The organism is Deinococcus grandis, assembly GCF_001485435.1.
GTDB classification, from domain to species: Bacteria; Deinococcota; Deinococci; order Deinococcales; family Deinococcaceae; genus Deinococcus; species Deinococcus grandis.
The window spans coordinates 2,900,001-3,128,298 of sequence record NZ_BCMS01000001.1 but is presented as its reverse complement, the minus strand read 5'-3'; the positions used below and the strand labels follow the sequence as shown (position 1 = coordinate 3,128,298).

Genomic DNA, 228,298 nt, shown 5'->3' with positions numbered 1-228,298 from the left:
GCCGCCGCTGACGCCCGGCCCGAGTTCCAGGATCAGGACGCGCTTGCCGGTGGCGAGGGTGGCCTCGCTGGCGCGCCAGCCGTCGCTGGGGGCCAGGGGGTAGGGGGTGATCAGGGTGGCCTGCCCGGCCCCGGCGCGGTACTCGCTGACGCTGGCGCCCAGTTTCGCGCTGATGGCGGGCTGCACGCGCGCGCCCTGCACGTCGAGGCGCAGCCCGCCGAAGGTGGGGGTCAGGGCGTACGTGACGCCGGCCGGGAGGTCGAACACGACGCGGGTGACGCTGCCCTGGCTGCTCACGCGGGGGTTGCCGAAGGTGGCGGCGCTGTCGGGCGTGACGGCGCCGGGGGTCGTGATGGGCGCGAGGCTGGGCACGTTGATGCCGGGTGCGCCGGGGGTGAAGGGGGTCGCGCCCTGGGCGAGGCTGCCGGTCGCGACCGTGAACAGCAGGCCAGATGAGAGCAGGATGGCTGTTCGCTTCATGTGCCTTTTACTGTACGGGACGGCGGTGAGAACTCCGGGTGGGCCCTCATGGGGGTGTCGTCAGCCAAAAGTGTGATCGTGACGGGATTTTCTGGGCCTGATTCTCATGAGCCGGTGCGGATGAACCCCTCTTCATGAGGTGGCGGCTGTGTTGTGGTCCGGACCAGCACGGCAGGAACAGATTTGATGGTTTATTTTACAAAGTATGGTAGAATCCAGGGCATGACTCAGCTCTTCACCCCCTCCGCCCCGGACCGGCTGCGCGTGGACATCTGGTCGGACGTCGCCTGCCCCTGGTGCTACATCGGCAAACGCCGCTTCGAACAGGCCCTCACGGCCTTCCCGCACCGCGATCAGGTCGAGGTCGTCTGGCACGCCTTCGAACTCGACCCGGGCACGCCCCCCGAACACCCCCTGACCATGCGCGACGCCCTGGCGAAGAAATACGGCCGCACCGCCGAGGACGCCCAGGGCATGATGGACCACGTCACCCGCACGGCCGCCGGGGAGGGCCTGGAATACCACTTCGAGCGCGCCCGCCTGGGCAACACCTTCTCCGCGCACCAGCTCATCCACCACGCCGCGCAGCACGGCAGGCAGGACGCCATGAAGGAACGCCTGCTGCGCGCCTACATGAGTGACGGCGACCTCGTCAGCGACCTCGACACCCTGGTCCGCCTCGCGCAGGAGGTCGGCCTGGACGGCAGCGAGGCCCGCGCGGCCCTGCTCGACGGCCGCCATGCCCACGCCGTGCGCCAGGACGAGGCGCAGGCCCAGGCGCTGGGTATCAGCGGCGTGCCGTTCTTCGTGCTGGGCGGCAAGTACGGCGTCAGCGGCGCGCAGGACCCCCAGACGCTGCTCGGCGCGCTGAATCAGGTCTGGCAGGAAACCCACCCCGCTCCCCTCCAGATGCTCGGCACCGAGACTCTCGCGGACGGCTGCGAGGACGGCCAGTGCGCCGTGCTCGAACGCGCCTGACCGGAACCCGACACGCATGGAGCACGCCCCCGGCTCGACTGGCCGGGGGCGTGCTCCGTGCGGTTCAGGCCGGGTCGGGCGCGAGCTGCCCGCTGGGCGCCGGGCCGTCCTCGGGGTCGGGGCGCGTGCCCACCTCCAGGGGGGGCAGGGTACCGCCGGCCAGCACGGTCTGCAGCTCCTCGCCGCTGAGGCTCTCGCGGGCGACCAGTTCGTCGGTCAGGCGGTGCAGGATATGCGCGTGCTCGGTCAGCAGGCCCAGCGCCCGCTCGAACTCCCCGTTCAGGATGCGGCTGACCTCCGCGTCGATCCGTTCGGCGGTGTGGTCGCTGTACACGCCCTGATGCGGCCCGAACCCCAGGTAACTGCCGCTCTCCTGCGCCAGCGCCAGCTGTCCCACGTCACTCATGCCCCACTCGGTCACCATGCGCCGCGCCAGCCCGGTCGCCTGCTGGAAGTCGTTCGCGGCCCCCGTCGTGACCTGCCCGGTCGCGACCTGCTCGGCGGCGTGCCCGGCCAGCGCCACGCAGATGCGGTCCAGCAGCGCCGCCCGCGTGTAGTGCATGCGGTCCTCCGGGGTGTACAGCGCGCTGCCCAGACTGCGCCCACGCGGCACGACCGTCAGCTTGTGCGCCTTGTCCGCGTGCGGCAGGAGCTGGGCGGCGAGGGCGTGGCCGACCTCGTGGTAGGCGGTGACCTTGCGGTCGGCTTCGCGCACGACCATGCTGCGCCGTTCGGGGCCCATCAGCACCCGGTCACGCGCCTCGTCCACGTCCCGTCCCGTGATCCGGGTCCGCCCCGACCGGGCCGCGAGGAGTGCTGCCTCGTTCAGCAGGTTCTCCAGGTCCGCGCCGACCATCCCGGCGGTGCGCCGAGCGATGACGCCCAGGTCCACGCTGGCGTCCAGCGGTTTCTTGCGGGCGTGGATGCGCAGGATCATCTCGCGGCCCCGCACGTCCGGTGCGTCCACGACCACCTGCCGGTCGAAGCGGCCCGGGCGCAGCAGGGCGGCGTCGAGCACGTCGGGGCGGTTCGTGGCGGCCAGGATGATGACCTCCTGCCCGGAAGAGAAGCCGTCCATCTCGACGAGCAGCTGGTTGAGGGTCTGTTCGCGTTCGTCGTTGCCGCCCTGCATGTTCATGCCGCGTTTGCGGCCGACAGCGTCGATCTCGTCGATGAAGACGATGCAGGGGGCGTTCTTGCGGGCCTGTTCGAAGAGGTCGCGGACGCGGGCGGCGCCGACGCCGACGAACATCTCGACGAAGTCACTGCCGCTGATGCTGAAGTAGGGCACCCTCGCTTCACCGGCGACCGCCTTGGCCAGTAACGTCTTGCCGGAGCCGGGGGGGCCGACCAATAACACACCGTGGGGGATGCGGGCGCCGAGCTGGTGGTAGCGGTCGGGGTGGCGGAGGAAGTCGACGACCTCCTGCAGGTCGGCCTTGGCCTCGTCGCAGCCGGCGACGTCGCCGAAGGTGAGTTTGATCTGCCCCTCGCTGATCACCGCCGCCCGCGACCGCCCGAAGGTGCTCGCCGCGTCTGTCCCGCCGCCCTGACGGCTGCGCAGCAGCAGCACGATCAGGCCCACGATCAGCGCCAGGGTCAGCAGGAGGCTCAGGGCGCCCAGCACGCTCAGGCGGGGCGGCGCGCCGTACGACACGTTCACGCCCCGCGCCTGCAGCGACTCCAGGTTCAGCAGCGGGTCCGCCGCGAGGGTCCGCGTGCGGTACGGCCCGCCGTCCAGCGCGCCCGTCACGACCGCCGTGCCGTTCTGGAACGTGATCGTTGCGGTTCTCACCTGCCTGCCGTCCAGCGCCCGCGCGAACGCCGTGACGTCCAGCTCGCCGCTCTGCGCGCGCGGCCACAGCACCCACGCCAGCAGCAGTGCCAGCACCGCCCCCCCAGCCACCCACAGCCAAGTTCCGCGCTTCATGCCCCAGTCTAAGCCGCGCGCCGCGCCCCACACTGCGACGCAGCCCGGCATCCGCACCCGCCGGGGGCACCCTTCACGCAGCGCTGATCAACGCGCCCCGGGGCAGACGTCCGTCAGGTTCGCGGGGCATACTCTACCGGTGCTGTCCGCCCGCCCCGCCCACCACCACCGCGCCCGCCGCGCCCGTTTCCGAACGGCGCTGCTCACCAGCCTGAGCCTGCTCACGCCGCCCCTGACGGGCGGCGCGTCCCTGCTGCTGCTGACCGCGCCCGCCGCCCACGCCGCCCAGCCCGCCCTGGGCAGCGTGCAGCTGACCTTCAGCGTCGACGACACCGACCTGTACGTGAACGGCGCCCCGCAGCGCTGGCAGAGCCCGCCGCGCAACATCGCCGGGCGCACCATGCTCCCGCTGCGCGAGACGGCCGCGCTGCTCGGGCAGCCCCTCCAGGCCAGCGGCACCCAGGTGCAGCTCGCCCGACTGAGCCTCGACACCCGCAGGAACACCGCGTCCCTGAACGGCGCCGCGCAGCCCGCCGGGACGGTCGCCAGCGTCGGCACCGTCACGTACGTCAGTGCCCGCACCCTCGCCGACGCCCTGAACGCCAACCTGACCGGCGACGACACCGGACGCGGCTTCACCCTGACCGCCCTGCGCGACGGCGGGAACCCCATGAGTCCCCAGGCGCGCTTCAGCACCGACAAGAACGTGTACGCGCCCGGCGAGCGGGTCGTGTACACCGAGTACCCCTTCGACCCGGACGGCGCGGACATCACCGCCCGCCGCTGGACGGGTCGGCAGGACGTGTACTTCCAGCCCGGCACGTACACCGTGACCCTGACCGTCACGAACAGCCGCGGCCTGCAGAGCCAGCCCTTCACCCGCACCATCCGCGTGGAGGGCCAGCCGGTCGACACGCCCCTGACGTACGCCCTGAAGTACGCCCAGCCCGGCGACGCCTTCCCGGACCCGCGCATCCTCACGTACCCCGCCGCGCTGATCAGCCCGCAGGCCAGCCCCAGCTACCCGCTGCTGTTCAGTGACAGCCCCGAGGTGCCCGACCAGAGCGGCATCCTGTACCAGGACAGCGTCACGGGCCGCGCCCGGCTGCTCGGGTACCACCTGAACGGCCTGACCCGTCCGGCGCGGCTGTACGTCGTCGCCCGCAACCTCGAGAGCCGCCCGGTCGAGGTCCGCAGCGAACGCCTCGGCGAGACCGCCCCCACCCGCATCGAGAGCATCCTGGGGCAGGTGACGCTGCTGGAGTACTTCGCGTCCACCGGCGGCACCACCCTGACCCTCTCGCCCGGGCAGTCGGCCGCCGTGTACGCCAGCCCCACCCTGAGCGTCGGCAGCGGCGTGAACCTCATGCAGGACCTCAGCACCAGCGGCCGCGTGGAACTCACGTTCGTGATGCTCGAAGAGGGCCTGCCGCCCACCCCGCAGGTCATCCAGCAGCTGCCGTACCTGCGCCCCGACGGGCGGCACGTGCGCGGCACCTTCCCCGATGCCGTGCGCACCCTGCGCGTCACGCTGGGCGCCCTGCCCACCCGGTTGATCATCGGGGACGGGCGCGTGGACCCCGCCGTGACCGGCACCGACGCCCTGACCGGCCAGCCCGTCCGCCTGAGCGGTAACTACGGCGTGCTGTACGACCTGGAAGTCAACGGCGCCGCCGGGACCGCCGTGGCTCTCAGCCCCCGCGGCGGCCTGTACCGGGGCGCCATGAACATCCAGGACGGCCCGATCACGCAGACCATCAAGCTGCCCCGCACCGGCAACGCCCTGAAACCCGACGAGCCCGTGCTGCTGTGGCGCGCGCAGAGCGACCGCCTGAACATCGACTTCGTGCCCAGCAGCGGCAGCAACCTGCCCATCAGCCTCGTGTTCTACCGCGCGGGCCGCGCCGGAGCGGAAGGCGGCGTCATCAAGACCTACCGCCCCTGAGCGGGCGGGGGAGAGGGGCGCTTGCGGGACACCGCGGCGCCCCTCCCTGGCTGTTAAGCCGGGTGCCCGGCGAGCCAGTCGAGCACGTCCTGCGCGCTGCGGTCCGGCGGGAACACCGGATAGAACACGTGCTCGATCACGCCATCCCGCACGATCAGCGTCACGCGCCGCAGCAGCGTCTCGCTACCCGCCTGGAAGGTCGGCAGCCGCAGCTCCTGGCGGACCGCGCCCGCCGCGTCGGACAGCAGCGCGAACGGCAGGTGCAGCCGCGCCGCCGCCTCCCGCTGGTACGCGGTGTCCTGCACGCTCAGGCCGAACACCCGCGCGCCCGCCGCCCGCAGCTCCGCGTGATGATCCCGGAACGCGCACGACTGCGGCGTGCAGCCCCGCGCGCCGGGAATCAGGTCCCAGCCCTCCGGCATGGCCTGATCCGGACGCGCCGTCTTCGGGTACGCGTACACCACGGTGCGCCCTGGCAGGACCGACAGGTCATGGGCCGCGCCGTCCGTGCCGGGCAGCGCGTGCGCGGGCCAGCGCAGGCCGGGCAGGTGCGCGCACGCGCCGTCGTCGGTGGGCACGGGCAGGTCGGCCGGAAGGATGTGCGGGTCGGTCATGCCCGCGAGCATAGAGGACGCCGCCCCCACTGGTCGGGGGCGGCGTTCAGAGGTGGATGTTTACGCGCCGACGAGCGCTTTTTCCCAGCCGAAGACGGCCTTGTCGTCCACGGCGATGCTCTCGTTGCCGGCCTTGATGGTCGCGGCGAGCGCCTTGGTCTCGGGGAACAGTTTGGCGAAGTAGAACTTCGCGGTCTGCACCTTGCTGAGGTAGAAGCCGTCCCTGTCCTGCCCGGCGTCGATCCTGTCCTGGGCGACCTTGGCCATGCGGGCCCACAGGTAGCCGTACACGACGTGCCCGAAGTAGCGCAGGTAGTCCACGGCGGCGGCGTTGACCTCGTCGGCCCCGCCTTCCTGCATGGCCTTCTGGCCGATGACCATGGTGAGGCTGCCGAGCTGCTGCGCGGCCTTGCCCAGCTGGTTCACGTAGTCGCCGATGTGCTCGTCGCCTTCGTGTTCCTCGGCGAATTCCTGCAGGGTCGCGGCGAGTTTCTGGAGTTTCTTGCCGCCGTCCATCAGGACCTTGCGGCCCAGCAGGTCGAGCGCCTGGATGCCGTTGGTGCCCTCGTAGATCTGGCCGATGCGGGCGTCACGGACGAACTGCTCCATGCCCCATTCCTTGATGAAGCCGTGGCCGCCGTACACCTGCTGGCTCTGCACGGCGATGTTGAAGCCGTTGTCGGTCATGAATGCCTTGGCGATGGGGGTCAGCAGCGCGACCAGGTCGGCGGCTTCCTTGCGGGCCTTCTCGTCGGTGTGATGGTGTTCCACGTCGAGGCTCAGGGCCAGCCACATGGCCAGGGCGCGCCCGGCCTCGGTGTAGGCCTTGCCGGTCAGGAGCATGCGGCGCACGTCGGGGTGCACGATGATCGGGTCGGCCTGCTCGCCGGGGTTCACGCGGGGTTCGTGGCGCATCTGGGTGCGGTCCTTGGCGTAGGTCAGGGCGTTCTGGTACGCGACTTCCCCGAGGCCCAGGCCCTGCAGGCCGGTGCCGAGGCGGGCGGCGTTCATCATGATGAACATGTGGTTCATGCCCTTGTTGATCTCGCCGACCAGCCAGCCCCTGGCGCCGTCGAAGTTCAGCACGGCGGTGGCGTTGCCGTTGATGCCCATCTTGTGCTCGAGGCTGCCGCAGATCACGCCGTTGCGCTCGCCGGGCTTGCCGTCAGCGGTGGGGATGTACTTGGGCACGAGGAACAGGCTGATGCCCTTGGTGCCCTGGGGGCTGCCGTCCAGGCGGGCCAGCACGAGGTGCAGGATGTTGTCGGCCATGTCGTGCTCGCCGGCGCTGATGAAGATCTTCGTGCCGGTGATGGCGTAGGTGCCGTCGCCGTTGCCTACGGCCTTCGTGCGGATGATGCCCAGGTCGGTGCCGGCGTGGGGTTCGGTGAGGCACATGGTGCCGGTCCATTCGCCGGACACCAGCTTGGGCAGGTACAGGTCCTTGAGTTCCTGGCTGCCGACGGCGTGCAGGGCGCTGTACGCGCCGTGCGAGAGGCCGGGATACATGCTCCAGGCGACGTTGGCGCTGTTCATCATCTCGACCAGCACGTTGCTGATCAAGTGGGGCATGCCCTGACCGCCGAACGCGGGGTCGGCGTCCAGCGCGGGCCAGCCGGCGTCGCGGTACTTCTTGTACGCCGCCTTGAAGCCGGTGGGGGTGGTGACCTCGCCGTCGTCGTGGCGCACGCAGCCTTCGCGGTCGCCGACGACGTTCAGGGGCACCAGTTCGGTTTCCACGAAGCGGGCGGCCTCGTCGAGGACCTGTTCCAGGAGGTCCTGGTCGGCGGTCTCGTTCTGGGCGTAGTAGGGCATCTTCCCGAGTTGCTCGGGGGCGCCGAGGAGTTCGTTCATCAGGAACTTGATGTCGCGCAGGGGGGCCTTGTAGGTGGGCATTCGTGTGTCCTCCTTGGTGGGGGTTCGTCCGCTGGTGGACACAACCCGGCACTGTTAGTTGAACCGAGTATAAAACTTTTGGCGTGGAATGTCATGTGGGGCGGATTGCGATTCCCCCGTCCCACACCCGCCACCTGGGGGGCAGCGCCGCCGCACGCGGGCCCGCCGCCACTTTTCGGGTATGGTGTGAAGAATCATGAACTACCCAAGCCTGGTCTGGCACCTCAAGCGAACGGAGCTCTTCGCCGACCTTGAACTTGCCGAACTGGAGCGCGTGGCTGCCAGCACGCCGTACCGCTCCTACCAGCCCGGCGAAGTCATCTACCGCATGGACGACCCCGCCGACGCCCTGTACTTCGTGCGCAGCGGCCTCGTCAAGATCAGCAAACTCTTCCCCAACGGCAAGGAAGCCATTCTGGGCGTCATCGGACAGCACGACACCTTCGGCGAACTGCTGCTGCAACCCGAGGAACGCCGCCCCACCCAGGCCGAGGCCCTGGAACGCACCACCCTGATCGTCCTGCCCCGCGTGGAACTCCAGAAACTCCTGGCGACCAAGCCCGAACTGGCCATGAAACTCATCCGCCTGATGGCCGCCCGCCTGTTCGAGGCGCAGTCCTGGACCGCCACCGTCAGCGCCTACAGCGCCCCCGAACGCGTCGCCAGCCTGCTGTACCGCCTCGCGCGGGAATTCGGCCGCCCGCACAACCAGGGCGTCGAACTGAACCTGAAACTGAACCAGGAAGACATCGCCCGCATGGTCGGCGCCACCCGCGAGACCGTCAGCCACAGCCTGGGCAAGCTGAAGCAGGAAGGCGCCATCGTCCGCGCCCGCACGCCCATCATCGTGCGGATGGACGCCCTGAAGCAGTACATCGAACAGGGCAACTGATACGGACTCCGGTTGAAGGGTTTTGCAAACCTTTCAACCCGAGCGGAGCGAGCAGGAGAGAAACGGGTTCCGGGCGTGGAGTTGGCAACCCGGCGTCCTTCCGGGTTGTGAACGAAACAGACGGAATCCGTATGAGCCGGGTTCGCCCGCCCGCTGCATCTGCGCCGCCTTCCGGGGCGGCGCGCGCTTATGCTGCCGTATGTCCGTGCCCCGCGCCCCCCTGATCCGCGCCGCCACGCCCGCCGACGCCCCCGGCATCGCCGCCGTGCACGTCCAGAGCTGGCGCGACACCTACGCGGGGCTCCTCCCCGCCGACTTCCTGGCCCGCATGACCAGCCCCGAGACGCAGGCGCAGCGCGCCGCGTTCTGGACGGGCAACATCGCGGCCGGGCAGGACGCCGTGTTCGTCGCCGGGGACGCCGGGCAGATCGTGGCCTTCGCCTCCGCCGGGCCGCCGCGCGACCACCCGGGCTTCGACGCGGAACTCTTCACCCTGTATAGCCTGAAAGCCGCGCAGGGCGCAGGCACCGGTCGTGAGCTGCTGCGACAGGCGGCGCAGGCCATGCAGGCGCGCGGCGCGGCCAGCCTCGCCCTGTGGGTGCTGGACACCAACCCCACCCGCCACTGGTACGCCCGCCGGGGCGCCCACGAGTGCGGCGAGAAACAGGACGGCGCCCTGCGCGAGCTCCGCATGGGCTGGTCAGACCTCACGCCCCTCATGGGTGCGCCCACGTGACAGGCTCAGGCGCATGGCGACCGACCTCAAACCCACCGTCAGCCCGGCCCAGAGCCTCGACCTGCTCGACATCCGCCTGGGCCGCGTCCTGAACGCCGAACCCGCCCCCGGCACCCCGAAGCCCGCCTACCGCCTGACGGTCGACTTCGGGAAGTACGGCACGCGCGTCAGCGTGGGGCGCTTCACCGGGCACACCCCGCAGGAACTGATCGGCGCGCAGGTGCTGGGCGTCCTGAACTTCGAGCCCCGCCCCGTCGGGGACAGCGTGTCCGAGGTGCTGATCCTGGGCGTGCAGCTGCCCGGCGCGCCCAGCGGCGACGCCACCCCCCTGGTCCCGCTGCACGCCGCGAAACTGGGCAGCAAGGTGTTCTGAAGGGGTTGTGGGATGTGGGCTGTGGGGTGTGGGAAAAGCGCTGGACGCTCCTTCCCGGCGCAGTGTCGCCCGCTCAGCGGCGCAGTTTGCGGGCGGCCTCGTCCGGGGTGATCTCGCCGCGTTCCAGGCTGGCGAGCACCTCGGCCTGCGGGTCGGCCTGCTCTGGTTCGTAGCCGATGGCGCGCAGCAGCGTGTCGAACCGCGCCCGCACCGTGGGGTAGCTGATGCCCAGGACCCGCTCGACCTCCTTCAGGTTGCCGCGCACGCGGATGTACAGGCGCAGGAATTCCAGGTTCTCCGGGGTCAGCACCGCGAACTCGTTCAGTTCGAACACGCCGCGCACCGTCACGCCACTGGTCGGGAAGCGCAGCTCGGTCACCAGCGGGGACTCGGTCTCGTCGGGAAAGGGGAGGGGCAGGGGCCGCATCCTCCCACTGTACGCCCCACCTGATCAGCGCAGCCGGGTCACGAGGCGCGTCTCCGGGTCCGGCTGGTGTTCCAGGCGCAGGATGGGTGCGTCCGGGTACTCGGCGTACAGGCCCTCGCCCCACTCGATCACGCTGACGCGACTGCCGCGCACCAGTTCCTCGAGGTCCATCTCGAAGAGTTCCTGCACGTCCCGCACGCGGTAGGCGTCCACGTGCAGCACCTGCCCGCCGGGTGCGGGGTACACGTTCATCAGCGCGTACGTGGGACTCGTGACCGGCTCGGTGAAGCCGTGGGCGCCCACCAGTCCCTGCGTGAGGCTGGTCTTCCCGGCGCCCAGTTCGCCCTCCAGGAACAGCACGCCCCCCGCCGGGAGCGCCCCGGCCAGCGCCGCACCGAGCGCGTGCTGCTCGTGCAGGCCGCGCAGGACGCGGGACTCGCCGGGGGCCAGGGGCAGGGGAGAGGTGACGCTCATGCGCTCCAGTATCGCGCCGGGCGCCTACTCGCGCCAGATCGCCCAGTGGCTGTCCAGCGCGTCCATCTGCTCGGGCGTGCGGCCGCCCTGACGGATCAGGCTCAGGATCTGCCCGCGGTGGTGGCTGTCGTGCACGATGGTGTGCATCAGGAAGTGCGCCGGGTCGCTCCGGTACGTGCCCTCGCCCCACGGGTCGGCGAAGGGCTCGCCGGACGCGCGGTGCGCCTCCACGGCAGCAATCGCGGCGGCGTCCCCGGCGGCCAGGGCCTCCGGCAGGCTGGCAGCGGGGGCGTTCGCCCAGCGCCACTGCGGGTCGCCGTCGGCGTCCAGTTCATCGGGGTTCAGCAACTGTCTGGCGTGGTCGCGGCTCATGTTCCACAGCCAGCCCACCCGGAAGGTCGCCATGTGGCGCAGGTGCCGCTCGACAGTCCACCCGCCGTGCCCGTCGCTCAGGGCGAACTCCCCGGGCGTCAGGGCGGCGATCAGGGTGTCGTTCACGCGGGCGTTGCGGCGGAAGGCCTCGAGCAGCAGGGTCAGGTCGGTCATGCGGTCTCCGGAGGGGTCAGGGTAGCTGGCAGCGGATGCGTTTGGCGGGGCGCTGCGGCGCGGGGCGAGCCGGGGGCGGCGTGGGCGTCGGGGGGGCGGCGGGGGTCATGCGTCCTCCGGGGGTGGGTTCACGAAGGTGGCGGCGGACCGTCCGGTCTCCAGCGCGGGCAGATAGAACAGCAGGTCCAGTTGCGGCGGTTTCACGCCCTGGGTGCGCAGCAGCGCGGCGATCTGCGCCGTATGCCGCACCTCGTGCAGCAGGACGTGCCAGACCAGCCCGCTCAGCGTGAACTGCCGGTGACCCTCGGGCCAGTCGTCCAGCGTGACGGTGCGCTCCAGGTCAGCCTCCGTCAGGCTGCCGAGGTACGCGCGGGTGTCCGCCTCGACCGCCTGCCAGTACGCGGCGATAGCGTCCAGGCCGAGGGGCGTGCCGGGTCCAGTCACACCCGCCCCGATGTCCGGGAAGCGGTCCTGCACCATCGGGAGGCCCTGGAAGTCCCCGTGGATCCAGCCGTCCTCGACCTCGGCGGTGTGGACCAGCAGGTCCAGAATCGAGTGGAACCGCTCGCCGCGCAGCAGCGGCGACCGGAGCACGCCCTCCGGCGCGGCGCGCAGCGTGCCCAGCAGGTCGCGCCGCGCCCGGGTCAGGTGGTCGTACAGCGTGGCGGGGTCCATGGTTCAGCGCTCGTAGAAGGCGGGGGGTTCGGTGCCCAGCGCGCGCAGGTAGACGTACCCCTGGGCGCGGTGGTGGATTTCGTTGTCCACGGCGTAGATCGCGGCGACCCAGCCGGGCATCTCGCCCCACGGCAGGGCGTGCATCTGGTTGAAGAAGGCGGGGTCGGTGTGCGGGCCGTGCTGCTCCAGTTCGGCGCTCACCTCATCCCAGGCGGCCAGCAGCCCGGCCTTGTCGGTGGGGCCGCTCGCCCAGTCGGGTTCGGGCCACTCGCCGGTCCGCATGGCGGTGACGGTCATGGCGTCCACGAGGTGGATCTCGGTGGCCTGCGCGCCGAAGGGCCGCATGCCGCCCAGGCTGAAGGTGAACAGCTGATCGTCGGGGAAGGCCTCGATGACGCGGCGGGTCAGGGCGCGGTGCCCCTGCCAGTGAGTGACGAAGTCGGGAATGGACAGGGCGGGGGACACGGCGGGGACGGACGCGGCGGACGCGGTCATGGTGGAACCTCCTGGGGTTGAATCTGCCCCCAGCGTAACGCAGATTCCCGTCAGGATGTGACGTCAATTCCAGTTACCCTGAAGGCATGTACGACCCGAGCATGCGGGTACTGACCGTGCTGGAACTCCTCCAGGCGCACGAGGAGGTCAGCGGCGCCGACCTGGCCCGCCGCCTGGAGGTCAGCCCCCGTACCGTGCAGCGCTACGTCGCCCGCCTGCAGGACCTCGGCATTCCCGTCGAGGGCCGCCGGGGCGTGGGCGGCGCGTACCGCCTGAAGGCGGGCTTCCGCCTGCCACCCCTGATGTTCACGCCGGAGGAGGCGCTGGCCGCCGCGCTGGGCCTGCGCACCCTGCGCCACCTGGGCCTGCACGCCCTGGCCCCCGCCGCGCAGGCCGCCAGCGCGAAGCTGTCGCGCAGCCTCCCGCACGACCTGCGCGCCGACATGCTGGCCCTGGAGGGCAGCGTGCAGTTCGACACCGGCCCCTGGGTGGCGCCCACCGACGCGCACCTGCTGGCCGCGCTGCTGCGCGCCGTGCGGGACGCCTGCACCGTCACCTTCACGTACGCCGCCCCCGACGCCCCCGAGACGCGCCGGGACGCGGACGTGCACCGTGTGGTGCATCTGGAGGGCCGCTGGTACGCCGTCGCCCACTGCCACCTGCGCGCGGCGCGGCGCTCGTTCCGGCTGGACCGCATGAGCGCCCTGACCGTGCAGGCCCGCCACTTCACCCCTGAACCCGACTTCGACGCCGCCGCGTACCTGCGCTCCACGCTGCGCGCCCCGAAACCCACCTACGCCATCAGCGTGTGGCTCGACTGCCCCCCGGAGGACCTGCGCGGCCGGGTATCCACCTGGGGTACCGACCTGCGCCCCGACGCGCACGGCACGCGCCTGACCACCACCCGCGAGGGCCTGAGCGGCTTCGCGGCGTTCCTGCTGGGCCTGGACTGCGATTTCCGCGTGGATAGCCCCCCGGAACTGCGCGCCGAGTTCGCCCGGCTGGCCGAACGCTGCGCCGCGCACACCGGTAACGCGCTGTCCGGGCCCATCGGCCCTGCGTACACTGGGGCATGACCACGCCCACCAACGAGGACCTCGCGCAGGGGAAGGCGTACACGGCGCCCTGCATCACGGTGTATTACGACGCGCGGCGCTGCCTGCACGTCGCCAGCTGCGTGCGCGGGCTGTCGGAGGTCTTCGACCCGAAGGCCCGCCCGTGGATCCAGCCCGCCAACGCCGGGGCCGACGCGGTCGCGGCGGTCGTCCGCACCTGCCCTACCGGGGCGCTGCACTACGTCCTGGATGGACAGGAGGCCGAGATGCCCGACGAGACCACCACCATCACCCCCAGCCCCGACGGTCCCCTGATGATCAAGGGGAACCTCGTGATCGACACGCCCGGCGGCGAGAAGAGGGACGTGCGCGCCGCGCTGTGCCGCTGCGGCCACAGCAGCAACAAACCCTACTGCGACGGCACGCACGCGAAAGTCGGCTGGACCAGCGGCGAGGCGGGCGACCGCTGATGCGCCGCGTGGGACGATGTTCCGTCCTCGGGACGTAAACTGGCCTATGACCGCGATCATTCCCGACCTGATCCGTAAGAAACGCGACGGCCTAGAGCACACCCGCGAGGAACTCGAGACCCTGGTGCTGGGGTACACGCGCGGCGACGTGCCCGATTACCAGATGAGCGCGTGGCTGATGGCCGTGTTCCTGCGCGGCATGGCCGAACAGGAAACCGCCGACCTGACCATGGTCATGGCCGAGAGCGGCGACCTGATGAACCTCGGCGACCTGCCGCGCACCGTGGACAAGCACTCCACGGGCGGCGTGGGCGACAAGACCAGCCTGATCCTGACGCCCATGCTGGCCGCGCTGGGCCAGACCGTCGCCAAGATGAGCGGGCGCGGCCTGGCGCACACCGGCGGCACCATCGACAAACTGGAGAGCATCCCCGGCTGGACGAGCGAGCTGGAGGAAGAGCAGTTCCTGACCCAGGCGCGCGAGATCGGCCTCGCGCTGGTCGGCCAGAGCAAGGACCTCGCCCCGGCGGACGGGAAGCTGTACGCGCTGCGGGACGTGACCGCCACCGTGGACTGCCTGCCGCTGATCGCCAGCAGCATCATGAGCAAGAAGCTCGCGTCCGGCGCGCACACCGTCGTGCTGGACGTCAAGGTCGGCGCCGGAGCGTTCATGCGTACCCTGGACGCCGGGCGCGGCCTGGCCCGCGCGATGGTGGACATCGGCAACCGTGCCGGGCGGCAGGTGCGCGCCGTGCTGACCGACATGGACACCCCGCTGGGCCACATGGCCGGGAACAGCCTGGAGGTTCTGGAGGCTCTGGCGACCCTGCGCGGCGAGGGTCCGGGCGACCTGACCGAACTGTGCGTGGCGCTGGCCGTGGAGGCGCTGGCCGCCCAGGGCGAGGACGAGGTGGCCGCCGGGGCCCGCGCGCGCGCCACCCTGACGGACGGCAGCGCCCTGGCGAAGTTCCGCGCGTTCATCGAGGCGCAGGGCGGCGACGCCACCTACGTGGACGACGTGAGCAAGTTCGACGTGGCCCCCGGCCGCGCCGACGTGACCGCCCCCGAATCCGGCTTCGTGGCGGGCATCGACGCCCTGAGCGTGGGGCGCGCGGTGCTCGTGCTGGGTGGCGGCCGCGAACGCAAGGGCGAGGCCATCGACCACGGCGTCGGCGTGGAACTCCTGCGCAAACCCGGCGAGGCCGTCGGGGCGGGCGAACCCGTCCTGCGCATCTACCACCGTGACGCGCGTGGCCTGGGCGCCGCCATGCGCCTCCTCACCGAGGGCCTGACCATCAGCGCCCAGGCCCCCGCGCCGGAACCGCTGATCCTCGACCGCGTGTTCTGACGGGTCGATAGTTGAAAGTCGATGGTTGATGGAAGGGACACTCCCTCTATCAACCATCGACTTTCGACCATCACCGCCCCTTAGCGCCTGCCGTAGCCGCTCCCGCCGGGGTTCGTTTCGGGGGTGCTGGTGGTGCGGGAGTCCCCGGTGCCGCCGCCCCGGCCGAAGTCGTTGCGACCGGACGCGTAGCCGCCCTGCGCGGGGGTGACGGTCGCGCCGAAGCCCTGCACGGGCGCCTGACCGTACCCGGCGGGCATGCTGGCCGCGCCGCCCGCCGTGGCGATGCTGGGGTCGTTGGCCAGTCGGGCGAATTCCTTGCTGTCCACGGCGCGTTCGACGCCGGTGTCGAAGGAGATCACGCGGCGGCGGTACAGGTTCGCCAGGAAGGCGTCCATGGTGACCATGCCCTCGCGGGCGCCGGTCTGCATGACGCTGGTGATCTGGTACGTCTTGCCCTCGCGGATCAGGGCGCGCACGGCGGGGTTGGCGATCAGCAGTTCGTACGCCAGGATGCGGCCCTGCCCGTCCAGGCGCGGCAGCAGCTGCTGCGTCATGACCGCCACGAGGTTGTTGGCGAGCTGCACGCGGATCTGTTCCTGCTGCTCCTCGGGGAACACGTCCACGATACGGTCGATGGATTCCGGGGCGCTGTTCGTGTGCAGGGTGCCCATCACGAGGTGCCCGGTCTCGGCGGCGGTCACGGCGGCCTTGATGGTCTCGTAGTCGCGCATTTCGCCCACGAGGATCACGTCGGGCGCCTGACGCAGCACGGCGCGCAGCGCGTCGTTGAAGCTCATGGTGTCCGCGCCGACCTCACGCTGGTTGATGATCGACTGCTTGTGCGTGTGCATGAACTCGATGGGATCCTCGATGGTCATGATGTGCAGCCGCTTGGTGGTGTTGATGTGGTCGATCATCGCCGCGAGCGTCGTGGACTTGCCCGATCCGGTCGGGCCGGTCACGAGCACCAGGCCGCGCGGCGAGTTGGCGATCTCGATGACGTTCGCCGGGAGGCCCATCTCCTGCGCGCTCTTGATCTTCGTGGGAATCAGTCGCAGCACGCCGCCCACGTTGCCGCGCTGCATGAACGCGTTCACGCGGAAGCGGGCCTTCTCGCCCAGCGCGAACGAGAAGTCCAGTTCGCGGCGTTCCTCGAAGGTGCGCTGCTGCTTCTCGTTCATCATGGAGTACATCAGTTTGCGGGTGTCGGTCGGGGCGAGTTCCGCGAAGCCCTGCGAGTCGTACACGCCCTGCAACTTGAACTGCGGGGACAGCCCGACGGTGATGATCACGTCGGAGGCGCCCTTGTCGGCGGCGAAACGCAGGATGTCGGTGATGTCGGCGGCAGGCTGGGTCATAGGGGTCACCTCGCGGGTGGAAAGGGGCGAAGGGGGCGCTTCGGGGTTACTTGCTGGTGACGGCCAGGACCTCTTCGAGGGTCGTGACGCCCTTGAGGGCCTTCTCGATGCCGTCCTGACGGAGGGTCTTCATGCCGCTCTGGGTCATGGCGACCTCGGTGATCTCGGTGGCGTTCTTGCCCGAACCGATCGCGACGCGCAGCGGTTCGTCGATGACCATCAGTTCGTGGATGCCCATGCGGCCCTTGTAGCCGGTGCCGCCGCAGCGGTTGCAGCCCGCGCCGCGCATGAGCTGCGCGCCGCGCAGGTCGCGTTCGGTGATCCCCAGTCGGCGCAGGACGTCCGGGTCGGCGTTCGTGGGGGCCTTGCAGTCCGGGCAGACCTTGCGCACCAGGCGCTGCGCGACCACGCCCACGACGGCCGCGCCGATGTTGAAGTGCTCGACGCCCATCTCCTCCAGACGCACGATGGCGCCCGGCGCGTCGTTCGTGTGCAGCGTCGCCAGCACGAGGTGACCGGTCAGGGCGGCCTCCACGGCGATCTTGGCGGTCTCAGTGTCGCGGATCTCGCCCACGAAGATGATGTCCGGGTCCTGGCGCAGGAAGGCGCGCAGCGCGCGGGCGAAGGTCATGCCCGCCGCGTTGTTCACCTGCGACTGGATGATGCCCGGAATCTCGTACTCGACCGGGTCCTCGATGGTGGTGGTGTTCTTCTCCGGCACCGCGATGCGCTTGAGGGTCGAGAACGACGTGAACGATTTCCCCGAGCCGGTCGGGCCGGTCACCAGGAAGATGCCGTTGGGTTTGTGGATGGTGTCCAGGTAGCGCTGGTAGTTGTGCTCGGAAAAGCCCAGCTGCTCGACTTCCGGGATGTTGCTGGCCTTCTGCAGCAGACGCATCACGGCCTTCTCGCCGTACACGGTGGGCAGCGTGGACAGTCGCAGGTCCAGGTCGATGCTGCCCTTCTTGAAGCGCACGCGGCCGTCCTGCGGCACGCGCCGCTCGCTGATGTCGAGGTGCCCCATGATCTTGATGCGCGCCAGGATGCTCTGCGAGCTGCCCTTGGGCAGTTCGTTCTGCTCGCGCAGGATGCCGTCCACGCGGTACCGGACCTTCAGGGCCGTCTCGGTCGGCTCGATGTGGATGTCGCTGGCCTCCTGCAGCGCCGCCTCGCGGATGATGTTGTCCACGACGCGCACCACGGCGTTGTCGTCCAGCCCGGCCGTGAGGTCCTCGGCGTCCTGGCGTTTGCCTGCCGTCTCGCGGTCCTTGCTCTCCTTGGCGAGCTGCTGGTTCAGGTTCGCCATGTCCTGACTGCCGAAGTACCGCTCGATCAGGCGGGTGATGTCCTTTTCCGCCATGACCGCCGGGACGATGTCGCGCCCGGTGATCAGCTTCAGGTCGTCCAGCGCGAACACGTTGCGCGGGTCCTTCATCGCCACGACCAGCGACTCGCCCTGCAAGCGGACCGGGACCACGCCGTAGCGGCGGGCGGTCGTCTCGGGGATCATCAGCGCGACCTTGTTGTCCGGCGGGTTCTGGACGGGATCCAGGAACTCGTACCCGAGCTGCGCGGCCAGCGAGCGCGCCAGCATCTCCGGGCTGAGCTTCCCGGACTGCACCAGCGTGTCCTCCAGGCGCCCGCCCCCGGCGTTCTGTTTCTGCAGGGCGTTGTCGATCTCGTCGGCCGCGGCGAAGCCCAGGTCGACGATCACCTCGCCCAGCGGCTTGACGCGGCCCTCGCGGGCCTGCACCTGCAGCGCCTCGCGCAGCTGCTCGCGCGACAGGGTGCCCTGCTGCACCATCTGCTCGCCCAGCCGCCCGCGCTGCGGGTAGAACCGCTCGATCAGGGTCTCGATGTCGCGCGGTTTGGCCAGTACCAGCTGCACGGGCCGCCCGACGAGCGCCTCGATGTCCTCGCGTTTGCGCGGGTCGCTGGCGACCACGGTCACGCCGTGATCGGTCTCGTCGACCGGCACGGCGGTCAGGCGCAGCGCGTCGGCGCGCAGCATGCTGCCCAGCACGTCCTCGCTGGGCTGGAAGTCGCGCGGGTTGCGCAGGAACACCGCGCCGACCTGCTCGGCCAGCACCTCGTACAGCTGGTCCTCGCTGATGATCCGCTGCGCGATCAGGGTGCTGCCCAGCGGCTCGCCGGTCTGCTGCTGCGCGTCGAGCGCCACCTGCAGCTGCGCGTCGCTGATCAGGCCGCGGCTGATCAGGCGCTGGCCCAGCATCCCGCCCGCCGGTCCGCCCTCGGCCTCGGCGGGCGCCTCGACTGTCAGGTGCAGTTCCGGGTAGAACGACGCGATCGCCCACATGATCTGGTCACGCAGCGCCTGGTACACCTCGATGCTCAGGCCGCTGTCGTCCTCCAGCGCCTCGATGGCCATGCTCGACAGCGGGTCCACGATCGCCACGCGCAGCGTCTGGCCGTCCAGCGCGAACGGGAACGCCTGGTACTGCATGGCCGTCTGCGCGCGCACCGCCTGCAGCGCGGCCGCCTCGGGCGTGACGACGAGCAGGTTCACGAGCGGAATGCCGAGCGCTTCCTCGATGGCGCGCGCGATGCGTTTCTCGCCGACCATGCCGGAGTCGATCAGGATCTCCGCGAGACGCCCGCCGACCTCCGCGTGGCGGACCAGGGCTTTTTGCAGGTCCGTGTCGTTCACGTACCCCTGTTCGAGCAGGATGGCGCCCAGGCGCCGGTCACCGATGGAAAGAGCCATAACGTTTCAGTCTCCTTGCGTGAGGGAAATGGGGAGGACGGTCTGGACAGGCCATCAGTGGTGCCAGTCGTGCCCGTAGCGTTTCAGGACCGCGCGTTCCAGCCTGCGGGCCACGCGCGTATGAGGAAGGGCGTTGGTGACCAGAGGTCGGACCAGAATAGTGTGCATGCCGCTCAGGTTGCCGCCCAGCACGTCCGTGAACAGCTGGTCGCCCACCATGCCCACCTGCGCGGGCGGCAGCTTCAGGGCGCGCAGGGCCTTACGGAACGCCCGGGGGTTGGGCTTCCCGGCCAGCCCGACGCCCTGGAAGTCCAGTTTGTCCAGCCAGAACGCGGCCCGCTGCCCGGTCGCGTTGCTCAGGAGGTACAGGCCCACCCCGGCGAGTTTCAGGTCCCGCACCCACGCCAGGGTCTGCGCCACGCCCGCCGGGTCGTAACTGCCGTACGGCACCAGGGTGTTGTCGAGGTCCAGCAGCAGCCCGTGCAGGCCCCGGTCCGCCAGGAATTCCGGCGTGATGTGCGTGACGTGGTCGATCACGTCCGCCGGGCGCAGCAGGCTGCGGGAGGGGGCGGGGCGGCTCACGCGGCGCTCCCGGCGCGGCCGATCACGGCCCACATGCGCCCCGTCACCCCGGCGTCGCGCCGGAACGAGTAGAAGTCGCCTTCCGTGGAGCAGCGTCCACTGACCCACACCTGCGCGCCGGGCACGCCCGCGTCCAGCAGCGCGGCGCGGTTCGCCCCGGCGAGATCCAGGTGCGGGCCGTCCGCGCCGGGCTGCACGAACGCGCCCAGCCCGGCCCCCGCGAAGGCGTCCGCGACGCCCTGACCCACCGGGTACGCGGCGGCGCAGATGCCCGGCCCGACCGCCGCGCGGATCCGCTCCGGGCGGGCGCCCAGCGCCGTCATGGCCTCCACGGTGCGCGCGCCGATGCGGCCCAGCGTGCCCTTCCACCCGGCGTGCGCGGCGCCCAGCACGCCCGCCTGGGGGTCCTCCAGCAGCAGCGGGTAGCAGTCGGCGGTGCCGATCGCCAGCAGCACGCCCGCCTGCCCGGTGACCAGCGCGTCCCCGGTCCAGTGGCCGCCGCCGGTCACGGTCACCACGTCGGTCCCGTGCACCTGCGTCAGGCGCGCCACCTGCGCGGGCGTGAAGCCCAGCGCCCCGGTCAGCTGCGCGCGGTTCCCCGCGACCGCCGCCGGGTCGTCCTCACGGTCGTCCAGGTTCAGCCCGGCGTAGGGGCCGACCGAAACGCCACCCCGCCGCGTGGTGAACGCGTGCGGCGCGCTCAGGTGCGGCGCGTGAAGCAACATCAGCCCAGTATCGCGTGTCATCTCTCACCGGATTCTGACGCTTTTTGCACACCCCGCACCGTGAAGTGCCGCGCGCGGTCCGATTTTTTGCACCCGCATCAGCGCCGTCGGGCGCGGGGTTGCTAGAGTCCCCCGCATGACGGTGCAGATTGACCTGAGTGACAAGACCGCCCTGGTGATGGGCGTCGCGAACGCCCGCAGCCTCGGCTGGGCCATCGCCGAGCAGCTTCTCTCGGCCGGGTGCCGCGTGGGCTTCTCCTACCAGGGCGAGCGCCTCAAGAGCGAACTCGACAAGCTCCTGACCGGGAAGGAAGGCGTGTGGGCCCAGCAGGCCGACGCGACCAGCGAGGAGGACCTGACCGCGCTGTTCGCCCGCGTGAAGGAGGAGTTCGGGCAGCTGGACTACCTGATCCACTCCATCGCGTTCGCGCCCCGCACCGCCATGGACGGCCGTTTCCTCGACACGACCGAGGCCGACTGGAACACCGCCCTGAACGTCAGCGCGTACACCCTGGTCTCCACCGCCCGCCACGCCGAACCGCTGCTGCGCCCCGGCGCCAGCATCGTCAGCCTCACGTACCACGCCTCGCAGAAGGTCGTGCCCAAGTACAACGTCATGGGCGTCGCCAAGGCCGCGCTGGAGGCCACCACCCGCTACCTCGCCAGCGAGATGGGCGCCGCCGGTGTGCGCGTGAACACCATCAGCGCCGGCCCCATGCGGACCATCGCCGCGCGCAGCATCCCCGGCTTCGGCAGCATGTTCGAGAAGGCCGCCGAGGCTGCCCCGCTGGGCCGCAACGCCACCCCCGAGGAAGTCGGCAAGCTGGCCCTGTTCCTGCTGAGCGACCTGGGCAGCGGCGTGACCGGACAGACCGTGTACGTGGACGCGGGCTCCAGCATCATGGCCATGAAGATCGAACAGCCGAGCTGAGCGCTGCCCCCTGAGGGCCGACCTTCCGGTGTGGAGGTCGGCCCTCAGTCCGTTGTGTCCTGTTCCCGCTGGCGGTACGTTTCGCCCCAGGCGAGCATGGCGCGCACGATGGGTTCTAGCGTCTGCCCCAGCGGGGTCAGCGAGTACTCCACTTTCGGGGGGACCTGCGGGTAGACCTCGCGGTGCACGAGGCCGTCCGCTTCGAGTTCGCGCAGTTGCAGGGTCAGGATGCGCTGCGTGACGCCCGGCATGCGCCGCTGGAGGTCCGAGAAGCGGCGCGGCCCGCCGAGCAGGTGGTACACCGCGACGGCCTTCCACTTCCCGCCGATCACGGACACGGTGGTCGTGACGGCGCAGGTGGGGGGCGGCTCGGTGGGGGCGAGGTGCGGGGCGGGGGCGGTCATGCGGCCAGGATAGGTCTTCACGGTTCCCAGAATGTGCGTACCTACCTTTGCTGTACGTACTTGGCAATGCGTGGGTACCCTGGCACACTGGGGGCACCGCAGGGGGGAGCCGCCCGCCTGCCCCAACCTCCCAGTTCAGACCGGCGGGCGCCCTGGCGTGCCCGCCGCAGGAGCACCCATGCCCACTGCCATCCCCCAGACCATGACCGTGATCGAACTCGCGCAGCCCGGCGGGCCCGAGGTGCTGCGCCCCGCCACCCGCCCCGTCCCCACGCCCGGCCTGGGTGAGGTGCTCGTGCGCGTGCGCGCCGTGAGCATCAACCCGGTGGACACCAAGGTGCGCCGGAACGGTCCGCTGCCCACGCTGCCCGCCGTGCTGGGCTGGGACGTGTCCGGCGAGGTGGTGGCCGTGGGCCCCTTCGTGGTGGAGTTCGCCGTGGGCGACGAGGTGTTCGGCATGCTGGCCTTCCCCGAGCAGCCCGGTGCGTACGCCGAGTACGTCCTGGCCCGCGCCGGGGACATCACCATCAAGCCTGCCGCGCTGAGCCACGCGGACGCCGCCGCCATGACCCTGGCCGCCCTGACCGCCGAGCAGGCGCTGGACCGCATGGACCTGCGCGCCGGGCAGCGGATCCTGATCCACGCCGGGGCCGGGGGGGTCGGGCACTACGCGGTGCAGCTGGCCCGCGCGCGCGGCGCGCACGTGATCGCCACCGCGTCCGCGCCCAACGTGGACTTCGTGCGGTCCCTGGGCGCCGACGAGGTCATCGACTACCGCGCCCGGCCCTTCGAGGAGCAGGTGCAGGGCCTGGACGCCGTGCTGGACACCGTGGGCGGCGACACCGCCACGCGCTCGCTGGAGGTCCTGCGGCCCGGCGGGTGGCTGGTGTGCATCGCCGCGCAGCCCGACGCGGCGCGGGCGCAGGCGCTGGGCGTGCACGCGGCGCGCATCCTCGTGTACCCGTCGCGCGCGGGGCTGAACACCCTGGTGAAGCTGGTGACGGCCGGGGCGCTGCGCTCGCACGTGAGCCGCACCTTCCCGCTCGCGCAGGTCGCCGACGCCCACCGCGCGCAGGAGACCGGGCGCACGGTCGGCAAACTGGTCCTGACCGTCCCCTGAGCCTGCGGGCGTGCCGGACGGGGCAGACCGTCAGCGGTCGTGCCGTCCCGGCGGGCGTGGGGCCGCTATCCTGGGCGGCATGACCCTTTCCGCGCACGCCCTGCTGCTCCTGAACGCGCAGCGTCACGATCTGGACGACCGGCCCGACGAGCGGTCGGTGGCGCGCGACTGGGCGCACCACGTCGCCCAGGCCCGCGCGCAGGGCTGGGTGGTGGCGTTCGTGCAGTGGGACGCCCCGCACGGCGCGAACTGGGACACCTTCTCGAAGGAGTGGACGCTGCACCCGGACTTCCGCGCCGAGCAGGGCGACGTGCTGGTCCGCGCGGAGATGCCCGACGCGTTCGAGGGTAGCGAACTGGCCGCGCAGCTGCACGCCCGCGCCGTGCAGAGCCTGCACCTGCTGGCCCTGAGCGGCACGCCCGCGCTGGACGCCACGCTGGCTTCGGCGCAGGGGCAGGGCTTCCGCGTGGAGTCGCTGGAGGTGCCCGCGTGAACCTCGACTACACGCTGGACGTGCTGGTGCGGCTGCTCGCCACGCCCAGCCCCACGGGGTTCACGGACGCGGCGGTCACGCTGCTGGAGCAGGAATTACAGGCGCTGGGCGTCGCGGCGCAGCGGACCCGCAAGGGCGCCCTGACCTGGGAGGTCGCCGGGACCGGCGAGGGGCACGTGACGTTCAGCGGGCACGTGGACACGCTGGGCGCGATGGTCAAGGGCGTGAAGGACAGCGGGCGGCTGCGGCTGTGGCCGCTGGGCGGGTACGACTGGGCGACCGTGGAGGGCGAGGACGTCCTCGTGCACACCCAGGCGGGCCGTACCCTGACCGGGACGGTCGTGAACGTCCGCCAGAGCACCCACGTGCACGGCGCGGCCCTGCGCGAACTGAAACGCGACGCGGCCGTCATGGAGGTCCGCCTGGACGAGGCGGTGTTCAGCGCCCGGGACGTGCGCGCGCTGGGCGTGCAGGAGGGGGACTTCGTGAGTTTCGACGCGCGCCCCCGCGTGACCGCGAGCGGGTACGTGAAGGCCCGCCACCTCGACAACAAGGCGGCGGTCGCGGTGTTCCTGGCCGTCACGCGTGAACTGCTCGCCGCGCCCGCGCCCGTCACGGCGGCCTTCCACGTCACCACCTACGAGGAGGTCGGGCACGGCGCCGCCACCGGCATTCCCGCCCATACCGACGCGCTGATCGCCGTGGACATGGCGGCCGTCGGGGAGGGGCAGACGAGCAGCGAACACTGCGTGTCGCTGTGCGTGGCGGACGGCGGGGGGCCGTACGACCACGCGCTCGGTAACCGCCTGCGCGCCGCCGCCCGCTCGGCGGGCCTGGACCTGCGGGTGGACATCTACCCCTACTACGCCTCGGACGGCACCGCCGCGTGGCGCGCGGGCGGGGACTACCCGGTCGCGCTGATCGGGCCGGGCGTGGACGCCAGCCACGCCTACGAGCGCACGCACACGGACGCGCTGCGCGCCACGGGCGAACTGATGCTCGCCTACTTGCGCCAGTAAGGCGCGTGCTGGGAGCGGGTCCGGGCGCAGTCGGCCCGGGCCCGCCGATCGTCAGGGCGTCGGCGGGACGTGGTCGAGCGTCTCGGCCCCCAACGCTCCCTCGGGCCGGGGCAGGTCGTTCTCGCGCAGCAGGTACGCGGTGACGTCCAGCACCTCCTGGGCGCTCAGGGTGCCCCGGCGGTCGTCCGGCATGGTGTCGCGGATCAGGTCGTGCAGCGCGCGGGGCGGCAGCGTGCGGTACAGCGCGCGGAAGTCTTCGCCACCCAGTCCGGGGGCGCTGACGCCCTCCAGACGGTCGCCGTGGCAGATTGCGCAGGCCAGGAAGTAGGTGGTCTCGCCACGCTGAAGCTGCGCGGCCTGCGCGGACGTGGGGACGGCAGGCGGCGTGGCGGGGGTGGGGGTCCCGGTCGCCACGGCACTCAGGGAGGCCAGGAGGGGCAGCAGGAGCAGGGCAGGGGCGCGGCGCACGCCGGGCACTCTAGCGGCGTGCGGGCCGGGGGTGGATGAACCGGGTACAGTGGGGGGGAAGGATGTATACAATCCGGGCTCGTCCCTGTAGGCTGGACGGGTGCTCTCTCTTCAGAAGGCGGCCAACATCCTGGGCGCATTCAGCGCCGAACAGCCCGAATGGGGCGTCCGTGCGCTCGCCGCGCACCTGGGAGTTCCCCGGGCCACCGCCCACGCCTACCTCGCCGGACTGACCGAGGCCGGATTCCTGCGCCGCACCCCCGCAGGCAAATACCGCCTCTCCTGGCACATCGCCGAGATGGGCGCCCAGCTCACCTCCTCGCTGCCGTGGTTCCAGGAAGCCCGCTCACTCATCACCCGCCTCGCGCTGGAAGTCCGCGCCGTGGCGTTCCTGTGCATCCTCGAAGGGGACGAGGTCGTCGCCGCCATCCGCGAACGCCACCCCGACGCCGACATCGACCTGCCGCTGGACATCTACCTGCCCGCCACCGCCACCGCCAGCGGCAAGATCCTCTACGCCCACGCCGACATGACCCCCCGCACCTTCGCCGCCTGCACGCCCAGCTCCATCACCAGCCTGGACGAGTGGCGCACCGAGGTCGCCAAGGTCAAACGCCTCGGGTACGCCTACTCCATCGAGGAATGGGTGCCCGGCCAGTGCACCCTGGGCGTGCCCTACCACGCGCTGCACACCGCGCACGGCGACACCGACACCGTCGTGGCCGCCATCGGCGTGCAGATGAGCGCCCAGCGCTACCTGCGCGAGGAACGCCACATCCGCGAACGCGTCGTGCAGATCGTCCGCGAGGCCGAAGCCCTCCCGTAACCCACCCCCGACCCAACGCGCCGCCCGGGAGTCAGTGCCGGGCGGCGCGCTGCGCTGTTCAAGGATGCCAGCCGCTTCACCGACCGACCCGGACCCGGTTCTCACCTGATCGCCCTGCCGCGCAGCTGTGCGGAGTCCGTCTCATACGGATTCCGTTTGTTTCGCTGACAATCCGGAACTTCACCGGATTGCCAGCTCCACGTCCGGAACCCGCTTTGCTCCTTCTCGCATCCGCTCGGGTTGAAAGATTTTGCAAACCTTTCAACCGGAGTCCGGATCACTCCTCGTACAGTTCGCCCGTGCGGGGCACCAGCGTCCAGTCCGTCACCCCCCAGCCCTGCGCGCCGCGCGCGAGGTTCACGATCATCGTGAAGCGCTCGCCGTTCACGTACTCGCTGTCCGTCCTCGCGTCCGTGAAGCCCACCGTGGTCGTCATGACCGCCTGCGCCCGCGTGGGCGTGTCCGTCAACAGCCGCACGGAGCTGAACGTGAAGTTCCCCAGCCGCTCCAGCTCGAACGCCTCCTGGCCCTTCCAGTCCGCCAACCACGGCTGCGCGCGGGTCACGGCCGCCTGCACGCGCCGCCGCACCTCGGCCTGCTGCTCGGGCGTGCGCCTCACGTCCCGGAACTGCGCCGCCACGTGCCCCGCCACGCCACTCAGGTCCCCCAGCAGGCGCGCCGTGACGCCCAGCGCGTCGTCCTTCAGTTCCGTCATCCCGCCCGCCGACAGGCGCACCGGCAGGTAGCGGACGCTGCCGCTGCGCGCGTCCCGCAGCAGCGCGTCATCGCGGCCCGACGCGCGGCGCACCGTCACCTGGGGCCACACCGGCACGACCGGCTCCCCGTACCCGTCACGGGTCACGGGCACCGACAGCAGCACGGGCCCGGCCACCACCTCCGACCCCTGCGCGCGGTACAGGCGCAGCGTCGCCGCGTCCGTGCCGATCACCTGCCCCAGGTACGCCCGCGTGCCCGGCGTGAGGAACGCCCCGCCGATCCCACCCCGCCGCGCCTCCGGGTTCACCCCGGCCCGCGTGGGCCAGTCCCACATCCCGACATCCGACACGTCCTGCTGGATGTCCGGCCCGTAGTTCGCCAGCCACGCCGCGAACGGCGCCTCCAGGCCGCGCGCCCACCCGTCCGCCGCATCCGCCCCGCGCGTCAGCACCCGCGTCGCGTACTCCACCAGCACCCCACCGCTGAACCGCTCGTCCTCCGGCGCCGTCAGCGCGTACGCCTCCATGAACCCCGCAAAGGCCCGCGTGTTCTCCACGAACCGCGCGCCGCCCGGCGTGGGCAGCAGCGAGTACACCACCGGCAGCGGCGCACTCTCCGCGAAACTCATGCCGTACCCGTACGCGAAGCGCCAGTCCGACCCGACCAGTTCCAGCGGCCCGCGCCCGTCGAGCTGCCGCGCCTCCAGCGTGTCGCTGTGCGCGCTGAACGCCGTCAGGAGCTTGCGGGGCGGCGAGGTCAGCGAGTACAGGTGATGCGTGAAGCAGCAGTGCGCGCCGCCCGAGAAGCCCGCCAGCAGCACCTCCGGCACGCCGTCCCCCGTCACGTCCCGGCACCAGTCCACACTGACCATCGTGTCCTCGACGGTCGCGTACGTCACGCCCGCCCGCGACAGGGTCACGCGGTCCGGCGGGTCCTCGAAGCCGTTTTCCACGGTCTTCACGGTGTACGCCCCACAGGTGCTCAGGGTCGTCTTGGTGGCCTGGGCCGCCTGCGCGCGGGCAGGGGCGAGGAGCAGGGCGGGCAGGGACAGGAGCAGCAGGGCGCGATTCATGGACACCTCCGGAGAAAGAGAACGCTACGCCCTCATCTTCACCCGTCTGGACGGGGAAGGCCAGCCCTGCTGTCGTGCGGGGTGCGGGCGGTGTACACTCGCCGCACAGTCACCAGGGGTGCCGACCGTCAAGAGCGTCGGCTGAGAGAACACCGTGTTCAACCCTAGGAACCTGATCTGGTTCATACCAGCGGAGGGAGCGTGACGGGTGCCGAAACAGTTGTCGTGTTTCGCCCCCCTCCGACGCGTGAGGGGGGCGTTTTTCTATTGGCAAGCCACTGACCTGACCCGACCTGACGGGCTGCCCCGCTGACGGCAGCCCCCACATCCGGACGCCCGCAGGGGTGCCCGGCGGCCCCGTCCTGTTCCCATTTCTCTGGAGTGCCCATGACCACCCTGACCCCACCCCCGACCGACCCCATGACCGAAGCCCTGACGATCCTCGACCCGGAGTTGACCGCGCCGTTCCCGAACAGCGAGAAGGTGTACCTGACCGGCACGCTGCATGCGGGCGTGCGGGTGCCTGCGCGGCGCATCCGGCAGTCGCCGACGCTGGAACGCGTGGGGGACCTGACCCGCACCGTGCCGAACCCGGCCCTGCTCGTGCCGGACACGAGCGGGCCGTACACGGACGCCCGCCTGAGCGTGGACCTGCGCGCCGGGCTGGGGCACGCGCGGCCCTGGCTGGCCGGGGACGCCCGGCTGGACCTGGCGCGGGAGCGTCACCACCCGGCGCTGGACGTCAGTGGACCGCTGCCGTTCCCGCGCGTGCCCCGGCCCCGCCGCGCCCGCCCCGGCGCGGGGATCACACAGCTGCAGGCGGCGCGCCGTGGCGAGATCACCCCGGAGATGGAATTCGTCGCCCTGCGCGAGGCGCTGCGGCAGGACCCGGACTTCGACCTGACGCACCAGCACCCCGGTCAGGCCTTCGGGGCCGCCATCCCGCGCGAGATCACGCCGGAATTCGTCCGGTCGGAGGTCGCGCGGGGCCGCGCGGTGATCCCCGCGAACATCAACCACCCGGAACTCGAACCCACCGTGATCGGGCGGAATTTCCGCGTGAAGATCAACGCGAACCTCGGCACCAGCATCGTGACCAGCTCCATCGAGGAGGAGGTCGGAAAGATGATCTGGGCGACCCGCTGGGGGGCGGACACGGTCATGGACCTCTCCACGGGTCGACACATCCACCCCACCCGCGAGTGGATCGTGCGGAACAGCGCCGTCCCGGTGGGCACCGTGCCGATCTATCAGGCGCTGGAGAAGGTGGGTGGCGTCGCCGAGGACCTGACCTGGGACGTGTACCGCGACACGCTGATCGAGCAGGCCGAGCAGGGCGTGGACTACATGACCGTCCACGCGGGCGCGCGGCTGGCGCACCTGCCGCTCACCGCGCGGCGGCGCACCGGGATCGTGTCGCGCGGCGGGAGCATCCTCGCCAAGTGGTGCCTCGCGCACCACAGGGAGAACTTCCTGCATACGCACTTCGCGGACATCTGCGAGATCCTCGCCGCGTACGACATCACCTTCAGTCTCGGGGACGGCCTGCGGCCCGGCAGCGTCGAGGACGCGAACGACGCCGCGCAGTTCGCGGAACTCGACACGCTGGGCGAACTCACGCGCGTCGCGTGGGACCACGGCGTGCAGACCATGATCGAGGGCCCCGGCCACGTCCCCATGCAGCTCATCCGCGAGAACATGACCCGGCAGCTCGACGTGTGCCAGGAGGCGCCGTTCTACACGCTGGGGCCACTCACGACCGACATCGCGCCCGGGTACGACCACATCACGTCCGCGATCGGCGCGGCGCAGATCGCGTGGTACGGCACCGCCATGCTCTGCTACGTCACGCCCAAGGAGCACCTGGGCCTCCCGGACCGGCAGGACGTGCGTGACGGCGTGATCGCGTACCGCATCGCCGCGCACGCCGCGGACCTCGCCAAGGGCCACCCCGGCGCGCAGGCCCGCGACAACGCCCTGAGTAAGGCGCGGTTCGAGTTCCGCTGGGAGGACCAGTTCAACCTGTCCCTGGACCCCCTGAAGGCCCGCGCGCTGCACGACGAGACGCTGCCCGCCGACGCGGCGAAGACCGCGCACTTCTGCTCCATGTGCGGCCCGCACTTCTGCTCCATGAAACTCAGCCACGACCTGCGCGCCCCCGACGTCCTGGCCGGACTGGAGGAGAAAGCCCGCGAATTCCGCGCGCTGGGCGGCGAGGTGTACGTGCCCCGCCAGGAACACGGGCCGGAGGGAGAGGCGTGAAGCTCGGGCGCCTGTACCTGGTGGCCACGCCCCGCGCCGGGCAGCCGGAACCCGAGTTCCTGGCGCGCCTTGACGCTGCGCTGGACGGCGGCGTGGACACGCTGCAACTGCGCTGCAAGGACTGGGAGGCCACCCCCTACATCGCGCTGGGCGAGCGGGTGGCGGCGCTGGCCCGCGCGCGCGGCGTACCCTTCTTCATCAACGACCGCGTGGACGTCGCCGTCGCGTGCGGCGCGGACGGCGTGCACCTGGGGCAGGGAGACCTGCCGCCCGCCTGGGCGCGGAAGCTCGCGCCGGGGCTGCTCCTGGGCCGCAGCACGCACGCCCCCGCGCAGGCGCACGCCGCGCTGGCCGACGCCCCCGCGTACATCGCCGCCGGGCCGGTCCACGCCACGCCCACCAAACCGGGCCGCGCGCCCGCCGGATTGGCCTACGTGCGCGCCGTGGCCGCGCTGAAGCCCCCGCTGCCCTGGTACGCCATCGGTGGGATCGACACCTCGAACGTCCACGAGGTGCTGGCGGCCGGGGCGACCCGCGTGGCGGTCGTCCGCGCCGTGCTGGACGCCCGCGACCCCGCACAGGCGGCGTCTGACCTGCTGGGGGCGCTGCGGGGGGTACCCGCGTGACCCCCACCCTGACCGTGAACGGCGAGGCGCGGCCCCTCACGCCCGGCCTGACCCTACACGCCCTGCTGCGCGACCTGAACATCGACCCGGCGCGCGTCGCGGTGGGCGTGAACGACGACGTGTACCCCGGCGCGCGGGCGCCGCACCGCACCCTGGAGGCTGGAGATGTCATCGAGATCGTCCGCATTATCGGGGGGGGCTGACATGGCCCCTAATGCCTTCACCCTTGGCGGGAAGACCTTCACCTCGCGCCTGATGACGGGCACGGGCAAGTTCACGGATTTCGGCGTGATGCGCGAGGCGCTGGCCGCGAGCGGGTCGCAGATCGTGACCGTCGCCATCCGCCGCGTGGAGCTGAAGGCGCCGGGGCATGACGGCCTGCTGGACGCCCTGGACTGGGACGCCCTGCAACTCCTGCCGAACACCGCCGGGTGCCGCACCGCCGACGAGGCGCTGCGGGTGGCGCGGCTGGCGCGCGTGGCGACCGGCGTGAACTGGATCAAGCTGGAGGTCATCCCCGACGCCCGCTACCTCCTGCCCGACCCGGTGGGCACGCTCCGCGCCGCCGAGGCGCTGGCGGCGGATGGCTTCACGGTGCTGCCGTACGTGCAGGCGGACGCGGTGCTGGCCCGCGCGCTGGAGGACGCCGGGTGCGCCGCCGTGATGCCCCTGGCGAGCCCGATCGGCTCCGGGCGGGGCCTGCGCAGCCCCGAACTGCTGCGGACCGTGCTGGACGGCGCGCGCGTGCCCATCGTCGTGGACGCGGGCCTGGGCGTTCCGAGCGACGCGGCGCAGGCGCTGGAACTCGGCGCGGACGCCGTGCTGGTGAACACCGCGATCGCTGAGGCGCGCGACCCGGTCGGCATGGCCCACGCCTTCGCGCTGGGCGTGCAGGCGGGCCGCGCGGCGTTCCTGGCGGGGCGCATGCCGGAACGCGCGCACGCCAGCCCCAGCAGCCCCACGGGCGGGGTGGTGCGCCTGCCCGACCCGGAAGTGCCCGTGTGACACGGGAAGCCGTGTCTCTGCCCCTCCCCCTTGAGGGGGGAGGTCGGGAGGGGGTGAGCCCGTGACCCGCGCGCGGGAGGTGATCGTGGTGGGCGGCGGCCTGATCGGGTCGCTGGTGGCGTTCACGCTGCGGGGGGCGGGCGCGGACGTCCTCGTGCTGGACGCGGACCGGCCGGGCGCGGCGTGGCGGGCGGCGGCGGGCCTGCTCACCCCGGACGGCGAGCGGCTGCGCGGCACGCCCCTGCACGCGGAGGCACTGGAGGGGCTGCGGCGCTGGCCCGCGCTGGCGGCGGCGCTGGAACGCTCGGGCGTGCCCGTTCACCTGCGGCCCGGCGTGACCCGCGTGCAGCCGGGCGGTGGGGTGGCCTGCACGCCGGGCGAGGGGAGCCTGCACCCGCCGTCGGTGGTGCGTGCCGCCCGGCAGGGGCTGGAGGTGGTGGCCGCGCACGTCCAGGCCCTCGGGCCGTCGGGCGGCGGGGTGCGGGTGCAGACGGACGCGGGCGACTGGTTCGCCGGGCAGGTGATCCTAGCGGCGGGCGCGTGGAGCGGCGCGTTCGGCGTGGAGGTGGGGGCGCAGCAGGGGCAGGCGCTGCTGCTGCGCGGCGCTCCCGGGGTGGGCGCGCGGTATGGTCCGCCCGCGCGGGGGTTCTCCCGCTACGCGCTGTCCCGCCCGGACGGCCTGTACGTCGGCGCGGCGAGTCGCCGCAGCTGGGCCACCACGCCCGACGCCCACGCGGCCCGCTGGTTGCGCGGCGCGGCCCGGACGCTCGTGCCCGATGCAGATGGGGCGGAGGTCGCCGCGCACCTCGTGGGCCTGCGCCCGATCACGCCGGACGGTCTGCCGCTGGTCGGGCCGCACCCGACCCTGCCCGGTGTGCTGGTCGCGGCGGGGCACGGGCGGCACGGGTCGCTGCTCGCCCCGGCCACGGCGGCGCGCGTGCTGGCGTTGATGAAACAGGGCGTGAGCGCATGACGGTGCCGGTCGCCCTGACCATCGCCGGGTCGGATTCCGGCGGTGGGGCGGGCATCCAGGCGGACCTGAAGACCTTCGAGGCGCACGGCGTGTATGGCACGAGCGTCCTGACGCTGATCACCGCGCAGAACACGCGGGGCGTGCAGGCGGCGCACCCGCTGCCGCCGGAGCTGGTGGCCGCGCAGCTTCGGTCCGTGCTGGACGACTTCCCGGTCGCGGCGGTGAAGACGGGCGCCCTGGGGAATGCCGCCCTGATCCGCGTGGTGGCCGACGCCCTGCGGGGCCGCCATCTGCCGCTGGTCGTCGATCCGGTCATGCTCGCCAAGAGCGGGGACGCCCTGCTGGACGCGAGCGCCCTGCACGCCCTGCGGGACGAGTTGCTGCCGCTGGCGACGCTGGTCACCCCGAACGTGCCCGAGTGGGCGGTCCTGCGCGCGGCGGGCGTGCCGGACACCACGCCGCTGCTCCTGAAGGGCGGGCACGCGCCCGGCGAGACCGTCACCGACGAGCTGCGCGCCCACGGGCACCACCTTGCGCTGAGGGCGGCGCGGCAGCACACGCGGCACACGCACGGCACGGGCTGCACGCTGTCGGCGGCGATCACCGCGAACCTCGCGCGCGGTCTGGCCCTGCCGGACGCCGTGCGGGCGGCGCACGCGTACCTGCAGGCCGCGATCCGCGCCGCGCCGGGCCTGGGGGCGGGGCACGGCCCGCTGGGGCACCGGGCGGCCGGGCTGACCCTGCAACCCACCCCACATCCAACCTAACGCTCGTTAGGTACACTGGGGGCAGTCCCATCAGGAGGTTGCCCCCATGACCCAACCCACCCCCGCCCAGACCGGCCCGAACCCATCAGGAATGGGCCCAGGCGAAACGCCCGAGCAGCACGCGCACTTCGAGGCCCGCATCGCGCGCGGCGAGAAGATCGAGGCCGGCGACTGGATGCCCGCCGAGTACCGCCGCCAACTCATCCGCATGATCAGCCAGCACGCCCACAGCGAAGTCGTCGGCATGCTCCCCGAAGGCGAATGGATCACCCGCGCCCCCAGCCTCAAACGCAAGACCATCCTCATGGCCAAGGTGCAGGACGAGGCCGGGCACGGCCAGTACCTCTACCACGCCGCCGAGACGCTCGGCGCCACCCGAGAGGACATGCTCCAGGCCCTCCTGAGCGGCAAAGCCAAATACAGCAGCATCTTCAACTACCCCACCCACACCTGGGCGGACGTCGGCATGATCGGCTGGCTCGTGGACGGCGCCGCCATCAAGAACCAGACCATGCTCGCCGGCTGCAGCTACGGCCCGTACAGCCGCGCCATGGTCCGCATCTGCTCGGAAGAAACCTTCCACCACAAACAGGGCAAGGAAATGATCGTCGCGTACGCACAGGGCACCCCGCAGCAGCGCGCCATGGCGCAGGACGCCCTGAACCGCTGGTGGTGGCCCGCCATGATGATGCTCGGCCCGCACGACGCCGACAGCCCCAACAGCGGCGTCCTCACGAAATGGGGCATCAAACTCAAGAGCAACGACGAGGTCCGGCAGGAATTCATCAACGAACACGTCCCCGAACTGATGGAAGCGGGCCTGACCATCCCCGACCCCGACCTCCACCAGGACGAACAGGGCAACTGGCGGCACGGCCCCATCCACTGGGACGAATTCTGGGCCGTCATCCGCGGCGAACAGGGCCTCAACAAAGAACGCCTCGGCGCCCGCCAGCACGCCCACGACGACGGCGCCTGGGTCCGCGACGCCCTCCAGGCCTACACCGACCGGCAACGCGCCGTCGCGGCCGACTGAACCCCTCAGTCAGCTTCGCTGACAGCTCCCCTCAAAGGGGAGCCTTTAAGTCCCCTGCCTCCCCTCTAAGGGGAGGTGCCCCCGGAGGGGGCGGACTCGCAGAGCGCGAAGCGAGGGGTCCCCCCCAGCCCAGAAAGGAACCCCACCCATGACCCAACCTCAATCCTCTTCTCCCGATACGCAGTGGCCGCGCTGGGAGGTGTTCAAGCAGGACGCTCCGGGCCGCCCGCATCAGGCGGTGGGGAGCGTGCACGCGGGTGATCCGCCGCATGCGCTCCTCACGGCGCGGAACGTGTTCGTGCGCCGCCCGGCGGCCGTGAGCCTGTGGTGCGTGCGCGAGGACGACATTCTGACCGCCACGCCCGAGGAACTGACCACGAATCCCGCGCTGCTGGACTCGCCCGGCGAGCCCGGGACGTACCACGTGGGCGTGAAACGCACGAACAAACGCAGCATGACGTTCGTGGACCTCAGCGGGATCGTGACCGCCGATGGCCCTGGCGACGCGCTGCGGCAGGCGCAGAGCCTGCACCCCGACGTCCTCGCCTGGATGGTGTTCCCGGAAACGGCAGTCGTCCGCACGGACGAGGACCCCGGCACCGTCGCGAGCTGGTTCGCGCCCGCGAAAGACAAGACGTACAAGCAGCAGCAGCACTACGGCGTGATCGGCCGTCACGTCGGCGAACTGAAACGCGCCGGGCTGATGCCGGGCCGCGCCGCCAGCGAGGAAGGCGCATGACCACCACTCCATCCATCAGCGGGACCGAACTGACCGACCCGCAGACGCAGGCGCTCCTCCTGAAACTCACGGTCCTGGCCGACGACGAGATCATCCTCGCCCACCGGAACGGCGAGTGGACCGGCCACGCCCCCATCCTCGAAGAGGACATCGCGCTGGCGAACATCGCGCAGGACGAACTCGGGCACGCCGGACTGTACCTGAGCCTCGCGCAGACCCTCGGCGGCAGCGACCCCGATCAGGTCGCGTTCTGGCGCGGCCCGGACGACTACCGCAACACCCGCCTCGTGGAACTCCCGAAAGGCGACTGGGCGTTCACGATGGTCCGGCAGTTCCTGTACGACACCGCCGAGGCCCTGTGGCTGGAGGCCGCCACTCGCAGCACCTACGCCCCCCTCGCGGAGATCGCCGCGAAGGCCGTGCGAGAGGAGAAATTCCACGTGCAGCACACCGCGCTGTGGGTGGAACGCCTCGCCCTCGGCACGCCCGAGAGCGAACGCCGCACCCAGGCCGCCCTGACGGAACTCTGGCCGCACGCCGCGCAACTCTTCCAACCCGTCAAGGGCGAAGACGAGCTGACCGCAGCGGGCATCCTCCCCGATCTGACCGCCGTGCACGCCCGCTGGACCGACCTCGTCACCCGGCACCTCGTGGACAAAAGCGGCCTCACCCTCCCCGATGCCCCCACCACCCAGCCCGGCCGAGACACGCACACCGAGCACCTCGCCCCGCTGCTGGAAGAAATGCAGAGCGTCGCCCGGCAACACCCCGACGCCGAGGTCTGGTGAACAGGTTGAAGGTTGATGGTCAAAAGTTGATGGAAGACTCCACTCCATCAACTATCAACCATCAACTATCAACCATCTGGGCGGCGCTCGCCCAGATTCCCGACCCGGAGATTCCCGTCGTGAGCATCACGGACATGGGCATGGTGCGGGACGTGACCGTGGGCGACACGGGGCGCGTGACGGTGACGTTCACGCCCACCTTCAGCGGGTGCCCCGCCCTGCACGTCATCCGGGAGAGCATCGAGCAGGCGGTGCGCGACCTGGGTGTGGCGGACGTCGAGGTCAGGAGCACCCTCACGCCCCCCTGGACGACCGACTGGATAGGCGACGACGCACGCGAGCGGCTGCGGCAGTACGGGATCGCGCCGCCCGCCCCCACCGGGGAAGGGCAGTTGATTCAACTGGACGCGGAACCCACCCGCTGCCCCCGCTGCGGCAGCCTGAACGTCCGCATGACCGCCTCGTTCGGCCCGACCCTCTGCAAACGCATGTACGTCTGCGACGCCTGCCGCGAACCGTTTGAAGGGTTCAAGAGCGTATGAATGTGCCAGATGCCCGTACGGCATTAGGACATCTCTGCGACTTCCGTGAGCTACCCGATTATTCGGAATTAATCGGGCGAGTTCAGGCATTCCTTGCCGGTCAACTGCCTCAACACTCTATCTCTGGCGGCTGGGAAGATGGACCTGGGAATGAATACGATTATTGGTGCGAGCCACCCCCTTGATCTTGTTGCATCCATGAAGCTGGAGCATTCGATCAGAACTTGGGTGAGCATACAGGGATTGGATTTCTGCACGTGTTACCTCCAACAACACATCCAAACACTCTCTGGGCAAGCAAGCGAGAAATGAATCAATTTCCAGGACATCAGGTATGCACTGCTGTCTCTCCGGCGTGTTGCGATTTAGGAGATTGGAGTTGTCAGCACCAGTGGTTTTCCTCTGGTGATCATGATGGTGTGTTCGACGTGGGCGGCGATGCCGCCGTCGGTGGTGGCAAGGGTCCAGGCGTCGCGGCGGGTGCGGACGCGGGGGCTTCTGCCGGTGCTGATCATGGGTTCCACGGCGATCACGAGCCCCTCGTGCAGGGGTTTTCTCAGCGCGGGGCGGTAGTAGTTCGGAACGTCGGGTTTCTCGTGGATGGCGCGGCCCACGCCGTGCCCCTGAAGTTCCGGCAGGAGCGTGAAGCCCCGGCGCTGAACCTCGGTCTGGATGGCGCGCCCGATGCCGTTCAGGGGTTGTCCGGCGCGGTTGGCGTTCAGGCCGCGTGCCAGGGCCGCCTCGGCCGCCTCGATGAGGCGGGCGGCGGTGGGGGAGACGGGTGGCACGGCGACTGTGATGGCGGCGTCCGCGACGAACCCGCCGACGTTCGGCGTGACGTCGATGCACACGACGTCCCCCGCCTGAAGCGGGCGGTGGGTGGGCAGGCCGTGCACGATGTCGTCGTTCACGCTGATGAACACGTTCACGGGCGCGCCGTACTCGGCCCGCGGGGCGGAGAACGCCCCGAACTGCGCGAACACCTCCCCGGCCAGCGCGTCCAGTTCGGCGGGTGTGACGCCCGGTTCCACGGCGGCGCGCAGGGTGTCCAGGGTGCGGGCGACGACCTTCCCGGCGAGGGTCATGCCGTCCAGTTCATGCTGCGTGGTGATCGTCATGCGGCAGTGTAAGCGCCCGGTCGGGGGAGTGGGATGATCGCTGAGCTGAAATTGATCTCGCTGGCCGATCACTTGTCGTTCGAGAGTTTCGTGCCGGAGCACCCTGCGGACTTCGGGGTGGAGCTCCGGCTCTACATCGGGCCTGTGGGTGGGGATGCCGCGGATTCCTTCAGCCTGACGGTCTGTTCGCCGGACTGGCTGAGGCGGGAGTGCGCGTCGCAGGGGTTCGTGTGGCGCTGGGATCTGCTGATCGTGGAGGAATTCAATCGGGTGGAGATCGTGCAGGTCTTGCAGCGGATGGTCTCGCGTTGTGTCGGTGAGCTGACTACCCTTCAAAACGGGGCATGAGTGTGCTCAAGGTGCGCCAGGATGCGCCGGACGGATGCAGCAGAAGATCCTGGAGATGATCAAGCCCGAGTCGAAACACAGACACCGTGCGGTGTCCGTGTTTCTTTACTTTGGTAGCTGTTCGACGTGCCACGACCTCGCCCGTCACGCACGCCCAGATGAAGGCGACGCTGACGACCGTCAGGAGCGAAGACACTCGCTCGGGGCGCGTCAGACCCGTATCTTCCAGGTTGAACCCTCTGGTTTTCAACGCGGCGTGCAGATTTTCTGTTTGCCAGCGCAGGGCATACCGGCGCATGTTCGGCAGGGCGTGCCCCCGATACGCCAGGTACAGCATGTCACCGGCTGCGTTTTTCGTGGCCGCCACTCGCAGATTCACACCGTAGATGCGGGTCTGGCGATGCCAGACCCTGACTTCACCCACCTGAAGGTTCTTGAAGACCGCCCAGACCGGCATGCCGTGCGCGCCGATCGTGGCGCGAGCTGGGAGACGAATGCAGGGTGCAATCCCGTGCTGGTCGAGGAATCGAAACCAGTGCTGCCCAATGAATTCACGATCCGCGAGCAGGCACCGGATCTCCCGATCTGGGCAGAGCTTCAGGAAGCGCTCCACGAGCGCTTCCCGGACACAGGAACGACTGGCCCCACCGTGCGGGAGCAGTGTCCACATCAGCGGCAAACTGAACCCGTTCCACACGGCAGAGAGCAGGAGAATATTGACGTCCTGTTGGCCAAGTTTCCAGTTGGTGCGATCGAGAATGAGGTCGACTGGGCCGGGCGGGAGAAAGGACAAGGCGAATCGGGGGAACAGCGCCTCAGGAAACGGGAACTGGACGAACCGGCAGAGCCGCTGATACCGAGTCGTCAACGAGCCCGGGAGGGCGACATGCGTCTTCAGGCTGTACAGGACAACGGTGCGCGCCTGAATGACCGCCAGGATCAGGGCCGTGAAGACGACGAGGCGGCGAGCGTCCACAGGGAAAGCAGACCGCAAGGCGGTCTGCAAGGTATCGTGAGGTGGTCGGCTCCTAAGGGTTTTCATCGCAGAAATACCGTACAGGAGCCGACTTTCTGCTGCCTACTGTGCGTTTTGAAGGGTAGTCAGGTCGGTGAGACCTGGGACATCGTGGTGGCACAACTGGCCCGGCGGATGCAGTGGGAGTTCGACACCTACGCCTGATGCCGCGTGGAACTGGCTTGTCAACTGGAGGAACGTATATGACTCAATCAATGACTTCTGATCTTCTTCGTCCGGCGTCTTACGTGTCTGGTTCGTGGCATGCGAATGCGGATGGGCAGGTGCTCCTGGACGCGGTGTATGGGCGTCCGGTGGCGGTGATTTCGTCGGAGGGCGTGGATTTCGCTGGGGCGCTGGCGTACGGCCGGCGGGCGGGTGGGACGTTGCGGCGCATGACGTTCCACGAGCGGGCGCGGGCGCTGAAGGCGCTGGGGGCGTTCCTGATGGAGCGCAAGGAGGCGTACTACGCGCTGAGTGCGTTGACGGGGGCGACGCGGCGGGATTCGTGGGTGGATATCGAGGGTGGCATAGGGACGCTGTTCAGTTATGCGAGTGCGGCGCGGCGGGAACTGCCGGATGAGCGCTTCTGGCCGGACGGGCGGGTGGAGCGGCTGGGGCGCGAGGGGACGTTCGTGGGCCGTCACCTGCTCGTGCCGCGTGAGGGCGTGGCGGTGCAGATCAATGCGTTCAACTTCCCGGTGTGGGGGATGCTGGAGAAGTTCGCGCCCGCCTTTATTGGTGGGATGCCGAGCCTAGTGAAGCCGGCGCCGCAGACGGCGTACCTGACGGAGCGGGTGGTGCGGGACATCGTGGCGTCGGGCCTGATTCCGGAGGGGGCGCTGCAACTGGTGACGGGGGAGCCGGGGTCGCTGCTCGATCATGTGGAGGAGCAGGACGTGGTGGCGTTCACGGGGTCGGCGGCGACGGCGGCGAAACTGCGGGTGCATCCGGCGATCGTGGGGCGGTCGGTGCCGTTCAATGCGGAGGCGGACAGCCTGAACGCGTCGGTACTGGGCCTGTCGGTGAAGCCGGAGGACCCTGAGTTCGCGCTGTTCGTGCGTGAGGTGGCGCGCGAGATGACCGGGAAGGCCGGGCAGAAGTGCACCGCGATCCGCCGGGCGCTGGTGCCCTCGCATCTGGTGGAGGCGGTGACGGAGGGTCTGCGCCGCGAGCTGGCGAAGGTGACGCTGGGCGACCCGGCGCGCGATGACGTGCGGATGGGCGCGCTGGTCAGTGTGGAGCAGCGCGAGCGGGTGCGTGAGACGCTGGAGAAGTTGCAGCAGGAGGCGCGCGTGGTGATCAGCGGCGAGGCGCAGCTCCTGGGCGGCGACCGCGAGAAGGGCGCGTTCCTCGACCCGACGGTGCTGCTGTGCGAGTCCCCCCTGACGGCGCGCGGGCCGCATGAGCTGGAGGCGTTCGGGCCGGTGGCGACGCTGCTGCCGTACGACTCGCTGGAGGACGCGGTTCACCTCACGAAGCTGGGCCGGGGCTCGCTGGCCGGGAGCATCGTGTCCCATGACCGCGCCGAGGCGACGGAACTCGTGCTGGGCATGGCGAGTTCGCACGGGCGCCTGTTGGTGCTCAACCGTGACAACGCGAAGGAGAACACCGGGCACGGGTCGCCGCTGCCGCAGCTCAACCACGGCGGGCCGGGCCGCGCGGGGGGTGGCTCGGAACTGGGGGGCCTCTCGGCGGTGCGGCATCACATGAACCGCGTGGCGGTGCAGGCCGACCCGACCACCCTCACCGCGATCACGCGGGAGTTCGTGCCCGGCGCCGAAGTCACCGAGGATGTCGTCCACCCGTTCCGCAAGTCCTTCGACGAGATTCAGGTGGGGGACAGCCTCCTCACGCACCGCCGGACCGTCACGGAGGCGGACATCGTGAACTTCGCGGGCCTGACCGGCGACCACTTCTACGCGCACGTCGACGAGATCGGCGCGCGGGAGGGCATCTTCGGGAAGCGGGTGGCGCACGGGTACTTCCTGATCTCGGCGGCGGCCGGGCAGTTCGTGTCGCCAGCAGCAGGGCCGGTCCTGGCGAACTACGGCCTGGAGAACCTGCGCTTCATCGAGCCTGTGGGCATCGGGGACACCATCCGCACCCGCCTGACCTGCAAGCGCAAGATCCGCAAGGACCTGCGCCCCGGCGAGACCCGCCCGACCGGCGTGGTCGAGTGGCGCAGCGAGATCACCAACCAGGACGGCGTGCTCGTCGCCACGTACGACATCCTCACGCTCGTCGAGCGGGCGCGCGACGGGTTCGACCCACCCGCCGAGGAGAGCGGCGTTCAGGCTTAAACCCGGGGCGTGACCGGGGGCGGAGCGAGCAGGACAGGGGACATCGGAATGGCGGTGGAGGGCCTCTGCGGTGCGGTGTCCGCAGGGGCCTGGAACCAGAGTGCTGATGCCCTGTGCAGGGGCGGGGTGCGAGGAGCAGGCCCGCGCGTTCTTCGGGTGTTCCTGGGCCTGACGGAACTCGTGAACCCGGAGGCGTTGCGGCGCAACGGTGGCGTGTGGTTCGGCCTGCTGGACGGGCGGCAGCTGCACGTGGGCGTCGCGCCGGAGTTCGTTCCGCGCTTGCTCCTTCAGGACCGGTCCGCGCACCGGCTGGAGGTCGTGCAGGGCGCGCATCCTGCCCGGATGGTCAAGGTTGGGTGAACCGGTTGGGCGTGTCTGCCCTCGCTGGGGGGTGGTACGGTGAGACACCCGGACAGCCCACCCACTCGATGTGAAGTCTTTTACACTTCAGGCCGGGTGGCGCGGCGTTCGTGGCGACTGGCCGGTCCGGTCCTGAGCACCCCCTGGAGGCTTCATGAACTTCACTGAACTGCTGCATTCCTACTTCGACGAGCCGGCCACCACGGCGCTGGGCCGCGCGGCGGGCCTGGATCCCGCCGCGGCCCGCCGCGCGCTGGAGACCGGCCTGCCCCTGCAACTGGACGCGCTGGCCGCGCAGGCGGGCACGCCCGGCGGGGCGCACATCGCCGAGGCGATCGACAGCCTGCCCCGCTTCGAGAGCGTGCAGGGCGCCCTGAACGAACCGGACGGCGCGCAGAACCTCCAGCAGGCCGGTGAACTCCTGATGCCTGCGCTGCTGGGCGACCGGGGCGGGGACCTGACCCGCCAGGTCGGCGAGCAGGCGGGGGTGGACGCGGGCGGCGCGGGCCGCCTGATGCAGATGAGCCTGCCGCTCCTGCTGAGTCTGCTGGGCCGCTTCGGCGTGACCGCCGGGAACGTCGGTTCGGTGCTGGGCGGCCTGCGCGGCACCCTGGCCGGTGGGCTGGGCACCGTGGCCGGGTTGACGGGTCCCGGGATGTCCGTGCCGGGCCTGGACGTGACGCCCGACGTGGGTGCCGTGACGCCAGCCGCAGTGACCCCAGGGGCAGTGAACCCGGGCGCTGCTGGTCTGGGCGCCGCTGGTCTGGCGGCCCTGAGTGGCCCGGCGCTGCTGGAGTGGCTGCGCGGGCAGTTCGGCGGGAAGACCGCGGACGCGCTGGGTGCCGCCGCCGGGTTCACTGGGGGCGCCAGCGGCCGCGCGGCGCAGGCGGCGCTGCCCGTGCTGCTGGGCGCGTTCGTGCAGCGTGCCGGGACGGACGCCGGCGCGCAGGACCTGCTGGACCGCAGCGCGGCCAGCGCGGACCTGATCGGCGCGGACGGCACCCTGAACACCCGCGTGCTGACCGACCCGGCCGACACGGCCCGCATCGAGGGCCAGGGGCGCGGCCTGCTGGGCAGCCTGTTCCCGAACCTGGATCCGGTCACGGGCCGCCTGGGGTCCGCGCTGGGCGGCAGCGGCGCGAGTGCCGGGCGCCTGCTGGCCCTGATGGCGCCCATGCTGCTGGGCCTGCTGGGCGCCCGCGCCCGCGCCGGTGGCCTGAACGCCGCGGCGTTCAGCGGCCTGCTGGGCGGGCTGGACGGGCACCTCACGGGCCTGCTGCCCGCCGGTCTGGGTAGCCTGGGGGCGCTGCTGGGCGCCGGGGCGCTGACGGGCGCGGCCGCCACGCCCGCCGCGTCTCCGCCGCCGCGCGCGGCCGCTCCGGTCGTCACGACGGCGCCGGTCTCTCCGCCTCCACCGCCCGCCCCTGCGCCGGTCACGACCGGGCGGCGCGGCGGCTTCCCGTGGTGGATCATTCCGCTGCTGCTCCTGCTGGGCCTGGGGGGCTGCTGGCTGGTGAACCAGAACCGCGCGGCGACCCCACCGGCCAGCAGCGCGCAGGCGGCGAGCATCGTGGTGACGAACCCCACGTCCGGCGCGGACCTCCCGGCCGAGCCGTTCACCATGAGCGGCACCGGCCCCGCGAACACCGAACTGACCATCTCGGATGAGGGGCAGGAGGTCGGGAAGGCCACCGTCGGCGCGGACGGCGCGTGGTCGGCTGAACTGCCCGCACCCACGACCGGCGAGCACACGTACAGCGTGGACGGCGGCGGTGGCCGCAGCGAACTGAAGGTGAACGTCACGGACGCCAGCGCGGGCGCCGGGAGCACGGGCACCGATACCGGCAGCACCGACACGGGCAGCACTGACACGGGCAGCACGGACACCAGCGGTACCGACACGGGCGCCGCCGCGGGCACCTTCGCGATCAGTGAACCCGCCGCGGACGCCACGCTGCCCGCCGGGACGTTCACGCTGCGCGGCACCGGCACGGCCGGGCAGGAGGTCGAACTGTTCGAGGACGGCACCAGCCTCGGCAAGATCACGATCGGGGAGGACGGCGCCTGGAGCTTCGACGTGCCCAGCCCCACCGCCGGGGCGCACACGTACACGGTGCGCAGCCCGGACGGCACGGACCTCGGGTCGGTCGCGGCGACCGTCAGCGCGCCCGACGCGGACGCCAGCGCCGCCGACTGCACCAAGGAGTACACCCTGAGCATCACCGACGGGCAGACCGTGAACGAACCCTTCCGCTTCGGCGGGGTCGGCCAGGGCCAGGGGTACAGCGTGACCGTCAAGCGCGGCGAGCGCACCATCGGCACGAAGGACATCCCGCTGGACGCCACCTGCGGCTGGAGCTACCAGAGCAAGCCCGGCGCGGGCCAGATCACCTACGAGGTCCGCCCCCTGGGTGACGCGGCCGCCGCGCCCCTGAGCACCGTGAACCTCACTGTCGGCCAGTAAGGAACTGCCCTCAAGGCCCGCGCCTCCACCCGGAGGCCGCGGGTCTCTCGCTGCGGCCAAGGAAACACCCCCGCGCGGGGCGGGGGCGTCGTCCGTGCAGGCGGGGGTTAGACCGCGAGCACCTGACGGCCGTTGTAGTAGCCGCAGCTGGGGCAGATGTGGTGGCTGAGCTTCTTCGCGTGGCACTGGGGGCACTCGGTCAGGTTGGGCGCGACGAGGGCGTGGTGGCTGCGGCGCATGTCGCGCTTGCTCTTGCTGGTCTTCTTCTTGGGAACGGGGTGTTTGGCCATGTCTGTTCTCCTGGGCCACACGGCGTTTCCCGCCGGGGCGCGATTCTCGCCGGGGGGACCCAGTCGAGACAACAGGGGGGAGTATACCACAGCCTCGCCGATCCGGGACAGTGAGCCGCGCCTCGCTGTTCATGAAGCCGCGTGCCCCGCGCCGGGCCGGGCGCGACCCCGCCCGCCGGGTGCCATCTGGGCTGCGTGAAGCCGCGCCGCCGGAAGGCGTTTTACAGTGGGTGGCGTGCATGAACTCGAGTGGGCGCCCATCACGCTGGAGACCGGCCTGCGCGTCCTGGACCTGATCGGCGTGCTGGCCTTCGCGATGTCCGGCGCGCTGCTGGGCGTCCGCAAACGCTTCGACCTGTTCGGGGTGCTGGTGCTGGGCTGCGTGACCGCCGTGGGCGGCGGCGCGATCCGCGACACGCTGACCGGGCAGACCCCACCGCTGTTCCTGCGGGACGAGACGTACCTGTACGCCGCGCTGCTGGGCTCCGGGCTGGCCTTCGCGTTCGGCACGCGACTGGCCCGCTTCGAGCGGACCCTGAGCATCTTCGACACGGCGGGCCTGGGTCTGTTCGCGGCGTCCGGCGCGCTCGGCGCGCTGAACTTCGGACTGGGCCCGCTGGGGGTGGTGTTCGCCGGGATGCTGTCCGGTGTGGGCGGCGGCGTGATCCGCGACCTGATCGCCAACGAGGTCCCGGAAATCATGTACCGCAGCGAACAGCTGTACGCCACGGCCGCTGCCGCCGGGGCGCTGACCGTGTGGCTGCTGTACCCGCACGTCACGCCGTTCCAGGCGCAGTTCAGCGGCGCGCTGGTCGTGTGGGCGCTGCGCTGGATCTCCCGGCGCGGCTGGGTGCGCCTCCCGGTGCGCCGCCTCCCCGAGGACACCCCGCCGGGCTGAACGGTCAGCGATCCCACCCCCGCGCGGGCGGCGCGGCTGGTACAACGGCAGGCATGATCCATGACGCCCGCGTGCAGGTCCTGCGGCCCGGCACGCCCCGCCGGGAGGGATTCGTGCTGCTGTGGGTGCAGGCCAGCGTCCGCACCCGCGACAACCACGCCCTGGAATACGCCGTGCGCGAGGCCAACCGCCTGAACCTGCCCCTGGTCGCCGTGTTCGGCCTGACCCCCGGCTACCCCGAGGCGAACGCCCGCCACTACGCATACCTGCTGGAAGGCTTGCGCGACCTGCGGATGAACCTCGCTGCGCGGGACGTGCCGCTGCGCGTGACGCTGGGCAGCCCGCCCGAGGTGGCCCTGAACGCGGCAGGGGAGGGCGCGGCGCTCGTCGTGACGGACGTCGGGTACACCCGCCTCCAGCGTGAGTGGCGCGGGTGGCTGGCCGACCGGCTCGACGTGCCGCTGGTGCAGGTGGAATCCGAAGCGGTCATTCCCGTGGGTGTCGTCAGCGGCAAGCAGGAGTACGCCGCGCGCACCATCCGCCCGAAGATCCACCGGCTGTGGCACGACTACCTCGTCCCGCTCGGCGCCCACGACCTGAAACGCCGCGCGCGCGACTGGGACGGCGGCGAGGACGTCACCGATCCCGCCCGCCTCCTGAAGACCCTCCCCATCGACCACAGCGTCCCCCCCGGCGACGAGGAAGGCGGCGAGACCGCCGCGCACGACCTCCTCGAAGACTTCATCACCCGCAAACTCGACGGGTACGACACGCGCCGGAACGACCCCACCATGGACGGCAGCAGCCGCCTCAGCGCGCACCTGCACTACGGGCACCTCTCGCCGCTGACCGCCGCGCTCGCCGCGCGAGAACACCCCGGCCCGGACACCGACGCCTTCCTGGAAGAACTCATCGTGCGGCGCGAACTGAGCTTCAACTACACCACCTACAACCCCCACTACGACCGCTACGCGGGCCTCCCCGCCTGGGCACGCGCCACCCTGGAAGAACATGCCGGGGACCGCCGCGACCACACCTACACCCGCGACCAGCTGGACGCCGCGCAGACGCACGACCCGTACTGGAACGCCGCGCAACGCCAGATGACCCGCACCGGCCGCATGCACAACTACATGCGCATGTACTGGGGCAAGAAAGTCCTCGAATGGACCCCCACCCCCCAGCAGGCCTACGACACGCTGCTGTGTCTGAACAACCGCCACGAACAGGACGGCCGCGACCCGAACTCCTGGGTGGGCGTCGGCTGGGTGTTCGGCCTGCACGACCGCCCCTGGACCCGCCGCCCCATCTTCGGCACCGTGCGCTACATGAACGCCGGCGGCCTGAAACGCAAATTCGACATCGAAAAATACGCCCGGCAGTGGGCGGAATAACCCCCGCTGGGCCTCTCATACGGATTCCGGACGTGGAGTTGGCAGATCGGTGGTGTTCCGATCTGCCAACTCCACGTCCGGAATCCGTTCCTCTCCTACTCGCATCCGCTCGGATTGAACGGCTTTATAAGCCATTCAATCGGAGTCCGTATCAGGTGAGAGGGTCAACCTCCAACGTTCCGCAGAGGTACAGGTGACAGAGAGGACAGTGGGGGCAGGAACTCCAGCCGATTCTCCTGGGCGGCCGGAAGATAGAGCGCACCATCGTTCAACAGCTCTGCCCACCGGACCACGCGCAGCCCATCCAGGCTGCAGCCCCGGCGCTGATCGGGAAGATCACAGGTCACCTGCCGCAGCTGCCCATCAAGGGACCTCATCTGGCCTGTCTGGAGCGCCGCCGCCTCAAAGAGATTGGCTCGCACCAGGGCCTCCAGTTCCCCGGCGGTGGGAACCCGCCCCTTCCAGCGTGTGAGGGACGCCAGCAGGTCATGGTCTCCGGTCACCCCGGGGTAGATCAGGACGACCGGACCTTTGACGTCACGCACCACGCGCTGCGCAGCCTTGCAGAAGACGTCCTCGCGGCCACGTGCGCACAGTTCAATCCACCCGCGTACGGACGAAGGCGAGTGGAGATCCAGCCCCGCCTGCCAGACATAACCACCGATCAACAGCAGCGGCAGGCTGACGATGGTGCCCAGCGCGAGAACAGCAGGTGGCAGGTGCATGGTCTGACCCTACCGCGTGCCTCAGACCGTTCCGTGAGGGTATGAGAGGCCAGCGTGAGGAGCGTGCAACACCCTGACGGGGAGTCCTGAGCATGTACACCCGCTAGAGTCCGCTCATGACCGACGTGGACTCCCTTCCCGCGCAGTACGTGACGAGTGGCGGCGCGCGCGTGTACACGCTCCCGGTGCGCGCCTTCCCGAACTTCCGCGCGAACGCCTACCTGCTCGTGCGTGGCGACCCGCACGCCCCGGCGTATGCGGCCCTGGTGGATACCGGCGGGAGTGGCCCGGACAACCTGGGCGACCTTCAGGCCGGATTGGAGATCGTGCGGGCCGGGTACGGCGAGGCGGTGAGCCTGGACACCCTGAACCGGATCGTGATCACGCACCCTCACCCGGATCACCTGGGTGGCCTGAGCGCCCTGCGGGAGCACACGGACGCGCCCGTGGCGGCATTCCACAGCGCCGTGCCGTTCATCGAGCAGCCGGGCGCGATCCGTGCCGCCTGGCTGACTCTGCCCGATGCGCAGGCGGTCTGGCTGGGCCTGCTGCCCGGCAGCGAACTGGACGACCGCATCCGCCGCCGGGGCTCGAACCTCAGCGTGCCGCGCGCCCTCCCGGTCGCCACGCCCCTGCGCGACGGGGAGGTGCTGGACGACCTGCTACACGTCATCCACACGCCGGGCCACGAGGGGAACCAGATCTGCCTGCGCGTGGACGACGTGCTCCTGAGTGCCGATCACCTGCTGCCGCTGAACTCGCCGCCGCTGATGCCCGCGCGGTTCCTGCCCGGCAGTGGCGTGGCGGCGTTCCTGCACTCACTTGACCGTGTGGAGGCGCTGGACGGCGTGACCCTCGCGCTGGGCGGGCACGACGGCCCCATGCGTGACCCGCGCGCCCGCATCCACGCCCTGCGGGCGCGCACACACGAGAAACTGGACGACCTGCTCGCTGCCTGCACGCACTCCATGACCGTCCACGACCTGCTCCTGGCGCTGCACCCGCGCCTGCGGCCCAGCCAGGCGGTGCTGCTGCTCGACCAGACCGCCGCCCTGACCGAATACCTGACCGCGACGGGCGCGCTGCGCGAGAGCACGCGCGAGGACGGCGCGGCGCTGTTCACCCGCGCGTGAACCTGCGCGCCGTGCGGTACTCTGGAGCGTTATGACCCCGGAGCGTTACGCCAAGATCCTGCGCGTGCTGAGTAAGCGGCAGCCCACCCTGACCGTCCTGATGGACGAGGTGAACAAACCCCACAACCTCTCCGCGATCGTGCGCACCTGCGACGCGGTGGGCGTGCTGCAGGCGCACGCGGTCCCGCCGCGCGGCGGGCGGCTCGTGGATTTCGACGGGCACACCTTCGAGGCGACCAGCGGCAGCGCGCACAAGTGGGTGCCGGTGCAGAAGCACGAAGGGGCCGTGGGGGCCGTGCGGGACCTGCAGGCGCAGGGGTTCCAGGTGCTCGCCACGCACCTCTCGCAGCGCAGCGTGGACTACCGCGAGGTGGACTACACCCGCCCCACCTGCGTCCTGCTGGGCGCCGAGAAGTGGGGCGTGGGCGACGAGGCCGCCGACGCCGCCGACCACAACATCATCATCCCCATGTTCGGCATGGTGCAGAGCCTGAACGTGTCGGTGGCCGCCGCGACCATCCTGTTCGAGGCGCAGCGCCAGCGGCTCGCTGCCGGGATGTACGACGCCCCGCAACTGAGCGACGAGGACCTGCGCCGCTGGGCGTTCGAGTGGGCGTACCCCGACCTCGCCCCCGGCTACCGCGAGCGTGGCGAAAGCTACCCCGCGCTGGACGAGCACGGGCAGATCCTGGCCTGACGCCCACCTGCCGCCCCCCGGACGGGTGTCCCCCGGGGCGTGCCCACCTTGCGTGCAAAACGTTCACGAAGCCTCAGGGTCAGGCCCCGCGCCGCCCGTTAGACTGACCAGACCGCGCCTCTTGAGCCGCCCCCGAGGCGGCTGTGGGGCCAGAGGAACGCCACACATGACCAATACCACCCCACAGGCGGCCCGCGCCGCCACCGGAGCCCGCTGATGTTCGGCCTGGAAATGCCCCCCATCACGCCCGAATTCTGGGCGATCCTGGGCACCCTGATCCTCCTCGAAGGTCTGCTCTCGGCCGACAACGCCCTGGTGCTGGCCGTCATGGTCCGCCACCTCAAGGGTGACCTGCAACGCAAGGCGCTCGCCTACGGCATCGGCGGGGCGGTCGTCCTGCGCATCCTGGGGGTGCTGCTCGCCAGTTACATCCTGGAGTACTGGTGGCTGCGGGCCTTCGGCGCGGCGTACCTCGCGTACCTCGCCATCTCGCACTTCATGAAGAACAAGAGCGCCGAGGACGAGGCCGACGAGAAGAGCAAGGGCCGCGGCTTCTGGGCGACCGTCGTACTGCTGAACCTCACCGACCTCGCGTTCAGCGTCGACTCGATCCTGGCGGGCGTCGCGCTGATTCCCCGCGGCATGCCGCGCGAGCAGGGCCTGACCATCGTCGTGATCGGCGGGATCATCGGCCTGATCCTCATGCGGATCGCGGCGACCGTGTTCCTGAAACTGCTGAACAAGTACCCCGCGTTCGACCACGTCGCCTACGCGCTGGTCGGCTGGATCGCCGTGAAACTCGGCCTGGAGACCCTGGAAGCCGCGCACGAGGTGTTCCCCGCCGTGCCTTACTGGCACATGCCCACCCCGATCTTCTGGGGCGTCATGGCCGCCATCGGCATCATCGGGTCGTTCCTGGCGACCCGCCAGCCCGCCATGAGCGACGAGGCCGCCGAGGCGAAAGCCGACGCCGTCGTCCACGAGATCGACGAGACGGTCGCCGACGCCAGCGACGGTCGCATCGACGGCCGCTGATCCCGACCCTCCTGCGCGGGCCGCTCCCTTCACCGGGATGCGGCCCGCCTCCTGTTGGAGGTTGCACCCGGTTCAAGCCCGTTAGAACATGCTGCGCTGCGCTCTGTCCAGCACGGACAATCCAGCCTCGGCGGCATCCTGGCGACCACCGCACCTGCCCATATGCCCTGACGTGCCGCAGTTCGTGTCCGGCGTACACTGACGGGCATGAGCGACCTTCTGGACACCATCCGCGACCTCGCCAAACCGACCGACAGCAAGATCCTGATGGTCGTCCTCGACGGCGTGGGCGGCCTCCCCCTCGAAACGAACGGCGACACCGAACTCGCCGCCGCCACCACCCCCAACCTCGACGCCCTGGCCGCGCAGAGCCAGCTCGGGCAGATCGAACTCGTCGGCGCGGGCATCACCCCCGGCAGCGGCCCCGGCCACCTCAGCCTCTTTGGGTACGACCCCCTGAAGTACATCGTCGGACGCGGCGCCCTCTCGGCCGTCGGCATCGGCGTGAAACTCGGCGCGGGCGACGTCGCCGTGCGCGGCAACTTCGCCACCCTCGGCGCGGACCGCATCGTGCAGGACCGCCGCGCGGGCCGCCCCAGCGACGAGAAGAACGCCGAGATCGTCACCAAACTCAAGGCCGCCATCCCCGACATCGACGGCACCCCCGTCGAGATCTACACCGAGTCGGAACACCGCTTCGTGGTCGTCTTCCGCGCGAACGGCGGCAGCCCCCTCGGCGCGAACCTCAGCGACGTGGACCCCCAGGCGACCGGCGTGCAACCCATGACCGCCCAGGCCCACGACGACGCCAGCCAGAAAACCGCCGACCTCGTCAACGCCTTCGTGCAGCGCGCCGAAACCGCCCTCAAGGACGAGACGCAGGTCAACGGCGTCCTCTTCCGCGGGTACAGCGACGTCCCCCACTTCCCCAGCTTCGACGCCGCCTACCAGCTCAAGGCCGCCTGCATCGCCAGCTACCCCATGTACAAGGGCCTCGCCAGCCTCGTCGGCATGGACGTCCTCACCGTCGAGGGCGAAGAAGACGCCCTCGACGGCAAGGTCCAGGCCCTGCGCGACAACTGGAGCAAATACGACTTCTTCTACTTCCACGTCAAGAAAACCGACAGCACCGGCGAGGACGGCGACTTCAAGGCCAAAGTCAAGAAGATCGAACTCTTCGACGCCCTCCTCCCACAACTCCTCGCGCTGAACCCCGACGTCATCGCCATCGTCGGCGACCACAGCACCCCCAGCAAGCTCGCCACGCACTCCTGGCACCCCGTCCCGCTGCTCATCCGCAGCAACTACGGCCGCAAGGACCTCGCCCAGCGCTACACCGAAGACGAAGCCCTGAAAGGCAGCCTCGGCCTGCGCAAAGGCACCGACCTCATGCCGCTCCTCATGGCCAACGCCCTAAAACTCAACAAGTACGGCGCGTAACCACCCACCGTCCCCAAACGGCCCCCTCGCCCCCCACGGCGACAGGGCCGTTTCCACAACCCAACCTCAACCCCCCCTTCAGCCCCACATCAGAATCAACCGGCAAGGTGAACCCATTACGTTCCCACGCGGAGCACGGAGGACCACCATGCACAGAGCCATCCTGACCACCGCCCTCGCGGCCACCCTCGCCAGCACCGCCAGCGCCCAGACCCTCAGCGTCAACATCAACGCCAGCCTCCAGTACCCCAGCGTCATCCAGACCACCGCCAACGTCATCAACCTCCTGAACCAGGGCGTCCGCGTCACCTTCCTCACCCCCACCAACCAGCAGGCCGCCACCCTCGGCACCAGCGGCGGCATCGTCGTCAACCCCGCCTACCCCACCACCCGCCTCACCCAGGTCCAGGTCATGACCCAGGTCCCCGGCACCACCACCTACGCCAAAGAGATCTACCCCCTCGCGCAACCCATCAGCACCGCCCAACCCCTCAGCGCCCAGAGCATCATCGTCAAAGCCAAAGACGGCACCCGCCAACCCCTCGTCAACGTCATGGGCCGACAAGCCGCCTGGGCCAAAGCCCCCGGCCTGCAGAAAAAACCCGGCGGTATGCCCCCCGGCCAGTACAAGAAAACCCAGGGCAACAAGTAACGTCAGTACAAGAAAACCCAGGGCAACAAGTAACGTCCGCGCCCCCTTCCAAGCTGGAGGGGGGTTTTTCTGTGGTTGGAAGGGATGCGCCTGCGGCGGGCTGCCCCACCCCCCAGCCCCCTACCCCAGAGGGGCAGGGGGGGCTTACGTTGGCACTGGGCAAGAGGTTCTACTCGTGCAGCGGAGTTGCTGTGGGCGGTGACGCGTCCGGCTTCGACGCCATCCTCCGCCCCCTCGTAGGCCCGCGCGCTTCGCGCACGACGGCCGGTGGCAGTCTGCGGTGGCTGGCAGGGCAACATGAAGCGATCCGCTGATCGACTTTCAAAAGATCGCTTTGGCAGAAGCCCGAAAAGTAGAACCTTGCTGCTCGCACCAAGTTGGCTGGCCCGCCCGGCGTCGTGGCAACCGAGCCCGTCGTGCGCGCAGCGCGCGGGGCGCCCGCCGCGACACCGGAGGTCTGCAACCCCATCCGTGGCCGAACCCGCCAGTCACCCACCGACCAACTCAGCGAAATACCTGCCCAGTGCAACGTTGCTCCCCCTGCCCCTCTGGGGTAGGGGGCTGGGGGGTGGGGAGGCCCGCCGCCAGGCGCAACCCTTCCAACCCAGTTCACGCCAGCCGCTCACTCCCCCGGCTCGTGAACTCCGCCCACGCCCGCGTCAGCCGGTTGACTGCTTCGGGAATGTGGTCGGGGTGCAGGGTGAAGGGGATGCGCAGGTACTGGTCGGGGAGGGGGGTGACGCCCATGCTGGCGCCGGGGTAGAGGCGCAGGCCGTGGCGGTGGGCGTGGTGGGTGTAGGCGCTGGCGGTGGGGGTGGGGAGTTGAATCCAGAGGAATTGTCCGCCGGGTGGGGTGGTGAACGTCCAGTCGGGGAGGTGGGTGCGCAGGAGGTGGGCGAGGTGGTCGCGGGCGGGGGTGATGGCGGCGCGGCGCTCACTGATGAGGGTGGGGAGGTCGGTGAGGAGGTGGAGGGCGAGGTGCTGGGCGGGTTGGCTGCTGCCGAAGTCGGTGAGGGTCTTGGCCTGTTTCAGGGTGGGGGCGAGGGTGGGGGGGAGGCGGAGCCAGCCGATGCGCAGGCCCGCCCAGTAGAGCTTGCTGAGGGAGCCGACGTTGAGGATGGGGGCGTGGGGGGCGAGGGTGCTGAGGCGGGGGGGTGGGGGGGTGTCGGTGAAGGGGAGGTCGAGGAGGGTGTCGTCTTCGAGGGTGGGGAGCCCTGTGTCGTGGAGGTGCGCGGCGAGGTGCTGCCGGGCGGGGTGGGGGAGGGTGGTGCCGGTGGGGTTGTGGTGGGTGGGGGTGAGGAACGCGAGGCGGGGGTGGTGGGTGCGGCTCTGGTGGGCGAAGTGGTGGGGGTCGAGGTGCTGGGCGCCGACGGGGGTGCCGGTGAGGTGGGCGCCGGCGGCGCGCATGACGTCGATGGCGCCGAAGTAGGTGGGGGTTTCGAGGAGGGCGGTGTCGCCGCGTCTGAGGAGGGTGTGGGCGGTGAGGGCGATGGCCTGCTGGGCGCCGCTGGTGATGAGGATCTGGTCGGGGGTGGTGGGGAGTCCGGCGCGTGCGTACTGCTGGGCGATGAGGTCGCGCAGGTCGGGGAGGCCGTGGGGGTGGTAGGGGCTGTCGTACTGGGCGTGCGCGGCGGCCTCGCGCAGGCGGGTGCGTTGCTGGTCGGTGAGGATGGGGACGGCGATGGTGAGGTCGATCTCGCTGGGGTGGGCCGCGCCGACGGGGGTACGGAGCGTCAGGAGGGGTTGGGCGCGGGGGGCGGTGGGGGCGACGTGCGTGCCGCGGCCGACGTGCCGGGTGAGGTAGCCGCTGGCGGTGAGGTCGTCGAGGGCGGTGACGGTGGTGGCGCGGCTGACGCCGAGCAGCGCGGCGAGGGCGCGTTCGGCTGGGAGGCGTTGTCCGGGGGTGAGTTCGCCCCGGTCGATGGCGTGCTGCAGGTGGGTGTGCAGGCGGGTGTGGAGGGGGCCGGGGTGGTCGCGCCAGCCGCGCAGCAGGGCGGCCCAGTGGGGCGCGTCGGTGGGGCTGGGCGGCGTGGGCATGCGCTTCAGCGTACAGGCCAATCTGTCTGGATGAGCAGGCCAATGCGCGGGCCATTGCCTCTGCCGTCAGGGGGCCATTCGGGCGCACACTCGGGGGCATGACCACGCTCCCTGCCGCCAGCACCCCACCCTCGTTCTGGCGGGATTCGCACCCCAGCGCGGTGCTGGCCGGGCTGATCACCATGCTGATCGGCTGGGCGGGCCCGAACGTGCTGATCTACTCGGTGGCGCAGGCCGCGCACCTCAGCGACGGTCAGGCGATGTCGTGGCTGTGGGCGCACGCGCTGCTGGCGGGCCTGACCGGCATCATCCTGAGCCTGCGCACCCGCATGCCCATCCTGGTCACGTGGAGCACGCCGGGCATCGCGCTGCTCGTCACGGCCCTGCCGGGCATCCCCTTCCCGGAGGCGGTCGGGGCGTTCCTCACGTCGGGCCTGCTGGTGCTGGGCCTGGGGCTGTTCCCGCCGCTCACGCGGGCGCTCCAGCGCATCCCCGCCCCCCTGGCGGCCGCGCTGAACGCCGCGATCCTCCTCCCTTTCGGGTTCCGGGCACTCCAGGCGTTCGGCACCGCCCCCGCACTGGTCGGCGTGATGATCGTCGCGTACTTCGCGCTGCGGCTCGTCGCGCCGCGCTGGGCAGTCGCGGGCGTCCTCCTGACCGGCGTGGTCGCCAGCGGCGTCCTGAACCTCTGGCATCCGCAGCCCGTCGCGCTGGCCCTCACCCGCCCGGAGTTCGTGCTCCCGCAATTCAGCCTGCACGCCACCCTCAACCTCGCCCTGCCACTCACCCTCCTCGCCTTCACCGGCCAGTTCGTCCCCGGCTTCGGCGTCCTCAAAACCAGCGGGTACGAACCCGCCCCCGGCCCGATCCTCCGCGCCTGCGGCCTCGCCAGCACCGCCGCCGCGTTCGCCGGATGCCACAACCTCACCCTCGGAGCCCTCCTCGCCAACATCGTCACCGGCCCCGAAGCGCACCCCGACCCCCGCAAACGCTACACCGCCGCCATCTGGGCCGGCGTGTTCAACATGATCGTCGCCCTCTTCGCCGGCACCGTCCTCCACCTCCTCGGCATCCTCCCCACCCAGGCCATCGCCGCACTCGCCGGACTCGCCCTGCTCGCCGCCATGGGCAGCAGCCTCCAGGCCGCCTTCCAGGGCGCCGCAGCAGGCAGCCTCGCCGCGCCCGTCGTCCTCCTCGTCGCCCTGAGCGGCATCACCCCACTCGGCATCGGCGCGCCCTTCTGGGGCATCCTCGCCGGGCTGATCGTCTACTGGGTCGAGGGGCGGCGGGGGTGACGTCGTGGGCGCCTGGTGGCGGGCTGCCCCGTTGGAAGGGGTGCGCCTGGCGGCGGGCGTCCCCACCCCCCCAGCCCCCTCCGCAAGCGGCTCATACGAGTACCCCAGAGGGGCAGGGGGAGTTTTCGCTGCGCTCGGCAGGTATTTCTCCAGGGTGGTCGGTGGGTGACTGGCGGGTTCGGCCACGTATGGGTCTGCATTCCTCCGAGTTCGCTGCGGGCGCCCCGCGCGCTGCGCGCACGACGGGCTCGGTTGCCACGACGTTTATGGGGGCAGCCAACTTGGTGCGGGCCGCAAGGTTCTACTTTTTGGGCTTCTGCCCAAGCGATCTTTTGAAAGTCGATCAGCGGATCGCTTCAAGCTGCCTTGCCAGCGACCGCAGACCACCACCGGCCGTCGTGCGCGTAGCGCGCGGGCCTTGCGGGGGGCGGAGGATGGCGTCGAGGCCGGACACGTCACCGCCCATCACAACCCCGCCGCACCAGTCGAACCCCTTGCCCAGTGCAACGCTGCTCCCCCTGCCCCTCTGGGGGAGGGGGCTGGGGGGTGGGGTAGCCCGCCGCCAGGCGCCCCCCTTCCACCGGAGTCCCTCAGCCCGCCCCAGGCGCTCACATTCCAACGCCAGCTCCCCGCAGAAGCACTCCGTTGAAAGCAGAACCCGGCCGGAGCAGTTGACAGATTCCGAAATGCCTGTCATACTTGCATTTCTGACCTGACGAGGTCGTGCCGTGCCCATCCCGCTGGTTCTCACGAGCGAATGTCCATTTCGGACTCTGCGCGAGTTTTCGCGCCCCGGCACTGGAGAGGCATCACTGCACTTGAGGGAGGCGTCCACCTCTGGGATTTACAAAAAACGGACGCGCGAGCAGGATGTGCTGGTCAACCCAGTGTGTCTGCACCTTCAGAGCGGCCCTTCAGTGGGCTGCTTTTTCTTTGGGTGTGCACCCACGTCAGGATGCCGGGCAGTGCGTCGTGCTGGGTGGTGTCGACGGTCAGGAGGGGGGTGTCGCCGAGGTCAAGTGGCGTCCAGCAGCAGTGGACGGGCAGGGTGGCGTAGTTCATGGGGAGGTCGATCCCGGGCCGGCGTCCCGACGCCACCCGCGCGTCGTGCCGCGCCTGGAGGACGTCCACAGGCGCGTGGCAGAACACCTGCGCGACCCTCGCCCCGTGGGTCTTGGCAAGCGTGAGGATGTGCGTCTCGCTGACCCCGTGGTAGAAGTGCGATTCCAGCACGGTGTCCATGCCTCCAGCGAGGGTGACGCCCGCGACGTGCCACATCACGTCGAAGCTGAGGGGGCCGGAGACGTCCCGTGTCAGGTCCGGCAGGCGGGCCAGCAGCAGGGCCTTGTACTCGTCCTTCGTCACGAACGGCAGGTTCAGCGCGGCGGCCAGGCGCGCGCCCAGCGTGGATTTTCCGGAGGCGGGCATGCCGGACACGATCAGCAGGAGGGGCATGCGGGCCACGCTACCGTCCGCGCCGGGCCGCCGCGTCACACCTTGCGGGGACTCAGCGCCAGCCCAGGCCCGGCGCGACGTGCGTGAGGATGCTCTCGATCAGGTGCGCGTTGTAATCCACGCCCAGCTGGTTCGGGACCGTCAGCAGGAGGGTGTCGGCTTCCGCGATGGCCTCGTCTTGCCGCAGCTGCTCGATCAGGCGGTCCGGTTCGTCGGCGTAACTGCGGCCGAACACCGCGCGGTACTGGTCGATCACGCCGAACTGATCCTGCCCACCCTGCCGCCCGAAGTACATGCGGTCCTGGTCGTTCACCAGCGCGAAGATGCTGCGGCTGACGGATACGCGCCCCTCGCGGGTGTGCCCGGCGTCCTTCCACGCGGCGCGGTACGCGCGGATCTGCTCGGCCTGCTGTACGTGGAAGGGTTTCCCGTTCTCGTCGACTTTCAGGGTGGAACTCTGGAGGCTCATGCCCATCTTTGCCGCCCATTCGGCGGTGGCGTTCGACGCGGCCCCCCACCAGATGCGGTCGCGCAGGCCCGCCGAGTACGGCTCCAGGCGCAGCAGACCGGGCGGGTTGGGGAACATCGGGCGGGGGTTGGGTTGCGCGAAGCCTTTGCCTTCGATCACGTCGAGGAACACCTCGGCGTGCCGCCGCGCCATGTCCGCTTCGGTCTCGCCGGGGGCGGGCGCGTACCCGAAGTGCCGCCACCCGTCGATCACCTGTTCCGGCGAGCCCCGGCTGATGCCCAGCTGCAGGCGCCCACCGGAGATCAGGTCGGCGGAACCGGCGTCCTCGGCCATGTACAGCGGGTTCTCGTAGCGCATGTCGATCACGCCCGTGCCCAGCTCGATGCGGTTGGTCTTGGCGCCCATCGCGGCCAGCAGCGGGAACGGCGAGCCCAGCTGCTGCGCGAAGTGATGCACCCGCACGTACGCGCCGTCCGCGCCCAGCTGCTCGGCGGCGACCGCCAGATCGATGGTCTGGTGCAGCACATCCGCTGCCGAGCGCGTGCCGGACTGCGGGGACGGATTCCAATGCCCGAACGAGAGAAAGCCGATCTTCTTCATCCCCACAGGCTAGCGCGAATGGTTGAAAAAGTAAATCAGTTTGGAGGATAAATCTGGGTTTGCCTTGTTCACCAGCCGGCTTCCTTCTGCACCGGCGCATTCGGTAATCGCCGCCCCCACACCCACAACCAGATCAGGCACCCCAGGCTGACCAGCGGCCCCACGAGCAACAGCAGCGCATTGCGCACCTGATCAACCGCAGACGCCCTCACATCCGCGCATGACGTGGCCCTGAAGGCGGCCTTGTTCAGCCAGAAGCCCTGCCCCTCCGCCGCGACGGGCAGACTCGCTGCCGTCAGCACTTCCAGCCGACGCCCCGGCACATCAACACGCCCGAACCTTTCCCCGTCCTTGAACTGTAGGAACGTCTGACCCTCAACGCAAGCCAGCCCCGTCACGGTCATGCTCCCGTTCCGGGGCAACCTCTCATCCCCATCCCGGTGCTCAAGTCCTAGTGGCAACTCCAGATCAGAATCGACGCTCGCCAGATAGAAACCTCCGCCCAGAGGCGTCTTGTAGAAATCCAGTGCCCCCCCGTCAGCGTCGCTGCCCGCCCCACCGGAGAACAACATGACCAGGGAAAACGCCAGCGCCAGAGTGGACACCACCCCCGCCCCCACCCACGCGCCCGTATACACCGGATTTCGTTTCCGGACATGCGCCGCTGTCGCCAGGGCCACCAGCACCCCAACACCGATGACCAGCAGGAAAAGTACCGGGAGCAGCACGATGAATCCCATGCCCCCACCGTAAAGAGCCTGCTGCAGGCTTTCGTCCCCAGGCACGGTCAAAGACGTTTGGCTGCATCCCATAGAAGAAAGCCGGAGCATCATGCCCCGGCTTCCCCCGTTTCAGCCTTCTGCGTTTCTGGTGGCCTCAGACTCGGGGGCGGCCCCTCGTCTTTCTTGACCAGTCAGCGCAGGAGTTGTTGCTCTTAGAAGTCCATGCCGCCCATGTCGGGGGCGCCGGCGGGTGCGGGCGCGGCCTTCTCGGGCTTGTCGCTGACGATGGCTTCGGTGGTGAGGATCAGCGCGCCGATGCTGGCGGCGTTCTGCAGCGCGGTGCGCGTGACCTTGGCGGGGTCGACGATGCCGGCGGCGACCATGTCCTCGACGTACTCGCCGGTGGCGGCGTTGAAGCCGAAGCGGGGCTTGTCGCTGTTGATGACGGCGTTCACGATGACGCTGCCTTCTTCACCGGCGTTCGCGGCGATCTGACGGGCGGGCTCTTCGAGCGCGCGGATCAGGATGCGGGCGCCGGTGGCTTCGTCGCCGGTGAGGGCTTCGGCGGCTTTGCGCACGGCGGGGATGACGCGTAGCAGGGTGGTGCCGCCGCCCGCGACGATGCCTTCTTCCACGGCGCTGCGCGCGGTGCTGAGGGCGTCTTCGTAGCGGTGCTTCTTCTCTTTCAGTTCGGTTTCGGTGGCGGCACCGACGCGGATGACGGCGACGCCGCCGGCCAGCTTGGCGAGGCGCTCCTGGAGTTTTTCCTTGGCGTAGTCGCTGTCGGTGGTGTCGAGTTCGCCCTTGATGGCGTTGACGCGGGCGTCGATGGCGCTCTGCTCACCGCGGCCGTCCACGATGGTGGTTTCGTCCTTGGTGATGCGGATGCGGGCGGCGCGGCCGAGCATCTCCATGGTGACGTTCTCGAGCTTGTGGCCGAGGTCTTCGCTGACGACTTCCCCGCCGGTGACGGCGGCGATGTCGCGCAGCATTTCCTTGCGGCGGTCACCGAAGCCGGGGGCTTTGACGGCGGCGATGTTCAGGGTGCCGCGCAGTTTGTTGACGACCAGGGTGGCGAGCGCTTCGCCTTCGACGTCCTCGGCGATGATCAGGAGGGGGCGGCCGGTCTGGGCGACTTTTTCGAGGATGGGCAGCATGTCCTTGAGGTTGCTGACCTTCTTCTCGTTGATGAGGATGTAGGCGTCTTCGAGGACGGCTTCCATCTTCTCGGGGTTGGTGATGAAGTAGGGGTTGATGAAGCCCTTGTCGAACTGCATGCCTTCGACGACGTCCACTTCGGTGTCGAAGCCTTTGCTCTCTTCGATGGTGATGACGCCTTCCTTGCCGACCTTGTCCATCGCGGAAGCGATTTCCTGACCGACCTGCTCGTCGTTGGCGCTGATGCCCGCGACTTTCTTGATGGCTTCGCTGTCCTCGACGGGCACGGCGAGCTTCTTGATTTCCTCGATGGCGGCCAGGACGGCCTTGTCGATGCCGCGCTTCAGGGCGAGGGGGTTGGCGCCGGCGGCGACGTTGCGCAGGCCTTCTTTCACGACGGCCTGGCCGAGGACGGTGGCGGTGGTGGTGCCGTCACCGGTGATGTCGTTGGTCTTGCTGGCGACTTCTTTCAGCAGCTGGGCGCCGATGTTCTCGAGTTTGTCTTCGAGTTCGACTTCCTTGGCGACGGTGACGCCGTCCTTGGTGATGGTGGGGCTGCCGAACTTCTTCTCGATGACGACGTTGCGGCCGCGGGGCCCGAGGGTGACTTTGACGGCGTTGGCGACGGCGTTGACGCCACGCTCGAGGGCGCGGCGGGCCTGTTCATCGAACACGAGCTGTTTAGCCATGATGGTGCTCCTTTGCAGTGAGCGGCGGTGCGCTCAGAGTGGGGGTAGGGGGTCGGCTCCCCTGTGAGGGGAGCTGTCCGCGCGGCGGACTGAGGGGTGCTCAGTCGGTGGGCGCTTTACTCGACGATCGCGAGGATGTCGCGTTCGCTGAGGAGGCTGTAGTTCTTGCCTTCGAGGCTGACTTCGGTGCCGCCGTACTTGGCGAAGTACACGGTGTCGCCTTCCTTGACGTCCAGCGCGACGCGGGTGCCGTTGTCGAGCATCTTGCCGTTGCCGACGGCGATGACCTTGCCGCGCTGGCTCTTCTCTTTGGCGCTGTCGGGGACGTACAGGCCGCCGGCGGTCTTCTGCTCGGCTTCTTCGATGATTTCAACCAGAACGCGGTCACCTAGGGGTTTCAGCATGTTGTGTCCTCCTTGAATGGGTTGGGCCTCGGCAGGGGGCCGGGGTCACCGGCTTTTTGCCGTTCCGCACGCAAGAATAGGACCGCACTGGAAGAAATGTCAAACTTCAGAATCTGACAATCTGAGCGTAGTGCGCTCAAGGTGCGCCAGCACGCGGATTCCACATATCCGCTTGCCACGTACATCCTGCAACATATATATGTAAGGAGAACATACGCTCCGCTGACCGCCTCTCACTCCCGAGGAGGACCCTGACCCATGCCGCGCCCCACCATCCTGACCCGCGCCGACTTCGAGACCGCCTTCGACACCCTCCAGGGAGCCCCCCTGACCCTGGCCGTCCTCGACCTCGACCACTTCAAGACCCTCAACGACACCCTGGGGCACGCCGAGGGCGACCGCGTGCTGCGCGGCGTGGAACGCCTGCTGTCCGGCAGCCTCCCCACCGGCAGCGTCATCGGGCGCATCGGCGGGGACGAGTACGCCGCCATCCTCCCCGAAACGGCCGCCGAGACCGCCCTGATCCTCCTGGACGAGGTCATCAAGCACTTCCACATCCACCGCGACCCGCAGTGGCCGCGCGGCCTGGGCCTCAGCGTCGGACTGGCCGCCCGCCCCGCGCACGCCAGCACCTACGACGACCTCAAACGCGCCGCCGACGAGGCCATGATCCGCGCCAAACGCGAGGGCCGCGGCCGCGCCTGCATCTACGTGGAAAGCAAGATGGTCCTGAAAAGCAACTACTACCCCAAGAGCCAGCTCGAACGCCTCGCCAAACTCAGCGGCGCGCTGGGCCGCACCGAGGCCAGCCTGCTGCGCGAGGCACTCGACGACCTGATCGAGAAGAACCGGGGCGAACTGTGAGCGGGGTTGTGGGCCGTGGGGAGTGGGAAGTGAGAGGAGAGGCTGGGGCACGCGGCGCAGGCTGGCACGCGGCCCTGTCATGCCTCACGTCTCACGGCTGCTGGACGCCGCCGGGCGGCTGTCTTCCCTTCGGCGAGACGACCTGCAAGATCGACCCAGTGCTGGATGTCATGCGAAAGCGAGGCTGGCTGTGACCTTTCAATGGGCAAAAGGGAGCGTAGAGGTTGTTCAGGACATTGAAGTCATCATGCCGATTGATTCGGCGAATACGGTGCCAGTCGGCCAGCTCGTACTGAAAGCTCTCCAGGCCATCCAGGAAGTAGTCGGCATGGTTTCCGACATGGGAGAGAGCAAGGGAGCCCTGGCACTGTGGATCAGCGGTCCGCACTCAATGCATCAATTCCCCGAAAGAACGGTCCCAACCGTGCTTGAAACGCTGCGACACATTCCTGTTTCTCACAGTACCTACCTGCTCACCCATCCCGATAACCTTCAGGACATCCCTGTCTTCGAGGAGATTGCATGACCGATCAATTGCGCAGCTATGGCTGGCACGCGGCCCTGTCGGAGGCGTGGGACGCGTACGTGGCGGGCTCGCTGCCCATCGGGGCGTGCGTGATCGACGCCGCTGGGACCGTGATCGCGCGGGGTCGCAACCGCCTGAACGAGCCGCGTGGCGTGGCGGGCGTGATCAGCGGCTCAGACCTGGCGCACGCGGAGATCAACGCGCTGCTGGCCCTGCAAGGCGCGCCCCGCCCGGACTGCTACGGCTGGACGGTGCTGACGACCGTGCAGCCCTGCCCGCAGTGCGCCGGGGCGATCGCCATGAGTGGCCTGCGGGGCGTGGCGTACGCGGCGGCGGACCCGTGGGCGGGCTGCACGCACCTGCTGACGGACGACCCGTACGTGTCCCGTAAGCGCATCCGCGTGGAGCGCGCCCCGGCGGACGTGCAGCGCGCGGCGTTGCGACTGATGCTGCACGCGCTGCTGGACGAACTGCAGGCGGGTGGCAACCGGGCGGTGCTGGACAGTTTCGACGCGGTGCACCCGCAGGACGTGACCTTCGCGGAGGCGCTGCACGCGGCGGGCACCCTGGCGGCCCTGCGCGACCAGCGCGCCCCTCTGGCCGGGGCGCTGGCGGTGCTGGCATGACCCGCCCGGCCTTCATCGACCTGTCCCCCGGCCTGGACCGGGTGGGCCGCGCCTGCGCGTGGATCGAGCGGGAGGACGGCTTTGTCCTCATGACCGGGCTGGAGTGGGGCGGCTGGACGCTGCCGGGCGGTGGCATCCACCCCGGCGAGACGCCCGGGCAGGCGGCGGCCCGCGAGGCGTGGGAGGAGGCGGGCGCGCACGCCGAGGTCGCGGGCGACCCGTTCCCGATCGTGGGTGTCAGCGGCGTCGAGAGTGTCTGCGTGCCGCTGCGCCTGACCCGCCTGGAGCCCAGCCCGGAGGGCCGCCCGGTCGCGTGGGTGAATCCCCGCTCGCTGCCGTGGGCGGACGACCACCAGTTGCGGCAGGGCCTCGCGGCGCGCGGGCAGACGCCACCACACCTGGAGGTGCCGCCGCTGGTGCGCTCGGCGCTGGGCGCGGCGCACGCGGCGGGCTTCACGCGGTCCTGCTCGCCGGAGGTCGGGGCGCTGCTGCGCACCCTGGCGGCAGCGCGGCCCGGCGGGCGCGTGCTGGAACTCGGGACGGGGCTGGGCGTGGGCGCGGCGTGGCTGCTGTCGGGCCTGCCGGACTCCGGGCGGCTGCTGAGCGTCGAGGCCGATCAGGACCGCGCGCAGGGGGCGTGGGCGGCGCTGCGGACGGACCCGCGCGCCCGCGTGCTCGTCGGGGACTGGCGGGACGCGCTGCCCGAGGGGCCGTTCGACCTGATCTTCGCCGACTGCGCCGCCGCGAAGACCCCGGACGCCCTGCATACCCTGGTGCGTGCCCTGCGACCCGGCGGGACGCTGATTCTGGACAACCTCACCCCCCGCGCCGGGCTGGACGACCGCTGGCACGCGGGCGACCCACTGCGCGACGCCGCGTCCGCCCACCCGCACCTGCACGCCTGCGAGGTGCAGGTCACCCGCCGCGAGTGCGTCCTGCTCGCCACGAGGACCGCGTGAGGGGCGAGCTGCACCTGACCATCCTGCGTCACGGCCGCAGCCGCGCCGACGACGAAGGCGTGCACGAGGGCGCCTACGACAGCCCCCTGACCCCGGCCGGTGAGGCGCAGGCGGCGGCGCTGGCCGCGTACTGGCAGGCGCACCCGCCGGGCTTCGACCGGGCGTACACCTCCACACTCCAGCGGGCGCACGGCACCGCCCGCATCGTCACCGACGCGCTGGGCGTCCCGCTGACCCCCACCGACCTCCTGCGGGAGAAAGTGGCCGCAGACTCGGGGACGGCCCCTCGTCTTTCTTGCTGGTCTCCAGTTACCTGAAACCTGGTGGTGGGACAACGGCCCCCCGGCCGGGATGGACCGCGAGGAGGCCCTGGCGCGCTACCCCATCCCCGCGTTCCGGCACGACCTCGACCCCTTCACCGCCGACGGGGGCGAGAGTCAGGCGGCCATCCGTGCCCGCGCCCTGCACGCGCTGGAACTCGTGTGGAACGGGGGCGGGCAGCGCGTGCTGCTCGTCACGCACGGGGGCTTCGGAAACAGCCTGCTGCGGGAACTCCTGCGCGCCTCGCGCGGGTGGTTCGCGTTCGGCGACACCGCCTTCGCCACCGTGCGTCTGAGCCGGGGCAGCCACACGGCCGTGCTGACCGGCGTGAACCTCACCCCGCACCTGACGTGAAGGAACCCCCGGATCACGGGGCCTGGAACCGGTGGTGGGGGCGGCGCTTACACTCCACATTGTGACCCCACCCCCGGATCAATCGCCGTTCATGCGCTGGTTCCTCGAGACCGGTCAGCCCGAACCGGAAGGCTTCTACGAACAGGAGCACGCCGCGCAGACCCAGCACCACACGCAGCCGTGGTGGAAGGTCATGTGCCTGACCGGGGTCGATTACTTCAGCACGCTGGGCTATCAGCCGGGCATCGCGGCGCTGGCCGCCGGGGCGCTGTCCCCCGTGGCGACGCTGGTGCTCGTGCTGGTCACGCTGCTGGGCGCGCTGCCCATGTACCGCCGCGTGGCGCAGGAAAGCCCGCACGGGGACGGCAGCCTGAGCATGCTCGAACGGCTGCTGAACTACTGGCCCAGCAAACTGCTCGTGCTGGCCCTGCTGGGCTTCGTCGCCACGGGCTTCGTCATCACGATCACGCTGTCCGCCGCGGACGCCACCGCGCACCTGATCGAGAACCCCTTCCTGAAATCCACGCTGGAGGGCCTGGAGGTGCCCCTCACGCTGGGTCTCATCGCGCTGCTGGCCGCCGTGTTCCTCAAGGGCTTCAAGGAGGCCATCGGGATCGCGGTGGGTATCGTGGCGGTGTACCTGACCCTCAGCCTGATCGTTGTCGGGCACGGCGCGGCCGAGGTGATCACGCACCCCACCCTCCTGAACGGCTGGTGGGAGGCGTTGCTCGGCAGTTACGTCAGTCCGCTGGCGCTGATCGGCGCGGCGCTGCTGGTGTTCCCCGCGCTGGCGCTGGGCCTGTCGGGCTTCGAGACGGGCGTGGTCGTCATGCCGCTCGTGAAGGGCGACCCCACGGACACGCCGCAGCAACCCGCCGGGCGCATCCGCAACGCGAAGAAACTGCTCACGACCGCCGCGCTGATCATGAGCGTCCTGCTGATCGGCTCGTCCCTGATCACCACCCTCCTGATTCCCCGGCATGAGTTCTGGGCGGAAACGACCGTCACCCGCGAGGTCAGCAGCGCCGACCTGGCGGCGGGCCGCGCGGTCGTGAACGTCCCGCTGGACAGCCAGACCCGCCCGCGCGAACTGTACGCCCTGACCCTCCCCGCCGGACGCAGCGGCACCTTCACGGTGCAGGCCGACACGGTGGGCGGGCGCGTGCCGATCACCGTGACCGTCCGCCCCACCGGCAGCGCCGCGACCGTCACTGCCGTCACCCCGGCAGGCGAAGCGAACGGCCGCGCGCTGGCCTACCTGGCGCACGAGCGGCTCGGCGAGGGCTTCGGCACCGCGTACGACATCAGCACCATCCTGATCCTGTGGTTCGCGGGCGCCTCGGCCATGGCGGGCCTGCTGAACATCGTGCCGCGCTACCTGCCCCGCTACGGCATGGCCCCCGACTGGGCGCGCGCCACCCGACCCCTCGTGCTGATCTTCACGCTGATCGCCGCGGGCGTCACCGTGGCGTTCCGCGCGGACGTGGACGCCCAGGCGGGCGCGTACGCGACCGGGGTGCTGGCCCTGATGACCTCCGCGGCCATCGCGGTGTTCCTGACCGAACTGCGGCGCGGGCACCGGGGCACGGCCGCGCTGTTCGCGCTGGTCAGCCTGATCTTCGTGTACACCAGCGCCGTCACCGTCCGCGAGCGCCCCGAGGGCCTGTGGATCGCGCTGGCGTTCATCGCGGGCATCCTGATCGTCAGCGTCTGGTCCCGCATCGGGCGCAGCACCGAACTGCGCGTGTCGCGCGTGGTACTCGACGAGCGCGCCGCGCAGCTCGTCCGGGACACCGCCGCGCGCGGCCTCCCGGTGCGCTTCATCGCCAACCGCCTGAACGCCGGGGACACCGCCGAGTACCAGGAAAAGGCGCTGGAGGTCCGCCTGGACAACCACCTGCGCCCCAACGAGGCCGCGCTGTTCCTGGAAGTCGAGATCACCGACGCCAGCGAATTCCGCCCCCAGGTGGACGTGACCGGCGTGCAGGTCGGCGCGCACGGCATCCTGCGCGCGCGCGGCAGCTCCGTGCCGAACACGCTGGCCGCCGTGCTGCTGCACGTCCGTGACCTGACCGGCGTGCCGCCCCACGTGTACTTCGAGTGGAGTGAGAAGGGCCCCGCCCAGAACGCCCTGCGCTTCGTCCTGGCCGGCGAGGGCGACATTCCACCCCTCACGCGCGAGGTGCTGCGCGTCGCCGAGCGGGACGCCACCCGCCGCCCCCAGGTGCACGTCGGCGGGTAACGGAAATCCGGACGGGGGCCACCGGGGCAGACGGGTCCGGTGGCCCCCGTCTGTTCGCGCCATCCACTCCGCCCCATACAGTGATGCCATGCGCCACGCCCTCACCCTGGTAGACGGCCCGTACACCCTGCGCCCCCTACAAGAGGCGGACACCGCGCCGCTGCTGGCGCTGGCCGCCGCGCACGAAGAGGAGTACGCCCGCATGGGCACCTTCCCCACCCAGGAGCGCTACTACACCGGCGCGCTGGACGCGGACGACCAGATGCCGTTCGTGAAGCTCGTGAACGGCGAACTGGCCGGGGCCACCCGCTTCATGGAGATGCGCCCGGGACACCGCCGTCTGGAGATCGGCAGCACCTGGCTGGCCCCGGCATTCATGCGCACACCCGCCAACCGCACCTTCAAACGCCTGCTCCTCGACCACGCCTTCGGCCAGATGGGCATGCTGCGCGTGGAGATCAAGACCGACATCCTGAACACCCGCAGCCAGCGCGCCATCGAGGGCCTCGGCGCGACCCGCGAGGGCGTGCTGCGCCAGCACATGCCCCGCCCGGACGGCACGCAGCGCGACACGGTGATGTACTCGATCATTGCGGAGGAATGGCCTCAGGTGCGGGCCGCGCTGCTGAACCGCTAGGCGGAGGCGACCCCCGCATCGCCTGGGGGCCGCCTCCGTCCGTCTTCACGGCAGGCTGAGGGTCGCCTTGCCGTCCCCGGCACTCAGCGTGTACTGCCCGGGCAGGAGCTGCCACGTGCCTGGGCCGTAGGCGTCGCCGACCCAGCTGCTCAGGCGTTCGTGGGGGACGGTGATCTGTACGGCGCGGCTCTCGCCGGGTTTCAGCGTGGCGCGCAGCACCCCGACCGGGCGCGACACGGCCTGCAGGGCGCCGCTGGCGGGCAGGCCCGCGCGCAGCAGGACCGTCACGGTGCCTGCCTGCTCGCCGGTGTTCGTCAGGGTGGCCTGCGCGGTCACGCCGTCCGGGGCGGGGGTGACGGTCAGGTCCCGGGCGACGCTGGTCGTGTAGTCCAGGCCGTACCCGAGCGGGTACAGCGGCAGGGGCGTCTCGCCGGCGCCCTCGGCGGGGCGGTCGCTCCAGAGGCCCACCTGGGTCAGGCTGTCCGGCCACGTGAACGGCAGGCGGCCGGGGAAGCCCGCGCGGCCGTACAGCGCGTCGGCCAGGGCGGCGCCGCCCTGCGTGCCCGGCAGGTACGCCATGACCAGCCCGGCGAGGCGCGACTGGATGTCACTGGGGAGGAGCAGGGGCCGCCCGGCCATCAGGACCGCTACGACGGGTTTGCCGGTGGCGAGCAGGTCGCGCAGCAGCGTGATCTGCCCGTCCGGCAGGCTCAGCGCGGGGTTGTTCGCCTGGGATTCCGCGCCGGGCGCCTCGCCGACCGCGACGACGATCACGTCCACGCCCTTCGCGGCGGTCAGCAGTTGTGGACGTTTGGTCTCCGGCAGGGCGCTGACGGTCACGCCCGCCGGGGCCGCCGCCTTCAGCGCGGGGGCCAGCGTGGCGACCTTCGGCACGTCCGGCACGTTGCCCTTCCCGACGCCCTGCCAGTTCACGCTCCAGCCGCCCAGCTGGATGGCGGCGCTGTCCATGGCGGGTCCGGTGACGAGCACGCGGCCTTTACGGATCGGGAGGGTGCCCGCCGGGTTCTCCAGCAGTGTCAGGGTGGCCGCCGCCGCGCGCCGGGCGAGGTCGCGGTGGTCGTTCAGCACGCCGCTGCCCGCCAGTGGGGCGTCGAGCAGCCCCAGGCGGGCCTTGAAGGTCAGGACGCGCAGGGTCGCCTCGTCCAGTCGGGCCTCGCTGACCAGCCCGGTCTGCACGGCCTCCCGCAGGGCGTTCTGGTACGCCTCGACGCTGTTCGGGACCATGTACACGTCGATGCCCGCGTTCACGCTGGCCGCCGCCGCCCGCACCAGATCGGTGTGGGTGCGGTAGGTCGTGATCAACCGCTCGATGTCGTTCCAGTCGCTGACGAGCAGGCCCCCGAAGCCCAGTTCGCCGCGCAGCACATCCGTCAGCAGCGTGCGCGAGGCGTGCACGGGGACGCCGTTCACGCTGCCGCTGTTCGCCATGACGCTCAGCGCCCCGGCGCGGATGCCCGCGCGGAAGGGCGGCAGGACCACCTCGTGCATGGCACGGGCGCTGATCTCGGCGTTCGCGCGGTCCATCCCCAGACTGGGCAGCCCGTACCCCGCGAAGTGCTTCAGCGTGGCGGCCACCCCACCCGATTGCAGGCCGTCCACGCTGGCCTCCACCTGATCCGCGACCAGCCACGGGGACTCCCCGAACGTCTCGTAGTAGCGGCCCCAGCGGGGGTCACGGCCCACGTCCGCGACCGGCGCGAACGTCCAGCCCATGTTCAGGGCGCGCAGGTCCTGCGCGGTCGCCAGGGCCACCTCGCGCGTCAGGGCCGGGTCGAACGCCGCGCCCAGGCCCAGGTTGTGCGGGTACAGGGTCGCGGCGGGGACGTTGTTCACGCCGTGCACCGCGTCCGTGCCGAACACCGCCGGGAGGCCCTGGGGGTTGTTCGCGCGGCCCAGTGCGTCCAGGCGGGCCAGGAAGTCCGCCCAGCCGCGCGGCGTGTTCGGCTGCGGCGCGTCCCCGCCGCCGTTCAGCAGCGTGCCGGGCTGCAGGGCGCGGAAGGTGGCGTCCGCATCCGCGCGGATGGGCGCGCTGCGGCCCCCCTCGGTGAAGCGGAACACGTGCGCCATGCTCACCTGCCCGATCTTGTCGTCCAGGGTCAGGCGGGGCAGGATCGCGCGGGCCTGCGCCTCGGCCGCCGCCTGACTGGTCAGGGCACCGGCGTGCGCGGCCAGCGCAGCGGTCAGCAGGGCCAGCAGGGTGCGCTTCACGCGTCTCCCTCGGTGTACTCGGCCCAGTGGAAGGTCGCCTCGCGCCGCTCGCCGCTGAGATCCTGGCAGGTCAGGGCCAGGAACGTCCCGGTGAAGCTCAGGCCGCCGCAGTGCTCGTCGCTCAGCAGGCCCGCGCTGAATTCCGGGCCGACCGGCGTCCACCCGCCCCCCGCCACCTGATACGCGAAGCCGAAGGTGTCGCCGCTGTAGCGGACTTCCAGACCCACGCGACCTGATTCCCCCACGGGGACGTCATGGCTCAGGTGCTCGCGGTACACGCCGTTCTCGCAGCTCGTGACGTTCAGCGCGCGCCCCGCCGCCTCGTCCCGGCTGACCCGCGCGTACACCCAGTTGCGGCTGTCGTAGTACGCGCACACGCCCGCCATCTGCTGGAAGTCACGCGGATCGACACTCAGCTCGGTCCGCAGCCGCCCGTGCAGACTCTGGAGGCGGCGGCCCACCAGCGCCACGTGATGACGGCTCATCAGCGCCTCGCGGCCCGGCAGGACCAGCCCGCCCTCCTCCAGGCGCACACCCAGTTCGGCGGCGGGCACCCGCAGCGTCAGCCACTCGGGCCGCAGCGCCTCGTCCCGGAAGTCGTCGCGGGCGGGCACCTCCGGCCAGGAGTTCGGCGGCAGCGCGGGCAGCGTCGCGTGCAATGCCGGGTGGTGCCCGCCACCCGTCAGGCGCGGCCACTCGCCCCCCGGCCAGTCCAGGCCCTGCAGCGCCGTCTCGCGGCCCAGCGGGCACTCGCCGCGCGGCGTCACGGGGCGACCGCACAGGTGCGCCATCACCCACCGCCCGTCCGGGGTGTCGGTCAGGCTGGCGTGCCCGGACTTCTGGATGGGCAGGCCCGGGTCGTCCACCGCCGTGAGCAGCGGGTTGTGCGGGTGCACCTCGTACGGCCCGAGCAGCTCGCGCGAGCGGGCCAGCGTGACGGCGTGCTCCCAGCTCGTGCCGCCCTCGGCGGTCAGCAGGTAATACCAGCCGTCCTTCTTATAGACGTGCGGGCCTTCCGTGACCTTCAGGTCCGTTCCGGTGAAGATGGTCGTGCGCGGCCCCACCAGCCGCCCCTCGGCCGGGCTGTACTCCTGCGCCACGATCCCCGCGAAGGGGTTGCGGCCCGCGCGGTGGTCCCAGAGCATGTTCAGCAGCCACTTGCGCCCGTCCCCGCCCTCGGCGACGTCGTGGAAGAGGCTGGGGTCGAAGCCGCTGGAATTCAGGTACACCGGCTCACTCCAGGGCCCCTCGATCTCAGGGGCGGTCACCAGATAGTTGTGGCTGTCCTTGAACGGCTCGCCCACGCCCCAGCTCTTGACGTCGGTGTAGATCAGGTGGAACGCCTCGCCGTCGTGCGACAGGCACGGCGCCCAGATGCCGCCCGAATCGGCGTTCCCGCGCATGTCCAGCTGCGACAGCCGCGCCAGCGGGCGCGCCGCCAGTCGCCAGTGCACCAGATCCCGCGAGTGGTAGATCGCCACGCCCGGATACCACTGGAAGGTGCTCGTCGCCAGGTAGTAGTCCTCCCCGACCCGCAGGAGGCTGGGGTCCGGGTGGAACCCCGGCAGGACCGGGTTCGTGACCGTCGCCGTGGTGGGCACCGTGGCGGGCGCCGGGGCGCTTCCCGTGCTGGACTGGGCCGCCGCGAGGGTGTCCGTCACGCGCCGACCGCCTGCCCCGCGCGCGCCAGGAAGTCCCGGTACGTGCGCCCCGACAGTTTCGGCGTGCGGACCTGCGTGTCGAAGTCCACGTGCACGATTCCGAAGCGTTTGTCGTACCCCTCGGCCCACTCGAAGTTGTCCATCAGCGACCACGCGAAGTACCCGGCGACCTTCGCGCCGCGAGATAGGGCCTCCTGCGTCGCCGCGAGGTGCTCGGTGAGGTACTGGGTGCGTTCCAGGTCGTTCACGTTCCCGTCCTCGTCCGCGACGTCCGGGTAGGTGCTGCCGTTCTCGGTGATGTAGATCGCGTCCGGCGCGTAGTCCTCCTGCAGGCGCACGAGCAGGTCGGTCAGGCTGTCCGGCGCGACCTCCCAGTCGAAGCCGGTGTACGCGCTGCCCTCGGGGCGGATCTGCCGGGCGTGCAGGAACCCCTCGCCGGGCGCGTCCTGCCCCACCGCGCGCGAGTACATGTTCACGCCCAGGAAGTCGGTGGGCTGGCCCATCAGTTCCGTGTCGCCGGGCAGCACGAGGCCCTGCGCCTGCGGGCTCAGGTCGCCCAGCAGGTCCACCATGTCCTGCGGGTAGCCGCGCCCGTACACCGGGTCCAGGTACCAGCGGTTCTGGAAGCCGTCCATGCGGTACGCGGCGGCGCGGTCCGCGGGCGTGTCCGTCGCGGGGTACGTGTGGTGGAGGTTCAGCGTGATGCCTGCCTGCGCGCCCGGCGCCTGACCGCGGATGGCCTGCATGGCCCGCCCGTGCCCGACGAGCAGGTGGTGCGTGGCGGCGAAACTGGCCCGCAGGTCGTGCCGGCCCGGCGCGTGAATGCCGATGCCGTAGCCCAGGTACGCCGAGCACCACGGTTCGTTCAGCGTGATGAAGTGCCGCACGCGGTCCCCGAGCGCCGCCGCGACGACCGCCGAGTACGTCCCGAAGGCCTCGGCGGTGCCGCGCACGGTCCAGCCGCCCTCGTCCTCCAGGGTCTGCGGGAGGTCCCAGTGGTACAGCGTCGCCCAGGGCGTGATGCCGCGCGTGAGCAGCCCGTCCACGAGCCGCTGGTAGAAGTCCAGGCCCGCCTGGTTCACCGCGCCGCGCCCGTGTGGCAGGATGCGCGGCCAGGAGATGCTGAAGCGGTACGCGTTCACGCCCAGGTCGCGGATCATGTCCAGGTCGCTGTCCAGGCGGTGGTAGTGGTCGCAGGCGACGTCGCCGGTGTCCCCGCCCCGGACCTTGCCGGGCGTGCGGCAGAAGGTGTCCCAGATGCTGGGGCCCTTGCCGTCCTCGCGGGGGGCGCCCTCGATCTGGTAGGAACTCGTGGCGACCCCCCAGGTGAAACGGGCGGGGAAACGGGCAGGATCAGGAATGCGGTTGGTCATGGCAGAACTCCAGTGCAGGTGGGGGAGGGGAGAGGTGCGGGTCAGGGTGCGCGCCGGAACACGACGCGCGTGACGCTCTGGGGCGCCAGCGTCAGCGGCAGGGTGAGGTTCAGCGCGGTGGGGAAGCGGTCCGCGTCCACGCCCGCCGGGGTGACGGTCTTCGCGCCGATGAGCTGCCAGCCGTCCAGCTGCGGGGTCAGCGGCAGGGTCGCGGCGCCCGTGTTCAGGGCCAGCAGGGTCAAGCGGTCGCCGTCGGTGGCGGCGTGCAGCCACACGCGCGGGTCGTCGCCGGTCACGGGGAAGCTTTGGCCACGCAACTGGGCGGCCTCGCGCAGCGCGCCGTACCCGAAGCGCGGGAAGGCCGCATCGTCCAGCAGCCCGTGGTTCCCGACGCCCATCAGCGCGAAGTACGCAGGGCGGACGCCGGCCTCCAGGAAGCGCAGCGTGGCCTCGGTGGCCCACAGGCCGCCCAGCGCGTCGCTGAGGTGCCGGGCGCGGTCGGTGCGCCACGACAGCGCGAACTCGGTCACGGCCAGATTCAGCGGTCGGCCCTGCGCGGTCGGGTTGGTGGCCGGGTCGGCCCACAGCCCGCGCAGGTGCGCCACGCTGCCGGTCACGCGCTCGATGCTCGCCAGGGCAGCCTCGTCGGTCGCGCCGCCGTCGGTGGGGTACAGGTGGTACGTGACCAGATCGAAGGCGTCCGCGCACCCGCGCAGCACCTCGTCCAGGAACGCGCCGGGGTTGCTCGTGGCGGGCCCGGCAATGCGCGCCTGCGGGTCTGCGGCCAGGATCGCCGCGCGCTGGGCACGGGCGGTGGCGCAGTATTTCGCGGGCGTCCAGCCCGGGTCGTTGCGGTTCGTGGCGTACAGGTCGGGTTCGTTCCCGATCTCCCAGTACGCCACGCGTAGGCCCAGCTCGCGGGCGTCCCGCACGGCCTGCGCGGCGTCCCCGGGCGCGGCGCGGCCCACGCCGCCGCGCGTGAACACGCGGGTCTGCACGATCAGGTCCGGCTGCCCCAGCAGCGTCCAGTTGGTCTTCAGGGTCTGCAGCGCGGCGCGGGTCAGGTCGTTCTCGTCCCCGATGTTCCCGCCGGGCCAGCGCAGCAGCGCGGGCCGCAGGGCGCGCAGTTCGGGGAGCGCTTCCACGACCGGCATCCAGTTCCCCAGGTTGAAGCCCGGCCCACCCAGCAGCGGTCCGTCCAGGGGGCGGCCTTCACCGGGGGCGGGCGTGACGTTCACCGCCCGCCCCGCCCCGGCCAGGGCGGCCAGGGCGAAGGTCAGGGCGGGCAGGGCGCGGCGCACGGCTTCAGTCCTTGACCGCGCCGCTCGTCAGGCCGCTGATCACCTGACGGCTGGCCAGCAGGAACACGATCAGCAGCGGAATGACCGTGATGACGACCAGCATCATGATCGCGCCCCAGTCGACGTTCACGTTCGTGGCCCCGCCGCCCAGGCGGCGCAGGCTCAGCGGCAGCGTCATGGTGTCGGGCTCGCTGAGTTTCATGATCAGCGCGCCCTTGAAGTTGTTCCACGCGCCGACGAACGTCACGACGCCCAGCGTGGCCAGGATCGGGCGGATCAGCGGCAGGACCACCTGACGGTAGATGCCGAACTCGGTCGCGCCGTCCATGCGGGCCGCCTCGATCAGTTCGCGCGGCAGGGCCGACATGATGTACTGCCGCATCAGGAAGATCCCGAAGGCGTTCGCCATGCCCGGCACCCACAGCGCGCGCGGCTCACCCACCCAGCCCAGGACGTTGTTCATGACCAGGAAGCTGGGAATGTCCATCACCAGCGGCGGGATGAGCATGGTGCCCAGGATGAACGCGAACAGCGCCGCCTTGCCCCGGAAGTCGTACATGGCGAAGGCGTACCCGGCCAGCGAGCAGAAGAACAGCGTGGTCAGCGTGGACACCAGCGCGATGTACAGCGAGTTCCAGAACTGCCGGGGCGCCTGCCCGTCCGTGACCTGCATCAGGCCCTGCCAGTTGCGGGCGAAGGCGTCCCCGAACCACAGGTGCGGCGGGAAGGTGAAGACCTCCGCGCTGGGGTGCGAGGCCCACACGAACATCAGGTAGAACGGCACGACCGACAGGAAGCACGCCAGCAGCATCAGCGCCCAGATGGGCACGCGCTGCCAGGGCAGCCGGGCGCGGCGGGGTCGGGGGCCGGGCGCGGCGCGCTGCGCGGGGGTGGTGGTCATCGGTTGCCTCCGTCGCGGGAGAACAGGTAGTTGTTCAGCATGCTCAGCGTGAAGATCGCCAGGAACAGCAGCCAGCTCATGGCGCTGGCGTAGCCCATGTCCAGGTCGCGGAAGGCGGTGTTGAAGATGTGCATGGCACTCGTCAGGCCAGCGCCGCCGCTGCCGCCGCCGTCGTTGAGGAGCATGAACGGTTCCTCGAACAGCTGCATGCTGCCCACGATGGTCAGGGTGAAGGCGTAGAACATCATGGGCCGCAGCAGCGGCAGCGTGATGTACCAGAATTTCTGCCACCCATTGGCGCCGTCCACGGTGGCGGCCTCGTACACGTCCTCGCTGATGGCCTGCAGGCCCGAGAGGTACAGCACGGTGTTCCACCCCACGTAGCGCCAGAACACCACGGCCGCGACCGAGTACGGCACGAGGTTCGGGTCGCCCAGCCAGCGCACGGGGTCCAGGCCCAGCTGCCCGCCCAGGTAGTTCAGGATGCCCAGCCGTTCGGAGTACAGCGTGGCGAACACGATGGCGATCGCCACGGCGTTCGTGATGTACGGCAGGAACAAGATGGTGCTGAACGTGCCCTGGAAGCGGCGCAGGCTGTGGTGGATGATGAATGCCAGCGGCAGCGCCACGAGGTGCTGCGGAATGCCGGACAGCAGGCCGATCCAGACGGTGTTCTTCAGGGATTTCCAGAACATGTCCGTGGGCCCCAGGGCCAGCTGGAAGTTCTCGAAGCCCACGAATTTCCAGTTGCCGACGCCGTCGAGGGGACTCCACAGGTGGAAGGCCAGGAACAGGCTGAAGATCAGCGGGAACAGGCCGAAGATGGCGAACAGGATGAAAAAGGGGCTGACGAACAGGTACGGCGCGAAGCGCTGCTGAAAACGCGTGTAGCTCCAGGTGCGGGGAGCGGCTCGCTGTGACATGGCGGGTCCTTGCGTGAATGTGGGGGGCGCGCCGACCGGCGGTGGCCGGCGCGCGTCCCCTCGGGGCGTGGGGTCGTATACGGATTCCGTTTATTTCGTTGACAGATCGGTGGCGTTCCGATCTGTCAACTCCATATCCGGAATCCGTTTCTCTCCTCCTCGCATCCGCTCGGATTGAACGGCTGTATCAGCCATTCAATCGGAGTCCGTCTTAGCGGGCGCGGCGCGCGATCTGGGCGCGGGCGTCGGCGAGCGCCTGCTTGACGTCCTTGCCCTGTTCGAGGACGTTGGTCAGTTCGGTCTGGAGGATCTGGTCGGCGATCGAGTCGTACTTGTTCACGTCGATGGGCTGGGTCTTGGCGGCGGCGTCACGCCACAGCACGCGGGCCTTCTGGCCGCCGAGGAACTCGACGGGTTCGCTGAAGGCCTTGTCCTTCTGCGCGGCGATCAGCGCTGGGAAGGCGCCGTTGTCCTTGAAGGCGGTGATCTGCGAACCCTGGTTCAGGGTCATGAACTTGATGAATTCCCAGGCCCACTGCTTGTTCTTGGCCTTGCTGGGCACGGCGTAGAAGCTGCCGCCCCAGGAGGCGAAGCCCTTCTCGGGGAGGTTCTGCACGCGCCACAGGCCCTTGGTGTCGGGCGCCATCCAGTTCTGCAGGGCGCCCTGCAGCCACGCGCCGCTGAACTGCGTGGCGACGGTGCCTTTCTTGAAAGCGTCGTACCACTCGTTGCTCCACTCGCCGATCTTGGCGTCCAGGCCGGCGTCGCGGACCTGCTTGGCGAGGGTCATGGCGCGCACGAAGCGGGCGTTGTCGGGCCCGACGAGCAGGGTGTTCTGCTTGTCGAAGTAGATGCCCTCGCCGGACTTGAGGTTGGTGCGGATGACGAGGTTGTACACGGAGGCGGCGGTGTTCACGAGGTACGCGCCGGTCTTCTGCTTGATCTTCTTGCCGCTGGCGATGTAGTTTTCCCAGCTGCTCTGCATGGTCAGGGGGTTCACGCCGGCCTTGTCGAGCACGTCCTTGCGGTAGAAGAAGGTGCCGGGGCCGATGTCGGTGGGCATGGCGATGAAGCGGCCGTCGGCGCTGGTGGCCTGCGCGATGGTGAAGGGCGTGAACAGTTTCTTGTACTGCGCGGCGTTGTAGGGGGCGCTGTTCAGGTTCTCCAGGCCCTGGCCTTCGGCGAACTTGCCGACGTAGCCGATCTCGATGGCCATGACGTCGGGGAGACCCTGGCCGGTGGCGAGGGCGGTGGTCATGGCGTTGTGGTGGTCGGCGAACTGCTGCGCCTGGAGGTTGATGGTGACGTTGGGGTGCAGTTTGGTCCAGGCGGGCAGGATGGCTTTGATGGCGCTGTCCAGGCTGGGGAAGGCGGCGACGGTCAGGGTGACTTTCTCCTGGGCGTGGGCGGTGCCGAGCAGCAGGGCGGTGGCGAGGGCGAACGCGGCGGATTTCTTCATGGTGACCTCCAGGTCGGATTGAAAGCGCTTTCAAAGTGAGTGCGGGTCGGGTGTGGGTGACGCTCAGCCATCCGGGGTGCTCATGGCCGTCACCCCCCGCCGGACGCGGCCCGCCGGACGCGGGGACGCCGGGGGAGCCGTGGATTCACGGATGATCAGTTCAGGCTCGAAGACCTGCCGGACGACCGGCTGACCGTCGAGCAGGTTCAGCGCCTCGCGGGCCGCCGTCAGGCCGATGTCGTAGATCGCCTGCCGCACGGTCGTCAGCGGCGGCGTCATCAGCGACGAGGTGAACACGTCGTCGAAGCCCGTCAGGGACACGTCCCCGGGGACACTCACACCGCGGCGGTACAGCGCCAGGCGCGCGCCCAGCGCCATCTGGTCGTTGGCGCACACCAGCGCCGTGAACGGCAGCCCCGTGTTCAGGATCGCCTCGGCGGCCTCCAGGCCACCTTCCTCGGTGTAGCGGCCCATCTGGATCAGTTCGGGCGGGATGCTCACGCCGTGCGCGTCCAGGCAGTCCAGGAAGGCCACGCGGCGTTCCATGGCGTCCTGCTGCCGCTCGGCGCCGCTGATGTACGCGAACTGGCGGTGCCCCAGCGCGAGCAGGTGCCGGGCGACCTGCTGCATGGCCTTGGTGTTGTCCAGCACGATGCAGCTGTGATCCAGGCCGCGCACGTCGCGCCCCACCGCGATCAGCGGCACGCGCCGCGCCACGTGCGTCAGGATCTGGTCGTCGAGGATGCCGCCCATCATGATCACGGCGTCCACCCGGCGGGCCAGCAGCAGGTCCAGCGCCTCCTGCTCACGCTCGGTGCGCCACTGGCCGCTGATCACGATCGGGTGGTACGGCGTGTCGTTCAGGGCCGCCTCGATCCCGGCCAGCGCCTCGCCGTAGAAGGTGGAGTTCAGGGTGGGGGTGATCACGCCGATGGTCAGGCTGCGCCCGCCGGCCAGGGCCTGCGCCTGCGGGTTGGGGCGGTAGTTCAGGCGGGTGATGACGGATTCGACACGGGCGCGTTTTTCTGGCGTCACGTTGGCCGTGCCGTTCAGAATGCGTGACACGGTGCTGGGCGACACGCCCGCCTCCCGCGCCACCTGCGCCAGGGTGACTGCTTCCATCATGGGTGCTCCTGCAAGTCAGGCCGGTTGCCTGCTTCGTGAAGAGGTGATTGAGATGCCCGGAGCGTACTCCTGCCTGAAAGCGCTGTCAACAGGTGATCGGGCGGGTATTACGGTGCCGCGCGGGCCGAATTGCACCTGCCCAGCCTCCTTTCGCCGCCGGGTGTGCCGAGGCAGCGCGTGGAAATGCTTCCGCGAGGGCCGATGATTGGTTAGAAGAACTAAATATGGCTGCGCGGTGAACAATCCGTGCCCGGGAGACTGAATCGGTTGAGTTCATGGAAAACTATGCCCTGCAGCGTGGTGAGGCCGAAAACTTGACACCCCGGGGACAATCCGGCTACGCTGCACTTCGTTAAACCAACTAACTAAAGCGAGGACCGATGCCCCCCACCCCCGGCGGCGACCAGCCGTACCTGAAACACCTCAACCGCGCCCGCGTGCTGCACCTGCTGCGCACCCACCCCGGCCTCAGCCGCGCCGAACTCGCCGCCCACAGCGGCCTGACCAAGGTCACCGTCGGCAGCCTCGTCACGACCCTGCTGGACGGCGGCTGGCTCAGCGAGGGCCACGCCCGCCCCGGCCCCGCCGGACGCCCGGGCCGCGAACTGCACCTCGGGGAAGCCCGGCACGTCCTCCTGGGCGCAGAGATCGGCGTGCTCGGCGCACGCGCCGTCGCCACCACCCTGCGCGGCACCGTCCTGGCCCGCGCCGAGACCCGCACCCCCACCACCACCCCACAGGCCGCCGCGCACACCGTCACGCAGCTGTGCGGGCAGCTGCTGCAAGACCCCGCCACGCAGGGCCGCGAGCTGCTGGGGCTGGGCGTGGCCCTGCCCGGCCCGGTCAGCCCGGACGGCACGCGCGTCCTGTACGCCCCGAACCTCGGCTGGGACGACGTGCCCTTCCTGGACCTGCTGCGCGCCGCGCCCGACCTGCCCGCCACCCTGCCCGCAGGCGCCATCACGCTGGACAACGAGGCGAACGCCGCCGCCTTCGGCGAGAGCTTCCTGCGCCCCGGCGACCCGCCGCAACTGCTGGCGTACGTGAGCCTGGGCAGCGGCGTCGGCGCGGGCTTCACGGCCCTGAGCGGCACCCCGCACGTCCTGCGCGGCGCACGCGGACTGGCCGGGGAGATCGGGCACGCGATCATCCAGCCCGGCGGACTGTACTGCCACTGCGGGAACCGCGGCTGCGTCGAGACCCTGCTGGGCGGCTGGGCGATCCGCGCCGCGCTGAACCTGAACGTCCTCGACCCGCTGGACGAGGCCCTCGCGCCGCGCCTGCGCGAGGCCGCCGTGCAGGTCACCCTCGGCCGCGCCGGGGAGGCGCTGGGGCAGCTGCTCGTGAACCTGCACCAGACCCTCGGCCCGGACGAGATCGTCATCGGCGGCGCCCTGACCCGCCTGGACGGCGCCGTGCTGGGCCCCGCGCTGGACGTGTACCACGCCCGGCAGTGGCGTCCGGCCGCGCCGCCCGCGCGCGTCACGGTCCGCCAGGGCAGCCTGTACCTGCCCGCGCTGGGCGCCGCCGCGCAGGTCCTGGCGCGCGTGATCGACACCCCACAGGAGCCCGCATGACCCCCACTCCACCTTCGCCGCTCACGCCCGTCACGCTGGGCCTGGACGTCGGCACCAGCGGCGTCAAGGCCGTCGCCGTCACCGCGGGCGGCGAGACCCTGGCCGAGAGTACCCACCCCTACCCCCTCCTGACCCCCCGCCCCGGCTGGACCGAGCAGCGCCCCGCCGACTGGCTGGCGGGCGTGCGCGCCGCGCTGCGCGACCTGAGCGCCGCACTGGACGGGCAGGCGCAGCCCGTCGCGCTGGGGCTCAGCGGGCAGATGCACGGCCTCGTCCCGCTGGACGCCCACGGCGAGGTGCTGCGGCCCGCGCTGCTGTGGAACGACCAGCGGACCGGCGCGCAGGTCGAGCAGATCGAGGCCCGCGTCCCCCGCGCCGAGCTGGTCGCGCGGACCGGGAACCGCGCCGTGACCGGCTTCCAGCTGCCGAAGATCCTCTGGCTGCGCGACGAGGAACCCGACACCTTCGCCCGGCTGCGCCACGCGCTGATCCCCAAGGACTACGTCGGCTTCGCGCTGACCGGCGTGCTGGCCGCCGAACCCAGCGACGCCAGCGGGGTGGGCGCGCTGAACCTCGCGCGCGGCGCGTGGGACGCGGACGTGCTGGGTGCGCTCGACCTGACGCCCGACCTGTTCCCGCCCCTGGTGAAATCCACAGATGTCGTCGGCACCCTGACCCGCGAGTGGGCCGCCGCGACCGGCCTCCCCGAAGGACTCCCGGTCGTCGCGGGCGGCGGGGACAACGCCGCCGCCGGAATCGCCCTGGGCCTGTCGAGCGCCCGCCCGGACGTGGGCAGCGTCAGCCTGGGCACCAGCGGCGTGATCTTCAGCCCCCTGCGCGACCCCACCCCCGACCCGGAGGGCCGCGTGCACCTGTTCGCGCACGCCGACGGCGGGTACCACCTGCTCGGCGTGACCCTCTCGGCCGCCGGGTCCCTGGAGTGGCTGCACGCGAGACTCGCGCCCGACACGCCCATCGCGGCGCTGCTGGAGGAGGCCGCGCAGGTCCCGCCCGGTGCGGGCGGCGTGACGTTCCTGCCGTACCTGTCGGGCGAACGCAGTCCCCTGATGAACCCCCACGCCCGCGCGGCGTTCACCGGCCTGAGCCTCGCGCACGGCCGCGCCCACCTGACCCGCGCCGTGCTGGAGGGCAGCGTCGCCGCACTCGCCGACGCGTACGGCGTCATGCAGGCCATCGCCCCGCTGAACACCCTGATCTCCACCGGGGGCGGCGCCCGCAGCGACCTGTGGCTGGGCCTCGCCAGCGGCGCCCTGAACCTCCCCGTGCATCCCACCAGCGCCCGCCCCGGCGCGGCCCACGGCGCGGCGATCCTCGCCATGCCCGCCGCCGGACTCCACCCGAACCTGACGGCGGCCATGGACGCCACCCGCCCCGACCTCCACCCGCCCGTCCCGCCCGTGGACATGGCCGACGCCCTGACCGCCTACGCCGCTGCCCGCACCGCCCTGTACGGAGGCTGAAGGAGATCCAGGGGTCGAGGGTCCAAGCGTCCAGAACGGCACTCCACCCCCTCGCCCTGCCCCATTCCCTGTGACCCTTAGACCTTTAGACCCTCAGACCCTTCGACCCTCGACCCCTTCAAGGAGCCCCGCATGCCTGACTTCACCCCCACGCCCGCAGACAGGTTCACGTTCGGCCTCTGGACCGTCGGCAATACGGGCCGCGATCCGTTCGGCGAGGCGACCCGCCCGGTCCTGAAGGCCCCGTACCTCGTGGAGAGGCTGGCGGCGCTGGGCGCGTACGGCGTGAACCTGCACGACAACGATCTCGTGCCGATCGACGCGACCGCCGCGCAGCGCGACGCCCTGGTGCGCGAGTTCCAGCAGGCGCTGTCGGATCATGGGCTGGTCGTGCCGATGGCGACCACGAACCTGTTCAGCGACCCGGCGTTCAAGGACGGCGCGTTCACGAGTGCCGACGCCCGCGTGCGCGCCTACGCGCTGAGCAAGACCATGCACGCCATGGACCTGGGCGCGGAACTCGGCGCGGACACGTACGTGCTGTGGGGTGGCCGCGAGGGGACCGAGGTGGACGCCGGCGGCAAGCTGCTGGACGCGCTGGGCTGGTTCCGGGACAGCCTGAACTACCTGGCCGAGTACAGCGAGTCGCAGGGGTACGGGTACCGCTTCGCGCTGGAACCCAAACCGAACGAACCGCGCGCCGACATCTTCCTGCCGACCGTCGGCAGCGCGCTGGGCTTCATCGCGACGCTGGACCGCCCGGAGCTGTTCGGCCTGAACCCGGAGTTCGCGCACGAGACCATGGCGGGCCTGAGCTTCCCGCACGCCGTCGCGCAGGCCATCGACGCCGGGAAGCTGTTCCACATCGACCTGAACGACCAGAAGATGGGCCGTTTCGACCAGGACCTGCGCTTCGGTGCGGAGAACCCCAAGGGCGCGTTCTTCCTCGTCAAGCTGCTGGAAGAGTCCGGGTACGCCGGGCCGAAGCACTTCGACGCGCACGCCCTGCGCACCGAGGACGAGGTGGGCGTGTGGGCGTTCGCGCGCGGCTGCATGCGCACCTACCTGATCCTGCGGGAGAAGGTGCAGCGCTTCGCGCAGGACGCCGAGATCCAGGCCGCCCTCGCCGCGTACCGCGTGCACGACGCCGAACTGGAGGCCCTGACCGGCACCTTCAGCCCCGCGAACGCCGGGGCGCTGAAGGCCCACGCCTTCGACCGCGCCGCGCTGGGCACGCGTGGCCCAGGCCTGGAGGCGCTGGACCAGTTGACCATGGAACTCCTGCTCGGCGTGCGCTGAGCGGCGCTACCCTCGGCCCATGACCACGCCCACCGTCCACACCCGCCCCTGGGGCTCTGCCCCCGACGGGCAGCCCATCACGCAGTTCACCCTGACGCTGCCCGGCGGCGTGCAGGCCCGCCTGACCGACCTGGGCGCGACCCTCACCAGCCTGCATGTCCCCGACCGCAGCGGCACGCCCGGCGAGGTCGTGCTGGGCTTCGACCGGCCCGAACCGTACCTCAGCCGCGAGACCGCCCCGTTCCTGGGCAGCACCGTGGGGCGCTTCGCCAACCGCATCGCGCAGGCCCGCTACACGCTGAACGGGCAGGAGGTCCACCTGACCCCCAGCGACGGACCGCACGCCCTGCACGGCGGCCCGCGCGGCTTCGACCTGCACCTCTGGTACGGACACGCCGAGGTGGTGGGGGAGGGCGCGCAGGTGACGTTCACCCGCACCAGCCCCCACGGCGAGGAAGGGCACCCCGGCACCCTGCACGTGCAGGTCACGTACCACCTGACCGCCGACCCCCACCCGACCCTGAGCATCGAATACCGCGCGACCACCGACGCGCCCACCCACGTCAACCTGACCAACCACACCTACTGGAACCTCAGCCCCGATCCGCACGAAGGGATCGGCGCGCACGTCCTCACGCTGCACGCCGACACCTTCACGCCCACCCACGCAGGCGGCATCCCCACCGGCACCGTGCAGGACGTCACCGGCACCCCCCTGGACTTCCGCACGCCTCGAAGCCTGGGCGACGCGCTGACCGATCAGCCCGGCGGCTTCGACCACAACCTCCTGCTGCGCGGCCAGGACGGCACCCTGCGCCCCGCCGCCACCCTGCACCACCCCGCCAGCGGCCGCACCCTGGACATCCACACCACCGAACCCGCCATCCAGCTGTACACCGCCAACTTCCTGAACGGCCAGCACACCGGGCACGCGGGCCGCATCCACGGCCCCCGCGCCGGCGTGTGCCTCGAAACGCAGCACACGCCGGACTCGCCCAACCAGCCGCAGTTCCCCACCACCCGTCTCGACCCCGGACAGACCTTCACGTCCCGCACCGTGCACACCTTCCGCGTGACCTGACCCTGCGGCGGGTGTGCAGTCGGAGGTTCCATGAAACGACATTCCCTGCTCGCCGCGCTGCTGCTCTCCACCGCCCTGGCCGGAGGCAGCGGCCCGGCATCCAGCCCTGGTGCCTCCAACTCCGGCGCCCCCACCCTGAATGGCCCCACCCTGAAAGGCAGCGCCCCACCGGGCCTGCGCGTCGGCGCGGCCGTCAGTGCCGCCCTGTTCGAGGACCCCGCCTACGCCGCCCTGGTCGCCCGTGAGTTCAGCAGCGTCACCCCCGAGAACGCCATGAAATGGCAGGCCACCGAGGCGAACGAGGGCACCTTCGTGTACGGCCTGTCCGACGCGATCGTGACCTGGGCGACCCGCCACGGGATCGCCGTGCGCGGCCATACCCTCATCTGGCACGACAGCGCCCCCGGCTGGCTGTACCAGATCAGGGACGCCGCGCGCATGCGACAGGTCATGAGCGCCCACATCCGCGCGCTGATGACCCACTACCCGCAGGTCACCACCTGGGACGTCGTGAACGAGGCCGTCAGCGACGCCCCCGGCCACCCCCTGCGCGCCAACAGTCCCTTCGCGGTCGCCGGACCCGACTACATCGCCCACGCGTTCCGCGAGGCGCACGCCGCCAACCCGCAGGCGCGGCTGTACTACAACGACTACAGCGCCGACGGCATGAACGGCAAGAGCGACGCCATCTACGCGCTGCTCAGGGACCTGCTCGCGCAGGGCGTGCCCATCCACGGCGTGGGCTTCCAGGCGCACCTCGACGAGACGTACGACGTGACGGCCAGCCGCGTCACCGAGAACCTCCGGCGCTTCCGCGCCCTGGGCCTCGACGTGCAACTCACGGAAGTGGACGTCACCCTGCGCGGCCCCCCCCACCCCCGACGCCCTGAAGCGGCAGGCCCGCGTGTACCACGACCTCCTGACCGCCTGCCGCGCCGCCGGATGCAGCAACTTCACCCTGTGGGGCGTCACGGACCTGAGTTCCTGGCGCGCCGCCGCCTACCCCCTGCCGTTCGACGACGACGGGCGGCCCAAACCCGCCCACGCCGCCCTGATCGCCGCGCTGCGCGGCCCGCCCTGAACGCCTGCACGCTGACGTCAGCGGTTCTGGAGCAGCGGGTACGGATTGATCGCCCCGCCGCCCGTGTAGATCCCGTAGTGCAGGTGCGGCGGCGTGCCCCTGGCGTTTCCGCTGTCTCCCACGAAGCCCACCACGTCCCCCGCCTGCACCCAGTCCCCGCGTTTCAGGTCCGGGTACCGCTCCAGGTGCGCGTAGTAATGCCGCTGCCCCGCCGGGCCCAGGATCATGACCGTGCGACCCCCCAGGTTGTTCGGCCCGACGTTCACGACCATGCCGCGCGTCGTGGCGCGGATCGGCGTGCCGCGCGGCGCGAAGATGTCCACGCCCTCGTGCCGCCGCCCCTGACTGCGCGCCCCGCCCCAGGTGTCCACGAACCGCTGCCCCGGCAGGGGATTGGGCAGGCTGCCCGCCACCGGAGCGGGTGCGGCCATCAGCGCCGCCATGCGCTGCGCGCCCTGAATCAGCGGCCACAGCAGGTACGCTGCCCCCGCGAGGACCAGCACCGTCACGATCACCCCGACCACCCTGCGCATATGCCCGCCAGCATGCCGCCTGCACCCGCGCCGTGAACCGGGCAAAAGTTGCAGAGCCGCCAACCATGAACGCGACCACAAGGCGCGTGCCCACGCGCGCTAGACTGCCCGGATGCCTGTCCGCCCCCCGCCCAGTTCCCCCGCCCACCTGTGGACCCTGCCCGGCGGCCTGACCGTCGTGTTCGAACGCCGCCTCACGCCCGGGTTCGCGTTCGACCTGCGCGTCCCGGTCGGCAGCGCCCACGACCCCGCCGGGGCGGAAGGCACGGGCGGCGTGCTGGAGGAATGGCTGTTCAAGGGTGCCGCCGGGATGGACGCCCGCGCCCTGCAGGACGCCTTCGACGACCTCGGCGTGCGCCGGGGCGGCGGCGTCGGCCCCGAGGCCACCCGCATCGGCGTCAGCGGCCTGCGCGCCGACCTGCGCGCCGCGCTCGCTCTCACCGCCGACGTCCTGAATCGCCCCGAACTGCCCGGGGACGAATTCGAGATCCTGACCGACCTCGCCCGGCAGGACCTCGAGGGCCTGGAGGACAGCCCCGCCGACCGGCTCGCCACCCGCGCCCGGCAGGTCGCCTTCCCCCGCCCACAGGCCTCCCCGTACGCCGGGTACGCGCACCCCACCAGCGGCACCACCGAGGGCCTGGACGCCCTCACCCCGCAGGGCGTGCGGGAGCACCTGACCCGCTACGGGCAGGCGGGCAGTGTGCTGGGCCTCGTCGCCGACCTCGAACCCGGTGACGCCCTCGCCCTGGTCGAGGGGACCCTCGGCGGTCTGCGCCCCGGCCTCGACGAACCCGTCCCCGCGCCCTTCCACGCCCACGCGCAGGCGCACGAACCGCACCCGGACGGCGAGCAGACGCACCTCAGCCTCACCGCGCCCGGCGTCGGCCCCCGCGACGCGCACTGGCTGGCGTGGCAGGTCGCCCTGACCGCCCTCAGCGGTGGCAGCGCCAGCCGCCTGTTCCACGCCGTCCGCGAGGAACGCGGCCTCGCCTACGCCGTCAGCGCCAGCCCCATCCTCCTCGGCGGACACGGCTACCTCAGCGCGTACGCCGCCAGCACCCCCGACCGCGCCCCCGAGACCCTTCAGGTCCTCCGCGAGGAACTCGCCCGCCTCCCACAGGGCCTCACCCCCGCCGAGTTCGAACGGGCCCGCACCGGCCTCGCCACCAGTGTCATCTTCGGCGCCGAAAGCCTGCGCGGCCGCGCCCACGCCCTCACCCGCGACGTCGCCCTGTTCGGCCGCCCCCGCTCCGTCCAGACCCTCCGCCAGAGCATCCAGGCCCTGACCCTGACGCACGTCAACGACTTCCTGAGCACCTACGACCCCACCCGGGACGCCACCACCGTCACCCTCGGCCCCAGCGACCCCACCCTCAACCCGGACCCCACCCATGCCTGACCTGCCCCACACTCAACTGCACCAGCACACCCTCCCCAACGGCCTCACCCTCCTCCTCGAACCCGACCCGGACGCCCAGACCATCGCCGCCGGGTACTTCGTCAACACCGGCAGCCGCGAAGAAACCCCCCAGGACATGGGCGCCAGCCACTTCATCGAACACCTCCTGTTCAAAGGTAGCGACGAAGTGGGCGCCCGCGAACTCAACGAACGACTCGACGACCTCGGCGGGCACGCCAACGCCTTCACCAGCGAAGAAGCCACCGTCTACCACGCCGCCACCCTCCCCGAATACACCCCCGAACTCCTCCACACCCTCACCGAACTGATGCGCCCCGCCCTGCGCGACGACGACATCCACACCGAACGCGGCGTCATCCTCGAAGAAATCGCCATGTACGCCGACCAGCCCAGCGTCCGCGTCACCGACCAGCTCCGCGCCGACTACTGGGGCGACCACCCCCTCGGCCAACCCATCCTCGGCACCACCGACACCGTCACGAACCTCACCCCCGACACCCTGCGCGCCCACCATCAGGCCCGCTACGGCGCCCGCCGCGTCACCCTCGCCGTCACCGGCCAGTTCGACCCCCACCAGCTCACCACCTGGGCCGAACACCACCTGCGGGACTGGCCCACCGGCACCCCCACCCCCACCCCGACACCCGCCCCCCCACCCGGCCCGACCACACCCGCACCCTTACCGACCCCGACCTCACCCGCGTCCACCTCGCCGCCACCAGCCCCGGCCTCAGCGCCCACCACCCCCTGCGCGAAGCCGCGCACATCCTCGCCGACCTCATCGGCGGCGAAAACGGCGCCCTCTACTGGACCCTCATCGACACCGGCACCTGCGACAGCGCCGACCTCGCCCACCTCGAATACCAGCACCACGGCACCTTCGAAGGCGGCTTCACCAGCGACCCCGACCGCGCCCCCCAGGCGCTGACCACCTACCGCCAGGTCCTCCGCGACGCCCACACCCTCATCACCCCCCACGCCGTCCGCCGTGCCGCCCGCAAACTCGCCGTCAGCACGCTCCTGCGCGCCGAAACCCCCCAGGGCCGCCTCTTCACCCTCGGCATGGAATACCTCGCCACCGCCCGCACCCTGGGCACCGACGACCTCGTCAAACGCTACGAGAACGTCACCGTCGAGCAGGTGCAGGAAGTGCTGCGGCTGTGCCCCATGGACCGACTGACGGTGGTGGCGCTCGGGCCTATCTCGGAACTCTGAGGTTCGGCTGGGGGTGATTCCCCGTTGGAAGGGTTGCGCCTGCGGCGGGCCTCCCCACCCCCCAGCCCCCTACCCCAGAGGGGCAGGGGGGGCTTCCGTTGCACTGGGCAAGAGTTTCTTTCAATGCGGCGTGTGTGCAGTGGGCGGTGACGGGTCCGGCTTCGACGCCATCCTGCCGCCCCCCCGTAGGCCCGCGCGCTGCGCGCACGACGGCCGGTGGTGGTCTGCGGTCGCTGGCAGGGCAGCTTGAAGCGATCCGCTGATCGACTTTCAAAGGACAGCTTTTGCCAAAGCGAGAAAAAGTAGAACCTTCCGGCACGCACCAAGCCGACTTGCCCCGCAACCGTCGTGGCAGCCGAGCCCGTCGTGCGCGCAGCGCGCGGGGCGCCCGCCGCGACACCGGAGGAATGCAGCCCCATACGTGGCCGTCCCCGCCAGTCACCCACGAGAAACGCCAGAGAAATACCTGCCCAGCGCAGCGACTGCTCCCCCTGCCCCTCTGGGGTAGGGGGCTGGGGGGTGGGGAGGCCCGCCGCCAGGCGCACCCCCACGGCGCAACCGATCAGCGATTCGTCGCCGCGTACAGCGCGAGAACCTCGCGTGCCTCGTCCACGTGCATCTGTTCCACGAGCGCTCCCTGGTGCGTGGCGATGCTTTTCCCTTCGGCGCGCGCGGCGTCCCACGCGTCGATGAGGGCCTGTGCTTCTGCCGCCTCGGCTACGGTGACGCCGAACGCCTGGTTGGCGGCGTCGATCTGGCCTGGGTGGATGAGGGTTTTGCCGCTGAAGCCGAGGGCGCGGCCCTGCTGGCATTCGCGCGTGAAGCCGCCTATGTCTCGGATGTCGTTGTAGACGGCGTCGAGTGGTGTTTTGCCGTGGGCGCGGGCGGCGAGGACGACGCTGCTCAGGGCGTGGAGGAGGGGGGTGCGGTCGGGGTGGGGTTGGGTGCGCAGGGCGCGGGAGAGGTCGTTCGCGCCGACGATGAGAGTGGTGACGCCGGGCACGGCGGCGATGTGGTGGGCGTTCAGGACGCCTTGTGGGGTTTCGATCATGGCCCAGAGGGGGAGGCCGAGGCTGAGGGCGTGGGCGTCGTGGGCGTGTTCGACTTTGGGGAGGACGATGCCGCTCGCGCCGGCGGTGAGGGCGAGTTCGCGGTCGTCGTGTTCCCAGGGGGTGTTCAGGGCGTTGACGCGGATGAGGACGGGGACGGGCCAGGGGGTCTGGAGGGCGTGGCGGATGTGGTCGCGGGCGGCGCTCTTGTGTTCGGGGGCGACGGCGTCTTCGAGGTCGAGGATGATGGCGTCGGCGTTCAGGGTGCGGGCTTTGTCGATGGCGCGGGGTTTGTCGCCAGGGACGTACAGGACGGAGCGGGGGGGGTGGGCCGGGGGCATGCGTTCAGTATCGGGGGTGGGGGTCAGCTCAGGCCCCAGATGCGGGGCGGGGCGAGTTCCAGCACGTTCCCGGCCGGGTCCTGGAAGTACAGGCTCTCGCCCCGGTCGCCCCAGGCGTACCGCGTGACGGTCAGTCCGGCGGCGCGCAATCTCGCTTCCCACTCGTCGGTCCGGGCGGGGTCAAGGGTCAGGCAGGCGTGCCCGCCGGGCGTTCCGGCGTGTGGGGGGACGTCGCCCGGCTGGGCGCTGGCGCGTGGGTCGAAGATCAGCAGCATGCTGCCGTCCAGCCGGTAGAACAGGTGCCGCCCGGCGACCTTCCCGTGCAGGGTCAGGCCCAGCGTGCCGCTGTAGAACGCCTCGGCGCGGTCCAGATCGTCGACGTACAGGCAGGTTTCCAGGACGCGCATGCCGTACAGGGTACGGCAGCGCGCCCCGGCCGGAGCGGGGGCGCGCGTCGAGTGGGTCTATTTCAGGCGGCAGAGCTCGCCGGGGTCGCAGGTCTGGCTGATGGACGCTCCGGCTCCGCTGGCGGCGGCGAGGGTCAGGAGGGTAGCGGCGGTCACGAGCAGTCGGTTCATGGGCACTCCTTCCAGCGGGGTGCTGGGCCCGGTGCTCCGGGCGTTCCCCAGTTGTCCGGCGGGGCGTGCGCGGGTGCCCCTCTTGCGTTCGCGGGGCAGGCATGGTCAGGGCAGCAGCAGGCGGGGTTCGGGCGCGGGGCCCAGCGCGCGGCGCTGCACGTCCCGCAGGACGCTCTGTCCGTCGGCGTGAATGCCGTGTTTGCGGAAGCTGGTGGCGAGACTCTGGGCGTCCCGGGCGAGCAGGTCGCGGAAGTGCGGGTTCTGACGGGTCGACAGTTGCGGGAAGTCAATGATGGTCACGGTGTCCTCCTGCCAGAGCAGGTTGTAGGTGCTGTAGTCGCCGTGCGCGTACCCCAGGCGCAGCAGGTCGGCCATGCCGGTCAGGCTCTGGTCCCAGGCGCTGCGGGCCTGCTCGGGGGTCAGGTGCGCGTCGCTGAGGCGCGGGGCGACGTGGTCCTCGGTGCCGATGAGTCGCATGAGGACGGCGGGGATGGTGTCGGCGTAGGCGGTGGGGTGCGGTCCGGCGAGGGGTTCGGGGACGTTCAGTCCGGCGGTCCAGAGGGTCCACAGGTGCGCGTACTCGCTCAGGACCCAGTCCTGCTGGAGCATCTCCAGGCCCTTGCGGGTGCGGTTGTGCATGGCCTTGGCGGCGCGGACGTCGAGGATGACCTGCCCGGCGCGGTACACGCGGTCGTCCTTGAAGGAGCGGGTCTGCAGGTCGCGGTAGAGCTTCACGAGGACGCTGCCGCGCGGGCCGCGGGCGACGTACGCGGTGGCTTCCTTGCCGCTCTTGAGTTCCGCGACGACTTCCGTGATGTGGCCCAGGTCCTTCAGGCGGCGGATCACGTCGTCCTGTTCGCTGTCCTCGTCGGCGGTCAGCTGGGCCAGCTGTCTCCGCCCGACCGGTTTCTTCCTGCCGCGCCTGCGGGATTCGCCCGAGTCGGTCCAGGGGTCGTCCAGCCAGTCCTGATCGGTCCAGTCCTGTGCGGCTGGGTCGTGGGTGCGGGCGCTCATGGGCGCCGCCGATGGTCAGTGCAGGGTGTGGCGCCCGAAGGCAGAGGCGGCCAGTGGTGTTGCGTCAAAATCACTCCAGGTTGCGTTGGCGAGGACTCCGTGTGCGGCGGTCTGGATTGCAGTGATGTCGGTCATAGCTGGCACCTCCTTTCGGTGATGGGTGCAGCGTAGCAGGGCAAGGTGGCCGCTGTCACGAAAGACGCGGGGGGCTAGGCCATCACGCCTACGGCCCCTGCGGGCTGCCCGGCGCCGGGGCGGCACCCTTGCACGACGTGAGAGTCGGTGCTACTCTGCACAGGCCCGCGCGGAAGCGCGCGAGAACGGGTCCTTAGCTCAGTTGGTAGAGCGGCGGTCTCCAAAACCGTAGGTCGTGGGTTCAAGTCCTACAGGGCCCGCCACGAACCGCCCCTCAGTCCACTCCGGATCGGGGGGCGGATCCTTTGCCGGGCGCGGCGGTCCGCGTCACAGGAGTCCGCGGTGGGCAGAGATGAAGGGAGGCTGTGAAGTTTCCCCGGCGGCCCGGGGTGGGGTGTTCATAGACTGCGGGTCATTCCCTGATGGGTGGGCAAGGAGTCGCATGATGAACATGATGAAGCGTGCTGTTCTGTCGGTCGTGGTGCTGGGTCTGTCGCTGGCGAGCTGTAGCCGGATCGTGGGTGCGGCCATTCCGCCGCAGACGATCAGTAACCCGGCGGGGCTGGAGGGCAAGCAGCTGGTGGCGTCGTCGCCGCTGGTCGTCGAGTCGGTGCGGGGCACCGTGAGTTACAGCACGGCGGGTGCGCCGTTCGGGGACATTCAGATTCCGGATCTGCCGTTCGGGATCAGGCCGGGTGGGCTGGAGTTCCGGACGGGGTTCAGTCAGATCGACGTGACGGGCGCGTGCGTGAAGCCGCAGGCGTTCACGGTGACGGTCCGGGACGTGAAGGTGGACGCGAGTGACGCGGTGGCCAGCGCGACCTTCACGCAGAACGCGGCGGCGCAGTTCACGCTGACGCGCACGTCCGAGGGGGCCGGGAGGGCCACGTACGGCGTGTCGGACACGAAGCTGAGCGTCTCGGCGGACGTGGCGACGGCCATGAAGTTCTTCTCGATCCTGACCACGGGCGGCCAGAACACGGTCAGCGTGATGGCGACGATCAGCGCCAGTGACAACGGCCTGGCGGGCTGCACGATGGGTTTCACGCTGAAGGACGTGAGCGTCACACTGAGTAAGTTCCAGTAACCACCGGCCTGTGCAGCTGTCGGGGGGTGCAGGGCTCGCGGCGCCCCTCCCGGCCGCTGCCCAACCGCTGTTCAGGCTCATGTTCAGATGCCCTCACTGCGCGCTTGCGGGTGGGGGCGGTCTGCTGTGGTGCCGTCAGCGCTGGGGTGGGGTGAGGGCGTCGCGCAGCCACGCCTGGAATTCGGGCAGGGCGCGGTCGTACTGCAGGGCGATGATCTCGGGCACCTCGTAGGGGTGGACGGCCTTGATGCGCGCCTCGAGGTCCGGGTACTGTTCGCCGCTGGTCTTGATGAGCAGCAGGCTCTCGGGGTCCTCGGCGACCTCGCCCTGCCAGCGGTACACGCTCTGGAGGCCGGGGACGATGTTCACGCAGCCGGCGAGGTGCTCGGCGACGAGGATGCGGGCCAGGTCAAGGGCCCGCTCGGGGGGGAGGGTGACCATGACGACAAGTGACACGCGCTCAGCATACGACCTGGGTGGGTGGGGTCGGCAAGGGAACCCCCCCGGTGTGTGACGGGGGGCGGGGGCGCGCTGGCGTGCGGCGCGGGTGTGCGGCGCTGGTGTTACTGGAGGGTGCGTTTCAGGAGGGTGACCCTGACCTGCACGCGTTTCTTGTTGCGCCACACGTCGAGCGTGACGGTCTGGCCGGGGCGTTTGGCGGCGACCAGTCGGGTGACGTCGAAGGAGTCGCGCACGCCCTGGCCGTCCACGGCGACGATGATGTCGCCGAGCGGCGCGAGCAGCTGGTCCTTGCTGTTGCGCAGGCTGCCGCGCAGGCCGGCGCGGGCGGCGGCGCTGCCGGCCGGCACCTGGTCGATCAGGGCGCCCTGGTTGCTGCTCAGGCCTGCCAGCTGGCGCAGCGCCGGGTCGAGGCTGTCGAGGTCCACGAGGGTCGCGCCAAGCGTGCCGCGCTGGGGTACGCCGATCTTCTCGAGGTCGTCGAGGCTCTGCTTGACGACGTCGCTGGGAATGGCGATGCCGATCGTGCCGGGCACGAGGGCGTTCGGGGCGGCGTTCAGGTCGGCCACGCCGACGACAAGTCCGCGGGAGTCGAGGACGGGGCCGCCGCTGTTGCCCTGCTGGATGCTGGCGGTGGTGGTGATGTACTGGCTGATTTCCGATCCGAGCTGGTCGGTGCGGGGGACGTCGCGGGCGCTGGCGGTGACGCTGTACACGCCGCTGCCGACGAAGTTCTGAATGCGGAAGGGCGTGCCGAGCGTCATGAGTTTCTGCCCCGGGATGAGGCGGGCGCTGGACCCGAACGCGAGCGTGGCGGGCGCGGTGACGCCGGTGACGCGCAGGATCGCGATGTCGATGCCGGGGTCGACGCCCTCGAGGCGCGCGGTGACGCGGCGGCCGTTGTACAGCGTGACGGTGATGGATTCCTGGAACTGCACGACGTGGTAGTTCGTGACGATCAGGTCCTTCTTGTAGAAGAAGCCGGTGCCGGTCTCGATGGGGTCGTCGCCGGGTTGCAGCTGTTCGCGTTGCAGCCGGGTGTCGACGCGCACGACGGCCTGCAGGGCTTTCTGGGTGATTTCGACGGTGTTGATCTCGTCGGGGGTGACCAGGGTGCGCTGCGCGGTGACGCGGCCGGTCAGGTACGCGCCGCCGAGTCCGCCGCACAGCAGCAGCGTGAGCCCCAGCGCGCGTGGGAACTTCACTCGCTGCTCTTGGGGCGGGAGTCGGTGACGTAGAAGCCGCTGCCCTTGAAGGCGATGCCGGGGCGGGCCAGGATGCGTTTGACGGGCGCGCCCGTGTCGGGGTGTGTGGTGTAGGGCTCGTCGCGCATGCTCTGCTGCAACTCGTAGATTTCGCCGGTGTCCAGGTTCTTGTACAGGTAGGTGGGCATGGATCTTCTGACCTCGCGTGTATGTGTCCGCGCGCGTACGCTCGCGCCGAACATCCTAGCAACTGTGGTCAGGCGCGGATGTAAGGTCGCTCAGGCGTTCCCTTGAGGGTTGCGTCGGGCCGTGCCTGCGCCTGGCAGCTGTGTGAGTGGTGTACTCACGTGAGGCCGCACGTGGATGCTATGCTGCCCGGGTGGGCCGACTTGGTGTCCGGCTCACACGAAACAGGGCAGCGCAAGGCCCCTGCCCGCCCAGGCGGGACAGGGGAGACGAGGTGGAAGTCAGCGAGTTTCTGCGGATGCTTCCAGGCCAGCACGCACGGCCTACCCGGCGCCCGGCGGTTCCAGCACGGAATCCAGGGCGTGAATCCCGACCATAACCCCCGTGGCGACACGGACATAAAGCCGGGAAGCATGCATCAAATCCACAGACACCAGCGTGGGCTGCGAGCAGCGTGGCGGGAGGTCCTGCCCCCCGGACCGCGCCGCTGACGCGCCCCAGCAAGGAGCATTATGTGCGGCATCGTTGGATACATCGGCCCCCGGCAGGCGCAGGACGTCCTCATCTCCGGTCTCTCGAAACTGGAGTACCGCGGCTACGACAGCGCGGGCATCGCGGTCCATGACGGCGCGCAGATCGAGGTGAAGAAGAAGGCCGGGAAACTCGAGAACCTCAGCACCCTGCTGGAGGGGCAGCCCATGGGCGGCTCGCTGGGCATCGGGCACACCCGCTGGGCCACGCACGGCCTGCCGAACGACACGAACGCGCACCCGCACGCCACCGAGGACGGGCGCATCGTGATCATCCACAACGGCATCATCGAGAACTACCTGCCCCTGAAAGAGGGTCTGATGAGCCGTGGGCACGAGTTCAAGAGCGAGACCGACAGCGAGGTGCTGGCCCACCTGATCGAGGAAGCCTACGCGGGTAACCTCGAAGAGGCCGTCCGGGCGGCGCTGGCGCAGGTGCGCGGCGCGTACGGCATCGTCGTCACGCACGTCGACCACCGCGAGATCGTCGCGGCCCGCACCGTCAGCCCGCTCGTGATGGGCGTCGGCGAGGGCGAGATGTTCCTGGCGTCCGACGTGCCCGCCCTGCTGGCCTACACCCGCAACATGGTGTTCCTGCACGACGGCGACATGGTCGTCCTGAACGACGACGGCTTCCGCGTCATGGACCTTCAGGGCAACCCGCAGGAACGCACCATCGAGCACATCGAGTGGGACGCCGAGGCCGCCGAGAAGGGCGGGTACGACACGTACATGCTCAAGGAGATCTACGAGCAGCCCCAGGCGCTGACGAACACCCTGATCGGCCGCCTGCACGACGAGACCGGCGAGGTGAACCTCGACATCGACCTCGACCCCGGCAGCTTCAAGCGCATCAGCATCATCGCGTGCGGCACCGCCTTCTACGCCGGTCTGGTGGGCGAGTACCTCATCGAGCAGCTCGCCCGCATTCCCGTGGAAGTGGACGTCGCCAGCGAGTACCGCTACCGCGACCCCCTCGTCAGCGAGAACACCCTGGCCATCGTCGTGTCCCAGAGCGGCGAGACCATCGACACCCTGGAGGCGCTGCGCGAGGCGAAGAGGTTCGGCGCGAAGACCCTCGGCGTGATCAACGCCAAGGGCTCATCCATGACCCGCGAACTGGACGACACGCTGTACATCCACGCCGGACCCGAGATCGGCGTCGCCAGCACCAAGGCGTACACGAGCATGGTCAGCGCGTTCCTGATGCTGGCCCTGTGGCTCGGCCGCGCCCGCGGGACCCTCAGTGCCGAGCAGGGCGCCGAACTCCTCAAGGCCGCCCGTGAACTGCCCCGCCTCGTCGAGGACGCCCTGGCCCCCGAGCGTGTGGCGCGCATCAAGGAAGTCGCGGAGAAGTACGCCATGGCCAGCGACTACCTGTTCCTGGGGCGCGGCGTGAACAGCCCCACCGCGTACGAGGGCGCGCTGAAACTCAAGGAGATCAGCTACATCCACGCCGAAGCGTACGCCGCCGGTGAGATGAAGCACGGCCCCATCGCCCTGATCGACGAGAAACTGCCCGTCGCCGTGATCGCCACCGAGAGCCGCCTGCTGGAAAAGACCATCAGCAACGTGCAGGAAGTCCGCGCCCGCGCCGGGAAGGTCATCCTGTTCCTGTCGGACGGCGACACCGAGAACGCCCGCCACGGCGACGACGTCATCTACGTCCCCCGCGCCCACGAGATGGTCAGCCCCGTCGTGAACGCCGTCGCCATGCAACTCCTGGCGTACTTCACGGCTGCGGCGCTGGGCAAGGACGTGGACAAACCCCGCAACCTCGCCAAGAGCGTCACGGTCGAGTAAGCACAGTCCAGAAGGAGGGGGCCGCAGCCAGTCGCGCTGCGGCCCCCTCCTCGCCTGTTCGGTCAGAAGTTGGCCATGTCGCTGGCGACGGCGTTCGCGGGGATGTTGTACACGCCGTACACTTCCCTGTCCATGAAGCTGTCGGGCAGGTAGGCGTAGCCGCCGTCGCCGAAGCCGCAGCTCCAGGAGTTCTTGATCACGAAGTATCCGGTGGGCAGGGACAGCTTGACGTTCACCAGCCCGGCGATCTTCACGTCGTAGGTCTGCATGCCGGTGGTGACGTGCCCGACGACGTGCACGGCGTGCCCGCCGCGGACCTTGCCGCCCATCAGGCTCAGGTTCGGCAGTCCGCTGGCGCCGATGGCGTCGAAGGCGGGGTCCACGTTGAAGCCCAGGATGAGCTGGTCGCCCCGGTCGATCATCTGGCGCATCAGGGCGCGGCGGTAGGCGCGGGCGGCGTCACCGCTGCCGAAGACGTTGTTGGCGAGGGCCACCCACACTTCGGTGCCCTGCGTGGCGCGGAAGTTGAACGCGGCGTTCGGGGCGATGTCCCACTCGGGTTTCCACGCGCAGTTGTTCGTGCCGCCCTGGCAGACCAGCTGGGCCTGCGCGGTGGTGTCGCTGCACGCCTGGTTGGCGTAGTTCAGGCAGGAGTTCCGGAATTCCGTGACGGGTTTCTTGTCGTCGGCGGGGATGCGGACGCGGCTGCGCGAGGGGTTGTACTTCCAGCGGACCTCGGTGGGGATCATGCGCTGCTTGCCGATGATGTCGTTGAAGTCGCCCCACCCGGCGCCGTCGCCCAGCACGCCGTCGTCGCCGCGCAGCCAGTAGTACGCGTACTGCTCGGAGAGGTTGAAGGGGGTCTTGATGCGCCGGGCGATCTGGGTTTCGAGCGCGGAGACGTACGCGAAGGCCATGCAGGTGCCGCGTCCGCCCTGGTCCTTGATGGTGGTGATCTGGTCGATGCGGTTGCCGCGCATCTGGCTGAACAGGGCGTTGGTGGGCGTGAAGCGGCACGCGCCGTCGGTGGGGTTGTTCACGAAGCCGCCGCCGAGTTCCTCCTGCGGCTGGGAGGGTTTGGCGGGCGTGACCTTGTTCAGGATCGTGGTGGGCACCGTGAAGCGGACGTTCGGGGCGATGTTGACGGTGCGGACGGATTCCGGCGCGAGGAATTCGCGCGGGACGGGGTTCTGTTCGCTCAGGCCGAAGGACTGCAGGATGGCGGCGCGGTTGGCGGGCGCGCTGGCCTCGGCCTGGGCGACGCTCAGGGCGACGGTGTCCTGGCCGTACAGCAGCACGTCCTTGAGTTCCCCGGTGCGGAGTTTCACGCTGGCGGGGACGGTCAGGCCGCGCGGGAGGGCCAGGGTGGCACGGGCGATGTCGGCGCGCAGGTCCGCGCGGCCCTGAAGGCCCTGCACGAGGCTCAGGCTGCGGCTGATCTCGGCGTCGCGGGCCTGGAGGCGCGCGGGCAGCTCCTGCAGGTTCAGTTGCAGGGCGTTCGGGCTCTGCAGGACCTGCTGGAACTGCGCCTGGGGGACGCGCAGGACGTTCAGGTTCAGGTTCGAGATCTGGATGGGTTGCAGCTGGATATTCTGGAGGTTCACGCCGTTCTGCGCGTGCGCGGCGGACAGGGCGGCCGAGAGGGTGGTGAGCAGGGCGGTGCCGATCAGGGTGCGTGCGTTCATGGTGGACCTCCGGTATGGGTATTGAACTGCGGGGGGCGTTGCGGGAGCGTTGCGCGGACTGCGTCTGGTGCTGGGTGCAGTTCAGCAGACCGGCCATGATCGGGCCGTGATCGGGTGGCGGGGGGAGGATGTGCGCGCCCGGAACGGGCGGGCGCTGTCGCCCGGTCCGGTGGGCGGCGGGGCTTCGGGTGGGCTGACTGCCGGGAATGTTGAACCGGTTCAAGCCTTCCGGGTGGGTGGGGCGTGGGGCTTGACAGGAGTGGGCAGGGCGCTCACACTGACTGCATCTCAATGTAATCGTTTGCAAACGGGTTTCCTCGTCTGGGAAGCCAGCCGCTCCACTCATCACCCGCAGCCGTGCCGGGGAGGTGTAATCGATTTCAATGGCCAGCATCCAGGACGTCGCCCAGCTCGCCCAGGTCAGTACCGCCACCGCCTCCCGCGCCCTGTCCCGCCCGGACATGGTCGCCAGCAGCACCCGCGAACGCGTCCTGACCGCCGCCCGCGAACTCGGCTACCAGCCCAACGTCATCGCCCGCAGCCTCCGCCAGGGCGAGACCCGCACCATCGGCGTGATCGTCACCGACATCCTCAACCCCTTCCACGCGCAGCTCGCCAAGGGCATCCAGGACGCCGCCGACCGCCACGGCTACACCGCCTTCCTGTTCAACAGCGACGAGGACCCCGCCAAGGAACGCCGCGCCATCGACACCCTGCGCGGCCACCTGCCCCAGGGCCTGATCATCGTCCCCACCAGCGGCGCCCGCGAGAACCTCCAGGCGCTGAGCGGCGTGCCCATCGTCGAACTCGACCGCATGAGCGGCACCCCGGGCGTCACCACCGTCACCGCCGACAACTCAGGCGGCGCCACCGCCGCCACCCGCCACCTCATCAGCCTGGGGCACACGCGCATCGGCATGATCGTCGGGCAGCAGGACATCAGCACCGCCACGCAGCGCCACGACGCCTACCGCGCCGCCCTGGAAGACGCCGGACTGACCTACGACCCGGCCCTGGTTCTGCCCGGCAACCACCGCGAGGACGACGGCCACCGCGCCGCGCTGCGCCTGCTGACCCTGCCCGAGCACCGCCGCCCCACCGCGCTGTTCATCGGCAACAACGAGATGACCGTCGGGGCCGTCCTCGCCGCCCGCGCCCTGAACCTGCGCATCCCGGAGGACCTCAGCATCGTCGGTTTCGACGACAGCCGCTGGGCCCAGACCATGAACCCCCCCCTGACGGTCGTCGCGCAGCCCACCTACGACCTGGGCACCTGCGCCGCCGAGCAGCTCATCGCGCAGCTGCGCCACCCGCGCGACGGACCCCCGCAGCACCACCAGCTGTCCACCACCCTGATCGTCCGGCACTCCACCAGCCCGCCCCACACGCCCGCCCCCGCTCATAGCCACTGAACCCCCCCCGGCCCATGCGGCCACCCCCGGAGGAACCACCATGCGCAAAGTCATCGCCACCGCCGCCCTGACCACCCTCGCCGCCAGCCTGACCCTGGGGGTCGTGCAGGCCCAGAGCAGCGCCCAGCCCATCATCGGCCTGATCACCAAGACCGAGACCAACCCCTTCTTCGTGAAGATGAAAGAAGGCGCGCAGAAGGAAGCCACCCGCCTGGGCGCCAAACTCCTGACCGCCGCCGGGAAGGCCGACGGGGACAACGCCGGGCAGGTCGCCGCGATCGAGAACATGGTCGCCGCCGGGGCCAAGACCATCCTGATCACCCCCAGCGACTCCAAGGCCATCGTGCCCGCCATCGCCAAGGCCCGCGCGCAGGGCGTCATGGTCATTGCGCTGGACAGCCCCACCGAACCCGCCAGCGCCGTGGACGCGCTGTTCGCCACGAACAACTACCAGGCGGGCATCCTGATCGGCCAGTGGGCCAAGAAAGCCATGGGCACCAAGAAAGCCGTGATCGCCACGCTGGATCTGTTCCCTGGCCACCCGGTCGGCATCGCGCGCCACAACGGCTTCCTGGCGGGCTTCGGCGTCAAGGGCATCACGGCCAGCACCAAGGACCTCGTGAACACCAGCGTCGCCTGCGCGCAGGACTCCTTCGGTGACCAGACCAAGGGCCAGACCGCCATGGAGAACTGCCTCCAGAAGAACCCGGACATCAACGTCGTGTACACCATCAACGAACCCGCCGCCGCCGGGGCGTACCAGGCGCTGAAGGCCGCCGGGAAGGAAAAGAGCGTCCTGATCGTGTCCGTGGACGGCGGCTGCGCCGGCGTGCGCAACGTCGAGAGCGGCGTGATCGGCGCGACCAGCCAGCAGTACCCCCTGAAGATGGCCAGCATGGGCGTCGCGGCGGGCGTGAACTACGCCAAGACCGGCAAGAAGGTCAGCGGCTACACCGACACCGGCGTCACCCTGATCACCAACAAGGCCATGGCCGGGGTCAAGAGCCAGAACGGCAAGTTCGGCCTCGCCAACTGCTGGGGGCAGTAAGCCTCCGGGGGCCGGAGTGATCCGGCCACCCGAGCAGAGCGAGAAGGAGTGAACAGGGTTCCGGGCGTGGAACTGGCTGGCCGGTGCCGTGCCGGTCAGCCAGCGGAACAGACGGAACCCCACCCCAGGCCCTGACCGGCGCGGCTGTCCGGCCCCGCCCCCGACCCTCACCTTCAAGTCGCCACGGCCCGCGCCCCCTGAGCCGCGCGCCGTGGCGAACTTCATTGACCGGGGAGACCCATGAGCATGACGCAACCCACCACCACCACGCCCGGGCGGCGCTTCCAGCTGCCGAACCTCAGCACCCTGGGCCCGCTGATCGCCCTGCTGATCGCCTGCCTGTTCTTCACCTTCCAGTCCGACCGGTTCCTGACGCTGGGCACCTTCAGCCTGATCCTGCAGCAGGCGTCGTTCGTGGGCGTGATCGCCATCGCGCAGACGCTGATCGTCCTGACCGCCGGGATCGACCTGAGCTGCGGGATGATCATGGCCCTGAGCAGCATGGTGATCGGCAAGCTGGCCGTCGAGCAGGGCGTGCCCGTTCCGCTGGCGATCCTGGCGGGCTTCGCGGTCGGCGCGTTCGTCGGCTGGGCCAACGGCCTGCTCATCACGAAGTGGAAACTGCCGCCGTTCATCGTGACGCTCGGCATGTACTCCATCGTGTTCGCCGCCGTGAAGATCTACTCGAAGGCGACCAGCGTCCCCATGCCCGCCGACGGCCTGACGTTCCTCGCGCAGCGCTTCACGGTGTTCGGCACGCCGTTCACGTACGGCAGCCTGCTGATGGTCGCGCTGTTCGTCCTGACGTGGCTGTTCCTGAACTACACCGCGCCGGGGCGGCACATCTACGCGCTGGGCAACAACCCGGAAGCGGTGCGCCTGAGCGGCATCAACACCAGCCGCCTGCTGCTGAGCGTGTACACCTTCGCCGGGATGCTGTACGGCGTGGCGGCCCTGCTGCTGCTGGAACGCATCGGCGGCGCGTCCCCCGAGGCGGGCACCACCGAGAACCTCGAGAGCATCACCGCCGTCGTGATCGGCGGCACCAGCCTCTTCGGCGGTCGCGGCAACGTCCTGGGCACCCTGGTCGGCGTGCTGATCGTCGGCGTGTTCCGTTCGGGCCTGACGTTCATGGGCCTGGACAGCGTGTACCAGAACCTCATCACCGGCATCCTGATCATCCTGGCGGTCGCCACCGACCAGTTCTCCCGGAGGAAAGCATGACCGCCGCCACCCACCTGCCCGTCACCCCCGGACCGCAGACCGCCCGGCCACTGGTCATGGAAGCGCGCGGCCTCGTCAAGCGGTACGGGCACGTCACCGCCATCGGCGGCGCGGACTTCGAACTGCGTCCCGGCGAGATCATGGCCGTCATCGGCGACAACGGCGCGGGCAAGAGCAGCCTCATCAAGGCGCTGTCCGGCGCGCTCATCCCCGACGAGGGCGAGATTCTCCTGGATGGACAACCCGTGCACTTCCGCACGCCCAGCGACGCCCGCCGCGCCGGAATCGAGACCGTGTACCAGGACCTCGCCGTCGCCCCGGCCATGACCATCGCGGAAAACCTGTTTCTGGGCCGCGAACTGTACCGCGGGGGCGCGCTGGGCCGCGCCCTGAAACTCATCGACCGCCGCCGCATGCTGACCGAGGCCACCGAACACATGAAAGGCCTGCAGTTCGCCATCAAGAGCATGAGCCAGCCCGTCGAGACGCTGAGCGGCGGGCAGCGGCAGGGCGTCGCCGTGGCCCGCGCCGCCGCGTTCGCGCAGCACGTCGTGATCATGGACGAACCCACCGCCGCGCTCGGCGTGCGCGAGGGCAACATGGTCCTCGACCTGATCCGCAAGGTCCGCGACCGGGGCCTGCCCGTCATCCTGATCAGCCACAACATGCCCCACGTATTCGAGATCGCCGACCGCATCCACGTGCACCGCATGGGCCGGCGCGCCGCGCTGCTGAACCCCCAGAAGATCAGCATGGCCGACACCGTGTCCGTCATGACCGGCGCCATCCGACCCGAGGACCTCAGCGCGGACGTGCTGGCGCACTAGGGGTGTGGGATTCGGGGTGTGGGCAGTAGGAACAGAGGAGAGGAGGCGGGGGCACGACAGCCACCCGCCTCCTCTCCTTTGGTTTCCTACCGGCTGGGGGTCAGGGCGCGGCCCTGCGTGAGCCAGAGGTTCAGCGCGCACACGAGCAGCAGCGCCCCCAGCGGGAACGGCACGGCGCCCAGGTCCAGCTGGACGTTCACGCCGCGCGTGAAGCTCCCCAGCCGACCCCGGACCTCGCCCGCGTAGTGCCGCAGGGTCACGTCCAGGCCGTCCGTGAAGCTGCCGTAGCGGCCCGTCACCTGATCCGGTGTGAACTCCAGCCGCGCGTCCACGCCCTGCGTGAAGCCGCCCAGGCGGACCGTCATGACACCCGCCGCGATGCCCGCCCGGACGTCATGCCCGCTCGTGACGCCCCCCACGCGGCCCACCAGTTCGCCGCCTTCCAGCCACACGCGCACGTCGGTGCCGTCCGTGAAGCCCCCCACCCGCGCGGTGAGGCGGTCCCCGTCCCAGGTGGCGTGCAGGTTCACGCCGTCCGACACGCCACCGAACCGGCCCGTCAGGGCCTCCTGCTGTGCTACGCCCGTCATGCCGCCCAGGGTAGCGGACGCACTCTGGCAGAAGCCTCACTGGGGGGAGGCGTGAACAGTTGAAAGTTGATGGTTGATAGAGGGGCCTGCCCTTCCATCAACCATCAACTGTCAACCATCGACGCTGCTTACAGTTCCAGCAGCATGCGCGCCGGGTCTTCCAGCAGGTTCTTGAGCATCACGAGGAACTGCACGGCTTCCTTGCCGTCGATGATGCGGTGGTCGTAGCTCAGGGCGATGTACATCATGGGGGCGATCACGACCTGCCCGTTCTGCGCGATGGGCCGCTCGATGATGTTGTGCATGCCCAGGATGGCGCTCTGCGGGGCGTTGATGATCGGGGTGCTCATCATGCTGCCGAACGTGCCGCCGTTCGTGATGCTGAACGTGCCGCCGCTCATGTCCTCCAGCGTCAGCTTGCCGGACTTGGCCTTCTGCGCGTACCCGCCGATGGCCTTCTCGATCCCGGCGAGGCTCATCTGGTCGGTGTCGCGCAGGATCGGCACGACCAGACCACGGTCACTGGCGACCGCGATACCGATGTCGTAGAAGCCATGGTAGATGATGTCCTTGCCCTCGACGCTGGCGTTCACGACCGGGAAGGCCTTCAGGGCCTCGGTCGCGGCGCGCACGAACAGGCTCATGAAGCCCAGTTTCACGCCGTGCTTCGCCACGAACTGATCCTGGTACTTCTTGCGCAGGTCCATGGCGGGCTGCATGTTCACCTCGTTGAAGGTGGTCAGCAGGGCCGCGGTGTTCTGCACGTCCTTCAGGCGCTCGCTGATGCGCTGACGGATGCGGGTCATGGGCACGCGCTGCTCGGGGCGCGCCCCGGCGGGGATCACGGCGGCGGGCGTCACAGGCTGGGCTGCCTGGGCGGGTGCGGCCTGCTGGCCCACCGCACCCAGCGCGTCGGCCTTCGTGATGTTGCCCTTGGGGCCGGTCGCGGGAATCTGCGCGGGGTTCAGGCCGTTCTCCACGACGACCTTGCGCACGGCGGGGGAGAGGTCGTCGCGGCGCGTCGCCTCGTTGCCCGCACTGGCCCCGGCAGCGGCGCTGTCGGGCTGGGTGGCGGTGCCGCCCGCGCTGGCCTCGTTCGCGATCGGACCGCTGACGGCCTCCTGGGTGGCGGCCGGGGCGGGCGCGCTGCCCGCGTCACCCACGACGCCCAGCACCTCCTCGCTGAGCACCGTGTCCCCCTCGTTCTTCGCGGTGCTGACCAGCACGCCGTCCTGGAGCGCCGTGACTTCCAGCACCACCTTGTCCGTCTCGATCTCGGCCAGGACCTCGCCGCGCTTCACGGCGTCGCCGGGTTTCTTATGCCACGCCAGCAGCGTACCTTCGCTCACCGACTCGGAAAAAACAGGAACTTTGATGTCCGCCATAACGCTCTCAGTTATACCCCCCCGGCGCTGTGACTGCGCCGGGGACGCCCGAACACAAGGCACGAAAAAGAGCCGCCGCCGCCCACCAAAGGAGCGGGGCCGCCCCGGTCCTCCCGGAAGCGGCCCCACTGCACTCGGGGTTCAGCCCTGCTGTTTGGCGGTCTCGGCGAGTTCCTTCTGCTCGGCGACGACCTCGCCGCTGAGTTTCTCGCCCAGCGCGTCGGCGATGACCTTGGCCTGCTCCTTGGCGTGCACGCTGGCGTACCCGGCGGCGGTGCTGGCGCTGCGCGGACGGGTGGAGCTCTTGAGGGTCTGCCCGGGGGCGAGCACCTTCTCGAGGTCCTCCCAGATCATCAGCCACGCGCCCTGGTTCTCGGGTTCTTCCTGCGCCCAGACGACCTGCGCGCCGGGGTGCCTGGCGAGTTCGGCGGCCAGGGCCTCGGCGGGGAAGGGGTACAGCTGCTCCAGGCGGATCAGGGCCGTCCCGGCGTAGCCGTCCTTGTCGGCGTCGCGGGCGTCCACGAGTTCCCAGTGCAGTTTGCCGCTGCTGATGACCACGCGGCGGGCGCCCGTGACCTCGGCGTCCCCGATGACCTCGCAGAAGCGGCCGTCGGTCAGGTCGGACAGGGGGCTCATGGCGGCCTTGTTGCGCAGCAGGCTCTTGGGCGTCATGACGATCAGGGGCTTGCGGTAGGGGCGCAGCACCTGTCGGCGCAGCAGGTGGAAGATCTGCGCGGCGCTTGAAGGCACCACGACCTGCATGTTCTTCTGCGCGCACAGCTGCAGGTAGCGTTCCAGGCGGGCGCTGGAGTGCTCGGGGCCCGCGCCCTCGTACCCGTGGGGGAGGAGCAGGGTCAGGCCCGAGAGGCGCTGCCACTTGCTCTCACCGGCGGACAGGAACTGGTCGATGACGGCCTGCGCGCCGTTGGCGAAGTCGCCGAACTGCGCTTCCCAGGCGATCAGGGCCTTGGGTTCGCTCGTGGAGTACCCGTACTCGAAGGCCATGACGGCTTCTTCGGACAGGGTGGAGTCGATGACCTCCACGCGGCCCTGCCCGTCACGCAGGTGCGCCAGGGCCATGTACTCCTCGTTCAGGGGGTCCTGCGCGTTCTGGTCGTGCAGCACGGCGTGGCGGTGCACGAAGGTGCCGCGCCCGGAGTCCTGACCGACCAGGCGCACGCCGAAGCCCTCGTCGAGCAGGCTGGCGTACGCGAGCATCTCGCCCATGCCCCAGTCGAGGGGCTGCTCGCCCTTCGCCATCGCCTGACGGGGCTTGATCACGGTGCGTTCGATGGTGCGGTGCACCTTGAAGCCGTCGGGCACCTCGGTGAGTTGCAGGCCCAGCGCAGTCAGTTTCTCCTGCGGGACGGCGGTGCTCACCTCGTCACGCCAGTGGGTGCCGGTGTACTCGCTCCAGTCCACGGCCAGTTTGCTCTGCGCGGCGTTCTCCATCTCCTCGACCACGGCCTCACCGGCGTCGAGCTGATCGCGGAAGCGGTTGACGAGCGCGTCGCCCTCACCGGCAGCCAGGACACCCTCGGCCTCCAGTTTCTTGGCGTACAGCGCGCGGGTGCCGGGGTGCTGGTCGATCTCGCGGTACATGATCGGCTGGGTCATGCGCGGCTCATCGCCCTCGTTGTGCCCGTTGCGGCGGAAGCAAATGAGGTCGATGAACACGTCCTTGCCGAACTCCTGCCGGTACGCCAGCGCCAGATCCCCGCAGAACGCCACGGCCTCGGGATCGTCGCCGTTCACGTGCAGCACGGGCGCGTTCGCGATCTTCGCGACGTCCGTGCAGTAGCGGCTGGAGCGGGTGTCGCGCGGGTCGCTGATCGTGAAGCCCACCTGGTTGTTGATCACGATGCGCACCGCCCCGCCGGTCGCGAAGCCACGCAGGCGCGACAGGTTCAGGGTCTCCATGACCACGCCCTGCCCGCTGACGGCGGCGTCGCCGTGCACGGTGATGGGCAGCACGCTGCGCCGGGTCTCGTCCCCGCGGCGGTCCTGGCGGGCGCGGACGCTGCCGTGCACGACGGGCGACACGATCTCCAGGTGGCTGGGGTTGAACGCCAGCGCCAGGTGCATCGGGCCGCCGGGCGTGCGCACGTCACTGGAGTACCCCATGTGGTACTTCACGTCCCCGGCCACGTCCGGGTTGTCGCTGAGTTTCTTCTTCCCGTCGAACTCGTCGAACAGCACGCTGCTGGGCTTCCCGAAGATGTTCACCAGGGTGTTCAGGCGGCCACGGTGGGCCATGCCCAGCACGACCTCCTTCACGCCCGCCCGCCCGGCCTGCTGGATGATGCGGTCGAGCAGCGGAATGAAGGACTCGCCGCCCTCCAGCCCGAAGCGTTTCACGCCCGGGTACTTGTTCTTCAGGTACAGTTCCAGGCCCTCGGCGGCGTTCAGTTTGCTCATGAGGCGGCGGCGCTCGTCGCGGCTGAACACGCCCCGGCCGCGGTTGGCCTCCACGCGCTCCTGGAACCACGCGCGCTCATTGGCGGGCAGATAGTTGAACTCGAAGCCGATGGGACCGCAGTACGTCTCCTGAAGCTGCGCGATCACGTCCCGCAGCGGCCCGCTGAACGGACCGTCCTGCACCTGCTCGTTCAGGTCCGCCGTCGACAGGCCGTAGTACTCGGGCGTCAGCTCGGGCACCACCGGCAGGCCGCGCATCTTCAGGGGGTTGGTGTGCGCGCTGATGTGCCCGTACACCCGGAACGCCGTGATCAGCGCGCCCGCCGCCTGCTGCGCGCCGCTCACGCCCTGCGGCGCGGGCACCACGGCCCCGCCGCGGCGCTGCGTGCCCAGCTGGTAGAACGCCTGCTGAACCTTCGAGTGCGGCGTCTCGTGCGCGCCGCCGCGCAACTCGTCGAAGTAGGCCCGCCACTGCGGATCGACACTCTGGGGGTCCGCCAGGTACGCCTCGTACAAGCCCTCGATGAAGGCCGCGTTCCCGCCGGACATGATCGTCTGCGACTGCGTCATAACGCCTCAGCATACCGCCCCCCGCGCGGCGCATTGGCACCCGCACCCCCCGGAATTTGTTCCCGCGTGCGTAACCACCCTGCCAGCGTGGACACCCGTTCACACGACCCCCACCCGGCCCGGCCCGGAACGCGCCACCATGACGGTATGACCACCGACCCGCACGCGGCCTTCCAGGCGGCCCACCCGGACTTCCACACCCTCTTCCCGGACGGTGCCGCGCCCGAACAGCTCGGCAGCGGGCACACCTGGACCGAGGGACCCACCTACGTCCCCGCCCGGCAGCGCATGATCTACAGCGACGTCCGGCAGAACCGCACCTGGGCTTACACCGACGACGGACAGCTGGTCGAGGAACTGAACCCCAGCGACTACCAGAACGGTCACACCCTGGACGCCCAGGGCCGCCTGATCGCCTGCTCGCACGGCCAGCGGGCCCTGCTGCGCCAGGAACACGACGGCCGCTGGACCACCCTGGCCGACCGCTTCGAGGGCGCGCGCCTGAACTCCCCGAACGACGTGGCGCAGCACCCCGACGGCAGCCTGTGGTTCACCGACCCCACCTACGGCCTGGACAAACCCGAGGAGGGCGGACGCGGCGAACCCATGGAGATCCCCGGCCGCTGGGTATTCCGCCTGGCCCCCGACGGCACCCTGACCGCCCCCATCCGCGACCGGCACAAACCCAACGGACTGGCCTTCGCTGGCCCCGACACGCTGCTGCTGGCCGACACCGGCGAGAACCCCGGCACGTACCGCTACCACGTCACCCCGCAGGGCGAGGCCACCCTGCAGGACCTGCACTTCACGGTCAGTCCCGGCAAGACCGACGGCCTGCGCCTGGACGAACAGGGACGCATCTGGAGCAGCGCCGCCGACGGCGTGCACGTCCTCACCCCGGACGGCCAGCCGCTGGGCCGCATCCTGTTCCCCGAGACGGTCAGCAACGTCGCCTTCGGCGGCCCAGGCGGAAAGACCCTGTTCGTCACGGCCAGCAGCGGCTTCTGGCGCGTCCCCACCACCACCCGCGCCCTGACCCTGTAGAGCCCGTACCTGTAACAGCGCGCGATTCGCCAAGAACGGCATAAGGGCCGCCCGTCCGAATGCCGGGGCGGCCCTCCGTACACTGGAGTCATGCAGATCCTGTCGCGCGTGACCCTGACCTTCGGCGTGATCATCCTGATCGCCGCCGCGCTGCTGCTCGGGAAGGACGTCATCGACATCAACCAGCTGCACGCCGTGGCGAACGCCAACCGCAGCACCAACTTCCCCAGCCCGCTGAACACCGTGCTGATCACCGCCGTGCTCGCCGTGATCGGCGGGTTCCTGACCGGCCTGGGCCTGGGCATGCCCAAACGCCTGCCCCGCACCCCCAACCCCCACTGAGCCGCGCGCTGCCCCAGTGCTCCACCGACCGGTGGGGCGTTTCCGTCACCCGTTCTGCCCACAGCGTGCCATCCTGAACGCGCCACATGAACCTGCGTCCCCTGATCGCCGCGCTGCTCGTCACGACTGCCCACGGTGCCCCCACCGTGCAGGGCGCGTGGCACGCCCCGTTCTACCGCCTGACCCTGACCGGCCTGGACGCCCGTGACGGCACGGTCCGCTGGACGCCCGGCGGGACCGGCGCAGACCTGCACTTCACGACCACGCTGCCCACCCTGACCCGCACGGTGCCCACCGCGCAGGACCAGATCCAGATCCGCGTGCAGGGCAAAGACATCCAGATTCGCAGCGCCCAGGGCCGCCCGCTGCGCGTGAACCTGATGCCCGTCCGCGCGGGCGTCGAGGGACCCGCCCCGTTCATCGCCGTGGACGTGTACCCCGAGGAAGCCTGGACGACGTACGAGCCCGTGCCCGTCACGCCCTGCCGTGCCCCAACCCCGGTGCCGGAACTGCCGTACCAGCCGCCCGCCTTCGCCAGCGGCCCGGTCGGGTTCTACCTCGCGCAGATCGACCCGCGCACCGGCACGCCCCTGCGCGTCATCGCCAACGACCCGGATAGCCTGTACCCGCTGGCGAGCACCTTCAAGCAGATCGTCGTGTGGGGCACCCTGCGCGACGTGACAGCCGGACGCCTCAGCCTGAACACCCGCCTGAGCGTCACCGAGGCCAACCGCAGCATCGAGGCGTACCAGCCAGGCGCGCGTACCGTGCAGAACCTCGCCACGCAGGCCATCGTGCAGAGCGAGAACACCGCCAGTGACGTCCTGCACCTGCGCTACGGCCCCGACCGCCTCCAGACCCTCGTGACCGCGCAGGGCGCGTGCCACACCCGCGTGAACACCACCACCAAGGCGTGGTGGGCCGCGCAGGCCGGACTCCTCCCCGACCTCTACGGCCCCGACGTGAACACCGGCGCGCAGCAGACCTTCACCCTCCCACCCGCCCAGGAAGCCCAGACCCGCGCCCGCGCCGTGCAGCAGGCGCAGACCCTGAACGCCGACCGCCTCCTCGATGACCTCGACCGCGCGTTCTTCAGCCCCACCTACCACCCCCAGACTGAGGTGTACCTGCAGAACCGCAGCACCCCCCGCGAATGGGCCACGCTCATCACCCGCATGCACCTCGACCCCAGCCTCAGTGCCACCAACCGAGCGTTCCTGCGCGACACCCTCGCCAAGGGATGCTGCCGCGCCAAGGACCCCACCGTCGCCTACTGGGGCAGCAAGGCGGGCAGCGGCTGGCGGAACGTCACCATGAGTGGCCTGCTGAGCCTGACCGGCGGGCAGACCTTCGCGTACGCCTACTTCAACCCCGGCTCGGACGTCATGGACAGCCTGCTGATCGAAGAGCAACTACCGGACATCGCCCGGTACGTCCTGGAGAACGCCAAGAGGCTCGCGCGGAGCGCCCCTTGAGCATGCCAGAACAACACTGAACTGGTCGGCCGGTCAACAAGTGAGGCGGCGCGTCCAATCCGCTCCTGCTAGCGTCGAACGGAAACCGGACGACCACAGGGAAGTGCCTTATGTTCGAACCCAAAACCAGACCATCAGCTTATTGATTCCTGCGCAACTGGGTCACAGCCGAGCTCCATGCAGGAGGCGCCTTGGAAGCTCAGCCGCTCGCACTTTCCGCCACGCCACGGGCAATCGGGCCTCAACGTCTGAAGATCTGACGGGCAGAAGTTCGCGAGGACATGCTGCTTCACATACGCCCACACCGGCTCAATCGGATTCAGTTCAGGCGCGTATGGCGGGAAGTACACCACCGACAATCGAGGTTCAGCTGCAACGAAGGCGCCCAGCGCCTTCGTCTTGTGAATGCGGGCGTTATCGAGCAGTACCGTGATCGATCCAGAAATGTGACGCAACAGATGCGACAGAAACGACAGGACGTGTGCGCCGTTGATCGACGCTGGATGCGTGTGTTGCAGAAACTGTCCCGTCGTGGCGATCGCTCCAATCGTCGACACGCTGTCCCAGCGGTACTTGGACACCAACACGGGCGTCTGACCACAGGGGGCCCAGGTGCGGGTCACGGTGGGCTTCAAGCTGAAGCCCACCTCATCGATGAAGACGAGTGTTTCTCCGGCCTCAACTTTTTTTTTCCAACTCGGGCACCGTGGTGTCCACCCAGGTGACGAGGGCCTCCTGATCCTGTTCTCGTGCCCGCCTCATCGGTTTCTGTGGTGTGAATCCCCACTGCCGTAAGAGCCGACTGAGGTGATCGACGTCGTACCACACGTCGTAGGTCTGGCCGATCAGCTCGCGCACCTGTGGGCACGTCCAGCGGGCATTCGGGGCCTGCGCGGGGCCCGGCCCCGCGCTGAGGATCGTCATGATCTGGGCGATCTGAGCGTCTGTCAGTCGTGGTGTGCGGCCTGGAGCAATGGTGGCTTCAAGAGAGCCCTGTGTGCGCAGACGTTGTCGCCATCGTCGAACGGCACTGCTGCTGACGCCGCACCGTTCGGCGATCTGGGTGGAGCTGAGCTCCCCTGCGCGGAGATACGGCTCAGCGAACAGTCGCCGTTCTTCCATCTGTTCGCGGGTCCACCGGGTGGGTTGCCAGGCTGGCGGCATGCCCTCATCGTACCCCTCTCGTTACGCTCCAACGCAGGAATCAATAAGACGCGCCCTWAGACACTCCCCCAGGCCAAGACGAATACCATTCCGCCAGCCACAGCCCGCCCCGTGCCCTTCGCACGCGCAGGAACGGGGACGACTCTCAAGCATCCCAGTTCGTCACAGTCCATCAAAACCGTGAAGGTCAAATCGCCACGGGCGATCACCCCCGACACCGCAGCCGTCACGCCACTCAAGCCCACCACCCCCGAACCCACGGCCCCAATTGATCCTGCCACTGGCTTCACCTTCGACAACCTGACCAACGCGCAGTTCAAAACAGCCAGAACGTGGTACAAGGCCAACGCACAGCAGTACACCCCGACCGTTATCAAGGCCATCCAGGAGAAGCTTCAACTGCCGGTCACGGGCACCGTGGATCACGCCTTCCTGAACGGCGTGGCCAGCTGGCAAGCCACCTTCGACCTGGCCCTCTATGGTGGACGTAGCACCGTCCTCGCCAACGGAAATCAACTGGGCGGCTTTCTGCCGACCGGTGCCATCACCCCTGAGCAGATGGCCAAACTGTTCCCCGCCGGACTGGCCCGCCCGGAAAGTTTCGCGCGGTACATCAAGGAAACAGACCGCATCGTCCAGACGTGGAACACCCTGGACACCGCCAGCAAAAGAAAACAGGCCATCGAGGCACTCCTGAAGCAGTTCAGTCAGGCGAACGGCCTGCCCGCACCGCAGTTCACCGCGACACCCATGTCCGCTTCCCTGCTGGGTACGTTCACGTTCAAAACGTGGCAGCTGGAACTCAACGCGTCCACCCTGCGCCCTGACATGACCCCCGAGGAGATCCGTGACGTGTTGGACACGCTGTATCACGAGACCCGGCACGCCGAGCAGAACTTCATGGCCCTGCGGCTCATGGTCGGCATGGGCTTCACCCCCACGCAGATTGCCGCGCGCACCGGCATGCGACCCGTCATCATCGCCGCCGCCGCCCGCAAACCCATCAGCCCGCAGTCCGTGCAGGGCATCGTCGCCAACGAGTTCTACCAGTCCAGCTTCGGCGCGCAGGCGACCAGCCGGAAAGACACGATGGCCAACCTCTCCCTGCGTCGATCCGAATGGGAGATCGCGAAGGATGAACTGAGGTACCTCGAAAGTCGGCGGCAGGAAGTCGTGCAGTTTCAGAAGGAAGCCACCAGCGCCGCTGAAAAAGCCGAGCGGCAACAGCAGCTCAAGACCCTGGACGCGCAGCTGAAGACCGCCCGCACCAAACTCAGCAACGCCGAACGGCGGTACGACGCCGCCTACGACGCCTACCGCGCCATCCCAGGCGAGCGGGACGCCTGGGACACTCAGGGCGCACTGGACACCATCCGCGCCCGGAGCGGGCGACGATGAAGTCCCTCCCCATCGCCCTGATCCTCCTGCTCACCGCGTGCAACAAGGACACCATGACCATCGACTACGCTTCCCCCAGCAGCCTCAAGCAGATCTGCCAGACGTTGACCCGCGCACCTGACTACCCTTCAAAACGGGGCATGAGTGTGCTCAAGGTGCGCCAGGATGCGCCGGACGGATGCAGCAGAAGATCCTGGAGATGATCAAGCCCGAGTCGAAACACAGACACCGTGCGGTGTCCGTGTTTCTTTACTTTGGTAGCTGTTCGACGTGCCACGACCTCGCCCGTCACGCACGCCCAGATGAAGGCGACGCTGACGACCGTCAGGAGCGAAGACACTCGCTCGGGGCGCGTCAGACCCGTATCTTCCAGGTTGAACCCTCTGGTTTTCAACGCGGCGTGCAGATTTTCTGTTTGCCAGCGCAGGGCATACCGGCGCATGTTCGGCAGGGCGTGCCCCCGATACGCCAGGTACAGCATGTCACCGGCTGCGTTTTTCGTGGCCGCCACTCGCAGATTCACACCGTAGATGCGGGTCTGGCGATGCCAGACCCTGACTTCACCCACCTGAAGGTTCTTGAAGACCGCCCAGACCGGCATGCCGTGCGCGCCGATCGTGGCGCGAGCTGGGAGACGAATGCAGGGTGCAATCCCGTGCTGGTCGAGGAATCGAAACCAGTGCTGCCCAATGAATTCACGATCCGCGAGCAGGCACCGGATCTCCCGATCTGGGCAGAGCTTCAGGAAGCGCTCCACGAGCGCTTCCCGGACACAGGAACGACTGGCCCCACCGTGCGGGAGCAGTGTCCACATCAGCGGCAAACTGAACCCGTTCCACACGGCAGAGAGCAGGAGAATATTGACGTCCTGTTGGCCAAGTTTCCAGTTGGTGCGATCGAGAATGAGGTCGACTGGGCCGGGCGGGAGAAAGGACAAGGCGAATCGGGGGAACAGCGCCTCAGGAAACGGGAACTGGACGAACCGGCAGAGCCGCTGATACCGAGTCGTCAACGAGCCCGGGAGGGCGACATGCGTCTTCAGGCTGTACAGGACAACGGTGCGCGCCTGAATGACCGCCAGGATCAGGGCCGTGAAGACGACGAGGCGGCGAGCGTCCACAGGGAAAGCAGACCGCAAGGCGGTCTGCAAGGTATCGTGAGGTGGTCGGCTCCTAAGGGTTTTCATCGCAGAAATACCGTACAGGAGCCGACTTTCTGCTGCCTACTGTGCGTTTTGAAGGGTAGTCAGCCCGCGCACCCGACACGAAAAGCCTGACCGCCACAGTGGGCGCGCGCAGCGACGACCTGGACGAACCCCCGGCAGCCCTTCCGGAATCCCTTGCCGACCTGCGCGTCGGGTCCGTCGGCGAGCACGAGGAATCACTGTGGGTGAAACTGACCTACACGCCCACGCAGCAGCCCACCATGAGTGCCCTTGAACATGAACTGGGCCCACACCGTCCGGCTGCACCTGACGACGATTCCTTCCACTCGGTCGGGCAGTTCACAGTCGAAACCGACGGGACACCCTGCACGGTCTTCGCCTACACACAAGGCATGTACGCCGACATTCCCAGCAGCGCGGCCGTCATGAGTGTCCTGATGGTGTACGACCGCCCCTGAGTCTGCTTGACCCCTCGGTCGGCTGTGCCGACAGCTCCCCTCGAGAGGAGCCAGGGATCCTGCCCGCCCTTCACCCTCCGCAGCGGGCGAAGCGACCCAGCGCCGCGCGACCGTCCGGCGTGCCGCCCGGCACCTCCGCGCCCGCCAGGGAGATGAACGACCATCCGCCCCGCGCGCCATGCTCCACCACCAGGTAGTGCGTCCCGGCCCCCAGCGTGCGCGCCAGCGTCGGCCCGCGCCACCCCACCACGCCATGCCCCGAGTACGCCGAGTACGGCCCGGACACGCCCACCGCGCCCCAGCCGTCCGGTATGAACTCCGGCTGCCCAGACCCCACCGGCACGCCCGGCCCGACCAGCCACAGGCGGGGACGGTACGCCGCGTCACACGCGGAACTGACACCCACTCCGGTTGAATGGTTGGCACAACCGTTCAACCCGAGCGGAGCGAGAAGGAGCAGGGCGGGTTCCGGGCGTGGAGTTGATCACCCGGTGCCCTTCCGGGTGGTCAACGCAACAGACGGAATCCGCCGAACACCGCCACGTCCAAGCGGAAGCCCGGCCCGGTCGTCAGGGCGTACCAGTCGCGGCCTCCCGCGCGGCCCTGCATGGTGATGACCTTCGACACGGTCGGCTGCGGCACCTGGAACGCGGTGTCCTGCGTGCCGCTGCCCGGATTGAACAGCGGCTGATGCGCCCCCGCCCCCGCGAACAGGAGACAGACTGCCAAGATTGCGCCGCGCCACGCCCGAACATTTGTCATGATCGTAGTGTGCAGAACATCCGAGGGACTTTCCGTAGGCGAAGGTGCAACGGACAGGCGAGATCACTGTTCGTAAGTGTCCCGCCCTCGTGCTTTACGGCGTCCACGCTCACGTAGGGCCGGGGCATAAATATTACGTTGGCGTTGATAGAATTCCGCAGCATAATTTCACTACTGCGTGCGTCCTAATGAAGATAGACGGTTGAGTGGATTAGTGTACGACAACCGCCATTCATTTTTTACCATGGTCGCGTTAGGAGATTTTGTGATAAACAAGCTGTCTCTGAAAAACTTCAAAGGCATAAAGAGTCTTGATGACTTGGACATCAAGCCTATCACTATTTTTTGCGGCTCTAACAGTAGTGGTAAGAGCTCAATACTTCAGGCGATTCTACTTCTGAAGCAAACTATGATGAATGCTTCAACAGAGAGGACGGTAATATTTAATGGTAAATATGCCCATTTAGGATCCTACAATGAAGTTGTTTATGGTAAGAACCCTGCTAATAATATAAGTATCTCCCTTACGCTAAACGATGAAGGAATTATTGATAATGATTACGGACTCGGGCTCTCGGTGGCATTTTGGGTCCAACAAATAGCTGGATTGGGATTTAATCTAGACGATGCTGTTTTGCACTATGGTATTGAATTGGAAAATCTAAACAAAAATGATGGAGCGGATTTTATAGATACCGCAAAAGACATAGTAGTAAAAACAATGAACTTTTCTATAAAATCTGCTGATAATCTGCTTGAGATTATTTTGCAGAGAAAGTCTGATGCAAAATATCATGCAGTTTTTAAAAATATTCCAAGATATCTATCCAGAACTAAAGATAAAGGAGATAGAATTTCAAGAGGTTCATGTGATATAACTCTTTCATTTATAGGTGCTAGGCCGTACGTTGCGCTGGGTGTTACAAGTGAGGAGAGGCATGTTAGCGGCTTAGAGGATCTGCGGATTATTGTAAATTACATTGGTCAAATGCTACAAGGCCTGCTCAATAGCTATAATTATATTGGTCCCCTGAGATATGAACCGCAACGGAGATATGTTGTTGAAGAGGATTTCAAGGAGATTGGCGTCAAGGGTGAAAATGCACCATATATTCTTCTATCGGAGCGAGATAAGCAGATTAATAATTCGATTAGGATTGAAGGAAATAGATTCGTTAAATGCGAGCAGTCATCACTAATAGATAGCATGAATTTCTGGCTAGATAGAATGGGAATAAATGCATTTGACAATATTTATTCAGGCGAATTGCTAAAACTAGTAATGAAATCGCCTTCTGGCACGCTCGTTAATATTAGCGATGTTGGGTTTGGAGTGAGCCAAATCTTCCCGATAATTTTAGAAGGGCTCAGAATGCCTGAGGGATCTACTCTGATACTTGAACAACCCGAGATACACCTGCACCCCGGTTTACAGATGCATTTAGCGGATTTTCTGATATCTTTGGCGCTTTCGGGTAAATCTGTAATCGTTGAAACGCACAGCGACCATCTAATTAACAGGATGGTTCGCAGAATAGTTGAAGATGACTCAACGTCAATTAAAGATATCACGTCAATCTACTTTGCTGAGAATGTGAAAAATAATGTTGAGTATCAAAAAATAAAGATAGATGAAGAGTTTGGCGTAGTTAATTGGCCAAAAGGATTCTTTGATCAAAATGTTTCTGAGCAGGAAATCATACTTAAAACAGGTATAAAAAAGCGGCAGAAGCGAAGAGGTGTGGATGTTCGCGGTTGAACCCGGTTTTTTTCTGATGAGTGAAGACGATTGGTCAGATAATGATGAGAGGGATAAATTCATTTATGAGATGCTTCATATGGTGCGGCTTGTTAAACTACTGGGCGTAAATCCGTTTTTTCCTGAAGAAATATATAATTATATAATTGAGGATGCCCAAAAGCCGCCTTATATAAAGGATGAGAATTGGAAAAGGATGATGTATCCGATCCTATATAGTGAATTTACTAAATTATTCGTGAATACGCCGATATCAGAGAAGGATCAGGACATGATTCCTGATGATCTGATAAGTTTTATAGAGCCTTCTAGTAAGGAGAAATTTGCTCGCTTCATACTTAATTTATCTGACAATTTTGGTCAAGCTGATTTTATTAGAAAAGTACTACTTAAGAAGAGAAATATCAGGGGTGATATAAAAAATATTCAAATAACTCCAAAAAATGAAGATATATCCATACTTAGTCTTACTTCCTTGTGTAAAAAATTCTATTTTACAGTAGAGGACAATTCGGAGAGCATAGAGGAAGCTGTTAATCTATATTTTGAAATCATGTATCCTGATAACGACTACAAGGAGATTAGGAATTTTAGGATCGAAAACAGATTTGTTAGAGACATATCTAAACTGAATGAAAAATCTAAAGCGGAAGCCCTAATGCAAATTGCGAAGAGGCTTTCTTTGCGCAGAGAGAATTGCGGTAGAAGATCTGATATTAATGATCACTATATAGAGCAGTCGCGCGAATGGAGATTCTATGTCGGTGGAGCGAGAGTCCACTACATTGAAGATGGTGATGTTGTGGTCATAACTAAGTATTATTCGGAGTCACAACATGATAACTATACTCGATAGAAAAATACATATACTTCTTAAAAAATAGAAATTTGCAATCTTTAAATTAAGAATTAAGATCAAATTTAGATGCCGCCGAGGTGAGTACGTTTGTTTATTGGATTAAAATATTTATGAATAAGGCGCGTATTGAGTACTGACGATTCCGTTGATTATATTTCCAGCGCCAGCTTGTCCACGTCATTTAACAGGGGGGTGCCTGCCGGGTACTCCCCGTTGAAGCATGCCAAGCACAGGCCGGGGCCGCCGACGGCTTCGCGGATGCCCTGCTCACTGATGAACGTCAGGGTGTCCGCCCCGATCAGGTCGCGGATCTCCTCGATGCTGTGCGTACTGGCGACCAGTTCCTTGCGGGCGGCGGTGTCGATGCCGTAGAAGCATGGGTGCTTGATGGGCGGGCTGCTGACGCGGAAGTGGACCTCGGTCGCGCCCGCCTCGCGCAGGAGGTTCACGATCTGGCGGCTGGTGGTGCCGCGCACGATGCTGTCGTCGACCAGCACGACGCGTTTGCCGCGCACGGCGCTGGTGGGGCTGAGTTTCATCTTGACTTTCAACTCGCGCGCTTCCTGCGTCGGGGCGATGAACGTGCGGCCCGCGTAGGGGTTCTTGTACAGGCCGTAGTCGAACGGGATGCCGCTCTCGCGGGCGTAGCCGATGGCCGCGCCGATGCCGCTGTCCGGGACGGGCACGACAATGTCGGCGTCCACGGGGTGTTCCTTTGCCAGCTGGTGGCCCATGCGGATGCGGCTCTCGTGGGCGTCCGCGCCGTCCAGCTGGCTGTCGCTGCGCGCGAAGTAGATCCACTCGAACGCGCACGGCGTGGGCTTCCTGGGTTCGACCATCAGGGAGTGCAGGCCCGTGCGGTCGATCCACACGAGTTCGCCGGGTTGCACGTCACGGATCAGGCGCGCGCCGACGGCGTACAGCGCGCACGGCTCGGACGCGATCACGTACGCGTGGTCGTCCCGCTGCCCGATCACCAGGGGCCGCACGCCGTTCGGGTCGCGGAAGCCCAGCAGCTGCGTGCGGCTCATCAGCACGCACGCGAAACCCCCCTTCAGGCGTTTCATGGCGGCGGCGGTCGCCTCGATCAGGTCCAGGTGACTCTCGCGGGCGATCAGGTTCAGCATCACCTCGCTGTCGTTCGTCGTCTGGAACAACGCGCCCTGCATCAGCATGTCGTTGCGGACCTCGCGGGCGTTCACGAAGTTCCCGTTGTGCGCCAGCCCCAGGATGCCCTTGTTCGTCCGGGTCGTCAGCGGCTGCGCGTTGAAGCGCAGGTTACTTCCGGTCGTGCTGTACCGCACGTGCCCGATACTCACCCGCGCGTTCGCCAGCCGCACGCTGTCCAGGCGCCGCTCGTCGAACACCTGCGTCACCAGACCCAGGTCCTTCTCCACGTGGAACTTCTCCCCGTCCGACACGCACATCCCCGCCGCCTCCTGCCCACGGTGCTGCAGCGCAAAAAGGCCCAGGTACGTGAACCACGCCAGGTCCAGCGGCTCCGGCGAGAACATGCCAAACACACCGCATTCATCCTGCGGCTTATCAAGAATCGGATCAAAGATCATGCGAGGCTCCAGAGGTGGGGGCCGGGGGCGCGCGTGGCCCCCCCTCCCGGCCTCCCCCACGAGGGGGGAGGGGTGAAAAGATGGGCGGGATGCAGCGTAGGCGACAGAGGGAAAGCGTCAGCACCGAGGTGGCGCGGCGGTTGCGGCGTGACATGACGCCGGAGGAACGGCTGCTGTGGTCGCGCCTGCGCGGGGCAGGGCTGGGCGTGAGTTTCCGGCGGCAGGAGGTGATCGGGCCGTTCGTGGTGGATTTCGTGTGCTATCCGGCGCGGCTGGTGGTGGAACTGGACGGGAGCCAGCACGCGGGCAGCGAGTCGGACCGGCTGCGGGACGCGAAGCTCACGGCGGACGGGTTCACGGTGCTGCGCTTCTGGAACCATGAGGTGCGGGGCAACCTGGACGGTGTGCTGGCGCGCGTCGCGGAGCATCTGGCAGGCGTGACGTGACTCCTCCCCCCTTGTGGGGGAGGTTGGGAGGGGGGTGGCCGTGTGACCACCGCTCCCGCCGCGGTTCATCCCAGGATCTCCGCGAGGGGGGTGGTGAACGCGTGGGTGAGGGCGCTGAGGGTCACGCTCAAGTGTATGTGGTGCCCTGGGAGGGCAATGGTGACGGTGTCCCCGCCGCTGGTGCCGAGGCGGGTGAAGGGGACGCCCTGGGCCTGAAGGGCCGCTTCGGTGCTGGTCTCGTCAGTGGTGGCGATGAGGATGCGGGCGTGCGCCTCGCCGTACAGGAGGGCGTCGGCGCGGGTGGTGGTGGGGGCGTTCAGGGTGACGTTCAGGCCGGTGTGGCCCGCGATGGCCATTTCACTCAGGGCGACGGCGAGGCCGCCTTCGGCGCAGTCGTGCGCGGTGTCGGTCAGGCCCGCGCGGATCAGGTGCAGGGTCGCGTCGATGACGGCCTGTTCGCGGGTCAGGTCCAGGGTGGGGACGTGTCCGGCTTCGAGGCCGTGGACGGTTTCGAGGTACTGGCTCGCGCCGATGGAGTCGGCGTGTTCGCCGATCAGGTAGAGGGTGTGGCCTTCGCCCTTGAGGTCCATGGTGGCGCGTTTGGTGACGTCGGGGAGGACGCCGACCATGCCGATGGTGGGGGTGGGGTGGATGGCGACGCGTTCGTCGCCCTCGGTGTACTGGTTGTACAGGCTGACGTTCCCGCCGGTGACGGGGGTGTTGAGATGACGGCAGGCGTCGGCGATGCCGTGCACGGCGCGTTCCAGCTGGTAGTACACCTCGGGTCTGTGGGGGTTGCCGAAGTTGAGGTTGTCCGTGATGGCCAGCGGGGTCGCGCCCACGCAGGCGAGGTTCCGGGCGGCCTCGGCGACGGCGGCGGCAGCGCCCGCGTACGGGTCGAGGTACACGAAGCGCGGGTTGCAGTCGCTGGTCGCGGCCACACCCATGGGGCTGCCCTTGACGCGCATGACGGCGGCGTCGGCCGCGCCGGGCACGACGACGGTGTTCGTCATGACCTGATGATCGAAGCGCTGGTAGATGGGGCGCTTGCTGGCAATCGTGGGATGAGCAAGCAGGTCGGTGAGGACCGCGCCGAGGTCGCCGGGGACGGGAACGCCGCTCAGGTCACGCTCGCGCTTCGCCTTGATCTCGTCGGATTCGATGCCCTCGCGGGTGTACTTGGGCGCCTCGTTCAGCAGGTCCACCGGGAGGTCGCAGACGACCTCGCCGCGCCACGTCAGGCGGTAGTTGGTGTGCGCCTCCACCTGCCCGATGGTCACGACGTCCAGTTCCCACTTGGCGAGCAGGTCCAGCAGGTCCTGCTCCTTGCCGGGCACCGGCACGAGGATCATGCGCTCCTGCGACTCGCTCAGGCACAGTTCCATGGGCACCATGCCGTCCTCGCGGGTGGGCACCAGATCGAGGTCCATGGTGATGCCCAGCCCGGCGCGGTACGCCATCTCGCAGGTGCTGCTCACCAGTCCGGCGGCGCCCATGTCCTGCACGCCCGCCACGACGCCCGCCTGGATGGCCTCCAGCGTCGCCTCCAGCAGCAGCTTCTCCATGAACGGGTCGCCCACCTGCACCGCCGGGCGGTCCGCCTGAGACGCGTTGCTGAGGTCGGCGGACGCGAACACCGCGCCACCCAGGCCGTCCCGCCCGGTCTTGCTGCCCACGTACACGATGGTGTTCCCGACCTCACCCATCGTCCCCTTCGCCAGATCCTCGTGACGCAGCAGGCCCAGCGCCATCACGTTCACCAGTGGGTTCTCCTGGTAGCTGGGGTGGAAGGTCACCTCGCCGCCCACCGTGGGCACGCCGATCGCGTTCCCGTAGTGCGCGATGCCCTCCACCACGCCGTTCAGCAGGAAGCGCGTCCTGGGGCTGTCGGGGTTCCCGAAGCGCAGGCTGTCCAGCACCGCGAACGGCCGCGCCCCCATCGCGAAGATGTCGCGCAGGATGCCGCCCACGCCCGTCGCCGCGCCCTGCACCGGCTCCACCGCCGACGGGTGGTTGTGGCTTTCCATCTTGAACGCCACGCCCCACCCGTCCCCGATATCCACCACGCCCGCGTTCTCACCGGGACCCTGCAATACCTGCGGGCCCGTCGTGGGGAAGTGACGGAACAGCGGCCGCGAGTTCTTGTACCCGCAGTGTTCGCTCCACATGGCGCCCACGATGGCGGCCTCCAGCGCGTTCGGCTCCCGGCCGATACGCGAGACGAGCAGGTCGAATTCTTCGGTGGACAGGCCAAACGTGCCCGCACGGTCGCGGAGGGTGGCGGCTTGCGTCATTGAAGCTCCTTGCAAACCCGGGCGCGGCCCGGGCGGGGATGGATCGGGAGTGGGAAAGAGGGTGTGCGGGTCACGCCTGCGGATCAGGACAGCGACTTCAGCAGGAGGTTCAGCTGTCCGCGGTGGTAGCCGACGTGGCGCAGCTGCATCCCGAGGGCGAGGCGGCGGGGGCGGGTGCCGCTGGGGGTGGCGGCGCTGAAGACCTCGCCGTCCAGGGCGGTGTCGTCGGCCTGTTCCAGCCAAGCGACGACCCGCGCGCCGGTCTGTTCCAGCGCGGCCAGGATCTGTTCACGCGGGTCGCTCTCGCGGACGGGCGCGGGCTGGGTGCCGAGCGCCTGCACGCGGGCGTTGTCCTCCCAGCCGAGGTGGTGGTAGTTCGGCGTGCGGTCGTCGAGGACCATCAGGCGCAGCCACTCGGCGATGTGCAGGGCGTGCCACGCGGGGCTGTGGCCCAGGCGGGGCGTGTGGAAGGCGTCGCCCGGCGCCTGCTCCAGCGCGGCGCGGAACAGCTCCAGTTCGCTGCGGAACTGCTCGGCCAGGTAGGCCGTCACGGCACCGGGCGACGGGGTGGTCACCGGGACACCAGCGCGCCCTTCAGGCTGTCGAACAGGCCCCGGCCGTCCTCGCTACCCAGCAGGGCCTCCACAGCCCGTTCGGGGTGGGGCATCATGCCGAGCACGTTGCCGCGTTCGCTGACGATCCCGGCGATGTCGTTCAGGCTGCCGTTCGGGTTGTCCACGTAGCGGAACACGACCTGCCCCTCGCCCTCCAGCCGCGCGACCGTCTCGGGGTCGGCGTAGTAGTTGCCTTCACCGTGCGCGATGGGCACCTCGATGACCTGCCCCTTCGTGTACGCGCTGGTGAAGGCCGTGCCGGTGTTCTCCACGCGCAGGTGCACGGGGCGGCACAGGAAGTGCAGGTCCCGGTTGCGCGAGAGTGCGCCGGGCAGTAGGCCGGACTCGGTCAGGACCTGGAAGCCGTTGCAGACGCCCAGCACATATCCGCCGCGTTCGGCGTGCGCCTTGACGGCCTGCATGATCGGGCTGCGCGCGGCAATCGCGCCGGAGCGCAGGTGATCGCCGTAAGAAAAGCCGCCGGGCAGGAATACCAAGTCGGTGCCCTGCGGGAGTCCGGCCTCGGTGTGCCACACGAACTGCGCGCCCTGATCGAGGAGCAGCTGCGCGGCGTGCAGCGCGTCGCCGTCGCAGTTGCTGCCGGGGAACTGGATGACGGCCGTCTTCACGCGCCGACCCGCTCCTCGCCCTGTTGTTCACTGATCTCCCAGCGGGCGTCCTCCATCACGGGGTTGCTCAGCACGCTCTCGGTGATGTCCTTCAGCTGCGCCTCGACCTCCGCGCGGCTGCCCGAGAGGGTCAGTTCGATGTACTTCCCGACGCGCACGCCGCCGACGTTCCCGTGATCCAGGTGCGACAGCGCCCGCTCCACAGTGCGGCCCTGCGGGTCGAGAATGCTGGGCTTCAGGGTCACGAACACTTTCGCTTTAAAGGTGGACATGGTGGGGCTCCTTCGGAGGGTTGATAGAGGATGGTTGATGGTTGATGGAGAAAGGCAGACGGGGCGTTCTGTCAACTTTCAACCATCAACTGGCAGGCGCGGTCACGCGCCGTAACATTTCCGCGTAGGCGTCTTCCACGCCGCCGAGGTCGCGGCGGAAGCGGTCCTTGTCCATCTTCTCGTTCGTCTGGGCGTCCCAGAAGCGGCAGGTGTCGGGGCTGATCTCGTCGGCCAGGACGACCGTGCCGTCCGCGAGCGTGCCGAATTCCAGCTTGAAGTCGATGAGTTTCACGCCGCGCGCCGCGAAGTACGGCACGAGGAACGCCTGCACGTTCAGCGCCAGTTCACGGATGCGGGCTAGCTGCTCGGGGGTGGCCCAGCCGAGCGCGACGGCGGTGTCCGTGTTGATCAGGGGGTCACCGAGCGCGTCGCTCTTGTAGCAGTACTCCACGACCGGGCGGGACAGGGGCGTGCCTTCCTCGACGCCCAGGCGTTTGCTGAACGACCCGGCGGCCACGTTGCGCACGATAACCTCCACGGGAATGATCGTCACGGCCCGCACGCGCTGCTCGGTGGTGGACAGCAGCTCCAGGAAGTGCGTGGGCACCCCGGCGGCCTCCAGCTGCGGGAACAGGTGCGCGGTGATCGCGTTGTTGATGGCACCTTTGCCGCCGATCTGGGCTTTCTTGACGCCGTTGAAGGCGGTCGCGTCGTCCTTGTACTCCACGACGTACTCGTCCGGGGTGGCGGTGGCGTAGACGCGCTTGGCTTTCCCCTCGTACTTCAGTTCGCCTCTGGTCATACGGCCTCCGTGGGGAGGACGCGCTCCCCGGAATGTAGGAAACGCGTCCCCCGGCAGGCGGGGCGACGCTGGAATGTCGCAGTGCTGAGCATGTGCAGGCCTCCATCGCCGTCTCTCGGACGGGCTTACCGCTCCCGGTGCGTGGGGTGCGGGGCGTCTCACAGGACGCGGGTGGAAGAGAAGATGTATGCCCGCCCCCAAACAGGGCGGTCACCGCTGCGCAGCGTAACACCCCCGCATGAGCCATATGCCGGGGTGTTCAGAGGACTTGGACGAACCCCCTGCCGGGGGCGTGCCCCGATGGCGTGGCCGGAGATGGCGTGAGCAGAGGGGCAGGCCACCGGTCCGCCCACGCCACGCCCCTGCAACCCGAGTCCGGGTCAGGAGTCTTGCTCAGCAGTGGTGCGGGCACTGTTCTGGCGCCAGAAGGGACAAGCATGGAAAACGTCTTCTGCGACGCCATTCCTGCTCACCCCCTCCCAGCCTCCCCCCTCAAGGGGGAGGGGTAAGCACGGCGTGTTCATCGTTGGTCTGCCCTGACGTGATGAATCTGTCCGCACCATTGCGGATACGGAGTCCGTCTGTTTCGTCAACAGATCTGCAAACCTTTCAACCGGAGTCTTGCTCAGAGGCTGTCTGGAAAGTCATTTTCGAGCTGGTGACGGCTGTTCACCAGCGAACGCCGCGAGTCTGCGAATCATAAGCCGAACAAACGACACAACGATGAACGCCGCCGTTGTACTCGGCAGCAGGTCATACTCCCGGTTCAAGCGACGATCAAACGACAACCACGCGAAGCTCCGCTCCACCACCCACCGCTTGCGCAGCACCTTGAACGTCCGATACCCCCTGAACGTCTTGATCTGTTCCTCCGTCAATTCCTGTCCCACAGGCAGCCAATACCTTCGGGTGTTGGCATCCGCACGCCGTACCACTTCCACGCTGAACCCCAGAGTGGTCTTCACCCACGCCTCCCACGGCCCGGCATACCCTCCATCCACGAACAGATGGAGTGACCACTGCGGCTGCGACAGGTGCACCTGTCGCAGCAACACCTTCCCACCCTCGCGGTCGCTGATGTTCGCTGCCGTGACGGTGACACCCAGCAACAACCCCTGCGTATCCACGATCAGGTGATGCTTTCGTCCGTTGATCTTCTTGCCCCCGTCGTACCCTCTGACCCCCCTTTTTGGGAGGTCCTCACACTTCGGGAATCCACGACGCCCGCCGTTGGGCGGGCGTTGCGGCCCATGGCCGTTCGAGTCTGGGTGCGCAGCGCGTCATTGACGCGCAGCCAGACGCCATCGAGCTTCCACTGCCGGAAGTAGCTGTACACCGTCTTCCAGTGCGGAAAATCGGCAGGCAACATGCGCCAGGACACGCCGCCACGTGTGATGTAGAAGATGGCATCAACGACATCCCGGCGATGGATGCGTGCTGGACGTCCGCCTGGTTGAGGCGCGGGAATCAGTGGGCAGAGGATGGCCCATTCAGCGTCACTGGTATCGCTGGGGTAGTGTCGGTGCCGAGTCATAAAAAACAGTACGCTGTTTTCGACACCACTCCCTCAACCCTCTTTCCAGACAGCCTCTCAGTCGTCGCTGGCGCTGGCCGCTCCGGCCTTCTTCCGCGCGACCTCCTCGCGGACCTCGGCCACGAGGAACGTGCAGGCTTCCGCGCAGGGCATCCCGCCCGGCACGCCGTCCAGGAACGAATGCGTCAGGCGCTCCCCGGCCCACAGGCGCGTGCGCAGGCAGGCGGCACACACCCGCCCGGCAACCCGCTCGACCTGTTCGGGCACGGCGCGCTGCACCTTCGCGTAGATGCCCGTCTGCCGCCGCGCGGTGGTCGCCCAGGGGGTGGGGCGCAGCGCGTGGCAGCCGTGCGCGTACGTTTCCTCCACGACCGCCGGGTAGGTGTAGTGCACGGCGCGGCGCAGGTCGGCCTCGTTCAGCACGGCCCGCCAGCCGCGCGGCAGGCTGCGCAGCGTGTGCACCGGGCGGTGCTCGCCGCCGTCCGTGAAGCGCACCCGGTCGCGCACGCCCTCGGGCGTGACGAGCGTCATCAGGTCGCCGCCCGGGCGGCCCTCGTCCAGCGCGTTGCGGATCTCGAACACGCCCAGTTCCGGCGTGACGAGCAGTTCCCCCACCCGCGCGCCCCGCCGGGCGAGGGTCAGGAACGCCTGCCACGCGGCCTCGTGCCCGCGTTCGGTGTCGCCGCCGGGACCGCCCGCGCCGCGCGCCTCCTCCGCCAGATGCACGATGACGTCCGCGATGGCCGCGTGCGTGCCGACCGGGCGGGCGTAGAACACCTGCTGATGCCCGTGCGGCTGGCCGGGGAAGTCCGTGACCGTGCCCGTCAGGCCCAGGTCCTGCGGGATGGTCTCCAGGGTGTGCCAGCCCTCGGACGCGAAGAACGGCACGATCACCACGCGCGGGGCCCGCACGAGGTCGGCCCAGCCGGTCACGCGCGGCTCCTCGTCGAGGAACAGGGTGTGCACCTCGCTGAACAGCCCCCCCGCACGCAGGCGCGCGGCATTCTCGTAGATCACGCGGCTGCTGTTCTCGTTGCGGGTCGTGCCGTGCCCCAGCACGATCAGCGCCGTGTCCACCCCGTCGGTCGGGCCGTCCGGGCCGAGATCGGGCAGCACCTCGCGGGCGCGGGCCTCGATCACGTCCGTCATGCCGGGGTGCACGCCGTACGGCAGGGTGTAGCGCACGGTGCGCCCCCCGATCACGCGGGCGATGCCTTCGGGCGGCACGGGGCCCTGGTGGCCCAGGCCCAGTTCACGCGGGATGACCGTCTCGGTGAAGTACCCCTCGCTGATGAACATGGGAATCACGGTCACGTCGGTGCTGGCGGTCGTCCGGAGGACCTGCCGCAGCGACGGTTCCTCCTTCCAGTAGCCCTCGATCACCTCGTCGAACAGGCCGCGCGCGCGGATCAGTTCCGCGTAGCGGTACGCGGCGACCGCCGATTCCCCGTTCAGGTGGGACCCGTGACCAATCAGCACCAGTGAGCGCATACAGACCGGACTGTAGCGCCCCGCGCGCCCCGCGAGTGTTCCCCGGATCGCCCCGCCCGGCAGGGGCAGCGGCTGGGGCACAGCGGCTGGGGCACAGGGCAGGGGCAGGTGCGGGACGGGACGGCGGCGAGCGTGAACGCCGCTGAAGGTCCCCCTCACGCCCGACCGGCCCGGCGGCAGGTAGCGTGGACGGCGTTGCCCCTGAACCCCACGTCCCGCGCGGCGAGCCGCTGACCGCGCCCCCACCACCCCGGAGGTACCCGCATGTTCTTCCAGCAGAAAGACCGTCACGAGCAGATGGCCCGACTCGACCCCCGCGACACGAACGGCGACGGGCAGGTCAGCCCCCAGGAAGCCGCCGCGTACATCCAGGACTACCTGCAGCAGGCCAGCCCCGAGGAACGCAACCAGATCCTGCGCGACTACGTCGGCGGCATGAGCCCCGAGCAGCGCCGCGAGATGGGCGACGCCATCGTGCGCAGCCCCGCCAACCCCGTCACCCAGGTCCGCCACGACGACGACGACGACCTCGTGGACGCCTACACCCGCACCGCGCAGGCCCCCGCGCAGGACGGCAAGAGCCCCCTGGAAGCCGCGTTCGCGCCCGGCGGGATGCTCAGCAGCCCCCTGGTGAAGGCCGGACTGGTCGGGCTGGCCGGGATGATCGGCAGCCGCATGCTGCGCCGCTGAGCCCTGCCGCACCTCCCGGGCCCGCGCGCCCTGACTGCCTTCCGGCGGCCGGGACGCGCGGGCCCCTCCACTGGCAGCGGCGCGCTGATCTGGGCATCCGCCCGGGCAGGCGCACGTACAATGACGCGCAATGCCCCTGACGTACCTCAAGCGCATCGCCCAGACCCCCGCCCCGACCTTCCACGAGGAGCGGCGCGCGGACCTGATCGCGGGCCTGTGGACGGACCTGGGCTACGCGGTCGAGCGCGACGAGGCCGGGAACGTCCTGACCCGCCTCACGCCCCCCGGCACCGAGGGCCTCCCGGCGCTGCTGCTCGCCTCGCACCTCGACACCGTGTTCGACGCGGACACCGACGTGACCGTCCGCGAGGAGGGCGGGCGGCTGGTGGGACCCGGCGTGGGCGACAACAGCGCCAGTCTGGCCGTCATGACCGCCCTGCTGCGCGACCTGCGCGAGCGGCCCGCCCAGCTGCGCCGCCCGCTGTGGACCGCCGCGAACGTCGGCGAGGAAGGCCTGGGCGACCTGCGCGGCGCCAAGCACCTGCTGCGCGCCCACCGCCCGCAGCTGGGCGCGTTCCTGGCCGTGGACGGCTACCTGGGCATCGCCGTGACCCGCGCCGTGGGCGTGCGCCGCTACCGCGCCACGTTCATCGGGCCCGGCGGGCACTCCTGGGGCGATCAGGCGCCCAGCGCCCTGCACGCCCTGGGCCGCGCGATCAGCGCCCTGTACGCCCTGCACCTGCCCGTCAACCCGCGCACCACCCTGAACGTGGGCGTGGCGACCGGGGGGACCAGCGTGAACTCCATCGCGGGGACCGCCGAACTGCTGCTGGACCTGCGCTCCCTGGACGGCGAGGTGCTGGGCGACCTGGACCGCCGCGCCGTGGCGGCCCTGCACGCCGCGGCGCGCGAGGCGGGCGTGAAACTGCATCTGGAACGCGTCGGGGACCGCCCGGGCGGCGACCTGCGCGGCGAGGCGCTGCTGGACCTGGTGCGCGACGCCAGCCGCGAGGGCCGCATCGACCTGCGCGTGGCGAGCAGCAGCACCGACGCGAACGCCGCCGTCCCGCACGACCTGCCCGCCCTGGCCGCCGGGGTGTACCGCGGCGGGAACGCGCACCGCACCGACGAGTGGGTGCAGACCAGCAGCCTCACGCCGGGCCTGAAGTTCCTGCGCCGCGTGGTTGAGCTGTACCAGCGCCGCCCCGTCCGCTGAAGGTGAGGCGCTGAGGGCCGGGCACTGACCCGCTGCGCAGCACGCCCCCGGTCGGGGGGGATTTGGGCGTCCTGGCGGGCAAATCCTGTGACTTCCGTCGCAATCGCCGCCCACCAAATTCCCATGCGTGCGGCGCACAATACGGGGACCGATGAACGCCCCGTACACCCTGACCGCCCGGCCCTTCCTCCGCGTCGCGCGAGCGGCAGGCCTCACGGCGCTGCTGCTGGGCGGCAGCCTCGCGCCCGCCCGGGCGCAGGGCGTGGTGTCCCCCGCGCAGGATCTCTTCAACCGCGTCAACCAGCTCATCCAGAACGAGTACGGCGGGCTGTCGGGCGTGGACCGCGCCGCGCTGACCCGCGAGTACCAGGAGCGGCTCGACAACGTCTGCGCGCCTGCGCCCGACACCTGCGCCGAGGCGAAGGCTTACCCGGTCGTGGAGGCCGAACTGACCGCGCTGGGCGACGAGCATTCCTTCTTCCAGACGCCCGAGGACTACCGCGACTTCCGCGCCAGCATCACGGGCGGCAACCGGCTGCAGTTCGGCGTGAAGCTGGGCTCACTGGACGGGCAGAACCGCGTCGTGACCGAGGTCGTGCCCGGCAGCGCCGCCGAGGAGGCCGGGCTGCGGCGCGGGGACGTGCTGCTCACCATCGACGGGAAGGCGTACACCTACGAGAACCTCCGCGCGGCGCGCGAGAAGGGCCAGACCATCACCCTGGGCGCCGAGCGGCTGGGGCAACCCCTGAACCTGACGATCACCGCGCGGGAGAGCAGCACCGTGGACCTGCCGCGCCTGAGCTTCGTGCCCGCCGGGACGGGGCAGGCGGCCGTGATCCGCATTCCGACGTTCCTGTCGGGCGGCGGGGTCGCGCAGCGCGTGCACGATCTGGTCGGGCAGGCCCAGGCGCGCGGCGCGAGCGGCGTGATCGTGGACCTGCGCGGCAACACCGGCGGGAGCCTCGCCGAGTGCGACAGTGCCGTCAGTGCCTTCGTGCCCAACCTGACCCGGCTGGCCCGCAGCGCCGACGGGAACGCCCGCACGGTCGTGAGTCGCGGCACCCGCCTGGAGGACGGGCGACTGGCGGGCAGCGTCCGCAACCCGAACCTCTGGAGCGGGCCGATGGCCGTGCTCGTGGACGAGGGGAGCGCCTCGTGCAGCGAGTTCTTCGCGTTCGAGATCCAGTACGCCCGGCGCGGCCCGGTCCTGGGCGAGCAGACCGCCGGGGTGGGCAACACCGCTACCCGCGTCTACCCGGTGGGCGAGGGCGCGCTGCAGCTGACCATCCTGAACTACGCCAAACCCGACGGCACCCCCTACCCCGTCAGCGTCACCCCGGACGTGGTGCGCGAGCAGAACGAGGCCACCACCCGCGAACTCACGCGCGGCGTGGACAGCCTCCTGAGCGCCGGGGTGGACGCCCTGAGCGGCGCGCCCACCCTGGGCCTGAACCCCTTCGGGCGCCCCTGATACGGACTCCGATTGAATGGGCTGCAAAGGCCATTCAATCCGAGCGGATGCGACTCGTAGAGCTGCCCCGCAGAGGAGGAGTAAAACGGGTTCCGGACGTGGAGCCGGCAATCCGGTGAAGTTCCGGATTGTTGGCGAAACAAACGGAACCCGTATGACCCCAGGCACCCGGCGCGGCCCACCGGATGCGGCGGGGCCTGCTGCCCCGCGATGCCGGACGCGCCGCGCGCCCCGGACCCCGCGCAGGGCCTATCCTCCGGGGCATGAGCGACATCGCAGAACGCTACGTGCGGCTGGCCCACGCCATCGACGCGCACTCCGAGGGCTTCATCGACGGGTACGGCGGCCCGCAGGACTGGGCCGTGCGGGAGACACGCGATCCGCAGGCGCTGCGGGACGAGGCGCAGGCCCTCCTGGCCGACGTGGCGGGCGTGCCCGAACCCGGGCGGCGCGCGTGGCTGGACGTGCAGGTGCGCGCCATGCACACCATGACCCGCCTGCTGTCCGGCGAGGCGATCCCCTACGCCGACGAGGTGCGCGGCCTGTACGACATCGAACCGCGCCGCGCCGACCTGGGCGCCCTGGACGCCGCACTGGCCGAACTGGACGCCACCCTGCCCGGCATCGGCCCCCTGCCCGCGCGCGAGGAGGCCCTGCGCGCCCGGCTGGCCGTACCGCGCGGCGAGATCCTGCGGGTGGCGCAGCCGATCCTGGCCGAACTGCGCGCCCGCGTCACCGAGCGCTTCGGGCTGCCCCAGGGCGAGGACTTCAGCATCGAACTCGTCACCGACAGGCCCTGGAGCGGGTACAACTGGCCGCTGGGGAACCTGCGCAGCCGCATCGACATCAACACCGACCTCCCGGTGCTGCTGCCCGCCCTGCCCGACCTGATGGCGCACGAGGGTTACCCCGGCCACCACACCGAGCACGCCACCAAGGAAGCCCGGCTGGTGCGGGAACGCGGCTGGGTTGAACACGGCATCCAGCTCATCAACGCGCCGGAATGCGTCGTCTCGGAGGGCATCGCCGTGAACGCCCTGCGCGCCGTGATGACCCGTGAGGAACTGGAGGCGTGGCTGACCGGCGACCTCGCCGCGCTGGCCGGCGTGGACCCCGAGGACATCCGCACGTTCCTGACCGCCAGTCACGTCAAGAAGGCGCTGGGCGGCGTGAGCGGCGAGGCCGCCATGCGCCTGCACGCCGACGGCGCCACCGAGGCCGAGGTGCTGGACTTCCTGCGCACCTACGCCCTGGCCAGCGACGCCCGCGCCGCGCAGTCCCTGCGCTTCATCCAGAACCCGAACTTCCGCGCGTACATCTTCACGTACTCGGTCGGCGGGGACCTCGTGGGCGCCGAACTCGACCGGGGCGGCGCAGACGCCTACGCGCGGCTGCTGCGCGAACCTGTCACGCCCGGCCAGCTGCGCGCGTAAAGGTCATACGGACTCCGGTTGAAAGGTGTGCAACATCTTTCAACCCGAGCGGATGCGAGGAGGAGAAAAACGGGTTCCGGGCGTGGAGTTGGCAACCCGGTGCGGTTCCGGGTTGTCAACGAAACAGACGGAATCCGTATCACAGGCGGGGGGGAGGGGAGACGTCCGCCTCGCCCTCCCCCCGCTCCGCACGGATCAGCGTTTGAGGATGCTCTCGATCTGCTCCACGGCGTCGCTGCTCAGGCGCACGCCCGCCGCCTTCACGGTGTCCTCGATCTGCTGGACCTTCGTGGCGCCCGTGATGACGCTGCTCACGCCCTTCTGACGCAGGATCCACGCCAGGGCCAGCTGCGCGCGGGTGATGCCCAGGTCGTCCGCGATGGGTTTCAGGTCGCGCACCTTCTGGATGTTCTCCTCCGTCAGGAAGTTCTTGCCCCAGTTCTCCTTCTCGGTCAGGCGCGCGCCCTCGGGTTTGCCCGCGTCGTACTTGCCGGTCAGCAGGCCCATCGCCAGGGGGCTCCAGACGACCAGACCCACGCCCGCCTCCTCGGTGTACGGGAGGATCTCGCCCTCGACGCGGTCGCGGCGGATCATGGAGTACTCGGGCTGCTCGGTGACGGGCGCGTGCAGGCCGTTGGCCTTCGCGAACTCGACCGCCTGCGCGATGCGCGCCGCGGGCCACATGCTCGTGCCCCAGTACAGCGCCTTGCCGTCGCGGATGACCTGATCGAAGGCCATGACGATCTCCTCCATGGGCACGTCCGGGTCGTAGCGGTGCGCGAAGTAGATGTCGAGGTGATCGGTGCCCAGGCGCTTGAGGCTGCCGTCGATGCTGTGCAGGACGTGCTTGCGGCTCAGGCCACGGTCGTTCACGTCGTCGCTCATGGGCCAGTACACCTTCGAGCTGATGACCAGCGTGTGACGGGGGAACTCCTTCAGGGCGGCGCCCATGAGTTCCTCGCTGCGGCCCTTGGCGTAGATGTCGGCCTGATCGAAGAAGTTCACGCCGCCCTCGTACGCGGCGGTGACGATCTCGCGCACCATCGCCGAGGCGTCCTGGTTGATGCCGTAGGTTTCCCAGCCGCCCAGGGCGACTTCACTGACCTTCAGACCACTCCTGCCGAGGTTCCGGTATTCCATGCGCGACACTTTATCTCTTAAAGCATCCTGGGCACGTCAGATGGAGACTGGATAAAGAAAGCCTCATCACCATCCCCCGGAGCTGTGGATCAGCGCCGCACCCGGTAAGAGTCCTGCACCAGCCCCGACGGGAAGGCCTGCGTGCCCTGGTGGACCCACCACACGTCCCCGCCCAGCGGGCCGAACAGAGGGATCCCCTCGCCCAGCAGCACCGGCACGCGCGTCACGGTCAGCTCATCCAGCAGTCCCGCCCGCAGGAACGCCTGCACGGTCTGCCCGCCGTCCACGTACACGCCCCCCACGCCCTGCTCGCGCAGTTCCGCCGCCAGGACCTCCACCGGCCCCGGGTGGACTTCGACCCCCTCGCGCCGCAGGTCCTCCGGGATGTCCGCCCCGGTCAGGGTGCGGCTCAGGACCAGCAGTCGCGTCCCGGCATACGGCCACGGGCTGAAATCCCGCACCGCTCCGAAGGTCGCGCGGCCCATCACGACCACCTCGACCCCCGCCATGAACGCCCCGAAGCCGTGATCCTCACCCGACGGGGCGGGCACCCCGTCCGGCGTGGCGCCCGGCAGCCAGTCCAGCCGCCCGTCGGGCCGCGCGATGAACCCGTCCAGACTGGTCGCGATGAACACCCGGAAGGTCGTCATGCCCCCAGCCTACCCGGCCCCCGCCCGGTTGCCCATCCGCCCGGCGGCTCAGACGGGATTAAATTGACCTGCTTGCACCGTGATCGCGTTCCGTTGTCCCCTCTAGAGGGAGGGAGGAGCGAAGCGACGGAAGGGTGAGGGGGCCACCGGGCGACTCAGAGTGATGTGGAATCACTTGAGTCCCGTATCAGACGGCGGTCAGATCTGCCCGTCCAGGCGGTCGCGGTACACCACGTACGCCACGCCCAGCGTCGTCAGGGTGGCCACCAGACTGCTCAGGCCGTAGCTGATCAGCGGCAGCGTGATGCCCGTCAGCGGCAGCACGCTCAGGGCCGCGCCGATGTTCTCGATGACCTGAAAGCCGATCTGTCCCAGGATGCCCGCGAACAGCACCTGATCCTGCAACCTCGGCGACTGCGCCGCCATGCCCGCCAGCCCCCAGAACAGCGCCCCGTACAGCGCCAGCACGCCCAGCGCGCCCACCAGTCCCTGCTCCTCGGCCCAGGTGCTGAACGCGAAATCCGTGTGCGCCTCCGGCAGGAACCCGTTGTGCGACTGACTGCCCTGCTTGTACCCCTTGCCCTCGATGCCGCCCGACCCGACCGCGATGATGCTCTGGATCACCTGATACCCCGCCCCGCGCGGATCCTGGTACGGATTCACGAAGATCGTCAGGCGTTTCTGCTGGTACTCCTCCAGGTGCGGAAACAGCACGGTCGGCACGGCCACGCCCAGCGCCAGGACCGCCAGCGCCGCGTGCCACCAGGGAATACGCGCCGCGAGCAGCATCACGCCGAACATGACACTCAGGACCATCGCCCCGCCGAAGTCGTTCACGACGACCAGTCCCACCGCCGGGAGGAACACCGCCAGCGCCCGCGCGTACGTGGGCAGCCCCTTGAAGCCGCCGCGCAGCACGAGGGCCAGCATCAGGATCAGGGCCAGTTTCGTGAGTTCCAGCGGCTGGAACTGAATGGGCCCCAGCATGATCCAGTTCTTCTGCCCGTTGACTTCCTTGCCGATCACGAACGTACTCGCCTGCAACAGCAGCGCCAGCCCGAACAGGTGCGGCGCGAAGCGGTAGATCCGGTCGCGGCCCGCCCACCACAGCACGCCCAGCGGCACGGCCGCCAGCAGCACGCCCAGCACCTGCTTCACGAAGATGCCCTCCGAGGCGCGCGGCGACAGCGCCGCCGTGCTGACGGTCAGCAGGCCCGCCGCCAGCAGCAGGGCGATGATCACGGGAAAACGCAGGTCGTACTTCACGGGGCACTCCGGGCGGGGCAGGTCACGCCCCCCAGCGTAGGGCCCGGCGACCAGAAAATCCTAAGAGCCGCTGGCCCGGCTCTCATCCAGTGATCCCCGGCGGCAGCGCGGGCTGCTTTCCGTCCCCCGTGAATCCAGCAGAAGAGGGGGCGTCAGGCTCAGCCCCCGACGCCCCTCCGAACCTGCAGGCCCGCGGTCAGCGGGTGCGGCCACCCGTCGGCGGCTCGTCCAGCGGGATGTTCGCCATCAGCACGACCATATCGCCGCGCTGCTCGATCTCCACGCTGCTGTTCCCCGCCGGGAAGTAGCGCCGCACGACCTCCAGCAGGTCGTTGCGCAGCGCGTCCACCTTACCGGGCGGAATCTGCGCCCGGTCGTACGCCAGCACCAGCTCCAGGCGGTCCTTGAGCGTCTCCTTGCTGCGGCCCCGCTTCATCCAGGAAAACACGTCACGCCCCCCCGAACAGGCGGCGCAGCGCCGCCAGGAAACCCCGGTCCTCCTCGAACTTCGGGTACGGCACGTCCTCGCCCTTCAGGCGCCGCGCGGTCGCCATGAACGCCTCCCCGGCCTTCGTCTTGCCCAGCACCGCCGGCTCCCCGACGTTCGTGCTCACGATGATCCCCTCGTCCTCCGGGATGATCCCGATCGGTTTCACACCCAGGATGTCGAGGATGTCCGCCTCCGAGAGCATATTGCCGCTCGCGACCATCTTGGGTCGCAGGCGGTTGATCACCAGCCGGATCTCGTTGACCTGCTGCGCCTCCAGCAGCCCGATGATGCGGTCCGCGTCACGCACGCTGGACACCTCGGGGTTCACCACGACCAGCGCGCCCTCGGCCGGCGCGGCGGCCGTGCGGAACCCCGACTCGATCCCCGCCGGGGAGTCGATCAGGATGCGCGTGAAGCCCTCCTGCTCCACCAGGTCCCGCACCACGCCCTTGAACACCTCGGGGTCCAGGGCGTCCTTGTCACGTGTCTGCGACGCGGGCAGCAGGTACAGGTTCTCCACGCGCTTGTCGCGGATCAGCGCCTGACTCATGCGGCACTTGCCTTCCAGCACGTCCACGAGATCGAACACCACGCGGGACTCCAGGCCCATCACCACGTCGAGGTTGCGCAGACCCACGTCCACGTCGATGACGGCGACCTTCTCGCCGAGCTTCGCGAGGGCCGCACCGATATTCGCGGTGGTCGTGGTTTTGCCCACGCCCCCCTTCCCGGACGTGACGACAATCACCTTGGCATTCATGTCCCGGCAGTGTAGCGCGCCCGAATGAGGGGGTGTGCACCGACCTGCGGCGGGCCGGGCGGGTGGTGGCGCCGCGGACCGGCGCGACCGCCTGATGAGGGTGGGGGCCACCACGAACTGAATTGAATGTCAAGTCAGTTCGGGATGCACCCGGATGGGGGCAGGCGTTACGCTCTGGCCGGGTCGCAGCGTGAGCGTGCCATGCACGTTCCATGAAGGCCCAGACCCGAACGCACCGGAGGCACCACCATGAAACGAGCGGCCCTCGCCCTGCTGACCCTGACGACCACCCTCGTCGCCTGCAAACCCCCCCAGACGCCCGACACCAAGCCCACCCCCGACCCCCTGGCTCCCTTCACCGGCCAGAAACTGAACTGGACCACCTGCGACCCCACCATCCTGGGCAGCGACGACACGCAACTGTTCGGGGCGCTCGGCACCCGCCTGAGCTGCGCCGACCTGAGCGTCCCCCTGGACTGGAGCAACCCCGCCGCCGGGAAGGCCAGCGTGTCCCTGATCCGCTACGCCGCCGCCGACGGCAAGAAACGCCAGGGCTCGATCTTCTTCAACCCCGGCGGCCCCGGCGGCGACGGCCTGGCCTTCGCGCCCCTGTTCGGCTTCTACTGGGAAAACGGCGTCATCGACACGCCCGCCGCCGAGAACCTGAAGACCATGACCGAGCAGTTCGACCTGATCGGTTTCTCCCCGCGCGGCGTGGGCGCCAGCACCCGCCTGAACTGCGGCACGAACGAACTGAGCGCCCCCATCCGCCCGCCCGCCACGGACCGCAGCGAGGCGAACGTCCAGGCCATGATCCGCGAGGGGAAACTGACCGCCCTGGCCTGCCAGAAAAACCCCATCACGCCCTTCGTGAACACCGACGCGACCGCCCGCGACCTGAACCTCGCGCGGCAGCTCATGGGCGACCAGCAACTGAACTACATCGGGTACTCGTACGGCACGTGGCTGGGCTCCTGGTACGCCAAGCTGTTCCCCGAACACACCGGCCGCATGCTGCTCGACGGGAACACGTCCTTCAACGCGCCCTTCGAGGAGACCTTCGGCTTCCAGCCCATGGCCTTCGAACGGGACTTCCGTGACGCGGTCGCCCCGTACCTGGCGCGTCAGAACGCGTACTTCGGGCTGGGCGCGACCGGCAGTGACGTGTACGCCACGCAGAACGGCCTGGAAGAGAACCTGCGCTTCATCACCAGCCGCTACATCGCGCAGTTCATGTACGGCCGCGACAACCTGCCCCTGATCGGCGTCGTCCTGAAACCCGCCGCCGTGCTCAGCGGCCTGATCAGGACCAACCCCACCGCCACGACCGACGAACTGGGCGCCCTGGCCCTGAAGCAGACCTACTTCCCGGACGCCGAGACCAACGACCTGGCCCGGCAGCTGGCGCTGATGTTCCTCCAGATCCGCGAGGACGTGCGTAACCCCGCGCCGACCCCCGTCGAACTGGACGCGTCCTCCTCGGTGTTCACGGCCGTGACCTGCAACGATACCGCCTGGCCCACCGACCTGACCGCCGCCCGCACCCGCGACGAGCAGGAGGCCAAGGCGTACCCGCTGCTCGGCGGGGCCTCGGTCGCCAACGCCTGCTACCAGTGGAAGGGTGGCCCCAGCGTCAAGCAGCCCGCCATTCCCGCGAACATGCCGCCCGTCCTGATGCTCCAGAACGAACTCGATCCCGCCACCGCGCAGGAAGGCGCCCTGAAGGCCCTGAACAGCACGCCGGGCGCGAAGATGATCTTCATCGACGACGAGCCGCAGCACGCCGCGTTCCCGTACGGCACCGCCTGCGTGGACACGCCCATCACCGAGTACTTCCTGACCGGCAAGATGCCCACGGCCAAGCTGAGCACCTGCGCGGCCCTGCCGCTGCCCGGCGAGAGGACCGTCGTGCCCGTCAAGACGCTGAACGTGCAGAGCGGCGCGCTGTGCTTCGCTCAGCCCACCCTGAGCAGCCTCTCGCTGCGCGAGCAGCGCCTGAGCTACGCCAAGCTGGAGATGCGCCGCATCATCGACCGCACCGCCCAGGGCCTGCTGGCGGGCCGTACGCTCCGCCCGGACCTGAACGGTCAGCTGACCGTCCGCGACTGCCAGTGACCCACCTGTAATCCAGTTCCATCCCCCTGCGGCCCGTCACGGTAGAGTGGCGGGCTGAAATGCCGTGCCCCCGCCCGAGCGGGTGTGGCGTGGCGAGGAGTGAGCATGACGGAAGCAGTGAAGCCCGCCAACGCGGGCGCGAGGAAGGTGGGGTTCATCAGCCTGGGGTGCCCGAAGGCGCTGGTGGACAGCGAGCGGATCCTGACGCAATTGCGTGTGGAGGGGTACGAGGTCGCGCCCAGTTACGAGGACGCCGACGCGGTGATCGTGAATACCTGTGGGTTCATCACGCCCGCCGTGGAGGAGTCCCTGAACGCGATCGGCGAGGCGCTGGACGCGACCGGGAAGGTCATCGTGACCGGCTGCCTGGGTGAACGCCCGGAGAAGATCATGGAACGCCACCCGAAGGTCGCGGCCATCACCGGCAGCGAGGCGGTGGACGACGTGATGGGCCACGTGCGCACGCTGCTGCCCATCGAGACGGACGCCTTCACGGGCCTGCTGCCGGTCGCCGCGCCCGGCATGCGCGCCGGGGCCGAGCAGCCCGCCCGTGAGGACACCCGGCACGGGGACGTGTTCGCGCCCAGCGTGAAGCTCACGCCGCGCCACTACGCGTACGTGAAGATCGCCGAGGGCTGTAACCACACCTGCTCGTTCTGCATCATCCCGAAACTGCGCGGCCTGCAGGTGTCGCGGGACGCGGGCGCGGTGCTGTACGAGGCGTTCCGGCTGATTGCGGGCGGCACGAAGGAACTCATGATCATCAGCCAGGACACCAGCGCTTACGGCGTGGACGTCCGCTACCGCGAGTCCGAATTCCAGGGCGAGCAGGTCCGCGCGCACCTGACCGACCTCGCCGTGAAACTCGGCGAGATGGGTGCGTGGGTGCGCATGCACTACGTGTACCCGTACCCGCACGTCGAGAAGATCGTGGAACTCATGGCTGCGGGCAAGATCCTCCCGTACCTGGACGTGCCGCTGCAGCACGCCAGCCCGAAGGTGCTGCGCGCCATGCGCCGCCCCGGCGCGGGCAAGCAGCTCGACACCATCCGCCGCTGGCGCGAGATCTGCCCGGAACTCGTGATCCGCTCGACGTTCATCGTGGGCTTCCCCGGCGAGACCGAAGCGGACTTCCAGGAGCTGCTGACGTTCCTGGAGGACGCCCGCCTGGACCGCGTGGGGGCCTTCGCGTACAGCGACGTCGAGGAAGCGGACGCGAACGCGCTGCCCGGCGCGGTGCCGCAGGAGGTCAAGGAGGAGCGCCTCGCGCGCTTCATGGAGGTCGCCCAGCGCATCAGCGCCGAGAAGCTCGCCGAGAAGGTCGGGACCGTCATGGACGTCATCATCGACGAGTTCAACGATGACGAGGACGACCAGCCCGGCACGAAACTCATCGGCCGCACGAAGGGCGACGCGCCCGGCATCGACGGGCAGGTGTACGTGTACGCCGCCGAGTTCGCCGGAGCCGTGAAGATCGGGGACATCGTCCGCGTGCGCATCGAGGACAGCGACGAGTACGACCTGTACGGCGAGGTCGTCGAGACGCCCACGTGGCGCCCCAACGTGCCGCAACTGGGCCACTTCGGCAAGCACTGAACTGAACTCCGGTGGCCGGGCGGCCCTGTGGCCCTCCACCGGGCGGATAGAAGGGGGTGGGCTGCTCAGATGGCCCGCCCCTTCACCGTTATCGGGCGGCAGCTCACGCGGGGATGGGGGAGACTGCGGGGGTGATCCGACTGCATTTCAATCGACCCGGCAATCGCGCGGGGCGGCCGCCGAGTACGTGGCTGCTGGACGTGCCGATCTTCACGGTCTGCCCGAACTGTGGCTGCACGCCGCATGAGGCGCTGCGCTACGGGGGCAGTCGCTACGGGCTGGTCGGCAGTTTCACCTGTGCGGCGTGCGGGGCGAAGGTGACGATCACCGACGGCGACTGCTATCCCCCGGTGCGCTTCACGGCCGACGTGACGGGCAAACCACAGGTGTCGTTCGTGTACGAGGACGTGTACCGCCTGAACTGGGCGGACCTGGAACGGGCCGGGGCGCTGACCCGCACCTCCCTGATCCCACCGGGCGAGAAAGGGTATGTAGACGTTGAGGCGGCCCTGCGCGCGCTGGAGGCCGAGATCGCCCGCCTGGACCTCCCGCACGCCCCGGCCCCCCTGCCGGACGGGGTGACGTGGGTGCCGCTGCCGCTGCGCGCGTGGCTGGACGCGCTGCATACGCTGGGGGTCTAGGCCGGAAGTGTGCGCGGCCGGGAAGGTCTGCAAGACACCCGTGATGAATGTTCCCTAAACTGCCGGGGTGACCCCTGACGTCCTTCTCGTGATCTTCGCCGGGCTGCTGGGCCTGCTGGTGGGCTCGTTCTCGAATGTGCTCATCTGGCGGCTGCCGCGCGGGGAGAACATCGCGTTCCCTCCCAGCCACTGCCCGAACTGCGACCACCGTCTGGGTGTCATCGATCTGGTGCCCGTGTTCTCCTGGCTGAGCCTGGGCGGGAAGTGCCGCTACTGCAGGGCGCCCATCAAGGCGCGTTACCCGGTCGTGGAACTCCTGACCGGGATCGGGTACGCGGCCATCGCGGCGCTGTTTCCCCCGCTGACGGTCGGCTGGGGCGCGCTGGGCCTGATGGTGCTGTTTACCCTGCTGCTGGTGGGCAGTGCCATCGACCTGGACACGTACACCATTCCCGACGAACTGACCCTGCCCGGCGTGGCGCTGGGGGTCCTGTTCGGCGTCCTGAACGGGCGCGCGGGCGTGGAGGGCCTCCCGGACCTCGCGGGCGCGGTGCAGGGCGCGCTGCTGGGCGCCGGGGTGGTCGTGGCGATCAACCAGTTCGGGTCGTGGGTGCTGCGCCGCTTCCGCGAGCGGTCCTTCCCGGAGTTTCCCATCGGGTACCAGCAGATCAGCCTCGGCCTGCTGGCGGGCGCGTGGCTGGGCCCGTGGTGGGGGGCGGTCGTGGGCCTGCTGTCCGCGCTGGTGAACGTCGCGGCGCGCCGCGTGATCCGCATCCCGGAACTGCTCACGCTGGGCGGGCTGCTCGTCAGCGTGATGCTGGGCAGCGCCGGGTACGGCCCGGGCATGATCCTGATGGTGCAGGGCGCCCTGGCGGCCGCCGGGGCGGTGTCGCTCGCGTGCGGCGTGTACTGGTGGCTGCACTGGCGTCGCCACCGCGAGGACGACGGCGCCGCCGACGACACGCAGGTGGACGCCAGCGCCATGGGTTTCGGGGACGTGAAGCTCGCCGCCGTGATCGGCGCGTTCCTGGGCTGGGAGCGGCTGCTGCTGGCGCTGGTCGTCGCGGTGTTTGCCGGGGCGATCTTCGGCGTGGCGCAGCTCGCCCTGCGCAGCGAGAACCGCGTGAAGTTCGGGCCGTTCCTCGCACTGGGCGCCGTGGTGGCCCTGCTGTGGGGCGGCGCGCTGATCGGCAGTTACCGCGAGATGCTGGGGCTGTAGGAAAGGCAGATGGCGAATGGCAGATGGCGGAGGCCCGGTCACGGAACCTCCGCCATCTGCTTTCTGCCGTCTGCTGTTACATCTTGACGCTGGTGCAGGTCACGCCGGCGTCGGCGGGTGCGCCGCTGGCGTCCTTGGCGGTGTGGATGTTGAAGTATGTGGCGTTCATGACGTCGGCGGCTGCCACGCTGCCGGACAGTTTCAGCATGCCCATCGCGTCACTCTGGCCGACGATCATGCTGCTCATGATGGGCGCGCCGCCGCTGCTGCACGGGTCGGTGCTGGCGGTGCCCTGCACGTGGTAGTGCGCGACGTAGTAGGTGTTCGGGGCGAGGCCGCTGACCATGGCGCTCGTCATGACGGTCATCCCGTCACGCGTGGTGGTCACGGTGCCGCTGGAGCTCAGGGCGCCGCCCGCCGGCTGCTTGGCCAGCGTGTAGGTCATGGGGGCGTACATCATGGCGCAGGAACCGAGGGCCAGGGCCAGGGCGGGCATGAACAGAATCTTTTTCATGATGGTGCCTCCGTTGAACTGATTTGAACGGGCCAGTCTGTGCCTGACCGCGCGGCGCAGAGTGTCAGGTTGCTCCCTTTGTGACGGGTCACTGAAGGGCCGCTGAAGGCTCGGTGCAGACTTATACTGGGTTCAATCCCTCCCGGTTTCCGGCCCGTTCCCAGTTCACGAGGTGCGACCATGACGCAGACCCAGCCGCTCCCCACCGACCTCCAGGCGCTGTTCGAGCGTCAGCGTGCGCACCGCTGGACGGCCGCGCAGAGCACCCCGGCGCAGCGGCAGGCGATCCTGCGCCGCCTGCACGACGCCATCAAGGCCCACCGCGTGTCCCTGGCCGACGCCCTGCGCGCCGACCTGGGCAAGAGCCGCGCCGAGGCCGAGGTCACCGAACTGCACCCTGTCCTGGAGGAAATCCAGCACGCCATCCGCCGACTGCCGCGCTGGATGGCCGCCCGCCGCGTGGACACCCCGGTCGTGCTGGTGGGCGCCCGCAGCGAGATCCAGCCGCAGGCGCGCGGCGTCACGCTGGTCCTCAGCCCCTGGAACTACCCCGTGAACCTCGCCCTGGCGCCGCTGGTGGCGAGCCTCGCGGCCGGGAACACCGTCATCCTGAAACCCAGCGAGAAGGCCCCCAACGTGGCCCGCGCGCTGCGCGAGCTGCTGGAGGCCACCTTCGACCCGGCGCTCGTGGCCGTCGTGGAGGGCGACGCGGACACCGCCCGCTTCCTGACCGAACTGCCCTTCGATCACATCTTCTTCACGGGCAGCACCGCCGTCGGCAAGCACGTCATGCGCGCCGCGAGCGCCAATCTGACCAGCGTCACGCTGGAACTGGGCGGCAAAAGCCCCGCCCTGATCGACCGCAGCGCCGACCTGAACCTGACCGCCGAGCGGCTCGCGTGGGGCAAACTGCTCAACGCCGGGCAGACCTGCGTCGCGCCGGACTACGCCCTGGTGCCCGAGGCGCAGCGGGACGCGCTGATCCTGCGCCTGGACGAGGTCATCGCCCGCCGCTACGGCGACCGCGCGTGGCTGCGCGCCGGACCCGACTACGGCCGCATGGTGGACGCCGCCAGCGTCGAGCGGCTGGAACGCCTGACCCGCCAGAGCGTGCAGATGGGCGCCCGGATCGTGCTGGGCGGCGAGTTCAGCCCCGCCGAGCGCTTCATCTCACCGACCGTCGTGGCGGACGTCACGCCCGACATGCCCCTGATGCAGGAGGAACTGTTCGGCCCGGTCCTCCCGGTCGTCACGTACCGCTCGATGGACGACGCCCTGAACCTCATTCGTCGCCTGGACGCCCCCCTGGCCCTGTACCTGTTCAGCGGCGACGACGGGGTCACCCGCCGCGTGCAGCGCGAAACCACCAGCGGCGGCATGGTCGTGAACGGCACCGTCGTGCACCTCAGCAACCCGCACCTGCCCTTCGGTGGCGTCGGCCCCAGCGGCATGGGCAGCTACCACGGCGAGCACGGCTTCCGCGCCTTCAGCCACGAACGCGCCGTCCTGACCGAACCCGCCCGCAGCCCCGTGCGCTTCCTGTACCCCCCCTACGGCCGCCCCGGCCCACGGCTGGTCGCGTGGGCGCTGCGCCTCCTCGAACGCCAGAGCGGACCGCGCGAATGACCCGGGAGCCCTGGGCTGACGTGACCGGCGTCGTCACTGCCGGAGGCCGCTCCAGCCGCTTCGGGAGCGACAAGGCTCTCGTGACCTGGCAGGGCCGCACGCTGCTGGACCGCGCCTGCACGCCCCTGGCCCACGCTGCCATCCGCCTGATCATCGCGCCCGAAGGCCGGTACCACATGCCCGGCTGGCGCGTCACGCCCGACACCCGCCCCGGCGAGGGCCCCCTGGCCGCACTGGAGGCCGCGCTGCACGCCGCCGCGGACGGCTGGGTGGCCTTCACCGGCGTGGACCTGCCCTGCCTGACACGCGACTACTGGGACACCCTGCTCGCCGCCCGCGCGCCCGGCGTGCTCGGCGTGCAGGCCCTCGACGGACTGAAACGCCCCCAGCCGCTCGCCGCGCTGTACCACACCAGCCTGCGCGCGCACGTCACCGACCTGCTCAACGCGGGCGAACGCCGCCTGCGTTTCGCCGTCACCGCCCCGCACGTCCGGCACGTGCCCGGCCTGGACCCGGCCCTGCTGCGCAACGTGAACACGCCCGCCGACCTGCCCGGCGCCTGCTGACCGCCCGAACCGGAGCGTCCTACCCGAAGCGCGCCTTATGCTCCCGCTTCAGCCGCGCGTACTCCACGTTCGCCTCCGCCTCATCCCACTTCGCCTTGAAGATCCGCGCGGACTCGGCCTTCACCGGGTCCTCCGGATCCCGCGGACGCTCCGCACGGCCATGCGCGCCACTCTGACCCTTCTTGCCCTCCGGCACCGGCCCCTCGTACTTCTTCCCGCCCCGGTGATTCGCGTACCGCCGGGCGCGCGTGAAGCCCATCTGCAGGAACTTCCGGGCCATGTCCGCCCCCACGAAATCCCCCGCCCCCAGGTATCCCAGGAACATCCCGTAGATCGCCTCACTGCTCTCCCGGGCCACCTCCGGCGTCGCGAAGCGCCAGTGCGGCAGGATCTCGGACTTGTACGGCTGCACCAGCAGCACGCCCTGCTCCCCCACCCCCACCCGGTACAGCTCCGGATGCGCGCGCAGGTCCAGTTCCGCGTAATTCAGGGAGTAATCGAACTTCGGCATAGGAGTGCAGATGGCAGAAGGCGGATGGCAAAGGCGCTTCGCTTTCAGCCATCTGCCATCTGCGCTGAACTGCTCAGTTCATCCGGTCGTCGTCCATGATCGCCTGGAGCATCCAGCGGATCTTGTCGATGGTCGCCGCGTACCCGTTGTACATGTCGGCAGTCGCGGGGTCGTTCGCGTCGTCCACCGTCTGGCTGTCGTCGCGGTAGCCCTTGCCGACGCGGGTCAGGTCGGCCACCAGATCCGCCACCTGCGTGCGGGCGTCACGGACGGTCTCGGTGGGGACCTTCACGGTGCTGAAGCGTTCGATGTCGCTCGGCGCGGCGATGGGGCTGCCGCCCAGCGCGACCAGACGCTCGGCCTGCTCGTCGATGCCGGGGAAGATCTCGTCGATGAACTCGTCGTACGCGAGGTGCAGGTCGCGGAAGAAGCGGCCACGGATGTCCCAGTGGTACTTCTTGAACTTCAGGTACAGGCTGATCGTCGTGGCGAGGTTGCGCTGCAGCGTCTCCGCGACCGTCCCGAACTCGGCTTCGGAGAGGTAGGCGTGGTCCACGAGCGCGTTGTTCGTGGTGCTCAGGTGCGCCGCGTCGGCCTTCGCCGCGCCGCTGGCCTTGCCGGTCGGGGCCTTGCCGTCACTCGTGGCCTTGGTGTCGGCTTTCTTCGGGGCGGCCTTGCTCTTCTTGGTCATGCGGTCACCGTACCCCCGCGCCCCCACGCGCGCCCATACGGGAAACCTTTACGCTTCCGGGAAGAACACCAGCCGGTTCCCCACCACGCGCAGGCCCACCTCGCCGCGTTCCAGCAGCTCGGTCAGGTGCGCGCTGACCACCGCGCGGTTCAGGACCACCGCGCCCGCGTTCGTCATCTGCACGCCCAGCGCGTCGCACACGCGGGCCAGCAGGTCATCCACTCCCGCCTCCCCGGCGCGGACCGCCGCGCGCACCGCGTCCGTCACGCGCTCCAGCGCCGACAGGTTCGCCGCGACCAGCCCCGGCAGGTCCCCGGTCGGGTCACCGTGCCCCGGCAGGGTCACCGCCACGCCCTCCAGTTCACCCAGGCGCGCCGCCGCCTCCTTCTGCAATGCCGAATCCTGGCAGAACACCAGCGGATGCTTCGCCAGCGCCTCCGGGCCGAACAGCGCGTCCGCCGCGTACAGCACGCCGCCCACCCGCACCGCGTACATCAGGCTCGCGTGCCCCGCCACCTCGATCAGCTCCAGGCTCACCCCACCGATCCGCGTCAGGCCCGGCTCGGGTGCCAGCCGCGCCGGACTGGGCGGCGCCAGCAGGAACTTCGACTGCAACACCTTCGGGGGCCGCGCACCGAACAGCCCGATCGGTTCGAGGATCGGGTGCGTGATGATCGCGTCCTCCAGCGGCGGTGCGAACACCTTCAACTCCGGGAATTTCTTCAGGATGAACGCGTTCCCCCCGTGATGATCCGCGTGACTGTGCGTGTTCAGAATCCCGGTCGGCGTCAGGCCAAGCTCGGCTATGCCACGCAGCAGCTTCCGGGCGTGCCCGTCGTCCAGCCCGGTATCCACCAGCAGCGCCCCACCCCGCCCGTCCTCCAGCACCAGCGAATTCACCGCGCCCGGCAGGAAATGAACACCGGGGGCCAGGGGAGACAGGCTGCTCATGCGGGACAGCGTACCCCCGGGGCGCGCGGGGCGGGTGTAGCCTGCGCGGCGTGAGTGCGTCCGTGTCCACGATCCCGTCTACGCCGCCGCCCGCGCCGGAGCCCGCGCCGTTCCGGGTGTCGGCGGCGCAGGCGGGACTGATCGCGTCGAACTTCCTGATGTGGGGCGGGTTCTTCGCGGTGATTCCGCTGGTCACCGTGCACTTCAGTGGGCCTGCGGCGGGTGGCGGGCTGGGCTGGAGTGCCGCGAGCGTGGGGCTGGTGCTGGGATTGCGGCAGCTGACGCAGCAGGGCCTGACGGTGTTCGGCGGGGCGTGGTCGGACCGGCTGGGGCCGAAACCGCTCATCCTGGCGGGGTGCCTGCTGCGCACGGCGGGCTTCGCGTGGATGGGCTTCGCGGACTCGCTGGGCGTGCTGCTCGCGGCGGCGGTGCTGGCCGGGGTGGGCGGCGGGCTGTTCGACGCGCCCAAGAGTGCCGCGATCACGCAGGTGACGCGTGAGGAGCACCGCACGCGGATGTTCAGCCTGACCAGCCTGTCCGGAAACGCCGGGATGGTGACCGGCCCGCTGATCGGCGCGGCGCTGCTGGGCCTGGGCTTCCGTTCGGCGGCGCTGGCGGCGGCCAGCGTGTACCTCCTGGCGGCGCTGGTGCTGGCGGTGACGCTGCCGCACCTGCGCCCGCAGCGCGGCGCGGGCCGCAGCCTGGACGGCCTGCGCGTCGCGGCCCTGGATACCCGCTTCCGGCGCTTCACGCTGGTCCTGATCGGGTACTTCATCCTGAGCACGCAGATCAACGTGGCGGTCACCCTGAAGGCCATCGCGCTGGCCGGGACCGGCGCGACCGGCCCGCTGTACGGCCTGTCCGCCGGGATGGCGGTGATCCTCCAGTACCCGCTGCTGCGCGCCGTGGAGCGCTATCTGCCGACCCGCACGGCGCTGGTGGTGGCGGTGGCGCTGGTCGGCCTGAGCCTGGGCCTGATGAGCGTCGCGACCACCTTCCCGGCGCTGCTGGCGTGCGTGGCGCTGTACTCGCTGGGCACCATGACCGTGTACCCCACCCAGCAGACCCTGACCGCCCGCTTCGCGCCGCCCGCCCTGGTCGGCAGTTACTTTGGCTTCAGCGCCATCAGCCTGGGCGTCGGGGGCGCGGTGGGCAGCGTCCTGGGCGGCGCGTTGGTGGACACGGGCGTGCGGCTGGGCTTCCCGGCCCTGCCGTGGGTCACCCTGGCGGTCATCGGTGTGCTGACGGCCCTGGGCCTGCGCTGGGCGCTGCGCGGCCTGGACGAGGCTCCCGCAGACGCAACCTGATTCCTGGCTCCCCTCTGAGGGGAGCTGTCGGCGTAGCCGACTGAGGGGTTCACGCGGCTGTCAGTCCCCGATGAACACCAGTCGCTCGAAGCTGCCGTCCGCGTGCGCTTCGGGGAGGCCTTGCGCGGCGGCCTGTTTCAGCTGGGCGAGGGCGGCGGACAGGGCGGGACCTTCCCCGTACATCTGTTCCGCTTCTGGCGTGACTTGGAGTTCCAGGCCGCGCCCTCCCTGAGTGGCGCGCAGGACGATGCCGGGGCCGGGGACGTGCGTGACCTGCACGTCGGCGGGGAAGGCGGCGAGGTCGATCTGGTGGCGCAGCGTGTCGTCCATACGGTCATTGTGCCTCCCGGCACCTCTTCCCGGTACCGCGCCCTGCCTCCCATTCACCCCGGCGCCCCGCCCGTATCCTGCGCGGGTGACGCTGTTCGACCCGCCCGCTCCCCTCGCCGAACGCCTGCGGCCCCGCACGGTCGCGGAGGTCGTGGGTCAGACGCACCTGCTCGGCCCCGGCAAACCTCTGACGCGCGTGCTGGGCTCCGGGCGGCTGGGCAGCCTGATCCTGTGGGGACCGCCCGGCGTGGGCAAGACCACCCTGGCCCGGCTCCTGGCCGGGGAGGTCGGCGCGCACTTCATTCCGCTCTCGGCCGTCACGGCGGGCGTGAAGGACGTCCGGGAGGCGGTCACGGAAGCCGAACGCCTGCGCGGGCGCGGGCAGAAGACCATCCTCTTCCTCGACGAGATCCATCGTTTCAACAAGGCGCAGCAGGACGCGCTGCTCCCGCACGTCGAGTCGGGCCTGCTGACCCTGATCGGCGCGACCACCGAGAACCCCAGCTTCGAGGTGAACCCCGCCCTGCGCTCCCGCGCCCGCACGCTGGTCCTGGAGGCCCTGAAGCCGGAGGAGGTGCGCGGCCTGCTCGAACGCGCCCTGACCGACCCGCGCGGCCTGAGCGGCGTGACCGCCGAGCCGGCAGCGCTGGACCTCCTCGCCCGCCTCGCCGAAGGGGATGCCCGCCGCGCCCTCAGCACCCTGGAAGTCGCCAGCACCCTGAGTCACCCGGTCACGCCAGACGCGATCACCGAGGCCTTCGGGCGGCACCTGCCGCAGATGGACAAGAACGGCGAGGACTTCTACAACCTCATCAGCGCGCTGCACAAGAGCGTGCGCGGCAGCCACGTCGACGGCGCGCTGTACTGGCTGGCCCGTATGGTCGAGGGCGGCGCCGACCCCCTGTACGTCGCGCGGCGCGTGGTCCGCATGGCCGCCGAGGACATCGGCCTCGCCGACCCGCAGGCCCTCCGGCTGTGCATCGCGGCGCGGGACACCGTCGAATTCCTCGGCAGCCCCGAAGGCGACCTCGCGCTGGCGCAGGCGGTCGTGTACCTCGCCCTGGCCCCCAAGAGCAACAGCGTGTACGTGGCGTGGAAGAACGCCCTGAACGCCGTCCGCGACGGAGAAAGCCTGCCCATCCCGCTGCACCTGCGCAACGCCCCCACCGCCCTCATGCGCCAGCAGGGCTACGGCAAAGGGTACGCGTACTACTTCGACGACCCCGAAGGGTCATTCGCCCAGAACTACCTCCCCGACGGCGTGCAACTGGGGCTCTACGCCCCCACCGGCGAGGGCTGGGAGGCCCGGGTCGCCGACCGCTGGCGCAAACTCCGGGACGCACACGGCGAGGGGGAGGCCGCGCTGGACTGACCGCCGGGACAATCCGGCCCCGCGCGCCGGGTACGGTGACCGTACGTCAAGTGCGTGTGGGCGCCCGGTACCGGGTGGTCCTGGGGGGTCGTGATGCTGGTAGTGCCGGTGGCAGGGCAGGCGTGGGTGCGGCTGAATGCGGAGTGGGTGCTGCCGGGCGTGACGGTGGCACTGGTGTTCCTGCTGGCGGGTCGGGTGCCGCCGGAGGTGCGGCCCTGGCTGGTGGGGCTGGCGCTGTTCGACCTGACGGTGAGTGCGGCGCTGATCGCGTCCCGCACGCGGTTGCGGGGCGAGCGGCACCCGGAGGCGCTGGCGTGGGTGCTCGTGCGGGGCGTGCTGGTGGCGTGGCTGCTGCTGCCGCTGTCGCGCGGGTGGTGGCCGGTCGCCGCGGCGCTGGGGCTGGTGGGGCTGGGCGTGGTGGCGTTCGGCCTGACGCGGCCCCTCCCGGCGGGCGCGGCGCGGCTGGAGGGCCTGGAGCGGCGGATCGTGTCGTGGTCGCGCGTGACGCCCCGCTCGGGCCTGGGGGCGTGGCTGGCGTGGGAGGCGGCGGTGTGGGCGCACCTGCTGGGCAGGGCGCGTGGTCCGAGTGGTACGGCATTCCGGTCGTCCACGGGGGCGGGCGCGGCGTTCACGCTGCTGATCTTCCTGAGTGTCCTGGAGGCCGTGCCGGTGCACTTCCTGCTGGCGGCGCGGGATGAACGGGCGGCGCTGGTGCATCTGCTCGTGAACGTGCTGGGCGCACTGTGGTGCGCGGGGCAGCTGCGGGCCCTGCGGGCGCGGGGGGTGGTGCTGGGCGAGCGGCTGCACCTGAACGCGGGCCTGCTCTGGACCGGCAGCGTGGCCCTGAGTGATCTCGCGCAGGTGCAGGCGGGCGCGCCCAGTGAGGCGGGCGTGCTGCCCCTGCACCGTCAGGCACGCGCGAACGTGACACTGCGGTTCGCGCGGCCCGTCACGCTGTACGGGTTCCTGGGGCGGCCACAGGTGACAGGGGCGGTCAGCCTGAGCGTGGACGACCCACGCGCCTTCATAGACGCACTGGACGCCGCCCGCGCCGGGTTCAGGCCAGTCCCAGGCTCCGCGTGACGGTGGCCTGCGCGTCCTGTTCGGGCACGCTGGTCACGACCGCTTCGATGTGTCCGTCCGGGCCGGTCAGGATCAGGGTGGGGAAGGCGTGCACGCGGTATGGGCGGCGCAGGCTGCCGTCCGTGTCGAGGTGCAGCGCGTCCCCGTACGCGTGGGGGGCAGGTCGCCGCGTCGCGCGTCGATCACACGCAGGTCCAGCCCGTGCGTGTGCGCCAGCTGCCCCAGGAACACGTCCAGCGTGTCGCACGCCACGCAGGCCTCGGTCTTGAAGGACAGCAGCGTGCGGCGCGTGACGTTCAGCGCGGCGGGCGGCGGCACGACCGCGCCCGGCTGGACGGTGCGCGCGGCGATCAGGCGGCCGAGCAGCGCCCCGATGGGGCGGGGCAGGCGGATGTGGACGGGCGTTGGGGCGGGTCGCTGGGTCATGAAACCTCCTGGGGGATGCCCCCAGGTACGCGCCCGGCGCGGCCGGGTTCCCGCGTGGGCGTGACGGCAGCAGAAGGCCCCCGCCGCTCCGGGGTGCGGAGGGCGGGGGGTGGGGGCGGACCGGCGTCGAGGCCGTGGTCGTGAGGGGTGCGCGGTGCCGGGTGAGGGGTGCAGGGTGCTGGGCGTGCCCGGTGGGGCCGGTCGGTCCGGCGACGCCGCCCCGGCGTCTTCAGGGGTGCAGCCTTTTCCCCGCTGCGGGGTAGGTCTCCGCCCGCGCGGACGCTCCCGACCGGCAGTGTGGGCCTATTCGGGCAGGTCCGTCAACCAGTTGGCCTGTTGCAGCTGCGTGTCCAGTTCACGCCGCGCCTTGGCCAGGGTGTCCACCTGCGCCTGCAGGTCGCGGGCGGGCAGCGCGGAGAGGATGCGGACCTCGCTGTTGCTGTAGCGGGTGGGGCGTTCGCTGGCGGTGGCGGCGGCGCGGCGCAGGACCTTCAGGCGCAGGTCGAGCAGGTCGCGGCGGGTCAGGGCGTCCGTGATGGTCTCCCCGCCGGGCAGCGTGGCGCTGAGGTTCGCGCGGTGAATGCGTGGCAGGAGGGCCTCCAGTTGCGCGGTGACGTCCATGAACTCGCGCAGCAGCGCCTGGGGGTCCTCGGCGGGCGCCTCGCCTTCCTGCATGAGCAGGTTCTTCACGAGCCGCTCCTCGAGCTGCGCGGCGCGTTTCTGGAGGTCGGCGCGGGTGATCAGGGCCTCGGCGAGTTTCATGCGTGCAGGGTAAGGGTAGACGGGGGAGAGGTGTAGAGGGAATTGGAATAAGGCTTTCTAAGCCACTCGGCGCACGGTCATTCCGGGCGGGGGCCGCTATGCTCCCTGTGAGATGTCCTTCGATGCCCGCGCCCTGTCCGCCCTTGATTTTCCCCGCGTCCTGTCTGCCCTGGCGGAGCGGAGTGCCACGACGCTGGGCGCCGAGCGCGCCCGGGCCCTGCGCCCCTCGGATGACGCGTGGCGGATCGCGCGGGAACTGGACGAGGTCGAGGACGCGCTGTTCGGCGTGAGCCTCAGCCTGGGCGGCATTCAGGATATCCGTGACCTGCACGCCCGCGCGGGCGAGGGCCGGGTGCTGGCCGGGCAGGAGCTGCTGAACGCGGCGTACTCGCTGGACGGCGCGATGACCGTCAAGCGGGCCATCAACGCGAATTCGCGCGGGCCGCTGCGGGAACTCGCGGTGGACCTGGGGGATCACAGTGAACTGGTGCGGCGGGTGCTGTCCGCCCTGGACCGCGACGGGGGCGTGCGCGACGACGCCAGTCCGCGCCTGCGGGATCTGCGCAAGCGCATCGAGCCGCTGCGGGGGCGTATCCGTGAACGGCTGGCGGCGACGCTGGACAAGTGGGCGGACGTGCTGCAGGAGCATATCGTCACGATCCGCCGCGACCGCTACGTGCTGCCGGTGCAGGCCAGCCGCGTGGGGCAGGTGCAGGGCATCATCGTGGACGCGTCGGCGACCGGGCAGACGTACTTCGTGGAACCGGCGGCCGTGACGCAGCTGAACAACGAACTGACCCGCCTGATCCTCGACGAGGAGGCCGAGGTGCGGCGCATCCTGACGGAACTGTCGGGCCTGCTCGCCTCGGACGCGGCGGTGCCGATGACGCTGGCCGTGATCGGCGAGCTGGATCTGATCGCCGCGAAGGCGCGGCTGGCCCGTGACTGGCGCCTGAACCGCCCCGAGCAGGTGGAAGGCGGCTCGTACGACCTGCGCGAGGTGCGCCACCCGCTGATCGAGAACCCGGTGGCGAACGACCTCGCGCTGGGGGACACGAAACTGCTGCTCATCACCGGGCCGAACATGGGCGGCAAGACCGCGACGATCAAGACGCTGGGTCTGGCGGTGCTGATGCACCAGTGCGGGATGTACGTCGCGGCGGCCAGTGCGCGGCTGCCGGTGGTGCGGGACGTGCTGGTGGATATCGGGGACGAGCAGAGCATCGAGGCGAGCCTGTCCACCTTCGCGTCTCACCTGAAGCACCTGCGGTATGTGCTGCGCCACGCCGCGCCGGACACGCTGGTCCTCGTGGACGAGCTGGGCAGCGGCACCGACCCGAACGAGGGCGCCGCACTCGCCCAGGCGCTGATCGAGTGCCTGCTCACGCAGGACGCGCGCGGCGTGATCACCTCGCACCTCTCGCCCCTGAAACTGTTCGCGCTGGAAACGCCGGGCCTGAAGAACGCCAGCATGGGCTTCGACGTCGAAACACTGGCCCCCACGTACGTCCTGCAGGTGGGGCAGCCGGGCCGGTCGTTCGCGCTGGCCATCGCGCAGCGCATGGGTCTCCCGGCGGACGTGCTGGGCCGCGCCGAGGAGCTGCTGGGCCCCGACGCGGGCCTGATGGAACGCATGCTCGAGGGCCTGGAGCGCGAACGGACCGACCTGCGCGCCCAGCTCGACGCCACCGCCGCGGCCAAACGCGACGCCGAGGCCGAACTGGGCCGCGTCCGCCAGGAACGCGAGACCCTGGAAGCCCGCCGGGGCGAGATGCTCGCCGAGGCCAGCCAGAAGGCCGAATCGCTGTACGCCGACGCCGTCGAGCGGGTGCGGACGCTGCGGGCCCGCGCGCAGGAGGACAGCGCCCGCCCGCGCGTCATGCAGGAACTGCGCGAACTGCGCGTTGCCGCGCAGAAGACCCGCCCCGCCCCCGCCCCGCGCGAGGACCGTGGCGATCCCATCCGGGTGGGCAGCAGCGTGGACGTCCCCGCCTACAACGCCAGCGGACAGGTGCTCGAACTGCGGGGCGACGATCTGGTCGTGCAGCTGGGCGTCATGAAGGTCGGCGTGAAACGCCGCGACGTGCGCCTCAAGCAGGAACCCAAGGTCAGCGCGCCCAAGACGCGCGGCCCCCGCTTCACCGGCACCGCGCCCACCGCCGCCCTGAAGGAACTCCAGCTGCGCGGCATGGGCGTCGAGGAGGCCGTGGAGGAACTCCGCACCGCCATCCTCGAAGCGCACGCGCTGAAGGAGACTCCGCTGCGCGTCGTGCACGGCAAGGGCCAGGGCGTCCTGCGGCGCCTGCTGCGCGAGTACCTGAAGAACGACAAGAAGGTCGAGTCCTTCCACGACGCCGAACCCAACCAGGGCGGGCACGGCGTGACCATCGTGAACATCCGCCGCTGACCGGGCGCCCTCATGAGGCGGCCTTTGACGACCCTCAGGGTTCACCGTCAGGATAGGCAGGTGCGATTTCCTGCTCCTGCCCTTCTGACGGCCACGCTCACCGCCGCTGGCCTCGCCCTGACCGTCCCCGCCTCCGCCCAGACCGCGCCTGCTGGCGGCTTCCAGCTGCCTGCCGATTACTTCGGCCGCTTCGGCAGTACGCAACTGGTGGCCAGCACCACCGACGGCTTCGGCGTGCGCTATCTGCCCCTGCCCCTCAAGGCCGACCTGCGCCTCACGCTCGTGAAGGCCCCCACGTACACCGACTACGGCCTCAGCGCGCAGCTGGGCAGCCTGTACGCCGCTGCCGGCGTGTTCTACAACGTGCCCCGGGCCGAACTGACGAACGCGCCCGCCAGCGGCCTGCAGTGGAGCGGCGTGGTGCAGGGCGGCGCCTCGCACAGCCGGTTCAGCGTCGGGTACGCCACGCAGGTCGACGGCGGCAAGGTGCGCTTCCTGAACAACGTCGGCGTGGCCCAGCAGGGCGGCGTCACCGCGCCCTACACCCAGTCCGAGGTCAGCGCCGCGTACGGCAGGACGTTCGACAAGGTCAACACCGCCGTGTACTCCACCGCCCGCATGTACGCCTTCCCGGTGCAGGGCAAGGCGCAGGGCAGCCTGGACGTGACCCTGGCCCTGAACGCCCCGCTCGCGCAGGGCCTGACGCTGAACGCCTCGCACTTCGAGCGGTTCGCGGTCGGCGAGGTCGCCATCCCGGACTTCGGTCTGGGGCGCGCGCACTCCACGAGCGGCGACCTCACCTACCGTCTGCCGAACGCGCCCGGCTTCGGCCTGGGCGCCGTGCGGACCCGAGGCAGCCGCGACTGGACCGGACGGTACAGCACCGTGGACGGGGACGTGATGTTCCGCGTGGACGGCCTGCCCGTCCTGATCGGGCCCAGCGTCGGGTATGTCGCGTTCGATGCGGGTGCCGGAACGAGTTACGTCCGGTACGGGCTGGTCACCCTGCCCCGCTGAGCGTCCCGCCTGCCGGGTCTGGTCTGCGTGACTGGGGGTGCGGGTGGACAGGGGCAGCCCCCGGTGACCCGGCGGGGTGATAGCGTCCCGGCGTGACGACTGCCCGCCCCGCTGCCCCGCCGCCGCTCTCGTGGACGCTGCTGGCGGTGGGCGTGGCGGCGTTCTTCACGCTGGGCCTGATCCAGGCGATGTACGGCCCGGCGTTCGGGCTGTTCCAGGCGCGGTTCGGCGTGAGTACCGCGTCGGTGGGCGTGATCGCCAGCGCGCACTTCCTGGGGTCGGCGGTCGCGCCGCCCCTGATGGGGCTGCTGCTGCGCCGCGTGACCGTGCGGGCCGGGGTGTCCTGGAGTCTGCTGCTGCTGGCGCTGGGCGTGACGGGCGTGGTGCTGGCGCCCGTGTGGCCGCTGGCGGTCGCGTCGGCTTTCCTGGGCGGCTTCGGGCTGGGCGGCGTGAGTGCCTGCCTGAACGCCGCGTACGCGAGCGTGGGATCGCGCGCCGTGAACCTCGTGAACGCGGTGTTCGGGGTGGGCAGCATGATCGCGCCGCTGCTGGTGGTGGGTCTGGGCCGCGCGGACGGCACGCCGGGCGGACTGGCCGGGCCGTTCCTGACGGTCGCGGCGCTGTGCGCGGTGACGTTCGCGGTGGGGCGCGTGTGGGGCGTGCCGGGCATCCACGCGCCGGCGCGCGCGGCGGACGCTCCCGCCCCGGCGCGGCCGGTGGTGCAGGCGGCGCTGTTCGCGGCGCTGATCGTCTGTTACGTGGGCCTGGAGGCCGGGTACGGTGCGTGGGCGTCACGGTACCTGACGGAACTGGGGCTGCCCGGCGCGGCCCTGACCCTGAGTGCCTTCTGGGCGGCGCTGACGGTGGGACGCGTCCTGACCGGCGTGTTCGCGGGCCGCGTGGGCGCGCCGCGCATGGTGCTGAGCTGCGGCGCGGCGCTGGTGGCGCTGGCGCTGGCCATGCGGGTGCCTGCGCTGGCGCCGCTGGCCGTGATCGTGTCCGGGCTGGCCCTGGCCCCGGTGTTCGGCACGACCCTGGCGTGGCTGTCGCAGGTGCTCAGCGCGCGGCTGGTGCCGCTGCTGCTGGTGGCCGGCTCGCTGGGCGGGGTGCTCTCGCCGTGGCTGCTGGGGCAGGCGTTCGCGCGCTTCGGGGCGGGGGCGGTACCCGTGACGCTCGCGGTCCTCGCGGCGCTGATGCTGCTGTTTACGGCGCTGGCACGACGCGGCGCGCGCGCGGCGGCCTCAGGATGACCCGGCTGCCGGGGGCGTGTGAGGGGGGGTTCTAGCAAACCTCGTTGTCAGGGTGGGGGGCGTGTGGCAGAATGCGCGGCGAATTCTCAGCAACCCACGATTCAAGTCCTCGCCGGGTTCGGCCCGGCGGCGCAACGGAGGCTCTAGAGTGGCACAGGCGACCAGACAGGTGAAGCTCACGCGTGAAGGGTTCGAACGGCTCCAGAAGACGCTGGATCAGGAGATGAACCGCCTCGCGGAAGCGACCCGCATCCTGCAGGAGCAGATGGAAACCAACTCGGACACTGAGGACACCGGGCTGGAAGATGCCAAGCGCGAGAAGATGAACATCGAGGCGCGCATCGAGGAACTCGAGGACACCCTGGCCCGCGCGACCGTCATCGAGGACCACGAGAACGAGGGCCGCGTGGAACTCGGCGCGATCGTCGTGCTCGCCAACGAGACCACCAAGAAGGACATGAAGGTGCAGGTCGTCAGCGCCGCCGAGGCGACCGTCACCGGCGGCAGCCTGCCCCGCGTCAGCGAGGACAGCCCCGTCGGGAAGGAACTCATGGGCCGCAAGAAAGGGGAGACCTTCGTGGTCAACCTCGACAACGGCAAGCAGATGAAGTACAAGGTCAAGAGCATCGAGTACTGAGACCACCTCCGGTCCACCCGTGGACCCGAGCGGAGCGGACGGAATCCAGCACTGGGGAGGCAGGTCGCTGCGGGCGGTCTGCCTCCGGCCCGTTCTGTGGCAGGCCGTGAACTGGACGTCGGGCGGGCGCGGCGTGTGGGGCGCGGCCTATACTGGCGGTTATGTCTGATGGTTCCCCCAACCGCCGCGAGGGTCTGCACGAGCAGACCGTCAGCCGCCTGAACAACCTGGACGCGCAGGTGGCCGCGGGTTTCGAGGCCCACCCCTACACGTACCCGCGCACGCATCACGCCCGCGACGTGCTGGCCGCCCACCCGGCCGACACGCACGGTGAGGACGGCGCGCCGAAGTGGGAGGCCGGGCAGGAGTGGCCCGAAACGGAGTACGCGCTGGCCGGGCGCGTGACCCTGATGCGTCACATGGGCAAGGCGGCCTTCGCGGACCTCAGCGACGAGCACGGCAAGATCCAGCTGCACTTCTCCAAGCAGGACACCGAGAACTTCGACCCCACGAAGAAGATCGACCTGGGTGACATCATCGGCGTGCGGGGTTTCCCGTTCGTCACGAAGACCGGTCAGCTGACGCTGCGCGTGACGTCGTGGCAGCCGCTGGTCAAGAGCCTGCACCCGCTGCCCAGCAAGTTCCACGGCCTGCAGGACGAGGAACTCCGCGCGCGGCGCCGCTACGTGGACCTGATGATCAACCCCGAGAGCCGCGAGGTGTACCGCACGCGCTCGCGGATGCTGCGCTTCATCCGGAATTTCCTGGACAGCCGCGACTTCATGGAGGTCGAGGGCCCCACGTTGCAGGTCGTCCCTGGCGGGACCGAGGCCAAGCCGTTCAAGACGTTCCACAACGCGCTGGGGCACGAGTTCAGCATGCGCATCAGCCTGGAGCTGTACCTCAAGCGGCTGCTGGTGGGCGGTTTCGAGCGGGTGTACGAGATCGGTCGCAACTACCGCAACGAGGGCATCGACCGGACGCACAACCCGGAATTCACGATGCTGGAGGCGTACTTCGCGTACGGCGACTACAACGACATGATGGTGCTCGTGGAGACGCTGCTGCACGACCTGGTCGTGGAACTCAAGGGCGAGCCGAAACTCACCTACCAGGGCCGCGAACTGGACTTCTCGCTGCCGTTCAGGCGGCTGGACTTCGTGACGGCCCTCAAGGAGCAGGCGGGGCTGGACTTCGACCCGCTGGACCTCGTGAAGCTGCGCGAGTGGAGCGACGTACACCACCCCGAGCACCGCAAGACCCCGGATTACAAGCTGCTGGACAAGCTGGGCGGCGAGTACGTCGAGCCGCTGCTGCAGAACCCGACGTTCCTGACGGATATGCCGCTGGCGATCAGTCCGCTGGTGAAGGTGCACCGTGACCGCGCCGGCCTGGCCGAGCGCGCCGACCTGTACGTGGCGGGGTTCGAGCTGGCGCCGATCTACTCGGAGCTGAACGACGCGCTGGATCAGCGGGAGCGCTTCGAGGCGCAGACGGCCCGCCGGGACGCCGGGGACGACGAGGCGCACGAGCAGGACGAGGACTTCCTGCTGGCGCTGGAGTACGGCATGCCGCCCACCGCCGGGATGGGGATGGGCATGGACCGTCTGGCGATGCTGATGACCGACCGGGATTCCATCCGGGACGTGCTGCTGTTCCCGCTGCTGCGTCCGGAGGGCGCGGGGGCCGGGGCAGAGGACGCGATGGAAGCGAACGCCGGCTGAACGAATCGGCGGGGGTGAACCGGCCGGGGCTGCTGCTCCGGCCGGTTCGTTTGACGTCAATTAGATCGGTTGTCCAGAAAAGTGTGTCGGGAAGCGCTTCCATTAATTCGTTCGTTTGACAAACAAAATTATCGGGGCGCAGCATACCGGTACACAAGTCCCACCAAGCCCAGCAGCCGGACCCGCCGGCTGACGCTCCCCGCGCCCCGACCCATGCTGACCTTCCCCCGGTCACAGAGGACCCCCATGCTGCACGCCGACACCCACAGCCCGGACACCCTGGACCTCGCGGCCATCCGCGCGCGGCACACCCTATTGCTGCTCGGCCTGCTGTGGGACCGGGACCTGGCCCGCGTGGACATCGCCCGTGAACTGGGCCTGTCGCGCAGCGCGATCAGCTCCATCGTCACCGAACTGATCAGCGTCGGCCTGGTGCAGGAGGTCGGCACGCGCGGCACCGGCGGGGTGGGGCGGCGCGCCACCATGCTGAACCTCAACACCCGCGCCGCCGCCCTGCTCGCCATCGACCTGGGCGCCAGCCACGCCCGCGTGGACGCCCTGGACCTCCAGTGCCGCCCCCTGGCCAGCCGCACCTTGTCTCACGACATCTCACGCGGGCCGCAGCCCACCTACGCCCTGCTGAAAGACCTGACCCGGCAGGTGCTCGCCGACGCGCAGCTGAATCCCGCGCAGGTCGCGCTGGTCGGCGTGGGCGTCCCCGGGCCCGTCGACCACGATACGGGCCGCGTCGTGCAGCCCCCCAACATGCCCGGCTGGGACGGCGAGAACGTCCGCGCTGCCCTGCAGGACGCCCTGAACCTCGAAGTCCTCGTGGACAACGACGCCAACCTGGGCGCCCTGGCCGAGGCCCGCTTCGGCGCGCACCGCGGCATCCAGGACCTCATCTACGTGAAAGTCGCCACCGGCATCGGCGCGGGCGTGCTGCTCGGCGGCCGCCTGCACCGCGGCACGCGCGGCGGCGCCGGCGAGATCGGGCACATCAGCATCAACGAGCAGGGCCCCGTGGGCCGCAGCGGCAACCCCGGCAGCCTGGAAAGCTACGCCGCCGCGCAGGTCATCGAGAACCACGCCCGCAGCCTGCGCCTCCAGGGGCACCCCTCGGACCTCCCCGATCCCATCACCATCGAGGACCTGCTCACGCACGCCGCGCACGACCCCCTGGCCCGCGCCGTGTGGGAGGAAGCCGGGCACCACCTGGGCGTGGCGATCAGCACCACCCTGAACCTCTTCAACCCGGCCGCCGTGATCATCGGCGGGCGGCTGGCGCAGGCAGGCGACGTGCTGCTGCGCGCCATCCGCGTCAGCGCCCAGAGCCGCACCATGCGCATCAACGCCGACCGCACCCGCATCGACCTGGGCACCCTGGGTCAGGACGCCGGCGTGATGGGCGCCGGGGCCATGATGCTCGATTCCCTCTTCACCCCACGGGGCCTGCCGCACCTGTACGGCATCGCCCGCATGAACCAGAACGCCCGTGACCTCGCGGGCAGCCGCGCCCCACCCCCGGCCCCCCGGCCGACCCCCACCCTGAACGCACCCGTTTCACACGGAGGAACACCATGAAAAAAGCACTGCTGCTCGCCGCCGCCCTCGCCGTCACCACCAGCGCCTCTGCCGCTGGCAAACTGGAGATCTTCTCCTGGTGGTCCGGCGACGAGGGTCCCGCCCTGGAAGCCCTGATCAAGCTGTACAAGCAGAAGTACCCCGCCGTGACCGTGGACAACGCCACCGTCTCCGGCGGCGCCGGCACGAACGCCAAGGCCGTCCTGAAGACCCGCATGCTGGGCGGCACGCCCCCCGACTCCTTCCAGGCGCACGCCGGTCAGGAACTCATCGGCACCTGGGTCGTCGCCGGGCGCATGGAAGACCTCAGCAGCCTCTTCAAGAGCGAAGGCTGGGACAAGGTCTTCCCCAAGGACCTCGTCAAGCTGATCAGCCAGGGCGGCAAGCCCTGGAGCGTGCCCGTGAACGTGCACCGCAGCAACGTCATGTGGTACAACCCCGCCAAACTCAAGGCCTGGGGCGTCACCGCACCCAAGACCTGGCCCGAATTCCTCAAGACCTGCTCCACCCTGAAAGCCAAGGGCGTCGCCGCGCCGCTGGTCGTCGGGGAGAACTGGACCCAGCAGCACCTCTGGGAGAGCGTCATGATCGGCACCCTCGGCTCCGCCAACTGGGAGAACCTGTGGGCCGGCAAGCTGAAGTTCACCGATCCCAAGGTCGTGGGGGCGTTCACCACCTTCGGCAAGGTCATGGACTGCGCCAACAAGGACGCCTCGGGCCTCAGCTGGCAGCAGGCCAGTGACCGCATCATCGACGGCACCAGCGCCTTCAACGTCATGGGCGACTGGGCCGCTGGGTACTTCACCACCACCAAGAAACTCGCCCCGAACACCGGCTTCGGCTGGGCCCCCGCCCCCGGCACCACCAAGACCTTCGTGATGCTCGCCGACTCCTTCGGGCTGCCCAAGGGCGCCAAGGACCGCGCCGAGGCCATCAACTGGCTGAAAGTCCTGGGCAGCAAGGCCGGCCAGGACGCCTTCAACCCCCTCAAGGGCTCCATCGCCGCCCGCACCGACAGCGACCTGAGCAAGTACAACACGTACAGCAAGAGCGCCGCCGCCGACTGGAAGAGCAACAAGATCGTGGGCAGCATGGTGCACGGCGCCGTCGCCCCCGAGAGCTTCACCAGCGCCTTCGGCGCGATCATCGACCAGTTCGTCGCCAGCAAGAACAGCGCCGCCGCGGCCGCCGCCGCGCAGCAGCTGGCCGTGCGCGCCGGCATCAGCAAGTAAACCCCGGTCGTCGGGTGTGGGTTGTGGGTTGTGGGTGCCGTTTCCCCACGCCCCACAACCCACATCCCACTTCCCACTGAAAGGAGGCCCGCATGAAAGGCCTGAGTAAAGACCGCCTGTGGTCCATCGCCGTTCTGACGCCCAGCATCATCCTGATCGCGGTGTTCGTGTACGGTTTCATCGCGCGCAGCGTGTACGTCAGCATGACCGACTGGGGCAACGACCCCGCCCAGGCCCTGGCGCTGAACCCGATCATCCGCTTCACGGGCTTCGCCAACTACCAGGACCTGTTCACCGGATTCCTCCAGGGGCGCTTCCGGCAGGAACTCGTCAGCACCATCTTCTTCACGCTGTTCTTCATCCTGGGCTGCCTGGGCCTGGGCCTGGGCCTCGCCCTGATCCTGGACCGCAACCCCCGCGGGGAAGGACTGTGGCGCACCATCTTCCTGTTCCCCATGAGCCTGTCGTTCATCGTGACCGGCACCATCTGGCGCTGGATGCTGCAACCCCAGGGCGGCCTGAACCAGGCGCCCACCCTGTTCGGCGCGCCGCCCAGCACCTTCGCGTGGCTGAGCAGCACCGACGCCATCTGGAAATTCGACTGGAACAAGCTGCCGCTGCTGACCGCCAGCGTCGTGGGCCTCGTTCTGGTCGTCATGGCCGTGCGCGCCGCCCGCAGCGGGGACCGCACCCGCACCCTGGTCGCGGGCGCATGCGCCGCGCTGCTGTTCCTGTGGGCCCTTCTCATCGGGCCGAACATCAAGATGCTGCCCGCCCCTGAACTGCACGGCTTCAACTTCGCATTGATCGGCATCATCATCGCCGCCGTGTGGCAGATGAGCGGCTACACCATGGCCCTGTACCTCGCCGGTCTGCGCGGCATTCCCGAGGAACTGCGCGAGGCCGCCAAGGTCGACGGCGCGAACGACATCGGCATGTACCAGCACGTCATCTTCCCGCTGCTGGCCCCCATCACCCTGAGCGCCATGATCGTCCTGGGTCACATCAGCCTGAAGATCTTCGACCTCGTGTACGCCATGGCGGGCCCGGACAACATCAACACCAGCGTGCCCGCGCTGAACATGTACCTCACCAGCTTCCGGCAGAACCAGTTCGCGCTGGGCGCCGCGATCGGCACCATCCTGCTGATCCTCGTGGCGTTCGTGATCGTCCCGTACCTCAGCTCCCAGTTCCGCACCGAGGAGGGCCACGCATGACCGCGAACGCCCCCGTGACCACCCCCGCCGCGACCGCCGCGCCCCGCCGCCCCATCAAGCCCGGTCGCGTCGTCATGTACGCCCTGCTCGTGCTGGCCGCGCTGTTCTTCCTGGTGCCGGTGTACCTGCTCGTCGCTACCGCGCTGAAAAGCCCGGACGCCATCAACCTCTCCACCACCTGGCACTGGCCCGCCGCGCTGAACTGGGCGAGCTTCAGCGACGCCTGGAGCAAGATCGGCGGCAACGTTCTGAACAGCCTGTTCCTGGCCGTCACCGCCACCCTGTTCAGCGCCCTGCTGGGCAGCCTGAACGGATACGCCCTGAGCAAATGGAAGTTCCGCGGGGCCAACACCCTGTTCGCGCTGATGCTCTTCGGGATGTTCATCCCGTACCAGGCCGTGCTGATCCCGCTGTTCCAGTTCATCAAGAGCCTCGGCCTGTACGGCAGCATCTGGGGCCTGATCCTGGCGCACGTCGTGTACGGCATTCCCATCACGACCCTGATCTTCCGCAACTTCTACGCCGACGTGCCCGACGCCCTGATCGAGGCCGCCACCATCGACGGCGCGGGCTTCTGGCAGATCTACGGCCGGGTCATCTTCCCGATCAGCATCCCCGGCTTCGTCGTCGTGATCATCTGGCAGTTCACGCAGGTCTGGAACGAATTCCTGTTCGCCGCCACCCTGACCAACACCACCAGCCAGCCCGTCACGTACGCCCTGTCCCAGCTCGCGGGTGGACAGGCCGTCAGCTGGAACCTGCCCATGGCGGGCGCGATCCTCGCCGCGCTTCCCACCCTGCTCGTGTACATCCTGCTCGGCCGTTACTTCGTGCGCGGTCTGCTCGCCGGGTCCGTCAAGGGCTGAACCCACACCCGCTCCGCGCGCCCCGCACTCCGGTGTGGGGTGCGTTTGCTACGGTCACTTCACCTGCGCCACGTGCCGTCCCTTGCCGCTGCGTCCGATCTTTCCTTCGCGCATCAGCAGCCCCAGCAGGCTGTACGAGAGGTAATCCTTCGAGCCGCCCCCGTAGTCGCTGCGCAGGCCCAGCAGGCTGGCCACCTCGGCGTTCTTCACGCCGCCGGGGTTGGCCTGCGCGAATTCCAGCACGGCGTCCTTGAGCAGCGTGAGGCCCATCTGCGCCTTCTCTGGCGCCCCGGCAGGCACGGTCAGGCCGGGCCGCGCCTTGCCGCCCAGACCCGAGGGCAGCACGGTGTTCGTCAGGAGGCCGCCGCTGGCCTGCGTGCCGAACGCCGCGATGAGTTCCGCCTCCAGCCGCAGCGCCTCGGGTTCGGTCAGGTGCTCCACCAGATAGCTCACGAGGACCTGCGCGCCCGCTCCTTCGATCTCGCGGATGCGGTCGCCCTTGGGGGTGTAGTCCGGGCGGATCAGGTGATCGTGGGCGCGCGTGCCCGTGCCCTTGCCGATGTAGAAGGGCCGCGCCGGATGCTGGCGCGGGTCCTTGAGGGCATACACGTAGTACGGCTTGTCCGGCGTCACCTGGGCGTCCCGATCATCCGCTTCAGCATGCCAGGTCCGCGCCGGGTGCCGCGCCGCAGGTTCGCCTACCCGCGCATGACGAAGTGTTCGATGATGGCGTGGTGGTCCTCGAAGAACAGTTCGGGGCTGGCCAGGATGTCACTCAGGGGCATCCAGAGGGCCTCGCTGGCGTCGCTGCCGCCGCTGAGGCGTGGGAGCTGCCCGATGCCGAGGTCGAAGTGGAAGGCGTGGGTGATGGTGCGGCCGCGCAGGCTGCGGTCGGGGTAGTCGAAGACCGCCTGGGCGCGCAGCGCGGCTTTCAGGTCGAGGCCGATGCCCAGGCCGGTTTCCTCCTGTACCTCGCGGACGCAGCAGTCGAGGAGGGTTTCTTTCTGTTCGAGGAACCCGCCGGGCATGGCGAGGCGCCCCCGGCCGGGCAGGCCGCCGCGCCGGACGAGGAGGACGTGGCCGCTGCGGGTGATGACGGCGTCGGTCGTGACGAAGATGGGGGGGTGGGGGGCGTCCTTCCAGGCGGCGCGGTAGCGGGCGAGATACTCGTATTCGTCGCGCAGGTCGCGGTAGTCGGGGGTGGTCTGGAAGGTGGTCAGGAAGGCGTGGACGGCGGGGGGAACCATGCCCTGCACGGTGTCGGGGTGGCCTTCGAAGTAGGCGCGGCGGACGTCGGTGGCGCTGAGGTCGCTGACGACGTGGGTGGGGATGAATTCCCAGGCGGGGAAGGAGCGCAGGTAGTAGCTGCTCTCGTCCTTGATGTGGCCGATGAGGGCGACGTCGCTGCTGCCGCGCGTGTGGGCGGTCACCCCGGCCTGGACCTCACTGAGCCACAGGGCCTCGTTGTAGTGGTAGTCGCGGACGTGCACGAACAGCACGCGGGGTTTCGGGATGCCCGCGTCCTGGAGCATGCGGCTGATGAGGTCCTGGCGTTCCTCTGCGGTGAAGGGGTTCTTGATGTTGCGCGCTGCGCGGGCGCTGCCGATGACCACGATGAGTTTCTGCACGCTCTGGAGCGCTTCGAGCATCACGGCGAGGTGCGCGGCGTGGGGAGGTTCGAAGCGGCCGATGTACACCCCGAAGGTGCGGCGGCGGCGCGGGGTGGGGGAGGGGGTGCTGGACGCGGTCATGCTCCTCACGTTGACATACGGCAACCATGAAAAGCATGAGTTGTTGCGGGGAGAGACTTGAACCGGGTGCAGTCGCCTCATCTGCCCGGACGCCCCCGCGCCCGGCAGCGTACGCTGAGGCATGACCCGCACCCTGCTGGCCGCCACCCTCCTCCTCTCCCTCGCCGCGCCCGCCGTGGCCGGGGGCGCCGCCGCGCCCGTCACGCAGGTGCAGCCCGGCACGCCCGCCGCCGTCATGGCCGCCCTGAAGGCCGCCGGGTACAGGGTCACCATGGAACCCGCCCAGGCCGACCGCGATCCCACCATGACCTTCACCAGCGGCGGGCACGAGGTGCAGGTGTGGCTCAGCGGATGCAAGAACGGCGTGTGCAGCCGCGCGACCGCCAGCACCTCCTGGGACTACAGCGACGCCGAGGACCTCGACCTGGACGTCGTGAACGAGTGGAACAGCAACTACTACACCCAGGCGTACGCCTACGAGGGCAGCTACTATCTGGACAGCACCCTGGCCATCCGCGGCGGCTTCACGCAGGCCACCCTGAAAGCCTGGATCACCGACTACCTGGACGACGTCAGCGCCTTCGAGGACGAACTGCCCGGCGAGTGATTCGCCCAGAGGTAAAGGAATTCCCCAGGCCAGTTCAAGACGCCTGAACAGCCTCCCCAACCGCGCGCGGCAGGGCACATGCAGACTGATGGTCTCATGGCAGACCTCAAGCAGATGGGCCAGCAGACGGCCAGCACTCTCAAAGGCGGCGTGGAAGGCGCGCAGCAGGCCGCCGCGCGCGCCACCCACCACGCCGCGCCCTGGCTCGAAGCCCTGGCCCGCTTCGGGTACGCCAGCAAGGGCGTCGTGTACGGCACGGTCGGCCTGCTGGCCCTGAGCGTCGCCCTGGGACGCGGCGGGGCGACCACCGACACCAAGGGCGCCCTGCTGCGGTTGCAGGACCTCCCGGCGGGCACGCTGCTGATCTGGCTGCTCACGCTGGGCCTGATCGGGTACGCGCTGTGGCAGCTGATCCGCGCCGCGCTGGACCCCGAGGACCAGGGGCACGAGGCCAAGGGCGTCGTCAAGCGCGCCGGGTACGCCTTCAGCGGCGTGGCGAACCTGGGTCTGGCGGTCTTCACCGCGCGGCTGGCGCTGGCCGGGAACGCCGCCCGCTCGCAGAACAGCGAGGATCAGGTGGCGGGGACCGTCCTGAACCTCCCCGGCGGGCAGCTGTGGCTGGCGCTGGGCGGCCTGATCCTGCTGGCCGTCGCCGCCAATCAGCTGTACGTCGCCTACGGCGCGAAGTTCATGAAACGCGTGACCTTCACCGACCTGCCCGCGCGCACCTGCGACCTCCTGAAACGCATCGGTCAGGTCGGCATCGCGTCGCGCGGGGTGCTGATGGTCATCATGGGCGTGTTCGCGCTGCTGGCCGCGTGGCACCGCAAGGCCAGCGAGACGGTCGGCATCGGCGAGGCCCTGACGTGGCTGCGCACCCAGCCCAGCGGGAACCTGCTGCTGGGCGCCGTGGCCCTGGGCACCCTGTGCTACGGCGTGTGGTGCGTCGTGCAGGCCCGTTACCGCCGCATCCGGATCGAGGGCGCTGCCTGAACTGCCCCGGTCCGGCCGTTGCGGCCCGCGTGAGACAATGCAGCGCATGGCCCCCAACCCCAGCCGTCAGGTGGCACTGATCGCCCACGACAAGAAGAAACTCGAACTGGCCCTGTTCGCGCTGAACCACCGCGCCGTGCTGGGCCAGTTTCATCTGGTCGCCACCGGCACGACGGGCGGCATCCTGGAAAAACAGACCGGCCTGAGCGTCGAACGCGTCCTGTCCGGCCCGCTGGGCGGCGACCAGCAGATCGGCGCCCGGCTGGCCGAGGAACGCGTGCTGGCGGTGTTCTTCTTCCGCGATCCCCTGACCGCCCAGCCGCACGAACCGGACGTGAGCGCCCTGGTGCGCCTGTGCGACGTGCACGACATCCCGCTGGCCACCAACCCCGCCAGCGCCGAGGCGCTGATGCTGTGGCTGCGCGAGCAGCTCACCTGAGCGCGGACCGGGGCCCCACCCGGCGGGGGGCCACCTGTCAGGTGAATGCGTTTTCGCCCTGCGGGTGATGTGATGACGCAGGCATGACCTGGACCAGCCTTCCCTGCGCCACCCCGGACGCCCTGAGCCGCGCGGACCGGCAACGCTGGGAGGCCGCGCTGCACGACGCGCACGGCCGCGCCGACCACGCCCGCCACCAGGGGGACGACCACCGGCTGGCCGCGGCCCTGTACGGTCAGGGAACCGCCCTGAACCGCCTGGGCCGCCCCCGCGAGGCGCTGGGCGTGCTCCTCGAGAGCGTCGCGTACCTGGGGCACGACCCGCACGCGCAGGCCCGCGCGTGGCGTGAGGCGGCCTGCGCGCACCTGAACCTCGCCAACGACACCGAGGCGCAGGAGTACCTCGCGCTCGCGCTGCGCCTCGCGCGGGACGCGGACGACCTGACCCTGCAACTCGACCTGCTGGACGACCTCGCCACGCTGCACGCCGCGCAGGGCGAAGCGCACGCCGCGTGCGACACGCTGCGCGCCAGCCTGCACCTGCGCCGCGCCCACCGCCACCCCGACCTGACCCGCACCCTGGTCCGCCTGACCCTGAGCGAACTGGACCTCCCGCGGCACGAGCAGCCCGCCAGCCTGACCCGCCGCGCGCAGGAACTCGCCGCGCTGGCGCCCCTCGAACCGCTCGGCGGCGAGAGCTGGGCGGCCCTGGCGCAGCTGTACCTGCACCAGCAGCAGCCCGCGGCAGCCCTGCACGCCGCGCGCGAGGCCGAACCGCTGCTGCGCGCCAGCGGCCAGATCCGCGCCGCGCTGCGCGCCCAGGCGGCGCAGGCCCGCGCCGCGCTGGACCTCGGGCGGGCCGCGCAGGCGCAGGCCACCGTGCAGGCCGCGCTGCGCGACCCCGCCGCGCCCGCCCACCCGCACGAGCACGCCGCGCTGCACCTGGTCGCCAGTGACGTCTGCGCGCAGCTGGGCGACTACCCCGGCGCCCTGACGCACCACCGCGCGTACCACCAGCTGGACGCCCACACCCGCCACGCCCACCGGCAGGAACGCGCCCGCGCCGCGCAGGCCCGCGTGGCCCTGGACGCCACCCGGCACGAGGCCCGGCTGCACCGCCAGCGCAACGACGAACTCGAGGCGCTCGTGCAGGTCCGCACGCAGGAACTGCGCCGCAGCCAGCGGGCCGTGATCGACCTGCTCGCCAGCGCCGCCGAGTTCCGCGACGCCCCGCTGGGCCCCCACACCCGCTGGGTGGGGGACGCCACGACCGCCGTGGCCCGCCACCTGGGCCTGCCCGCCGCGCACGCCGAGGAACTCGGCCTGGCCGCCCGGCTGCACGACGTCGGCAAGATCGGCATTCCCGACGCGATCCTCCTGAAGGAAGGCCCGCTGACCCCCGACGAGCGCGACATCATCGCCACGCACACCGCCCTGGGCGCGCAGCTGCTCACGCAGCCCGGCGCGGCCGACGGCGGCCCGCTGCTGCACCTCGCCGCGCAGATCGCGCTGTCCCACCACGAATGCTGGAACGGCAGCGGCTACCCCCGCGCGCTGCGCGGCGCGGACATCCCGCTGGGCGGACGGATCGTGCGGGTCGTGGACACCTTCGACGCGCTCATCAGCGCCCGCCCGTACAAACCCGCCTGGACCGACGCGGACGCCCTGGCATACCTGCGCCAGCACGCCGGGACGCTCTTCGATCCGGCGTGCGTGCAGGCCGTCACGGACCTGCACGCCGCCGCGCAGCTGCCCCCCCGCGACGCCCTCCCTGACGTCCGGTCTGTTGACCGACGTCGGTCGGCAGCGGCAGGGTGGCGTGAACCAGGACGCCGCCCTGGCGCTCGACCTGCCGCAGGGCGGCCTGTACGCCGTGGCCGACGGCATGGGCGGCCACGCCGCCGGGGAACTCGCCGCGAACCTCGCGCTGGACGCCCTGAGCCAGCATTACCTCGACGGGCGCGGCACCCCGCCCGCCCGGCTGGCGCAGGCGGTGCAGGCCGCGAACATCGCCGTGCTCAGGCACGCCGTGGGCGAGTACGTCGGCATGGGCACCACGCTGCTCGCCGCGCTGGTCGACCGGGGCGCGGTCCTGATCGCGCACGTCGGGGACTCCCGCGCGTACCTGCTGCGCGGCTCGGAACTGCACCGCCTGACCGAGGACCACTCCTGGGTGGCCGAACAGGTCCGCCTGGGCCACATGACCGAGGCCGAGGCCCGCGACCACCAGTGGCGCAGCGTCGTCAGCAACGCCCTGGGCGGCGAGGAACGCGTCCGGCTGGAACTGCACGGCCTGCCCACCCAGGCCGGGGACCGCCTGCTGCTGTGCAGCGACGGCCTGAGCAGCGTCGTCACCGACGACGAACTGTGCGCCCTGCTCGCCCGGCCCCTGCCGCCCGAGACGACCGCCCGGCTGCTCGTGAACGCCGCCAACGACGGCGGCGGCCCCGACAACATCACCGCGCTGATCGTGGACGTGCAGCGCGACGCGGCCCTGCCCGGCTACGCGCTGCCCGCCCGGCGCGACGACGGCCCCATGTACATCGACGTGCTGCTCAGCACCCAGCGCGGCAACAGCCTCATGACGTACCTGCTGCTGATGATCGCGTACTTCACGCTGCTGGGCATCATGCTGTTGCCCGAACGCCGCACCGTGATCGGCGCGCTCGGGACCGTCATCCTGATCGCGCTCCTGATCGGTCAGCGCGTCACGCAGCGGCGCCGCGCCCACACGCCGCTCGGCACGCCCAGCGCCAGCCTGCACCCCGCCGCGCCCGCCCCTGCCCGCGAACCCAGCGTCACGCAACCCCGCTGAGGCGACACGCGCCGCCGGGTATGCTGCCCGCATGAAAGACATCATCCAGACGCCCGACGCGCCCGCCGCCATCGGCCCGTACAGCCAGGCCACCGTCTTCGGCAACCTGGTCGTCACCAGCGGCCAGATTCCCCTCACGCCCGACGGCACCCTGGTGGAGGGCGGCATCACCGAGCAGACCGAACAGGTCATCGCGAACCTCAAGGCGGTGCTGGCCGCCGCCGGAACCGACCTCGCGCGGGTCGTGAAGACCACGGTGTTCCTGGCCGACATGAACGAGTTCGCCGCCATGAACGCCGTGTACGAAGCGCACTTCCCCGCCCCGTACCCCGCGCGCAGCACCGTGCAGGTCGCCCGGCTGCCCCGCGACGTCCGCGTGGAGATCGAGGTGCTCGCCGAGCGCCACTGACCGCACCCGGGGGAGGCGCGCGGCGGTGCCCCTTGCCGCGCCCCTCACGGCGGGGCTAGCATGGGTCCCGCCGCGCCCCGCACGGGCGCGCGACCCCCGAGGAGGTGATGACGTGACCCCAGACCCCCACACCCTGGACGGCGAACCGCCCAGTCGACCTCTGACCACGCCCCACCCATCCCCGGAGGTCGCCCCATGCCCCACCCTGAAGGCCGCGCATGCTGACGTACTACCGCAGCGTCGGCGGCAAACTGAACACCATTGACGGCTACATCGACGGCTGCTGGATCAACGCCGCCGACCCCAGCCCCGAGGAACTCGCCCGCGTCGCCCGTGAAACCGGCCTGGACCTGGACTACCTGTCGTACCCGCTCGACCCGGACGAACGCTCCCGCTTCGAGCGGGAGGACGGGCAGCTGCTGATCATCATGCAGACCAGCTACCGGCTGGCCGAGGACAGCGACATCCCCTACGACACCGTCCCGCTGGGCATCCTGCACACCGACCACTGCCTGGTGACCGTGTGCGCCCTACCGGAGAACCCGGTCATCAAGGACGTACTGGGCGGCCTGGTGCGCCGCGTGAGCACCGTCAAGAAGAACCGCCTGACGCTGCAACTGTTCCTGCGCAACGCCCAGCGGTTCCTGATCGACGTGCGGCAGATCAACAAGCGCGTGGACGCCATCGAGGACAAGCTGGAGAACAGCCAGCAGAACCGTGAGCTGCTGAACCTCCTGAAGCTCGAGAAGAGCCTCGTGTACTTCCTGACCGGCCTGAAAGCGAACGAGGCCATGATGGAACGCGTCAAACGCGACCGCATCTTCGAGATGTACGAGGAGGACAGCGACCTGCTCGACGACGTCCTGATCGAGAACCTGCAGGCCATCGAGATGGCGTCCATCGCCAGCAACATCCTGACCAGCATGGCGGGCGCCTTCGCCAGCGTGATCAGCAACAACGTCAATCAGGTCGTGAAGGTCCTGACCGTGACGACCATCCTCGTGGCCATCCCGACCCTGGTGACCAGCATCTTCGGCATGAACGTCCCCATTCCCTTCCACGACAGCCCGGAAGGCATCTGGATCGTGCTGGGTCTGGCCGTGGCCCTCGCCGTGGCCGTGGCGGGCATCTTCTACCGCCTGCGCGTGCTGTAGCGGGTGATGGTGAAGAGGTGATGGTCGATAGAGGGTGCCCCCACCTATCAACCATCACCTTTCAACCCTCTACTCCTTACTGACGATCAGGAGCGCGCCGAACAGCGCGATGTTCTTCAGGAACTGCGTCTGCTGCTGCTGCCGCTCCTTGCCCTGCTTGTCCCAGAAGGGATGACCGATCACGGTGGTCGGAATGAGGCTGGCGGCCAGGGCCACGCTGGCCGGGCGGGACAGCAGGCCCGCCGCCATCAGCGCGCCCGCGCCGACCATCACGCCACTGTTGACCTTCACGGCCAGTTCGGGTTCCGGCACTTCCGCGCCGCGCGCCGCGCGCACGATAGGTTCGGGGTTCTGCAGGTGATCCAGGCCGCTCTTGATGAAGATGCTCGCGAGCAGCGCCCGCCCGATGAATCTCGTCACACTCATGCCTTGCCCTCCTTGAACTGTCCCGGAGTCTAGCGCAGGCACGCCCGGCCCTCGTGCGCCCCCACGCTTGGGCAACCCTTCAGTCAAGCGGAGCTGGGCTTACATGCCCTGGATGACGGACAGCTGCCGGGTCAGGTCGGCCATGATGTCCTGCACGGCGCGCGTGCCGGTGGCGAGCATGCCCACGTACTCGTCGTGCGTCAGGACGCCTTCCTCGGCTCCGCCCTGCACCTCGACGATCAGGCCGTCGCTCGTGGCGACCACGTTCAGGTCCGCGCGGGCCACCTTGTCCTCGGCGTAATCGAGGTCCACGCGGATCTCGCTGCCGACCAGCCCCACGCTGACCGCGCCGATGTTGCGCGAGATGGGCCAGTCGGTCAGGCGGCCCTTCTGGATCAGGCGGTCGCAGAAGTCGTGCAGCGCCGCGTGCCCCGCCAGGATGCTCGCCACGCGCGTCCCGCCGTCCGCGACCAGCACGTCGCAGTCCACGTACAGCGTCTGGTTGCGGAAGAAGCGCAGGTCCATCCCGGCGCGCAGCGCGCGGCCCAGCAGCCGCTGGATCTCGTGACGGCGGCCGTTCTGCAGGTTCCGTTCGCGGGCCTGCCGGTCGTTCGTGGCGCGGGGCAGCATGGAGTACTCGGCGGTCAGCCAGCCTTCCTTGCTGCCGCGCATGTGCGGCGCGGCCTTCTCTTCCAGGGTCACGGTCGCGAGGATCTCGGTGCGGCCCATGATCAGGTGCGCGCTGCCGGGCGCGTGCGGGTTCACGCCCCGCTTGACGGTGATGGGACGGGGCGTGAGGAGGTCGCGGCCTTCGCGGATGGGCTGGGTCATGTCTGTATGCGCTCGATTCTGGGCGGAGCCCGGTGAATTTCCCCCTCATTCTGCACGTTCGCGGCCCCCAGCGCACGGGACAGGAGGTCCGTGACGACCGGCGCGGCCCTCGCGGGATCACCCGTCACGAGGAACGCCTCGGTGCCGCCCGAGGTCCGGGCACTCAGCAGGCCGCGCTCCTCCAGCACCCGCCGCGTGTGCCGCGCGACCGCCGCGCCGCTGTCCAGCAGCATGAACGTGTCCCCGAACTCCGCGCGGATGCTGCCCGCCAGGAACGGGTAGTGCGTGCAGCCCAGCACCAGCCCGTCCGCCCCGGCCTGGGCGACCGGCGTCAGGATCTCGCGCAGCACCTCACGCGCCCGCGCGGAGTCCGCCTGCCCGGCCTCCACCAGCGGGACCAGCTCCGTACTCACCGCCTTCAGGACCTGCACACCCGCCGGGTCCGCGAACTCGCGGATCACGTCCGCCAGCAGCGTCCCACGCATCGTGCCCGGCGTCGCCAGCACCCCCACCACCCCCGACCGGGTCGCCAGGACCGCCGGTTTCACCGCCGGGACCAGCCCGATCACCGGCATGTCGAAGCGCGAACGCAGGTCCCCCAGGCTGAACGCCGACGCCGTGTTGCACGCCACCACCACGCCCTTCACGCCCCGCGCGTGCAGCGCCGACACCGCCCGTGCCGTCAGCTCACGGATCTCCCCGTCGGGCCGCGCGCCGTACGGGACGTGCGCCGTGTCCGCCAGGTACAGCAGGTCCTCGCCCGGCAGCGCCCGCCGCAGGTCCCCCAGGACGCTCAGGCCGCCCACGCCACTGTCGAACACGCCAAGCGGTGCGTCACTCATCGCGCCTGATGATACGGCTCAGTCGCCGTTCAGAGCCTCGCGCAGCGTGTCGCCCAGCGCGTGGATGCCGCGCGTGATCTGTTCGTGCGTGGCGTTGCTGTAGCTGAGGCGCATGGTGTTTTCCCCGCCGCCCAGGGCGTAGAAGGGACTGCCGGGCACGTACGCGACCTTGCGCGCGACGGCGCGGGGCAGCAGCGCCTGGGTGTCCACGCCCTGCGGGAGGGTCAGCCACAGGAACATGCCGCCCTCGGGCGTGGTGGACTGCACCCCGGCCGGGAAGTCCGCGTGGATGCGCTCCAGCATCAGGCGGGCGCGTTCGCCGTACGCCTGCCGCACCCGTTCGATCTGACGCGGCAGCACGCTGTCCACGAGTTCCGCGATGATCATCTGGTTGAAGGTCGGCGTGTGCAGGTCCGCGCCCTGCTTCGCCTGGATCAGTTTATTGATGATCGGCGCGGCGGCCTGCACCCACGCGTCGCGCAGGCCCGGCACCAGCGTCTTGGAAAACGAACTGGAGTAGATGACGTGGTTGCGGTCCGCGTCGCCGTGCAGGTCCAGGCCCAGGCTGTAGAGGCTGGGGGCGGCCTCGCCCGTGAAGCGCAGCTGCCCGTACGGGTCGTCCTCGATGAGCAGGACGCCGTGCTGCGCCGTGAGTTCCACGAGGCGGCGGCGCCGCTCGGCGCTCAGGGTGCGGCCGGTGGGGTTCTGGAAGTTCGGCACGGCGTACAGCAGCTTCGCGCGCGTGGTCTTCAACACTTCCTCCAGCGCGTCCACGTCGATCCCGCCGTCATCGGTGGGCACCTGCACGTACCGGGGCAGGTACGGCTGGAAGGACTGCAGCGCGCCCAGGTACGTGGGGGCCTCCACGAGCACCACGTCCCCCTCGTCGATCAGGACCTTGCCGAGAAGGTCCAGGCCCTGCTGGCTGCCCGTCACGATCTGCACGTTCCGCGCCGGGATGCCCGCCTGCGCGCCGATCCACTCGCGCAGCGGCGCGTGCCCCTCGGTCGTCGAGTACTGCAGCGCCGCCGGGCCGTACACGTCCAGCACGCGGTTGCTCGCGGCGCGCACCTCGTCCAGCGGGAACAGCTCCGGCGCGGGCAGGCCCCCGGCGAAACTGATCACGTCCGGCTGCTGCGTGACCTTCAGGATCTCGCGGATGGCGCTGGCCGTCATGCTCTGCGCGCGGCGCGACAGCGTGCCGTCCAGATCGAAGGCCAGCGGGGCGGGGGAGGGGGTGGTCATGCCCGCATGGTAGTCCCCTGTCTACCCCGCGCGGCCCAGTCATGTGGACGGCCCCCGAGTGTGATCACGGTCACTCCGGGTAGAGTGGGGACGCTCAAGGAGGTATTCACATGCTCGTCACCGGTAACGACATCCTGATTCCCGCCCGCGCTGGCCAGTACGGCGTCGGTTCGTTCAACACCAACAACATGGAGATCACCCAGGCGATCATCCACACCGCCGAGCGGCTGCGCAGCCCCGTTATGGTGCAGATGAGCGAGGGCGCCATCAAGTACGGCGGCCAGGACCTCGCCAACATCGTCATCGACCTCGCCAGGCGGGCCACCGTGCCCGTCGCGCTGCACCTCGACCACGGCAGCTCCTACGAGAGCGCGCTGAAGGCCATCAAGATGGGCTTCACCAGCGTCATGATCGACGCCTCCCACCACGGCTTCGAGGACAACGTCAAGGAAACCAGGCGCGTCGTGGAAGCCGCGCACGCCATGGGCATCAGCGTCGAAAGCGAACTCGGGCGCCTGGGCGGCATCGAGGAGCACATCGTCGTGGACGAGAAGGACGCCTTCCTGACCGACCCCGAGGAAGCCGTGCAGTTCATCGAGCAGACCGGCACCGACTACCTCGCCATCGCCATCGGCACCAGCCACGGCGCGTTCAAGGGCAAGGGCCGCCCCTACATCGACCACGCGCGCATCGAGAAGATCGCCAGCCTCACCAGCATCCCCCTGGTGGCGCACGGCAGCAGCGGCGTGCCGCAGGAGATCGTCGAACGCTTCCGCGCCGCCGGCGGGCAGATCGGCGACGCCGCCGGGATCGCCGACGAGGACCTGCAGCGCGCCACGGGGTTCGGCATCGCCAAGGTGAACGTGGACACCGACCTGCGCCTGGCCAGCACCGTCGGCATCCGCGAGGCCCTGACCGCCAACCCGAAGGAATTCGACCCCCGCAAGATCTTCGGCCCGGCCCGCGAGGTCATGAGCCAGGTCATCGAGCACAAGATGCGCGTGCTCGGCAGCGTCGGCAAGGCCTGAGCCTTCCCGGCAGGCGGCCGGTCCCGGGTCAGCTGATCCGGGACTGACCGCCGCATTCATCTTCGGGCCGCCTGACAGCGGGAAACTCTCACCCGGCGGCTCTATTCTCACCTTGAATGAGAGCGGCGCGGTGCACAACCTGGAGTGCGGTGACCCTGGGCGCGCTCGGCGCCGCCCTGGCCGTCTCGACCAGCATCCCGCCCCCACTGCCTTCCGGATGGCAGGCGAAGATCGGCACGCTGCTCCCCCAGGCCGGGCAGACCGTCACGCTGCTTGAACGGCGCCCCAGCATCTCCACGGTCGCGCTGGAACTCGTCGTGGCCGGGGCGGGCGGGGACCGCGAGGTGCTGCGGCAGGTCACCGCGACCGCCGCGCGCGGCGTGGCCCCCACGTACGACAAGCGGCTGAACATCAGCGCCGAGGACTTCAAGCGCTACATCGTCTTCCAGAACACCCTGGCGTCCACCGGGAAGACCTTCCGCCTGACCGTGAGCCGCGACGCGACCCGCGTCAGTTTCGGGGACGGCCCGTACATGAACGGCGTCCTGAAGGGCGTCAGCATCGACCTGAAGACCGGCGAGATGCGCGGCCCGGAAGGCTTCAGCGCCCGCCCGGTCGCCGTGCCCGCCAACGACGACCCCGACCGGGGCCTGCTGGTCCGCAGCGGCTTCCAGTGGCGCATGAACGGCAACAACGCCCAGATCGGCAACGGCGTGCGCGGCACGCTGAACCTGCTGCACCTGGGCAGTGGCCGCGTCCTGCTGAGCTACACCCGCAAGAGCATGATCGACCGCAAGGTCGACGACTTCGACCGGGAACTGATCGTCGAGTACACCCGCTGACCCGCCCCGCCCGCGGCTGATGCGCGCCTGACTGGACGTCAAGGTCTCCTCACGTTCCGTTCAGAGGCCGTCACGCGCCACCCCCTAGGCTGGGCCTCATGATGAAGCGAAACCTCTTGATGCTCGGCGCGGCCCTGACCCTGGGCGGCCTGAGCCAGGCAGAAGCGGGCCGGATCTCCCCCGGTCTGCTGCAACGCGCCCAGAAGGGCGACCAGACCAAGGTCGGCGTCATCGTGCGCTTCCAGTTCGCCAACGACGCACGGGGACGCGCGCAGTTCAAGAACCTCCGGGCGCAGCTGAACAGCAAACTCGCCGCGCTGGGACCGTCCGCCGGATTCATCAACCAAGCCCTCAAGGGCGGTCAGGCCACCCAGCTGTGGCTTGACCAGAGCATCTACCTGCCCATGACGCCCGTGCAGGCGCGGGCCCTGGCACTGCTGCCCTTCGTCAGTGACGTGTTCGAGAACTTCAAGGTGCAGATTCCCAAACCGCAGCGGGCCGTGGCGCTGAGTGCCGCCGCCGCCGCGCCCGGCGAGGCGTGGCACCTCGCGAAGATCGGCGCGCCGCAGGCGTGGGCCGCCGGGTTCAAGGGCCAGGGCATCAAGATCGGGCATCTGGACAGCGGCATCGACGCCAGCCACCCCCAGCTGAACGGCAAGGTCGCCGCGTTCGCGGAGTTCAACGCGGACGGGGACCGCGTCCCGAATGCCGCCCCGCGCGACACCACCAACCACGGCACGCACACCGCGGGCCTGCTGGTCGGCGACACGGTCGGCGTGGCGCCCAGCGCCAAGGTCATCAGCGCGCTGGTCCTCCCGAACAACGAGGGCACCTTCGCGCAGGTCATCGCGGGCATGCAGTACGTCCTCGATCCGGACAACAACGCCGACACCGACGACGGCGCGGACGTCGTGAACATGAGCCTGGGGATCCCCGGCACGTACGACGAGTTCATCGTGCCGGTGCAGAACATGCTCAAGGCGGGCGTGGTGCCGGTGTTCGCCATCGGGAACTTCGGGCCGACCTCGGCCAGCACCGGCAGCCCCGGCAACCTGCCCGACGCGATCGGCGTGGGCGCCGTGGGCCAGGACGGACAGGTGGCCAGCTTCAGCAGCCGCGGGCCCGTGAACTGGAACAGCACCATCAAGGGCGTGTTCACCAAGCCCGACATCGCCGCGCCCGGCGTGGAGATCACCAGCGCCTTCCCGAACGGACAGTACGGCGCACTGAGCGGGTCCTCGCAGGCCAGCCCCATCGCGGCGGGCGCCGTGGCCCTGCTGCTGTCCGCCAAGCCCGGCACCAGCGTGGACGGCATCAAGAACGCGCTGTACACCAGCGCCAGCAACGCGGGCAGCAAGAACAACAACGTGGGCTTCGGTCAGATCAGCGTGCCCGGCGCGATGGGCAAACTGGGCGTGAACCTGGGCGGCACCCCCGCGCCCGCCCCGACACCCGCCCCCACGCCCACCCCGGCCCCCACGCCTGCACCGACCCCCGCACCCACGCCGACCCCGGCTCCTGCGCCGACCCCGGCGCCCGCTCCCACCGGGCCCAGCGGCTACACGCTGTGCGCCCTGGAAGGCAGCAAGTGCGACTTCAGCGGTCAGAAGGACGCCGCGTTCGGCACCGCCGGGAAGTACCTCACGGGCGTCGGCACCGACGGCTTCAACTGCACGGTCGCCGAGTGGGGCCGCGACCCCGCCCCCGGCGTGCGCAAGGGCTGCTTCATCAAGGACCGCCCCGGCACGCCCGCGCCCACCCCGGCGCCCGCCCCGACCCCCGCGCCCAGCACCGGCCAGAAACCCACCGTCATGCTCGTCGATGACGACATGGGCCAGGGCGCCGACGTGACGGCTGCGCTGCGCGACGCCATCAAGGCCAACGCCGCCAGCGGCGGGGCGTTCGTGTGGAACACCCAGAGCCAGGGCGCCGTACCCCTGAGCGAACTCAAACGCGCGGACATCGTCGTGTGGGCGACCGGTGAGCAGTACCAGAACACCATCACCCCCGCCGACCAGAACACCCTGCAGCAGTACGTGGCGGGCGGCGGCAACCTCCTGATCACCGGGCAGGACATCGGCTACGACATCGGCACGAGTGCCTTCTACACCGGCACCCTGAAGACCCGCTTCGTGGCGGACAGCAGCGGTCAGGCGAAATTCGTGACGCGCGGCGCGTTCGGCAGCACCGCCTTCACCCTGAACGCCCAGGGCAGCGCCGCGAACCAGTACTACCCCGACGTGATCGCCGACCAGGGCGGCAGCAGCGTGGTCGCCTCGTGGGGCACCGCGAACGCCACCGCCGGGACGATCACCGCGCAGAGCATCCGCGTGGACCCCAACCGCACCCGCGCCGCGCAGAAGGTGCAGGACCCGCGCGGACTGGTCGAGCGGCTGGCCGCGAACATCCTGGGCGGCGTGCTGAACCAGATCCTGGGCGGCAACACCCAGGCGCAGGGTCAGAACCGCCCCCGCGTCAGCGCCCAGTCCGCCGGTGAGAACGCCGGGGCGATTGTCGCCAACGACGCCGGGAAGTACCGCACGGTCACCATGGGCTTCGGCATGGAAGGCCTGACGCCCAACAGCCGCAATATCCTGATGAAGACCGCCTTCGACTGGCTGATGAAGTAAACGTCGCCGGATGGGCCGCCTGCCACGCGTGGGCGGCCCTCTGCGTTGCCTCAAGATTCTCCCCGCCCGGTTTGGGCGGGTTCCCATGCAGTTCGGAAGGGCGGGGGGTACGGTCAGGGTATGACCACCCTGCGCGACATCATGACCACCGACCTGACCACCACCGATCCCCGCGCCACCCTGAAGGAGGTCGCCACGCTGATGCGCGAGCAGGACATCGGCAACGTGCTCATCATGGACGGCGACACGCTCAGCGGCATCATCACCGACCGGGACATCGTCATCCGCGCCGTGGCCTACGGGCACGACCTGGGCAGCGCCGCGACCGACTACGCCACCGGCAGCGTGTTCACGATGGACGCGGGCACCAGCGTGCAGGACGCCGCGAAGGCCATGGCGGACCGCCAGCTGCGCCGCCTGCCCGTCACGGACGGCGCGAAGGTCGTCGGGATCGTGAGCCTCGCCGACCTCGCTACGCGCGCCAGCGGCGGCGCGGACGAGCAGGCCCTGCAGGGCATCAGCCAGCCCACGGTCTGAAGCGGGGCAGAGGGGGCGGCTGGGGTCTTTCCCTGGCTGCCCCCTCTTGAGCAGTCCTCCATCCTGTGACCTCGGCGTTGACTTCGAGCGCACTCGAAGGACTACGGTGTCCGCATGACCCCGATCAAGAGCCCACTGGCCCCCCGCGCCGACGCCACCGACCTCCTGAAAGACACCGACCTGACCGGCCAGACCGCCGTCGTGACCGGCGCGGCCTCCGGACTGGGCATCGAGACCGTGCGCGCCCTGCTAAGTGCCGGGGCGCGCGTGATCATGCCCGTCCGCGACACCGCGCGCGGTGGGGAAGTCGCCCGTGACCTCGCCCAGGCCACCGGGAACAGCGACGTGCACGTCGTTCAATTGGACCTCGGCTCACTCGCGTCGGTCCGGCAGGCCGCCGGAGAGATCCTCGCGCTCGCCCCGCAGATCAGGATGCTTATCAACAACGCGGGCGTCATGGCCACCCCGCAGGGTCAGACCGCCGACGGCTTCGAGACGCAGTTCGGCACGAACCACCTGGGGCACTTCCAGCTGACCCGCCTGCTGATGCCCGCGCTGCTGGCTGCCGCGCCCGCCCGGGTCGTGTCCCTGAGCAGCAGCGGCCACCGCATCAGCGACATCCGCTGGGACGACCCGAACTTCCGGGCGACCCCCTACGACCCCTGGCAGGCGTACGGGCAGAGCAAGACCGCCAACGCCCTGTTCGCCGCCGAACTCAACCGCCGCTACGCCGACCATGGGATCACCGCGAACGCCGTGCACCCCGGCGGGATCATGACCGGCCTGCAGAAGCACATGCCCGAAGGCGAGGCGCAGCGCCGCGGCTGGATCGACGAGAACGGCGTGCCCAATCCCGCCTTCAAGACCCCCGCGCAGGGCGCGAGCACCACCGTCTGGGCGGCCACCGCGCCCGAACTGGACGGCGTGGGCGGCCTGTTCCTCGAAGACCTCCAGCAGAGCACCCCGCTGGACGAGGCCAACCCCAACCCGCTGTTCGGGTACAAGCCCCACGCCCTGGACGCAGACAGCGCCCGCCGCCTCTGGACCCTCAGCGAGGAGCTGATCGAACAGACCGGGCAGTAACCCGCAGGAGAAACGCCCCCGACCAGACCGGCGGGGGCGTTTCGCTGATGGAGTTACCCGAGGTCGCGCAGTCTGCGGTACAGCTCCTTCTGCTCGTCGCTCAGAGTGGCGGGCACGGTGACGTTCAGGCGGACGTACAGGTCGCCGCGCGTGCCGTCCTTCTTCGGCCAGCCCTGCCCGCGCAGCCGCATGCGCCGCCCCCCGCTGCTGCCCGGTGGCACGCTCAGGTTGCCCTTGCCGCTCAGGGTCTGCACGGTCACGTCCCCACCCAGCGCCGCGACGGGCGCGGGCACGTCCACGCTGGTGGTCAGGTGGTCGCCGTACAGGTCGAAGCGGGCGTCCTCCAGCACGCGGATGGTCAGCAGCACGTCCCCACCGCCGGGGCCCTGCCCGGCCAGCCGCAGGCGCGCGCCGTCACGCGTGCCCGCCGGGACGCGCAGGCTCAGGCGCTTGCCGTCCACGTTGATGACCTCGTCCGAGCCGCTGAAGGCTTCCTCCAGCGTGACCTGCAGCTCGCCTTCCACGTTCTGCACGAAGCGGCGACTCTGCCCCGCACCGCCCAGGCCGCCGCCGAGCAGGTCCTCGAGGTTCACCTGCGCGCCCCCCTGGAAGCCCGCGCCGCCCCGCCGCCCGGCCCCGCCGAACAGCCCCTGGAAGAAGTCACTGAACTGCGACCCGTCGAAGCCGCCGAAGTCCCCACCCTGGAACCCGCCGCCCTGGTAGCCGGGGGGCACCTGCCCGGTGTGCCCGAACTGGTCGAACACCTTGCGTTTCTCCGGGTCGCTGAGGACCGCGTAGGCCTCGCCGATCTCCTTGAACCGCTCGGCGGCCTTCTCGTCCCCGGCGTTCTTGTCCGGGTGGTACTGCTTGGCCAGTTTGCGGTACGCGCTCTTGATGTCCGCGTCGGACGCGCCGCGCGACACGCCCAGCACGTCGTAGTAGTCCTTGTACGCCATCGACTCCTCCCTTGCCCGTTACGACCTTACGCGCCCAGCTGTTCCAGGCGGTTGAGCACGACCCGCAGCCCGTACGCCGTGGCGATCTCGCGGGCGGTCACGCCCCGCCGGTCCGCCTGCCCGGGCTTCGCGCCGCGCGCCACGAGCAGGTCCAGCACGTCCGTGCGCGGCGCGCGGCGACCCTCCCTGTACGCCTGTCCTTCCACGTCCACGCTGTGCAGCAGCGGCAGCCAGTAGCGCGGGTCGTCCGGCAGCGCGCCCGCCTGCAGCAGCGCCCGGACGAACGTGGGCGGCGCGTCCCGGTCGATGGCGAGGTTCAGCAGCGGCAGCGTCGACGTGCCGGGCCAGAAGTTCACGTCGTGAATGCGGCCCAGCAGCGCCAGCAGGTCCGCCTCGGCCGCGCCGTGCCGCAGCGCCCAGCCCAGCGCCTCGTGCGTCTTCGTCTGACTGGGCGCCTGCACGTCGTCCGTCAGGGTGCCGGTCTTCAGCGCCTCGATCAGCGGGTTGGCGTTCTCGCGCTGCACGAGCCGCACGTACTCGCCCTCCACCTGCTCGCGCGCCCAGCCTTCCTTGCGCAGCAGCTTCAGGCTGCTCGTCACGCTGGGGTTGCTCTGAAAGCACTTCACCGGAATGCGCCGCGCCAGTTCCTCCCAGCCGTACTCGGCCTGAAGGTGCGTCACGACGCGTTCCAGCGTCACGCCATGCAGAGGATCGCGCGGGGCAGCGGATGGTGAGCGGTTGATGGTTGATGGAGCCGCAGGGGCCTCAGCCGACGCCGTCTTGTCCTCTCTGTCAACCATCAACGGTCACCTCTCAACCCTTCCTGCTCACGACGACGCGCGCGGGGCGCACGAGGCGGTCGCCCATGCGGAAGCCCAGCTGGTACACCTGCACGATCACATCGTCCTCGTCGCCCGGCACGACCTGCAGCGCCTCGTGCCACTGCGGGTCGAACGCCTCGCCCTCCTTGCCGGTCGCTTCCAGACCCAGGCCCGCGAACACGCCCAGGATCTTGCCCTGCACGGCCTGCATGCCGGGGATCAGCTTGGCGGGGTCGGCGGCGCCCATCGTCACGGCGCGGTCCATGTCGTCGTACACGGGCATCAGCGCCTCGGCGGCCTTGCTCACGCCCTGGCCCTGCGCGGCGTTCACGTCCTCCTGGGTGCGGCGGCGGTAGCTGTCGAAGTCGGTCGCCAGCCGCGCCAGGCGGCCTTTCAGGTCGGCGTTCTCCTTCTCCAGTTCGTCGGCGCGTTCCAGTTTCGCCATCATCTCCTGCACCTGCCCGAGCATGCCCTCGTCCAAGCCGTCCATGCCGGGGAAGGCGGTCTCGGCGTCCTCGGCCATGTTGTCGGCCTCGGTATCGGGCACGTCCAGGCCGTCTTCCGTGACGGTCTTCGCGGTGGCTTCGGCGGTGTCGGTGGGTTTGTGCTGGTCGTCGGTCATCTTGGGGCCTCTCTTGCGGAACATTCGTTCCAGCTTAGTCGCACGGCGGGTGAAGGTCCGGAGAACCGCTCAGCCCGGGCGGGATCTGCTGTGTCTGTGGGGCAGGGGAGAGGCGGCGCGCTGGCCGTCCTCTCCCCTGATGTGTGCTGTTCGTGGAGGACGCGCGCTTATTCGGCGGGTTTGAAGTCCGCGTCGATCACGTCGTCGTCGGCTTTCGCCTGCGGGCCCTGCGCGGCGCCGTCCTGACCCTGCGCCTGCGCGGCGGTCATGAAGGTGCGGAGTTCCTCTTCCAGCTTCTTCTGCGCGGCGTCGATGCGGGCGTCGTCGTCGCTGCGGACGGCTTCCTCGGCCTCGTCGGCGGCGGCCTTCAGCTTGTCCTTGGCGTCCTGGGCGGCAGAGCCGTTTTCTTCGATCTGGCCGAGGGCCTGGACGCGCAGGCTGTCGAGGTTGTTGCGCTTCTCGACCTTCTCGCGGCGCTGCTTGTCGGCGGCGGCGTTCTGCTCGGCTTCCTGCACCATGCGTTCCACGTCGCTCTTGTCGAGGGTGGTGGTGTTCTCGATGCGGATGCTGGCTTCCTTGCCGCTGGTCTTCTCCTTGGCGGTGACGTGCAGGATGCCGTTGGCGTCGATGTCGAAGGTCACCTCGATCTGGGGCTGACCGGCGCGCATGGGCGGGATGCCTTCCAGCTTGAAGCGGCCCAGGCTCTTGTTGTCGTTCGCCATGGGGCGTTCACCCTGGAGGACGTTGATCTCCACGCCGGGCTGGTTGTTCTCGGCGGTGGTGTAGATCTCGGTCTTCTTGGCGGGCACCGTGGTGTTGCGGGTGATCATCGGGGCGATCATGCCGCCCTTGACTTCCACGCCCAGCGTCAGCGGGGTCACGTCCACGAGGACGATGTCGCCCAGGCTGGAGTCGCCCTGGATGATCCCGGCCTGCACGGCTGCGCCGAGCGCGACGGCCTCGTCGGGGTTCACGGACTCGTTGGGGGTCTTGCCGATGATGTCCTGCACGATGCGCTTCACGGCGGGGATGCGGGTGCTGCCGCCCACCAGGATCACTTCGTCGATCTTGCTGGCGTCCAGCTTGGCGTCGGCGAGGGCCTGCTCGACGGGCTTGCGCACGCGGCGCAGCAGGTCGGCGGTGAGTTCCTCGAACTTGGCGCGGCTCAGGGTGCGTTCGAGGTGCATGGGGGTGCGGGTCTCGGGGTCAAAGGTGATGAACGGCAGGCTTACCGTGGTCTCGGAGGCGTTGCTGAGTTCGATCTTGGCCTTCTCGGCCGCTTCGATCAGGCGCTGCAGGGCCTGCTTGTCCTTGCGCAGGTCGAAGTTGTTGTCCTTCTGGAATTCGCCCGCGAGCCAGTCGACGATGCGCTGGTCGAAGTCCGCGCCGCCCAGGTGGGTGTCGCCGCTGGTGGATTTCACTTCGAACACGCCGTCGCCCAGTTCGAGGATGGTCACGTCGAAGGTGCCGCCCCCCAGGTCGAAGACCAGCACGGTCTCGTTGCCCTTGCGTTCCAGGCCGTAGGCGAGCGCGGCGGCGGTGGGTTCGTTGATGACGCGCAGGACGTTCAGGCCCGCGATCTCACCGGCCTGCTTGGTGGCCTCGCGCTGGCTGTTGTCGAAGTACGCCGGGACGGTGATGACCACGTCGCGGATCTTCTCGCCCAGCTTGGCGCTGGCGTCGTTCACGAGCTTACGCAGCACCTCGGCGCTGACCTGCTCGGGGGCGAGGTCCTGGCCGTTCACTTCAATGCGCACGCTGCCGCCGGGGCCTTCTTTCACGGTGAAGGGGCTGCGGGCGGCTTCTTCCTTCACTTCGTCCCAGCGGCGGCCGATGAAGCGCTTGACTTCGAACAGCGTGGCGGCGGGGTTCAGGGCGGCCTGACGGCGGGCGATCTGCCCGACGAGGCGCTCGTCGCCCTTGTACGCGACGACGCTGGGGGTGGTGCGGGCGCCTTCGGCGTTCACGATCACTTCGGGGCGGCCGCCTTCCATGACGGAGATCACAGAGTTGGTGGTACCGAGGTCAATTCCGACTGCTTTGGGCATGTTGACTCCTGTGGGGATGGGGATTTGCTGCCGCGCGGGCAACAGTTCTGATCGCCATACAGCATAGGCCCACAGTTGCTGGGTGTCAATAGACTTGAGTGCTGTACGCTCAAGTCTAAGATTGTCTCAAGGTCGGCCCTTACCCACCCACATGCACGATGGGCCGCCGGTCCCGGTCCGGCTCGGCGCGGCGCAGGATCTCGCGCGTCAGCGGCGGCACGTCCCCGCGCCCCCCGATCACGAAATCCAGCGCCAGCTGCAGGGGGCTCTCCTCGGTCCAGCGCATGTACACCTGCGGCGGCGCGCCCTTCTTGCGCAGCGTCAGCATCACGGCTGCGATCGTGTTCGGGATGCTCGACCCGCGCGCCTTCAGGACCGAGTACGGCCCCACGCGCAGCCCCGTGACCTCCACCACGTCCGTGAACTCGCTCGCGTCGTCCACCTCCACCTCCAGGAACAGGAACGGCTCGTCCTCCGGGAGGTGCACCATCTGCCGCACGCGCAGCTCCTGCTTGCTGTACTCGGCTTCCGACGCCCGGCCCGGGTGGTGCGACACGAACCGCAGCGGCCGGATCGGGTGGGTCTTCAGGACCTCGATGGCCGCGTCGTCGAACTGCACCTGACTGACCCGCAGCTCGAACGACCGCGACACGCGCGAACTGACCCCCACCGCGAGGATCAGCACGATGAACAGCAGCGCGATCAAGAGGCCCTGCGGGTTGCTGAAGATCGTCACGGCGCTCGTGTACACGAAGATGGCGCTGATCACCCCGAACGCCCAGGCCACCCGGGGCTGGCGGCGCCGCACGGCTGTCAGGCACACCGCGACCGCCGCGGAGGTCATCATGGCGAGCACCCCGGTCGCGTACGCCGCCGCCTGCGCGTCCACGTTCGCGCGGAACGCCGCCGTCACCACGAACGCGATCAGCAGGTAGATCAGCACCAGCGGGCGGTGCAGCCGCGTCCACTCGGGCGCCATGCCGTAGCGGGGCAGGTAGCGCGGCACGATGTTCAGCAGGCCCGCCATGGCGCTGGCCCCCGCGAACCACAGGATCAGGATGGTGCTCACGTCGTACGCCGTGCCGAACCACTCGCCCAGGTACTCGTGCGCCAGGAACGCCAGCGCGCGCCCGTTCGCCTCGCCGCCCGGCTGGAACGCCGCCGCCGGGATCAGCAGGGTGGTCACCAGACTGCTCGTGATCAGGAACGCGCTCATCAGCAGGGCCGCCGTGGTCAGCAGCCGCTTGCCGTTGCGGATGCGCCCGGTGGGCCGCTCCTCGGTGTCACCCCTGTCCCCCTCGATCAGCGGCATGACGACCACGCCCGTCTCGAAGCCCGACAGGCCCAGCGCCAGCTTCGGGAACACCAGCAGCGCCGCGCCGATCAGCGCCAGCGGCGAGCCGAACCCCACGTTCAGCGTGCCCAGCCACGCCTGCACCAGCTCCGGCTGGCCCAGGATCACCTGCGCGCCCTTGCCGATCACCACAGCGCTCAGGCACAGGTACGCCACGACGAGCACCACCGCGATCCCGATGGCCTCCTTGAAGCCCTTGAGGAACACCGCACCCAGCAGCAGCAGCAGCACGAACGTCACGCCCACCTGATGCCCCTCCAGCGCCGACTTCAGGAACGGGTTCTCGATCAGGTGCGCCGAGGCGTCCGCCGCCGACAGCGTGATCGTGATGATGAAGCCGGTCGCCACGAACCCGATCAGCGACAGCACCAGGAACTTGCTGGGCCAGTACGACAGCAGCCGCTCGAGCATGCTGATCGACCCGTCCCCGTGCGGGCTGTCCTCCGCCACCCGGCGGTACATGGGCAGCGCCCCGAACAGCGTCACGAGCACCAGCACCAGCGTCGCGAAGGGCGACACCGCCCCCGCCGCCAGCGCCGCGATGCCCGGCTGGTAGCCCAGCGTGCTGAAGTAATCCACCCCGGTCAGGCACATCACCTTCCACCAGGGGTGCCTGCGCTCGTGGGCCCTGACCTCCCCCTCGGCCTCGTAGAAGCCCTCCTGCTGCGGGTGATCCTCCTGCTGGAGCACCCAGCGGGAGACTTTCTGTGACAGGGGCCTCAACGGCGAGGAGGGCATGACTCGCGGAGTATCCGCCTTTCAGCGCCAGAAAGAAAGGTGTCGGGTCTCACGGTATGGGAAAGACAGCCGCAAGAGGGGATGGGTGCGGAGGTCGCCCCCCAGCACCCATCCCCTCTTACCTATCGACTTTCAGCCATCGACTGCTTACGGGTACAGGCCGCGCAGGGCGCGCGCTTCGAGGACGCGGGTGCAGGCCACGATGTACACGGCGGTGCGCAGCGTCACGCCGTGGCGCTCCTTGACGTCCCACAGGCTGCCGAAGGCCTCGCTCATGATGCGGTCGAGGCGTTTGTTGATCTCGTCTTCGGTCCAGAAGAACGAGCTGAAGTCCTGCACCCACTCGAAGTACGACACCGTCACGCCACCGGCGTTCGCCAGCACGTCCGGCACGACCGTCACGCCCCGCTCGGCGAGCAGGTCGTCCGCGGCGGGAATGGTGGGGCCGTTGGCACCCTCGACGATCAGTTTCGCCCTGATCTGCCCGGCGTTCGCCAGGGTGATCTGCTTTTCCAGCGCGGCGGGAATCATCACGTCGCAGTCCACGCCCCAGAACTCGTCGCGCTTGATTTCTTCCGTGCCGGGCATCTCGGTGATCTTGCCGGTGCGGCGCAGGTGCTCCAGCGCGGCCTTCGGGTCGATCCCGGCGTCGCTGTGGATCGTGCCGGTCACGTCCTGAATGGCGACGATCTTCGCGCCGTGCTCGTGGAAGATGCGCGCGGCGGCCTCGCCCACGTTCCCGAAGCCCTGCACCGCCACCCGCGCGCCCTGCATGGGCATCCCGAGTTTCTTCATGGCCTCGGCGCCGGTCACGAACACGCCGCGCCCGGTGGCGTCGCCGCGCCCCAGGCTGCCGCCCAGCGACACGGGCTTGCCGGTCACGACGCCGGTCGCGGTGCGGCCCACGTTCATGGAGTACGTGTCCATCATCCACGCCATCGTCTGCGGGTTGGTGTTCACGTCCGGCGCGGGAATGTCCTTTTCCGGCCCGATGATCAGGCCGATCTCGGTCGTGTAGCGGCGCGTCAGGCGCTCCAGTTCCCCGGTGCTGTACTTGCGCGGGTCGATGCGGATGCCGCCCTTGCCGCCCCCGTACGGGAGGTTCACGGCGGCGTTCTTCACGGTCATCCACGCGGACAGCGCCATGACCTCGCTGAGCGTCACGTCCTGGTGGTAGCGCACGCCGCCCTTGGCGGGGCCGCGCGACGTGTTGTGCTGCACGCGGTAGCCCTCGAAGTGCGCGACCGTGCCGTCATCGAGGTGGATGGGCACGTCCACGACCAGGATGCGCTTGGGCCGCTTGAGGGTCTCGGCCCAGTAGGCGAGCTTGCCGAGGTACGGCGTGACGCGCTCGACCTGCTCGAGGTAGATCTCGTACGGCCCGATGTTGTTCGGGTCGAGGTAGCTGGGAATGGCGTGCGCGCCGGATTTGGGCCCAGTGCTGTTGGTCGGATCTTGCGTGGCGGTCATGGCAGTGCCTCCAGGGAAGGAGAGGGGGGTGTGGGTGATCTTCTCTTCGCCGCGCGGGGCGGCCCGCGCGTTGCCGCTGGTGAATTCAGCGCGCTGGGAAGGCGGTCATGGGTACACGCCACGCATCACGGTGGCGCTATGCAGGCGGTTCAGGGCCAGGGCGTACGCGGCGGTCCGCAGGTCGGTCTGGCGCGTGCGGGCCACCCCCATGACGTCACTCACGGCGACGTTCACGCGCTGGTCGATCGCAGCCTCGATCTCTTCTTCGGTCCAGAAGAAGTTGCTGGCGTCCTGCACCCACTCCAGGTAGTTCACGACCACGCCGCCGATGCTGGCGATCAGGTCCGGGATGACCTGCACGCCGGCCTCCGTCAGGAAGCGCTCGGCCTCGGGCAGCACGGCGCGGTTGGTGGCCTCCACGACGTAGCGGGCGCGCACCGCGTGGGCGTTCCCGGCGTTCACGGTGCCGTAGTCGTACGCGAGCATCAGGACGTCCACGTCCAGCTCGGTGACCTCGGCGGGCGTGATGTCCGTCGCGAAGCCCGCCACGCTGCCGTGCTGCTCGCGGTACGCGGACAGCGCGTCCAGGTCCAGTCCGGCGCTGGCGAAGGTCGCGCCGTCCTGGTCGGACACGGCGATGACCAGCGCGCCCTGCGCGGCGAGGGTCTGCGCGGCGCGGCGGCCCACGTCCCCGAAGCCGTACACGGCGACCTTGGCCCGCTCCAGGCTCTCGCCGCGGTCCTCCAGCACGCGCGCGGCGACCAGCGCGGCGCTGCGGCCCCGGGCGTCCTTGCTGCCGTAGCTGCCGCCCAGCGGGATGGGCTTGCCCACCACGACGCCGTTGCTGGTCGTGCCGGTGTTCTCGTTGTACGTGTCGAGCATCCAGGCCATCGCCTGCGCGTCGCTGCCCACGTCGGGCGCCAGGATGTCCTCGTTGTGGCCGATCAGTTCCACCAGTTCGCTAGTGTAGCGGCGCACCACGCCCTCCAGTTCGTGGGGGCTGAGGCCACTGGGATCGACGTCCACGCCGCCCTTGGCGCCGCCCAGCGGCAGGTCGGCCACGGCGGCCTTGAGGGTCATGATCGCGGCGAGCACCTCGCACTCGTGGGCGTTGACGCCTTCACGCAGGCGCACGCCGCCCATGCTGGGGCCGCGTGAGGTGCTGTGCACGGTGCGGTAGCCGCGGAACACGCGGATGCTGCCGTCGTCCATGCGCACCGGGAGGTTCACGCTGACGGTGCGTTTGGGGTACTTGAAGTACGCGAGGGACTGGTCGGTGACCTCGCAGTGGGGCAGTGCCTGCCGGAGTTGCTCCATGAGGCCCTGCCAGTTGAGTCCTGATGCCCGCATTTGACGCTCTCCTTCCCTTCGGTGGGAACTGTGGTGGGTGTGGTCGGTTCAGGCGCAGCATACACGCGCCCGGTGAGACGCATAGACAGGTGCGGGGCGGGGCGCGTCCCACGATGACGACCGTGGACGGAGGCGTGAACCTCCGAAGTTGTATCCAGTATCCACAGAGGCGTCAACCCCACTTTCTCACGCTGAACACGCGCAAAACCTGAACCGCTTCCACCTCGGCCCTGCGCGGCCCGGCCGCCCACAACCTGCCGAACGGCAATCGGGCCTCTCAACGCCACCGACCGCCCCACGTCACACCGGCGTCCCACGCGGCGGGACGACCCGGGCGGTCTGAACCCGGTTCAGATCGGGCCTCCACAGAAAAAACAAAACAAAGAGGAGCCAGCGCGGCTCCCCTCCCACACGCCAGCTCTGCTCAGCGGCTGCGTTCGATCTCACGGACCGCCAGCCGTTCCAGCGCGTCGCGGGCGTCCCCGGCGGGCAGGGCGCGCAGGGCGTCCACCGCCAGCCATGCCCGGCGGCGCACCTCGGCGCGGGTCGCCTCGAAGGCCCCCTCCTGCGCCGCCAGCGCCTGCACGCGCGCCACGTCCCCCTCGTGCGAGGCGCGGCGTTCCAGCACGTCCCGCACCTCGTCCCCGTGCGGCCCGTCTAGCAGGTGCAGCAGCGGGTACGTCGCCTTGCCCTCGCGCAGGTCACCGCCCACCGGCTTGCCCAGCGTCGCCTCGTCCGCCGCGAGATCCAGCAGGTCGTCCTGCATCTGGAACGCCATGCCGTACTCCAGCCCGAAGGTCGCCAGCGCCTCCCGCTGCGCCGCCGTCGCGCCCAGCAGCACCGCCGGGGCCTCGGCGGCCAGCTGCGTCAGCGCCGCCGTCTTCCCGTGAATGACCGTCAGGTAATGCTCGTGCGCGTACTCCTGGTACGCCGCCACCTGGAACTGCAGTACCTCGCCCTCGCAGATCACGCTGGCCGTCTCGCCGAACATGCGGGTCAGGGCCGCGCCGCCCGGCATGCCGGACAGCAACCCCAGCAGCCGCGCCAGCATGAAATCGCCACTCATGACGCTCACCACGTTCCCGAAGCGCCGGAACGCCGCCTGCTGCCCCCGGCGCGTGTCCGCGTCGTCGATCAGGTCGTCGTGTAGCAGTGACGCCGAGTGCAGCAGTTCCACGCACACGCCCAGGTCGCGCACGGCGGCCCAGTCCGCGCGGGCCGGGCTGGCGCCGAGCACCTGCGCCGCGAGCAGCGCGATCATCGGCCGGACCCGCTTGCCGCCCGCCGCGACCAGATCGTCGCCGATCAACTCGATGAATTCCACCCGCGAGCGCAGCACCTCGCGCAGCCGCGCTTCGAACGCCGCATCCGGCAGGCCGAGGGTGAGAAGGCCAGTCATGCGCGCAGTATAGGGACGCGGCGGGCAGCCAAACGTACCACCCCCCCCAGCTTCCGCCCCGGGATGAAGGCTCCCGCAGCGCCGTGAGCGCTTTGTCCCTCGCAGCGCACACGCTCCTCATGCTACAAAGCAGGGTATGGAAAGTGTCGTTGCTCTCTTCCGCGAACCCCAGCAGGCGCAGGGGGCGTTGCAGACCCTGCTGCAGCGCGGCTTTGACCGTGACCACCTCGGCTTTGCCCTGACGGACGTCGTCGCGCAGGAGGACATCGCCCAGCAGACCGGCGTCAGCCCCGAAGCCGGGCAGCCCGCCGGGTCCGCCGCCGTCCTCAAGGGCGCGTGGCTGGGCATCCTGGGCGGCCTCGTGCTGACCGTGCCCATCTGGCTGCTGCTGCTCATCATTCCCGTCACCCGAATCTACGCCCACGGCGGCGTGCTGGGCATCCTGTTCGGCGTGATCGGCGGCGGAGCCCTGGGCGGCCTGTTCGGCGCGCTGGCGGGCAGTGACCACGGCGACTTCGTGAACCTGCTGCGCCGCATGGGCGTGCCCGCCGAGCAGGCCGAGAAGTTCTACGGCGGCATGAAGGGCGGCCACGTCATGGTCATCGCGCGCGACCCCAGCGGCCAGCGCGCCGACGAGGCCCTGAGCGTCATGCGCAAGCACGGCGCCGTGAAACTGGAAGACGCCGTGGGCGCCGGGCAGCTCCAGAGCGAACGCCACTGACGCCCTGCTTCACCCACGCGGCCCGCGACCCGGTACCCCCGGCGCGGGCCGCCCCCGTTGGACCGGCCGGGCAGGGGAGAGGCAAGAGCGCTGTCAGACAGCCACAGCTACACTGGAACGCATGTTCGGTCGCCGCGTCCCCCCCCACATCGTGTTCGCCTTCAGCCTGCTCCTGGCCGCGCTGTGCGCCTGGGCCGCCGTCGCCGCCCTGACGGGCGACCGGATCGTCTGGGGCGTGCTGGCCGCCGTGTTCGCCGTGTGGTTCACCGTGGACGCCTTCCGCTCCTACGGCTGGGCGCAGGCGAAGAAACGCGCCGAGGCCGAGAAACGCGCCCAGAACCACCCGAACCTCAAGTAAGCCCCCGGCGCACCCAGAAGCGCATCGGCTTGGGCGTGTCCCGCGCCTCGCCCAGATCAGGCCAGGACAGCGCCACATGCAGGTCCGGGCGTTCCACGTACCCGCGCGCCGCCCAGAAGGCATGCAGGGGCCGGTACGGCTGCGGCCGCAGCGGATGATCCTCCGGGCGCTGCACGGCGCAGAAGGCCGTCACACCCAGGCCCAGCGCGCGGGCGTGCGCCTCGCGCCCGTCGAAGAAGGCGTGGCCCAGCCCGCGCCCCCGGTACTCGGGCAGCAGGACGCTCTCGCCGAGGTACAGCACGTCCCGCTCGTCGAACCCGGACCCCGCGAACGGCGCGCGGATCTCGCCTGTTTCCTGCGTCAGCGGCAGGGCGCTGCTGGCCCCCACCACCCGCCCGCCGTCCCGCGCGAGGAGCACCACGGCGTCCGGCGCGTCCAGGTACGTGCGCAGGTAGGCCTCCTCGTACGCGGGGCTACCCTCGTACAGGTACGGGAACTCTCGGAATACCGTGATCCGCAGCCGCGCCAGATCGGCGATGAACGGCGCCAGGTCCGCGCCGCCCACCGCCTCGACCCTCAGGGTCAAGCACCCACCTGCCGGGACCAGTCCGCGAGGTTGTAGTAGTTCGTGACCCGCGCGATCTGCCCGCCACGCACCTCGAAGAACGCCCCGACCGGCAGCACGTACCGCTGCCCACGCGCCTCGGGCAGGCCCGGATCGGTGCGCAGGTACTCCCCGTGAATCACGAACTCCGCGCTGGCCCGCGCGCCGTCCGGGGTGCTCATGACGACCAGGTCGCGCGCCTGCTCCCGGTAGTGGGCGTCCATCTTCGCCAGGAACGCCCGGAAGGCCTCCAGGCCCAGTTGCGTCTCGCCTTCATTGATGTCGTGGCGCACGTCACCGCTCAGGAGGGCCAGCATGCCCGCGGAATCGGCGGCGTTGAACGCGGCGTAGTACTGCTCGATCAGCTTCACTGTGGACTCCATGCGCGCAGCATAGAGTCCACCGACACCACCAGAAACGCGCGGCGGCCCACAGTGCGGCCCGCTGCGTTCCCCCGGCAGTTCACAGGTCCTTCAGGCTTTGCGGGCCCACGGTTCATGAACTTCAGGCACCGTACAGGGAGTCGCCGCGCCGTTTCAGGCTCCGGCACGGATTCCCGCGCTTGACAGCGCCGGATCTGCTACTTTAGGAACACTTTATTCAGCAGTGAATCGTTTCACCCTGCCCGGGAAGCGGCCCAACTGGAGGAACCCACGCGTGAAAGCCCAGCGCTACATCATCACCCGCCCCTGCCTGCAGGACGGCAGCCTGCGCCTCCTCAAGTACCTCGAGGGCACGTTCCCCAGCGCCGGACCCGTCACGCTCGTCGACGACCAGGGCCATGAACACCCCGCCCAGGTGGACCTGACGGGCCGCCGCGTCACCGGGCTGGGCAGCCTGTACCACGCGCAGAACCTCGGCGTGAACGACGTCCTGATGATCACGCCCATCCAGCCCGGCCGGTTCCAGGTGGAATCGATCGTCAAGCCCCACGCGCCGCCCCCCGCCCCGCGCCGGGACGCGCCGAAGAAACCCGAGACGCGCCGCGTGGTCGTCGCGTCCACCCCCCACGTGCGCGAGGTGCGCCTCCAGGAGGTCCGGCCCGCGCTGAACACCGCGCCCGTCGGCGAGACCCAGCGCACCCCCGACGCCCGCCCCGAGACGGCCCGGCCCGAAACGGCCCGAGCTGCCGAGGCCCAGCGCCCCGCCGAGGCCCAGCGCCGCGCCGACCCGGCCCGCGAACCCGCCGCCCAGAAGGCGCAGCCCGACCGGGTGGAACCCAGCCGCGCCGAATCCGGTCGTGCAGAACCCAGCCGTGTCGAACCCAGCCGCACCGAGACTGGCCGCGCCGACACTGGCCGCGTCACCGCCCGCCCCGCCGCGGCGGCCAGCAGCCCCGCCGCGGCCGTGACGGTCCGTCCCCTGGACGTCCGCTTCGACGCCCCGGTCCGCAGCGCCCCCCCGGCGACCGCGCCCGCCCCGCTGAACCTGCGGGACGACGCGGCGAACCTCGCGGAACTCGCCCGCCTGACCGGGTACCGCCTGGAGGACCTGGGCAGCGGCGTGCTGCGCCTGAACGCCGAACTGGGCGCCCACAGCTACGCCGTGCTGATCGCCACGAGCGAGGCCGCCGTGCGCGCCGACGCCTGGAAGGAACGCGCCGACTACTGCGTCCTGCTGACCAGTGAAGCCGACCGCGCCGTGAACACCCCCCGCCTGACCCGCGAGGCCCTGGAAGCCCTGATCGACCACGCGCAGCTGGCGCCGCTGTCCACCGTGGACCTGCGCGGCTACTGGAAGGCGGGCAGCGTGGACCTGGAAGCTGCCGCGAGCGTCGCGGAACTCGTGGGCGCGCACCTCGCGCAGCGCGGCGCGTTCAGCGCGGTCCTGCTGACCCTGGCGCAGCAGCCCGCGCACTCGCTGGTCAGCGTGCAGCGTCTCGCCGAGCGGCTGGGCAGCGGCGTGAACTACGCCGAGCTGGGCGGCATTCTCGACACGCTGACCCGCGCGCCCTTCCTGGCCCTGACGCCCCTGCCCGGCGGGCAGTACCTGCTGCGCAGCGGCGTGTCCGACCTGCTGCTGGAACTCGCCGAGTACGCCGACGGCCTGCGCCGCCGCATGCGCGCCCCCACCCGCGAGGCCGTTCCCGCCTGAACGCGGCCCTCAACCCCCACGCCGGACACGGTCCGGCCCCGCACCGCGCCCCTACACTGGCGCGGTGCCCGCTTTGAGTGCCGACCTTCCCGACCTGCGCGCCGCGCTGCTGGCGTGGTTCGACCGGCAGGGCCGCGACCTGCCCTGGCGCCAGGGCCCCGAGGGACAGCGCGACCCGTACCGAGCCTGGGTGGCCGAGGTGCTGCTGCAGCAGACGCAGGTGGCGCGCGGCCTCGGCTACTACCAGCGGTTCCTGACAGCCTTCCCCACCGTGCAGGCCCTGGCGGACGCCCCGCTGGCCGACGTCCTGAAAGCCTGGGAGGGCTGCGGCTACTACGCCCGCGCCCGCAACCTGCACCGCGCCGCACAGGTGATCGCGCAGCAGGGCTTCCCGGAGGCGTACGGCGGGTGGCTGGCCCTGCCCGGCGTGGGCCCCTACACCGCCGCTGCCCTGAGCAGCCTCACCCTGAACGAGACGCGCGCCGTGAACGACGGCAACGTCCGCCGCGTCCTGGCCCGCCTGCACGCCGAACCCCAGCCCACGCCCCGCTGGGTGCAGGCCCAGGCCGACGCCCTGCTCGACCCGGCGCGGCCCGGCGCCTGGAACGAGGCCGTCATGGACCTGGGCGCCACCGTCTGCACCCCCAGACGACCGCAGTGCGGCGACTGCCCCCTCAGCCCCTGGTGCGCCGCGCGGGTCAGCGCTCAGCCCACGGCCTATCCTGCCCCGAAGGCCCGCCCGGTCGTCCAGGAGGTCCGCGCCGTCGCCGTCCTGATCGGCACGCCGCAGCAGGCCGTCCTGGAACAGCGTGAAGGGGCGCTGCTGGGTGGGCTGTGGGGCCTCCCGGCCCAGCCCTACGACCCGGCCCGGCCGAGTGCGCAGGCGCAGGCCCTGCGGGACCTGTGCGCGCGCCTGCACGCCACGCCCGGCGACCCGCTGGGCGAGGTCACGCACGCCATGACGCACCGCCGCGTGATCTGGCAGGTGTACGCCGCAACCGGTGGGCCTCCCCCTACCGACGTGCGCGGCGCCCCCCTGTCCCGCCTGGACCACAAGGCCCTGAGCCTCGCGCAGGCGCGCGCCGACTCGCTGTTCACCTGACCCGCCCCAGTGGACCCCTGAAATACCACCTGTCAGAAGCCTGTGACGTCTGCCCGTCCGCGCCGCGCGCCGTCCTGCTTTCGACCGACGCGGCGTTTCGGGCAGGGGGTAGACTGTCCGGGTGAAGTCGCCTGCCCCCGCCACGATCATCCTCCGAACCGCCCAGACCATCCGGAACCGGGTTCGCGGGGCGCTGGTGTGGGGTTACGAGCAGCGTCTCTCCCGCGAGGTCCGCGCGCACGGCCGCCTGCCGCAGCACCTGGGCCTGATCCTCGACGGGAACCGCCGCTTCGCGCGCGCCAGCGGCCTGCAACGCGAACTGGGCCACTCCATCGGCGCGGACAAGGCCCACGAGGTGCTGCAGTGGTGCCTGGAACTCGGCATTCCCGCCGCGACCATCTGGGTGCTGTCCACCGACAACAAGGGCCGCGACCCGCAGGAACTCGCGCACATCCTCTCCCTGCTGGAGAAAGAAGCCCGCGCGCTGGCCACCGACCCACGCATCCACGCCAACCGCGTGCGCGTGCGCGCCATCGGGCAGCACGACGGTTTCCCCGCGCACGTCCTGGCGGCCCTGAAGGACCTGGAAGCGAAGACCGCCCACTACGACGGCATGCGCCTGAACATCGCCGTCGGCTACGGCGGCCGCGAGGAGATCGTGGACGCCGTCAAGGCCCACCTGCAGGCGCAGGAGCGGGCCGGGCACACCCTGACGCAGGCCGCCGAGGCCCTCACGCCCGACCACATCAGCGCGCACCTGTACGCCGCGGACACCCCGGACCCGGACTTCATCATCCGCACCAGCGGCGAGATCCGCCTGTCCGGCTTCATGCTCTGGCAGAGCGTCTATTCCGAGTACTACTTCTGCGACGTGTACTGGCCCGGCTTCCGCCGCGTGGACTTCCTGCGCGCCCTGCGCGACTACCAGGGCCGCGACCGCCGCTTCGGCCGCTGAGGCACGGGCTGCAGCACCGGCCTGACCCCCGACGGCGCGGCCGGGCCCACGACGCTGTGTGCGGCCCCCCCCCGCGCCCTGCCCGCCGGGCACGCCGGCGCAGCGTGGACGCGGAGCGGATCAGGGCGGCCGGTGCGGCCGGACAGGAGCGGCCAGACGTTGCCCCCACCGGGGGCACTCGTGAACCTGCTTGCCCGCAGGCCAGACGTGCGCTAGCGCCGGACGTAATGTGAAATTTACCGTATACGACGGCAAAACCCGCGGGGGTATGATGGACACGCTCCCTGAACGGTATCTCTCGTCTCCCACGGCGTCCCCCGGACCTCCGGGTTGTGTAAGCGGGCAGTAAGAGCAGCGTTCTTACCCTTTCCTCAGTTCTGGTGAACGGAACACGGGGCCAAGCAGTGGCCCGCCTGGAAGGAGAAGCACATGAAGCTCAAGTTCGCCCTGATGATCACGCTCGCCGGCGCCGCAGCGGCCCAGACAGCCAGTCCGGTCAGCCTGAACCTGGTCATGTCGCTGGTGAAGACCGTCAAGGTGGACGGCAAGACCACCGAGCAGTTCGCTCCCAGCCCCAAGACCGTCCTACCCGGCGACGTGATCCGCCAGGTCGTCACGGTCCGCAACAGCGGCGGCCGGGCCCTGAAGAACGTGCCCGTGACGCTGCCCGTCCCCAAGAACACCCGTTACCTCGCGCCGGAGAAGGGCCTGGACGACGTCCGCGCCGAATTCTCCATCGACCAGGGCAAGACCTTCGCTGCCGCTCCCCTCATGAAGAAAGTGACCGTCACGGAAAACGGCCGCAGCGTCGTGAAGGAGGTGGAGGTGAAGCCCAGCGAGTACACCACCGTCCGCTGGACCGTCAGTGAACTCGGCGCGGACCAGACCCTGAAACTCGGCTACCGCATCCAGGTCAAGTAACCGTTCACCCCGCCCCACCTACCCTCGCCGTCCCACCCGGAGGAACCCCATGAAAAAGTCCCACCTGCTCGTCCTGATGGCCGCCCTGGCCGCCGGCACCGCCGCCGCTGAAGGTACCGTCGCCGGCACCACCATCGAGAACACCGCCAGCGCCAGCTTCCAGGATCCCGCCAACGCCGGCACCACCCTGACCAGCACCTCCAACACCGTCAGCACCACCGTGCTGCCCCTGCCCGGCTTCGACATCGTGTACACCAACGCCACGGCCGACAGCAACACCATCAGCACCACCCCGATCCTGACCACCGGCGCCGTCCCCGGCCAGAAGATCACCACCGGGTACTCCGTGCTGAACAACGGCAACGTGACCCTGACCGTGAACCTCGCCGCGGACGTCACCGGCGCCGCCAGCGGGCAGACCGTGCAGTACTTCCTGGACGCCAACGGTGACGGCGTGGCCGACAGCGCCACCCCCATCACCAGCGTCATCGTGCCCGTGGACGACCCCAGCACCCCCGCCGACGAGGGCATCGTGAAGATCATCCAGGTCATCACCCTGCCCACCGACCCGGCCCTGATCACGCCCAGCAGCATCTTCGGCGCGTCCCCCGAGGGCACCGTCACCGGCACCGCCGGCGCCGATCCGCTCGTCACGCCCGGCAACGGCTACGCCAGCGGCACCACCGTCTACGAGGACGGCAAGGCCATGGACGCCGACCTGCAGTTCGTGCGCATCACGGTGTTCGCCCCCGCGCTGGACAACAACCCCAACACCAACCCCGGCACGCCCGTGGACAGCGCCGGTAACCCCATCACCAACCCGGCGCTGGTGCCCCCCAGCCAGACCGTGCAGATCCCCACGGAAACCACCGGGAAGACCGGCGACGCCACGCCCGTGGTGCCCACCACCGGCTACATCACCCCCGGCGCGCCCGCTGGCGACCCCACCCCCGGCGGCACGCCCATCGTGCCCAACGTGGCGGGCGACATCCAGATCGCCTACCCCAAGGCCGACGCCAACCCCAACCCCGACACCGTGGTGTTCTCGAACAACCTGACGAACACCAGCGGCGCGACCGACAAGGTGCAGCTGTTCCCCGCCCTGGCCGACGGCACCCCAGACCCCGCCTACACCTACGACCCGGCCACCGGCACCTTCACGAACGCCACCACCGGTGTCGTGATCCGCTTCCTGGACCCCGTGACCGGCGCGGCCATCCTGGCCTCCACCGACCCGAACAACCCCACCGCCGCGGTGTACCCCACCGTGACCGTGCCCTCGGGCAGCACCGTCGTGTACCGCACGGAAGTCACCTACCCCGACCCCGACGACAGCGCCCTGATCGCCCCGGTCACCGTGAAGATCGGCGCGGACTCCCTGAAGGACGCCGCGATCGTGTCCGACAGCACCACCACCAACACCATCCTGCCCCCCTCGGCGCAGTTCGGTGACGCCACCGGCACCCTGGGCGCCGTCAGCACCCCCAACCCGATCCAGACCGTCAACCCCGGCGGCACCCAGAGCGGCGTGGCCAGCCCCGACCTGAGCGACGCGACCGCCGTCTTCCCGATGGACGTCGTGAACAACGGCCAGTACAACGACAGCTACACCCTGAGCGGCAGCGTCACCCTGAACCTGGTCGGCGGCGGCACCGTCACCGTGCCGGTCCTGTACTACGCCCCGGACGGCTCGCTGCTGCCCCGCGTCAGCAACGATCCCGCCAGCCCCGACTACAACAAGTTCATCACGCCCGTCATCGCCCCCGGCACCGAGTACAAGCCCTACGCGGTCGTGCAGGTCCCGGCCGGCACGCTGACCGGTGACTACACCGTCACGCAGAACGCCGTCGGGAACTACAGCACCATCCCGATGACCGACACCAACAACGTCATCCGCGTCGCGCCGGACGGGAACGTCGCCGTCGCCAAGTTCGTCGCCAAGAGCGGCGTGACCGCCGCCAGCAACCCCGTCAACGGCATTGACAACCCCGCCAACTTCACCTCGACCGGCGCGACCGGCGCCAAGCCCGCCGAGGACATCACCTACCGCATCATCGCGAAGAACAACTACAACACCACCATCAGCAACTTCTTCCTGAGCGACACCGTGCCCGCGAACACCCTGTTCAAGAGCATCCAGCTGCTGGACGCCAGCGGCACCGTGATCAGCACCAACGTCATCTACAAGGTCGGCAGCGGCGCCTGGGGCACCACCGCCCCCGCCGCCGGCCTGGCCAACCCCAGCGTGATCTACATCGCCCTGGACGCCAACGGCGACCTGATCCCCGACGCGCTGGCCCCCGCCACCACCCTGAGCGCCGAGTTCGTGGTCACCGTCAAGTAATCCCGAAGGGGCGCGCCCTGCCTGAGCGCAGGGTGCGCCCTCTGCACAACAACAGAAACCATATTTGAACCCCCGCACATTTGAGTGCGCCGCCCCACCCACCGCACTGCAGGTGCGCCCCAGAGGAGCCCACCGTGAACCGAGTCCTGACCATGAGCGCCCTGCTCGCCCTGAGCACCACCACCCAGGCCCTGACCCCCGCCGGAACCGAGATCATCAACCAGGCCAGCGCCGAGTACATCGCCCCGGAGTCCATGACGCCCAGCACCGCGGTGTCCAACGTGATCCGCACGGTCGTGCAGGCCGTCTGCTCGGTCAGCGTCACCCCGGACGGCACGGTCGCGCAACCCGGCCAGAGCGCCGCGCTGCTGCCCGGCGAGGGCGCAATCTTCACGTACACGGTCGTGAACACCGGCAACACCACCGAAGCCTTCCCCGTCGCGGTCCAGCAGGAGGCCGGGACCATCAAGCCCGGCACGCGCGTCGTCCACGACCGCAACGGCAACGGCCGCGCCGACGCGGACGAACCCGCCGTGACCAGCGTCACCCTCGCGCCGGAAGCGCGCGCGCAGCTGCTGCTGGTCGTGGCGGCCAGCGCCGCGCAGGGCGACGCGTACCTGAACCTCGTCAGCTCCTGCGCGGGCGGCGAGAACCGCGACGCGAACAACGTCAGCGTCGTCCGCGTCGGCCCACCCCCCGTGCTCGGCGTCCAGAAGACCTTCAGCCCCGCCCTGGTCCGCCCCGGCACGGAAACCACCGTGACCGTCACCACCAGCAATGCGGGGCAGGGCGAGAGCCGCGAGGTCATCCTGACCGACCTGCTGGCCGAGCAGATCGCGCGCGGCCTGAGCTTCGTGCCCGGCAGCGCCCGCACGAACGTCGGCACCCTGGAATACACCACCGACGGGACCACCTGGAGTGCCGCCGAGACCGCCCCGGTGCGCGGCGTGCGCGTGCGCGTCCCCAGCCTCGCGCCCGGCGCGAGCGTCCAGCTGACCTTCCGGATGCTGGCCGGCGCCGCCGCCGAGAACCAGCAGTTCGTGAACACCGCCACCGCCCAGACCGGCCAGGACCAGACCAGCGGCAGCGCCACGGCCGACGTCCGCTACCAGCCGGCCGTCGCCATCGGCCCGGTCGGCACCCCCGAGGCGCCCGAAGCTACCCCCGCCGACCAGCAGAGCAAACCCTTCGCGGTCGCCGGGCAGCAGGTGTGCTTCGACCACACCGCCAAGAACACCGGCGACGTGCAGGACAACTACCGCGTGACCGTCACCTACCCGCAGGGCGGCGCGACCGCCACGCTGTACGGCGAGAACGGCCAGCCGCTCGTCCAGCCCCTGACCCTCGCGCCCGGCCAGACGGCCTTCGTGCGGGTGTGCTACGACGCGCAGCCCGGCGGCCTGAACGCCCTGATCACCATCCAGGGCGACCGCGGCACCAGCAACACCACCAGCGACGTGATCGGCAGCGTGCAGGGCGGCCTGCCAGAACTCCGCAAGAGCTACGTCGCCACCGCCAGGAACGAGCAGGGGCAGCCAGTCCCCATTCCCGACGGCGGCACCGTCTCGGTCGGGGACACCATCACGTACACCCTGACGATCCGCAACCCGTACACGCTGCCCCTGACGAACGTGGTCGTCACCGACCCCATCCCCGCGCACCTCGACGCGACCGACGTGGACCAGGGCGGCGTGCTCAGCGGCGCGCTCGGCGCGCAGACCGCCACCTGGAACCTCGGCACGCTGAACCCCGGCGAGAGCCGCAGCCTGACCATCGTCACGACCGTCAGCGCCCGCGCCGTGGACGGCGAGGCCCTGAAGAACACCTTCAACCTCGTCAGCACCGAACTGCCCCGCCCGCTGCCCAGCAACGAAGTCCAGACGCCCGTCTGGAGCGCCAAGCTGCTCATCGAGAAGACCGTCAGCGCCCCCGAAGCCACCTACGGCGACAAACTGACCTACACCCTGAAGATCACCAACCAGTCCGCCACGACCGCCATCAGCGACGCCACCGTGACCGACACCCCCGCCCGCGGCCTGGAGTACGTCCCCGGCACGAGCACCCTGGGCGGCAAGCCCCTGGCCGACCCGGCCATCACCGCCGGCGTCCTGGCCTGGCAGGCCGGACAGATCCCCGCCGGGCAGAGCATCACCATCACCTACCAGACCCGCGTGACCCCCGAGGCGACCGGGCAGCTGGTGAACACCGTCATCGTCAGCGGCAAGGGCGCCGGGGGCGTGGCGCGCGCCATCGCCAGCAACCGCGCCACCGCCACCACCAAACTCAACCCCCTGAAATTCTCCCCGCTGGCCGACATCGTCGGCACGGTCTTCGTGGACCGCAACCGCAACGGCCTGTTCGACCCGCTGCTCGACCTGCCGGTCCCGCGCGCCCGCGTGCTGCTCGCCGGGGGCCGCGAGGTCCTCACCGACACCCGGGGCCGCTACGCCTTCCCGAACGTCCCCACCGGCACGCACGCCCTGCGCCTGGACCCCAACACCACCCCCTACCCGCCCCTGCACGTCCCGCAGGACCGCGGCCTGAGCGGCACCCAGAGCGTGTTCGTGCGCGGCCTGACGAGCGTGGACTTCCCGCTGGCCCCACTGGGCGGCCAGGTCGACGCGCTGCGCCGCACCACCCTGACCGTCGGCGACGTCCGCCTGGACAAGGCCGTGTACGCCGTCGACGGCGGGTACGTCGTCACGCTGCGCCTGACCACCCCGCGCCGCCTGGACAGCCTGACCCTGACAGATCCCTTACCGCAGGGCGCCGTCCTGAAAGAAGGCAGAAATATTCACACGGGTACCGTAGACGCAGGTGAACTGAACCTCACCTACCGCTTCGACTGGACGGGCGAGCCACGGGCCGCCACCACCGATCCAGATCTGAGCTGGAGGTACTGAACGTGCAACCGGACTTCAAGCGCATCGCCACGACCCTCTCGGCCCTGCTGGCCGTGAGCGTCCCAGCCGGCGCACAGGACATCAGCACCAGCCTGCCCCTCACCACCGTCGGCGACCGCCTGATGTGGACCGTGGGCGACCAGGACCTGAACCTGGAAGTCCCGCTGGACGGCCCCGTGCGGCTCGAACTGTACAGCCCGCGCCTCGACCAGAGCGACTACCGCGCCGACACCTACTACGGTGACGAGCAGTACGACGCCAACCGCAGCCAGGTCGCCACCACCTTCACCGTGCTGCGCGAGGACGGCATCACCCTGCTGCAGCGGACCTTCACGCCCGGCCAGCACGACTGGGAAACCCTGCTCGACCAGGACCTCCCCGCCGGGCGATACCGCATCCGCGCCGCCACCAGCGGCAACGGCAAGAACACCTTCGCGATCCGCCTCGCGGGCATCAGCGCCGAAGTGAACGCCGACCAGATCAGCGTCAACGTCCACTCCCGCGAGTGGGTCCCGGCCGTGAACGTCACCACCGACGGCCGCACCCACACCCTGCGCATGTACGACGGCGACGGCCCCCAGGAGCTCCAGGCCCGCCTGCGCGACACCGAAGGCAACCTCTACCCCCTGCAGGTCAGCGCCGACCTGGCCTACACCGACCTGCCCCTGCCCGCCCGGGCCGGAACCTACACCGTCGAACTGCGCCAGCCGGCCACCGCCCGCCAGTTCAGCAACACCGTCGGCTTCGGCCTGATCCGCGCCGGGAGCCCCGCGCCCATCACCGTCGCCCGCGTCGACCAGACCGGCCTGCTGGGCGTCACCGCCGAACTGATCCTCCCCGGCGAGACCCGCCCCACCACCGCGCAGGTCACCGTCGGTAAGACCCCCGTGACGGTGAACGGCAGCTTCGAGCGCCGCGTCGTCGCCGGAACGTACCCCATCACCGCCGCGCCCGTCCCCGGCGCGCAGGTCAGCGTCAGCGGCGACATCACCGTCCCCCGCGACGGCCGGGGCGACACCCGCGTCCAGATCCGCCCCGACGTGAGCCTCGACCTGCAGACCGACAAGCTCGAGGTCTGCCAGGGCGACACCGTCACCCTGCGCGCCCGCGCGGCCACCGACTTCCAGGGCGACCTGCCCCTGAACCTCAGCCTGGACGTCCCCGGACTCGGCGATCGCCAGGAGAAGACCGGCACCCTGAACGCCGCGACCCCCGGCGAACTGAGCTTCACGGCCACCGCCACCCGCCCCGGCCCGCTGACCGTCACCGCCCGCCTGGCCCCCTGGAACCTGGAACGCCAGGTGCAGATCACCGTCCTGGCCGACAGCAGCGCCCTGCAACTGCAACGGACCGCCCCGGGCGCGGCCAGCGTCGGCGACGAGATCACTCTGGGCCTCACGCTGCGCAACACGGGGGACCAGCCCGTCACGTACCGCGTGCGCGACGACCTGCCCGCCGGACTCGAGGCGACCGGCAGCACCGAATTCACCGGCGTCCTCGCCCCCGGCGAGACCCGCACCCTGACCCACACCGCCCGCGTCACGCAGCCCGGCACGCACACCCTGACCGCCCGCGTCGGCACCGACCGCTGCGCCGCCACCCAGACGACCTCCGCGCAGATCCAGGTCCAGGCACCCCAGCCTGAAGACCCCACGCCCGCCCCGCAGGCCCAGCGCAGCAGCAGCGTCACCCTGCCCTTCGACGCGCCCGCCCAGGCCAGCGAACTCGTGATCGCCCACGCACTCCCCACCGGCGCGCAGTACGTGCCCGGCAGCGCCCGCCTGAACGGCCAGCCGCTCGCCGACCCGCTGCGCGGCCCCAGCGGCACCCTGTACTGGACCCTGCCCGGCGCCGCCCAGCGCGCAGGCACCGCCGTGCCCGGCACCATCACCTACGACCTGAGCCACACCGGCACCCTGGGCGAACTGCCCGCCCCCGCCCTGCTCGCCCGCTACAAGGGTGAACGCAGCGAGGTCCTCCAGGGCCGCGTGGACGACGCCGACCTGCGCGCCGCCCGCCCCCTGGGCAGCGCCCAGACCACCCTGAGCGAGAACCCGGGCGCCATCAAGTTCCCCCTGCAGGGCAGCCTGATCCGCATCCGCGACCGCATCAACATCACCGTCGAAGTGCCCCAGGGCGCCGCGCAACCCCTGACCGTCAACGGCCAGGTCGTCAGCGAGGACCGCGTCGGCGAGACCACCACCGACCCCACCCGCGGCGTGCGCCGCCTCACCTACGTCGGCATTCCCCTCCGGGCGGGCCTGAACACCCTGCAACTCGGCGCGGACACCGTCACCGTGCAACTGGTCGGCACCACCGCCCGCACCGAGATCACCCCCGTCACCCTGACCGCCGACGGCGCCACCCCCATCCGCCTGAAGATCCGCACCCTGGACGCCAGCGGCAACCCCACCGGACAGGCCAGCGTCACCCTGACCAGCAACCTCGAACCCCTCGCGCCCGACGCCAACCCCGGCGAGAGCGGCTACCAGGTGCACCTGGACAACGGTGAAGGCGAACTGGTCCTGCAACCCCAGTCCGCCCCCACCACCCTGAAACTCCGGGTGCAGCAGGGCCAGGACATCCTGACCCGCAGCTTCGACATCCGCCCCGACGACAGCCGCGTCGGCGTCGGCATGATCAGCGCCACCCTGGGCCTCGACGGGAACCTGAACCTGAGTGACGACCTGACCTGGCAGGCCCGCGCCAGCCTGGAAACGCCCCTCGCCGGCGGCAAACTGTACGTCGCCGCCGACAAGGACGGCCTGCCCACCGAACAGGACACCCTCAAACGCTTCGCGGCCTTCGGGGACGCCAGCATCCAGAGCACCCCGCTGCAGGGTATCGACCCGGTCGCCGCCCGCTACGACCACCCCACCCTGCGCGCCGAGTACCGCCGCAGCAGCCTGCCCATCGACGTGCTGCCCGTCGGCGAACAGCTGACCGCCCTGACCGTCACCAGCAAGAGCAACCCCCAGCTCAGCGGCTTCGTCGCCCTGGTCCCCGAGGACCGCGCCCAGGACACCCTGACCCCCGAAGGCACCCGCCTGCTGCGCCTGAGCCGCGGCAACGTCGCCGAGGGCAGCGAAACCCTGGTCGTCCAGACCCTGGAACGCGACACCGGCAAACTGCTCGCCCAGCAGACCCTGGCCCGCAACGTCGACTACATCCTCGACACCCGCACCGGCATCATCACCCTGGCCCGCGCCCTGGACGACACCGACCCCAGCCTGAACGACATCCGCGTGCAGGCCACCTACCGCCTGAACAACCCCCTCGACCAGCGCCAGCTCGCCTACGGCGCCCAGATCAAATACCAGGCCGGACAGGCCACCATCGGCGCCGCCGCCATCAGCCTCGACGGGACCGTCACCGCCGGCGCCCGCGCCACCTACGACAACGGCACCACCCGCACCGACGGCCTCCTCGCGTACTCCGGCGGCCTCCAGGCCAGCGCCGACCTCAGCACCACCCTGGGCCGCAGCACCGTCCAGGCCCGCATCCGCTACCAGGACGGCCAGTACCGCGGCCTCGCGCCCATCGCGCCCGGCCTGAACGCCAACGCCAGCGTCACCACCCAGCACACCACCAGCCTCAGCAGCAGCGTCCAGACCGAATACCACAACACCCTCGGCACCGCCGCCAAGGACACCCAGGGCGGCAGCGTCACCGCCCGCGCCGACTACCGCCTCGCGCCCTTCAGCGTCGGCGCCGGCGTCAAGTACGCCTACGGCGACCAGTACGGCCTCGGCGCCGTCCTCAGCGCCGGGTACCACAACGCCCCCGTCGACGTGGACATCACCCACACCCAGCCCCTCGCGGGCGCCGCCGGCGGCAACCTCGACCCCATCACCACCGTCGCCACCCGCTACGCCATCACCGACACCATCACCCTCGGCGTCACCGACGAGATCAACTGGAAGACCGGCCAGCGCGCCATCCTCACCCTCGACAGCCGCCTGGGCAGCACCAACTACCAGGTCGCCTACGATCTCCCCACCGCAGGCGGCCAGGGCAACCGCGCCCGCTTCGGCGTCACCACCACCGTCGCCCTGAGCGACCAGCTCACCGCGGGCCTACGCGGCAGCGCCACCTACGCCATCACCACCCGCGAACCCCAGCTCGGCGCCGGGGTCGACCTGAACTACAAGACCCAGACCCTCAGCGCCACCACCGGCACCGACCTCACCTACAGCAACAAGGGCTTCGGCGTCGTCCTGCGCGGCGGCGTCAGCGGCAGCCTGGGCGACCACCTGACCCTCACCGCCGACGGCCTCGTCGAATTCGGCGCCGGCAAGAACGGCCAGCGCGCCGCCATCGGCTTCGCGTACCGCAACCGCACCTTCAACGCCCTCGGCAGCGCCCGCTACGTCAACGGCACCCTGGCCGGCAACCAGCCCGAACTCAGCAGCAACCTCGCCGTCGAATACCGCCAGCCCACCTGGGCCGTCCGCGCCGGACTCGACACCCGCACCCTCCTGAACGACCCCGGCAGCTTCACCGCGCAACTCGGCCTGAGCGGCACCTACTACCTCACCGACCGCATCGGCATCGGCGCCTGGGGCCGCGCCCTCACCCAGCCCGGCAGCGGCACCACCCAGTACGGCTACGGCCTCGAAGCCAGCGTCCGCGCCCTGCCCGGCACCTGGATCACCGCCGGGTACAACCCCCAGGGCTTCACCGGCATCGGCAACACCTACACCCGCCAGGGCGCCTACCTGCGCCTCGACCTGACCCTCGACGACACCGTGGGCAAGTAACCCCACCCGACAGGGAGAGGCGGCCCGCCCACGGCCGCACTCTCCCCTTTTTTTCCTCATGAGAACGCACTTTCTGCCACGTCCTGTAAGGCCCCCGCAAGACCCCGCACGCCACCATGAACCCCAGACTCCCGCCCCCACCCCACTCGAAAGCGAGGCCCCGCATGAGCTCACCCCCCAGCAAAATTTCCCGAATCTCCTTCCGATGCCGACAGGCTGTCGCTGCCCTGCTGGGTCTCGCTGTCACCAGCACGGCCCTGGCAGACACGCCACTGGCCAGCGCACCCACATACAAATTCCAGGGCCGCCTCGACTACGTGACCACCGGCGCCAGCTTCCGCACCCAAAGCAACTCTGCAGCAGTTACCAATGCTGCCTGTCAGGTGGGCGCCACGGCCACGTCGCAGGCTGTGGCTGGCGTGCCAGCGGGTGCCACGATCGTCAAGGCACTGCTGTACTGGGCGGCCTCTGCCAACCGAACAGGCGACACGACCACCACGCTGGGCACCGTCAACAATGACACGACTGTCACGTTTGACGGGCAGACCGTCAATGCGGGGACGACCTACTTCGATAGCGCCCCTCTTCCCAATGCGACCGCGCCTACCAACTACAACAGCTTCTTCTCCAACGTCGCCGACATCACGGGCTACATCGGTTCGCTGGCCAATCCTAACAAGACGTACGCCATGACGGACCTGACCATTCAGACGGCCAACGTGGGTACGATCGGGACCACCCCTGCGACCCAGACATCCGGCCACTGCGCCAACGCCACGGTGCTGGGTGGCTGGGGCATGTACATCATCTACGAAACCCCGACCGAAACGTACAAGAACATGGTCATCTACGAGGGTTTCGACCGTAGCCAGAACGAACTGACCACCCGCACCGTCAACGGACTGATCGTTCCCAGCGTCTTCGAGGCCAAAACGTCTGTCCTGGCCTGGGAAGGCGACGAAACCCTGAACATCAACACCTCGACCAACGTTGCCGAGACACTCAGCTTCGGATCTGGACAGGCGCCCTCACTCATCAACAACATCTTCAACGTGGGTGGTGCCGCGAGTGGTCCCCGGCAGGGGATCTTCAACAGCACCATCAGTACCGGCCTCAGCTCCGGGACCACCGCCACCGCGACCGGACGGGACGACACCTACGGCGTGGACTTCGACACCTTCGACGTGACCAGCAAAACGACAGCCGGGGCCTCGTCGGCCACCCTGAACATCCAGGGCAGCCAGGATTTGTTCTACATCAGCAGCGTACCCCTGCTGATCACCAGCGGCGTCGCCGACCTGTCACTCACCAAGACCGTCAGCAGCGCCACACCCATTCAGGGCAGCACCGTCACGTACACCGTCACACTGCGCAACGATGGACCTGATCCCGCCTCTGGTCCTGCGGTGCCCACGGAGAACGTGCAGGTGCGGGACGTCCTGCCTGCTGGCCTGACCCTTGTCAGTTCCTCGGCCGCCACCGGCACATACGATTCTGCCACGGGAATCTGGAGCGTCCCCAGTCCGGTCATCGGCGCCACGACCACCCTGACGATCACCGCGACCGTCACAGGAACCGGTACGATCACCAACGTCGCAGAGATCGTCTCGTCCCCCCAGCCGGACAGCGACTCGAAAACCAACAACGGCATTACCACCGAAGACGATTACGCCAGCGTGCCACTGGTGGTCTCGCCACCACGCCTGAACGTCAGCAAGTCCTTCTCGCCCACCACCGTTTCTGCGGGCGGCGTGACGGCCCTGACCATCACGGTCACCAACCCGTATCCGTTCGCCACGAGTGCCCTGGCTGTCACGGACAACATCGCGGCCACCATGGGCCTGAGCCTGCCGTTGCCGCTGCGGGTCACGGCAAACTCCTGCGCGGGCACTATTGTCACGGGGACTGGCAACACGGTCCTGACGACCGGTGGCGCGGCCATCGAAAGCAATGACGGGGCCATCCGCCTCACGGGTGGCAGCATCCCTGCGAACGGGTCGTGCAGTGTGACCGTGAACGTCACCGTGACGGACGCTGCCGCCACCACCCGCACGAACACCATTCCCGCCGCGAACGTGACCGGCACCGTGAACGGACAGGCCACCACGGGCGCCGCGCCCGCCACGGCCAGCCTGACCACGACCGCCAGTGCGGCGGGCGCCGCCTACACCTGTGACGCGCGCTTCTACCAGATCCGTCAGGACACCAGCACGCTGCTGTCGAACCTGTACCTGCTGGACCGCAATAACCTGGGAACGGGCGGCGCGGCCCAGTGGAGCACGGGTTTCGGCCCTGGCCTGAACGCCCTGGCGTTCAACAAGGGTGACGGGTACTTCTATGCGCTGAACATCACGCCCTTCACGACCGGAGCGCCGTTCCGCCTGTACCGTCTGGGCCGGAGCGGCGCGGTCGAGGTGTTCAACACGACCATTCCCACTGGCGGCAGCATCGCCTCGGCCGCCGTGGATTCCACCGGCGTGATGTACGTTCACAAGCTGGCGCAGGAGACGCCGATGTACCGCATTCAGCTGCCGATCGCGCCCGGCGGCGCCATCAGCATGCTGGGCACCCTGACGCTGTCGCAGGCGCTTCCGATCTTCGACCTGGCGTTCAACCCGGTTGACAACCTGCTGTACGGTGTGTACACGCCGGGTGGCGTGATGGAAATCAACCCCACGACCGGCGCTTCCGTGCTGCGCGGCACCTTCCCGGCATTCACGACCACCAACGCCATCGGCAGCGCGTTCTTCGACGTCAGTGGCACCCTGTACGCCTACCAGAACGGCGGCACCTACGGCACCATCAACCTGACCACCGGGACATTCACGACCCTGACAACCGGGTCGGTGGCCGCGCAGTCCGACGGGGCGTCCTGCGTGTTCCCGGATAACCGTATAGACACCGTGAAATCCGTGGGCGCCGTGACGGCTGTCAGCGCCCTGGTGTTCGACGTGCCGTACACGGTGACCGTCAAGAACACCGGTACGGTCAGCAACCCGAACGTGCAGGTGACTGAGGACCTGAACCGCACCTTCACGACGGGGACGCCGACCCTGAGCATTGTGGCTGGACCGACCGTCACGAGCGGCGCCGTCACGGCGAGCAGTTCGTTTAACGGCACCACGAGCACTGCCCTGCTGACGGGCACGAACACCATGGCGGCCGGGGCCAGCGCCACCGTGACCTTCACGGTGCGGGTCACGTACCCCAACCAGGCGAGCGTGCCTGCCAGCGGCAGCGTCCTGAACAACACCGTGTACGCCAGCACGACCGGCAGCAGCAACCCTGGCTACACCTTCGTGGGCGGCGTGCCGATTCCTCCGGTGGACCTGCTGGCGACCGACACCTCGACGAACGGCAGCACCCCGCCTGCCACTGCAAACGGTGACACGGCCACCCCCACGCCTGTCACACTGCCCGACGTGGCCGACCTGGCGATCGACAAGAGCGGCCCGGTCGCGGTGGGGAGCGGCGGGACGGTCAGCTACACCATCCGCGTGTGGAACAACGGCCCCAGCAGCGTCACGGGCGCCACCGTCACCGACAGCCTGCCCAGCGGCTTCACCGTGACCGGCATCAGCTGCGCCGCGACCGGCACCGCCACCTGCGGCACCCAGAGCTTCACGGCCAGCAGCGTCAGCATCACGACCGGCACGCTGAGCCTGGACACGAACACGGCCAATGCTGCGCCGGACGGCAACTTCCTGACGTACACCCTGACCGGTACCGCGCCCGCCAGCGGCCTGCTCAGCAACACCGCCAGCGTCGCCGCGCCCGCCGGGACGACCGACCCGACCGCCGCGAACAACACCAGTACCGCCGCCGTCACCCGCGTGGTGGACGCCGTGAACGACGCCACCGTGAACCTCGCGTTCGGGACGGGCGGCACCGTGACCGTCCTGGGCAACGACACCGTCGGTGGCGCGGCCGCCACCACGGCGAATGTCGCCGTGACCGTGCAGAACGCCGGTGGGATCACGGGCCTGACCGTGAACGCCAGCGGGCAGCTGGTCGTGCCCGCCGGGACGCCCGCCGGGTCGTACACCGTCACGTACCAGATCTGCGACGCGACCGTCACGACCGCCTGCGACGCGGCCACCGTCACGGTCAACGTGGGAGCGGCCTCTGCCGACCTGACCATCACGAAGACCGGACCGGCCTTCGCGAAGCCCGGCGAGACCATCACGTACACCCTGACCGTCACGAACGCCGGTCCGAACCCCGCGACGGGCGTCACCGTGAGCGACACGCTGCCCACGGGCCTCACGTACGTGAGCAGCGCCCCCGCCGCGACGGTCAGCGGACAGACGCTCAGCTGGACGCTGGGCACCCTGGCGGCCAGCGCCTCGCAGACCATCACCGTGACCGCCACCGCCCCGGTCGAGGCGACGCTGCTGAGCACGCCCGCCACGCGGACCCTGACGAACACCGCGTCCGTCAGCAGCGCCACCACCGACCCCACCCCCGCGAACAACACCGCCACCGCCGTCACGCGGATGGTCGCCGCGAAACTCACGAAGTCCGTGCGGAACGTCACGCAGAACACCACCTTCGGCACGTCCGGCGGCGGCCTGCCCGGCGAGGTTCTCGAGTACTGCATCGCCTTCGAGAACATCAGCGGCGCGCCCCTGCCGAACTTCGTGGTGACCGACCACGTGCCCGGCACCACGAACGCCCAGACCGGCGGGTACGACGCCGAGGAAGCGAGTGCGGCCACCGGCTTCGGGATGAAGCTCACGCGCGGGACGACCACGCCGACCACCTCGTACTTCACGAGCGCGGCCGACACGGACGACGGCGCCCTGAGCAGCAGTGGCGGGTCGTTCGGGCGCGGCACGATGACCGTGAACCTGGGCGCCCTGGCCGTGGGCGATCAGGGCAGCGTGTGCTTCCGCACCGCCATCCGCTGACCTCATCCGGATTCCGTCTGTTTCGTTAACAACCCGGAACCACACCGGCTTGCCAACTCCACGCCCGGAACCCGTTTTGCTCCCACTCGCATCCGCTCGGGTTGAAAGATTTTGCAAACCTTTCAACCGGAGTCCGTATCACCCGACTGAACGCGCGGCCCACCCGGTCACCGGGGCGGGCCGCGCCTGCTGGACAGTCCACGCCGGGATGCGGGCGTCCCCGCATAGAATCCCCGTCATGTCGGCCCGTGCGCGTGGCGCCCTCCTGTTGATCGCGGTGACCTGCCTGTGGGGCAGCACCTTCGCGGTGGTCAAGACGCTGGGGCAGCTGCTCCCGGCGGCGGACCTGATCTTCTGGCGGTTCCTGATCGCCTCTGTGGCCCTGCTGCCGCTGGTCGCCTGGACGCGCCGGAACGCGGCCCGCACCCCCCGCACCCCGGACGGCTGGCGGGGCCGCAGCCTGTGGCGGGACGGGTTTCTCCTGGGCGCGTGGCTGATCGCCGGGTACGGCACGCAGACGATCGCGCTGCAGACCACGAGCGCGAACCGCGCGGCGTTCTTCACGGCCCTGAGCGTGGTGCTCGTGCCGCTGTGGCTGGTCTTCGCGCAGCGGCGGCGCATGCCGGGCACGCTGTGGCTGGCGCTGCCGCTGGCCGTGGCGGGCCTGGCGCTGCTGTCCTGGGAGGGCGGCGCGCTCGTCACCGGGGACGCGTGGGCGCTGGCGTGCGCCGTGACGTACGCGGGATTCATCGTCACCCTGGAACGCATGGCCGGGCGGCACGCGGCGCTGCCGTTCACGGTCACGCAGGTCCTGAGCGTCACCGCGCTGGCGCTCGTGTGGCTGCTGCTGGGCGGCGCGCCGTCCCTGCCCCCGGCGGCGGCGTGGGGGCCGCTGCTGTACCTGGGCGTGGCGGCCACCGCCCTGACCACGCTGCTGCAGACCATCGGGCAGCGCAGCGTGAGTGCGGCCGAGGCCAGCCTGATCTACGCGCTGGAACCCGTGACCGCCACCGCGTTCAGTTTCGTCCTGATCGGCGAGCAGGTCGGGCTGCGCGGCGCGCTGGGGGGCGCGCTGGTGGTCGTGGCGACCGTGCTCAGCCAGCGGGCGGACGCCCCGCACGCCGAGACGCCGTCCGTGCAGGTGGAGTGACCCGGACCCCGGTGGACAGGTGTGCAGACGCGTTCAGCCCGGGCAGGCTCGGAGCGCGGCGCAGCACCGCGCGCAGAAGCACGCCGCAGTCCGCAGGACGGCGCTGGCCGTGGCAGGACCCCCGGGGCGTTCAGCCTGTCCCGGGGGTCCTCTGCCGTTCGGCTCAGCGGCGCGTCTGGTCGGGGATCAGCAGGGTCTTCACGGCGGAACTGCCGGACCACACGCCCCGCAGGCCGTTCTGGAGGGCGCTGCCGCGCACGGCGGTGTACAGCGCGGGCGGCAGGCTGACCGAGGGGTACACGCCGCGCGAGCCGCGCGCGTCCACCTGCACGTCCATGGGGAAACTCAGGGCCAGCGTGGCGATCAGGACGCCGCCCAGCGCGAAACCGCCCAGCGCGCCCGCCCCGAGGTGCCAGGGCTGGTCCAGCGGGTTCTGGATGCGGCGGGTGACGGCGGTGCCGACGCCCACGGCGATCGCCGCGCCGATGATCAGGGCGACCGGGGCGTTGCCGCTCAGGGAGTTCGCCAGGAAGCAGGCGGCGACGCCGCCCAGTCCCCACGCGAGCCCGCCCAGGCCGCGCCGGGCGCCGAGGGCGGTCACGGCCGCCCAGAGGGTCACGAGCAGCGCATCGAACCAGGTGATCACGCCTCGCAGTGTACAGGGGCACGCCTGACAGATCTCATGCGGGGTGGCGGTCTGGGGCTTTCCTCCCGGTGTGGGGGGCGCCGCTGCCCTAGACTGGGCGCATGATTCGCGTCTTGCTCGTGGATGATCACGCGCTGTTCCGTCAGGGACTGCGCAGCCTGCTGGAGTCCGAGGGAATGCGCGTGATCGGCGAGGCCGCCAACGGCCGCGAGGCGATCCGGTACGCGGCGGACACGCACCCGGACGTGATCCTGATGGACATCCAGATGCCGGACCTGGACGGCGTGAAGGCCACGCAGAGCATCCTGGAGATCGACCCGAACGCCCGGGTGATCATGATCACCATGTACCGCCAGGACCGCTACGTGTTCGAGGCCGTGAAGGCCGGGGCGCGCGGGTACGTCCTGAAGGACGCGGACGCCGCGACGCTGCTCGACGTGATCCGCCGCGTGGCGGCCGGTGAGGCGCTGCTGGACCCGGAGATGGCGCAGAACGTCCTGGACGACTTCCGTGACAAGCGCGAGGAGCTGCCCAGCGAGAAGCACGCGGACCTGAACGAACGCGAGACGATGATCCTGAAGCTGCTCGCGCAGGGCTTCTCGAATCAGGACATCGCGCTGAGGCTGGACATCAGTGAGAAGACGGTGCGCAACCGCCTGTCGGAGATCTTCACGAAGTTGCAGCTGAACAACCGCACGCAGGCGGCGCTGTACGCGATCCGCGAGGGCATCGCGAACCTTGAGTAAGGGCAACCGCCGCGTGGGGCCGGGCGCGTCCCTGAAGCCCGTGACGTTCCGTGCCGGGTGTGGCCGCGAGTGGAGCCTCCCCAGTGCCGAGGCGGATCTGGCGTACACCGAGCAGGCGTTCCCGGAGTGCCCGACCTGCGAGCACCGCGTGGAGCCGGACGGTGGGCCGCCCTTCTGCACGTTGCGCCCGGTGGGGACCGCGCATCCGTTCGCGGCGCTGGCCGGGCTGGACCTGCCGGAGTGACCGGCGGGGCAGGGGAGAGGAGAGCCGGGGAGAGGGGGGCCGGGGAGAGGCTGGCGGCCTTCCAGGCGCATCTGGCGGCGTCGGGCTTTCCCGGCGTGGTGGGGCTGCGGGTCACGGACCTGAACGGCACCGAACTGGTCGCCTGGAACGCGGACCGGGTGTTTCCGGCGGCGAGCACCATCAAGGTGCCGCTGCTGGTGCTCGCCCTGCAGGAGGCGCAGGCGGGGCGGCTGGACCTGTCGGCCCGCGTGACCATGCAGCCCGGGGACCGCGTGCCGGGCGCGGGCGTCCTGCACGACTTAGACGGTGGGCTGGCCCTGACGTGGCGGGACGTGCTGACCCTGATGATCGTCGTGAGCGACAACACCGCCACGAACCTCGTGATCGGGCGGCTGGGCGTGGACGCCGTGAACGCGTGGCTCGCGGCGCAGGGCCTGACGGGCACGCGGCTGGTCGGGAAGTTGCAGTTGCCCCCCGAACAGCGCAACGAGGCGCAGCGGCGTGGCGAGCGCAACGCCACCACCGCCCGCGACCAGACGGCGCTGCTGCGCGCCCTGGTGGCCGGGGAGGTCCTGGTCGGGACGCACACGGCGCTGGCGCTGGACATCCTGGAACGGCAGCAGTACCGCGACCTGATCGCCCGGCACGTGCCCTGCGGCCCGGACGGGGAGCGGCTGTACCGCAGCGCCACGAAGAGCGGCGAACTGCTGGGCGTTCACCATGACGTCGGCGTGCTGTTCACGCCCCGCCCCCTGCTGGTGGCGCTGCTCTCCGGGGGTGGCGCGGACCCGCGCGAACATCCCGAGAACGCCGACGTGCGGACGCTGGCGGAGGCGCTGTGGCCGCTGCTGGCGGCACTGGGCGGCGCCCCGGGTGCAGGGGACATTTAACCGGTCGGTAAGGGGCACCATGAAGGGTGCCGAAGTCTGGCGGGCAGCCCCTGAGAAGCGCGGCTGGGCGCATATTCGGTGCGTGGTATGCTGACCCGTATTAGGCCACCTGAGAGCAGGGTTTCCATCCGCGAGCCGGCGGGAAATGACTGGCCACTTCACGCTTAGGGAGAGGGAAAGTGGAAAGAAACGACGCTGTCATGCCCTGGGTCGCCATTGTCAGTGCGGCCATCATGTGGATCATCCTGCTGTTCCTGTTCAACAAGGAAACGGCACCGGAACCTGTGGTGGTGGACCCGGCGGTCGTGGCGAACATCAACAAAGAATGGCCGACGGTCGGCAAGACGGTCTTCGCTGGCAACTGCGCCGGTTGCCACGGCGCGGAAGGTCAGGGCGGCATCGGCCCGAAACTGGCCGGGAACGAGAAGATCCTCAAGGATCCCGTCTACGTGCACACCATCATCACCAAGGGCAAGGGCGGGATGCCCGCACAGACCCAGCTCAAGGAGAACGAGGTCTACGCGGTCGCGAACTACGTCCTGAACTCCTGGGGCAACAAGCTCGAGGAGCCCCTGACGCCCGCCACGGTCGCCGAGGGTCAGACCAAGATCGACCCGGCCGTCCTGAAGAACCGCAGCCGCTTCGTCCCCGAGGACATCAAGCTGCCCGAGATCTTCCTGGCGACCTTCGTCATGGTGCTGCTCACGTACGGTCTGATCGGCCTGTACAGCGTGTGGGCGGAAGGTACGGAACTGCACCCCGGCATCCACAAGGTGCGGTCCACGCCCCTGGCGACCCTGGGCATCCTCACCACCCTGGGCCTGACCGTGGTGTTCGGCGTGCTGTTCGTCCGGCAGATGGTCACCGACTTCGCCGGGTGGGGCGCGAAGGAACCCGTGGCGCCCAACGTGACCGCCGAGGGCTTCTACGCCGCGATGATCCTGCTGATGCTGGCCGCCAGCATCGCGCTGTACAAGAAGTACTTCATGGACGGCGAGGTCCTCGTCGAAGACGCCAGCGGCGAATTCCCCTGGTGACCAGGAGAGGTTTGACATGACCCGGTACAAGAAACAAGATCCTGAAATCACGCGCCGCAAGTTCATCAACGTGGCCATGGGCACCGGCGCCGGTGTCGGCGTGCTGAGCCTCGTGAGTGCGCTCGGCAGCGCCAAGCCCGCCTTCCGCCTGACCGCCGAGAAGGCCCCGCCCCTGGAAGGCGACGTGCTCGTGCACGCCGACGCCAGCAAGTACGGCCAGCCCATCAAGCCGTCCGAACTGAGCGATATCGCCATCGTCGCCTACCCCATGGGCAAGACGAAGGACGGGACGCCCGTGATCCGCGCCGGTGAGCCGAACAACCAGATCGGGGTGTACAAGTTCGATCCTGCACAGCTCAAGGCACCAACGAAGATCGAGGACACCGACAACGGTATCGTGGCCTACTCGAACACCTGCACGCACGCCGGGTGCTTCCCGAAGTCCGTGCAGGGCAGCGCCATCGTGAACTGCCCCTGCCACTCCGGGCAGTACGAACCCAAGGAAGGCTGCCGCGTGCTGGGCGGTCCGCCGCCCAAGCCCATGCCGCAGCTGGGCGTGAAGGTCCAGGGCGATCAGCTCGTGCTGACGTCCTCGTTCCTGACCTCGCCCTACGGGTACAAGAGTGATGAGGAGTGGGAAGCCTACCTGAAGCAGGCTGAGGAGTTGCTCGCATGAACCAGTGGCTCGACGATCGCCTTCACATCTCGCGCCTGAACGACAAGTTCCTGCGCAAGGCCTTCCCCGTGCATCACTCCTTCTTCCTGGGGGAGATCACGCTGTTCAGCCTGATCGTGCTGATCATCACCGGGATCCTGCTGGCGCTGGCCTACGAACCCAGCAACAGCATGGTGCTGAACTCCTTCGATCCGGGCACTGCTGACAAGCCCAACATGCTGCCCGCCGCGTACCACTCGGCGCTGAAGATCAACGCCATGCCCTTCGGGGACATGCTGCGCCGCATCCACCACTGGATGGCGAACATCATGATCGCCGCCGCCGTGCTGCACATGATGCGCATCTACTTCACGGGCGCGTTCAAGAAACCCCGTGAAATCAACTGGTGGATCGGCATGCTGCTGCTGATCTTCGCGGGCCTGACCGCCGTGACCGGCTACATCCTGCCGTACGACAACTACGCGTACAGCACCGTGAAGGTCATCTACGCGATCACCGCGTCCGTGCCCTGGGTGGGCGACTGGCTGGCGCAGGCCGCCTTCGCGGGCCGCTTCCCCGGTGACGGGATCATCCCGCGCATCTACGGCTATCACATCATGCTGCTGCCCGGCATCCTGCTGGCCCTGACCGGCGCGCACATGCTGATCATGATCAAGCAGAAGCACACCCAGCCCCAGTACGCCAAACGACTGGCGTACAAGAAGATCGTGGGCGTGCCGCTCATGACCCAGCAGACCCCCATCATGCTGCTGCTGGCCCTGCTGTTCACCGGCCTGGTCGTGCTGTTCGCGGCGTTCATCCCGGTGCACCCCATCGAGTACTTCGGGCCACCCAGCTCCTCGGGCGTGGACAACATCAAGCCCGACTGGTACCTGCTGTGGGTCTTCGGTGCCCTGGCCATCATTCCCGGTTTCGAATGGGAAGTGCTGGGCGGCGTGATCAACGCCGAGTTCGTCGGCGCGATGGTGTTCCCCGGTATCGTCATCGGCGCGATGTTCGCGGTGCCCATGCTGGACCGCAGCAAGGACAACCAGTACTACGCCGAGAACCCCACCAACCACCCGGTGCGTCTGGCAGGCGGCGTGGCGTTCATGGCCATGATGATCGTCATGTCCGTCGCGGGCTACAAGCCCGAACTGATCGCCGGTGGTCTGCTGACCACCCAGAATGCCAACACGATCCTGTGGATCCTGACGTTCCTGGTCCCGGCCATCAGCTACTTCGCGACCATCGGCATCGTGCGTCTGATCCGCGCCATCCGCGAGGCGGACGAGCGCGACGCGCTGGCCCACGCCCACGCAGACGACTGAGCGCGCGACTGAACCTCACCCCTGAAGCCCCGGCCACCGCGCCGGGGTTTTTCCAGGTCCCCCGGGTGTGCTTCACTGCGCGTCATGGATGACCTTGCCCGGCAGCTGGCACAGACCGCCCGTGACCTGAAGCTGGCTGGTCAGAGTTCCCAGCGAGGCGGACCCGGAGGTGCTGGCCGCGCTGGCCCGCACGGCACTGGACGAACTGATCGCCCGGGGGCTGCTGCCCGACCCGGACCCGCGGGTGGGCTGCTGGAGCGGGCCCCGTTCGGAGCTGCACTGATGGCAGGACTGATCAAAAAAGTAACCGCCACCCCCGGAGTGGAGGCGGCGATGAGGGCGGGTTTGGGCTGGGTTCAGGCCTGAACGCGGGGCGTGCTGGGGATGTTCGCGGCGGGCGTGTCGCCTTGGCGGCTGCCTGCGGCGTAGCCGACCTGCGCGCCGAACTGCCACGCGAGTTTGATCATGAACTGGATGGCGTCCTCGTCGTGCTGCGCGATCAGGTGGCGCAGGTGTTCGGGAAGCCCGTCAGGGAGCGGCATGGCGCGGAGCTGCTCCCCGTATTCGCTGCGGAGCTGCTCGAACCACTCGGCGTAGGGGTTCGTCATGCCCACCATGTTAACACTGGTGCGCTCAAGGAATGTAAGCCCGGGCCCCGCCTATCCCCGGCTGGCCCGGCTGGACACTTTGCTTTCCAGGCACCTTTTTCTTTCCCGAATGGTAGTACGCTTCACGCATGACCGCGACCACCACCCCCGAAACCAGCGGCGGCGTGCCCGCCCGTGAGATCACCATCAGCGAATTCGGCGCGCAGAAAGCCCTCGGTATTCTCGCCAACAGCGGCAAGGAGAACGCCGGTGTGCGCGTGTTCATCAAGAGCGGCGGTTGCAGCGGCTACCAGTACGGCATGGCCATCGACGACCGCGAACTCGAAGGTGACCTGATCGTCGTGGACCGCGGCGTGAAACTGCTCGTCGACCGCATGAGCCTGCCCCTGCTGCGCGGCAGTGAGGTGGACTTCGTGGAGAACATGATGGGCGGCGGCTTCACCGTGCACAACCCCAACGCCACCTCCGCGTGCGGGTGCGGGTCGTCCTTCCGGACGGACGGCGCCCAGTCCCCGGACGGCGAGGGCTCCGGCGGCTGCGGCAGCCACTGACCTTCCAGGATGAAGATGCCGGTCACCCCACAGGTGGCCGGTTTTTTGTCGTGTCAATCCCCCATTGCCCGTGATCGCCGGGTGAAAGGAGCCCTTGACGGTCTTCATCTGACCCGTATACTGCCTGCATCACCAACATCCAGGGCGGCAGGTTCAGCCCAGTCAGTACACGGAGGCTCCATGAAGAAGACCCTTGCCCTCACTGCATTCCTGCTCGGCGCGGCCCTGGCCGGTCCCGCCAACAACAGTCTCGTCGTCGGCACCTCACAGGAACCGCCGAATATCTATGACCCCTGGAACACCAACAACCTCGCCATCACCAGCGAGATCAACGGCTACATGGGTGCGGGCCTGACCTACCAGGACGACGACGGCACCACCAAGGCCGACATCGCCACCCGCGTCCCCACCCTCGGCAACGGCGACTACAAGGTCGTCAAGGACAGCAAGGGCGACGTGATCCGCAACAGCGTCACGTACACCATCCGCAAGGATGCCAAGTGGAGTGACGGCACGCCCATCAAGGTCGCCGACTTCCAGTTCTGGCTGAAACTCGAGAACGACGACCGCGTGCCCGTGCCCGACCGTGACCCCTGGGACCGCGCGAAGATCACCGTGAACGACGCCGACACCTTCACGATCACCTTCGAGCCGCCCTACCTGTTCGCGGATCAGGTCAGCCCCGGCCTGGCACCCAGCCACATCATGAGCGCCGCCTGGAACGCCTTCGACGCCAAGACGAAGAACGAGAAGGACGCCAAGGTCACCAACGAGGAATGGAAGAAGTTCATCTCCTCGTTCACGACCGCCCGCAGCCTGCCCAAGGTCGTGGCCGGGCCGTTCAAACCCACCGCGTGGCGCACCGGCAACAGCCTGACCATGACCCGCAACGCCGCGTACTGGAATCAGCCGAAGAACCCCGAGAACTACGTGCAGACCGTCACGTACCGCTTCATCCCGAACACCAACACCCTGAAGGTCAACATCCTGTCCGGGCAGCTGGACGCCGTGAGTGCCGTGGGCCTCACCTTCGACCAGGGCACCGATCTGGCCCGCAACGAGCGCAACAAGTACAAGACGTACTTCGTGCCCGGCGCCGTGTGGGAGCACATCGACATCAACGCCCGCGGGCAGCGCGCCAAGGACCTCGACCTCGACGATCCGCGCATGCGTCAGGCGCTGCTGTACGCCATCGACCGTGACGCCCTGACCAAGGCGCTGTTCCAGGGCAAACAGGCCGTGTCCAACAGCTGGATCGGCCCGGTCAGCAAGCTGTACAAGAAAGACGTCACCGACTACAACCTGAACGTCGCCAAGGCCAAACAGCTGTTCGCAGCGCTCGGCTGGACGCCCGGCAGCGACGGCATCCTGCAGAAGGGCGGCAAGAAACTCACCCTGAACTTCTCCACCACCGCCGGTAACAGCACCCGCGAGCGCGTCCAGCAGATTCTGCAGGCGCAGTGGAAGGCCGTGGGCGTGCAGGTGAACATCCAGAACTACCCCGCCAGCGTCATCTTCGGCCCGGACTTCCTGAGCAAGGGCGAGAGCGGCAAGTGGGACATGGCCATGTACGCCTGGTCGAACAACCCCGTCTTCGAGGAAGGCAACCTCTGGAAGAGCGAGGGCATCCCCACCGCCGCCAACGGCTACTCCGGCCAGAACAACCCCGGCTGGAACAACGCCGAGTACGACAAGCTGTACAAGCAGGCCAAGGTGGAATTCAACCAGGCCGACCGCATCAAGCTCTTCGACCGCATGCAGGCCGTCTGGAACAGCGAGGTGCCCTCCCTGCCCCTGTACTTCCGCGTGAACGTGTACACCAAGGTCCCGGGCCTCGTGAACTACACCTTCAGCGCCATCACGCAGTACCCCAGCTGGAACGCCGCGAACATCGGCTGGGCCAGCAAGGGCGCCGTCGAGGAGTACAAGCAGAAGTAACCGCCTCACCGCGCGCCGCCTGAAGTGGGGCGCGCCGCGGGGCAGGGGGAGGGACGGCCTCGGCGCCGCCTTCCCCCTGCCCCTTGCAGGAGTTCGAACATGGGAACCTACGCATTACGCCGCGTCATCCAGATGATCCCGCTGCTGCTGGTGATCAGCCTGCTGATCTTCGCACTGACCGCCCTGCAACCCGGCGATCCGGTGGATCAGCTGGTGTTCGGGAACAGCAACATCACGCCCGATGACATCGCCCGCCTGAAAGCCGCGTACGGTCTGGATCAGCCGTGGTTCACGCGCTACTTCTTCTGGCTGAAGCAGGCCATCACCGGGAACTTCGGGTACTCGCAGGACTTCGGGATTCCCGCGCTGGAGTTCGTGTTCCAGAGCCGCCTGCCGAACACGCTGCTGCTGACCGTTCCGGCCCTGATCATCAGCACGCTGATCGCCGTGCCGCTGGGTATCTTCAGCGCGGTGCGGCAGTACTCGCCGCTGGATTACATCCTGACGTTCTTCGCGTTCCTGGCCGTCAGTGCCCCGGTGTTCTGGGTGGGGGCGCTCGCGCTGTACTTCTTCGCGGTGTACCTGCCCGGCGCGACCGGTGGGGCGCTGTCCCTGCCGCCCGGCGGACTGGGCAGCCCGGACCTGCCCGCCGACGCGAGCGCCTGGGCGGTCTTCGCGGACAAGCTGAAGTACCTGCTGCTGCCCATGATGATCCTGATGCTGCGCGAGATCGCCGTGACGCTGCGCTTCATGCGCGCCAACATGCTCGAGACGCTCACGCAGGACTATGTGCGCACCGCGCGCGCAAAGGGCCTCGCGGACCGCCGGGTGCTGTACAAGCACGCGCTGCGCAACGCCGTGACGCCCATCGTGACCCTGCTGGGCCTGAGCATCCCCGGCCTGTTCGGGGGGGCCGTCATCACCGAGACGGTGTTCTCCTGGCCCGGCATGGGCAAGGCCATCCTGGACGCGCTGGTCAGCAAGGACTTCAACGTGGTCATGGTCTGCCTGATGATGCTGGCCGTCCTGACTGTGGTGTTCCAGCTCCTGACCGACCTCGCCTACGCCATTGTCGACCCCCGGATCCGGTACGCCTGATGACCACCATGCCCGCTCCCACATCCGCCCCCGCCAAGAGCCGCTCGACCATGCAGATCGCCCTGCGGCGCCTGCGCCGGCACAAGGCCGCCATGGTCAGCCTCATCGTGATTGCCGCCCTGATCCTCATGGCGATCTTCGCGCCGCTCATCGCGCCGTACGACCCGAACGCCCAGGACCTCGCGGGCATCTACGCGCCGCCCAGCGCGCAGCACGTCATCGGTCAGGACAGCCTGGGCCGCGACCTGCTGTCCCGCATCATCTACGGCAGCCGCGTCAGCCTGATCGTGGGCTTCACCGTCGCGCTGTTCAGCGTCGCCCTCGGCACCCTGATGGGCCTCCTGGCAGGCTTCCTGGGCCGCTGGGTGGACACCGCCATCAGCCGCTTCATCGAGGTCATGCTCTCCATTCCCGAACTGCCCCTGCAGCTGACCATCAGCGGCCTGTTCGCCGTGAGTGACGTCCCGGCCATCGCCGCGCTGCGGGAAAACCCGAACTCCAGCGTGTTCATCATCGTCGGGATCTTCACGTTCTTCGGCTGGATGGGCACCGCCCGACTGGTGCGCGGCGAGGTCCTGAAACTCAAGAACCTGGAGTACGTGGACGCCGCCCGCGCCCTGGGCGCGAACAGCCGCCGCATCATGTTCCGCCACCTCGTCCCGAACGTCGTCGCAGTGATCATCGTGAACGGCACCCTGGCCGTCGGCGGCGCGATCCTCGGCGAGGCGGCGCTGTCCTTCCTGGGCTTCGGCATCCAGCCGCCCGTCAGCACCTGGGGCAACATGCTCTCCAACGCGAACGAGGTCGTACTGGAACACCCGTTCATCGCGGTGTACCCCGGCCTGGCGATCCTGATCACCGTGCTGGCCTTCAACTTCCTGGGGGACGGCCTGCGCGACGCCTTCGATCCCAAGAGCCGCCTGTAACCCCACCCCTTCGCTCCTCGCCCCCGCTCCGGCGGGGGTTTTCCATTGACTGCCACTCGGAGCGCGTATCCTACTGGTGTGATCGTGCTCGGTATCGACCCTGGACTTGCGAACCTCGGCCTGGGGTTGGTGGAGGGTGACGTGCGCAAGGCCCGCCACCTGTACCACGTGTGCCTGACGACCGAGAGCGCCTGGATCATGCCGCGCCGCCTTCAGTACATCCACGAGGAGGTCACCCGCCTGATCGCCGAGTACCGCCCGGACGCCGTGGCGATCGAGGATCAGATCCTGCGCAAGCAGGCGGACGTGGCGTTCAAGGTCGGGCAGGCGTTCGGCGTGGTGCAGCTGGCCTGCGCGCAGGCGGGCGTGCCCGTGCACCACTACGGGCCCATGCAGGTCAAGCGGTCCCTGGTCGGCACGGGCCGCGCCGAGAAGGAACAGGTGATCTACATGGTCAAGGCCAGCCTGGGTATCCGGGAACTGTTCAACAACCACGCGGCGGACGCGCTGGCCCTGGCCCTGACGCACCTGGCGAGCGCGCCCATGCAGGCCCGCGCGGCCGGACTGGCGCTGCGCTGAGCGCATGACCCTGGTCCTCGCGCTGCTGCTGTCGGTCACGTTGACGTTCGCGTGGCTGTGGTTCTTCGTGCGGCGCGACCGGCACCCGGAACCGCTGTGGTTGCTGGCCCGCACGTTCGCGTGGGGCATGCTGGCGTGGGTGATCTCGGCGGCGCTGGGCGCCAGCATGGGGGGACTGACGACCTCGCCGCTGCCGCTGGTTGCCGTGCTGGTGGTGCTGCTGACCGCCCTGATCGAGGAGGGCTTCAAGTTCGTGGCCGCCACGACCGCCATCACGGAACTGTCCTTCGACGAACCCATGGATGGACTGGTGTACGCCGTGACGGCCGCGCTGGGTTTCGCGTTCATGGAGAACGTCACGTACACCCTGGGCTTCGGCACGGGCGCCGGCGCGTGGCACGCCGTCCTGGCAACGCTGGCGCACGCGCTGTTCAGCGCCCCGCAGGGCTACGCGCTGGGCGGCCTGCACTGGCAGCAGGGCCGCGCCTGGGTTGTGCAGGGCCTGCTGATCAGCGTGGCGCTGCATGCCGTGTTCAACGGTCTGCTGGGCGGCGGGGGCGGCTGGCTGCACCTGCTGCTGCTGGGCGCCGTGGTGCTGATGATGATCGGGCTCGCCACCCGCTACTACCTCGCGTTCGAGGCGCACGCCCGGGAGCACGGTCCCAGCGAGTACTTCCTGTTCGAGCAGGCGCAGCGCCGCCGGTAAGTGCTCCTACAGGGTGTCGTGCCCGGTCTGCCCCGGCACCCAGTGCTGCCCGTCCTCGTCGCCCTCGTGTTTCCAGACGGGGACGTGCACCTTCAGGTACTCGATGATGTCGTCGCACGCTTCCAGTGCGGCGCGGCGGTGCGGGCTGGCCACGCCGATCAGGATGCTCGCCTCGCCCGGCAGCAGGCGCCCCACCCGGTGCTGGATGTACACGCGCAGCTCCCCGTGTTTCTCGCGGGCGGCGTCGGCGGCGCCGTGCATGACCTTGCGGGCCAGGGCGCCATAGCCCTCGTACTCGATGAACTCCACGTCCTTGCCCTGGTTGGGGCTGCGGACGGTGCCCACG

General features: G+C 69.6%; 207 protein-coding genes, 1 tRNA gene, 4 pseudogenes and 1 riboswitch (2 of these 213 only partly in view). Of the genes and pseudogenes, 123 read left to right on the top strand and 89 right to left on the bottom strand.

Annotated features, from left to right (window positions below; all coding sequences use genetic code 11):
- Nucleotides 1–480: the 5' end (the start) of an N-acetylmuramoyl-L-alanine amidase family protein gene (locus tag DEIGR_RS15005; protein WP_058978363.1), read on the bottom strand. The gene continues 1,254 nt to the left of window position 1, outside the view; 480 of the gene's 1,734 nt are visible here — the first part of the coding sequence; its start codon is at nt 478–480; its stop codon lies off the left edge, out of view.
- 222 nt (nt 481–702) lie between these two features.
- Between DEIGR_RS15005 and DEIGR_RS15000 the strand changes: the two genes are divergently transcribed.
- Nucleotides 703–1,458 carry a DsbA family oxidoreductase gene (locus DEIGR_RS15000; RefSeq protein WP_058978362.1) on the top strand — a complete coding sequence of 252 codons (756 nt, stop codon included), beginning with the start codon at nt 703–705 and terminating at the stop codon, nt 1,456–1,458.
- A gap of 64 nt (nt 1,459–1,522) precedes the next feature.
- Here DEIGR_RS15000 and ftsH read toward each other — a convergent pair whose 3' ends face one another.
- Entirely contained in the window at nt 1,523–3,388 is a 1,866-nt protein-coding gene (gene ftsH / locus DEIGR_RS14995) for an ATP-dependent zinc metalloprotease FtsH (RefSeq protein ID WP_058978361.1), read from the bottom strand.
- A gap of 304 nt (nt 3,389–3,692) precedes the next feature.
- Between ftsH and DEIGR_RS14990 the strand changes: the two genes are divergently transcribed.
- Nucleotides 3,693–5,333 carry a stalk domain-containing protein gene (locus tag DEIGR_RS14990; RefSeq protein ID WP_407638335.1) on the top strand — a complete coding sequence of 547 codons (1,641 nt, stop codon included), beginning with the start codon at nt 3,693–3,695 and terminating at the stop codon, nt 5,331–5,333.
- Nucleotides 5,334–5,386: 53 nt separating this feature from the next.
- On the opposite strand, the gene DEIGR_RS14985 is transcribed toward DEIGR_RS14990, so the two are convergent.
- Both DEIGR_RS14985 and DEIGR_RS14980 read right to left on the bottom strand, forming a co-directional pair.
- Complete coding sequence (locus tag DEIGR_RS14985) at nt 5,387–5,947, bottom strand: peroxiredoxin (RefSeq protein ID WP_058978360.1); 561 nt, start codon at nt 5,945–5,947, stop codon at nt 5,387–5,389.
- A 60-nt stretch (nt 5,948–6,007) separates the two neighbouring features.
- A complete protein-coding gene (locus DEIGR_RS14980) occupies nt 6,008–7,843 on the bottom strand; it encodes an acyl-CoA dehydrogenase C-terminal domain-containing protein (protein WP_058978806.1) in 1,836 nt (611 codons plus the stop codon).
- A 196-nt stretch (nt 7,844–8,039) separates the two neighbouring features.
- Here DEIGR_RS14980 and DEIGR_RS14975 point away from each other — a divergent pair, with 196 nt between their 5' ends.
- From DEIGR_RS14975 to DEIGR_RS14965, 3 genes are all read left to right on the top strand, one after another.
- Complete coding sequence (locus tag DEIGR_RS14975) at nt 8,040–8,735, top strand: Crp/Fnr family transcriptional regulator (RefSeq protein WP_058978359.1); 696 nt, start codon at nt 8,040–8,042, stop codon at nt 8,733–8,735.
- Between the two features lie 199 nt (nt 8,736–8,934).
- Nucleotides 8,935–9,471 (top strand): GNAT family N-acetyltransferase, encoded by a 537-nt coding sequence (locus DEIGR_RS14970; RefSeq protein WP_058978358.1) that lies wholly within the window; start codon nt 8,935–8,937, stop codon nt 9,469–9,471.
- A gap of 13 nt (nt 9,472–9,484) precedes the next feature.
- The gene (locus DEIGR_RS14965) at nt 9,485–9,844 is read left to right on the top strand and encodes a tRNA-binding protein (RefSeq protein ID WP_058978357.1); all 360 of its coding nucleotides are present in this window, start codon (nt 9,485–9,487) and stop codon (nt 9,842–9,844) included.
- Between the two features lie 73 nt (nt 9,845–9,917).
- Here the strand turns inward: DEIGR_RS14965 and DEIGR_RS14960 are convergent, their stop codons facing one another.
- The 5 genes from DEIGR_RS14960 to DEIGR_RS14940 form a co-directional block, all read right to left on the bottom strand.
- Nucleotides 9,918–10,271: a DUF2089 domain-containing protein gene (locus DEIGR_RS14960; RefSeq protein WP_046843876.1), complete on the bottom strand. Its 354-nt coding sequence runs from the start codon at nt 10,269–10,271 to the stop codon at nt 9,918–9,920.
- Between the two features lie 24 nt (nt 10,272–10,295).
- Entirely contained in the window at nt 10,296–10,745 is a 450-nt protein-coding gene (tsaE, locus tag DEIGR_RS14955; protein ID WP_058978356.1) for a tRNA (adenosine(37)-N6)-threonylcarbamoyltransferase complex ATPase subunit type 1 TsaE, read from the bottom strand.
- A gap of 24 nt (nt 10,746–10,769) precedes the next feature.
- The gene (locus DEIGR_RS14950; protein WP_058978355.1) at nt 10,770–11,291 is read right to left on the bottom strand and encodes a DinB family protein; all 522 of its coding nucleotides are present in this window, start codon (nt 11,289–11,291) and stop codon (nt 10,770–10,772) included.
- A gap of 105 nt (nt 11,292–11,396) precedes the next feature.
- A complete protein-coding gene (locus DEIGR_RS14945) occupies nt 11,397–11,966 on the bottom strand; it encodes a DinB family protein (RefSeq protein ID WP_058978354.1) in 570 nt (189 codons plus the stop codon).
- A gap of 3 nt (nt 11,967–11,969) precedes the next feature.
- Entirely contained in the window at nt 11,970–12,461 is a 492-nt protein-coding gene (locus DEIGR_RS14940; protein WP_058978353.1) for a DinB family protein, read from the bottom strand.
- A gap of 86 nt (nt 12,462–12,547) precedes the next feature.
- Here DEIGR_RS14940 and DEIGR_RS14935 point away from each other — a divergent pair, with 86 nt between their 5' ends.
- Genes DEIGR_RS14935 through DEIGR_RS14925 form a run of 3 tightly spaced genes read left to right on the top strand, consistent with a single transcriptional unit; the run spans nt 12,548 to nt 15,334 of the window.
- A complete protein-coding gene (locus DEIGR_RS14935) occupies nt 12,548–13,537 on the top strand; it encodes a helix-turn-helix transcriptional regulator (RefSeq protein ID WP_058978352.1) in 990 nt (329 codons plus the stop codon).
- Entirely contained in the window at nt 13,534–13,986 is a 453-nt protein-coding gene (locus DEIGR_RS14930) for a (4Fe-4S)-binding protein (protein ID WP_058978351.1), read from the top strand. Before DEIGR_RS14935 ends, DEIGR_RS14930 begins: the two co-directional genes overlap by 4 nt.
- A 46-nt stretch (nt 13,987–14,032) precedes the next feature.
- Nucleotides 14,033–15,334 (top strand): thymidine phosphorylase, encoded by a 1,302-nt coding sequence (locus DEIGR_RS14925; RefSeq protein WP_058978350.1) that lies wholly within the window; start codon nt 14,033–14,035, stop codon nt 15,332–15,334.
- 80 nt (nt 15,335–15,414) lie between these two features.
- Here DEIGR_RS14925 and DEIGR_RS14920 read toward each other — a convergent pair whose 3' ends face one another.
- Genes DEIGR_RS14920 through pgeF form a run of 4 tightly spaced genes read right to left on the bottom strand, consistent with a single transcriptional unit; the run spans nt 15,415 to nt 20,724 of the window.
- Nucleotides 15,415–16,692 carry a type IV pilus twitching motility protein PilT gene (locus DEIGR_RS14920; protein ID WP_058978349.1) on the bottom strand — a complete coding sequence of 426 codons (1,278 nt, stop codon included), beginning with the start codon at nt 16,690–16,692 and terminating at the stop codon, nt 15,415–15,417.
- 46 nt (nt 16,693–16,738) lie between these two features.
- A complete protein-coding gene (locus DEIGR_RS14915) occupies nt 16,739–19,417 on the bottom strand; it encodes a type II/IV secretion system protein (protein ID WP_058978348.1) in 2,679 nt (892 codons plus the stop codon).
- Between the two features lie 54 nt (nt 19,418–19,471).
- A complete protein-coding gene (locus DEIGR_RS14910) occupies nt 19,472–19,999 on the bottom strand; it encodes a YqeG family HAD IIIA-type phosphatase (protein ID WP_058978804.1) in 528 nt (175 codons plus the stop codon).
- Nucleotides 19,996–20,724, bottom strand: coding sequence for a peptidoglycan editing factor PgeF (pgeF, locus tag DEIGR_RS14905; RefSeq protein WP_236704764.1), 729 nt, complete (start codon nt 20,722–20,724; stop codon nt 19,996–19,998). Before pgeF ends, DEIGR_RS14910 begins: the two co-directional genes overlap by 4 nt.
- 136 nt (nt 20,725–20,860) lie before the next feature.
- Between pgeF and DEIGR_RS14900 the strand changes: the two genes are divergently transcribed.
- Complete coding sequence (locus tag DEIGR_RS14900) at nt 20,861–21,655, top strand: enoyl-ACP reductase FabI (protein WP_058978346.1); 795 nt, start codon at nt 20,861–20,863, stop codon at nt 21,653–21,655.
- A 44-nt stretch (nt 21,656–21,699) separates the two neighbouring features.
- Here the strand turns inward: DEIGR_RS14900 and DEIGR_RS14895 are convergent, their stop codons facing one another.
- Nucleotides 21,700–22,059: a winged helix-turn-helix transcriptional regulator gene (locus tag DEIGR_RS14895; protein WP_058978345.1), complete on the bottom strand. Its 360-nt coding sequence runs from the start codon at nt 22,057–22,059 to the stop codon at nt 21,700–21,702.
- Between the two features lie 178 nt (nt 22,060–22,237).
- Here DEIGR_RS14895 and DEIGR_RS14890 point away from each other — a divergent pair, with 178 nt between their 5' ends.
- From DEIGR_RS14890 to DEIGR_RS14880, 3 genes are all read left to right on the top strand, one after another.
- Nucleotides 22,238–23,179, top strand: a complete 942-nt coding sequence (locus tag DEIGR_RS14890; RefSeq protein ID WP_201785757.1) for an NADP-dependent oxidoreductase — start codon at nt 22,238–22,240, stop codon at nt 23,177–23,179.
- Between the two features lie 79 nt (nt 23,180–23,258).
- The gene (locus tag DEIGR_RS14885; RefSeq protein ID WP_058978343.1) at nt 23,259–23,672 is read left to right on the top strand and encodes an isochorismatase family protein; all 414 of its coding nucleotides are present in this window, start codon (nt 23,259–23,261) and stop codon (nt 23,670–23,672) included.
- Nucleotides 23,669–24,691, top strand: a complete 1,023-nt coding sequence (locus DEIGR_RS14880) for a M42 family metallopeptidase (RefSeq protein ID WP_058978342.1) — start codon at nt 23,669–23,671, stop codon at nt 24,689–24,691. Before DEIGR_RS14885 ends, DEIGR_RS14880 begins: the two co-directional genes overlap by 4 nt.
- Before the next feature lie 51 nt (nt 24,692–24,742).
- Here DEIGR_RS14880 and DEIGR_RS14875 read toward each other — a convergent pair whose 3' ends face one another.
- A complete protein-coding gene (locus tag DEIGR_RS14875; RefSeq protein ID WP_058978341.1) occupies nt 24,743–25,159 on the bottom strand; it encodes a c-type cytochrome in 417 nt (138 codons plus the stop codon).
- A 100-nt stretch (nt 25,160–25,259) separates the two neighbouring features.
- Here DEIGR_RS14875 and DEIGR_RS14870 point away from each other — a divergent pair, with 100 nt between their 5' ends.
- Nucleotides 25,260–25,985, top strand: coding sequence for an IclR family transcriptional regulator (locus tag DEIGR_RS14870; protein ID WP_046843890.1), 726 nt, complete (start codon nt 25,260–25,262; stop codon nt 25,983–25,985).
- A 277-nt stretch (nt 25,986–26,262) separates the two neighbouring features.
- On the opposite strand, the gene DEIGR_RS14865 is transcribed toward DEIGR_RS14870, so the two are convergent.
- Complete coding sequence (locus DEIGR_RS14865; protein ID WP_058978340.1) at nt 26,263–27,774, bottom strand: hypothetical protein; 1,512 nt, start codon at nt 27,772–27,774, stop codon at nt 26,263–26,265.
- 104 nt (nt 27,775–27,878) lie between these two features.
- Nucleotides 27,879–27,991, top strand: a riboswitch (TPP riboswitch).
- Between the two features lie 203 nt (nt 27,992–28,194).
- Between DEIGR_RS14865 and thiC the strand changes: the two genes are divergently transcribed.
- The 10 genes from thiC to paaD all read left to right on the top strand — a co-directional run bounded on the left by thiC (nt 28,195) and on the right by paaD (nt 36,512).
- Entirely contained in the window at nt 28,195–30,036 is a 1,842-nt protein-coding gene (gene thiC, locus DEIGR_RS14860) for a phosphomethylpyrimidine synthase ThiC (RefSeq protein WP_058978802.1), read from the top strand.
- Nucleotides 30,033–30,662, top strand: a complete 630-nt coding sequence (thiE, locus tag DEIGR_RS14855) for a thiamine phosphate synthase (protein WP_058978339.1) — start codon at nt 30,033–30,035, stop codon at nt 30,660–30,662. The genes thiC and thiE overlap by 4 nt, the downstream gene beginning before the upstream one ends.
- Nucleotides 30,659–30,865, top strand: coding sequence for a sulfur carrier protein ThiS (gene thiS / locus DEIGR_RS14850; RefSeq protein ID WP_236704763.1), 207 nt, complete (start codon nt 30,659–30,661; stop codon nt 30,863–30,865). Before thiE ends, thiS begins: the two co-directional genes overlap by 4 nt.
- Before the next feature lies 1 nt (nt 30,866).
- The gene (locus DEIGR_RS14845) at nt 30,867–31,667 is read left to right on the top strand and encodes a thiazole synthase (protein ID WP_058978338.1); all 801 of its coding nucleotides are present in this window, start codon (nt 30,867–30,869) and stop codon (nt 31,665–31,667) included.
- 61 nt (nt 31,668–31,728) lie between these two features.
- The gene (locus DEIGR_RS14840; protein ID WP_058978337.1) at nt 31,729–32,640 is read left to right on the top strand and encodes an NAD(P)/FAD-dependent oxidoreductase; all 912 of its coding nucleotides are present in this window, start codon (nt 31,729–31,731) and stop codon (nt 32,638–32,640) included.
- Complete coding sequence (gene thiD / locus DEIGR_RS14835; protein ID WP_083524081.1) at nt 32,637–33,407, top strand: bifunctional hydroxymethylpyrimidine kinase/phosphomethylpyrimidine kinase; 771 nt, start codon at nt 32,637–32,639, stop codon at nt 33,405–33,407. The genes DEIGR_RS14840 and thiD overlap by 4 nt, the downstream gene beginning before the upstream one ends.
- Nucleotides 33,408–33,453: 46 nt before the next feature.
- On the top strand, nt 33,454–34,443 hold the full coding sequence (gene paaA, locus DEIGR_RS14830; RefSeq protein ID WP_236704762.1) for a 1,2-phenylacetyl-CoA epoxidase subunit PaaA: 990 nt from the start codon (nt 33,454–33,456) through the stop codon (nt 34,441–34,443).
- A gap of 148 nt (nt 34,444–34,591) precedes the next feature.
- A complete protein-coding gene (locus tag DEIGR_RS14825) occupies nt 34,592–35,182 on the top strand; it encodes a phenylacetic acid degradation protein (RefSeq protein WP_058978336.1) in 591 nt (196 codons plus the stop codon).
- A complete protein-coding gene (gene paaC, locus DEIGR_RS14820) occupies nt 35,179–35,970 on the top strand; it encodes a 1,2-phenylacetyl-CoA epoxidase subunit PaaC (protein ID WP_058978335.1) in 792 nt (263 codons plus the stop codon). Before DEIGR_RS14825 ends, paaC begins: the two co-directional genes overlap by 4 nt.
- A gap of 29 nt (nt 35,971–35,999) precedes the next feature.
- Nucleotides 36,000–36,512, top strand: coding sequence for a 1,2-phenylacetyl-CoA epoxidase subunit PaaD (gene paaD, locus DEIGR_RS14815; RefSeq protein WP_058978334.1), 513 nt, complete (start codon nt 36,000–36,002; stop codon nt 36,510–36,512).
- A 365-nt stretch (nt 36,513–36,877) separates the two neighbouring features.
- Here the strand turns inward: paaD and map are convergent, their stop codons facing one another.
- Nucleotides 36,878–37,630 (bottom strand): type I methionyl aminopeptidase, encoded by a 753-nt coding sequence (map, locus tag DEIGR_RS14810; protein WP_058978333.1) that lies wholly within the window; start codon nt 37,628–37,630, stop codon nt 36,878–36,880.
- 33 nt (nt 37,631–37,663) lie between these two features.
- On the opposite strand from map, the gene DEIGR_RS14805 reads away from it, so the two are divergent.
- Nucleotides 37,664–37,978 (top strand): Imm8 family immunity protein, encoded by a 315-nt coding sequence (locus DEIGR_RS14805; protein ID WP_058978332.1) that lies wholly within the window; start codon nt 37,664–37,666, stop codon nt 37,976–37,978.
- On the opposite strand, the gene DEIGR_RS14800 is transcribed toward DEIGR_RS14805, so the two are convergent.
- The gene (locus tag DEIGR_RS14800) at nt 37,956–39,020 is read right to left on the bottom strand and encodes an IS4 family transposase (RefSeq protein WP_058975330.1); all 1,065 of its coding nucleotides are present in this window, start codon (nt 39,018–39,020) and stop codon (nt 37,956–37,958) included. The genes DEIGR_RS14805 and DEIGR_RS14800 overlap by 23 nt on opposite strands.
- A 176-nt stretch (nt 39,021–39,196) precedes the next feature.
- Here DEIGR_RS14800 and paaZ point away from each other — a divergent pair, with 176 nt between their 5' ends.
- From paaZ to DEIGR_RS14785, 3 genes are all read left to right on the top strand, one after another.
- Entirely contained in the window at nt 39,197–41,296 is a 2,100-nt protein-coding gene (paaZ, locus tag DEIGR_RS14795; RefSeq protein WP_058978331.1) for a phenylacetic acid degradation bifunctional protein PaaZ, read from the top strand.
- Between the two features lie 126 nt (nt 41,297–41,422).
- Nucleotides 41,423–41,656, top strand: coding sequence for a VOC family protein (locus tag DEIGR_RS14790; RefSeq protein ID WP_236704761.1), 234 nt, complete (start codon nt 41,423–41,425; stop codon nt 41,654–41,656).
- 154 nt (nt 41,657–41,810) lie between these two features.
- On the top strand, nt 41,811–44,120 hold the full coding sequence (locus DEIGR_RS14785; protein ID WP_058978329.1) for a DUF937 domain-containing protein: 2,310 nt from the start codon (nt 41,811–41,813) through the stop codon (nt 44,118–44,120).
- A gap of 107 nt (nt 44,121–44,227) precedes the next feature.
- Here DEIGR_RS14785 and rpmF read toward each other — a convergent pair whose 3' ends face one another.
- The gene (gene rpmF / locus DEIGR_RS14780) at nt 44,228–44,410 is read right to left on the bottom strand and encodes a 50S ribosomal protein L32 (protein WP_046843905.1); all 183 of its coding nucleotides are present in this window, start codon (nt 44,408–44,410) and stop codon (nt 44,228–44,230) included.
- A gap of 235 nt (nt 44,411–44,645) precedes the next feature.
- On the opposite strand from rpmF, the gene DEIGR_RS14775 reads away from it, so the two are divergent.
- The gene (locus tag DEIGR_RS14775) at nt 44,646–45,308 is read left to right on the top strand and encodes a trimeric intracellular cation channel family protein (RefSeq protein ID WP_058978328.1); all 663 of its coding nucleotides are present in this window, start codon (nt 44,646–44,648) and stop codon (nt 45,306–45,308) included.
- 53 nt (nt 45,309–45,361) lie between these two features.
- Nucleotides 45,362–46,702: a deoxyribodipyrimidine photo-lyase gene (locus tag DEIGR_RS14770; protein WP_058978327.1), complete on the top strand. Its 1,341-nt coding sequence runs from the start codon at nt 45,362–45,364 to the stop codon at nt 46,700–46,702.
- Nucleotides 46,703–46,866: 164 nt separating this feature from the next.
- On the opposite strand, the gene DEIGR_RS14765 is transcribed toward DEIGR_RS14770, so the two are convergent.
- A complete protein-coding gene (locus tag DEIGR_RS14765) occupies nt 46,867–47,427 on the bottom strand; it encodes a hypothetical protein (RefSeq protein WP_058978326.1) in 561 nt (186 codons plus the stop codon).
- Nucleotides 47,428–47,543: 116 nt separating this feature from the next.
- Here DEIGR_RS14765 and DEIGR_RS14760 point away from each other — a divergent pair, with 116 nt between their 5' ends.
- The 5 genes from DEIGR_RS14760 (at nt 47,544) to DEIGR_RS14740 (ending at nt 52,384) form a co-directional block, all read left to right on the top strand.
- A complete protein-coding gene (locus DEIGR_RS14760; RefSeq protein WP_058978325.1) occupies nt 47,544–48,560 on the top strand; it encodes an MBL fold metallo-hydrolase in 1,017 nt (338 codons plus the stop codon).
- A gap of 31 nt (nt 48,561–48,591) precedes the next feature.
- Entirely contained in the window at nt 48,592–49,257 is a 666-nt protein-coding gene (gene trmH / locus DEIGR_RS14755; protein ID WP_058978324.1) for a tRNA (guanosine(18)-2'-O)-methyltransferase TrmH, read from the top strand.
- Between the two features lie 216 nt (nt 49,258–49,473).
- Nucleotides 49,474–50,292 carry a TerC family protein gene (locus DEIGR_RS14750; protein WP_058978323.1) on the top strand — a complete coding sequence of 273 codons (819 nt, stop codon included), beginning with the start codon at nt 49,474–49,476 and terminating at the stop codon, nt 50,290–50,292.
- A 207-nt stretch (nt 50,293–50,499) separates the two neighbouring features.
- On the top strand, nt 50,500–51,732 hold the full coding sequence (locus DEIGR_RS14745; protein WP_058978322.1) for a 2,3-bisphosphoglycerate-independent phosphoglycerate mutase: 1,233 nt from the start codon (nt 50,500–50,502) through the stop codon (nt 51,730–51,732).
- A gap of 148 nt (nt 51,733–51,880) precedes the next feature.
- Nucleotides 51,881–52,384, top strand: a complete 504-nt coding sequence (locus DEIGR_RS14740) for a hypothetical protein (RefSeq protein WP_058978321.1) — start codon at nt 51,881–51,883, stop codon at nt 52,382–52,384.
- A 609-nt stretch (nt 52,385–52,993) separates the two neighbouring features.
- Here the strand turns inward: DEIGR_RS14740 and DEIGR_RS14735 are convergent.
- Nucleotides 52,994–54,421: an aminotransferase-like domain-containing protein gene (locus tag DEIGR_RS14735; protein ID WP_058978320.1), complete on the bottom strand. Its 1,428-nt coding sequence runs from the start codon at nt 54,419–54,421 to the stop codon at nt 52,994–52,996.
- Nucleotides 54,422–54,519: 98 nt separating this feature from the next.
- Here DEIGR_RS14735 and DEIGR_RS14730 point away from each other — a divergent pair, with 98 nt between their 5' ends.
- Nucleotides 54,520–55,716 (top strand): benzoate/H(+) symporter BenE family transporter, encoded by a 1,197-nt coding sequence (locus DEIGR_RS14730; RefSeq protein WP_083524080.1) that lies wholly within the window; start codon nt 54,520–54,522, stop codon nt 55,714–55,716.
- 879 nt (nt 55,717–56,595) lie between these two features.
- Here the strand turns inward: DEIGR_RS14730 and DEIGR_RS14725 are convergent.
- The 5 genes from DEIGR_RS14725 to groES all read right to left on the bottom strand — a co-directional run bounded on the left by DEIGR_RS14725 (nt 56,596) and on the right by groES (nt 61,213).
- The gene (locus DEIGR_RS14725; RefSeq protein WP_058978318.1) at nt 56,596–57,171 is read right to left on the bottom strand and encodes an AAA family ATPase; all 576 of its coding nucleotides are present in this window, start codon (nt 57,169–57,171) and stop codon (nt 56,596–56,598) included.
- A 52-nt stretch (nt 57,172–57,223) separates the two neighbouring features.
- Nucleotides 57,224–58,240, bottom strand: a complete 1,017-nt coding sequence (locus tag DEIGR_RS14720; protein WP_058978317.1) for an LLM class flavin-dependent oxidoreductase — start codon at nt 58,238–58,240, stop codon at nt 57,224–57,226.
- Between the two features lie 68 nt (nt 58,241–58,308).
- Entirely contained in the window at nt 58,309–58,980 is a 672-nt protein-coding gene (locus DEIGR_RS14715; RefSeq protein WP_058978316.1) for a hypothetical protein, read from the bottom strand.
- Between the two features lie 194 nt (nt 58,981–59,174).
- Nucleotides 59,175–60,809 (bottom strand): chaperonin GroEL, encoded by a 1,635-nt coding sequence (gene groL, locus DEIGR_RS14710; protein ID WP_058978315.1) that lies wholly within the window; start codon nt 60,807–60,809, stop codon nt 59,175–59,177.
- A 116-nt stretch (nt 60,810–60,925) separates the two neighbouring features.
- Entirely contained in the window at nt 60,926–61,213 is a 288-nt protein-coding gene (gene groES, locus DEIGR_RS14705; protein ID WP_046843919.1) for a co-chaperone GroES, read from the bottom strand.
- 258 nt (nt 61,214–61,471) lie between these two features.
- On the opposite strand from groES, the gene DEIGR_RS14700 reads away from it, so the two are divergent.
- The 8 genes from DEIGR_RS14700 (at nt 61,472) to DEIGR_RS14680 (ending at nt 67,742) form a co-directional block, all read left to right on the top strand.
- The gene (locus tag DEIGR_RS14700; protein ID WP_058978314.1) at nt 61,472–62,077 is read left to right on the top strand and encodes a GGDEF domain-containing protein; all 606 of its coding nucleotides are present in this window, start codon (nt 61,472–61,474) and stop codon (nt 62,075–62,077) included.
- Nucleotides 62,078–62,267: 190 nt separating this feature from the next.
- Nucleotides 62,268–62,603 carry a hypothetical protein gene (locus tag DEIGR_RS20475; protein ID WP_153013763.1) on the top strand — a complete coding sequence of 112 codons (336 nt, stop codon included), beginning with the start codon at nt 62,268–62,270 and terminating at the stop codon, nt 62,601–62,603.
- On the top strand, nt 62,600–63,229 hold the full coding sequence (locus tag DEIGR_RS21135) for a nucleoside deaminase (RefSeq protein WP_083524078.1): 630 nt from the start codon (nt 62,600–62,602) through the stop codon (nt 63,227–63,229). The genes DEIGR_RS20475 and DEIGR_RS21135 overlap by 4 nt, the downstream gene beginning before the upstream one ends.
- Nucleotides 63,226–64,188 carry a class I SAM-dependent methyltransferase gene (locus tag DEIGR_RS21130; protein WP_174518663.1) on the top strand — a complete coding sequence of 321 codons (963 nt, stop codon included), beginning with the start codon at nt 63,226–63,228 and terminating at the stop codon, nt 64,186–64,188. The genes DEIGR_RS21135 and DEIGR_RS21130 overlap by 4 nt, the downstream gene beginning before the upstream one ends.
- Entirely contained in the window at nt 64,185–64,505 is a 321-nt protein-coding gene (locus DEIGR_RS21510) for a phosphoglycerate mutase family protein (RefSeq protein ID WP_269083798.1), read from the top strand. The genes DEIGR_RS21130 and DEIGR_RS21510 overlap by 4 nt, the downstream gene beginning before the upstream one ends.
- A gap of 34 nt (nt 64,506–64,539) precedes the next feature.
- Complete coding sequence (locus DEIGR_RS21505; protein ID WP_269083797.1) at nt 64,540–64,863, top strand: histidine phosphatase family protein; 324 nt, start codon at nt 64,540–64,542, stop codon at nt 64,861–64,863.
- Between the two features lie 91 nt (nt 64,864–64,954).
- A complete protein-coding gene (locus DEIGR_RS14685; RefSeq protein ID WP_058978791.1) occupies nt 64,955–67,105 on the top strand; it encodes an APC family permease in 2,151 nt (716 codons plus the stop codon).
- 88 nt (nt 67,106–67,193) lie between these two features.
- Nucleotides 67,194–67,742 carry a GNAT family N-acetyltransferase gene (locus tag DEIGR_RS14680; RefSeq protein ID WP_058978313.1) on the top strand — a complete coding sequence of 183 codons (549 nt, stop codon included), beginning with the start codon at nt 67,194–67,196 and terminating at the stop codon, nt 67,740–67,742.
- A 45-nt stretch (nt 67,743–67,787) separates the two neighbouring features.
- Here the strand turns inward: DEIGR_RS14680 and DEIGR_RS14675 are convergent, their stop codons facing one another.
- From DEIGR_RS14675 to DEIGR_RS14640, 8 genes are all read right to left on the bottom strand, one after another.
- Nucleotides 67,788–69,971, bottom strand: coding sequence for a glycoside hydrolase family 3 protein (locus tag DEIGR_RS14675; protein ID WP_058978312.1), 2,184 nt, complete (start codon nt 69,969–69,971; stop codon nt 67,788–67,790).
- Entirely contained in the window at nt 69,968–71,632 is a 1,665-nt protein-coding gene (locus DEIGR_RS14670) for a glycoside hydrolase family 43 protein (RefSeq protein ID WP_201785756.1), read from the bottom strand. Before DEIGR_RS14670 ends, DEIGR_RS14675 begins: the two co-directional genes overlap by 4 nt.
- On the bottom strand, nt 71,629–73,005 hold the full coding sequence (locus DEIGR_RS14665; protein ID WP_058978311.1) for a GH1 family beta-glucosidase: 1,377 nt from the start codon (nt 73,003–73,005) through the stop codon (nt 71,629–71,631). The genes DEIGR_RS14670 and DEIGR_RS14665 overlap by 4 nt, the downstream gene beginning before the upstream one ends.
- Nucleotides 73,006–73,046: 41 nt before the next feature.
- A complete protein-coding gene (locus DEIGR_RS14660) occupies nt 73,047–74,306 on the bottom strand; it encodes a hypothetical protein (protein WP_058978310.1) in 1,260 nt (419 codons plus the stop codon).
- Between the two features lie 4 nt (nt 74,307–74,310).
- Nucleotides 74,311–75,207, bottom strand: coding sequence for a carbohydrate ABC transporter permease (locus DEIGR_RS14655; protein WP_058978309.1), 897 nt, complete (start codon nt 75,205–75,207; stop codon nt 74,311–74,313).
- Nucleotides 75,204–76,130, bottom strand: coding sequence for a carbohydrate ABC transporter permease (locus DEIGR_RS14650; RefSeq protein WP_058978308.1), 927 nt, complete (start codon nt 76,128–76,130; stop codon nt 75,204–75,206). The genes DEIGR_RS14655 and DEIGR_RS14650 overlap by 4 nt, the downstream gene beginning before the upstream one ends.
- Nucleotides 76,131–76,341: 211 nt before the next feature.
- Complete coding sequence (locus tag DEIGR_RS14645) at nt 76,342–77,589, bottom strand: ABC transporter substrate-binding protein (protein ID WP_058978307.1); 1,248 nt, start codon at nt 77,587–77,589, stop codon at nt 76,342–76,344.
- A 63-nt stretch (nt 77,590–77,652) separates the two neighbouring features.
- Nucleotides 77,653–78,714 carry a LacI family DNA-binding transcriptional regulator gene (locus DEIGR_RS14640; protein ID WP_236704760.1) on the bottom strand — a complete coding sequence of 354 codons (1,062 nt, stop codon included), beginning with the start codon at nt 78,712–78,714 and terminating at the stop codon, nt 77,653–77,655.
- A gap of 380 nt (nt 78,715–79,094) precedes the next feature.
- On the opposite strand from DEIGR_RS14640, the gene DEIGR_RS14635 reads away from it, so the two are divergent.
- The 5 genes and pseudogenes from DEIGR_RS14635 to DEIGR_RS21500 form a co-directional block, all read left to right on the top strand.
- A complete protein-coding gene (locus DEIGR_RS14635) occupies nt 79,095–80,291 on the top strand; it encodes an ROK family transcriptional regulator (protein WP_058978306.1) in 1,197 nt (398 codons plus the stop codon).
- A complete protein-coding gene (xylB, locus tag DEIGR_RS14630) occupies nt 80,288–81,772 on the top strand; it encodes a xylulokinase (RefSeq protein ID WP_058978305.1) in 1,485 nt (494 codons plus the stop codon). Before DEIGR_RS14635 ends, xylB begins: the two co-directional genes overlap by 4 nt.
- Before the next feature lie 132 nt (nt 81,773–81,904).
- Nucleotides 81,905–83,071, top strand: coding sequence for a xylose isomerase (gene xylA / locus DEIGR_RS14625; protein ID WP_058978304.1), 1,167 nt, complete (start codon nt 81,905–81,907; stop codon nt 83,069–83,071).
- Nucleotides 83,072–83,090: 19 nt separating this feature from the next.
- The gene (locus DEIGR_RS14620) at nt 83,091–84,152 is read left to right on the top strand and encodes an aldose epimerase family protein (protein WP_058978303.1); all 1,062 of its coding nucleotides are present in this window, start codon (nt 83,091–83,093) and stop codon (nt 84,150–84,152) included.
- A gap of 30 nt (nt 84,153–84,182) precedes the next feature.
- A pseudogene (locus DEIGR_RS21500) lies at nt 84,183–85,010 on the top strand (endo-1,4-beta-xylanase); the annotation flags it as partial.
- 240 nt (nt 85,011–85,250) lie between these two features.
- Here the strand turns inward: DEIGR_RS21500 and DEIGR_RS20905 are convergent.
- Nucleotides 85,251–85,766: a M23 family metallopeptidase gene (locus tag DEIGR_RS20905; protein ID WP_058978301.1), complete on the bottom strand. Its 516-nt coding sequence runs from the start codon at nt 85,764–85,766 to the stop codon at nt 85,251–85,253.
- A gap of 112 nt (nt 85,767–85,878) precedes the next feature.
- On the opposite strand from DEIGR_RS20905, the gene DEIGR_RS14605 reads away from it, so the two are divergent.
- The 3 genes and pseudogenes from DEIGR_RS14605 to DEIGR_RS21575 all read left to right on the top strand — a co-directional run bounded on the left by DEIGR_RS14605 (nt 85,879) and on the right by DEIGR_RS21575 (nt 88,404).
- Nucleotides 85,879–87,168, top strand: coding sequence for a M16 family metallopeptidase (locus DEIGR_RS14605; protein ID WP_058978300.1), 1,290 nt, complete (start codon nt 85,879–85,881; stop codon nt 87,166–87,168).
- Nucleotides 87,161–88,134, top strand: a pseudogene (locus DEIGR_RS21585) (M16 family metallopeptidase); the annotation flags it as partial. The gene DEIGR_RS14605 and the pseudogene DEIGR_RS21585, both read left to right, overlap by 8 nt.
- 117 nt (nt 88,135–88,251) lie before the next feature.
- On the top strand, nt 88,252–88,404 hold the full coding sequence (locus DEIGR_RS21575; protein WP_322787164.1) for a hypothetical protein: 153 nt from the start codon (nt 88,252–88,254) through the stop codon (nt 88,402–88,404).
- Nucleotides 88,405–88,966: 562 nt separating this feature from the next.
- On the opposite strand, the gene DEIGR_RS14595 is transcribed toward DEIGR_RS21575, so the two are convergent.
- From DEIGR_RS14595 to DEIGR_RS14585, 3 genes are all read right to left on the bottom strand, one after another.
- Complete coding sequence (locus DEIGR_RS14595) at nt 88,967–89,794, bottom strand: HpcH/HpaI aldolase/citrate lyase family protein (RefSeq protein WP_058978299.1); 828 nt, start codon at nt 89,792–89,794, stop codon at nt 88,967–88,969.
- Between the two features lie 23 nt (nt 89,795–89,817).
- A complete protein-coding gene (locus DEIGR_RS14590; RefSeq protein WP_058978298.1) occupies nt 89,818–90,201 on the bottom strand; it encodes a VOC family protein in 384 nt (127 codons plus the stop codon).
- Nucleotides 90,202–90,477: 276 nt separating this feature from the next.
- On the bottom strand, nt 90,478–91,386 hold the full coding sequence (locus DEIGR_RS14585) for an RIO1 family regulatory kinase/ATPase domain-containing protein (RefSeq protein ID WP_058978297.1): 909 nt from the start codon (nt 91,384–91,386) through the stop codon (nt 90,478–90,480).
- A 322-nt stretch (nt 91,387–91,708) separates the two neighbouring features.
- On the opposite strand from DEIGR_RS14585, the gene DEIGR_RS14580 reads away from it, so the two are divergent.
- A tRNA-Trp gene (locus DEIGR_RS14580) sits at nt 91,709–91,784 on the top strand.
- 191 nt (nt 91,785–91,975) lie between these two features.
- Nucleotides 91,976–92,608, top strand: coding sequence for a hypothetical protein (locus DEIGR_RS14575; RefSeq protein ID WP_153013761.1), 633 nt, complete (start codon nt 91,976–91,978; stop codon nt 92,606–92,608).
- 135 nt (nt 92,609–92,743) lie between these two features.
- Here the strand turns inward: DEIGR_RS14575 and cutA are convergent, their stop codons facing one another.
- The 3 genes from cutA to DEIGR_RS14560 form a co-directional block, all read right to left on the bottom strand.
- Nucleotides 92,744–93,064 (bottom strand): divalent-cation tolerance protein CutA, encoded by a 321-nt coding sequence (gene cutA / locus DEIGR_RS14570; RefSeq protein WP_119673160.1) that lies wholly within the window; start codon nt 93,062–93,064, stop codon nt 92,744–92,746.
- A 107-nt stretch (nt 93,065–93,171) separates the two neighbouring features.
- Nucleotides 93,172–94,272 carry a S1C family serine protease gene (locus tag DEIGR_RS14565; RefSeq protein WP_058978295.1) on the bottom strand — a complete coding sequence of 367 codons (1,101 nt, stop codon included), beginning with the start codon at nt 94,270–94,272 and terminating at the stop codon, nt 93,172–93,174.
- Nucleotides 94,269–94,460 (bottom strand): FmdB family zinc ribbon protein, encoded by a 192-nt coding sequence (locus DEIGR_RS14560; protein ID WP_058978294.1) that lies wholly within the window; start codon nt 94,458–94,460, stop codon nt 94,269–94,271. The genes DEIGR_RS14565 and DEIGR_RS14560 overlap by 4 nt, the downstream gene beginning before the upstream one ends.
- Nucleotides 94,461–94,970: 510 nt before the next feature.
- Here DEIGR_RS14560 and glmS point away from each other — a divergent pair.
- Complete coding sequence (gene glmS / locus DEIGR_RS14555; protein ID WP_058978293.1) at nt 94,971–96,791, top strand: glutamine--fructose-6-phosphate transaminase (isomerizing); 1,821 nt, start codon at nt 94,971–94,973, stop codon at nt 96,789–96,791.
- Nucleotides 96,792–96,853: 62 nt separating this feature from the next.
- On the opposite strand, the gene DEIGR_RS14550 is transcribed toward glmS, so the two are convergent.
- Nucleotides 96,854–98,476, bottom strand: coding sequence for a C1 family peptidase (locus tag DEIGR_RS14550; RefSeq protein ID WP_058978292.1), 1,623 nt, complete (start codon nt 98,474–98,476; stop codon nt 96,854–96,856).
- Between the two features lie 383 nt (nt 98,477–98,859).
- Here DEIGR_RS14550 and DEIGR_RS14545 point away from each other — a divergent pair, with 383 nt between their 5' ends.
- The 4 genes from DEIGR_RS14545 to DEIGR_RS14530 all read left to right on the top strand — a co-directional run bounded on the left by DEIGR_RS14545 (nt 98,860) and on the right by DEIGR_RS14530 (nt 102,987).
- On the top strand, nt 98,860–99,888 hold the full coding sequence (locus DEIGR_RS14545; RefSeq protein WP_058978291.1) for a LacI family DNA-binding transcriptional regulator: 1,029 nt from the start codon (nt 98,860–98,862) through the stop codon (nt 99,886–99,888).
- 40 nt (nt 99,889–99,928) lie between these two features.
- Entirely contained in the window at nt 99,929–100,936 is a 1,008-nt protein-coding gene (locus tag DEIGR_RS14540) for a sugar ABC transporter substrate-binding protein (protein WP_058978290.1), read from the top strand.
- 246 nt (nt 100,937–101,182) lie between these two features.
- On the top strand, nt 101,183–102,160 hold the full coding sequence (locus DEIGR_RS14535; protein ID WP_153013760.1) for an ABC transporter permease: 978 nt from the start codon (nt 101,183–101,185) through the stop codon (nt 102,158–102,160).
- Nucleotides 102,157–102,987, top strand: coding sequence for an ATP-binding cassette domain-containing protein (locus DEIGR_RS14530; RefSeq protein WP_058978288.1), 831 nt, complete (start codon nt 102,157–102,159; stop codon nt 102,985–102,987). Before DEIGR_RS14535 ends, DEIGR_RS14530 begins: the two co-directional genes overlap by 4 nt.
- 86 nt (nt 102,988–103,073) lie before the next feature.
- Here the strand turns inward: DEIGR_RS14530 and DEIGR_RS14525 are convergent, their stop codons facing one another.
- The 3 genes from DEIGR_RS14525 to DEIGR_RS14515 all read right to left on the bottom strand — a co-directional run bounded on the left by DEIGR_RS14525 (nt 103,074) and on the right by DEIGR_RS14515 (nt 107,950).
- Nucleotides 103,074–103,577: a hypothetical protein gene (locus DEIGR_RS14525; protein WP_058978287.1), complete on the bottom strand. Its 504-nt coding sequence runs from the start codon at nt 103,575–103,577 to the stop codon at nt 103,074–103,076.
- Between the two features lie 128 nt (nt 103,578–103,705).
- Nucleotides 103,706–104,962: a 2-oxoglutarate dehydrogenase complex dihydrolipoyllysine-residue succinyltransferase gene (gene odhB, locus DEIGR_RS14520; RefSeq protein WP_058978286.1), complete on the bottom strand. Its 1,257-nt coding sequence runs from the start codon at nt 104,960–104,962 to the stop codon at nt 103,706–103,708.
- A gap of 141 nt (nt 104,963–105,103) precedes the next feature.
- Nucleotides 105,104–107,950: a 2-oxoglutarate dehydrogenase E1 component gene (locus DEIGR_RS14515; protein ID WP_058978285.1), complete on the bottom strand. Its 2,847-nt coding sequence runs from the start codon at nt 107,948–107,950 to the stop codon at nt 105,104–105,106.
- Nucleotides 107,951–108,097: 147 nt separating this feature from the next.
- On the opposite strand from DEIGR_RS14515, the gene DEIGR_RS14510 reads away from it, so the two are divergent.
- From DEIGR_RS14510 to DEIGR_RS14500, 3 genes are all read left to right on the top strand, one after another.
- Nucleotides 108,098–108,994 carry an SMP-30/gluconolactonase/LRE family protein gene (locus DEIGR_RS14510; RefSeq protein ID WP_058978284.1) on the top strand — a complete coding sequence of 299 codons (897 nt, stop codon included), beginning with the start codon at nt 108,098–108,100 and terminating at the stop codon, nt 108,992–108,994.
- Between the two features lie 90 nt (nt 108,995–109,084).
- A complete protein-coding gene (locus DEIGR_RS14505; protein WP_058978283.1) occupies nt 109,085–109,336 on the top strand; it encodes a hypothetical protein in 252 nt (83 codons plus the stop codon).
- Between the two features lie 86 nt (nt 109,337–109,422).
- Nucleotides 109,423–110,811: a serine hydrolase gene (locus DEIGR_RS14500; protein WP_058978282.1), complete on the top strand. Its 1,389-nt coding sequence runs from the start codon at nt 109,423–109,425 to the stop codon at nt 110,809–110,811.
- A 162-nt stretch (nt 110,812–110,973) separates the two neighbouring features.
- Here the strand turns inward: DEIGR_RS14500 and DEIGR_RS19775 are convergent.
- A pseudogene (locus tag DEIGR_RS19775) lies at nt 110,974–111,975 on the bottom strand (IS630 family transposase).
- 180 nt (nt 111,976–112,155) lie between these two features.
- Between DEIGR_RS19775 and DEIGR_RS14490 the strand changes: the two are divergent.
- Nucleotides 112,156–113,373, top strand: coding sequence for a hypothetical protein (locus DEIGR_RS14490; protein ID WP_058978281.1), 1,218 nt, complete (start codon nt 112,156–112,158; stop codon nt 113,371–113,373).
- A 121-nt stretch (nt 113,374–113,494) separates the two neighbouring features.
- Here the strand turns inward: DEIGR_RS14490 and DEIGR_RS14485 are convergent, their stop codons facing one another.
- Nucleotides 113,495–114,559, bottom strand: coding sequence for an IS4 family transposase (locus DEIGR_RS14485; RefSeq protein WP_058975330.1), 1,065 nt, complete (start codon nt 114,557–114,559; stop codon nt 113,495–113,497).
- A 98-nt stretch (nt 114,560–114,657) separates the two neighbouring features.
- On the opposite strand from DEIGR_RS14485, the gene DEIGR_RS14480 reads away from it, so the two are divergent.
- Complete coding sequence (locus DEIGR_RS14480) at nt 114,658–114,996, top strand: hypothetical protein (protein ID WP_058978280.1); 339 nt, start codon at nt 114,658–114,660, stop codon at nt 114,994–114,996.
- Between the two features lie 70 nt (nt 114,997–115,066).
- Here DEIGR_RS14480 and DEIGR_RS14475 read toward each other — a convergent pair whose 3' ends face one another.
- Nucleotides 115,067–115,402, bottom strand: coding sequence for a hypothetical protein (locus tag DEIGR_RS14475; protein WP_153013759.1), 336 nt, complete (start codon nt 115,400–115,402; stop codon nt 115,067–115,069).
- Nucleotides 115,403–115,503: 101 nt separating this feature from the next.
- The gene (locus DEIGR_RS14470) at nt 115,504–115,758 is read right to left on the bottom strand and encodes a hypothetical protein (RefSeq protein ID WP_153013758.1); all 255 of its coding nucleotides are present in this window, start codon (nt 115,756–115,758) and stop codon (nt 115,504–115,506) included.
- A gap of 265 nt (nt 115,759–116,023) precedes the next feature.
- On the opposite strand from DEIGR_RS14470, the gene DEIGR_RS19770 reads away from it, so the two are divergent.
- Nucleotides 116,024–117,517 (top strand): DUF3696 domain-containing protein, encoded by a 1,494-nt coding sequence (locus DEIGR_RS19770; RefSeq protein WP_160329945.1) that lies wholly within the window; start codon nt 116,024–116,026, stop codon nt 117,515–117,517.
- A 16-nt stretch (nt 117,518–117,533) separates the two neighbouring features.
- A complete protein-coding gene (locus tag DEIGR_RS20460; protein WP_153013756.1) occupies nt 117,534–118,373 on the top strand; it encodes a hypothetical protein in 840 nt (279 codons plus the stop codon).
- A gap of 152 nt (nt 118,374–118,525) precedes the next feature.
- Here DEIGR_RS20460 and purF read toward each other — a convergent pair whose 3' ends face one another.
- Nucleotides 118,526–119,944 carry an amidophosphoribosyltransferase gene (gene purF / locus DEIGR_RS14465; RefSeq protein ID WP_058978277.1) on the bottom strand — a complete coding sequence of 473 codons (1,419 nt, stop codon included), beginning with the start codon at nt 119,942–119,944 and terminating at the stop codon, nt 118,526–118,528.
- Between the two features lie 80 nt (nt 119,945–120,024).
- Here purF and DEIGR_RS14460 point away from each other — a divergent pair, with 80 nt between their 5' ends.
- Nucleotides 120,025–120,390 carry an endonuclease domain-containing protein gene (locus DEIGR_RS14460; protein WP_322787163.1) on the top strand — a complete coding sequence of 122 codons (366 nt, stop codon included), beginning with the start codon at nt 120,025–120,027 and terminating at the stop codon, nt 120,388–120,390.
- Between the two features lie 65 nt (nt 120,391–120,455).
- Here DEIGR_RS14460 and purL read toward each other — a convergent pair whose 3' ends face one another.
- The 8 genes from purL to DEIGR_RS14425 form a co-directional block, all read right to left on the bottom strand.
- Entirely contained in the window at nt 120,456–122,684 is a 2,229-nt protein-coding gene (purL, locus tag DEIGR_RS14455; protein ID WP_058978275.1) for a phosphoribosylformylglycinamidine synthase subunit PurL, read from the bottom strand.
- Nucleotides 122,685–122,767: 83 nt separating this feature from the next.
- A complete protein-coding gene (locus DEIGR_RS14450) occupies nt 122,768–123,259 on the bottom strand; it encodes a DinB family protein (protein WP_236704758.1) in 492 nt (163 codons plus the stop codon).
- Entirely contained in the window at nt 123,256–123,927 is a 672-nt protein-coding gene (purQ, locus tag DEIGR_RS14445; RefSeq protein ID WP_058978274.1) for a phosphoribosylformylglycinamidine synthase subunit PurQ, read from the bottom strand. The genes DEIGR_RS14450 and purQ overlap by 4 nt, the downstream gene beginning before the upstream one ends.
- Nucleotides 123,924–124,199, bottom strand: a complete 276-nt coding sequence (purS, locus tag DEIGR_RS14440; RefSeq protein WP_058978273.1) for a phosphoribosylformylglycinamidine synthase subunit PurS — start codon at nt 124,197–124,199, stop codon at nt 123,924–123,926. Before purS ends, purQ begins: the two co-directional genes overlap by 4 nt.
- A gap of 85 nt (nt 124,200–124,284) precedes the next feature.
- Nucleotides 124,285–125,001: a phosphoribosylaminoimidazolesuccinocarboxamide synthase gene (gene purC / locus DEIGR_RS14435; RefSeq protein ID WP_058978272.1), complete on the bottom strand. Its 717-nt coding sequence runs from the start codon at nt 124,999–125,001 to the stop codon at nt 124,285–124,287.
- A gap of 644 nt (nt 125,002–125,645) precedes the next feature.
- Nucleotides 125,646–126,131: a transposase gene (locus DEIGR_RS14430; protein WP_236704801.1), complete on the bottom strand. Its 486-nt coding sequence runs from the start codon at nt 126,129–126,131 to the stop codon at nt 125,646–125,648.
- Complete coding sequence (locus DEIGR_RS19765) at nt 126,131–126,535, bottom strand: transposase (protein ID WP_083524026.1); 405 nt, start codon at nt 126,533–126,535, stop codon at nt 126,131–126,133. The genes DEIGR_RS14430 and DEIGR_RS19765 overlap by 1 nt, the downstream gene beginning before the upstream one ends.
- A 57-nt stretch (nt 126,536–126,592) precedes the next feature.
- On the bottom strand, nt 126,593–128,026 hold the full coding sequence (locus DEIGR_RS14425; RefSeq protein ID WP_058978271.1) for a DR2241 family protein: 1,434 nt from the start codon (nt 128,024–128,026) through the stop codon (nt 126,593–126,595).
- Between the two features lie 264 nt (nt 128,027–128,290).
- Here DEIGR_RS14425 and DEIGR_RS14420 point away from each other — a divergent pair, with 264 nt between their 5' ends.
- From DEIGR_RS14420 to DEIGR_RS14405, 4 genes are all read left to right on the top strand, one after another.
- Entirely contained in the window at nt 128,291–128,716 is a 426-nt protein-coding gene (locus DEIGR_RS14420) for a hypothetical protein (RefSeq protein WP_058978270.1), read from the top strand.
- Nucleotides 128,717–128,846: 130 nt separating this feature from the next.
- Nucleotides 128,847–129,932 (top strand): M20/M25/M40 family metallo-hydrolase, encoded by a 1,086-nt coding sequence (locus DEIGR_RS14415; RefSeq protein ID WP_058978269.1) that lies wholly within the window; start codon nt 128,847–128,849, stop codon nt 129,930–129,932.
- A 151-nt stretch (nt 129,933–130,083) separates the two neighbouring features.
- A complete protein-coding gene (locus DEIGR_RS14410; protein ID WP_058978268.1) occupies nt 130,084–131,403 on the top strand; it encodes a S41 family peptidase in 1,320 nt (439 codons plus the stop codon).
- A gap of 263 nt (nt 131,404–131,666) precedes the next feature.
- Nucleotides 131,667–132,836 carry a DUF885 domain-containing protein gene (locus DEIGR_RS14405; protein ID WP_058978267.1) on the top strand — a complete coding sequence of 390 codons (1,170 nt, stop codon included), beginning with the start codon at nt 131,667–131,669 and terminating at the stop codon, nt 132,834–132,836.
- Between the two features lie 195 nt (nt 132,837–133,031).
- On the opposite strand, the gene DEIGR_RS14400 is transcribed toward DEIGR_RS14405, so the two are convergent.
- The 5 genes from DEIGR_RS14400 to minD all read right to left on the bottom strand — a co-directional run bounded on the left by DEIGR_RS14400 (nt 133,032) and on the right by minD (nt 137,142).
- Nucleotides 133,032–133,976, bottom strand: a complete 945-nt coding sequence (locus tag DEIGR_RS14400) for an aldo/keto reductase family protein (protein WP_058978266.1) — start codon at nt 133,974–133,976, stop codon at nt 133,032–133,034.
- A gap of 89 nt (nt 133,977–134,065) precedes the next feature.
- Nucleotides 134,066–134,626 (bottom strand): dihydrofolate reductase family protein, encoded by a 561-nt coding sequence (locus tag DEIGR_RS14395; protein WP_058978265.1) that lies wholly within the window; start codon nt 134,624–134,626, stop codon nt 134,066–134,068.
- A 198-nt stretch (nt 134,627–134,824) separates the two neighbouring features.
- Complete coding sequence (locus DEIGR_RS14390; protein WP_058978264.1) at nt 134,825–135,892, bottom strand: FtsW/RodA/SpoVE family cell cycle protein; 1,068 nt, start codon at nt 135,890–135,892, stop codon at nt 134,825–134,827.
- A gap of 196 nt (nt 135,893–136,088) precedes the next feature.
- On the bottom strand, nt 136,089–136,340 hold the full coding sequence (gene minE, locus DEIGR_RS14385; RefSeq protein ID WP_046843977.1) for a cell division topological specificity factor MinE: 252 nt from the start codon (nt 136,338–136,340) through the stop codon (nt 136,089–136,091).
- A gap of 1 nt (nt 136,341) precedes the next feature.
- Complete coding sequence (gene minD / locus DEIGR_RS14380; protein WP_058978263.1) at nt 136,342–137,142, bottom strand: septum site-determining protein MinD; 801 nt, start codon at nt 137,140–137,142, stop codon at nt 136,342–136,344.
- Nucleotides 137,143–137,391: 249 nt separating this feature from the next.
- Here minD and DEIGR_RS14375 point away from each other — a divergent pair, with 249 nt between their 5' ends.
- The 4 genes from DEIGR_RS14375 to DEIGR_RS14360 all read left to right on the top strand — a co-directional run bounded on the left by DEIGR_RS14375 (nt 137,392) and on the right by DEIGR_RS14360 (nt 142,713).
- Nucleotides 137,392–139,257 (top strand): alpha/beta fold hydrolase, encoded by a 1,866-nt coding sequence (locus DEIGR_RS14375; protein ID WP_083524076.1) that lies wholly within the window; start codon nt 137,392–137,394, stop codon nt 139,255–139,257.
- Between the two features lie 105 nt (nt 139,258–139,362).
- Nucleotides 139,363–140,853 (top strand): 30S ribosomal protein S12 methylthiotransferase RimO, encoded by a 1,491-nt coding sequence (gene rimO, locus DEIGR_RS14370; protein ID WP_058978785.1) that lies wholly within the window; start codon nt 139,363–139,365, stop codon nt 140,851–140,853.
- Between the two features lie 131 nt (nt 140,854–140,984).
- Complete coding sequence (locus tag DEIGR_RS14365) at nt 140,985–141,494, top strand: hypothetical protein (RefSeq protein ID WP_058978262.1); 510 nt, start codon at nt 140,985–140,987, stop codon at nt 141,492–141,494.
- A gap of 67 nt (nt 141,495–141,561) precedes the next feature.
- Nucleotides 141,562–142,713, top strand: coding sequence for a prepilin peptidase (locus DEIGR_RS14360; RefSeq protein WP_058978261.1), 1,152 nt, complete (start codon nt 141,562–141,564; stop codon nt 142,711–142,713).
- Between the two features lie 76 nt (nt 142,714–142,789).
- On the opposite strand, the gene DEIGR_RS14355 is transcribed toward DEIGR_RS14360, so the two are convergent.
- The gene (locus tag DEIGR_RS14355; RefSeq protein ID WP_058978260.1) at nt 142,790–143,227 is read right to left on the bottom strand and encodes a hypothetical protein; all 438 of its coding nucleotides are present in this window, start codon (nt 143,225–143,227) and stop codon (nt 142,790–142,792) included.
- Nucleotides 143,228–143,407: 180 nt separating this feature from the next.
- Between DEIGR_RS14355 and DEIGR_RS14350 the strand changes: the two genes are divergently transcribed.
- Together DEIGR_RS14350 and mobA are read left to right on the top strand one after the other, a co-directional pair.
- On the top strand, nt 143,408–144,853 hold the full coding sequence (locus DEIGR_RS14350; protein ID WP_058978259.1) for an aldehyde dehydrogenase family protein: 1,446 nt from the start codon (nt 143,408–143,410) through the stop codon (nt 144,851–144,853).
- Nucleotides 144,854–144,873: 20 nt separating this feature from the next.
- Nucleotides 144,874–145,419, top strand: coding sequence for a molybdenum cofactor guanylyltransferase (gene mobA / locus DEIGR_RS14345; RefSeq protein ID WP_322787162.1), 546 nt, complete (start codon nt 144,874–144,876; stop codon nt 145,417–145,419).
- 19 nt (nt 145,420–145,438) lie between these two features.
- On the opposite strand, the gene DEIGR_RS14340 is transcribed toward mobA, so the two are convergent.
- The 3 genes from DEIGR_RS14340 to DEIGR_RS14330 all read right to left on the bottom strand — a co-directional run bounded on the left by DEIGR_RS14340 (nt 145,439) and on the right by DEIGR_RS14330 (nt 147,572).
- The gene (locus DEIGR_RS14340) at nt 145,439–145,930 is read right to left on the bottom strand and encodes a DUF4385 domain-containing protein (RefSeq protein WP_058978257.1); all 492 of its coding nucleotides are present in this window, start codon (nt 145,928–145,930) and stop codon (nt 145,439–145,441) included.
- Between the two features lie 73 nt (nt 145,931–146,003).
- Nucleotides 146,004–146,621 (bottom strand): Dps family protein, encoded by a 618-nt coding sequence (locus DEIGR_RS14335; RefSeq protein ID WP_058978256.1) that lies wholly within the window; start codon nt 146,619–146,621, stop codon nt 146,004–146,006.
- A gap of 48 nt (nt 146,622–146,669) precedes the next feature.
- Nucleotides 146,670–147,572 carry an MBL fold metallo-hydrolase gene (locus tag DEIGR_RS14330; protein ID WP_058978255.1) on the bottom strand — a complete coding sequence of 301 codons (903 nt, stop codon included), beginning with the start codon at nt 147,570–147,572 and terminating at the stop codon, nt 146,670–146,672.
- Nucleotides 147,573–147,622: 50 nt separating this feature from the next.
- Between DEIGR_RS14330 and DEIGR_RS14325 the strand changes: the two genes are divergently transcribed.
- A complete protein-coding gene (locus DEIGR_RS14325; RefSeq protein ID WP_407638329.1) occupies nt 147,623–148,879 on the top strand; it encodes an MFS transporter in 1,257 nt (418 codons plus the stop codon).
- A gap of 60 nt (nt 148,880–148,939) precedes the next feature.
- Here DEIGR_RS14325 and DEIGR_RS14320 read toward each other — a convergent pair whose 3' ends face one another.
- Entirely contained in the window at nt 148,940–149,209 is a 270-nt protein-coding gene (locus DEIGR_RS14320; protein ID WP_058978254.1) for a hypothetical protein, read from the bottom strand.
- 85 nt (nt 149,210–149,294) lie between these two features.
- On the opposite strand from DEIGR_RS14320, the gene DEIGR_RS14315 reads away from it, so the two are divergent.
- On the top strand, nt 149,295–150,581 hold the full coding sequence (locus DEIGR_RS14315; RefSeq protein ID WP_058978253.1) for a replication-associated recombination protein A: 1,287 nt from the start codon (nt 149,295–149,297) through the stop codon (nt 150,579–150,581).
- A 93-nt stretch (nt 150,582–150,674) separates the two neighbouring features.
- Entirely contained in the window at nt 150,675–151,664 is a 990-nt protein-coding gene (locus tag DEIGR_RS14310) for a hypothetical protein (protein WP_153013754.1), read from the top strand.
- A gap of 72 nt (nt 151,665–151,736) precedes the next feature.
- On the opposite strand, the gene DEIGR_RS14305 is transcribed toward DEIGR_RS14310, so the two are convergent.
- Both DEIGR_RS14305 and DEIGR_RS14300 read right to left on the bottom strand, forming a co-directional pair.
- On the bottom strand, nt 151,737–152,090 hold the full coding sequence (locus DEIGR_RS14305; protein ID WP_058978251.1) for a hypothetical protein: 354 nt from the start codon (nt 152,088–152,090) through the stop codon (nt 151,737–151,739).
- A 303-nt stretch (nt 152,091–152,393) separates the two neighbouring features.
- On the bottom strand, nt 152,394–152,852 hold the full coding sequence (locus DEIGR_RS14300) for a DIP1984 family protein (RefSeq protein ID WP_058978250.1): 459 nt from the start codon (nt 152,850–152,852) through the stop codon (nt 152,394–152,396).
- Nucleotides 152,853–152,964: 112 nt separating this feature from the next.
- Between DEIGR_RS14300 and DEIGR_RS14295 the strand changes: the two genes are divergently transcribed.
- The 9 genes from DEIGR_RS14295 to DEIGR_RS14255 all read left to right on the top strand — a co-directional run bounded on the left by DEIGR_RS14295 (nt 152,965) and on the right by DEIGR_RS14255 (nt 164,786).
- Entirely contained in the window at nt 152,965–155,259 is a 2,295-nt protein-coding gene (locus DEIGR_RS14295; RefSeq protein ID WP_058978249.1) for an endonuclease MutS2, read from the top strand.
- A gap of 60 nt (nt 155,260–155,319) precedes the next feature.
- A complete protein-coding gene (locus tag DEIGR_RS14290) occupies nt 155,320–156,276 on the top strand; it encodes a hypothetical protein (protein WP_058978248.1) in 957 nt (318 codons plus the stop codon).
- Nucleotides 156,277–156,368: 92 nt separating this feature from the next.
- Complete coding sequence (locus DEIGR_RS14285) at nt 156,369–157,526, top strand: MFS transporter (RefSeq protein WP_236704757.1); 1,158 nt, start codon at nt 156,369–156,371, stop codon at nt 157,524–157,526.
- Between the two features lie 148 nt (nt 157,527–157,674).
- Nucleotides 157,675–158,163: a GreA/GreB family elongation factor gene (locus DEIGR_RS14280; protein ID WP_058978247.1), complete on the top strand. Its 489-nt coding sequence runs from the start codon at nt 157,675–157,677 to the stop codon at nt 158,161–158,163.
- A gap of 161 nt (nt 158,164–158,324) precedes the next feature.
- Nucleotides 158,325–159,887 carry a lysine--tRNA ligase gene (gene lysS, locus DEIGR_RS14275; RefSeq protein WP_058978246.1) on the top strand — a complete coding sequence of 521 codons (1,563 nt, stop codon included), beginning with the start codon at nt 158,325–158,327 and terminating at the stop codon, nt 159,885–159,887.
- Nucleotides 159,888–160,133: 246 nt separating this feature from the next.
- The gene (locus tag DEIGR_RS14270) at nt 160,134–161,471 is read left to right on the top strand and encodes an ROK family protein (RefSeq protein ID WP_058978245.1); all 1,338 of its coding nucleotides are present in this window, start codon (nt 160,134–160,136) and stop codon (nt 161,469–161,471) included.
- Entirely contained in the window at nt 161,468–162,703 is a 1,236-nt protein-coding gene (locus tag DEIGR_RS14265; protein ID WP_058978244.1) for an ABC transporter substrate-binding protein, read from the top strand. The genes DEIGR_RS14270 and DEIGR_RS14265 overlap by 4 nt, the downstream gene beginning before the upstream one ends.
- 92 nt (nt 162,704–162,795) lie before the next feature.
- Nucleotides 162,796–163,920, top strand: coding sequence for a carbohydrate ABC transporter permease (locus DEIGR_RS14260; protein WP_058978243.1), 1,125 nt, complete (start codon nt 162,796–162,798; stop codon nt 163,918–163,920).
- Nucleotides 163,917–164,786: a carbohydrate ABC transporter permease gene (locus tag DEIGR_RS14255; protein WP_058978242.1), complete on the top strand. Its 870-nt coding sequence runs from the start codon at nt 163,917–163,919 to the stop codon at nt 164,784–164,786. The genes DEIGR_RS14260 and DEIGR_RS14255 overlap by 4 nt, the downstream gene beginning before the upstream one ends.
- A gap of 54 nt (nt 164,787–164,840) precedes the next feature.
- Here DEIGR_RS14255 and DEIGR_RS14250 read toward each other — a convergent pair whose 3' ends face one another.
- The gene (locus tag DEIGR_RS14250; protein WP_058978241.1) at nt 164,841–165,419 is read right to left on the bottom strand and encodes a GIY-YIG nuclease family protein; all 579 of its coding nucleotides are present in this window, start codon (nt 165,417–165,419) and stop codon (nt 164,841–164,843) included.
- Between the two features lie 65 nt (nt 165,420–165,484).
- Complete coding sequence (locus DEIGR_RS14245; RefSeq protein WP_058978240.1) at nt 165,485–166,537, bottom strand: bifunctional nicotinamide-nucleotide adenylyltransferase/Nudix hydroxylase; 1,053 nt, start codon at nt 166,535–166,537, stop codon at nt 165,485–165,487.
- Between the two features lie 121 nt (nt 166,538–166,658).
- Between DEIGR_RS14245 and DEIGR_RS14240 the strand changes: the two genes are divergently transcribed.
- The 7 genes and pseudogenes from DEIGR_RS14240 (at nt 166,659) to DEIGR_RS14215 (ending at nt 172,953) form a co-directional block, all read left to right on the top strand.
- On the top strand, nt 166,659–167,144 hold the full coding sequence (locus tag DEIGR_RS14240; protein ID WP_058978239.1) for a YbjN domain-containing protein: 486 nt from the start codon (nt 166,659–166,661) through the stop codon (nt 167,142–167,144).
- A 96-nt stretch (nt 167,145–167,240) separates the two neighbouring features.
- Complete coding sequence (locus DEIGR_RS14235; protein ID WP_083524075.1) at nt 167,241–168,137, top strand: DUF1206 domain-containing protein; 897 nt, start codon at nt 167,241–167,243, stop codon at nt 168,135–168,137.
- A 37-nt stretch (nt 168,138–168,174) separates the two neighbouring features.
- On the top strand, nt 168,175–168,576 hold the full coding sequence (locus tag DEIGR_RS19760; RefSeq protein WP_083524074.1) for a methylglyoxal synthase: 402 nt from the start codon (nt 168,175–168,177) through the stop codon (nt 168,574–168,576).
- 83 nt (nt 168,577–168,659) lie between these two features.
- Nucleotides 168,660–170,225, top strand: a pseudogene (locus DEIGR_RS21620) (HD domain-containing phosphohydrolase); the annotation flags it as partial.
- 136 nt (nt 170,226–170,361) lie between these two features.
- Nucleotides 170,362–171,390 (top strand): PP2C family protein-serine/threonine phosphatase, encoded by a 1,029-nt coding sequence (locus DEIGR_RS20900; RefSeq protein ID WP_058978237.1) that lies wholly within the window; start codon nt 170,362–170,364, stop codon nt 171,388–171,390.
- 31 nt (nt 171,391–171,421) lie between these two features.
- A complete protein-coding gene (locus tag DEIGR_RS14220) occupies nt 171,422–171,799 on the top strand; it encodes a RidA family protein (protein ID WP_058978236.1) in 378 nt (125 codons plus the stop codon).
- Between the two features lie 218 nt (nt 171,800–172,017).
- Nucleotides 172,018–172,953, top strand: coding sequence for a magnesium transporter CorA family protein (locus DEIGR_RS14215; protein WP_058978235.1), 936 nt, complete (start codon nt 172,018–172,020; stop codon nt 172,951–172,953).
- Nucleotides 172,954–173,022: 69 nt separating this feature from the next.
- Here DEIGR_RS14215 and DEIGR_RS14210 read toward each other — a convergent pair whose 3' ends face one another.
- The 4 genes from DEIGR_RS14210 to DEIGR_RS14195 form a co-directional block, all read right to left on the bottom strand.
- Nucleotides 173,023–173,379, bottom strand: coding sequence for a DoxX family protein (locus DEIGR_RS14210; RefSeq protein ID WP_058978234.1), 357 nt, complete (start codon nt 173,377–173,379; stop codon nt 173,023–173,025).
- Nucleotides 173,380–173,478: 99 nt separating this feature from the next.
- Nucleotides 173,479–174,210 (bottom strand): ribonuclease PH, encoded by a 732-nt coding sequence (rph, locus tag DEIGR_RS14205; RefSeq protein ID WP_058978233.1) that lies wholly within the window; start codon nt 174,208–174,210, stop codon nt 173,479–173,481.
- Nucleotides 174,207–175,052, bottom strand: a complete 846-nt coding sequence (murI, locus tag DEIGR_RS14200) for a glutamate racemase (RefSeq protein WP_058978232.1) — start codon at nt 175,050–175,052, stop codon at nt 174,207–174,209. Before murI ends, rph begins: the two co-directional genes overlap by 4 nt.
- An 18-nt stretch (nt 175,053–175,070) precedes the next feature.
- Nucleotides 175,071–176,297 carry an aminotransferase-like domain-containing protein gene (locus tag DEIGR_RS14195; protein WP_058978231.1) on the bottom strand — a complete coding sequence of 409 codons (1,227 nt, stop codon included), beginning with the start codon at nt 176,295–176,297 and terminating at the stop codon, nt 175,071–175,073.
- Between the two features lie 110 nt (nt 176,298–176,407).
- Between DEIGR_RS14195 and fba the strand changes: the two genes are divergently transcribed.
- From fba to DEIGR_RS14170, 5 genes are all read left to right on the top strand, one after another.
- Nucleotides 176,408–177,325, top strand: coding sequence for a class II fructose-1,6-bisphosphate aldolase (fba, locus tag DEIGR_RS14190; RefSeq protein ID WP_058978230.1), 918 nt, complete (start codon nt 176,408–176,410; stop codon nt 177,323–177,325).
- A 149-nt stretch (nt 177,326–177,474) separates the two neighbouring features.
- A complete protein-coding gene (locus DEIGR_RS14185) occupies nt 177,475–178,167 on the top strand; it encodes a hypothetical protein (protein WP_236704756.1) in 693 nt (230 codons plus the stop codon).
- Between the two features lie 101 nt (nt 178,168–178,268).
- Nucleotides 178,269–180,797 carry a S8 family peptidase gene (locus DEIGR_RS14180; RefSeq protein ID WP_058978779.1) on the top strand — a complete coding sequence of 843 codons (2,529 nt, stop codon included), beginning with the start codon at nt 178,269–178,271 and terminating at the stop codon, nt 180,795–180,797.
- Nucleotides 180,798–180,917: 120 nt separating this feature from the next.
- Complete coding sequence (locus tag DEIGR_RS14175; RefSeq protein ID WP_058978228.1) at nt 180,918–181,334, top strand: CBS domain-containing protein; 417 nt, start codon at nt 180,918–180,920, stop codon at nt 181,332–181,334.
- A gap of 114 nt (nt 181,335–181,448) precedes the next feature.
- Entirely contained in the window at nt 181,449–182,417 is a 969-nt protein-coding gene (locus tag DEIGR_RS14170) for an oxidoreductase (RefSeq protein ID WP_058978227.1), read from the top strand.
- A 53-nt stretch (nt 182,418–182,470) separates the two neighbouring features.
- Here DEIGR_RS14170 and DEIGR_RS14165 read toward each other — a convergent pair whose 3' ends face one another.
- From DEIGR_RS14165 to DEIGR_RS14130, 8 genes are all read right to left on the bottom strand, one after another.
- Entirely contained in the window at nt 182,471–183,373 is a 903-nt protein-coding gene (locus DEIGR_RS14165; RefSeq protein ID WP_058978226.1) for a DnaJ C-terminal domain-containing protein, read from the bottom strand.
- Between the two features lie 26 nt (nt 183,374–183,399).
- Nucleotides 183,400–184,116: a VF530 family DNA-binding protein gene (locus DEIGR_RS14160; RefSeq protein WP_058978776.1), complete on the bottom strand. Its 717-nt coding sequence runs from the start codon at nt 184,114–184,116 to the stop codon at nt 183,400–183,402.
- Nucleotides 184,117–184,186: 70 nt separating this feature from the next.
- Nucleotides 184,187–184,816 (bottom strand): nucleotide exchange factor GrpE, encoded by a 630-nt coding sequence (locus tag DEIGR_RS14155; protein WP_058978774.1) that lies wholly within the window; start codon nt 184,814–184,816, stop codon nt 184,187–184,189.
- Between the two features lie 167 nt (nt 184,817–184,983).
- A complete protein-coding gene (gene dnaK / locus DEIGR_RS14150; protein ID WP_058978225.1) occupies nt 184,984–186,864 on the bottom strand; it encodes a molecular chaperone DnaK in 1,881 nt (626 codons plus the stop codon).
- Nucleotides 186,865–187,003: 139 nt separating this feature from the next.
- A complete protein-coding gene (locus DEIGR_RS14145; RefSeq protein ID WP_058978224.1) occupies nt 187,004–188,956 on the bottom strand; it encodes an APC family permease in 1,953 nt (650 codons plus the stop codon).
- 147 nt (nt 188,957–189,103) lie between these two features.
- Nucleotides 189,104–190,426: a Glu/Leu/Phe/Val family dehydrogenase gene (locus DEIGR_RS14140; RefSeq protein ID WP_058978223.1), complete on the bottom strand. Its 1,323-nt coding sequence runs from the start codon at nt 190,424–190,426 to the stop codon at nt 189,104–189,106.
- Nucleotides 190,427–190,531: 105 nt separating this feature from the next.
- Complete coding sequence (locus DEIGR_RS14135) at nt 190,532–191,776, bottom strand: Glu/Leu/Phe/Val family dehydrogenase (RefSeq protein ID WP_058978222.1); 1,245 nt, start codon at nt 191,774–191,776, stop codon at nt 190,532–190,534.
- 424 nt (nt 191,777–192,200) lie between these two features.
- Nucleotides 192,201–193,175 (bottom strand): polyprenyl synthetase family protein, encoded by a 975-nt coding sequence (locus DEIGR_RS14130; RefSeq protein WP_058978221.1) that lies wholly within the window; start codon nt 193,173–193,175, stop codon nt 192,201–192,203.
- A gap of 136 nt (nt 193,176–193,311) precedes the next feature.
- Here DEIGR_RS14130 and DEIGR_RS14125 point away from each other — a divergent pair, with 136 nt between their 5' ends.
- The gene (locus DEIGR_RS14125) at nt 193,312–193,896 is read left to right on the top strand and encodes a general stress protein (protein ID WP_058978220.1); all 585 of its coding nucleotides are present in this window, start codon (nt 193,312–193,314) and stop codon (nt 193,894–193,896) included.
- A 121-nt stretch (nt 193,897–194,017) separates the two neighbouring features.
- A complete protein-coding gene (locus tag DEIGR_RS14120) occupies nt 194,018–194,254 on the top strand; it encodes a hypothetical protein (RefSeq protein ID WP_058978219.1) in 237 nt (78 codons plus the stop codon).
- Here DEIGR_RS14120 and DEIGR_RS14115 read toward each other — a convergent pair.
- Both DEIGR_RS14115 and DEIGR_RS14110 read right to left on the bottom strand, forming a co-directional pair.
- Nucleotides 194,247–194,840, bottom strand: a complete 594-nt coding sequence (locus tag DEIGR_RS14115; protein WP_058978218.1) for a GNAT family N-acetyltransferase — start codon at nt 194,838–194,840, stop codon at nt 194,247–194,249. The two genes, DEIGR_RS14120 and DEIGR_RS14115, sit on opposite strands and share 8 nt — an antisense overlap.
- Entirely contained in the window at nt 194,837–195,241 is a 405-nt protein-coding gene (locus DEIGR_RS14110; RefSeq protein ID WP_058978217.1) for a ketosteroid isomerase-related protein, read from the bottom strand. The genes DEIGR_RS14115 and DEIGR_RS14110 overlap by 4 nt, the downstream gene beginning before the upstream one ends.
- 274 nt (nt 195,242–195,515) lie before the next feature.
- On the opposite strand from DEIGR_RS14110, the gene DEIGR_RS14105 reads away from it, so the two are divergent.
- The 9 genes from DEIGR_RS14105 (at nt 195,516) to DEIGR_RS14065 (ending at nt 215,997) form a co-directional block, all read left to right on the top strand.
- A complete protein-coding gene (locus DEIGR_RS14105; protein ID WP_058978216.1) occupies nt 195,516–196,952 on the top strand; it encodes a hypothetical protein in 1,437 nt (478 codons plus the stop codon).
- A 64-nt stretch (nt 196,953–197,016) separates the two neighbouring features.
- The gene (gene mutY / locus DEIGR_RS14100) at nt 197,017–198,054 is read left to right on the top strand and encodes an A/G-specific adenine glycosylase (RefSeq protein WP_058978215.1); all 1,038 of its coding nucleotides are present in this window, start codon (nt 197,017–197,019) and stop codon (nt 198,052–198,054) included.
- Between the two features lie 121 nt (nt 198,055–198,175).
- Nucleotides 198,176–199,009, top strand: a complete 834-nt coding sequence (locus DEIGR_RS14095; RefSeq protein ID WP_236704754.1) for an isoprenyl transferase — start codon at nt 198,176–198,178, stop codon at nt 199,007–199,009.
- A 429-nt stretch (nt 199,010–199,438) separates the two neighbouring features.
- On the top strand, nt 199,439–199,930 hold the full coding sequence (locus tag DEIGR_RS14090) for a DUF11 domain-containing protein (protein WP_058978214.1): 492 nt from the start codon (nt 199,439–199,441) through the stop codon (nt 199,928–199,930).
- A 49-nt stretch (nt 199,931–199,979) separates the two neighbouring features.
- Nucleotides 199,980–202,274: a hypothetical protein gene (locus DEIGR_RS14085; RefSeq protein ID WP_058978213.1), complete on the top strand. Its 2,295-nt coding sequence runs from the start codon at nt 199,980–199,982 to the stop codon at nt 202,272–202,274.
- A gap of 134 nt (nt 202,275–202,408) precedes the next feature.
- Nucleotides 202,409–205,177, top strand: coding sequence for a DUF11 domain-containing protein (locus DEIGR_RS14080; RefSeq protein WP_322787161.1), 2,769 nt, complete (start codon nt 202,409–202,411; stop codon nt 205,175–205,177).
- Nucleotides 205,178–205,179: 2 nt separating this feature from the next.
- Entirely contained in the window at nt 205,180–209,937 is a 4,758-nt protein-coding gene (locus DEIGR_RS14075) for a DUF11 domain-containing protein (protein ID WP_058978211.1), read from the top strand.
- 419 nt (nt 209,938–210,356) lie between these two features.
- Nucleotides 210,357–214,847 carry a DUF11 domain-containing protein gene (locus DEIGR_RS14070; protein ID WP_160329944.1) on the top strand — a complete coding sequence of 1,497 codons (4,491 nt, stop codon included), beginning with the start codon at nt 210,357–210,359 and terminating at the stop codon, nt 214,845–214,847.
- Between the two features lie 238 nt (nt 214,848–215,085).
- Nucleotides 215,086–215,997 (top strand): DMT family transporter, encoded by a 912-nt coding sequence (locus DEIGR_RS14065; RefSeq protein WP_058978209.1) that lies wholly within the window; start codon nt 215,086–215,088, stop codon nt 215,995–215,997.
- Between the two features lie 163 nt (nt 215,998–216,160).
- On the opposite strand, the gene DEIGR_RS14060 is transcribed toward DEIGR_RS14065, so the two are convergent.
- Nucleotides 216,161–216,643 (bottom strand): hypothetical protein, encoded by a 483-nt coding sequence (locus tag DEIGR_RS14060; protein ID WP_119673859.1) that lies wholly within the window; start codon nt 216,641–216,643, stop codon nt 216,161–216,163.
- Nucleotides 216,644–216,744: 101 nt separating this feature from the next.
- Between DEIGR_RS14060 and DEIGR_RS14055 the strand changes: the two genes are divergently transcribed.
- The 6 genes from DEIGR_RS14055 to DEIGR_RS14030 all read left to right on the top strand — a co-directional run bounded on the left by DEIGR_RS14055 (nt 216,745) and on the right by DEIGR_RS14030 (nt 221,546).
- The gene (locus tag DEIGR_RS14055; RefSeq protein ID WP_046844034.1) at nt 216,745–217,389 is read left to right on the top strand and encodes a response regulator; all 645 of its coding nucleotides are present in this window, start codon (nt 216,745–216,747) and stop codon (nt 217,387–217,389) included.
- Nucleotides 217,382–217,633 carry a hypothetical protein gene (locus DEIGR_RS20895; RefSeq protein ID WP_058978208.1) on the top strand — a complete coding sequence of 84 codons (252 nt, stop codon included), beginning with the start codon at nt 217,382–217,384 and terminating at the stop codon, nt 217,631–217,633. Before DEIGR_RS14055 ends, DEIGR_RS20895 begins: the two co-directional genes overlap by 8 nt.
- 98 nt (nt 217,634–217,731) lie before the next feature.
- Nucleotides 217,732–218,523 carry a serine hydrolase gene (locus tag DEIGR_RS14045; RefSeq protein ID WP_236704809.1) on the top strand — a complete coding sequence of 264 codons (792 nt, stop codon included), beginning with the start codon at nt 217,732–217,734 and terminating at the stop codon, nt 218,521–218,523.
- Between the two features lie 200 nt (nt 218,524–218,723).
- The gene (locus DEIGR_RS14040) at nt 218,724–219,560 is read left to right on the top strand and encodes a c-type cytochrome (RefSeq protein WP_083524070.1); all 837 of its coding nucleotides are present in this window, start codon (nt 218,724–218,726) and stop codon (nt 219,558–219,560) included.
- Between the two features lie 16 nt (nt 219,561–219,576).
- Complete coding sequence (locus tag DEIGR_RS14035) at nt 219,577–220,236, top strand: QcrA and Rieske domain-containing protein (protein ID WP_058978206.1); 660 nt, start codon at nt 219,577–219,579, stop codon at nt 220,234–220,236.
- Nucleotides 220,233–221,546 carry a cytochrome b gene (locus tag DEIGR_RS14030; protein WP_058978205.1) on the top strand — a complete coding sequence of 438 codons (1,314 nt, stop codon included), beginning with the start codon at nt 220,233–220,235 and terminating at the stop codon, nt 221,544–221,546. The genes DEIGR_RS14035 and DEIGR_RS14030 overlap by 4 nt, the downstream gene beginning before the upstream one ends.
- A 356-nt stretch (nt 221,547–221,902) precedes the next feature.
- On the opposite strand, the gene DEIGR_RS14025 is transcribed toward DEIGR_RS14030, so the two are convergent.
- Nucleotides 221,903–222,154, bottom strand: coding sequence for a hypothetical protein (locus tag DEIGR_RS14025; RefSeq protein ID WP_058978204.1), 252 nt, complete (start codon nt 222,152–222,154; stop codon nt 221,903–221,905).
- Nucleotides 222,155–222,282: 128 nt separating this feature from the next.
- Between DEIGR_RS14025 and DEIGR_RS14020 the strand changes: the two genes are divergently transcribed.
- The 6 genes from DEIGR_RS14020 (at nt 222,283) to DEIGR_RS13995 (ending at nt 227,952) form a co-directional block, all read left to right on the top strand.
- Nucleotides 222,283–222,705, top strand: coding sequence for a HesB/IscA family protein (locus DEIGR_RS14020; RefSeq protein WP_058978203.1), 423 nt, complete (start codon nt 222,283–222,285; stop codon nt 222,703–222,705).
- A gap of 180 nt (nt 222,706–222,885) precedes the next feature.
- The gene (locus DEIGR_RS14015; RefSeq protein ID WP_058978201.1) at nt 222,886–224,643 is read left to right on the top strand and encodes a peptide ABC transporter substrate-binding protein; all 1,758 of its coding nucleotides are present in this window, start codon (nt 222,886–222,888) and stop codon (nt 224,641–224,643) included.
- A gap of 99 nt (nt 224,644–224,742) precedes the next feature.
- Nucleotides 224,743–225,741: an ABC transporter permease gene (locus DEIGR_RS14010; RefSeq protein ID WP_058978199.1), complete on the top strand. Its 999-nt coding sequence runs from the start codon at nt 224,743–224,745 to the stop codon at nt 225,739–225,741.
- Nucleotides 225,741–226,667 (top strand): ABC transporter permease, encoded by a 927-nt coding sequence (locus DEIGR_RS14005; RefSeq protein ID WP_058978197.1) that lies wholly within the window; start codon nt 225,741–225,743, stop codon nt 226,665–226,667. Before DEIGR_RS14010 ends, DEIGR_RS14005 begins: the two co-directional genes overlap by 1 nt.
- A 78-nt stretch (nt 226,668–226,745) precedes the next feature.
- A complete protein-coding gene (gene ruvC / locus DEIGR_RS14000; protein ID WP_058978195.1) occupies nt 226,746–227,246 on the top strand; it encodes a crossover junction endodeoxyribonuclease RuvC in 501 nt (166 codons plus the stop codon).
- Between the two features lie 4 nt (nt 227,247–227,250).
- Entirely contained in the window at nt 227,251–227,952 is a 702-nt protein-coding gene (locus tag DEIGR_RS13995; RefSeq protein WP_058978193.1) for a PrsW family intramembrane metalloprotease, read from the top strand.
- 6 nt (nt 227,953–227,958) lie between these two features.
- On the opposite strand, the gene moaD is transcribed toward DEIGR_RS13995, so the two are convergent.
- Nucleotides 227,959–228,298: the 3' end of a molybdopterin converting factor subunit 1 gene (gene moaD / locus DEIGR_RS13990; RefSeq protein WP_058978190.1), read on the bottom strand. 347 nt of this gene lie beyond the right edge of the window; 340 of the gene's 687 nt are visible here — the last part of the coding sequence; its start codon lies beyond the right edge, outside the window; its stop codon occupies nt 227,959–227,961.

Coding starts and splice junctions, on each gene's coding strand:
- DEIGR_RS14255 (WP_058978242.1), top strand. CDS start 163,917: ATGACCGCGAACGCCCCCGTGACCACCCCCGCCGCGACCGCCGCGCCC.
- DEIGR_RS14125 (WP_058978220.1), top strand. CDS start 193,312: ATGGAAAGTGTCGTTGCTCTCTTCCGCGAACCCCAGCAGGCGCAGGGG.
- paaA (WP_236704762.1), top strand. CDS start 33,454: ATGACCCAACCCACCCCCGCCCAGACCGGCCCGAACCCATCAGGAATG.
- DEIGR_RS14140 (WP_058978223.1), bottom strand. CDS start 190,426: ATGACCGCCACGCAAGATCCGACCAACAGCACTGGGCCCAAATCCGGC.
- DEIGR_RS14355 (WP_058978260.1), bottom strand. CDS start 143,227: ATGAAAAAGATTCTGTTCATGCCCGCCCTGGCCCTGGCCCTCGGTTCC.
- fba (WP_058978230.1), top strand. CDS start 176,408: ATGCTCGTCACCGGTAACGACATCCTGATTCCCGCCCGCGCTGGCCAG.
- DEIGR_RS14035 (WP_058978206.1), top strand. CDS start 219,577: ATGACCCGGTACAAGAAACAAGATCCTGAAATCACGCGCCGCAAGTTC.
- DEIGR_RS14015 (WP_058978201.1), top strand. CDS start 222,886: ATGAAGAAGACCCTTGCCCTCACTGCATTCCTGCTCGGCGCGGCCCTG.
- DEIGR_RS14550 (WP_058978292.1), bottom strand. CDS start 98,476: ATGAACGCACGCACCCTGATCGGCACCGCCCTGCTCACCACCCTCTCG.
- DEIGR_RS14590 (WP_058978298.1), bottom strand. CDS start 90,201: ATGCGCGTCCTGGAAACCTGCCTGTACGTCGACGATCTGGACCGCGCC.
- DEIGR_RS14965 (WP_058978357.1), top strand. CDS start 9,485: ATGGCGACCGACCTCAAACCCACCGTCAGCCCGGCCCAGAGCCTCGAC.
- DEIGR_RS14130 (WP_058978221.1), bottom strand. CDS start 193,175: ATGACTGGCCTTCTCACCCTCGGCCTGCCGGATGCGGCGTTCGAAGCG.
- DEIGR_RS14320 (WP_058978254.1), bottom strand. CDS start 149,209: ATGGACGACACGCTGCGCCACCAGATCGACCTCGCCGCCTTCCCCGCC.
- DEIGR_RS14540 (WP_058978290.1), top strand. CDS start 99,929: ATGCGCAAAGTCATCGCCACCGCCGCCCTGACCACCCTCGCCGCCAGC.
- thiD (WP_083524081.1), top strand. CDS start 32,637: ATGACGGTGCCGGTCGCCCTGACCATCGCCGGGTCGGATTCCGGCGGT.
- DEIGR_RS14800 (WP_058975330.1), bottom strand. CDS start 39,020: ATGAAAACCCTTAGGAGCCGACCACCTCACGATACCTTGCAGACCGCC.
- DEIGR_RS21575 (WP_322787164.1), top strand. CDS start 88,252: ATGGAATACCTCGCCACCGCCCGCACCCTGGGCACCGACGACCTCGTC.
- DEIGR_RS14350 (WP_058978259.1), top strand. CDS start 143,408: ATGACGCAGACCCAGCCGCTCCCCACCGACCTCCAGGCGCTGTTCGAG.
- dnaK (WP_058978225.1), bottom strand. CDS start 186,864: ATGCCCAAAGCAGTCGGAATTGACCTCGGTACCACCAACTCTGTGATC.
- DEIGR_RS14295 (WP_058978249.1), top strand. CDS start 152,965: ATGTCCTTCGATGCCCGCGCCCTGTCCGCCCTTGATTTTCCCCGCGTC.
- DEIGR_RS14085 (WP_058978213.1), top strand. CDS start 199,980: ATGAAAAAGTCCCACCTGCTCGTCCTGATGGCCGCCCTGGCCGCCGGC.
- DEIGR_RS14605 (WP_058978300.1), top strand. CDS start 85,879: ATGCCTGTCCGCCCCCCGCCCAGTTCCCCCGCCCACCTGTGGACCCTG.
- DEIGR_RS14400 (WP_058978266.1), bottom strand. CDS start 133,976: ATGGAATACCGGAACCTCGGCAGGAGTGGTCTGAAGGTCAGTGAAGTC.
- DEIGR_RS21130 (WP_174518663.1), top strand. CDS start 63,226: ATGACCCGCCCGGCCTTCATCGACCTGTCCCCCGGCCTGGACCGGGTG.
- DEIGR_RS14485 (WP_058975330.1), bottom strand. CDS start 114,559: ATGAAAACCCTTAGGAGCCGACCACCTCACGATACCTTGCAGACCGCC.
- DEIGR_RS14715 (WP_058978316.1), bottom strand. CDS start 58,980: ATGGGATTCATCGTGCTGCTCCCGGTACTTTTCCTGCTGGTCATCGGT.
- DEIGR_RS14685 (WP_058978791.1), top strand. CDS start 64,955: ATGCGCTGGTTCCTCGAGACCGGTCAGCCCGAACCGGAAGGCTTCTAC.
- thiC (WP_058978802.1), top strand. CDS start 28,195: ATGACCGAAGCCCTGACGATCCTCGACCCGGAGTTGACCGCGCCGTTC.
- DEIGR_RS14425 (WP_058978271.1), bottom strand. CDS start 128,026: ATGCGCTCACTGGTGCTGATTGGTCACGGGTCCCACCTGAACGGGGAA.
- pgeF (WP_236704764.1), bottom strand. CDS start 20,724: ATGTTGCTTCACGCGCCGCACCTGAGCGCGCCGCACGCGTTCACCACG.
- DEIGR_RS14310 (WP_153013754.1), top strand. CDS start 150,675: ATGCTGGTAGTGCCGGTGGCAGGGCAGGCGTGGGTGCGGCTGAATGCG.
- DEIGR_RS20905 (WP_058978301.1), bottom strand. CDS start 85,766: ATGCGCAGGGTGGTCGGGGTGATCGTGACGGTGCTGGTCCTCGCGGGG.
- xylB (WP_058978305.1), top strand. CDS start 80,288: ATGACCCCCACTCCACCTTCGCCGCTCACGCCCGTCACGCTGGGCCTG.
- DEIGR_RS14330 (WP_058978255.1), bottom strand. CDS start 147,572: ATGAGCAGCCTGTCTCCCCTGGCCCCCGGTGTTCATTTCCTGCCGGGC.
- DEIGR_RS14525 (WP_058978287.1), bottom strand. CDS start 103,577: ATGACGGGCGTAGCACAGCAGGAGGCCCTGACGGGCCGGTTCGGTGGC.
- rimO (WP_058978785.1), top strand. CDS start 139,363: ATGACGGAAGCAGTGAAGCCCGCCAACGCGGGCGCGAGGAAGGTGGGG.
- DEIGR_RS14005 (WP_058978197.1), top strand. CDS start 225,741: ATGACCACCATGCCCGCTCCCACATCCGCCCCCGCCAAGAGCCGCTCG.
- DEIGR_RS14235 (WP_083524075.1), top strand. CDS start 167,241: ATGGCAGACCTCAAGCAGATGGGCCAGCAGACGGCCAGCACTCTCAAA.
- DEIGR_RS14340 (WP_058978257.1), bottom strand. CDS start 145,930: ATGCCGAAGTTCGATTACTCCCTGAATTACGCGGAACTGGACCTGCGC.
- DEIGR_RS14375 (WP_083524076.1), top strand. CDS start 137,392: ATGAAACGAGCGGCCCTCGCCCTGCTGACCCTGACGACCACCCTCGTC.
- DEIGR_RS14065 (WP_058978209.1), top strand. CDS start 215,086: ATGTCGGCCCGTGCGCGTGGCGCCCTCCTGTTGATCGCGGTGACCTGC.
- DEIGR_RS14120 (WP_058978219.1), top strand. CDS start 194,018: ATGTTCGGTCGCCGCGTCCCCCCCCACATCGTGTTCGCCTTCAGCCTG.
- DEIGR_RS14980 (WP_058978806.1), bottom strand. CDS start 7,843: ATGCCCACCTACAAGGCCCCCCTGCGCGACATCAAGTTCCTGATGAAC.
- DEIGR_RS14595 (WP_058978299.1), bottom strand. CDS start 89,794: ATGCCCCCGGCCCACCCCCCCCGCTCCGTCCTGTACGTCCCTGGCGAC.
- DEIGR_RS14915 (WP_058978348.1), bottom strand. CDS start 19,417: ATGGCTCTTTCCATCGGTGACCGGCGCCTGGGCGCCATCCTGCTCGAA.
- DEIGR_RS14785 (WP_058978329.1), top strand. CDS start 41,811: ATGAACTTCACTGAACTGCTGCATTCCTACTTCGACGAGCCGGCCACC.
- DEIGR_RS14470 (WP_153013758.1), bottom strand. CDS start 115,758: ATGACAAATGTTCGGGCGTGGCGCGGCGCAATCTTGGCAGTCTGTCTC.
- DEIGR_RS14515 (WP_058978285.1), bottom strand. CDS start 107,950: ATGACGCAGTCGCAGACGATCATGTCCGGCGGGAACGCGGCCTTCATC.
- DEIGR_RS14895 (WP_058978345.1), bottom strand. CDS start 22,059: ATGACCGCCCCCGCCCCGCACCTCGCCCCCACCGAGCCGCCCCCCACC.
- ftsH (WP_058978361.1), bottom strand. CDS start 3,388: ATGAAGCGCGGAACTTGGCTGTGGGTGGCTGGGGGGGCGGTGCTGGCA.
- purF (WP_058978277.1), bottom strand. CDS start 119,944: ATGATCTTTGATCCGATTCTTGATAAGCCGCAGGATGAATGCGGTGTG.
- DEIGR_RS14825 (WP_058978336.1), top strand. CDS start 34,592: ATGACCCAACCTCAATCCTCTTCTCCCGATACGCAGTGGCCGCGCTGG.
- DEIGR_RS14090 (WP_058978214.1), top strand. CDS start 199,439: ATGAAGCTCAAGTTCGCCCTGATGATCACGCTCGCCGGCGCCGCAGCG.
- DEIGR_RS14945 (WP_058978354.1), bottom strand. CDS start 11,966: ATGGACCCCGCCACGCTGTACGACCACCTGACCCGGGCGCGGCGCGAC.
- paaZ (WP_058978331.1), top strand. CDS start 39,197: ATGACTCAATCAATGACTTCTGATCTTCTTCGTCCGGCGTCTTACGTG.
- DEIGR_RS14680 (WP_058978313.1), top strand. CDS start 67,194: ATGCGCCACGCCCTCACCCTGGTAGACGGCCCGTACACCCTGCGCCCC.
- purS (WP_058978273.1), bottom strand. CDS start 124,199: ATGTCCACCTTTAAAGCGAAAGTGTTCGTGACCCTGAAGCCCAGCATT.
- DEIGR_RS14940 (WP_058978353.1), bottom strand. CDS start 12,461: ATGACCGCGTCCGCCGCGTCCGTCCCCGCCGTGTCCCCCGCCCTGTCC.
- groL (WP_058978315.1), bottom strand. CDS start 60,809: ATGGCTAAACAGCTCGTGTTCGATGAACAGGCCCGCCGCGCCCTCGAG.
- odhB (WP_058978286.1), bottom strand. CDS start 104,962: ATGGCGGACATCAAAGTTCCTGTTTTTTCCGAGTCGGTGAGCGAAGGT.
- DEIGR_RS14220 (WP_058978236.1), top strand. CDS start 171,422: ATGAAAGACATCATCCAGACGCCCGACGCGCCCGCCGCCATCGGCCCG.
- DEIGR_RS14505 (WP_058978283.1), top strand. CDS start 109,085: ATGCAGATCCTGTCGCGCGTGACCCTGACCTTCGGCGTGATCATCCTG.
- xylA (WP_058978304.1), top strand. CDS start 81,905: ATGCCTGACTTCACCCCCACGCCCGCAGACAGGTTCACGTTCGGCCTC.
- DEIGR_RS14215 (WP_058978235.1), top strand. CDS start 172,018: ATGCTGACGTACTACCGCAGCGTCGGCGGCAAACTGAACACCATTGAC.
- DEIGR_RS14935 (WP_058978352.1), top strand. CDS start 12,548: ATGTACGACCCGAGCATGCGGGTACTGACCGTGCTGGAACTCCTCCAG.
- DEIGR_RS14970 (WP_058978358.1), top strand. CDS start 8,935: ATGTCCGTGCCCCGCGCCCCCCTGATCCGCGCCGCCACGCCCGCCGAC.
- DEIGR_RS14585 (WP_058978297.1), bottom strand. CDS start 91,386: ATGAGCGCCCGCACCCACGACCCAGCCGCACAGGACTGGACCGATCAG.
- DEIGR_RS15000 (WP_058978362.1), top strand. CDS start 703: ATGACTCAGCTCTTCACCCCCTCCGCCCCGGACCGGCTGCGCGTGGAC.
- DEIGR_RS14655 (WP_058978309.1), bottom strand. CDS start 75,207: ATGACCACCACCCCCGCGCAGCGCGCCGCGCCCGGCCCCCGACCCCGC.
- DEIGR_RS14335 (WP_058978256.1), bottom strand. CDS start 146,621: ATGACCAAGAAGAGCAAGGCCGCCCCGAAGAAAGCCGACACCAAGGCC.
- DEIGR_RS21135 (WP_083524078.1), top strand. CDS start 62,600: ATGACCGATCAATTGCGCAGCTATGGCTGGCACGCGGCCCTGTCGGAG.
- DEIGR_RS14460 (WP_322787163.1), top strand. CDS start 120,025: ATGGGCGGGATGCAGCGTAGGCGACAGAGGGAAAGCGTCAGCACCGAG.
- DEIGR_RS14770 (WP_058978327.1), top strand. CDS start 45,362: ATGATCCATGACGCCCGCGTGCAGGTCCTGCGGCCCGGCACGCCCCGC.
- DEIGR_RS14700 (WP_058978314.1), top strand. CDS start 61,472: ATGCCGCGCCCCACCATCCTGACCCGCGCCGACTTCGAGACCGCCTTC.
- DEIGR_RS14170 (WP_058978227.1), top strand. CDS start 181,449: ATGACCCCGATCAAGAGCCCACTGGCCCCCCGCGCCGACGCCACCGAC.
- rph (WP_058978233.1), bottom strand. CDS start 174,210: ATGACCCAGCCCATCCGCGAAGGCCGCGACCTCCTCACGCCCCGTCCC.
- purL (WP_058978275.1), bottom strand. CDS start 122,684: ATGACGCAAGCCGCCACCCTCCGCGACCGTGCGGGCACGTTTGGCCTG.
- DEIGR_RS14760 (WP_058978325.1), top strand. CDS start 47,544: ATGACCGACGTGGACTCCCTTCCCGCGCAGTACGTGACGAGTGGCGGC.
- DEIGR_RS20460 (WP_153013756.1), top strand. CDS start 117,534: ATGAGTGAAGACGATTGGTCAGATAATGATGAGAGGGATAAATTCATT.
- DEIGR_RS14890 (WP_201785757.1), top strand. CDS start 22,238: ATGCCCACTGCCATCCCCCAGACCATGACCGTGATCGAACTCGCGCAG.
- DEIGR_RS14500 (WP_058978282.1), top strand. CDS start 109,423: ATGAACCTGCGTCCCCTGATCGCCGCGCTGCTCGTCACGACTGCCCAC.
- minD (WP_058978263.1), bottom strand. CDS start 137,142: ATGAATGCCAAGGTGATTGTCGTCACGTCCGGGAAGGGGGGCGTGGGC.
- lysS (WP_058978246.1), top strand. CDS start 158,325: ATGTCTGATGGTTCCCCCAACCGCCGCGAGGGTCTGCACGAGCAGACC.
- DEIGR_RS14730 (WP_083524080.1), top strand. CDS start 54,520: ATGACCACGCTCCCTGCCGCCAGCACCCCACCCTCGTTCTGGCGGGAT.
- DEIGR_RS14545 (WP_058978291.1), top strand. CDS start 98,860: ATGGCCAGCATCCAGGACGTCGCCCAGCTCGCCCAGGTCAGTACCGCC.
- DEIGR_RS14925 (WP_058978350.1), top strand. CDS start 14,033: ATGACCGCGATCATTCCCGACCTGATCCGTAAGAAACGCGACGGCCTA.
- DEIGR_RS14960 (WP_046843876.1), bottom strand. CDS start 10,271: ATGCGGCCCCTGCCCCTCCCCTTTCCCGACGAGACCGAGTCCCCGCTG.
- DEIGR_RS14010 (WP_058978199.1), top strand. CDS start 224,743: ATGGGAACCTACGCATTACGCCGCGTCATCCAGATGATCCCGCTGCTG.
- DEIGR_RS14210 (WP_058978234.1), bottom strand. CDS start 173,379: ATGAGTGTGACGAGATTCATCGGGCGGGCGCTGCTCGCGAGCATCTTC.
- purC (WP_058978272.1), bottom strand. CDS start 125,001: ATGACCAGAGGCGAACTGAAGTACGAGGGGAAAGCCAAGCGCGTCTAC.
- groES (WP_046843919.1), bottom strand. CDS start 61,213: ATGCTGAAACCCCTAGGTGACCGCGTTCTGGTTGAAATCATCGAAGAA.
- DEIGR_RS14640 (WP_236704760.1), bottom strand. CDS start 78,714: ATGATGGAAGCAGTCACCCTGGCGCAGGTGGCGCGGGAGGCGGGCGTG.
- DEIGR_RS14195 (WP_058978231.1), bottom strand. CDS start 176,297: ATGACCACCCCCTCCCCCGCCCCGCTGGCCTTCGATCTGGACGGCACG.
- rpmF (WP_046843905.1), bottom strand. CDS start 44,410: ATGGCCAAACACCCCGTTCCCAAGAAGAAGACCAGCAAGAGCAAGCGC.
- DEIGR_RS14575 (WP_153013761.1), top strand. CDS start 91,976: ATGAAGCGTGCTGTTCTGTCGGTCGTGGTGCTGGGTCTGTCGCTGGCG.
- DEIGR_RS14620 (WP_058978303.1), top strand. CDS start 83,091: ATGACCACGCCCACCGTCCACACCCGCCCCTGGGGCTCTGCCCCCGAC.
- DEIGR_RS14420 (WP_058978270.1), top strand. CDS start 128,291: ATGTTCTTCCAGCAGAAAGACCGTCACGAGCAGATGGCCCGACTCGAC.
- DEIGR_RS14650 (WP_058978308.1), bottom strand. CDS start 76,130: ATGTCACAGCGAGCCGCTCCCCGCACCTGGAGCTACACGCGTTTTCAG.
- DEIGR_RS14410 (WP_058978268.1), top strand. CDS start 130,084: ATGAACGCCCCGTACACCCTGACCGCCCGGCCCTTCCTCCGCGTCGCG.
- DEIGR_RS14985 (WP_058978360.1), bottom strand. CDS start 5,947: ATGACCGACCCGCACATCCTTCCGGCCGACCTGCCCGTGCCCACCGAC.
- DEIGR_RS14535 (WP_153013760.1), top strand. CDS start 101,183: ATGACGCAACCCACCACCACCACGCCCGGGCGGCGCTTCCAGCTGCCG.
- DEIGR_RS14740 (WP_058978321.1), top strand. CDS start 51,881: ATGCACAGAGCCATCCTGACCACCGCCCTCGCGGCCACCCTCGCCAGC.
- DEIGR_RS14155 (WP_058978774.1), bottom strand. CDS start 184,816: ATGACCGACGACCAGCACAAACCCACCGACACCGCCGAAGCCACCGCG.
- DEIGR_RS14665 (WP_058978311.1), bottom strand. CDS start 73,005: ATGACCAACCGCATTCCTGATCCTGCCCGTTTCCCCGCCCGTTTCACC.
- murI (WP_058978232.1), bottom strand. CDS start 175,052: ATGAGTGACGCACCGCTTGGCGTGTTCGACAGTGGCGTGGGCGGCCTG.
- DEIGR_RS14265 (WP_058978244.1), top strand. CDS start 161,468: ATGAAAAAAGCACTGCTGCTCGCCGCCGCCCTCGCCGTCACCACCAGC.
- DEIGR_RS14735 (WP_058978320.1), bottom strand. CDS start 54,421: ATGCCCACGCCGCCCAGCCCCACCGACGCGCCCCACTGGGCCGCCCTG.
- DEIGR_RS14805 (WP_058978332.1), top strand. CDS start 37,664: ATGATCGCTGAGCTGAAATTGATCTCGCTGGCCGATCACTTGTCGTTC.
- DEIGR_RS14920 (WP_058978349.1), bottom strand. CDS start 16,692: ATGACCCAGCCTGCCGCCGACATCACCGACATCCTGCGTTTCGCCGCC.
- DEIGR_RS14725 (WP_058978318.1), bottom strand. CDS start 57,171: ATGCCCCTCCTGCTGATCGTGTCCGGCATGCCCGCCTCCGGAAAATCC.
- DEIGR_RS14270 (WP_058978245.1), top strand. CDS start 160,134: ATGCTGCACGCCGACACCCACAGCCCGGACACCCTGGACCTCGCGGCC.
- DEIGR_RS14765 (WP_058978326.1), bottom strand. CDS start 47,427: ATGCACCTGCCACCTGCTGTTCTCGCGCTGGGCACCATCGTCAGCCTG.
- DEIGR_RS14845 (WP_058978338.1), top strand. CDS start 30,867: ATGGCCCCTAATGCCTTCACCCTTGGCGGGAAGACCTTCACCTCGCGC.
- DEIGR_RS14180 (WP_058978779.1), top strand. CDS start 178,269: ATGAAGCGAAACCTCTTGATGCTCGGCGCGGCCCTGACCCTGGGCGGC.
- DEIGR_RS14745 (WP_058978322.1), top strand. CDS start 50,500: ATGAGCGACCTTCTGGACACCATCCGCGACCTCGCCAAACCGACCGAC.
- DEIGR_RS14300 (WP_058978250.1), bottom strand. CDS start 152,852: ATGAAACTCGCCGAGGCCCTGATCACCCGCGCCGACCTCCAGAAACGC.
- DEIGR_RS14165 (WP_058978226.1), bottom strand. CDS start 183,373: ATGGCGTACAAGGACTACTACGACGTGCTGGGCGTGTCGCGCGGCGCG.
- trmH (WP_058978324.1), top strand. CDS start 48,592: ATGACCCCGGAGCGTTACGCCAAGATCCTGCGCGTGCTGAGTAAGCGG.
- DEIGR_RS14865 (WP_058978340.1), bottom strand. CDS start 27,774: ATGAATCGCGCCCTGCTGCTCCTGTCCCTGCCCGCCCTGCTCCTCGCC.
- glmS (WP_058978293.1), top strand. CDS start 94,971: ATGTGCGGCATCGTTGGATACATCGGCCCCCGGCAGGCGCAGGACGTC.
- DEIGR_RS14260 (WP_058978243.1), top strand. CDS start 162,796: ATGAAAGGCCTGAGTAAAGACCGCCTGTGGTCCATCGCCGTTCTGACG.
- DEIGR_RS14395 (WP_058978265.1), bottom strand. CDS start 134,626: ATGACGACCTTCCGGGTGTTCATCGCGACCAGTCTGGACGGGTTCATC.
- DEIGR_RS14025 (WP_058978204.1), bottom strand. CDS start 222,154: ATGACGAACCCCTACGCCGAGTGGTTCGAGCAGCTCCGCAGCGAATAC.
- DEIGR_RS14240 (WP_058978239.1), top strand. CDS start 166,659: ATGACCCGCACCCTGCTGGCCGCCACCCTCCTCCTCTCCCTCGCCGCG.
- DEIGR_RS19765 (WP_083524026.1), bottom strand. CDS start 126,535: ATGACTCGGCACCGACACTACCCCAGCGATACCAGTGACGCTGAATGG.
- DEIGR_RS14030 (WP_058978205.1), top strand. CDS start 220,233: ATGAACCAGTGGCTCGACGATCGCCTTCACATCTCGCGCCTGAACGAC.
- DEIGR_RS14530 (WP_058978288.1), top strand. CDS start 102,157: ATGACCGCCGCCACCCACCTGCCCGTCACCCCCGGACCGCAGACCGCC.
- paaD (WP_058978334.1), top strand. CDS start 36,000: ATGGAAGACTCCACTCCATCAACTATCAACCATCAACTATCAACCATC.
- DEIGR_RS14110 (WP_058978217.1), bottom strand. CDS start 195,241: ATGGAGTCCACAGTGAAGCTGATCGAGCAGTACTACGCCGCGTTCAAC.
- DEIGR_RS19760 (WP_083524074.1), top strand. CDS start 168,175: ATGCAGCGCATGGCCCCCAACCCCAGCCGTCAGGTGGCACTGATCGCC.
- DEIGR_RS14245 (WP_058978240.1), bottom strand. CDS start 166,537: ATGACCGCGTCCAGCACCCCCTCCCCCACCCCGCGCCGCCGCCGCACC.
- DEIGR_RS13995 (WP_058978193.1), top strand. CDS start 227,251: ATGACCCTGGTCCTCGCGCTGCTGCTGTCGGTCACGTTGACGTTCGCG.
- DEIGR_RS14635 (WP_058978306.1), top strand. CDS start 79,095: ATGCCCCCCACCCCCGGCGGCGACCAGCCGTACCTGAAACACCTCAAC.
- DEIGR_RS14720 (WP_058978317.1), bottom strand. CDS start 58,240: ATGAAGAAGATCGGCTTTCTCTCGTTCGGGCATTGGAATCCGTCCCCG.
- DEIGR_RS14930 (WP_058978351.1), top strand. CDS start 13,534: ATGACCACGCCCACCAACGAGGACCTCGCGCAGGGGAAGGCGTACACG.
- DEIGR_RS14560 (WP_058978294.1), bottom strand. CDS start 94,460: ATGCCCACCTACCTGTACAAGAACCTGGACACCGGCGAAATCTACGAG.
- paaC (WP_058978335.1), top strand. CDS start 35,179: ATGACCACCACTCCATCCATCAGCGGGACCGAACTGACCGACCCGCAG.
- DEIGR_RS14040 (WP_083524070.1), top strand. CDS start 218,724: ATGCCCTGGGTCGCCATTGTCAGTGCGGCCATCATGTGGATCATCCTG.
- DEIGR_RS14885 (WP_058978343.1), top strand. CDS start 23,259: ATGACCCTTTCCGCGCACGCCCTGCTGCTCCTGAACGCGCAGCGTCAC.
- DEIGR_RS21505 (WP_269083797.1), top strand. CDS start 64,540: ATGGACCGCGAGGAGGCCCTGGCGCGCTACCCCATCCCCGCGTTCCGG.
- DEIGR_RS14415 (WP_058978269.1), top strand. CDS start 128,847: ATGCCCCTGACGTACCTCAAGCGCATCGCCCAGACCCCCGCCCCGACC.
- map (WP_058978333.1), bottom strand. CDS start 37,630: ATGACGATCACCACGCAGCATGAACTGGACGGCATGACCCTCGCCGGG.
- DEIGR_RS14135 (WP_058978222.1), bottom strand. CDS start 191,776: ATGCGGGCATCAGGACTCAACTGGCAGGGCCTCATGGAGCAACTCCGG.
- DEIGR_RS14405 (WP_058978267.1), top strand. CDS start 131,667: ATGAGCGACATCGCAGAACGCTACGTGCGGCTGGCCCACGCCATCGAC.
- DEIGR_RS14055 (WP_046844034.1), top strand. CDS start 216,745: ATGATTCGCGTCTTGCTCGTGGATGATCACGCGCTGTTCCGTCAGGGA.
- DEIGR_RS14975 (WP_058978359.1), top strand. CDS start 8,040: ATGAACTACCCAAGCCTGGTCTGGCACCTCAAGCGAACGGAGCTCTTC.
- DEIGR_RS14645 (WP_058978307.1), bottom strand. CDS start 77,589: ATGAAGAAATCCGCCGCGTTCGCCCTCGCCACCGCCCTGCTGCTCGGC.
- DEIGR_RS14510 (WP_058978284.1), top strand. CDS start 108,098: ATGACCACCGACCCGCACGCGGCCTTCCAGGCGGCCCACCCGGACTTC.
- DEIGR_RS14950 (WP_058978355.1), bottom strand. CDS start 11,291: ATGACCGACCTGACCCTGCTGCTCGAGGCCTTCCGCCGCAACGCCCGC.
- tsaE (WP_058978356.1), bottom strand. CDS start 10,745: ATGAGCGTCACCTCTCCCCTGCCCCTGGCCCCCGGCGAGTCCCGCGTC.
- DEIGR_RS14145 (WP_058978224.1), bottom strand. CDS start 188,956: ATGCCCTCCTCGCCGTTGAGGCCCCTGTCACAGAAAGTCTCCCGCTGG.
- DEIGR_RS14020 (WP_058978203.1), top strand. CDS start 222,283: ATGACCGCGACCACCACCCCCGAAACCAGCGGCGGCGTGCCCGCCCGT.
- DEIGR_RS14305 (WP_058978251.1), bottom strand. CDS start 152,090: ATGACCCAGCGACCCGCCCCAACGCCCGTCCACATCCGCCTGCCCCGC.
- DEIGR_RS14750 (WP_058978323.1), top strand. CDS start 49,474: ATGTTCGGCCTGGAAATGCCCCCCATCACGCCCGAATTCTGGGCGATC.
- DEIGR_RS14175 (WP_058978228.1), top strand. CDS start 180,918: ATGACCACCCTGCGCGACATCATGACCACCGACCTGACCACCACCGAT.
- DEIGR_RS14900 (WP_058978346.1), top strand. CDS start 20,861: ATGACGGTGCAGATTGACCTGAGTGACAAGACCGCCCTGGTGATGGGC.